A 222610-nucleotide genomic window follows, 5' to 3' on the forward strand; every position below is an offset into this window, starting at 1 on the left:
GGGCGACACATCGCCGCTGGGTGCCCGCAAGGGCGACGTCTACCCCGTTGCCGACGGGTTCGCGCTGGACTTCGACGGCGGCCGCATGTTCTACACCACCGACACCGGGGCGAAATTCATCTTCGGGCCGATCCTGGACAAATACGAGTCGCTGGGCGGTCCGGCCGGCAGCGATCTGGGGTTCCCCACCATCAACGAGGTCCCCGGCCTGGCGGGCCCGGACAGTCGCGTGGCCACCTTCTCCGCCAGCGACAAGCCGGTCATCTTCTGGACGTCGGAGCACGGCGCGTTCGTGGTGCGCGGCGCGCTGAACGCGGCGTGGGACAAGCTGGGCAGCTCGGGCGGGGTGCTGGGCGCGCCCGTCGGCGACGAGACCCACGACGGTGAGGTCGCATCCCAGAAGTTCAGCGGCGGCGAGATCTCCTGGAACCGGAAAACCAAGGAGTTCACCACCAATCCCGCGGCGCTGGCCGACCAGCTGAAGGGCCTGCAGGTCGCGATCGATCCGGCCGCGGCGATCAACATGGCCTGGCGGGCGGCGGGCGGCGCGACCGGCCCGCTGGGCGCCAAGCAGGGCGGGCCGTATCCGATCGGCGGCGACGGGATCGCGCAGAACTTCGCCGGCGGCAAGGTGTTCTTCAACCCCGCCACCGGCGCGAACGCCCTCGAGAGCGACATCCTGGCCAAGTACGAGTCGCTGGGCGGCCCGGTCGGCAGTGACCTCGGCTTCCCCACCGCCAACGAGTCCGACGGGGGCATCGGGCCGGCCAGCCGGGTGGCCGCGTTCGCCGCGGCCGACAAGCCGGTGATCTTCTGGACCCACGACCACGGCGCGTTCGTGGTGCGCGGTGCGATGAAGGCCGCCTGGGACAAGCTGCGCGGCGCCAGCGGCAAACTGGGCGCCCCGGTCGGCGACCAGTCCGTGGCCGGTGACGTGGTCTCCCAGCAGTTCACCGGCGGCAAGATCTCGTGGAACCGGGCGAAGAACTCGTTCACCACCGAGCCGTCGAACCTGGCCCCCCTGCTGTCCGGCCTGCAGGTGTCCGGGCAGAACCAGCCGAGCACCGCGGCGATGCCCTCGCACGGCAAGAAATTCGACTGGCACCGGTGGTGGCCGCTGGCGCTGATCCCGCTGGCGGTGCTCGTCGCGCTGGTGGTGCTGGTGCTCGGGTGGCGCCGGCGCCGCGCCCGGCGCCGGCCCGCTGAGGTGACCGAGGCCCAAACCTACGAGCCCACGCCCGACGCCGACGCCGGCTACGAGCGCGCAGACGAGGGGCACTGGCGCTCCGGCTTCGGCGACAGTGGCGACACCGGCGCCGCCGGCGACGGCGGCGACACTGGCGACCTGGCCACCGACCACTTTGCGCGCGGCGACCTGCACCAGCCGCCCGACGCCGGGCCCGCGCGGGTGAGTTGGAGCCGCGGCGCCACCGCGGCCGCGGAGACCGACGAGACCGCCGACGAAGACCCCGATGCCGTGCAGACGGACTCCATCCCCGTCGTCTCGGCCGCCGCCCTGTCCGAGGCCGGGTATGCCGATGCGGCCCCGCGGGGCTATGCCGAAGCCCCCGAGCAGGGGGAGTACGCGCAGCCCGAGGACGCCGGCTACGCCGACGCCGAGTATGTCGAGGCCGAGTACGCGGACGCGGGCTATCCCGGCGAGGACTACGCCGAGCCCGGGTACCCGGACGTCGCCGTCCCACGCACGCGTCCGGAGGCCGCCTACCTCGTTGTCGACGGAGCCGAGGAACCCGACGCCGGGGAACCCGACGTCGCCTACGCCGAGGATGGTGCGGACGACGACATTCCCGACGCCGTGGTGGCCGAAGACCCGGACGTCCCGGTCGCCCTGGGGTCCGACGCGGAGCAACGCGCGGGGCGGCACGCGGCCACGGACGACGAGGAGGTGCCGGAGTCGGTCCCCGAAGCCGCCGGCGCCGCGCCGGCCGCCGGTGGGCGCCCGACGATCCACCTGCCGCTGAACGACCCGTACCAGGTGCCCGACGGCTATCCGATCAAGGCCAGCGCCCGTTCGGGGCTGTACTACACCCCGGGCAGCGAGCTCTACCACGACACGCTCGCCGAAATCTGGCTCAGCAGCGAGGAAGTCGCGCAGGCCAACGGGTTCATCAAGGCCGACTGAGCCGGCCGCCCGACGGGGCTGCGCGGCTCGTCAGACCTTGCGGATCACCGTCACGACCTTGCCGAGCACGGTCGCGTCGTTGCCGGGGATCGGGTCGAACGCCGGGTTGTGCGGCATCAGCCACACCTGACCGCCCGCGCGCTTGAACGTCTTGACGGTGGCCTCGCCCTCGATCATGGCCGCGACGATGTCGCCGTTGTCGGCGACGTGCTGCTGGCGCACCACCACCCAGTCGCCGTCGCAGATCGCGGCCTCGACCATCGAGTCGCCCACCACCTTGAGCAGGAACAGTGTGCCCTCGCCGACCAGCTCGCGGGGCAGCGGGAAGACGTCTTCGACGGCCTCCTCGGCGAGGATCGGCCCGCCCGCGGCGATCCGCCCCAGCACCGGGACGTAGCTGGGCTCGGGCAGCGCGTCCGAGCCGGCGACGTCGGTGACCGGCGCGCGCGCGGTGTCGGCCCCGTCGTCGGCGCCGCGGACGTCCACGGCGCGGGGGCGGTTGGCGTCGCGGCGCAGGTAGCCCTTGCGCTCCAGCGTGCGCAGCTGGTGGGCCACCGAGGACGTCGACGTCAGGCCCACCGCGTCGCCGATCTCCCGGATGCTCGGTGGGTAGCCGCGGGTGGTGACCGACTCGCGGATGACGTTCAGGATGGTGCGCTGCCGTTCGGTCAGCGAGGAATCCACGGAATGCAACCGGCCGTCCGCGTCGGCGGGGGAGCCGGTTGATGGAGTGTCGTTGCTGTCGCCCATGCACTGAATGTAGCCGCGCCGGCGCGAAGAATCAAACATGTGTTCGACTGGCGTGTCGCCGGGCTGCTCCGGCCGGGGCACGGCCCAGGGCCTGGGAAATCACAAGTGTGTAACTTTCGGCCGTGTCGGGTATCCAGGCGTCATGAACCGCGATGTTCAGGGGGCGTGCCCACCCAGTCGTCGGAAACTTGTCGGTGGGTCCGTCTAGCGTCGTGCTTGTGCGACACGCTTCGCTCAAATGTTCGGTAATCGAACACACGAGCGACTATGGTCGAACACACGAGCGAGAACGAGTTGACCGGAGGAAAGCCGATGACCACCATCCACGCAGGCTCGCCACGCACCAGTAGCGTCCGGCGCCCGGTCAACGGGCCGGTGCAGGGGCTTCGTCCGGGCCACCCCGCCGGTCTGGCCCGTTCCCGGCGGCCCGGCCCGTCGCGCCCGGCGGGCGCGCCGACCCGCTACTACGGCACCGGCGTCGCGATGTCGAGGGCCCCGCACCGCAGGCGCCCCGTCACGCTGGCCACCACGCTGGGGCTGGCACTGATCGCCGGGATCATCACCGTGTGGCTCGGCCTGGTCGCCAACATCGGCCAGGCGGTTAACGGCGACTCGGGGGGAGCGGCGGCCGCGGTGCCCGACCGGCTGGCCGTCGTGCGGGTCGAACCAGGGGAGTCCCTACAGGACGTCGCGCACCGGGTGGCCCCGGACGCGCCGGCGCGCCAGGTGGCCCAACGCATCCGCGAACTCAACGACCTCAACTCCCCGGCCCTGGCCGCGGGCCAGACGCTGATCGCGCCCGTGGGCTGACCCGCAGGGGAGCGCGCGGGTACGCTTTCAGTGTTCTTGCGGTTCTTGCGGTTCTGCGACCCCGCAGGTGAGCACGGCGAAGGAGCGGTCATGCACTGTCCGTTCTGCCGCCACCCGGATTCCCGGGTGATCGACTCGCGGGAAACCGATGAGGGCCAGGCCATCCGGCGCCGCCGCTCGTGCCCCGAGTGCGGGCGGCGCTTCACGACCGTCGAAACCGCGGTCCTGGCGGTGGTCAAACGCAGCGGGGTCACCGAGCCCTTCAGCCGGGAGAAGGTCATCAGCGGGGTCCGCCGGGCGTGCCAGGGCCGCCAGGTCGACGACGACGCGCTGAATCTGCTTGCGCAGCAAGTGGAAGACACCGTGCGGGCGGCGGGGTCGCCCGAGATTCCCAGCCACGAGGTCGGGTTGGCCATCCTGGGCCCGCTGCGCGACCTCGACGAGGTCGCCTACCTGCGATTCGCGTCGGTGTACCGGTCCTTCTCGTCGGCCGAGGACTTCGAGCGCGAGATCGAGACGCTGCGCGCGCACCGCAACGTGTCGGCTCCCGGCTGATGGCGCGGGCCGCTCGCTAGTCTGTTTTCATGCCCGACTTGCATCCCGATCTCGAAGCGCTGGCGCCGTTGCTGGGCACGTGGGCCGGTCAGGGCTCGGGCAAATACCCGACGATCGATTCCTTCGAGTACGACGAGGAAGTCACCTTTACCCATGTGGGCAAGCCGTTTTTGGCCTACACGCAGAAGACCAAGGCGACCGCCGACGGGAAGCCCCTGCACGCCGAGGCGGGATACCTGCGGGTGCCGCGGCCCGGTCACCTCGAGTGGGTCCTGGTGCATCCGAGCGGCATCACCGAGATCGAGGTGGGCACGTATTCGGTCACCGACGGGGTCATCGAGCTCGCGATGGCGACGGGCCCCGGTGGGACGATCGGGCTCGCCCCCAGCGCCAAAGAGGTTACGGCGCTTGGCCGTTCGTTGCGCATCGACGGCGACGAGCTGTCCTACACGGTGGACATGGGCGCCGTCGGGCAGCCCCTGCAAAACCACCTCACCGCGGTGTTGCACCGGCGCTGAGCCGAAGTCAGGTGGCGCTGCGTTCGTCGGAGCCCATGGCGTTGAGGACGGCGACGCGGGTGTCGGCGGGACCGGTGACGGTCTGCTCGCCGCCCCCGGTGCGCAGCAGCGCGCGCAGGGCGTCCTGGTCGTACTCGGCGGGCTCGGTGGTGTCGATGAAGCGCTGGACGACGTCGATGAAGCGGGCCGGGTCGTCGTGAAAGGGGAAGTGGCCGGAGCCTTCGAAGATCTCGAGGCGGGAGCCGGGCATCGCGGCGTGTGCCATCCACGCATGACGGGCGGGGACCACCACATCCTTGGTGCCCCAGACGATCTGCACCGGGATGGCCTCGGTCAAATAACATCGGTCCAGCATCGTGACGATCTGCCCGCGCCAGTCCACCACCGCGCGCAGGGTGCGGCTGAACGCCGCCGACGCCGTCGGTTCCGGCAGGTCGTCGAGGATGCGCAGCACGTTGGGCAGGTCGCGGCCCAGCCCGGTCGACCCGATCACCAGGCCGGCCAGCTTGCCCGCCAGCTGAACCGCGGGCAGCACCAGCGGCAGCCGCAGCAGCCCCAGGGCCTCGCTGCCCATCGGCAACGAGGCCAGCCGGAAGGCGACGTTGACGTCCTTGGTGACCCCGCCGGCGGCGACCAGGATCAGCCGGTCCACCAGATGCGGGAACTGGTAGGCGAATTGCATGGCCACCCCGCCGCCCAGCGAGTGCCCGACGATGGTCACCCGCTCGATGTCGAGCACGGACAGCAGGTCACGCATCCCGTTGGCGTAGGCGGCCACCGAGTAGTCGGCGCGGGGTTTGTCGGATTTCCCGTGCCCCAGCAGGTCGGGGGCGATGACGGTGAAACGCTGGGCGAGCTTGGCCTGCACGGCATTCCAGGTGGTGGAGTTGTCGCCGATGCCGTGGATCAGCAGGATCGCCGGGCCGGACCCGGCGATGCGGTAGGCCCGCCGGTAGCCGTGGATGGTGCGGAACTCGAGCGTGGGCGCGGTCACCTCACGCACCGGGCGAAGATTGCTCTTGCGCTTGCGCTCGGTCAACTACGCCGCCCTTGGTGTCGGCCCGCCAGAGGGGCGTTGAAAGGACTCAAGCCCGATCGTCGTCGTCGGGCTTCTTCTCCGCCTGCTGGGCAAGGAAGCGCTCGAACTCGGCGCCAAGCTCGTCGCCGCTAGGCAGATCCCCGTCACGCGTGAGTAACGACCTGTTCTCCTGAGCGTCGATGAAGGCATCGTACTGGCGCTCGAGCGCGGCGACCACTTGGGCCACCTCGGTGCTGGCCTGGACCTGCTCGTCGACCTTGGCGCGGATCTCGGCGGCGGCCTCGGTCAGCGCCGTCAGCGGCAGCTCGAGCGATCCGCTCTTGGCCACCTGCTCGAGCAGCGCCTGGGCGGCGGCCGGGTAGTCGGTCTGGGTCAGGTAGTGCGGCACGTGCACGGTGAACCCCACGACCTCGTGGCCGTGCTGGGCCATCCGGTACTCCAGCAGGTTGGACGCGCTGCCGGGAACCTGGATCTCCGAGATCCAGGGCTGGAAGTCGGCGATCAGTTCCTTGTGGTTGGAGTGCGCCGTCAGCGTGATCGGCCGGGTGTGCGGCACCGCCATCGGGACGGTGCCCAGGCCGATGGTGCGCCGCACGCCCAGCCGCTCGGCCAGCAGGCGCACGGCGGTGACGAAACGCTCCCACTTCAGGTCCGGCTCCATGCCGGCCAGCAGCAGAAACGGGTTGCCGGCGCCGTCGCGCAGCGCGTAGAGGCTCAGCTCGGGGTCGTCGTAGTTGGTGAAGTGGTCGGTCTTGAAGGTCATCAGTGGGCGCCGCGAGCGGTAGTCCAGCAATTCGTCGATCGCGAACGATGCGACCAGCTCGGTGTCCAGCGCGGCCCGCAGGTGCGTGGCGGCCAGGCGGATCGCGTGACCGGCGTCGGAGAACCCCTCCAAGGCGTGGACCAGCACCGGGCCGCGGCCGTCGTCCGTCGACAACTGGGGAGCCGGGAACTCGAGCTCGTACATTCCGGGCTGCCCCGGCTGGTAGTCGTCGTCGTCCGGGCTGTGATGGCGGGCCATCGGGATTTCCTCCTCTCGGGAACCCCTCCAGGGTGCCCTACCCAGTGTCGCCCGAATCGACGGGCACCCCTATGAAACAGCAAACTCCCGGGCGCGCCGTGGCCGCGCGGGATTCTGCCCGCCGCCTCGCGGTCGGGCATGATGGACACCAAATGCGCATACCGATGCTGTTGCTGTGCTCGGGGGTCGGCCTGGCGACGTTGCTGACGTCGTGCACCCGGCCCGCCGAGCCTTCGGCGCGCCCCGTGGTCACCACGCCCGTGGCCACCAAGCCGGTGCAGCGGCTCAGCCAGCCCCAGCAGACGGCGGTCGCCGGCCCGGTGGACCCCGACCGCCGCGTCGGCGCGATCTTCATCAACGACGGCCCGCTGCACGTCTGCACGGGTGCGGTGGTGCACTCGACGACCGGGAACCTGGTGATGACCGCGGCGCACTGCCTGGCCGGGGCCGCCAAGCTGATCTTCGCCCCGGGCTTCGCCGGCGACGCCCCGCCCGCCCCGGCCGACACGTGGAAGGCCGACGCCGTCTACCTCGACCCGCGCTGGACCGCCGGCAAGGACCCGCACGCCGACTACGCGATCATCCGGGTCAGCAACGACGCCGGCGTGCCCGTCGAGTCGCGCGTCGGGCTGGCGCTGACCCTGGGCACCGCGCCGCCGCCGGGCACGCACGTCACGGTGATGGGCTATCCGGCCGGCGTCGGCGGCGCGCCGATCGGCTGCCAGGCCAGCACCTCGGTCAACGACACCGGTTTTCCCGCGTTCCCGTGCCAGGGACTGGTCGACGGCACCAGCGGCGCGCCGTGGGTCAGCGGCACCACGCTGACCGGGCTGATCGGCGGCTTCCAGCGCGGCGGATGCGCGGCCGACGTGTCCTACTCCGCCCCCTTCGATGCGCAGACGGCACAGTTGCTGGCCCGCGCCGAGGCCGGCGGCCCCGGCGACCCGGTGCCCAACGACCTCGACGACAGCTGCTGAGGCTCAGCGCCGGAACTGCGACAGCGCGCGCATCTTGTTGGTCACGTCCAGCGCCGCGACCTTGTAGGCCTCCGAGAACGTCGGGTAGTTGAACACGGCGTCGACCAGGTAGTCGATGGTGCCGCCGCAGCCCATCACGGCCTGCCCGATGTGCACCATCTCGGTGGCGCTGGTGCCGAAGATGTGCACCCCGAGCAGCTTGCGGTCGTCGGTGGACACCAGCAGCTTGAGCATGCCGTAGGAGTCCCCGGCGATCTGGCCGCGGGCCAGTTCGCGGTACCGGGCGACGCCCACTTCGTAGGGGACCGCGTCCTTGGTCAGCTCCACCTCGGTGGCCCCGACGTAGGAGATCTCGGGGATCGAATAGATGCCGATCGGCTGCAGGTCGGTGATGCCGTCCGTGGGCTCGCCGAACGCGTGGTACGCGGCCAGCCGGCCCTGCTCCATCGACGTCGCGGCCAGCGCCGGGAAGCCGATCACGTCGCCGACGGCGTAAATGTGCTCCACCTTGGTCTGGAACGTCTGATCGACCCAGATCCGGCCGCGGCCCTCCACCTCGAGGCCGGCGTTGTGCAGGTCGAGGTGGTCGGTCTGGCCCTGGCGGCCCGCGGAGTACATCACCGTCTCGGCGGGGATCTGCTTGCCGCTGGCCAGGGTGGTGACGGTGCCCGCGGCGCCGACGTCGACGGCGGTCACCTCCTCGCCGAACCGGAACGTCACCGCCAGGTCGCGCAGGTGGAACTTCAGCGCCTCGACCACCTCGGGATCGCAGAAGTCCAGCATGTCGTCGCGCTTTTCCACCACGGTGACCTTGGTGCCCAGCGCGGCGAACATCGAGGCGTACTCGATGCCGATCACGCCGGCGCCGACGACGACCATCGACGCCGGCAGCGATTTGAGGTCCAGGATGCCGTCGGAGTCGAGCACCCGTTCCTCGTCGAACTCGACGCCGGACGGCCGCGCGGGCCGGGTGCCGGTGGCGATGACGATGTATTCGCCGCTGACGGTGGTCATCTCGCGGCGGCCCGGGTCCTCGACGACGATGGTGTGCGGGTCGACGAATCGGCCGTGCCCCACCAGCAGGTCGATCCGGTTGCGCATCAACTGGTTGCGCACCACGTCGATTTCCTTGCCGATCACGTGCTGGGTGCGCGCCAGCAGGTCGGCCGGCGTGATCCGGTCTTTGACGCGGTAGCTGGCCCCGTACAGCTCGCGCTGGGTCATGCCGGTGAGGTAAAGGACGGCCTCGCGCAACGTCTTTGACGGGATCGTGCCCGTGTTGACGCAGACACCGCCGAGCATCCGGCCGCGTTCGACGATCGCCACGGACTTGCCCAGCTTGGCCGACGCGATGGCGGCCTTCTGGCCGCCCGGTCCCGAACCGATGACGACGATGTCGTACTCCTGCATCGAACCCATGGATAGACGATACGGCTCACAGTCGCGACTTTCTCCACAGACGAGCCGCCGGATGTCGTTGCGCGAGCGCGATTCGACGGTGCCGGCCGCCACCGTTGGTGCCCATGACGACTCATGGAGCAGATTTCCAACTCAACCGCCCGGGGACGTTGATCGCCGCGCTGCCCGCCGTTCTCGGCTTCGTTCCGGAGAATTCATTGGTGCTGGTCTCCGTCGACGACGGGGAACTGGGCGCGGTGATGCGGGTGGACCTGTCCGACAACCTCGTGCACGGCGTCGGGCAGCTCGCCGAAATCGCCGCCGCCGCCGCGCCGCGGGCGGCGATCGCGGTGATCGTCGACGACAGGGGCGCGCCCTGTCCGGGATGCAACGAGGAACACCGGCGGCTGTGCACGGCGCTCGCAGAAGCGTTGGCGCAGTACGACATTGAGCTGTGGGCCGCGCACGTCGTCGACCGCGTGGCCGCGGGCGGGCGGTGGCACTGCGTGGACGGCTGCGGCGAGGGCGGCACGATCGACGACCCGTCGGCGTCGCCGCTGGCCGCGGCGGCGGTGTTCGACGGCCGGCGGCTCTACCGCCGCCGCGCCGACCTGCAGGCCGTGATCGCCGTCGAGGACCCGGCACGCAGCGCCAAGCTGACCGACGCGCTGCGGCGGCAGGCGGCGAAGCGGAAGCTGGCGCATCGCTCCGATCCCACCGGTTGCGCTCGCCGCGAGGTGAAGAGCGCGATTGCCGCGGCCGCCCGCGTCGCCGGCGGGGCGACGCTGTCGGCCGCCGAGCTCGCGGCGCTGGGCTGCGCGCTGCGCGACGTGCAGGTGCGCGACACGTTGTACGCCCTGGCGGTCGGCGAGAGCGCCGGGCAGGCCGAGACGCTGTGGGCGCTGCTGGCGCGCACCCTGCCCGCGCCGTGGCGCGTCGAGCCCCTAGTGCTGTTGGCGTTCAGCGCCTACGCCCGCGGCGACGGCCCGCTGGCGGGCGTGTCGCTGGAGGCGGCGCTGCGCTGCGACCCCGACCACCGGATGGCCGGCATGCTCGACCAGGCGCTGCAGTCCGGCCTGCGGCCCGAGCACATCCGGGATCTGGCGGTCACCGGCTACCGGCTGGCCAAGCAACTGGGGGTGCGGCTACCGCCGCGGCGGGCATTCGGACAGCGCGCGGGCTGACCGGCTGGGCTGGGCGTCAGACCTTTTCGACCTTGACGGCGTGGGCCATCTCGTGCGGGAGCGTGACGTTCTCGTGGCCCGGGATGAGGATGGTCACCCCGCCCCCGGCCGGGCTGGTCTCGACGGTCACCCGGGCGTTGGGGACGACGCCGGCGTCCTTGAGCCGGGTGATCAGGTCGATGTCGCCCTGCACGTGCTCGGTGAGCTGGCGCACGACCACCGCGACCGGCGACCCGCCCGGCAACTCGGTCAGCCGGACCAGGTTGACCTCGTCGGCGCCGGACTCCGGGCCCACGCCCAGATCCAAAAGACCAGGGATCGGGTTGCCGAACGGCGAGGTGGTCGGGTGGTTGAGCACCTTGACCAGCCGGCGTTCGACGTCCTCGCTCATCACGTGCTCCCACCGGCAGGCCTCGGCGTGCACTTCCTCCCACGGCACGCCGATGACGTCGACGAGCAGGCGCTCGGCGAGGCGGTGCTTGCGCATCACGGCAATCGCGAGCGCGCGGCCCTTGTCGGTGAGTTCCAGATGGCGGTCACCGGCCACGTGGAGCAGGCCGTCCCGCTCCATCCGCGACACGGTCTGGCTGACGGTAGGACCGCTCTGCTCGAGACGTTCGGCGATGCGGGCACGCAGCGGCGTCACTCCCTCTTCTTCGAGGTCGTAGATGGTCCGCAGGTACATCTCGGTGGTATCAACCAGCTCGTTCATCCAGCACCCTCCATTGACGCTGAGTCTACTTGGCCAGCTGCGCGAATGGGTGTAACGGTTCCCAGGCAAGCAGTATGCCCGCCGCTGACGCGGCGGGCATACCGTCTTGCTACTGGCTTGTGGTTGGGAGCCTCAGCTGGCGTACGACCGGAGCCGATCGGCGCGCTCGCCGTGGCGCAGCTTGGACATGACGTCCCGCTCGATCTGGCGGACCCGCTCGCGGGACAGCCCGAACAGCTTGCCGATCTGGTCCAGCGTGCGCGGCTGGCCGTCGTCCAGCCCGAAGCGCAGGCGGATCACCTGGTGCTCGCGCTCGTCGAGGGTGGCCAGCACGCTGCGGATGTCGGTGTGCAGCAGCTCGGCGATCACCGCGTTCTCCGCGGACATCGCCTCGGCGTCCTCGATGAAGTCGCCCAGCGGGGCCTCCTCCTCGGAGCCGACCGGCATGTCAAGGCTCACCGGGTCGCGGCTGTGCTCGAGCAGGTCGTTGATCTTCTCGACCGGGATGCCCGACTCGGCGGCCAGCTCCTCGTCGGTGGCTTCGCGGCCCAGGTTCTGGTGCATCTCGCGCTTGATCCGCGCCAGCTTGTTGACCTGCTCGACCAGGTGCACCGGGAGGCGGATGGTGCGGCTCTGGTCGGCCATGCCGCGCGTGATGGCCTGGCGGATCCACCAGGTGGCGTAGGTCGAAAACTTGAAACCCTTTGTGTAGTCGAACTTCTCCATCGCGCGGATCAACCCGAGGTTGCCCTCCTGGATCAGGTCCAGCAGCGGCATCCCACGGCCCGTGTAGCGCTTGGCCAGCGACACCACCAGGCGCAGGTTGGCTTCCAGCAGGTGCCGGCGCGCCGCCTCGCCATCGCGCACGACGGCCTGCAGATCGCGTTTGCGGTTCTCGCCGAGGCGTTTCCGCGTCGCGAGCAGGTGCTCGGCATACAGTCCGGCCTCGATGCGCTTGGCCAGCTCGACTTCGCCCGCCGCGTTGAGCAGCGCCGTCTTGCCGATGCCGTTGAGATATACGCGCACGAGGTCCGCCGCCGGGCTTTGGGCGTCCAGATCGCCGTCAAACCTGCTTGTGCTGGCCCTTGTGGTCGAGTCGGCCATGGCGCCCCTCCCGAATCGCTTTGTACTGTCATGTGGTTTAACGACAGATTCGACTTGGGAGTTCCCGCCCCTTTGTGATCTCACACGCCTTGACGTGCAGAAATGTGCCGACGACCTGAGAATGTCCTGAGAACAGCGGCGGGTGCGCGCTTACCGGGAACCGTCTTCGGGGTGGTCACCGCCGCGCGGGTGCGGCGACGGCTGTTGCGGTCGCCGGGGCTCCAGCGACGGCTGCACGGCCCGGGGGAACAGTGGGGTGCGCTGCCGGGTGCTGTCGAAGCGCCGGGGCTCGTCGGAGCGGCGGGGCGGCCGGTCATTGGCGATCAGCACGGCCATCCACGGCAGCGGCACCGAGGCCGCCACGATCAGCAGCGAGATCAGTCCGTTGTGCCAGGCGCCGTACGCGACGGCGGCCAGGATCAGCGCCGGAACCCGAAACGCCATCAGGGTCAGGTACTTACGCACCCGGGCGCGATGCTCCTCCTCGTAGGAGGGGGCGGCGGAGGTGATGAGGACCGGGCGGCCCTCGTCGTCGAAACCGTCGAAACCCAGCTGTTCGCCGCGCTTCATATCTCCACTGTCCCACACCGGATCGATTCCGGTACCCGGGAGTCAGGGGGCACAATGTGAGCCATGCAGACCCAGACGATCGAGCGCACCGACACCGACGAACGCGTCGACGACGGGACCGGCAGCGATACCCCGAAGTACTTCCACTACGTCAAGAAGGACAAGATCGCCGAGAGCGCCGTCATGGGCAACCACGTGGTGGCGCTGTGCGGCGAGGTGTTTCCCGTCACCCGCGCGGCGAAGCCGGGCTCGCCGGTCTGCCCGGAGTGCAAGCGCATCTACGAGCACCTCAAGAAGGACTGATCAGCCCGGCGGCTCTGCCGCGGCGACGTCGGCGACGTCGACGACGTCGCGCTGCGGCGGCGCCGGCTGCGCCCGGAAGTCCGCCACCCGCCTGCGCGTGTGCGCCCGCACCCAGTTGCGCAGCCGGTGCGCGTGCGTCTTGGGGGCGGGGAACTCCTCCTGGATGGCGGCGTTGAGTTCGGCGCCGATCATGATCGCGAAGCCGCCGAAGAACGCGAACAACAGGAAAGCGATCGGCGTGGACAGCGCGCCGTAGGTGTAGCCGGTGCTGGTGATCCACCTCAGGTAGAACCGCAGGCCCAGCGTGGCGATCAGGAACACCGCGGTGGCCAGCACCGCGCCGAAGATCAGCCGGTGCGACGGCAGCGGCACCGGCAGGGCCACCCGGTAGAGGATCATCACCCCGATCATCAGAACGAGGATCAGCGCCGGGTAGTAGCCGTAGCGCAGCACGTTGGACAGGCCGAGCGGGATGTGTTCGCCGATCTTGCGCGGGCCGACGACCACCAACGGCGCGGTCGCGACCACGACCACCAGCCCGACCACGTACAGGAACAGCGCGAAGAACCGCTGCCGCACCGGGTGGCGCAGCGGCGTCTGGTCGTGGGCCTCGACGACGGAGTCGACGAACGCCGAGATCGCCGACGACCCGGCCCACAGCGAGATCAGGAAGCCGAGCGACACCACCTCGCCGCGGGCGTTGTTGGCGATGTCGCGGATGGTGGGTTCGATGATCTCGTTGACGACGCTGGGGGAGAACACGCTATGCGCCGTCGAGATCACCTGGTGCAGGATGCTCGGCAGCATGTCCGGGCCGAACAGCGGCGCCACGTAGGCCAGCGCGCCCAGCATTCCCAGCAGCAGCGGCGGCAGCGACAGCGCCGACCAGAACCCCGCCTGGGCCGACTCGGAGAAGATCGAGTCATCCCAGCTTTTCGACAGGGTCCTGAGACTGATTCGCCAGATGTGGTGGCGGGACGGCTTTGCGACCTGATCGCTCATACCCATCCAGCATTACCGATGACTGCCCCCGCCGCCCACATTGCCGGCGGGTGAGTTGAACGGCCTAGCTTTCGCTGACCACCAGCACGGCGTCCAGTTCGGACAGCTTCGCCTCGTGCTGGTTGGCGTGGTGCTGGCAGAAGAGAAGTTCAAGTCCGGAAGGCAGCGTGGCGCGGACACGAGCGGCGGCACCGCAGCGATCGCAGCGGTCCGCTCTGGTGAGCTCGGGACTGGTCAGCGTTGCGTTCATGGCATCTCCGTTCTCGTACATTCACTCTCTCAGACGAATGGGGTTTTCGCCTTGTTCCCCGATCGTTATCGGGTGTGTCGTTTCTCACCGGTTGCTCAGGTTTAACCGGCGGGCCTTTTAAGGTGGCCGACGTGGCCTTTGACCCCGGCGTTTTGGTGCACCTGTGCGGGCGGGACGAGTGGTCGGCCGCCCGCGCCCGCGGCGGGATCGAACCGGCCGGCGGGGCCGAGTTCATCCACCTGTCGACGCCCGAGCAGGTGCACCTGCCGGCCAACCGGCTCTACCGCGGCCGCGACGACCTGGTGCTGCTGCACGTCGACCCGGCCCTGCTGGACGCGCCGGTGCGCTGGGAGCCGGGGGTGCCAACGGATCCCGACGCGATGCTGTTCCCGCACCTGTACGGCCCACTGCCCGCGCGCGCCGCGATCCGGGTCACCGCCTATCCGCCGCGGCCCGACGGCACCTTTCCGCCCGTCGTGCCGCCGGGCTCGGACACGTAGGCGTCGGCTTCGATCTCCACCAACAACTCGGGCGCGATGAGCGCGGCGACCTCGACCATCGTGGCGACCGGGCGGATCGCGCCGAATACCTCGGCGTGCACCGCCCCGATCTCGCGCCAGCGGGAGATGTCGGTCACGTAGATGCGGGTGCGGACCACGTCGGCGAGCGCCGCGCCCGCCTGCTGCAGCGCAATCTCGATGCGGCGCAGGGCATCTCGCGTCTGGGCGGCGAGATCGTCTCCGGCGCCGGTGGTCCCGGCCACCGCCACGTGCGGGCCGGTGCGCACCGCGCGCGAATAACCCACCGCCGACTCGAATTCCGATCCGGACGAGACGAGGGTGCGGTTGGCTGACATGCGGTCACGGTACGACGCCGAAGCGGCCCCCGCGACCGAATTCTCCCGAGGCGGCCTGCGAGGCCGGAGTTAGCATGCTCGGCATGACCGCACGGGGCGTCTCGCTGGACGCGCTTGTCGCGCAGGAGGCATGCTTCGCGCGGGCGTTCGCGGCCGGCGACCCGGCGATCGCGCGGGACCTCTATCAGCCCGACGTGGTGTACGTGAGCCCGACGGTGCGGCTCTTCGACTGGCCTGAGCGGATCGAGGGCGTCGAGCGCGCGCTCGAGTTCATTGCTCTCACGATCGAGGGCTGCACGGAGATCGATTACCAGGCAACGGATTGCGCCATCACCTCCGAGGGGGAGACGGCGTTCGTGTTGGTGCGCTTCGACTGGACCACGGGCGCGCAACGGCTGCGCTCGACGTACGTGGTGGTCTACCGCTACCGCGACGGCCGCATCGCCCGCCAGGAGCTTTACTACGACCCCAGCGGGCGTCTCGAGCGGCTCGGGGACGGTTGAACTGGACCCGCGCGACCTGTAACAATTTCGTAATGAGGAGTTCGGCGTTCGGCTGGGGCCCGTTATCCGACCGAGCGTGCCTCGAAAAAGTCCGCCCACGACACGATTTCGGGGTGTTCTTTGAGCAATCGCCTGCGGTGCCGCTCGGTCATGCCGCCCCAGACGCCGTACTCGACCTTGTTGTCGAGCGCGTCCGCCGCGCACTGCTGCATCACGGGGCAGTGCCGGCAGATGACCGCCGCCTGGCGTTGTGCGGCCCCCCGCACGAACAGGTCGTCAGGATCTGATTCCCGGCAGAGCGCCTGCGAGACCCAAGCGCGATCGCCCTCGGGTGCGGCGCTGGTCACGGGCACAAGACGTATTCCAGACAACGAGCCAACCCCTTCATCCCCGGCCGCAAGTCCGGCCGCCTCCCATGCTGGGATGTGCGCCACATCGTGCCCGCGCGTGTGACCTGAATCCCTACCGCCAAAGTTAGCGGGTCGGTCTCGATCCCGCAACGGTTTTCTGGCACATTCGTACCTTTTTTTCGGGACGGGGGTTCGAAGGCGGCCGCCGAGCGCCGAGGGGATGGCGGGATCCGCGCTTCACGAACAACCAGTCAGCTCGCGGAGCGGCCGGAAAACTGCCGAGAACACGGTGTTCATGTGGTGTTGGTGGTGGGGAGGAGTTCAGCGAGTTCCAGTCGCGATAGGCGACTCCGGGGAAGTAGGGGCACGTATCGCCGCATCCCATAGTGATCACGATGTCGCTGGTCTCCACCGTGCCGGGGGTAAGGACTAGGGGGACTGAGGCGGCGATGTTGCTGCCGAGTTCAGTCATCGCTCCGACGGCGGCAGGGTTCAGCTGATCGGCGGGTCGGTTCCTGCGGAACGTACGTCGATGCGATCACCGGCGAGGTGGGTGAGCTAGCGCGGCGGCCATTTGGGAACGGCCGGCCCTGTGCGCGCAGACAAACAGGACGCTGGGCTTGCGGCTCATCGACCCGCGCTGCCTGTTGGCGCCGCAAATAGGCGCGGTCGGAAACTTAGGGAAACGTAGACCAGTGCGACGAGCACGGGCACCTCGATCAGCGGACCCACCACTCCGGCCAGGGCCTGTCCGGAGGCGGCACCATAGGTGGCAATCGCCACTGCGATGGCCAGCTCGAAATTGTTGCCCGCGGCGGTGAAAGCCAAAGTGGTGGTGCGCTCATAGCCGAAGCCGAGGACGCCGCCTACGAGGGAGCCGCCACCCCACATGATGGCGAAGTAGGCCAAAAGTGGGAGCGCGATTCGAGCGACATCCCATGGCCGGGTGGTGATTTGGTGGCCTTGGAGGGCGAAGAGGATCACGATGGTGAACAGCAGTCCATAGAGCGCCCACGGTCCGACCGTCGGCAGAAACCGGCTCTCGTACCAGTCGCGGCCCTTTGTGCGCTCGCCGATTCGGCGCGACAGGTAGCCGAGCAGCAGCGGCGCGCCGAGGAAGATCAGCACGGACTTGGCAATCTGCCACGGCGAAACGCTGATCGAGGTTTGATCAAGGCCGAGCCAGCCGGGCAGGACAGACAGGTAGAACCAGCCGAGCGCGGCGAACATGATCACCTGAAACACCGAGTTCAGTGCGACCAGGACGGCAGCGGCTTCCCGGTCGCCGCGCGCGAGGTCGTTCCAGATGATGACCATCGCGATGCAGCGCGCCAGGCCGACGATGATCAGGCCGGTGCGGTACTCGGGCAGGTCGGGCAGTAGCAGCCACGCGAGCGCGAACATCAGGGCCGGGCCGATCACCCAATTGAGCATCAGCGACGTGGCCATGAGCTTGCGGTCGCCAGTCACGGTGTCGAGCCGGTCGTAGCGAACCTTCGCCAGCACGGGATACATCATCACCAGCAGCCCGATGGCGATCGGCAGGCTGATGCCGTCGAGTTGGACCGCGCCCAGTGCCCGGTCGAGACCGGGGAAGGCGCGGCCCAGCAGAAGTCCGGCGAGCATCGCGGCGCCGATCCACACCGGTAGGAATCGGTCGAGCGTGGACAGCTTGCCTACGACGGGAACGAGGGTGGCGGTGGCCGGTGTGCTCATCCGGCGGCTTTCGGGCCGCAGTCGCATGCGCAGGCGTCGGTTTCTCCGGCAGCTGGGTCGGATGCGCTGAATGTCTCGGCATCGGCCAGCTTCGTGTAGACCTCCCACTTTTCGCCGTCCGGCGCGGTGACCCACAGCTTGTCTTGGGTGGCAAAGCAGCAGGTGGTGTTCATCTCCTCCGCGGCGGACAGGCCGGCTGCGTCCAGGCGCGCGATCTCTGTACGCACCGTTTCGCTGGACTCGACCTCGACGCCGAGGTGGTTGAGCGACCCGCCCTTGCCGGGGTTCTCGATCAGGACCAGCTTGAGGTGTGGGTCAGCCACCGCGAAGTTGGCGTAGCCGGGCTTGAGTTTGGCTGGCTCGGTGTCAAACAAGTTGGAGTAGAACGTAATTGCCTCGTCGAGGTTATCGACATTAAGGGCCAATTGAACGCGGGACATGGCGGCAAACCTCCGAGGGTGTGAGACATATATCGAACTAGGGCGTGGGCCCAGCATGCCGTACCTTTTCGATATATGTCAACCTATGTGGCAGAATGACGGGATGCCAAAAGCGTTGCCCGCGATCGACACGAGCGCGCCCGTGTGTTGCGCCCCCGTGGCCTCGGGTCCAATGAGCGATGACGACGCATTGCAGATCGCGTTGCGCCTCAAGGCCCTGGCAGATCCGGTGCGGGTGAAGATCGTGTCGTATCTGTTCAGTTCCTCCGCAGGCGAGGAGATCTCGGGGAAGCTCGCGACGGTATTGGACCTCAGCGAATCCACGGTCAGCCATCACCTGAACCAGCTGCGTAAGGCAGGGCTCATAGCCTCGGATCGGCGCGGGATGAACGTATTTCACCGGGTCCGTCCGGACGCGTTGCAAGCGTTATGCGCCGCGTTGGACCCAAACTGTTGCGCCTAGCGCCACGCCGGTGACGCTGCGCGGTAAAGACCGCCCAGAGGCGGGAAGCGGTCAGTCCAGGTAGTCGCGCAGCACCTGCGACCGGCTGGGGTGGCGCAACTTCGACATCGTCTTGGACTCGATCTGGCGGATGCGCTCGCGGGTCACGCCGTAGACCTGCCCGATCTCGTCGAGGGTGCGCGGCTGGCCGTCGGTGAGCCCGAAGCGCAGCCGCACGACGCCGGCCTCGCGCTCGGACAGCGTCTCCAGCACCGACTGCAGCTGGTCCTGCAGGAGGGTGAACGACACGGCGTCGACGGCGACCACCGCCTCGCTGTCCTCGATGAAGTCGCCGAGCTGGCTGTCGCCCTCGTCGCCGATGGTCTGGTCCAGCGAGATCGGCTCGCGCGCGTACTGCTGGATCTCCAGCACCTTCTCGGGCGTGATGTCCATCTCCTTGGCCAGCTCCTCGGGCGTGGGCTCGCGGCCCAGGTCCTGCAGCAGCTCGCGCTGGATGCGGCCCAGCTTGTTGATCACCTCGACCATGTGCACCGGGATGCGGATGGTGCGGGCCTGGTCGGCCATGGCGCGGGTGATGGCCTGGCGGATCCACCACGTGGCGTAGGTGGAGAACTTGTATCCCTTTGTGTAGTCGAACTTCTCGACCGCGCGGATCAGGCCCAGGTTGCCTTCCTGGATGAGGTCCAGGAACGCCATGCCGCGGCCCGTGTAGCGCTTGGCCAGCGACACCACCAGACGCAGGTTGGCCTCCAGCAGGTGGTTCTTGGCGCGGTCGCCGTCGCGGCAGATCCACATCATGTCGCGGCGCTGGGCGGCGGGCAGCTTGTCGCCGCGCTCGGCCATGTCGGTCATCAGCTGCGTGGCGTACAGGCCGGCCTCGATCCGCTTGGCCAGCTCGACCTCTTCCTCCGCGTTGAGCAGCGCCACCTTGCCGATCTGCTTGAGGTACGCGCGCACCGAGTCCGCGGACGCGGTCAGTTCGGCGTCCTTGCGGGCCTGACGCAGCGCCTCGGATTCGTCTTCGTCCCAGACGAAATCGCCGGAGGCCTTGTCCTTTTCGGACGGCTCGGCGATGTCCTCGTCCTCTTCGGCGGCGGCTTCGCCCTTCGCGGCGGGCGCGGCCGCGGCCTCGCCCTCCTCGGTGTCGGCGGCCTCGAGGTCGGTCTCGCCGTCGGCGGTCACCTCGTCTTCCAGGTCGTCGAGGTTGAGGTCCTCGGCGTCGATGTCGAGATCCTCGACGGGCTCGCCTTCGAGATCGGGTTCGCCGTCGAGGTCCTCGACCGCGCCGTCGGTGTCGAGGGCCTCGAGGTCGGTGTCCTCCGCGGCGCCCTTGCCCGCCGCCTTGGTTCCGCGGGCGGTCTTGGCGCCGGCCTTGGCCGCCGGGCGCGTCTTCTTGGTCGCCTCTTTGGGCTCTGCGGACTCGTGGCCCCGGGTGGACTTGGCGGCCCGCGGCGCCGTCTTGGTGGCGCGTTTGGCGGGGGCGGCGCCATTGGCGGCCTTCGCCGGCGATCGCTTGGCGGGCGCCGATGGAGCCTTCGTGGCGGTGCGTTTCACCGGCTCATCGGTTGCCGCACGTGCCTTGGTCGCTGCCACTTACACCCCTTCGGTCGGACGCACTTTCGGTGGGTTTGGGCATGGTTAACCGAAAGTGTCTGCTATGTCGAATGTCGGCGTTGATATCGGCGTGTGTGTTCGCACGCTTTCTGCTTGGGCGGTCGCCGAGCACCATTGTAACGACAGCGGCCGCTCCTACCCGCCGACCGGCCAAAATTCAGTGCGTCACATCCTCGGTCGCCGCCATCGCCGCGCCCACGATGCCGGCGGTGTTCTGCAGGGCCGCGGGCACCACCGGGGTGCGGTTTCGCAGCAGCGGCACCCACTTGTCGGCCTTGCGGCTGATGCCGCCCCCGGCGATGAACAGATCCGGCCAGATCGCGTTCTCGATGGTCACCAGCACCCGTGTGACCTGCTTGGCCCACTTTTCGAAGCTCCAGCCCTTGCGCTCCTTGACCGACGACGCCGCCCGCTTTTCGGCCTCCTTGCCGCCGACCTCGAGGTGGCCGAACTCGGTGTTGGGGATCAGCGTCCCGTTGTGGATGACGGCCGACCCGATCCCGGTGCCGAATGTCAGCAACACCACCAGGCCGGTCTGCTCCCGGCCCGCGCCGTAGCGCTCCTCGGCGAGCCCGGCCGCGTCGGCGTCGTTGAGAATCACCACCTCCTGGCCGGCGAGTTCGGCGCTGATGATGTCGCGCGCGTTGGTCCCGATCCACGACTTGTCGACGTTGGCCGCCGTCTGCACGACGCCGTGGGTGACGACGCCGGGATAGGTCACCCCCAGCGGGCCGGTCCAGCCGAACCCGTCGACCACCTCGGCGATGGTCTTGGCGACGGCCGCCGGGGTGGCCGGTTGCGGGGTCAACAGCTTGATCCGCTCACCGATCAACAGCCCGGTGTCCATGTCGACGATGCCGCCCTTGATGCCGCTGCCGCCGACGTCGATGCCGAAGCCGCGACGCTGCGGCGTACCGGGTGGCGTATCCGTGGTCGAGTCGCTGGTGGTCATCGGAACTCCTCGGCGAGACTTGGCCTGTCCGCCCACCTTAGCCTCGTCTGTGCTGCGATGGACGGATGACGCAACCGCCCGAAGAGCCGGCCGCGCGACTGCGGTCCGTGGCCGAAAAGCTGGCCGCCGAGGCGGCCGAGTTCGTGCGGCGCCGCCGCGCCGAGGTGTTCGGCGCGGCAGGCGTTTCGGCCGCGGGCAGTGGCGCGGTGCGCTCGAAGTCCACCCCGACCGACCCGGTGACCGTCGTCGACACCGAGACCGAGCGGCTGCTGCGGCACCGGTTGGCCCAACTGCGGCCCGGTGACCCGATCCTCGGCGAGGAGGGCGGCGGCACCACCGCGCCGGGTGACGCGGTCACCTGGGTGCTCGATCCCATCGACGGCACAGTGAATTTCGTCTACGGCATCCCGGCCTATGCCGTGTCGGTGGGCGCGCAGATCGACGGCGTGTCGGTGGCGGGCGCGGTCGCCGACGTGGTCGCCGGGCGCGTCTACTCGGCGGCGACGGGCCTCGGCGCGCACGTCACCGACGACGGGGGCACCCGGCCGTTGCGCTGCGCCGCGGTCGACGAGTTGTCAATGGCGTTGCTGGGCACCGGTTTTGGGTACTCGCGGCGGCGCCGCACCAGCCAGGCGGCGTTGGTGGCGCGGATGCTGCCGCTGGTGCGCGACATCCGGCGCATCGGTTCGGCGGCGCTGGACCTGTGCATGGTCGCCGCGGGCCGGCTGGACGCCTACTTCGAGCACGGGCTGCAGGTGTGGGACCGCGCGGCCGGCGCGCTGATCGCCGCCGAGGCCGGGGCGCGGGTCGTGGTGCCGGAGCCCGACCCGGCCGGCGGCGCCGGACTGGTGGTGGCCGCCGCGCCCGGCATCGCCGACGAGCTGTTGGCCGCGCTGCAACGGTTCGACGGCCTGGCGCCGCTTCGGGACTGAGCCCGTCAGCAGCTGCTGGCGTGAATCTTTTGCAGCAGAAGGGGATCCGCGGGTTCGGTGGCCCCGGGGCGCAGGCCCGCCAGCACCGCGTCGATGTCGTCGTTGTGGGCCAGCGCGGTGAACTCCGTGCCGAGGGCGAGGTCGACGGAGTCGTCGGCGCGGTTGTCGTTGAACAGCTCGCTGCACGGCGCCACCAGCCACACCGCGGCCGCGGTGGCCTGCCCGGCCGTGCCGAAGCGGATCTGGCCCTGGCAGTTGAGCCGGGTGCCGGCGTAGACGGGGTCGTTGGCGGCGGTGGGTTGCGCGAAGCCAAGGTCTTTCATCGCGCCCGCGACGTCGGCGGCCTGCCCGCCGCGACCGCTGGCGTTGAGGACACGGACCTTGGTGTCGGCGAGTTTGGCCGGGTTGACGTCGGCCATCGCGCTGCGCGAAACCTGCTCGCCGAGTTGGGGCACAGCCGAGCCCGCCGACCCGGCCGGCTGGGGCGGCGGGTTGCACACCACGGCCTCGTGCACCTTCGCCGGGCGCGTCAACGCGATCGTCCACACCACCGCGGTCACCACCGCCAGGACGGCCACCACGAAGATGGCGGGCCGGGGGTTGCGGCGCCGAAAGGGCCTACCGTGCTTGTCAAAAGCGGTACCCTCGGTGATTTGTGCGACCACAGGTGCACTCTAAACGGACTGTTTAAGACTCGAGACAAGGGTCAATCCACCCGTGTGACGTAAATCACACCTTAATGGCGCGCGATACGGGCACGAATCGTTTGGTGGATGCGTTCGACGCTGGTACAAAGCGTTGCTTGAGGTAAACGAGGCCTTTGAGGGGATAGGGCAGGGGATAGATATGCCTACCGACTACGACGCTCCGCGGCGTACCGAGACGGACGACGTCTCGGAAGACTCGCTGGAGGAGCTCAAAGCGCGGCGGAACGAAGCGGCCTCGGCCGTCGTCGACGTCGACGAATCCGAAACCGCCGAAAATTTCGAGCTTCCCGGCGCCGACCTGTCCGGCGAGGAGCTGTCCGTCCGCGTCATCCCGAAGCAGGCCGACGAGTTCACCTGCTCGAGCTGCTTTCTGGTTCAACACCGCAGCCGTCTCGCCAGCGAGAAGAACGGCGTGATGATCTGTACCGACTGCGCAGCCTGATCGGTCAGCTGCGTAATGCCGACAGCACCCGCTCCGGGTGACGGCAGCTCACCAGCCAGTACGGCGTCGGGTCGTCTGGGTCATCGAGGACCACCAGAACCATCGGGCCGACCCATGCCCGGTGCAGCACAAAGGCCGCCGGATCGAGTTGGCGGCCCAGCGCTGCCGACTTCGCCGACGGCGCGATCTCGGCGGAACGGGCGATCACGGTGACCGGCAGGTGCGCGTCGCCCGCCCACAGCTCGACGCCGTCCGGGCCGGCGGTGACGCGGATCTCGATGCGGCCCAGCCACAGCAGCGCGCCCGCCGCCACGACGAACAGCGTTGCGTACGGCAGCCAGTCGGGCAGGGAGCGAACACCGAGGTTGACTTCGAAAGCGACCAGCCCGGCCAGTCCGAAGGCCAGCGGCCACCACCACCACGGCACCCATAGTCGTTCGCGATATCGCACACTGTGCGGCGCGACGCGCGTAGAAGACATGCGGTCAAGGGTAGTCTGTGGCCCCGTGTCGACCAGTCTGGCCTTTGAAGTAAAAGTAGTGCGTCTCGACCCCGAACTTCCGCTGCCCAGCCGCGCCCACGAGGGCGACGCCGGGGTCGATCTCTACAGCGCCGAAGACGTCACGTTGGACCCGGGGCAGCGCGCGCTGGTGCGCACCGGCGTCGCGGTCGCGATCCCGTTCGGCATGGTGGGGCTGGTCCACCCGCGCTCGGGATTGGCTGCGCGAGTGGGGCTTTCGATCGTCAACAGCCCCGGCACCATCGACGCCGGCTACCGCGGCGAGGTCAAGGTCGCGCTGATCAACCTCGACCCGGCCGAGCCGATCCTGGTGCACCGCGGTGATCGCATCGCCCAATTGCTGGTGCAGCGGGTCGAATTGGTCGAGCTGGTCGAGGTGTCGTCGTTCGACGAGGCCGGGCTGGCCGAAACATCCCGTGGCGACGGTGGTCACGGTTCCTCCGGAGGGCATGCGAGTTTGTGATGGCGGCATTTGGCAGAGGTTCAGACAAGGACGACGAGGCTGCGGTCGAGCAGAACGACCCGGCCTTCTCGGATGAGCTGGAAGAGCTCGACGGGCCGTTCGACATCGACGACTTCGACGACCCCGCGGTCGCCGAGCTGGCCCGCCTCGACCTGGGCTCGGTGCTCATCCCGATGCCGGAGGCCGGCCAGCTGCAGGTCGAGCTGACCGAGACCGGCGTCCCCAGCGCGGTGTGGGTGGTCACGCCCAACGGTCGCTTCACGATCGCCGCCTACGCCGCGCCCAAGACGGCCGGCCTGTGGCGGGAGGTGGCCGCCGAGCTCGCCGAGTCGCTGCGCAAGGACTCGGCCAAGGTCAGCATCAAGGACGGCCCCTGGGGGCGGGAGGTGGTCGGCACCGCGTCCGGCGCGGTGCGGTTCATCGGGGTCGACGGCTACCGCTGGATGATCCGCTGCGTCATCAACGGGCCGCACGAGACCATCGAGGCGCTGGAGCAGGAGGCGCGAGCCGCGTTGGCGGACACCGTCGTTCGCCGCGGCGACACGCCGCTGCCGGTGCGCACGCCATTGCCCGTGCAGCTGCCCGAGCCGATGGCCGAACAGTTGCGGGCGGCCGCGGCCGCGCAGCAGGAGGCCGCGCAACAGGCCTCGCAACAAGGGGATGCGCAACAGCCGCCCGCCGAGCCGGCCGCGCGCCGCAGCGTCGAGGGGTCGGCCATGCAGCAGCTGCGCACCACCACCGGCGGCTAGTACAGGCGCGCCGAGACTGCGCCCAGTGCGTGTTTTTGTGGCGGATCGCGATCTGTGCGCAGTCTCGATGGCCTTAGAGCTCGGCGAGCGCGGCAAGGCAGGCCGCGCCCAGCGCGGCGGTGTCGACGCCCATCTGGCCCAGCGTCACCGTCCGCAGCGCCGCGCGGGGCGCGGCGGCGACCCAGTCGACGGCCACCTGCAGCGGGTGAATCGGATCGTCGACCGCGGCGACCACGGCCAGCGGCGCGGCCAGCCGGCTCAGCTCGGCGCGGCTGGGCGCGACGTAAGTTGCCGCCTCCTCCATGGCGTCGGGCAGCTGCGGCCACTGCGCCCGCCACGACCGGGCCAGCTCGTCGGCCAGCCACGGCGGGCTGGACGCCCGCATCTGCGTCGTCGTCGCCGCCAAGCCGTCGGCGCGCAACTGCGACGCCGAATACCGGGCGGCCAGCGCGGCCGGGGCATCCTCGGGGGCGCCGGCCCAGGCCGGCAGCGCGGCCAGCACGGCGACCGCGCGATCGGGGTGCGCCAGCGCCCAGGCGGCCGCCACCGCCGCGCCGATCGAGACGCCGCCCACGGCGATCGGGCCGTCGTGCGTGGCGTCGTCCAGCGCGCGCAGGTAGCCGTCGATCAACGCCTCCGGGCGCGGCGCCGGGGCGAGCAGCGTCGCGCCGGCCTCGCGCAGCGGACCCGAAAATGCCCGGTGGACGTAGTCGTGGTCGGATCCGGTGCCCGGCAGCAACACCGTGGTGACACCCCGCAAATCGACAGCCACCCCTCGATATTGCCCGCCGGCGAAGGTGGGTCCAACATCACGTTTGGTTGGTTTGGCGCCGGGGAACCAAGAGGTCTACGGTGTCCGTTGGCATTAGACAAGCCCGAGGCTTACCAAGCATCGTCAGGAGGGGCCATGGGGGCCCAAAGTTACTTGCGCCGGCTGACCCGTCGGTTGACGGAGGACCCGGAGCAGCTTGACTCCGAGGAATTGTCGGACGAAGTCGCAAGCACCGGCGCGCAGCGCGCGATCGATTGTGAGCGTGGCCAGGAGGTCACCATGATCGGCACCCTGCGCAGCGTGGAGATGAACGGCAAGGGGTGCTCCGGCGGGGTCCGCGCCGAACTGTTCGACGGCACCGACACCGTCACCCTGGTGTGGCTGGGCCAGCGCCGCATCCCGGGCATCGACTCGGGACGCACGCTTCGCGTGCGCGGCCGGATGGGCAAGCTCGAGAACGGGACCAAGGCCATCTACAACCCGCGCTACGAAATTGAGCGGTGACCGCTCGCCGGTGACCGCCGAGCGCGTCGGGCCGGAGCGCCTGCTGGCGCAGGTCGGCGGGGTCAGCGGCATCGTCTACTCGTCGCTGCCCGTCGTGGTCTTCGTGGCGGTGTCCGGGCTGTCCGGTTTGTTGCCCGCGATCGCGGCCGCGCTGGGCGCCGCGGGGCTGGTCTTGCTGTGGCGGCTGATCCGCCGCGACTCGACCCAGCCGGCGGTCTCGGGGTTCATCGGCGTCGCGGCGTGCGCGCTGATCGCCTACCTGGTCGGGCAGTCCAAGGGCTACTTCCTCATGGGCATCTGGATGTCGCTGCTGTGGGCGGTGGTGTTCGCGGTGTCGGTGCTGATCCGCCGGCCGCTCGTCGGCTACGCCTGGAGCTGGGCCGGCGGGCGCGATCGCGCTTGGCGCGACGTGCCGCGCGCGGTCTACGCGTTCGACGTCGCCACGCTGTGCTGGGTGCTGGTGTTCGGCGCCCGGTTCGTGGTGCAGCGCCTGCTCTACGACGCCGACCAGACCGGCTGGCTGGGCGTGGCGCGCATCGGGATGGGCTGGCCGCTGACCGTGCTGGCCGCGCTGGCGACCTACGTGGCGATCAAGGCCGCCCAGCGCGCGCTGCCCGCCGCGGAGGACCCCGCTGAAATCACAGCCGACTAGTCGCGCGGCTCGGCGTCGGGCAGCAGCAGCTTGCGCAGCTCCTCCTCGACCTCGGCGACCGCCACGAACAGCAGCTCGTCGCCGCCCTCCAGCGGCTCGTCGGCCTCGGGCACGATGACCCGCGGGCCGCGCAGGATCGTCACCAGCGACGCATCCCGCGGCAGCTGCAGCCGGCGCACCGGCTTGCCGCCCCACGGGGTGTCGTCGGGCAGCGTGATCTCGACCAGGTTGGCCTGCCCGCGGCGGAATTCCATGAGCCGCACCAGATCCCCGACGGCGACGGCCTCCTCGATCAGCGAGGCCAGCATGCGCGGGGTGGACACCGCCACGTCCACGCCCCAGGCGTCGGTGAACAGCCACTCGTTGCGGGGATCGTTGACCCGGGCCACCACCCGCGGCACCGCGAACTCGGTCTTGGCCAACAGGCTGAGCACCACATTGACCTTGTCGTCGCCGGTCGCGGCGACCACCACGTCGAAATCCTCCAGGTGCACCGACTGCAGCAGGCTCAGTTCGCAGGCGTCGCCCAGGCGCCAGTGCGCCGCCGGGATGGCGTCGACGTCGACGTGGTCGGGGTTGCGCTCGATCAGCGTCACGTCGTGGTCGTTGGCGACAAGCTCGCGGGTGACGGAGCGCCCCACCGCCCCGGCCCCGGCGACCGCTACCTTCATTTGCGCTGCTCTCCCGAGTCGAGGTCCTCACTGGGCGGCAGCGCCGCGATCGCGACCGCCTCGGCGGCGCGCCCGGATATCGCGGCGATGTAGACCTGGTCGCCGGCCTGGATGACGGTCTTGGGTTCCGGCAGCACCCCGGTGCCGAACCGGATCAAGAACGCCACCCGCGCGCCGGTGGCCCGCTCCAGGTCGGTGGCCCGACGCCCCACCCAGTCCTCGTGCAGCTCCAGCTCGGCCACGGCGACGGTGCCGGTCGGGTCGCGCCACTTGGCGGTCTCGCTCTCCCGGGTCAGCGCGTTGAGCAGGCGGTCGGTGGTCCACGGCACCGTGGCGATGGTGGGGATGCCGAGGCGCTCGTAGACCTCGGCGCGCTTGGCGTCGTAGATGCGGGCGACGACGCGCCCCACGCCGAAGGTCTCCCGGGCCAGCCGGGCCGAGATGATGTTGGAGTTGTCCCCGGAGGACACCGCAGCGAACGCGTCGGCCTCCTCGATGCCGGCCCGCAGCAACACGTCCCGGTCGAATCCCTGGCCCAGCACCCGCTCGCCGGCGAATTCCGGGCTCAGCCGGTTGAAGGCGGCGCTGTCGCGGTCGATGACGGCGACATCGTGGCCGATTCGGGACAGTCCGTCGGCCAGGGAGGAGCCCACCCGGCCGCAACCCATCACCACCACGCGCACTGAGGTCCTCCCGGCTGGGTCCTGCGCTGTTCAATCGGCAACCCGGGCTGGCCAGCCGATTCGGTACGTCCGCAACATTCTCGCCTACGGAACGCTACCAAGCCCGGGTGGGCTTACCCTTGGCTCTCGTGTCCAAACTTTCGACCGCTGCGCGCCGGCTGCTCATCGGGCGGCCGTTTCGCAGCGACCGGTTGAGTCACACCCTGCTGCCCAAGCGGATCGCGCTACCGGTGTTCGCCTCGGACGCGCTGTCGTCGGTGGCGTACGCGCCCGAGGAAGTCTTCCTGATGCTCTCGGTGGCCGGGGTGACCGCGTACGCGCTGACGCCCTGGATCGGCCTGGCCGTGGCCGCGGTCATGCTCGTGGTGGTGGCCAGCTACCGGCAGAACGTGCACGCCTACCCGTCGGGCGGCGGCGACTTCGAGGTGGTCACCACCAACCTCGGCGACACGGCCGGCCTCGTCGTCGCGAGCGCCCTGATGGTGGATTACGTTCTGACCGTTGCGGTTTCGACGGCGTCGGCGATGTCGAACATCGGCTCGGCGATCCCGGTCGTGGCCCAGCACAAGGTGTTCTTCTGCGTGGCCGCCATCTTGTTGGTGATGGCGCTGAACCTGCGCGGGGTCCGCGAGTCGGGTGTGGCCTTCGCCATCCCGACGTATGCGTTCATCTTCGGGGTCCTCGTCATGATCGGCTGGGGGTTGTTCCGCATCTTCGTGCTGGGCGACCCGCTGCGCGCGGAATCCGCCGGGTTCCAGATGCACGCCGCGCACGGCCAGATCGTCGGGTTCGCGTTGGCCTTCCTGGTGGCGCGGTCCTTTTCGTCGGGCTGCGCGGCGCTGACCGGTGTCGAGGCGATCAGCAACGGGGTGCCGGCGTTCGAGAAACCCAAGTCGCGCAACGCCGCGACGACGCTGCTGATGCTGGGCGGCATCGCGGTGACGCTGTTGATGGGGATCATCGTGCTGGCCGAGAAGATCGGGGTGCAGCTCGTCGAGGACCCGGCGACGCAGCTGACCGGCGCCCCGCCCGACTACTACCAGAAGACGCTGGTCGCCCAGCTGGCCGAGACGGTGTTCGGCAGCTTCCACATCGGCTTCCTGCTGATCGCCACGGTGACCGCGCTGATCCTGGTGCTGGCGGCCAACACCGCGTTCAACGGGTTCCCGGTGCTGGGTTCGGTGCTGGCGCAGCACAGCTACCTGCCGCGCCAATTGCACACGCGCGGAGACCGATTGGCGTTCTCCAACGGGATCCTGTTCCTGTCGGCGGCGGCCCTGCTGGCGATCATCGCGTTCCGCGCCGAGGTCACCGCGCTGATCCAGCTGTACATCGTCGGGGTGTTCATCTCGTTTACGCTCAGCCAGATCGGCATGGTGCGGCACTGGACGCGGTTGCTGCGCACCGAGACCGACCCGCGGATGCGGCGCAAGATGATGCGCTCGCGGGTGGTCAACACGGTGGGGCTGCTGTCCACCGGGACGGTGCTCTTGGTCGTGCTGATCACCAAGTTCGCCGCGGGGGCCTGGATCGCGCTGTTCGCGATGAGTCTGCTGTTCGGGATCATGAAGATGATCCATCGGCACTACCACACCGTCAGCCGGGAACTGGAGGAGCAGGAGGCCGCCCAGCACGACGTGGTGTTGCCCAGCCGCAACCACGCCCTGGTGCTGGTGTCCAAGCTGCACCTGCCGACCCTGCGCGCGCTGGCGTATGCGCGCGCGACCCGCCCGGATGCGCTCGAGGCGCTGACGGTCAGCGTCGACGACGCCGAAACCCGCGACCTGGTGCACAAGTGGGAGGAAAGCGATATCAGTGTGCCGCTCAAGGTCATTGCGTCGCCGTACCGTGAGGTCACCCGACCGGTGCTCGACTACGTCAAGCGGGTCAGCAAGGAGTCGCCGCGCACGGTGGTGACGGTGTTCATCCCCGAATACGTGGTGGGCCACTGGTGGGAGCAGGTGCTGCACAACCAGAGCGCGCTGCGGCTCAAGGGCCGACTGTTGTTCATGCCCAACGTGATGGTCACTTCCGTTCCCTGGCAACTGAATTCGTCGGAGCGGCTCAAGACATTCCAACCGCACGCGGCGCCCGGCGACGCCCGGCGGGGCATCTTCGATTGAGCACCGAGCTGACGCTGGTCGCCGGCGCCCCCGCCAACGGTGGCAGCTGCGTGGCGCACCACGAGGGTCGCGTCGTGTTCGTCCGCTACGCCCTGCCCGGCGAGCGGGTGCGGGTGCGCGTCAGCGCGCAGCGCGAATCCTATTGGCACGCCGAGGTTGTCGAGGTGCTCGAGCCGTCGGACGATCGCATCGCGCCGCTGTGCCCCATCGCCGGGGTGGACGGCGCCGGGTGTTGCGATCTGGCGTTCGCCGCCCCGGCGGCCGCGCGGGCGCTCAAGGGGCGGGTCGTGGCCAACCAGCTGGAGCGCCTCGGCGGGCAGCAGTGGAGCGGCGACGCCGAGCCGTTGTCGCCGGAGGCGACCGGGTGGCGCACGCGGGTGCGGCTGGACGTGGGCGCCGATGGCCGGCCGGGTTTTCACCGCTATCACAGCGACGAGCTGGTCGGCGACCTGCGCTGCGCGCAGCTGCCGCCGGGAATGCTGGACGGGCTGGCCGACGTCGACTGGCCGCCGGGCGCGCATCTGCACGTGGTGATCGACGACGACGGCGAGCGCCACGTGGTGTGCAGCCGGCGCCAGGGCAGGCGGACGGCGACGACGGTGGCCGAGGGCGGCTACGAGGCGGTGCAGCGGGTGGGCGCGCGCCGCTGGCGGGTGCCCGTCACGGCGTTCTGGCAGGCGCACCGGGACGCGGCGGCGGTCTACAGCGGCCTGGTCGCCGACTGGGCGCAACCCGATGCGGGCGCGACGGTCTGGGATCTCTACGGCGGCGCGGGGGTTTTCGCGGCCGCGCTGGGCCAGGCGGTGGGGGAGTCGGGGCGGGTGCTGAGCGTGGACACGTCGCGCTCGGCGACGCGGGCGGCGCGCGCCGCGCTGGCCGACCTGCCCCAGGTCGACGTCGTCACCGACTCGGTGCGGCGCGCGCTGACCGCCCAAGGCGCACCGGCACAGGTCGCGGTGCTGGATCCGCCGCGGGCCGGCGCCGGGCGCGAGGTCATCGACCTGCTGGCCGCCGCCGGCGTGCCGCGCGTGGTCCACATCGGTTGCGAGGCCGCGTCTTTCGCCCGCGATGTCGGGCTGTACCGCGGCCACGGCTACACCGTTGCAAAGATCCGGGTGTTCGACGCGTTCCCGCTGACCCATCACACCGAAAGCGTTGCGCTGCTGACCCGTTAGCCCCTTTTCTCGCCGAGACTGCGCTCAGCGCGTCAAAACCGGGCCGAAAGGCGATCTGGGCGCAGTCTCGGCGCGGCCGTCAGGCCAGCGCGAAATACCGCAGCCACAGGTAGCCGGCCGCGATGGCCACCGAGACCGCCGTGACCACCGCGCCCTTGCGGGTGAACTCCCAAAACGAGATGGGATTGTCTGCGCGCCGGGCGATCCCGAGCAGGACGATGTTGGCGCTGGCGCCGACGGCGGTGAGGTTGCCGCCGAAGTCGGTGCCCAGCGCCAGCGCCCACCACACCGCGCCGGTGTGGTCGTGCAGCGCGGGCACCAGGCCCGCGACGATCGGCGCCATCGTCGCGGCGTAGGGGACGTTGTCGACGATGCCGCTGACCACGGTCGACACGCCCAGGATCACCATCGTCGCGACCATGGTGTTGCCGCCGGTGGCGGTGATCGCCAGATGGGCCAGCTGCTTGACGACGCCCGTCTTCACCAGGGCGCCGACCATGATGAACAGCCCCGCGAAGAACAGCAGCGTGTCCCACTCGACGCTGGACAGGTAGTCGGAGCGCTCCAGCCGGGACACCGCGACCAGGATGCCGGCGCCCAACAGCGCCACCACGGAGGGATCCATGTGCAGCGCCGAGTGTCCGATGAACGCCGCGAACACCGCCACCAGCACCACGCCGCACGTGATGAGCAAGCGGGGATTGCGGATGGCCTCGCGCTCCTCGAGGCCCATCACGTCGGCCACCCGCGCGGGGTCGACGTCGAACGCGCCGCGAAACAGCCTGGGCAGCAACGCGATCAGGACGACGATCACGATGACCACGATCGGCGCCAGGTGGATGAGGAAGTCGTTGAAGCTCAGGCCGGCCTTGCTGGCGATGATGATGTTGGGCGGGTCGCCGACCAGTGTCGCCGTGCCACCGATGTTGGAGGCGAACGCCTCGGCCATCAGGAACGGTGCGGCGTTGATCGCCAGGCGCTCGCACACCAGCAGCGTCACCGGGGCGATGAGCAACACCGTGGTGACGTTGTCCAGCAGCGCCGAGGCGATCGCGGTGACCAGCGCCAGCAGGATCATGATGCGCAGCGGGGATCCCTTGGCGCGCTTGGCCGCCCAGATCGCGGTGTATTCGAACACCCCGGTCTGGCGCAACACGCTGACGATGATCATCATCCCGACGAGCAAAAAGATGACGTCCCAGTCGATTCCGGTGTCGTGTGAGTAGAAGATGTCGTTGGACGTGATGATCGGGAGCATGACCACGATGCCGGCGCCGGCCAGTGCCACCAGGGTCTTGTTGAAGCGGTCGCTGGCGATCAGCGCATAGGCGACGACGAACACGACGACCGCGATAACGCCCATCGAATTCGAGATCAAGGCTTCAGCGCCGCCGCCAGGACGCGGGATGCCGTGACCACCCCGATCAATGCGCCGTCCTTGACGACGGCGACCAGCGGGCTGCGCAGCCGCGCCATGAGCGCGGCCACCTCGATGATGGTGTCGTCGGCCTTGGCCGGCGGGATGTCGACCAGGTGATCGGGCAGCACGTCGCGCACCGTCTTGCCGCTCAGCCGTTCGGCGCAGCGGTCGGCCGCGGATTCGTTGAGCACACCGGCCAGCGACGGGTCGTCCTGCACGTAGCGGGGCACGATGAACCGCACCACCTGGGAGGCGGGCAGCACCGCGTACGGACGCCCCGACGCGTCGGTGACCAGAAGCCCGGGCAGTCGGTGCTCGGCGAGCATGCGGGCGGCGTCCAGTGCGTCCGCGTCGATGCCGACGACGGGAAAATCCTCGACGATGTGCTCGGCGCGCATGGTGTGACGATACGTCCGAAGCGCCGCGGCGGCTGGGCTCATGGCGTGCTCCTCGGTCGGCAGAAGACTTGCCGACCAGGCTTCCCGGCTCACCCGCGGATTGACGCTACCAAAGGTGCGGTGATCGCTGCGTAGACTGACGGGATGCTCGAACAGATCCGCGGGCCCGCTGATCTGGCGCACCTGTCCCAACAGCAGCTCCGCGATCTGGCCGGCGAGATTCGCGAGTTCCTGATCCACAAGGTCGCCGCCACCGGGGGGCATTTGGGGCCCAACCTGGGTGTCGTCGAGCTGACGCTGGCGCTGCACCGGGTGTTCGACTCCCCGCACGACCCGATCATCTTCGACACCGGCCACCAGGCCTACGTGCACAAGATGCTGACCGGGCGCTCGCACGACTTCGAGAGCCTGCGCAAAAAGGGCGGCCTGTCGGGGTATCCGTCGCGCGCCGAGAGCGAGCACGACTGGGTCGAGTCCAGCCACGCCAGCGCGGCGCTGTCGTACGCCGACGGCCTGGCCAAGGCGTTCGAGCTGAGCGGGCACCGCAACCGGCACGTTGTCGCGGTGGTCGGCGACGGCGCGCTGACCGGCGGCATGTGCTGGGAGGCGCTCAACAACATCGCCGCCTCGCGCCGGCCGGTGATCATCGTCGTCAACGACAACGGCCGCAGCTACGCGCCCACCATCGGCGGGGTCGCCGACCACCTGGCCACGCTGCGGCTGCAGCCGGCCTACGAGCAGGCCCTGGAGCGCGGCCGCGACATGGTGCGCTCGCTGCCGCTGTTCGGCCAGCTCGCCTACCGCTTCATGCACAGCGTCAAGGCAGGCATCAAGGACTCGCTGTCCCCGCAGCTGCTGTTCACCGACCTCGGCCTGAAGTACGTCGGGCCGGTCGACGGCCACGACGAGCGCGCGGTGGAGGTGGCGCTGCGCCACGCCCGCGGCTTCGGCCGGCCGGTGATCGTTCACGTCGTGACCCGCAAGGGCATGGGCTACGGGCCGGCCGAGGACGACGAGGCCGAGCAGATGCATTCCTGCGGCGTGATCGACCCCGCCACGGGGCTGGCCACCAAGGTCGCCGGCCCCAGCTGGACGGCGACCTTCTCCGACGCGCTCATCGCCTACGCCAGGAAGCGCCGCGACGTCGTGGCCATCACCGCGGCCATGCCCGGGCCCACCGGGCTGACGGCGTTCGGGCAGCAGTTCCCGGACCGCCTGTTCGACGTCGGCATCGCCGAGCAACACGCGATGACGTCGGCGGCCGGGCTGGCGATGGGCGGCATGCACCCGGTGGTCGCCATCTATTCGACGTTCCTCAACCGGGCGTTCGACCAGATCATGATGGACGTCGCGCTGCACCGGCTGCCCGTCACGATGGTGCTCGACCGGGCGGGGGTCACCGGGTCCGACGGCGCCAGCCACAACGGGGTGTGGGACCTGTCGATCCTCAACGTCGTGCCCGGCGTCCGGGTCGCCGCGCCGCGCGACGCCACCCGGCTGCGCGAGGAACTCGGCGAGGCCCTCGACATCGACGACGGCCCGACGGCGATCCGCTTCCCCAAAGGCGATGTGGGCGAAGACATCCCGGCACTGGAACGCCGCTCCGGGGTGGACGTGCTCGCGGTGCCGGCCGCGGGGTGCAACCACGACGTCCTGCTGGTGGCCGTCGGCGCGTTCGTGCCGATGGCGCTCGAGGTGGCCAAGCGGCTGCACAACCAGGGGATCGGGGTCACGGTCGTCGACCCGCGTTGGGTGCTGCCGGTGTCCGACGGCGTCGTCGCGATGGCCGCGCAGCACAAGCTGGTCGTCACGTGCGAGGACAACGGCGTCAACGGCGGCGTGGGGTCGGCGGTGTCGGCGGCGCTGCGCCGCGCGGACATCGACACGCCCTGCCGCGACGTCGGGCTGCCGCAGCAGTTCTACGAGCACGCCTCGCGCGGCGAGGTGCTGGCCGACCAGGGGCTGACCGACCAGGACATCGCGCGCCGCATCACCGGCTGGGTCGCGGCGCTGGGCGCTAAGGTCACCGACGCCACCGAGGCCGAGATCCGGGAGCACCTCGACTAATTTGCATTGACTCTGCGTCTACGGCGCAAAAGTGCGAGAGCGTCGCGCCGTGAGCGCAGAGTGAACGCAGACTAACCCAGCGCCCGCGCCAGCGCGGGATCGACGAGCTCGCGCTGCCACGACCGCGCCTGCCCGGCGCGCAGAAACTCGTCGATGGCCGTCAACGGGTCGGGCGCGGGCTCCCAGTCCCAGCACAGCCGTCGCACCAGATCGGGCGAGATCAGGTTTTCGGTGGGGACACCCACCCGCTCCGAGACTTCGCCCAGCGCCGCGCGGGCGGCCTCCAGCCTTGCGGCGGCCTCGGGCTTGCGCCTGCCCCACCGCGCCGGTGGCGGCGGGCCGTTCGGCGGCTCGGCGGTCTCCGGCGGGTCCTGGCTTTGCCGGGCGGCCTTGAGCGCGGCCAGCCAGACCTCGGCGCTGCGCCGCTGGTTGCGCCCGCCGAACACCGGCAGCGCGACGAGCTCCTCGACCGTCTTGGGGTCGGCGACGGCGGCGTCGATGATCGCCGAATCCGGCAACACCCGGCGCGGGGCGATGTCGCGGCGCTGGGCGATGCGGTCGCGCGCCAGCCACAGTTCGCGCACCGCGGCCAAACCGCGGCGGTCGCGCACCCGGTGGATCCCCGACGTCCGGCGCCAGCGGTCGCGCCGGGCGGCCGGCGCGCCGTCGCCGTCGCCCGTCTTGAAGGCCCGCAGGTAGTCGAATTCCTCTGCGGCCCAATCGGTTTTGCCCTGCTCGGCCAGAACGTCGGAGATCGCCGCCCGCAGCTCGATGAGCAACTCCACGTCCAGGGCCGCGTAGTTGAGCCACTCGGTGGGCAGCGGGCGCTTGGACCAGTCGGCCGCGCCGTGCCCCTTGGCCAGCCCGAAGCCCAGCAGCCGCTCGACCATGGTCGCCAGGTTCACCCGGTCGAACCCCGCGAGCCGCCCGGCGAGCTCGGTGTCGTAGAGGGCCGGCGGCCGCATGCCGACCTCGGCCAGGCACGGCAGGTCCTGGTCGGCGGAGTGCAGGATCCACTCGTCGGTGCTCAACACCTCGGCGACCGGCCGCAGCGCGGTCAGCGGGTCGGCGCCGTGGCTGACGGGGTCGACGAGCACCGTGCCGGCGCCCGCGCGCCGGATCTGGATCAGGTAGGCCCGGTTGGAGTAGCGGAAACCCGAGGCCCGCTCGGCGTCTACCGCGAACGGCCCGCGCCCGCGGTCCAGCAGTCGCGCGGCCGCCTCGATGTCGCGGACCGTCACCGCGAGATCGGGGATGCCGTCGGCCGGGTGGGGTAGCGGGGTGGGCTCAGGGGTGTTGCCGGGGGTTGCCGGTTCGCCCATGTCAGGCGCGTGACCGCGAGCTCAGGTCGGTGACTCCGGTCGGCGGCAGGCCCGCCGCGTGCTCGAGCACTTCGCAGAACGCCTCCACGTGCGCCCCGACGTCGGGGGTGGTCGCCGTCCACGACGCGCGCAGCTCCAGCTGGTGGGCGCGGGGAGGTCCGGAGATGTCGCCGTAGCGCACCGAGGTGGTGGCGGTGACGGTCCCGCCCAGGGCGGTGGTGTGCTCGAGGCGGGCCTGCAGCGCCTCGACCAGCCAGCTCCACGCGACCTCGGGTAGCAGGGGGTCGACGGCCTCGCTGGGGTCGAGGTCGGCCTGGATGTAGGCGACCAGGCGGATGGTGCCGTCCCAGGCGTCGGCGCCGTCCGGGTCGTACAAAAGGATCAGCCGGCCGAACGCGTCGCCCTCGGAGCGCTCCGGGACGATCTCGAGGTCGGGATGCTTGACCTCGGCGCCCAGCGCGTAGCTGAAGGGCGCCAGGCGCTGCGGCGGGCGGATCGGGCCCAGCTCGATCTCCGGCCGCACGGAGACGGCGTTCATCGCCGCCACCGCCTCGCGGAATGGGGCCGGTTCAGTCGAGCTCACAGCGTTCGACGGTAGACCTATCGACCGACCCGCCGAAACAGGCGCGCCGAATTTCGCGGCCGTCGCGACCAAGCCGTTACCGGGGCCTAGCGGCGCCCTAGTGAGGGCATAAGGCCTGGTCAAGCGAATCGTGCGGGGCGCTTCTCGCGGTGGGCGGCCAGCCCCTCCCGCACGTCGGGGCCGCTGAAACTGAGGAATTCCAGGCCCACCGACGTCTCGAACGTGGGCCCCATCATGCGGTACCAGTGGTTGAGGCTGCGCTTGGTCCACTGGATGGCGTTCTGCGCGCCCTGCGCCAGGTTCTCGGCGATGCGGGTGGCCGTCGGCAGCACGTCGTCGTCGTCGACGCAGGTGGACACCAACCCGATGCGCTCGGCCTCCTCCCCGAGCAGGGTCTCGCAGGTCAGCAGGTAGTACTTGGCCTTGGCCATGCCGACCAGCAGCGGCCAGCAGATCGCGGCGTGGTCGCCGGCGGCCACCCCGAGCTTGGTGTGCCCGTCGATGAGCTTGGCGGTGCGGCCCGCGACGGAGATGTCGGCGAGCAGGGCCACCACCAGGCCCGCGCCCACCGCCGGCCCGCGGATCGCCGAGACGACGGGCGTGTCGCAGTTGATCATGTTGTGCACCAGGTCGCGGGCCTCGCGCATGATGCGAATCCGGCCCTCGTAGTCGCCGATGGTCTCGTCGATCAGGTCGAAGCTGCCGCCGGACGAGAAGGCCTTGCCCTCGCCGCGGACCAGGACGACGCGCACGGCCGGGTCGCGGTCGATCACCGGCCACACGTCGGCGAGGTCGCGGTGCATCTGCGGCCCCACCGAATTCAGCCCGGGAGAGTCGAGAACCAGCGTCAGCACCCCGTTCTGGCCGGCTTCGAAGCGGAGGCTGGGGAACTCGTCATAATTCGGCATGGTCGGATCGCTCCTGGACGTCATGGCAGCATTGACTTCGATGAGTACTCGTCGCGACCTTACCGAGTCGCCGTATCTGGCCACCGTCGCCGGGCGCAAGCCCGGCCGGGTCCCGGTGTGGTTCATGCGGCAGGCCGGTCGCTCGCTGCCCGAATACCGGGCGCTGCGCGAGCGGCACAGCATGCTCGAGGCCTGCTTCGAGCCCGAGGTGGCCTGCGAGATCACGCTGCAGCCGATCCGCCGCCACGGCGTCGACGCGGCAATCCTGTTCTCCGACATCGTGGTGCCGCTGCGCGCCGCGGGCGTCGACCTGGACATCGTTCCCGACGTCGGGCCGGTGATCGCCCACCCGGTGCGCACCGAAGACGACGTGGACGCGATGAAACCCCTTGACCCGCAAGCGGTTCAGCCGATCGCGGATGCGGTGTCGCTGCTCGTGGGAGCGCTGGGCGAGGTGCCGCTGATCGGCTTCGCCGGGGCGCCGTTCACGCTGGCGTCCTACCTCGTCGAGGGCGGGCCCAGCCGCAACCACGCCCGCACCAAGGCGATGATGCTGGCCGAACCGCACAGCTGGCACGCGTTGATGGAGAAGCTGACCGACCTCACCATCGCGTTCCTGCGCGCCCAGATCGAGGCGGGGGTGGACGCCATCCAGGTCTTCGACTCGTGGGCGGGGACGCTGTCGCTGGCCGACTACCGCCAAAGCGTGCTGCCGCACAGTTCGCGGGTGTTCGCCACGCTGTCCGAGTACGGCGTGCCGATGACGCACTTCGGGGTCGGGACCGCCGAATTGCTGGGCGCCATGTCGGGGGCGCTGAAGTGCGGCATGAGGCCCGGGCTGGCCACCGCCGTGGGCGTGGACTGGCGCACCTCGCTCGTCGACGCCGCCGCCCGCGTCGAGCCCGGCACCGCGCTGCAGGGCAACCTCGACCCGGTGATGCTGCTGGCCGGCTGGCCGGTGACCGAACGCGCCGCGCGGGCCGTCATCGACGACGGGCGGCGTGCCGTCGACGCCGGTGCCGCCGGCCACGTCTTCAATCTCGGCCACGGGGTGCTGCCCGAGACCGACCCCGGCCTGCTGACCGAGCTGGTATCGCTGGTCCACTCGCTATGAGCTCGCGCTCGTATTGCGTTGTCGGCGGCGGGATTTCGGGGCTGACGGCGGCCTACCGGCTGCGGATGGCCTTTGGCGCCGATGCGACGATCACGGTGTTCGAGCCCGGGGAGCTCGGCGGCGTCCTGCGCACCGAGGAGGTCGCCGGGCGGCCGATGGACCTGGGCGCCGAGGCGTTCGTGCTGCGCCGGCCCGAAATGCCGGCGCTGCTGGCCGAGCTGGGCCTGTCCGGGCGGCAGCTGTCCACCACCGGCGCCCGGCCCCTGATCTACAGCGGGCGCGAGCTGCACCCGCTGCCGGCCGGCACCGTCGCCGGGATCCCGTCGTCGGCGGCGTCGGTCGCGGGGCTGGTCGACGGGGCGACGCTCGCGCGCATCGAGGCCGAGCCGTCGCGCCCGCTGGGCTGGCGCCCCGGCGTCGACCCCGCCGTGGCCGAGCTGGTGGGCGACCGGTTCGGCGAGCAGGTGGTGGCCCGGTCGGTGGACCCCCTGCTCAGCGGGGTGTACGCGGGCTCGGCGGCGACGATCGGCCTGCGTGCGGCGGCCCCCGGCGTCGCGGCCGCCCTGGATCGCGGCGCGGCCAGCCTGACCGACGCGGTGCGGCAGGCGCTGCCGCCGGCCACGGGCGCGCCGGTGTTCGGCGCGCTGGACGGCGGCTACCGGACGCTGCTCGACGAGCTCGTCGAGCGCGCCCGGGTGCGCTGGGTGCGCGCGGCGGTGCAGCGGCTCGAGCCGGGCTGGGAGCTGCACGACGACACCGGCGCCCGCTGGCACGCCGATGCCGTGGTCCTGGCGGTCCCGGCCCCGCGGCTGGCACGGCTCCTCGAGGGTGTCGCGCCGCGTAGCGCTGAGGCCGCCCTCCGGATCCAGAGCGCGTCGTCGGTGGTGGTGGCGCTCGCGGTGCCGGGCAACACGCCGTTTCCCGAGTGCTCCGGCGTGCTGGTGGCCAGCGGTGAACCGTTGCGCGCCAAGGCGATTACGCTGTCGTCACGCAAGTGGGGCATCGAGGGCGACGTGCAATTTTTGCGGCTGTCGTTCGGGCGGTTCGGTGACCAGGTGGCCAAGAGCGCCACCGACGACGAGCTGCTGGGGTGGGCGCTGAGCGACCTCGTCGATGTGTTCGGGCTCGCCGTCGACCCGGTCGACGCCCGCGTGCAGCGCTGGGTCGACGCGATGCCGCAGTACGGGCCCGGGCACGCGGACGTGGTCGCCGAGGTGCGCGCGGGCCTGCCCCCGACGCTCGCCGTGGCCGGCAGCTTCCTGGACGGCATCGGCGTGCCGGCCTGCATCGGGGCGGCCGGACGCGCGATCGAGGCGCTGCACGCGGAAATGGCACGATAGGGCTATGGCAAAACTCGATTACGACGCCCTGAACTCGCAGCTTCGCTACCTGATGTTCTCGGTGTTCTCGGTGCGGCCCGGCGAGCTCGGTGAGCAGCGGGATGCCGTCATCGACGACGCCGCGACGTTCTTCAAGCAGCAGGAGGAGCGCGGCGTCGTGGTGCGGGGGCTCTACGACGTCGCGGGCCTGCGCGCCGACGCCGACTTCATGATCTGGACGCACGCCGAACGCGTCGAGGCGCTGCAGGCGACCTACGCCGACTTCCGCCGCGCCACCCTGCTGGGCCGGGCCTGCGCGCCGGTGTGGAGCAGCGTGGCGCTGCACCGACCGGCCGAGTTCAACAAGAGCCACGTTCCGGCCTTCATCGCCGGCGAGGAGCCGGGCGCCTACGTCTGCGTCTATCCGTTCGTGCGGTCCTACGAGTGGTACCTGCTGCCCGACGAGGAACGCCGCCGGATGCTGTCCGAGCACGGGATGGCCGCCCGCGGCTACAAGGACGTGCGCGCCAACACCGTGCCGGCGTTCGCGCTGGGCGACTACGAGTGGATCCTGGCGTTCGAGGCCCCCGAGCTGGACCGCATCGTCGACCTGATGCGGGATTTGCGCGCCACCGACGCCCGCCGCCACACCCGCGCCGAGACTCCGTTCTTCACCGGCCCGCGCGTGGGGGTCGAGCAGCTGGTGGGTGCGCTGCCATGACCGCGCCGGATCCGTCCGATCCCACCCGCTTCGAGGAGATGTACCGCGACGAGCGGATGTCGCACGGACTGCCCGCCGCCACGCCGTGGGACATCGGCGGCCCGCAGCCCGTCGTGCAGCGGCTCGTCGCGCTGGGCGCGATCAAGGGCGAGGTGCTCGACCCGGGCACCGGACCGGGTCATCACGCGATTTACTATGCATCCCAAGGTCTTTCGGCGACCGGCATCGACGGATCGGCGGCGGCGCTGGAGCGGGCGCGGGAGAACGCGCGCCGCGCCGGGGTGTCGGTGAACTTTGAGCTGGCCGACGCGACGAAGCTCGACGGGTTCGACGACCGGTTCGACACCGTCGTCGACTGCGCCTTCTACCACACCTTCAGCACCGACCCCGACCTGCAGAAGACCTATGTGCAGGCGCTGCACCGCGCGACGAAGCCGGGGGCGCGGCTGTACATGTTCGAGTTCGGCGCGCACGACGTCAACGGCTTCAAAATGGTGCGGTCATTGTCCGAGGAGGACTTCAGCCAGGTGCTGCCCGCGGGCGGGTGGGAGATCACCTACCTCGGCCCGACGACCTATCTGGTCAACATGAGCACCGAGACGATCGAGCTGATGGCCGCCCGCAACCCCGACATGGCCGACCAGATGCAGTCGATGATGGACCGGTTCCGGGCGATGGAGCCGTGGCTGGTGAACGGCCGGGTGCACGCCCCGTTCTGGGAAGTCCACGCCACGCGGGTCTAATCAGCCGTTGACTCTGCGCTGACGGCGCGGCCTTCTCGCACTTTCGCGCCATAGCCGCAGAGTCAACGCTAGGAGCCCGGCACCAGGCGCAGGCAGATCGAGTTGATGCAGTAGCGCTTGTCCGTCGGGGTGGGATATCCCTCGCCGTCGAACACGTGGCCCAGGTGGCTGTGGCAGTTCGCGCACAGCACCTCGGTGCGCGTCGTCCCCAGCGAGTAGTCGGCGCGCAGGAACACCGCGCTGGAGTTCACCGGGTCGAAAAACGACGGCCAGCCGCAGTGCGACTCGAATTTCTCGGTGCTGCGGAACAATTCGGCGCCACACGCCCGGCACTGGTACACGCCCTGGGTTTTGGTGTCGGTGTACTCGCCGGTGAACGGCCGCTCGGTGCCGGCCTGGCGCAGCACCTGGAACTCTTCGGGGGTGAGTTTTTGGCGCCACTCGTCGTCGGTCAGCCGAACCTTCGGGCTACTCATGCGTCCACGCTAGCGCGCTCGCCTCGAACCGTCAGCCACGCCGGATCGATCCCCTCGTCCAGCCGGCCCTCAGCCTTGGCGTCGGAGTACCGGAACCACAGCACGGTGAACGTCACGATCAGCAGCAGCGACCAGCCGTAGGTGATCTTCAGATACTCCAGCGCGCGGCCGTAGCGCATCCAGTTGAACAGCAGCCAGCGGTCCAGCGTCATGAAGCCGTACACCGCCAGCCACGCCGGCCAGTTGCGGATCAGCGAGTTGCGCAGCACGACCGTCATCAAGAACGGGAACAGCATCATCGAGTAGTAGCCCTGCGCCAGCGACAGCACCAGCCACGACCACAGCAGCAGCACACCCGCGGAGTTGGTGAACCAGAACAGCGGATCGCGGGTGCGGTAATAGCGGTACAGCAGCCGCAGCGCGCCGATCGCGATCAGCGTGAACAGAATTCGCAGGAACACGATCAGCCCGGTGGGCAGGCCGAAATACACGCCGTTGCCCTCGATCGAGCTGTTGAAGTAGTCCCGGGTGCCCAGGATGTAGGGCAGCGTTTTGGTGACGAAGTCCTGCGGATCGCTGACCAACGGCCACGCGGCCAGGTTGATGACGACGGGCACCGCGATAGCGGGCACCAGCGCCCGCCACTGGCGGTTCAGCAGCGGCAGCAACAGCAGCGGCCCGAGCAACGGTTTGAGCGCCAGCGTCAGCCCGATGGCGATACCGGCCCACCATTGCCGGCTGACCCGCCCGTCGAGCAACCATCGCAGGAACAGCATCTCGGCCAGCAGCACGCAGCCGTTGATGTTGGTGAACACCAGCGTGTTGGTCACCGTCTCGGTGCAGAACATCGCCAGCAGCAGGGCCGGCGCGGCCACCGAGGACAGCGTGTAGTTGAACAGCCGCAGCAACAAATACCAGGCGATCAGGATGGCCACGGTGTTGATCAGGATGAACAGATACCGCGACGGCGCGAACGGCAGGTAGCCGAACGGCGCCATCAACAGCGTGCCGCCGGGCGGGTAGAGGTAGTGCGGGTCGACGTAGTCGAAGTGCTCGTTGTAGATGTCCCAGCCGTGCCGGAAGTTGAGCACCGCGCGGTACACCGGCTTGAAGTCGTCGGTGATGTTGCCGTTGGTGGTGACCACGATGCTGCGGTGCAGCACCGACAGGATGGCCACCGGCCACAGCGCCGACCGCAATATCGTCGCGACGGTCGGTGCACCGGTGCGGGGACGAAACGGGGCCAGGATCGAGTCAGCTGCCGTCACCAGCGCACCGTACACCGGGGGCCGTCCCCGAATCTCAGGCGGGACAGTAGGTGTCGGTCCCCGGCAGCTTGCCGCTGTTGAGGTAGCCGATCAGCGGCGGGACCGCGCACGGCGAATAGATGCTCGCGCCGTGACCGATGCCCTGCCACATCACCCGCTTGCTGGCCGCGTTGGCGTTGATGATGGTGGCGGCGGTCTGCGCCACGCCCTCGCTGCCGACGATCGGGTCGTTCTGCACGCCGGCCAGCAGGACGTCGATCTTGAGGTTCTTCGGCGGCGCCGGCGGCGGAATCGTCGGCCAGTGCACGCATTTGACCAAGTTGAGCGCGGCGACGGTGCCGAATTGCGGGTAGAGCTTGGCCCACGCCACCACGAGCTCGCGCACCCGGTCCGGGGTGGGACGGTTGACGGCGTCGCTGCAGGAGCCGACGAACTGGCCGTCGGTGTCGGTGACGGCGTACGCGTGGGCGATCAGGTTGTTCAGGGGGTTGACGTCACCGGAGCGGGCGGCCGCCAGCGCGTTGGCCAGGTTCGTCGTGGCGTCGACGCGGCCGCCGCCGGGAAAGCCCAGCGCGACCGTGACGGCGTTGGCCACCGCGGCGACCGACGCCCCACCGGGACCATGTCCGGCCCGGGCGTCGGACAACAGCGCGCTGACGGCGCCCTTCGGGTCGGGGCCCAGCGCGCAGTTGACCGCGACGCACTGCGCGGCGAACGCGTCGAGCGCGGCCTGCTGGCCCTTGACCTGTTGCTCGGCGGCCGCCTCGGCGTTGACGCCCAGCGCCACCGGCGAGTCGAGGATCAGCCGGGCCACCCGGTCGGGCCGCGACGCGGCGTAGGCCAGCGCCAGCTGGGCGCCGTTGCCGACCCCGACCAGCGCGACCGCGGGCACGTCCCACAGGGTGCGCAGCCGCTCGATGTCGGAGGCGGCGTGCGAATTGTCGTAGGCCGACGCGCCCGGCGCCAGCGCGTCGGTGCAGTTCGTGGTGGCGGTGTTGGAGATGTCGGACAGGTTGGCGACGGGGTCGTCGCCGGTCTGGAATTGCGCCTGGTCGCGCATCGCCTGACGGTCCAGCTGGTCGCGGCAGTCGATGGCGCTCGACATGCCCGTGCCGCGCCGGTCCACGGCGACGATCGGGTGGGTCTGCAGGACGTCGGCGCCCGCCCGGGCCAGCCACACCGGCAACTGCGCCGACGACGGCAGGTCGGAGCCGGTGGTGAAGACGAGCGGGCCCGCGTCGTGCGGCGTCTTGTCCGACCGGGCGCGGACCACCCCGATGGTCAAAGTCCCCGAGCCGCCGTTGACCGGGTCGAGGTCGGCGTCGTAGTTGGCGCAATCCAGCTGCACGCCCGGCGCCGCGGGGACGGCCGCGTCGGTGAAGACCTTCGACGTGCAGTCGTGCCAGGACAGGTCGTTCTTGGGCGCGGCGATCTGCGGCGGCCCGCCCGGCGGCGGTTTGGTGGGCGGCACGCCCTGCGGGTGGGCGCCGGAGTTGGTGGCGAAGCGGGGGTCGGCGGCCAGGCCGGGAACGCAGCCGGCCAGCGTCGCGGCCACCGCGAGCAGGACCAGGGCGATGCGCCGACTCATGCCGACCACCCTAGCTATCCCCGGACGTAGCGGGTGTAAAGGTAGCCGGCGTCGTCGGTGAGGACGTGGGCGCAGCGCATGCGGGTCAGCAGCTGGCCCGGGCCCGCCGCGATGCGCCTTGCCTGGCCGCCGACGAGGTAGGGCGCGATCGTCAGGCAGAGCTCGTCGAGCAGGCCGCGCTCGACGAACGTGGCCAGCAGCGTCGGGCCGCCCTCGGTCAGGATGCGGCGCATGCCACGCGCCGCGAGCGCCTCGAGCAGCGTGGCCTCGTCGACCTTGCCGGGATCGTCCGCGGAGCAGTCGACCACCTCGCACAGGTCGCCGATCAGCCGGCGCGTGTCCTGGGCGGCCGCCGTGCGGGTGAGCACCAGCGGCGGCACCTCGGTCCGGGTGAACACCGGCATGTCGCGGTCGAGGCGGCCGGAGCGGGTGACGATCGCGATCCGCGGGATCTCGCTTTGCCCGCGGGCCTGGCGGCCCTGGCGTTCCGCGACGCCCAGCTGCGCGCCGGAGTACCCCTCGATCCGCACGGTGCCCGCCCCGACGACGATCACGTCGGCCAGCTCGCGCAGCAGGTTGAAGATGTGCCGGTCGCCGGGCCCGCCCATGGCGCCGCTGCTGCCGTCGGCGGTGGCGCCGCCGTCGACGCTGGCGATGAAGTTCGCCCGCACCCAGGTCGCATCCCCGTCCGGGTAGCCGTACAGCCGCGGCAGGTCGCCGTCGTCGAGTTCCCGCGTCGAGCCGAGCAGCGTCAGCATGGGCTCGATTGCAGCACGCCGCTACAGTTCGGGGCATGCACGGGTCCGCTTCTCACCGGGTGGCCCGCCTGGTGGATCGCCAACCCAGCGTGTCGCCGGAGCGCCTGATCGCCCAGTTGCGCCCGCCGCCAACGTTCGCCGACGTGAGCTTTGCCACCTACCGCCCGGACCCGGCGGAGCCGACGCAGGCGGCCGCCGTCGCGGCGTGCCAGGACTTCTGCGACCAGGCCGTCAACCGCCGGGCCGGCCGCCGAAAGTTGTTGGGGCGCCGCGCCGTGTTGCCCGGCGTCGGGCTCTACCTCGACGGCGGCTTCGGTGTGGGCAAAACCCACCTGCTCGCCTCGGCCTACTACAAGTTGCCCGGCGGCGGCCCCGAACCGCCAACTCCCAAGGCGTTCGCCACCTTTGGGGAGCTCACCCAGCTCGCCGGGGTGTTCGGCTTCGCCGAATGCATCGAGATGCTGGCCGGTTACACGGCCGTCTGCATCGACGAGTTCGAGCTCGACGACCCCGGCAACACCACGCTGATCTCGCGGCTGCTCTCGTCGCTGGTCGAGCGGGGCGTCTCGGTGGCGGCCACCTCCAACACCCTGCCCGAGCAGCTCGGCGAGGGCCGGTTTGCCGCCCAGGACTTTCTGCGCGAAATCAACACGCTGGCAAGCATTTTCACCACGGTGCGCATCGAGGGCCCCGACTACCGGCACCGCGGCCTGCCACCTGCGCCGCAGCCGTTGACCGACGCGGAGGTGACGGCGCGCGCCGCGGAGGCCGGCGGGGCGACGCTGGACGACTTCGACGCGCTGTGCGCGCACCTGGCCACCATGCACCCGTCGCGGTATCTGACGCTGATCGAGGGGGTGACGGCGGTGTTCTTGACCGGCGTGCATCCCATCGACGACCAGAACGTCGCGCTGCGGCTGGTGTCGCTGACCGACCGGCTCTACGACGCCGGCATCCCGGTGGTGGCGTCGGGGGCCAAGCTGGACACCATCTTCAGCGAGGAGATGCTGGCCGGCGGGTACCGGAAGAAGTACCTGCGGGCGACGTCGCGGCTGGTGGCGCTGACCGCGCCATGACGAAGTCGTCTTCGGTGCCGGCGCCCACCCGGAAGGTCCTGGTGCCGGTGACCGTGAAACCAAACTTGGCGTAAAAGCGTTGCGCGCGTTGATTTCTCTGATTGACGCCCAGCCACACACTGGCCACGCCCCAGTCGCCGGCGGCGGCCAGCGCGCGCTGCATCAGCGTCGCCGCCGCCCCGCCGCCGTGGTGGTCGGGCAACACGTACATCTTGGACAGCTCGGCGGTGTCACCCGCGCGAACGAGCATGGCGTAGCCGATGATCCGGCCGCCGTCGGTGACGGTGAGCACCGCGCGGTCCGGGTCGGCCAGGTACTCCGCGAAGCGGTCGGCCGACAGGTTGGCCTCGACGAACGACGCAATGTCGTCCGGGGCCGTCGCCGGGGGGCACGCCAGCGGAAAGGTTTGCGCGGCAACGTCGGCCAGCTGTGCGGCGAGCGTCAAAGATTCCACTGCGCGAGGTGGTAACCCGTCTTCTTGTCCAGCAGCACGACCGTGGAGACCGGGTCGCGGTAGGCGTCCCAGTAGACCCCGCCGCGCACGATCGCCCCGTTCGGCGCGTTGACGAGCACGTTGTCCAGCGCGTCGGGCGCGTCGGTGGCGCGCGGCTTGTAGGCGTCGGCGAACGGTGTCACGCCGTCGAAGCTGAAGTCGGTGGCCATCACGTACGGGTTGGGCACCCGGACCGCGCGGACCGTCACGTCGGCGCGGGTGGGGGTGCTGCCGGGAAAGCTTTTGATCGGAACGCCGCTGCGCGTGTAGCCGAATCCCGGCGGCGGGTCGCAGGGGGCCACGCTGGTGACGGTGATATCGGCGACGTATTGGCCGGTGTCGACGCGCAGCGTGTCGCCGAGGTGGCCGATCGGCGCGTCGCCGGCCCAGGCTTTCGGCACGGTCGCGGTGACGCTCGCGGCGGCGACGAGCAAGGCGGACAGGGCGATCAGCCAGCGGCGCATCTTCGCATGATCGCACACGCCCTACGGCGAAGGGGAGGGGTTCTTCCCGCTGGCCAGTGCTTCGAGCACCGCCGCGGCGTCGTCGTCGACCCGGTCCTTATCGACGCCGGCCCGGTGCAGCGGCCCGGCGCCGTCCTCGAGTTCGAGCAGCGCCAGCAGCAGGTGTTCGGTGCCGATGTAGTTGTGCCCGAGGCGAAGTGCCTCGCGGAAGGTCAGTTCCAGCGCCTTGCGCGCCGGGCCGCTGAACGGGATCAGCTTCGGTGTGTCGTCGCAGGCCGGCGGCAACGTCACGCCGGCGCGCAGCGCGTCGACGTCGATCTGCTGTCGCAGCAGGAGCTGCGTGGCCAGCGCGGCCGGATCGCTGAGCACGCCCAGCAGCAGATGGTCGGGCGTGATCTCGCGATTGGCGGCCTCGTGCGCGGCGTTCTGGGCGGCGACGACGGCGTTGCGGGCCCGCGGCGTGAAGCGGCCGAAGCCCTGTTCGGGGTCCAGGGTGGTGGGCTCGGCGCGCGGCACGAATCGCTTCTGGGCGGCCTGCTTGGTGACGCCCATGCTCTTGCCGATGTCGGTCCACGACGCCCCCGAGCGGCGGGCCTGGTCGACGAAGTGCCCGATCAGGTGGTCGGCGACCTCGCCCAGGTGCTCGGCGGCCAGCACCGCGTCGGCGAGCTGGTCGAGCGCGTTGTCGTGGACTTTCTTGATGGCGTTGATCAGCTCGTCGAGGCGGACGGGGTAGGCGATCGGCTGCGACATGCCGTCAACACTAGGTTGACGCTAGGGGCCGTGTCAACCGGAGGTTGACGCTCGCGCGAGATGGCGTCGTCGCCGCCGCTCTGCGACGATCAAGGGATCGTGAAGCCACTGCTGTTGACCCTGACGAGCCTGGTCGCCGTGGTCGGCCTGGCTGGGCCGGCGCGCGCCGACGGCAACGACGACGCGTTCCTCGCCTCGCTGCAGGCGGCCGGCATCACCTATCCCGACCCGGCCCGGGCGATCGGCGCCGGCAAATGGGTGTGCGAGCAGGTGGGCAAGGGGACGCAGATGGTGGATGTGGTCAAGGCGATCCAGGCCCAGAATGCCGGGCTGCACGGCGACAACGCCGCGCGGTTCACCGCGATCGCGGCGAATGTCTATTGCCCGCAGGCGCTGGCGCCCGGCGGCTGAGCGGCCATGCGCGCCGATCCGGGGCCGCTGACCGGGCCCGCCCTGGTTCAGAGCTGGCGGCCGGACCTGTTCTCCGTGGCGGTCATCGTCGCGGTGGCCGTCGCCTACGTCCGCTGCTACCGCAAGGGACCGATCCGGCCCGCGCAGGCCGGGTGCTTCGGGGCCGGCGTGCTGCTGTGGGCGCTGGCAACGGTGAGCGCCGTTGGCGTGTATGCCTATTCGCTGTTCTGGGTGCGGGCGCTGCAGGTGCTGTTGCTGTTGTACGTGGTGCCGTTCTTCCTGGCGCAGGGCAGGCCGGTCACCGTCGCGCGCGACGCGCTGGGAGTCGCAAGGGTCGATGCGCTGTTGGGGTCCCGGCTCGCGCGGGTGCTGGCGCACCCGTTGACCACGTCGCTGGCGATGCTGGGCACGCCGTGGCTGCTCTACCTGACGCCCTGGTACACCGCGGCGCTGCGCAGCGAATGGGTCGGGGCGCCCACCCGAATCCTGTTGGTGGCGATCGGGTTTGGGTATTTCTACGCCCGGCTGCAGGCTGACCCCGTGCCTCGCAGGTATCCGCAGGGCATCTCGTTGTTGATCACGGTCGCCGAGTCGCTCGGCGACGGCGTGCTGGGGCTGGTCCTCTGGCAGGGCCCGCTGATCGGCGCGGCGTACTACGCGGGGCTGCGCCGATCCTGGGGCCCCGATCAGCGCCTCGACCAGACGATCGGCGCCGGCGTGCTGTGGATCCTCGGCGACCTGGTCGGCTGGCCGTTCGTGCTGTTGCTGATGCGCGCGCTGTCGCGAGACGAGAAAGCGCACGCGGTCGAGGTCGATGCCGAGTTGGACGCGGCGGAGGCTGAGCCCGCCGCGCCGTCGGGGCTGTGGTGGGAGAACGACCCGCAGCTGCGCGAGCGATTCCGCCGCGGCTGACTCAGCCGGACGCTGCCCGCGCCGTCCAGGTGAAGCTGTGCATGTCGGGAATCTCGGGCGCCAGCTTGGCGGCCACGGTGCGACCGATCCGATCCGCTTGCGCCAGTGGGGTTTCCGGCTCCAGGAAGCCCTCCACCTCGACGCGCAGGGTGCGCCCGGTCCAGCGCGCCCGGGCGTGGGCGTGCATGACACCGGGTACGGTCGTGGCCGCGGACTCGGCCGTCGCGATGATTTCGGGGTCGACGCCGTCGAGCAGGCGGTGGGCGATGTCGGCGGTCACCTCCCAGCCGACGTGGCAGATGAACACGGTGACCACAATCCCGGCGACCGCGTCGGCCCAGGGCCAGCCCAGCGCCACGCCGATCAGCCCGAGCATCGCCCCGGCCGACGACAGCGCGTCGAGCCAGGAGTGCTTGGCGTCGGCCACCATCGTCGCCGAGCGAATCCGCCGGCCCACCACCAGCTTGTAGCGGGCCACCAGCTGGTTGCCCGCGATCCCCACCGCCGCGGCGGCGATGCCCCAGCCCAGGTGCGCGGTGCCGCCGTGGCGCAGCAGCTTGGTGACGCTCTCGAACCCGGCGACGGCGGCGCTGCCCCAGATCACCAGGGCCACGCCCACGCCGGCGAGGTCTTCGGCGCGCTCGTAGCCGTAGGGATACCGCTCGGTCGGCAGCTTGCGGGAGGCCCGGAACCCGATGAACACCACCGCGCTCGTCGACACGTCCGACAGGTTGTGCAGCGCGTCGCCGAGCAGCGCCACCGAGCCGGACACCAGCGCGATGGCCAGTTCGAGCAGCCCGGTCAGCGCCAATCCGACGGCGCTGACGGCGACGGCCCGGTTGGCCTGGCGACGCTCGCTGGCGTCGTCGGCGGTGGTGTCGAGCGGGAAACTGGACGCCGGGTCGCGCACTCCGTTGATCACATGCATACGCCAAATATGCTCGCCTGCGCGGTGTCGCTCAAACTGGTTAGGTTGCGGCGATGAGGTTCGTGCTGGTCGGTTACGGGAGCCGGGGCGACGTCGAGCCCTGCGCCGCGGTCGGCCGCGAGCTGTGGCGCCGGGGTCACGACGTGCGGATGGCGGTCTCGCCCGACAGGGTCGGCTTCGTCTCGGCGGCCGGGATCACCGCGGTCGCCTACGGCCCGGACACGCGGGAGCAGATGGGCGTGGCCGCGGGCTTCGTCGGCGGCGTCGCGAACCCGATCGGCGCGCTGGGGGAGGTTCTCGACCGCCTGACGCGGGTCTGGACTTCGAAGACCGCGACGCTGACGTCGCTGGCGGCGGGGGCCGACCTGCTGGTGGCGGGCATCAACGAGCAGGAGCTGGCCGCCAATGTCGCCGAGTATTGCGGCATTCCGCTCGCGGCGCTGCACTTCTTCCCGGCGCGGCTGCTGTCGCCGGGGCCGCTGTATTCGAGCATGACCAAGGACGCCGCGGCGGCCCAGCGCCGGGCGCTCGGCCTGCCGGAGGCGCGTGCTTTGGGCTGCCCTTTGGAGATCCAGGCCTACGACGAGCTGTGCCTGCCCGGGGTGGAGTCGGAGGGGCCGTTCGTCGGGGCGCTGACCCTCTCGTTGCCGGCCGAGGCCGACGCCGACGTGCTGTCGTGGGTCGGCGCGGGGACGCCGCCGATCTACTTCGGATTGGGCAGCACGCCGGTCGCGGCGCCGGCCGACCTGGTCGCGATGGTCGGCGCGGCGTGCGCGCAGCTAGGCGAGCGGGCGCTGATCTGCAGCGGCCCCAACGACTTCGCCGGCGTGCCCCGTTTCGACCACGTCCGGGTTGTCGACGCCGTCAACCACGCCGCCGTCCTGCCGGCGTGCCGCGCGGTCGTCCACCACGGCGGCGCCGGCACCACGGCCGCGGGCCTACGCGCCGGGATCCCGACCTTGGTGCTGTGGCTCTGGCTCGATCAGCCGGTCTGGGCGGCCGGCGTCGAACGGCTGGGGGCCGGCGTCGGGCGCCCGTTCGTGGCCGCCACCGCGGAGTCTTTGGTCGCCGACCTGCGTTCGATCCTGACCCCGGAGTGCGCCGCACGCGCCCGCGACGTGGCTTTGCGGATGACCGCGCCCGCCGAGAGTGCCGCCCGCGCAGCCGATCTCCTCGAGGACGCCGCCCGCACTTAGTCGCTACCCTTCGCAGGCGATGCCGTCTTTGTCGCGGTCGAGTTTGGGGGCGTAGGCGGGGTCGCCCTTCGGGATGTTGTACCGCCGTCCTGATGGGCCTGTTTGCAATTGGCGTACGGGGGATCGGCTTGGGCTGCGGGCGCGACAGAAACCCCGATACCGATTGCGGCGATTGCCCCCACTATCGCCAGAAGGTAGCGATATGCCATTGGCTCCATACCTCTTTCGTTTCCCTTGTTGGCCGGAAGGAAGGTTAGGAAGGGCCCAAGGGGCGGCAAGCCTGAATCGTGCCCGCTCATAGGAACCTCATAAGGCCTTTGTTGGCGCCGAGCGTGACGCCACGGCGAAATCCGGCGCGATTTTTCGCCCTGACGTCACGCTCGGCGCGCCGTTCCGCCGGGAGACCCTTGTCGCCGGCGGCGCGGCGGAACAGGATGTAGCTGGGGTCGCAACCCAGAGGAGAACCGATGGCCCGACACGGTCTGAGCAGCCTCGCGGGGTTGTGCGCGCTTGCCGTGGCGCTTGCCCCGGGTGCGTGTGCCGACGCCGCGTCCTGGAACGGCGAGTACGCGATCACGTTCATGGTCGGGCCGAAGTCCGGGACGAGCATGGCGGTCGGTGATCCCGAGGTGCAGCACACCGATACCTACGGGTTCCGCTCGAGCTGTGCGAGCGGAAAGTGCGTCGCGACGATCGTCAGCGGCCCGCCACCGAGCAACCCGACGGTTCCCCAGCCGGTGCAATTCACCTGGGACGGGTCGTCCTGGAAGCAGGTCAGCGATTTCCAGTGGGACTGCATGATGCCCGACACCTCGATCCAGTGGAATCCGGCCCATTCCGAGGTGCGTTACACGCCCCAGCCCGACGGTTCGCTCGCCGGCGTCATGCACACCGACATCTTGAGCGGCGCGTGCCAGGGCACGATCGACATGGACATGAGGGCCGATCGGGTGTGAAAAACATTGCATAGCAATGTGATTCATTTTGTGTCTCGGGTCCTGAAAAGTTCTTTTCCTGCGGCATCGCCGGCGATATTATGGAGCATGCGTTTCACCAATGTCGCCGCTTTGTCCGTCGCTGCTTTGTCGAGTGTGCTGATTGTTGCGCCGTCCGCGCACGCCGACCTCAGCGGTTACCGCCGTTGCGTGGGTAGCGTCAAAAACGTCCCGATCAGCAATCATGACCCGACGAATTCTCAGCTCGTCGGCACCGTCCAGATGGACCTCAAGTCCGGTGTTTCCCCCAGTGCCGAAGCGCAGAAAGTCACGCAGCAGGGATTCGAGCCAGCCCTGGCCAATGCGATTGTGCAGTGCGTGATCGAGGAGAACCCGTAGGTCTCTTCGCCTCCGTGGCTGGCGAGCATCCAATTGAGGTAGCGCGGCCGGCTCGAAATGGGTAACCAACGCCGCACCGGCGTCGAGCGCGCCAGGTTTCGGATGAGGTCACTAATGGAAGGCGGCATCGGATGGCTGGGCACGAGGGGGGCCGGTGGGACGTCGGCACCAAGGGCGACGCGGTGTACGTCGAGCGCATCTCTGAGGACGACAAGCCGGTGTTCGAAGACTTGTTGGAGCCGGACGAGGCGCGCGACCTGGCTGAGCTCTTGGTGAAGTACGCGGACAAGGCTGAGGCGTACGAGGACTCCGACGACTACGTCGACGTTGATGAGTCCGACGACGATGAAGACGAGTCCGACGATGACGATGACGATGATGACGAGGACGACGACGACGATGACAACGACGAGGACGACGAGGACGACGAGGACGACGACGACGAGGACGACGATGACGACGAGGACGACGATGACGACGAGGATGACGATGACGACGAGGATGACTAATCTGGCCGTCCCGGATCTGATCACGGGTGCACCCGCATTCCGGGGTTCTCGGCGTAGCGGTCAGCTGGGCGATGCCGGTAGCGGCTCGGCGTGTGCGCGCATATCGGCGATCACGTCGGCGACGAGCGATTCGATACCGGCGAGTGCTTCGCGCTCAGTCCCGGCCAGGAGTGAGAGATTCGCGAATTCGGCACAGAGGCCAACGTATTCGCCGTCCTCGGGCGACCATTGGGTGCGATACGTGTAGCGGACCGTTTGGCCAGATGGAGTCTGTGATCGAGGATGCCCGTCGGTGTCGCGACCGTGGGGCAAGGAAGCGACAACGTTAATCGTCAAACGAGCACACACGTCCAAGTTGAGTGCGGTTAAATCCCCACCTATGGATGAGAAGATCGACGATTTTTTCAAGGGCATCATCGGGTTGGCCGTGTTGGTCATCATCGGAGTCGTATTTTTCGCCGTCAAATGCGAAGGGCCGCAGAAGAAGTACTCAGCGCCGACGTCGTTTACCGTGAGCAACGACGCCGTCGCGAAGGTGGTCCAGGACGCGATCGCCGGCGCTTCCGGTGCCACGCCATTGAACGGATCGCCGGTGGTCAACTGCACCGGAGAGACGACCTGCGCCATCGCCTATACGGTTCAGGAGCCTGCCGGGGCACGTGTTGGCAGTCAGGTCGACGCGGAGGACGAGCAAGTGATCTTGCCCACGCGGCAAATGTGGAGTGCACTGTTCGCTGATCCTCAGTTCCAGACTGGGACGATCGCCGTGAGCGGTCCGGTGAAAACCATTGGGGGGAAAACCGAGACCAGTACCTATTACACGCTCACCTGCGACCGTTCCGCCGCGTCACAAATCGACTGGGACAAGGTGGATGGCGACGGTCTCCGCACTTTGTGCAACTATGTTGCGCAAACTAACGGGCTTCCTGGCTACACAGGGCCGACTCTGCCCGGCGGCTGATCCGTTATTTGGTTCGGTAGCGTGCTTGGAGTTCCACGAATACGTCGACCATTGGCGTAGCCGAAACCTCCCGGTCGTGTGGTCGCTCACGATGGGCACAACGAGCAGTGGGTGGTCGCCTGTACTGCTGGATTGCAATAACAGCGGCGCGTGATCGGCGGGCAATTCTCGGGACGGTGCTCGATGAGATACGCCTGGCCATCGCTGCCGACGTGACCCCACCACTAATCGAGCGGGTCGCGTTGAAAGGCTGCCTGCGCCTTGGGGATCGGGGCTGAGCTTGTGGGAGTGGTGGGGGCACATTCGGGGCGGGCGTAAACCGGTACAGGGCCGGGCACGCGGCCGGAAAGGTGGCCTGGTTCGGGGCTGGGCCGACGCGGACGGGACCTGGCCCTTCCCAGTTTCGTGAAAACGAAGCTGCCACCGTTGTCAACGGACTAGGTTCGCCGAAACAGCCGGGAGGGAATCGGCCCACCCGCCAATAGACAGGGGTTGAATTGAGTGACATGCCGCCGTCCCGAGGAAATGTTCCGCCGCCCGAACGTGTTACGGCCCGCCAGATGGGAAACAATCTTGCCGACGCGTTCAATGACTTGTCGCGGTGGCTCAGCCGGGTGCTGACCATCGCCGTCGGGGTGTGCTTGGGCATGATCCTGTTTTTCTGGCTTGCCGGGCAATGGTTGCGACATGAACTTCGACAGGAGACCCCAGTCCCGTCGTGGCCGACGAGCATGACTTGGCCGACTCCGACGACGACGTACCCCTAAATGCGCGCCAAATGATGTTCCCGGAAGCGTCCCGTAGGTGAGGGTTCATCTTTGCGATAAACAAGGTGTCTCGCCCCGAGGCGGTTTCCGTAGCAGAACCGCCTCGCCCCGGCGCAGCCCATGACCAAGCCCGTTGGCACTGCCGCACCACCGGGTTGTCGCCCACAGCGCAAATCAGACGGCAAAGCGGGCAGCCAGGGCGGTCGACGAAACCTATTGGCAGCATATTGGCAGCGGACCTACCGAAGCGGCATATCCGCAGTTCAGGGCGGTGCGCGATACTGGGATTGAACCAGTACAATCGGTTTGCTGACGCTATTCACTTGACCAGCGCTTTCGATCCTCTACCAGCGCTGACCTCACACAGTACAACGGGAGTCACGCGGAAGCAAGCGGAGGGAAGTGTGCTATGGTCAGGTCACATACAGGTCATGACCTGACACTGGGGAAGGTCACAGTGACGCGAGGAGTTGGCCGAAAGGACCGCCGAGCGGGCACGTTCGGGTCGGTGGACAAACTGGCCACCGGCTACCGCGCGCGCTACTTCGGTCCCGACGGGCGCCGGTACAAGGCGCCCACGCTATTCCTGACCAAGAAGGAAGCCCGCTCGTGGCTGTCGCTGCGGCACGCCGAGATCATCCGCAAAGCGTGGACGCCGCCCGAGGCCGACGAGCAACCCCTACCCAAGCTGACATTCGAGACCTACTCGAAAACCTGGATGGCACAGCGAGATCTGAAGGACCGCACACGCGAGCATTACGAGAAGCTGCTGGAGAACCACATTCGGCCGGCCTTCGGGGCGCTCCCGATCGCGTCGATCACGGCTGACGACGTGCGCGCGTGGCACGCCAAGATGGGTACGAAGACGCCGACGCTGCGCGCCCACTGCTACGGACTGCTGCGGACGATCATGGGTACCGCGTTGTCTGACGGCAAGATCAAGGCCAACCCATGCGTCATCCGCGGCGCCGGCAGCGCGCGCCGGGTCCATAAGGTCCGTCCAGCGTCACTTGACGAAATCGCGGCCATCTCCCAGGCCATGCCCGAGCAGTACCGGGCGATGGTCCTGCTGGCGGCCTGGTGCGCGCTGCGCTTCGGGGAGCTGACCGAACTCCGCCGGCGCGACATCGTCATCGTCGAGCCCCCCGACAGGCCCGCGGACGCCTACGGGATCGTCCGGGTCGAGCGCGCCGTCGTGCGCGTCAAGGACGGATTTCGGCAAACCACACCGAAATCCGACGCGGGCTGCCGCGACGTTGGAATCCCGCCGCACCTACTTACTGCGATCAAGGACCATCTCGCACGGTTCGTCGGCCCAGAGCGCGACGCGCTACTGTTTCCGGCCGCCCAAGGCGGCCACCTGGCGCCGGCCAGTCTCTACCGCCAGTTCTACAAGGCGCGTGCAGCGGCGCAGCGAGACGACCTGCGCTGGCACGACTTACGCCATAGCGGCGCCGTACTGGCGGCCGCCACCGGCGCCACACTGGCGGAACTCATGGCGCGCTTAGGGCACTCGACACCCGCAGCCGCGATGCGCTACCAGCACGCCGCGGAGGGTCGCGACCGTGAGATTGCCGCGCTGTTGTCCAAGCTGGCCCAACCGTAGGCAAAAACGAAAGAAGGTGTTCGCAATGACGGAACTGGTCCGTGTCTGGTGCAACCCGCCCAAGGCCGGCCGCCACCGAATCGCTACGGTGGTACCCGACGTCAAAGACGGCGCTACCTATTACAAGATGCTGTACAAGGCAGAGGCCGTAGCTCCGGGCGAACTAGGTGAACACCGTAGCTTTGCCGTAGACGCCAGCGACTTCATCGACAATTCATCGATCACCATATACGCCGCGTATTGCCCGGCGTGCAAAGCGCCCGTTCAACTGGATTCGCAGGAGCTACTGAATGGCGTCGGCCGCGCGCAGGATGAAAAGCGCACCATCGACATGAATGTGAGCCCTGACGCAGCGGTCCAAGCCGACAGGCAATGGCAGCAGGCCGCTGAGCTGAATGGACTGCCGCAACACTCGATCTACCCGAACGCCAAGAACCGTCTGAGAAGCGACCCGCGCCGTTCCGGCGATTAGTCATCGTGGGGTGCTAAGCTTCCGGTTGACCCCCGCGGTGACCGCTAAACGACTTCAGTTTCCACCGGGCGAAGTCTCCACATCTCACATGATGGAGACCTTCTGTGCCCGAACCAATCTCAACGCGGCGCCGCTACGTCAAGATCGCTGAAGCGGCCGAATACCTTCAAGTCACCGACCGCACAATCCGGCAAATGATCGCCGACGGGCGCCTACGCGCATACCGCAGCGGCGGCCGATTAATTCGGCTGGACCTCAACGAGATCGACGCCGCCATGCAGCCGTTCGGCGGTGCGGCATGAGCCCGCCGGAACGAGAAAGGCCGGCCCCCGCGGACCGGCCCACTCGTAGCGAAACAGGTGCCTGTCATTCTACCGCCTACTGCCGCGGGTTAGAACTTCGGCGCGCGGCGTCGCGGCGACTTCCCGGGGGCGACCCCTGGCGTTATCCGGAGCCCGGCGAACGCGGCTACGAGGACGCCGCCGCCCACCTGCTCGGGCAGGGGCTGCTCCCCGCGGCGAATCGCGATGGCCTGATAGCGATGTGGCGCCGTGGTGGGCACAGTCAGCGGGCGGCCGAGCTGATAGCTCACGCGTGGGAGCTGGTCGCATGACCGAGGCCATCGACCGATCCGACGAGCTGCGCGAGTGGTACGCCGAGGACGAACCCGACGGCGCCGGGCTGCTCGACGACATCCGGGCGTTCCTGGCCCGGTTCGTGGTCTACCCCAGCGCCCACGAGCTGACCGCGCATGTGTTGTGGATCGCGCACACCTGGTTCATGGACGCCTGGGACAGCACACCGCGAATCGCGTTCCTGTCGCCCGAGCCGGGTAGCGGTAAGTCGCGCGCCCTGGAGGTCACCGAGCCGCTCGTGCCGCGGCCGGTGCACGCGGTGAACTGCACGCCGGCCTTCCTGTTCCGCAGGGTTTCCCACCAGGATGGACGCCCGACCGTGCTGTATGACGAGGTCGACACCATCTTCGGTCCAAAAGCCAAGGAGCACGAGGAGATTCGCGGAGTGCTCAACGCGGGACACCGCAAGGGCGCTATCGCCGGACGTTGCGCGCTGCGCGGCAAAACCGTCGAACTCGAAGAGCTGCCCGCGTACTGCGCCGTAGCACTGGCCGGCCTCGACGATCTGCCCGAAACGCTGATGTCCCGCTCGGTCATCTGCCGGATGCGGCGCCGAGCACCGAATGAGCCAATCGAACCGTGGCGTCAGCGTGTCAACGGCGCCCAGGCCGCGCCGCTGTACCGGCGGCTACTCAACTGGTCGACCAACACCGACCCGCTGGCCGATGGTTGGCCGAGCATGCCTCAAAGCGTCACCGACCGCGACGCCGACGTGTGGGAATCCCTGGTTGCCGTCGCCGATCTCGCCGGCGGTCACTGGCCACAGTCGGCGCGTGTAGCCGCTGTAACCCTTGTAACCGCATCCCGAGCGCGAAAGCCCACCGTCGGCATCTTGCTGCTGCAGGACGTGCGCGCGGTGTTCAGTCAGTCAGGGCTCGACAAGATGTCCACCGCCGACATCCTGGCCGTGCTCAACGGGATCGAGGAATCGCCCTGGGCGACTATTCGCCGCGGTGAAGCATTGGATGCACGCGGACTCGCCAATCGGCTGGGACGGTACGGGATCGGCTCGAAGGCGCTGCGCGTCGGCGACGAAGTAATCAAGGGCTACTCACGCGGTCAGTTCCAAGATGCATGGAGCCGCTATCTCAACGACGCCGAAGCTGCCTCTGTTTCGGGCGATTCATCGGTTACATCGGTTACAAGCACAACAGACCTGTTCAACGGCGCGCACTTCGCAACCGATGTAACCGCTGTAACCGATCTCCTGGAGCCAAAGGCAGAAGCACCCGACTGGCCCAACCGAAGCGGGCCGGCAGTGACTAAAACAATCCCGCGACCCCGACCAGGGTCAAGCGCGAAGGCCAGCAGCTGTGATTAAGCAGGCATTCCTACGCCAACCACCCCGACCATGCGCCCATCCCGACCACGCTGAATCAAGCGGCGTCGAACACGGCAGTGATCATGGACAGTGGTTCATTGCGCACGAAACCGACTGTCCCACAACGCAATCCAACCACCCGGCACTGTTGTACACCGGACACTTCCGACCATGCACCAACCGCAAAACCGCAGGCCAGGGGGGCTTTTCAATCCCTGAGCGTGTTGACAGTTGGCGACCCTTCGGGTCCGGCGCGAGTGCTGCCAAGTTTTCCGAAAAAGGGAAATTCGCAGGTCCGCGAGGTGTGACATGACCGATGCCGAGCGCGAGGTCTGTGACCTGTTCCTGTACGGCCTGACTCGGCTCCGTGTCGACGACGAAGGTGTGGCGGCCACCGACTTCGCTGATGTGGTCACCTGCGCGAACCTGTGCCTGAGTGTCCGGCGTGTCATTGCCGGCGCTGTCGTCGACGTGGAGAGGCTGCTGCTCGGTTCTCTCGTGGCGGCTACCGAGGATCTGTTGACGACTTATGCGATTGTCGCGCCAGATAACCCGGCGATCGTGACACGCTGGATGAAAGCGCGCGGAGAGTTCCTGGCTTGTCGGCTGGATGGGCTACGATGAGCGGCGAGCCGCTTCGCACCATGGCCGCCCTCGTGGGCCTCCCGGGTAACGGGACACCCAAGGACGAGGACCGCCAAAGGCCCCAAGCCGCTTACGTGATACGCCCAGGCCAGGGCGTCGAAATTCACCCCCTCTGTTTCTTGCTGCGCGCAGTCTTATCTCCTGCGCGAGCTATCCCGTAAAGGAAATACCCGCATGGACGAACGACAGCTAAAGGCGCGAAGCGCCGAGATCGCCGAGGAGGCCGACAAGGCCACCAAGGCTCTTGAAGAAGGGCGCCTCGACGCGAAGCGCTACCGGGGCATCGTTGACCGTCTCTACGAGGAGGCGCAGCAGGTGCTCAGGACCAAGCAGAACCTCGCCGACGCCAAGAAGGCGTTCAGCGCCGCGGAGGACGCGATGGAGGCCATGAGCGGCGGCGGCCAGTGGCTCCAAACCAAGGGCCTCAGCGTCGGCGGCGGCCTGCGACCGCCGAGCCCGATGGACATCACCCCGGCGCAGTTGAAGGCGCTCCAGATGGCGATGGACGCCAAGATGCCCTTCCAGGTCGAGATCGGCGTCAAGGGCGGCGACCAGGCGCCCTGGATGGCCGGCATCACCACCAAGTCCGCGGTGCTCGAGTCCGGCATCGGAGGCGGCTTCTCGGGCAACCTGCCGCCGGTGCAGACCCAGTACGCGGTCGGCATCGGCTACGAACCGACCCGGATCTCGTCGCTGCTTCCGGGAGCGGCGATGCCAGGACCGAGCGCCACCTGGTTGTCTCACACGGCGAACTCGGCTGAGGTCGCGGGCGTGGCCGAGGGCGGCACGAAGGGCGACATCGGACCGACGATCACCGAGAACCAGGTGAAGCCCCAGAAGATCGCCGGCTTGGTGAGCACGAGCTTGGAGGCGTGGCAGGACACCGGCGCCTACGGCGAGGGATCGCTGGCGACGTGGCTGCCGCAGGAGTTGACCCGCTCGCTGATAAACGCCGAGTCCGAGTTTCTACTGCTGGCGACGACGGCCGGATCGAACTCGTACAGCGGCGGTCCGGTGAACGCGACCTTCAACGGGCTGTTGAACACGTCGGGCACGCTGACTCGCGCAGTGGGTTCCGATACGCCGCTGGATGCGATGAACAAGTCCTACATCGACGTGCGCACCGGGGCGGCCTACGCCGAGCCGGATCTGGTCATCATGCACCCGGCCACCTGGGGTGCGCTGCGCCGCGAGAAGTCGAGCTTCGGGACCTACATTCTCGATCAGATGACCGGGCCGCTCGGGCTCACCGCGGACGGTTCCCCGGCGTCGGCCGGCCCCGCCGGCGAGCCCAACCCTTACTCGGTCATCCCGCAGGGCGCCCCCGCGGCGAACGGGAACCTGTGGGGAGTCAAGGTCGCGTGCACCACGCAGTGCCCGGCCGGAACGTCGGTCGTGATGAGCGTGCGCGCCGGCGGCGGCATCTTCTGGCAGCGGCTCGGATTGCTTTTGCAATTCAACCCGTGGGGCGATACCGAATGGACCACCAACACCTTCAGCTGGCGCGCTGAGGAACGTGTGGCGCTCAGCGTCCCGCGGCCGAGCGCGGTCAACATCGTGACGGGACTGCCCACCTCGTGAGCCTCCCGCTGACCTGGGACCAGATGGCTCTGTGCGGCGCAACGCCCTGGCCGTTCGATGACCGGGGCCTGCCGCTGGCCGATCCCGAGGTCAAGGTCAGGCGAGAGATCGTTTTCCTGGGCGAAGAAAAGAAGGGAATCAAATTCATGCCTCAAACATCAAGCGCCACAGTCAAAGTCAAGGTGAACGGCAACTACCGCATCGTTCACGGAAAGCCCTACACGGGCGGCGACGTGTTCGACGCGCCCGACGACGAACAAACCAAGCGGTGGATTCAGGCCGGATGGGTCAACCCCGTCCCGGCCCCCAAGAAGGAGAAGGTGTAAATGTCAGGACTTCAAACAGGACAGGTCAGTGTCGGCACGACCGCGACGCTGGTATGCACCGTGGGCAGCGTCCCCGACTCCGATGGCGTGTTGGTCAACGCCTCGGCGGCGTGTTTCATCGGCGGCCCCGGCGTGACCACGACAACGGGATTCCCGCTGGCCGCGAACGCGCCCACAAAGTTTCCGACCACCGGCGCCGAACCCGTTGTGCTGTACGGGATTACCAGCACCGGCACAGCCACCGTCAGCTACGCATTCCCCGGATAGGACGGCCATGACAGCACCGATGGAGTTTCCTTCGCAGGCGGACTTTGTTCCCGAGGCGCCTGCGGTACAGCAACCGGAAGAGGTTCGTTTCTGGGCTGGCACCGTGCCGCTGGGCGGCCGTATCGCCGCCGACATGGCGCAGCGTGAAAGCGACTAGTAGCACGATGATCTGTCCTCGGCGCGCAGCGTGGCCCGCGCGGACCCTGCCGCGCCGCTCACGTAATGGAGGCGTCGTGACCGCCGACCGTGCGCGCCGAGGACCCGGCCCGGCCCGTTCGTTTGCCCTTTCAAGCGGGCCGGGCATTGGCTTCCCAGAAGGTGATGAGGTGAACCATGGCTGATGACGACGACGTCATTTACGTCGACCTTGTGCCCCGTCTCGACGAGTCCGAGACCGAGCGCGAGACCGGCAAGCTTCGCGACAAGCTCAAGAAGAGCACCACGGACGCCGCAAAGATTAAGCCCCAGCTCGACGAGGCCACCACTGACCGCGAGACCGGCAAGCTTCACGACAAGCTCAAGAAGAGCACCAGCGGCCTAAGCGACGGGCTCCGTAGCGAGCTGAACAAATCGTCGCAGCTGATGGAGCGGTTCCGCTCGGGGTCGGTCGAGGACCTGAAGAAGTCGCTGAAGGGGCTCGGCGGCAACGATATCAAGCAGGGGCTTGACCAGCTCGCCCAGGCGTTCGGCCAACTGCCGGGGCCGCTCGATGCCTTGATCGACAAGACCAAGAAGATCGACGACAACCTCAAGACGTTCAAGGACAACACAAAGGACATCACGGACGCTCTCGGGTCGTTCACAAAGAACGCGCCGGGTACGGAGCAGGCGCTCAAAGACATCGGAATAGCTGCCGCGGAGGCGTTCGGGCCATTCATCGCCGCGGCTGCCATTATCGGCGACATTCAAAAAAAGCTGCAGAACCTGCACATACCCGGAACTGGAGGCCCGGGCACGAAGGGCGGCTCCGACTGGACTTGGGACTTTTCCCATCCGTGGGATATCCCCGGCAAAGCGAACAACTGGTGGCCGTTTACCCACGACAGGCCTGACCACAACCAGCCGCCAGGACAGCCCGCGCCGCCCATGCCGCCGGTGCCGCATCAGTTCAATCCGGGCACCGGGGGCGCAATTCCGGGTGTCACGCCACCGGGGAAGGTTTACCCGCACGGCTTCATAGGCCCAGTCCCGCCGGGTTCGACGTACGCGCCGCCGCAGAGTTCATACAAAGAGTGGTATTCGTTCCCGCAATCGACGCCTGAACCTGAACCGCCCGACATCGCCGGCGGCTCGTCGCGGCGTTCAGCCGCCGGTCCTGGCCGAAGCTACACGTCTGGCGGAGGCGGCGGCGCGCTGCGCAGATTCGGGCCATCCGGCTACTCGAGCGACCCGGTCTATGTGAGGCTGTCTGGACAGTCCGGCATCCCCGGCACCCCCGGCATCGGTGGCGCGGGAACGGGCGGCGTCCAATGGCCGTGGCTGAATCTCGGATTTCAGCCGCCCATTCAGCAATTGCTCGGGATGGCCGGGGGCATGACGCCGCCATTCGCGGGGGGCGCCCTGTCCGGGGCGCACACGTCGGGTTTCGCGATGGGCGGCTCGCGTGTCACCCTGGCCGACTTCACACGCCCGGAAACTCCAACCGTCAGCGGTCCCGAAGACCTCCCCGCCGCGGGCGCGAGCGTCGGCAACCTCTACAGGTTCGCGCAGTCCCTCGTGGGCACGCCCTATTCGCAGCCGCTGCGCAATGATTGCTCCGGCATGGTCTCCGAGTTGGCCAGCGTGGCGGTCGGATTGCCGCCCCCCGGGCCCGGGCAGCGCTTCTCGACGGTCAACGAGGGCCAGCAGTTGGCGGCGCTGGGTTTCCAGCCGGGCATGGGTGGCCCCAACGACTTCAGTATCGGCTGGTATGACCACGGCGGCGGCAACTTGGGGCATACAGCGGCCACGCTGCCCGGCGGCATCAACGCCGAATCGGGCGGCTCGCACGGCTCGTTTCTGCTCGGCCCCGGCGCGGCGGGCGCGTTCAGCCCACAGTTCGACCACCACATGTTCCTGCCGATGGGGCCGGAAAGCTACATCGGCGCCCCGCAGCACCACGCCACACTCGCCGGCTACGGCATCCCGGCGGCTCCCGCGCCGGGCATCCCAGGGCTGCCGGGCCTCGGCGCCTACGCGCCCCCGCCGACGCAAGGCAACACCTATAACCCGGTCTCGCAGACTCCACTCGGCCACGGTTCGGGCGTGGGCGTCGGCGGCGGCATCATCGGCCTCGCGGAGCAGGCCGGTGCGATGGCGGCGGGCGCGTTCAGCTTCGGCGGTGGCGCGATCGCCGCGCAGATCGCCGAGCAGGAGATCAACCTGGCCGTCCAGAAGGGCGGTCAGATGGCCGCCGTGCTTGCAAAAGCGCCGATGGAAACCCTCGGCCTGCACGGCGGCCAGATGGGGGCACCCAGTCTGGGCAGCGGCGGCTGGATAAGCCAGATCCTCGGCGGCATGATCGGCCAGCAGTTCAGCCTGCCCAACATCGCTGGCGGCGCGCAGCAGCCGAAGCGGCCGCAGGGCAAAGACATCCATGAACAGAATGATCCGCTCGGCGGTAACGCAGGCAAGCCGGGACAGGGCGGCGGTCCTTCCGGGGCGAAAGACGACCCGCTGCATGTGAAGTCGGTCAGCCCAGCGACGCCGCCGCAGGGCGCGCTGACGAGCGCGATGACCGCGCAGGGCGTCATGAGCGCGATGGTGTGACCCGCTAGGTCGCCCGGACGAGGTACGGCCGGAAACTCCCGCGGCGCCGGCTGCTCGACTTCGGCGGGTGCGCAATGGTCTCAACGAACAGCGCGAGTTGGATCAGCTCGTCTTGGGTCCATCCCCGCTTGACGATTTCGTCGAGCGCCTTGAGGATGCGATCTCTGGGGGCGCCGATCGGGTCATCCCTGCTGGTATCCGGCATGGCTGTGCCCTTTCATTCGGTGGAACCGGAACTTACTCAGCCTCACCGACAACCCGTCAGGTCATATCTAGGTCACGCCACCAGATTTGAGGCCGTAGAACCGCCTCTGAAATGCACGAATATTGGTGCGCGATACTGGGATTGAACCAGTGACCTCTTCCGTGTCAGGGAAGCGCTCTCCCGCTGAGCTAATCGCGCCTGGGGGGTCAAAACTGGAGGTGGAGACGGGAATCGAACCCGTGTGCACGGCTTTGCAGGCCGTTGCCTCACCACTCGGCCACTCCACCGCTGGGGATTGATGCCACTTGCACCTTCGAGCGGATGACGGGATTCGAACCCGCGACCCTCACCTTGGCAAGGTGATGCGCTACCAACTGCGCTACATCCGCGCGCAACGACCGAGATCGTCGCCCGTTGCGAAGGACGACGATAGTCCACCTCAGCGGGCCCGCACAAATCTCTTGGTCGTGTTGCCGCTCTAGGCTAGCGCGCCCCGCAAGGCACGTGGCACATTCGGCGCTGTCGGCATCGTGCTACCCTTCGACACCGTCCGCCTCTCGGCGCCGGTCCCGTGGCTCAGTGGAAGAGCGTCCGCTTCACACGCGGAAGGTCGCTGGTTCGATCCCAGCCGGGACCACAAGTATCAGTGCAGGTCAGAAGGTATTTTGACCGTCATCACCGTCATGCCGTGCGATTAGCGTGAGATCCAGCGTTCGGAGTCGGGTTTGCTGGATGACGCGCCGCCCATCGTCCGAAAATGGCTGGTTACGAGTCGTTACGCTATCGAATTATGGTGGCGCGCGACGGAAATGGCTGGTGCCGGTCGGCTCATGGAAAACGGTATTTCGGCCGGTTTGGAGCGGCCGGTCTTTTGCTCGTTGCGCCGCTGCCACACGGTGAGCCAAATGACCAGCCAGCTACGCCAGCGGTGCTTTTGCAGCGTCGTGGCTGGTGGACCCAGCACGGCGGTTCGTGGGGCCTGCCAGGTGGTGCCAGAGACAGCCACGAGAGCGCCGAAGCCGCCGCGATCCGCGAAGCCCGAGAGGAAACCGGGATGGACGCGGCTCAGATCACGGTGAGGGCATCTGTGGTGACGGCTGCGCCGCCTGGCACCGGCTGGACTTACACGACCGTCATCGCGACCGCCGCCGAGCCACCTGCGGCCAGTCCGATGGCCGAGAGCGCTGAGCTGCGCTGGGTGCCGATAGCCGCCGTGACGACGCTGGCGCTGCACCCCGATTTCGCGGCTAGCTGGCAGCACCTAACCGCCCTGGTGGCAAAAATTACCGGCAATTTGATGCCAATTCGTCTCTGAAATAGCCGACACGCCGCGACAACCCGCAAGCGGGACAGCAATTGACGCCAGTCGCGCGTAATATTGCCGCCAAAGCGATTCATTCCGATTAAGCAATCTAAAAGCGAGGCTTTCCACCATGGCCGCGAGGGCGATTCTTTCCCGCCACGGGATTATCACGATTGACAGCATTCCGGTAGGACCGATTTTTGGCGGCACCCAACCACAGTACGGAATTAACGTACACGGCGATATGCTGGTAACTCAGCTCGCGGACGGTAGCGATTTGAACGCGGTTTATCAGGAATACCGCGACTTGCTCAATCTGTGGAATAACGAGCGGTCTCGTCTGACTGATCTTCTGACGTTCACGACCGCTGTCAGCGGCGAAGCTGTCCCACAGGACATGGAAACCGGAAGCTTTGAAGAGGCAACGGATTTGGGTGTGCCGAAGTCGGCGGGATCGCCCGCCGCTTTGCCTCTTGGATACACCTTCAAAGACTGGGACTTGGCCGGAAGGTTCTCGTGGCGGTTCCTTCGCGATGCTGACCGCCGCCAAGTCGATTCGGTTATGAACGGCATTTTGGCCGCTGACAATAAACTTGTGACCGGCACGATTTTGCGCGCGCTGTTCACCAACTCGCGCAAGCACAATGAACACGGCATGATCGTTTACGATTTGTACGACGGCGCCGCGCCCGGACCGCCGTCCTATCTTGGCCGCACGTTTGACGAAAGCACGACGCATTACATCGCCAGCGGGGCCTCGCAGATCGACGCTGCTGATATCGAAGACGCAATTCGGCTGATTACCCGTAAGGGATATGGGACTGCGACGGGCTCAAAGATATTGGTTCTCGCTAATCCCGACGAAGCCGAACACATTATGGCTTTCCGAGCTGGTGAGGAATCTCGGCCCAAGGAAGGTGCGGAGACTTCCGGCCCGCTGGCTTCCTATGATTTCATTCCGGCCAACGACGCGCCGCCTTTCATCACCGCAGCGGGGGAGTTGGTTGGTGAGCAGGTGCCCGGTCAGATTTGGAACGTGAAAGTCGAAGGTTCTTATGGTCCTACGCTTTTGGTTCAATCCGACTTCATTCCCAGCGGTTATCTCGCCGTTGTCGCGAGCTACGGCCCGAACAGCCCCTACAACGTGATTGGTTACCGCCAGCACCCGAATACTGCCTATCAGGGATTGCGCCACATCGCAGGCGAAGGCGCTTACCCGATTGTCGGAAGTTATCACCAGCGCAGCTTTGGTGTTGGTGTGCGTCAGCGTGGCGCAGCGGTTTGCGTGAAAGTCACGACTGGAAGCTACACCGCGCCGAGCGCGACCCAGATTCCCGTATAAATCAGGTCGGGGCAAATCGTGAGGTTTGACGCCAGAAGCATAGCGAAACGCAAAGGCGCAAGCGAATTTTCGTTCGGTTCCGGCTTGACGCCGCCCGGTCTGGAAACCGCTCCGCCCGCCGAAGGCGGTCGCTATCACGGTAAAACCCCGTCGCCGGAACGCGATATGCGTGCGGAAAATCGCACGCCGCCTAACCGGCATGGCGGTGTGTCGCGCAGGTACAGGTGAGTGCAGGGGAGACGGTCATGGCAACGAAAAAGCAGAAGGCCGCGCGCTCCCGCTTTGCGAAGCAGGCCGGCGCGAAGTCAAGCAGGAAGGTCGGGCGGCGCGCGAAATCAACTGTACGGCGACGGAAAAAGCGTTAGATGACCAAACGCCGGCCAAAATCCACATCGACTCGGTCAGCCCGCGTCTACCGTCGTGACGCGCATGGCCGGTTCGCTTCGGGCACCGCCTCGCCGGATGCCGCCAAGCTGCAACGCCGGGTGCGCCATCGCCGGATAGCCGTTGCCGGTGCTGCGGTCGCGAGCGTGGCTGCTGCCAGCCAGGCGCATCCGGCGTCGAGGACCAGGACCACGCTCACCCGCCGCCGCATCGTGAGGGCTCACGTTGCCCGAGCTGCATCCGATCACCGAAAGTCGGTGACGCTGCGGGCTCGCGCGTTGCCGCATCGGCCCACGGCTGGCGCGGCGTTCCCGAAGTCAGCTCGCAAGGCCGCTCACACCGAAGCGCGCAAGCTCACGCGTGGATTCCGCCGTCAGGTGAAGCGGAGCCGCAAGGCGCGTCGGCGGTGACCCGACTGCCGGGGAAGATCTGTTGCTAGGGGGAGAGCAACCGGAGGTTCGCGGCTTCGGCCTCCACATACTGTGTCGCGCTGTCACTGAGGGTCGCGACGAACTGCCCATGGAAGGCCCCCGCCTGGGCGCTGGCAGCGTGGAAGGCAGCCGAGTAGTCGCCAAAAACCTTAGCGACGGCGGTCGAAATCTCATCGGCACCGGCCGCGAGCAGGGTTAAGGTTTGGGAAGCGGCTTGGGCTATGGCGCCTTGGAGCGCGGCGCCCATGTCCGAGAGGTCATAGGCCAGCCGGATCAACAGGCCGGGTGCGACAGAGGTCGTCTGCTGGGAGTTGATTACCGGCGGGTTGGGCGGGTTGTCGGTCCATGACATGGTGTGGCAGTTTAGCTGCAAGGCACGACGGCGCAACTGAATCGCTAGGACGCGGCGTCTTTCAGAACATGCCTGCCCAACGTGCGCAGGGACGTCGGCGTTCTGCGCTACGGTTTTCGGCGATGAGCGCTTTCGTCGCGTGGACCGCTGAGCCAAATATCAACGTCATCGAACACAACCCGGTGCCCGACTGGTTGCAGATCGCGGCAGCAACCGCGGCGACCCTGGGCGCGGTAGGCGTGATCGCCGCAGTTGCCACGTTCTGGTTTCAGTGGTTCAAATCGCGCCAAGACCGCGAGGACCGTAGGACACAAGCTGACGCGGAACTTCAGCGTCACGAGGCCCAGATTGCTGCGTTGAGACAGGCTGAAGACGACCGGCTTGCCGCCCAGGCGCGCAGGATAGTTCCGGCAATCTTCCGGGGAAACGTCGTCAGTAACACTTTGTGGAACCTCAGAATCGATAATCACAGCACGGATGTCGTCTCTGAAATGAAGATCGATATCATCATCCGTGACGGTAGCGGAAATATCGTTCCGCATGGCTACCGCCTCGCTAATAGGGAAACGCTTGGTGAAATTATGGCGAGCGTGTTGATGCCGGAATTCTCGCGGGCTATGAACGCGCTCGCAATGGTTTTCAACCAGTACATCGAACATATGAGACGTGGTGTCATGTCGCTAGCCGATCCCAACGACCCCGCCCAAATGGCGGCAATCCACGCGGAGTTCGAAGGCAGATTCGACCAGGTGAAGTTGGAACTAGACGATCAGACGGCCGCAATCCTTCAAGCGCAAGTCAACCACGCCGTTCAAACGCGATTGACCGACGACTGGCAGACGTTCCTAGCGCCGGGACAATTCACTGCCATGGCTATAGAAACAACATCGCCTGATTATATTCCTCATCTCCAGATACGATTCGAAGACGCGTCTCATTACCGTTGGCAGCGAACCGACACGGAAGGCCCAAAGCGAATTCATGAACCGGACATGCAGGACTAAACAAGCGAGGAACCACATGGCGGATTACGCAACCGAATACGAAGTTCAGGTGCTGAGGCGGGAAGTCGCGGGGCTGAAACGGGAAACCGCTGATCTGAAACGCACGGTTAGTCAGCTCAAGCAGGACGTTATCAACGTGCGGATGCAGCTAAACGGTCTCAAGCGCTAGCCGCTGCCCACTTCCTTCGGCATCGGGTTAGGCGCGGCGATGCCGCTGGGCGCCCGCTAGCCTTGCGCTAATGCAATGATCGCTTGCATATTGTCGATTTGCGCAGCGGCAAGCAGGTGAACAAGCTTGTTGACGTGCGCAAATTCCGCGTCGAAGTCGTTTGGAATGCCGGTTTGGGCATACTCGACCATGTAGTCGCGCAAAGCTAGCCAGCCTGTTCGTTCCGCAGGGAGGTTGAGCTGCTGCAAACCGGCGGCGGCGCCGGGGTGGGGCTGCATTCCCATGGGGGCTTCCCTTTCGTTGGCGGCGGATGGAACCCCGGCCAGGCTATCGAAGGACGCCGACAGGGCATGGGTGTTTTCACACCGCTTCGGCGTGGCTCACGGCCACACACGCCCGCGAACGCGGTGCCGGTGGTGTGATCGGACACGCGCGAAGGCTTTAAACGCAAAGAAAACAGATGACTTCAATTTAATGCCGAATAAATGCTTACGCGCCACGCCGAATTACCGACCAGCCTTGGCGATAGGGTGGAGTTTCGGTAAGTTGCGTTTATCGGGGTCGTACAGGCCGGCAAACCAAACAATCACGAAAGGCCAGGTCAATGGGCCGAGGTACCACCGCGCCAACTTCAGGCGCGAATCCGCAATTAAAAACCGATATGAACAAGAAACTTCAGAAGAGACTTTTGTCGACGCAAGAGGCTGCAACATATCTTGGAATCTCAATTCCGACGTTTCGGCGGTATAGAGAGATGGGACGAATCCCGTTCAAAAAGGTTGGCGATAAGCTTTACAAGTACGAAGTTGCTGACCTAGACGCATTCGCTCGTAAGGTCGGTGCGTGATGGACCAGACCGAAGCCCGCCAACGCTTCGATGCGTATATAGACCGCACCGCCCAGAAATATGGTTACGGAAGCGGCGAAGTTGAGTCTGCGCGAAGAGTTGCGGCCGGAACGCTGCACGCTATATCGGCGCGGGTAAGCGATAAGCCGTTGTATGCGAATAGAGCCTTGGTTGATGCTTATGCAATTACCGATTCTCAAGCTGCATCATCAGTGTCCCAATGGTTAAACGGTGAAGCTGGCCGGAAGCTAAAGTGGCTCAGTTTTTTAGACCAAGGCGACCCGTGGGTAAATCAGATCATAGAAAGAGCCGCTGGAACGGAAAGCGGTTTCGATCTCGGATTGAACATCGGTCCCGGTGAGCTGGTCGCCATCAGGCAGGGCCATACCTGGAAAGTCGATCGTCAAACCAGACTCGATGACGTAATCGGGTTCGTATCGCAGGAACTTGCGTGCGATTTGGATATTTTTGCGAGCACGGCACTTGGGTCATGTATGCAAGACCACAACAAGCTTCTAGATGGCCGGAAAAAGCTCGATGCTGAAAAATATCTAGCAAGCACAAATCCACACCAGCGCGAGTATATAAATGAGCATTTCGTTACGGTGCCTTTTGCTCGCGGCGGTGTTATATTGCTGGCGCGCGTATGCAGAGGATGTTTGCAAGCTTTTGTCGCTATCAATCAGATCGACGTTAGCAAGCTAGAAATCATCGAACCTAAACCATCGGGTTTCGGCGCCGTAGGCGGCGGGTCGATCGAGCCGAGCGAATATCTATGGGATAAAACCGTGTTGGCGCAAGTGGCTGATGAATTCGAAGCTCGTAACGGTCGCAGACCATCGTTAGTCGAACTTCAAAAGGCGCTAAACGGCGCAAAGTTCGTCGGTGAGAGAAATAAAGATGAAGACAAACAGAAACATGATTGACCGGCTTGCGACCGAATGGCGCGGCGGGTCTGCGCAGTAACACCTGACCGCGCCGGTAAATTCGACGAGAACAAAGGGCAAGCCCCCTACCCAGGAACGATGAGGAAACCGGACAGGGGGCCGAATAGATCAGGTGGAGGACCGATCTAATGTCAATTCAACCACAGACCGCCGATAGCGGCCAATGTGAAACGCCGCTTATCCCTGCCGTTAGCGGTCTGAACGCTTTTGACGCCGCTGTGGCGTACGCCAACGCGGGCCTTTGCGTATTGCCGGTGAAAACCGGCAAGCATCCTGGCAGCATCGTTGGTCGTGGTTGGCCAGAACAATCCACGCGCGATCCTGACGTTGTTGAATACTTTTGGGATTTGAACCCTGATGCCGGTATCGCAATACATACGGGGAAATCTGGTCTAGTTGCTTTCGATCTGGATGTTGATTTGATCCGCGACGAAATCAGTTGGCTGACGCTTGGGCGCTTTCAGCGAACCCGCCGCCATGGCGGTGCTCGCGGCCACTACGTGTTCGCCAGCTCCGAGATTTTCGTGTCCGGTGACCTCAAGCTCGCGGATGGCACTTCCGCTGGGGAAATCCGTTCCGGCAATACCGTGATCATCGCCGAACCGTCACCGCACGCCAAAGCCGACGAGGGCGGCGAGTATCGGTGGCTGTCGATCGGCATCGTGCCGCCATTGCCTGATGAAGCGCGGGGCTACCTGCGACCTCTTGGGACCGCCAGGGCGGGTGGTGTGAACACGATAGAGGCGACCGGCGAGCTTGTCATAGAAGCGCTGGCCGATTGGACCGGCAATAGCCGACCGAAAGCCCTGACCGGCCCGGTCAAAGCGATCCGCGAAGCGAGGTCGGGCACCCGGAACCTGACCCGCAATGCCTTACGGATTGCGGCGTGTGAGGCGCGCGTCGGTTTCTACCCGTTGTCCAGCGCGGTTGCGGGTGTCGGCGCGGCGATGCTGGAAAGCTACAAAAAGCGCGGCGAACCTGCCAAGTTCGATCAGCACGAATTCTCGCGCCTGGTGGCCAACGGCGTCGGTTACGCATTGAGCCGCAGCCGCAAAGAGATTTTGCAAGAGGCAACCGGCGACTACGGCACTGGTCACCGCAACGGTTCACGGCCCGTCAGGCGTTTCGCTTACCGAACCCAGCGCGGTCGCTTCGGCTATTCAGCACAGAAGAGGCGGCCAGCGTGAGCGGCCAAGACGACGAACCCGAAAGCAGCACGGACGGTTTCAACCTGGATCGAGAGCAATTCGCCGGCCTTTGGGGTCAGTACCCAGATGACGACGAGTTGGTCGCCGATCTTAGCGACGCGCTCAGAACGGCCCGCATACGCGCAGCGGTGCGCGAGCATGAGGCCGGGCGAGGCTGGACACCGCCACCGAAACCGCTCTCGCTCTACGAGCAGCTAGACGAGGAAACACCCGAGGTCGATTACATTTTCGATGGGCTGTGGTCGGGCAACCTGCAACTGAACGCGCAGAAAAAGGCTGGCAAAACCACGCTGATGATGAACGCGGCGCGGTCGCTGGTGACCCACACCCCGTTTCTCGGGCGATTTGACGTCAACACCGACTCTGACTGCCGCGTGGCGTTTTTGAATATGGAGCTGCCGAAAGCTCAGTTCAATCAGTGGTTTTCGGATATGGGTCTGCCCGATGAGGCGAAAAAGCGCCTTGTGCCTTACCACGGACGCCAGCACGGATCGCTAGATTTCAGCAACCCTCGCACTCTCAGCTGGTTGACCAATTGGCTTCGCGATGAAGCGATTTCGGTCGTGTTTCTTGATCCGCTGGTGGCGTTCTACGACGCCGGTCGGTGGGGTAACGGCGATCCGAACACGACCTTTTTAAGATGGTGGGCTGTCTTCGAAACCCTTGTGCTAGAGGCGAATTTGCGCGGATCATGGATCGGTCACCACACCGGGTTTTCCGAAGACGCCGCCAACCGTGGACGTGGCGCCAGCGCGATGGGCGACAAGCCCGACATGAGCATGACGCTGCGCTATGAACCCGGTGGTGACGGTAACTACACCGATGCGCCGCTGGACACGAAGCGCTATATCGGCGTTTTCGGTCGCGACGTCAACATCTCCGAATTCGAAATCGACTATGACGTTCAAACCCGCATCTACAGCGCAACTGGCGGCGGCAGCCGAGTTTCCGAATCCGGGGAACTGTGGGCGCTGAGGCTTTATGACGCGATGGCGGCACGGCTCAAGCGCGGGAAACGTGGCGATCTGACCGCCGACGATCTCATGATGGAAGTCGGAGTGTCGGCAACCGGCAGGCAAAGCGCTGAGGTGCGGCGTGGGCGCAAGCTCGCGGTCGAACGCGGCTGGCTGGACGAGCGCACACAGGGCAAGGCCAAGCTGTTCCGGTTGGGCAGTGCGGTGCCGATGAGCCGAGGTGGCGCGAAGGTGATCCCGATGAAGGCGAGCAAGACGGGAGGGTCGGGCGGTGTCGATTAATCACTTAACCACGCTTAACCATCGATTTCCGGTTAACCGTTTTCGCTTAATCCTTCCCCTAGGAGGATTAAGCGTTATGAACCGATGACCAGGTGTTTCTTAACCATCGGGCGATGTCGGTTAACCAGGCATCGGACTCGGGGTTAACCGAGGCTGGTATGAGACGAGATGGGTTCAAATCTAAATCATTGTCAAATGACAATCCGCGGAAGGACTAGTTAAATCATGAACGCTAACAAAACGGAATAATAGATCATGAGCGTAGAAGCTTTGGCCACGACCCCGATACTAAGGTGCCGTGCGGATTATTGTGACGGTATAGCCGATCTAGCTGGGTTGTGTAGTGGCCATCGTAGAGCGCTCAGGTTGACGACGAAAATCCAAGACGCTCTATTGGATTTCCTCAATACACGTGATGCGATGCGGCCAGGAACCACACACGACAAAGATATTATTTTGGCCGGCCAGTATTTAGGTGAAGGATTAAGCCTACTGGTTCGAACGCTTTTCAACACAAACGTTGTGTTCGATCAGAACCCGATTTATTCAGATATCAACGACGGGGAGACAAGCTGTCTGCGATGGCGAATCGATTTGCAATGGGAAATAGCAGGTAACGGAGACGATGATGCTTCCAGTTGACGAATACTATGATTCTCTAACCGAGTACATTAACGAAAATTCTGGTTTAGACCCGCTCACAAGTGAACAAGTGCAAGCGATTTGGCATGCACACCAAAAGATGAGACATAACTTCAGCGGTCGAACCGATGAGAATCCGAACCAATCAAAGTGGGATCAGTACAAAGGATCACGGTGTGCGGCTCGCAGAACAGATGGTGAACCGTGCCGAAAGTTCGCGATAGCCGGGGCGAAGGTATGCCGAGTGCACGGCGGAGCCGCAAAGCAAGTCCAGAACGCAGCACGTGTTCGCTTACAGAACGCCGCCGACCGCCTGGCCCGTGAGCTTCTGAAAATGACGACCGACGACAACGTTTCAGATTCGGTGAAGCTCGCGGCCATCAAGGACGCTCTTGATCGCGGTGGGCTCAGCGCCAAAACCGAACTGGAAATCGTGGCCAAGCCCTACGAGAGCGTGTTTGAGCAGATGGAAGTTACCTCTCGCGCTGCACACCGCACCGCCCTGGCGGGCGATCAACCGCGCGAGTTGCCCGCGCCAAACCATGAGCCAATTGAGGCGCAGATCATCGACGATCTAGATGGCGATGACGATGACGGTTTGAACGACTACACCCAACCGAACACACGTGGCTTGCGTGAAAATGGCTCAGCGTTCGACACAGCCTCACCGTTGGACCCGCCTTCGCGGCCACTGGGCGGCCTGATGCCGCTAGAGGATGCCCGCGACGAGATAGCCCGATTGCAGCGTCAGGCTGCCGAGACCAGGCGCGCGGCAATACTTGAGCAGCGAGCTTTGCCGCCGGGTCGCACTGGGTAGCGAAAAGCATTGGAGCACAACGATATTCATACCGCTTGAAAATGCGCATCGCACGTGGATAGCACAGCAATTGCCGAAATGCGCTCTGACCTGGTAATACCGGCTGGTGAAGCATCAGCCGGATTACTCGACCGGGTAGAGCCACGCCCACGTTTCGATGGTCTGTTGTAAATGCTCTGGGTACAGTCGCGGCCTGTCGGTGTCGTCGTCCCAGTTCTGGGCTTGCGCCTCAAACAGCCCCACCGCACACTCTGCCATCGCGACGGCATTGTTTACGGCTTCCGCGACTACCCGAGTCAGGTCAACCTCACCGTTGGGCATGTAATCCGTTATCCACTTAAGACCATGAACCATGCCCGAGCTGACGTTGTAGAACGAAGCAGCTACATCTTCGAATCCAAACGCATTACCGAACGGGCCATCCGGTTCGTGGCGGGGAGGGTGCTTGTCGAGCCATCCCGCAGCCGCCGACACAAGATCAGCGTTACTGATGACCTTGGCCTTCGGAGTTTGATTCATGCCGTCTTCCAACATCTTCAGGCGGTTGTCGAACAACCGTACGTGTTCAAGGAACTTCGCTTCCTCGGTCGGTTGGTTCTTGCCGCCGCCGACCTTGAACCACTTTCGCGATGAAGAATGAAATCCCTTCTGCGCGTTTAGCTCTGCTGCGGTGAAGCGCACACTGAGGCTCCGTCGCATTTCCCGATTCGTGTTCGACAGAAGCCAAATTGTTCGCGCCGACGACTCAGTTGCCATGCGGCTCAACGTCAGCAAAGACGCTGTGTGACTGTTATTCGAGCCTACCCGTCCTTCGGAATCGTCTCTGCCAGCTATTAACTCGGCGATTGCGATAATTCCGTCAATTGCGTTCATGGTCGGAAACGCGGCCGTTGCGCTCACCATGTCACGTGCGTAATCGGTCATGAAGTCAGCATCGTCCAGAGCGAGACTGCTACCGGCGTCGACCAAGTGCCGCATAACACCCATAGCCCACTGTCGCAGCTGCGCACCGCGTTCCGCCTTGGCCTTCGTTCGACCCAAGATTTCTACCATCTGTGTTCTGTGCATCAGAAGCTTCAGAAAATCCATCGGGTTCGGTTCGCTCATCAGGCTGATGCGCTCGACTCGGCGGGCACAACGGCGAGCTTCGGTTTGGCAGCCAGCGCCGAAAGCGCGGCGGCGATCTCAGCATCACGACCGCTCACCTGATGCTGATAGCGAAGCGAAGCTGTCACGGTTGAATGTCCAAGATGGTTCATCGTCTCGACCAGGTTGCCGACGCGAGCGACCTGCGTTCCGGCGAAGTGACGCAAATCGTGAATCCGAATGTGTTGCAAACCAAGAGATATCAGCGCCGGGGCCAAAGCATCACGAATCACCTTGTCGCTCAGATGGCAACCCTTGCGCACTGGCTCAAACAATAACGCTTCGGGGTCATCGTCAACGAACGAATCCAGATGCGCGGCGATATCGTCACGAATGTGCGGTGGTACCACAACGATTCGCGGCTTTCCGCTCTTGGGTGTGTCGATCCGGCAACCTTCGCGATGCGTGAAAGCACGGCCAACGCTGATGACTTCGCAACCTTTACCGATATCTTTGCGTCTGAGTTCGCCGACTTCGCCGTAACGCAAACCGCACCACGCGCTGATCAGCACGAGAGCCTTAAACGGTTCTGGTTTGATCGTGTCGGCAATCTGAGCCAGTTCGGTAACGGATGGGACATTGGCTTGCGTCTTGGATTTGACCGTGGCCGCGCCGTCGATCTGGCAGGGGTTGCGGTCGATCAGCCCATCTTTGACCGCCGTCGCGCAAATCGACTTCAGCAATCCGTAAGCGTGACTGCGAAGCGTTGGCCGGTCGGTAAGCGTTGCGGCATACCAACTTCGCACCGTTTGCGATGTGAGAGCCGAAACGGCGACGTTGCCTAGCTTCGGTTCGATGTGGTCAGTCAGGATCGATTCGTAATGGATTCGGGTGCGCGGTTTGATGTTTCGCTGTTCGATCCATCGCTTTGCGAAATTGCTCAGCGCCTCTTTGTTGACGGATTCGACTTCGGCCCTGGCTGATGGTGAGGTCCAAACCCCGATACCGAGCACCGCGTCATCCATCATGCGACGTTCCCGGCCAAGCCATAGCTCAGCGTTCATTTTCGTTTCGAAGGTGGTCGGCGCGTTGTGACGCTTTCCATCGGGACCAATGTAGGACGCCTGCCAGCGTTTTGATTTGTTGGGAAGCTGGCGGATATATCCCCATCCGCGATGGTTTTTGGTCGCGCTCATTGCGTTTTCCTTTGGGCTTCGTTCGATCCGGTTTGAAGTTGGTTTGCTATGAAACCAGCCGTCTATAGCTGTGACCACGGTGTTTTGCTATCCCATGCTATCACTGTGCGATCCAGCCTTGTATATGCTTGCCGGAGGTTGCCGGAACTTACAGGGATAGTATTCGATGAATGCGCAGGTAGACCGATAAATCAGCTGGTTTTCGCGCTATCGGCGCGAGATGCCACGGCTAATTCGATCCCAGCCGGGACCACACACCATTTCCCCAGGTCGAGGCGATATAAGCCGCTCTCAATCGTCGGAAGATCCCGACAGCGCGGGCTCTTGAGCCCGGCCGCGGGCGGCCTCGAAAGACGATCCTCGCGGCCCGGAATCCCGATGATTCGAGCCGGCCTCGCCGAACCACTGATCCACGTCGGTGATCCGGGTGTCGGCGTTGAGCGTCTCGCCCCGGAAGAAGGCGTTGCCGGTCTGCGCGTTGAACAACTCCCTGAGGTTGGCGGCGACGGCGCCGCGGGACTCGCTCGCAACGGACGCCTTGAGGAAGGCCTTGAGGTTCTCGCCCCTCGCGTAGAGCACGGCGAGCGGGACGCCCAGCACCAGCAGCCCGACGCCCATGATGAACACGCCGCCGACGGGGCCGAAGTGGGTCTTGCCGTACGTGGGCGAGAAGCTGTCGACGGCGGTCTTGAGGAAGGCCGCCGTCATCGCCAGCGCACCCAGCAGCGGCAGCGCGCCGCGCACCCAGAAGTTCCGCACCGAGTCGACGAGCTCGCCGCGCCGGCCGAAGGTCCACACGCACGCATAGGCGGTCAGCGCGTAGTAGAACGTGGTCACCAACGCGAGCGAGGACACCATGTCCGGCAACGAATTCTGGCTGAACAGCGTCATGACGCAATAGATCGCAAACCCGCCCGCGCCGATCACGACGGTCGCCACCCAGGGCGTCTGGTAGTGGCGATGAACCAGCGCGAACCGCCGCGGCACCGCCCGGTACACGGCCATGGCCAGCACCGTGCGCGCGGTGGGCGCCGCATAGGTCAGCACCGCGCCCAGCGACGACGAGCTGATCGCCAGCAAGAGCAGCACCGCCAGCCCGCCGCCGAGCACCGGGTCGCCCAGGACGCTGAGCGCGTCGTTGGCGTGCGCCGGGTTCGTCAGACCGATTCCGGTGGCGCCGAAGCCGGCGAAGGCCTGCAGGGCCACGCTCACCAGAACGTATGTCCCGCAAAGGATGACCGTGGCCAGGATGGCGGCGCGGCCGGGGTTCTTGCGCGGGCTTTCGGCCTCCTCCGCGACCGACAGGGGCGCGTCCCACCCCCAATACGCGAACACGCACAGGACGGTGCCGCTGGCGATATGGGACGCCGACAACCCGGTGGGCAACAGCCAGCCCGGCTGCGGCAGCACCGCCTGCGGCCCGGCGTGGTGGGTGTAGACCTTGACCAACGCGAAAGCGCTGAGCACCAACAGCATTAACAGCTCGACGGCCAGCAGCGCGGCCTGGTAGCGCTGGGTGCCGTCGATGCCCCGCAGGCACAGGACGACTATCAGCGCGACCAGCGAGGCGCCGACGGCCAGTTGGGTCGCCGGCGAATGCGCGCGCGGACTGAGGGCCACCAGCGCGGCGACGCCGACGAGCACCAGTAGCACGACCTCGGCCACCAGCAGCCGCGCGGCCGACCGGGACCGCTCGGTGCGCTCGAGGCCCCGCCACCGCAACGCGAAGAGCGCGACGACGATCACCACCGCCGCGCCGCCCACCGCGATCCGCGTGGGCGCCGAATGCGCGAGCGAATCGAGGTCGAATGCCTCCAGCAGGTAGACCGCCGCGACCTGCGCGGCGTTGCCGACGGCCACCGTGGCCGAGATGACCAGAGCCCAGCCGCCGATCCACCCGACCCAGGGCCCGAAGGCCCGCGTGGCCCAGGTGAAGGTGGAACCGCAGTCCGGGGCGTCGCGGGCCAGCTCGCGAAACGCCAAGGCGGTGAACACCACCGGAACAAAACCGACGATGAACAGCGACGGGGTCTTGGGGCCCGCGACGGCCACGAGCGCCGCCAGCGCCGCGGCCAAACTATAGGCGGGGGCGACCGAAGTGACTGCGATGACGACGTTTTCGGCCAGGCTGAGCGTCCCGGACCGCAAACCCTTGTAGGTGACCCAGACACCCGACGTGCGCGCGGTCACGGCCCGCCGACCGGGTGCCTCGACTTGATTTTGACCTCGCTGATGCTCTGCGCGACCCGGGAAAGCTTGTCGGAGCAGGAGAAGTACTGACCGATCTCACGAACGGCTTGCTCAAACGCTTCCTTGTGGATGATCGGCGGTGCGTCGTACACCCGCCCGAACGGCTTGTACATGAGGCGAGGCGCGCCGTCGGGTTTTGAGCCCGCGTATTCGACGTCGACGTCCCAGAAGCCCAGCCGCGCCAACGAGTCTCGTTGGGCCTCGTCGTCGCACTCGAGGTACCAGCCGCGGGCGCCCATCCCGTCGCGGGCCGCCGGCTCGTCCTCGCGAAGCTTCTTCCGTCCGTCCCGCACCTTCTTTTCGCCGTCGCGGACCATGTCCCGGCCGGCCCCGAACCGGCCTTTCCGCCGGCCCTGCTGCACCTGTTGCTCGCCGTCGCGCACCAGCTGCTCGCCCTCGCGGACGACGTGCCCGCCGTCGCGCACCATCCGCTCCTCGACGCGGGCGACGAGGGTCCGCAGCACCTCGTGATCGCGCAACGGGCCGAGCACGCCCAGGGGACCGCAGAAGCCCGCGTTCGGTGTTCGCAGGAACGACGCCATCCCGTCGCATTCCTTCGCGCGGGCGTCGCTGCGCAGCGTCCACAGGTGGTAGCGATAGGCGTGCCGGTCAGTGGAGCCGTTCGCCGGTTTGAAAGCGTTGCGAAACGCTTCGCCGTCGATCGCCGTGTCCTTGCCCTTGAACACCCGCTCGTAAAAGCCGACGGCACGGTCGAGTTCGGGGTCGCCGTCCTTGATGACCTCGTTGACGTGCAGGCGCTGCTGGGTTTCCCAGCCCAGGTAGGTGCCGAGGCTCTTCAGCTCGACACCGTCTCGGGCGTCGAGGAACTTGCACATCGCGGTGAACGCGGCGCCCTCCTGCGGCTTGGGAATTCGCATCGCCCAGCGCTGGTACTCGTAGAGGAGGGTCTTCACCGTTTGTTTCGGAACGACGGAAACCTCGGCGCCGCTGCGCTTCTCGTCGAACCTCCCGCCGGCGCACAGCTTGGCGCTCAGCAACATCGTGTCGACGGGGCTCTTCTCGTCGGCGAGGGCCGGTTGCACGTAAGGGAAGTCGAGGAACCGATAGCCCCAGTTGTGCCAGGTCCTGGCAACCGCGAACGGGTCGATGCCATGCAACGCGCGTTGGGTGACAAAGGGATCGTCGATCTCCGCGGCGATCCAGTCGAGCGGGCAATTGCGGCTCTTGTCCGCGTCGTCGTGCAGGGTGCGCTCGGTCTCTTCCAGCAGCCGGCGCCCCCATCCCGTCCGCCGGTGTTCGGGTTGGATGACGATGTACTCGATCACCCCGGCGTTGGGTTCGTTGAGGTAGTCGGCGATAGCGCCGCCGATCGGTTTGTTATCGCTGCCCAGCACGACGATGACGTGGTAGTTGTTCTTGCCGTACCACCCGGTTTCCTTGAGGCGCAGATAGTTTTCTATCTCGTCATAGGTTTCGCGTTCGTTCTCGTCCGGGAATTCGGGCACGAAGCAGTCGTCGTAGAAGGCTCTCAACAGGTCGAGGTCGGTGTCGCGGGTGGAGCGCAACTCGTGGAAGGTGGGCGCCTCCTCCTCGATGTCCCGGTAGTAGTCGTTCACGATTTCCGGCAGCGCGCAGGCGGAGTAGTCACCGCCGCGGAACGGGTCGCTGCCGTCCGCGTCAAACCGCAACCGGCGCAACGCCCTTCCGTGGCGCTCGTTCAGTTGCGCCTTGTCCGCGAAGCGTTGCATCCGCACCGAGATCTTCTCCAGCGGCACCTCGTAGCGCATGTGGTAGCCGCAGCCGGTCTCGTCGATCGCGCATGCGAATCGGAGCACGAGGTCGGGTTCGGCGTGCAGCATCTCCATCGCCGCTTCGACCGCGCCGCGCGCGAGTTGGTTGGCGTAGAAGTCGTAGGCCTCGCGGTCGGCGACGTTGGCGTGAATGAAAAACGGGATGAGGTCCCGCCATTTGTGAGAAGGGTTGCGCGGCCGGGGTTCCGGAGCGTCGGGGTCCTCCTCGCACATCACGAAGATGATCCACAGGTAGGCCGAGTAATACTGCGCGAACACCTGCTCCTCGGTGCCGCCGGCCGGGCGGATCCCGTCGGCCTCGCCGACGACGTCGAGGACCAGCCGCTGGTCTTGCCAGATGGCGACCTGGGCCGGGCAGAACCCGGCGGTGCCCAGGCCCGGGCCCCACTTCAGCGTGCCGGAAACGTGGGCCCGCAACGCGAGTCCGTCCTCGGCGCCGCCGTCGGGGCCCGCCAGCGTGCGAAGGATCTCCGGCGACGAACACCGCAACGTCAGCGACGTGTTCTCGTCGCCGTAGCCGTACTGCAGCGCCACCTCGCCGTGCCATTCCGGGCAGGTGCAGATGGGGGTGCTGGGTCCCCACAGCAGCCAGCAGTCGAAGATGAACGACTGCAACTTGCGTGCCTTCTTATACCGCAACGGGTCGTCCGGGCGGATGACCGACCGCCCGTACGCGTCGACGACGGGCTTCCACTGCTCGTCGTTGTAGGCCAGCACGCCGGTCAGCAGGTGCAGCGGCACCACGAAGCCGGATTTGATCGTCACCTTGGACAAAAAGCTGGTTTCCCCGCAGGCGTTGAAGTAACGCGCGATGTTGTCGTCGCCGAGCAGCGCCTGACAGTTGTCGAGAACGATTGTCCGGTCGGCTTCTTCCTGCTTCGCGATCTTTTCCAGGCGCCGGTTGATCCGGTCCGACCACTTCTTGGTCGCGAGCTTCCATTCCTCTTTGACGGCGGCGTATTCCTGATCGCTGTTCGACCGCACCCGGAGCGGCTTTTCGGGCGCCCGGTCCAGCAGCTCGATTTCGATGCGCAGCCGCGTCGCCTTGGACAGCGAGCGCAGCTGCAAGCCATGCACCATCAGCTTGAACAACGTCGCGGTGGCCTGCAGGGACAGGTTATTGCGGCCGTGCTGGGGCAGGCTGCGCCGCAGCAGTCGCCAGCTCGGAATGAGCTGGCGGTACACCAGGATAAGAAGCGCGCTTACCGCCAGGAGGAAGGTGAATTTCCCCCAGAGACTCTGCAGATAGTTCAGCGTTTGCATGCGACCAACGGCCCGTGGCCGGGTCGACGGGTTACCGGGATCTGCGACACGGTGAGAACCTCTTCCGCAACGCGTTGGGCGCTTCGTCGGGGCTTAAATATCTCACAGAGCGCGCCGAAACGTCCCCTAGAGCGGACAAAAATAATGGCAGCATCAAGGGGTGACCACCGGGATACGGGTCCGCGACATGCGGTCCGAGCTGAGCGCCGGCGTCGTCGAGGACATCTATCGCGAGATCCTCGCCCCGTCGTTCGGGCCCGACGAGCTCGATCCGCTGCCCACGATCCTCGGCGGGCTGGCCGACGGCGGCGCGGCCAGGGGATTGTGCGCGTTCGACGGCGAAACGCCCGTCGGCTGCATCGTGGGATACCGCTATCCGCGCTCGCGCGTGCTGTTGATCGGCTACCTCGCGGTGAAGCCCGGCCTGCGCGGCGGCGGCATCGGTCACGCGTTGATGGACGCCGCCGAGCAGCGATGGTACGAGGACGCCGACGTCGTGCTGGCCGAGGTCGAAGATCCGCGCCGTCATCCTGTGCTCGGCGACATCGACCCGAAGCGGCGTGCGGCGTTCTATGCGCGGCGCGGCGCGCAGGTGGTGGTCGGCCCGTACTTCCAGCCGCGGCTCGACCCGGAAAAGAAGCGCGTCTACGACCTGTTCCTGACCGTCCTGAACCCCGGCGAGGCTGCCCCCGAAAACCCAGTTGCGACAGAGCTTCTCACGAACTTCATCCTCGAGTACTTTCGGGACTCGGGGGAGGGCAGCGACTTTCCGCGGGCCGACGACGCGGAGGGACAACGCCTGCTGGCCTGGTACCGCGGCCGCGACACGGTCCCGTTGCACCCGATGAGCGACTACGCACGGATCGCGATTCCCCCGCTCGGCGAATAATGACCAAGACCAAGAGAGGAGGGTGACGATGGTCGGCAACCAGGAGGGGATCGGCGTGCTGAAACTCGAATGCCCGCAACGCCACCCCGTGGGCCGGATCCTCAAGGAGGCCCCGCACCAGACGGTCCAGTACGACCCCGGCGCCGCCGTCGGCCCGCGCCGCTTCTGGCCGGACGAACACGAGCAGCCGCAGTTCACGACGCAGTGCCGCTTCTGCGACAAGCCGGTCGGCGAGGCCACGGCCGCGCTGCAGGACCAGCTGGCCGCCGTGATCGCCGACGCCGCCCAGACGACCGCGACCGCCGCGCTGCAGTATCGCTAGACGGGGCCTCCTACTGAAAGAGTTACAGTAGCGGCCGTGACGACACCGCAGAGCGCCCCCCGCCCGCCCGAGGGCGATTGGCTGGGCACGCCGTATCTGACCTTCGAGCGCCAGGGACCGATCGCCGTCTGCACCATCGACCGCCCCGAGGCGCGCAACGCCCTGACCCCCGCGATGTACTTCGGGATCCGTTGCGCAGTAGGGCGAGTCAGCGAGGACCCGGACCTCGCCGGGCTGCTGATCACCGGGACCGGCGACGTGTTCGCACCCGGCGGCGACATGGGCGGCGGGGGAGCCACCGACAACTGGATCACCTTCGGCTCGGCGCTGGGCATGGACGTGACCCCGTTCGACGCGGTGCGGACCTCGGCCAAGCCGGTCGTCTCCGCGGTCAACGGGCTGTGCCAGGGCGGCGGCATGCAGATCGCCCTGTGCAGCGACGTGTCCGTGGTCAGCGAGCGGGCGACCTTCCGCGTGCCCGAGCTGTTCCGCGGCTACGCCGACACCTACTACAGCCAGATGCTGGTCCGGCTGATCGGGCCGGTGCGCACCCGCGACCTGATGTTCACCGGCCGGGTGCTCACCGCGGCCGAGGCATTGGACTGGGGCCTGGTCACCCGGGTGGTGCCGCACGACAGCCTGCTCGCCGAGGCGAAAGACATACTGGCGCAGGCGTGCCGGACCGCGCCGCGCGCCCGCGGCGTCATCAAGTCCAGCATCGACAGCTACCTCGGCCTGTATGACCGCATCGGCATGAGCGCCAGCCTGAGCGACGCCGAGGCCCGGGAAGGCTTCCGGGCGTTCAAGCAGCGCCGCTCGCCGGACTGGGTGCACCCGGAGCTGCGAGCCGAGGGCCGGCTGTAACCGTCAAACATTGCGCGCCCGGCCGCGCCAATGCGGCTCGCGCAGCGTGGTTTTGAGGATCTTGCCGCTCGGGTTGCGGGGCAGCGATTCCACGAAGTCCACGGTGCGCGGGCACTTGTATCCGGCCAGGTGACCGCGGCAGAACTCGATGATGTCTTTCGCATCGACCTCGTGGGTGGCGACGACGATCGCCTTGACCGACTCGCCCCAGTAGTCGTCGGGAACGCCGATGATCGCGGCGTCGGCGACGGCGGGATGCTCGATCAGCACGCTTTCCACCTCGGGCCCGTAGACGTTCTCGCCGCCGGTGATGATCATGTCCTTGATCCGGTCCTCGATGTAGACGTAGCCGTCGGCGTCCAGGCGGCCGACGTCACCGGTGCGCACCCAGTCGTCGGCGGTGATCGTCTCGGCGGTCGCCTCCGGCCGGTTGAGGTAGCCGGTCATGTTCTGGTTGCTGCGCACCCAGATCTCGCCGGCCTCCCCGGCGGGCAGTGGCTCGCCGGTTTCGGTGTCGACGACGCGAATCTCGCAGCCCAGCACCGCCTTTCCCGCCGATAGTTGCAGGCCGGGCCGGTTGGGATCGCGGTGGTCGGCGTCGCCGAGGGCGGTGACCGCCCCGCACAGTTCGGTCTGCCCGTACACCTGCACGAAGCTGATGTCGGGCCAGGTGTGCAGCGCCCGGTGCAGCAACGGCAACGGCATCGGCGCGGCGCCGTACACGATGTAGCGCAGGCCCGAGATCGCCGCCGGATCCGCCTCGACGAACCGGGCGATCACCGGCGGGACGAAGAACGCGTGGGTCGCGCCGGCCCGCACCGCCCCGATCACCGACGCGGCGTCGGGTTCGCGGGTCATGATCGTCGGCGCCCCGGCCCGGATGCCGAACAGGGCATAGCCGATCCCGCCGACGTGAAACAGGGGCATGCACACCAGGTTTGCGTCGCCGTCGTCGAACGGGAATGCGGGCGCGAGGTTGGCCGCGTGGTTGGCCAGCGCGCGCTGGCTGAGCAAGACACCCTTGGGCCGCCCGGTGGTGCCGGAGCTGTAGATGATCAGCGCGGTCTCGTCCTCGTCGACATCGGCCGGCGGCGCGGGTGTCGCTGCGGCGAGCAGGGATTCGTACTCGTCGCCGACGGTCACGATGCGCTCCAAGTCCGCGACGCCCGCGGGGACGGCGGCCCGCAGCTCGGCGCCGACGAAAAGCAAGCGTGGGCGGCTGTCGTCGAGCACGTGAGCGAGCTCGTCGCCGGTCAGCCGCCAGTTGACGACCGTGGCGACGACGCCGATCGAGGCGGCGGCGAACAAAATCTCCAGGCACGCCGGGTGGTTCTTGTCCAGGAACGCCACGCACTGGCCGCGATGCACTCCGGCGTCCCGCAGCGCCCCGGCCGCGCGCCGGATCCGCGACGCCCACTGCGCCCACGACCACTGCCGATCGCCGTAGCGGATCGCGATGCCGTCGGGCCGCTGCCGGGCGTGACGCTCGACGAATCCGGCGAGCGTCTCCGTCGTGTCGGACGTGGTCTCGGCTGGCATAACCCCTCCGCTGCGGTGCGTGTGATCCCTGAAGAGTGTGCCCTGCGGGCCCGGAGCGCGCCTCAGCGGGCGGCGGAGTCCGGTCAAACCGACTGTGCCACAGACGTTGTCAGGGCTCGCCGACCTCGGCGCCGTCCTCGTCGGCCGGTTGGCGTCGTTGGGCGCGTCTCACCACCAGCCAGACGATCAGCAGTCCCACCCCGAACACGGCCCCCTTCAAAAGGACCACCAGGGTCGCGCTGCCGGGCGAGAGGCCGTACACGAAGATCGCCACGATCGCGGACATGACGATCGCGACCACGACGGCGATGAGCGGCTTGTTCGCCGCGAGCTTGCGCTTCACGAGCCCGGCGTATTGGGAACCGTGCGACCGTCGCTGCCCTTCTTCGACGGGGGCACCACCGTGTTTGTGCCTGGTTCACGCGATTTGGCGTTCTGGTCGAGCCCGTCCATGCAGCCGGCGATGTAGTCGGTCTTGTTGAGCCCGCCTTCTGGCGCGGTGATGGGACTGTTGTCGGATTTGTACGCCTGCTCGCACGCCTCCTGGTGCGAGACCGGCGCCATGTTCCGCCCTTCGCTGAGGCTGAAGTATCCGTAGGCGGCCATCTCGGCGTCGCCATGGGTGCCGCTCGCCAAGCCCATCTTGTAGGACTGCGAAGACTTGTCCACCGGATGGCTTCCGCCGCCGCCCCCGACCGTAAAGAAGATTATGGCGACGACGACGGCGACCGCTGCGCCCGCGGCGATGAGGATGATCTTGCGTTGCCCGAACTGGCCAGGCCCCGCGGTGGGCGGAGGCGCCGGGGGCGTCTGCGGCGGGGGCGGTGGTGCCGCGGCGGCGTGGTCGGGCGCCGTCGCCGCCGTGTCCTTCCGCTGGCGCTGCGGAGTCCAGTTCTGGCCGTCCCAATAACGCTGCGCGGCGGGGTTCTCCGGGTCGTCGTACCAGCCGGGCTGGGGTGTGGTCATGTTCGGTGCCCCTCTCTGGACGGGTGGTCACGCCTATGCTCCGGCCAGCGGCTTGGAGGATTCTTGGCAGGCGCGCCGGCCCTCCTTGTCCCACAGGAAGTGTCGCAGTTTTGGGCCGAGGATCCTATGGGTTTTGCCAAGTTGCCTTGGAATTACCGATCCGCGAGGGCGCCCGCCCCGGCGCAGGCGCGTGTGCCACCATGACTGCCATGGTGAACGCCGATCGCGCCCGGTCCCGGACCTTCGTCGTGACGGGCGCGGCTTCGGGCATCGGCCTGGCCACCGCCAGGCGCCTGCTGGCCGAGGGCGGCAGCGTCGTCGGCGCGGACGTGGCCTCCCCGCCGGACCTCGGCCCGGAATTCCATTTCGTCACCGCCGACATCACCGACGAGGACGCCATCGCCGCGGTGCTGGCCGCGGTGCCCGACCGCCTGGACGGCGTCTTCCACGCGGCCGGCGTCGCCGGCGGCGGTCCGGTGCACCTGCTCGAGCGCAAGGAGTGGGACCGGGTGATCGGGACCAACCTGACCGGCACGTTCCTGGTGGCCAAGGCGGCGCTGGCCAGGATGATCGAGCAGCCCCGCGTCGACGGCGAACGCGGCTCGATCGTCACCGTCGCCAGCATCGAGGGATTGGAGGGCACCGCGGGCGGCAGCTCCTACAACGCGGCCAAGGGCGGCGTCGTTCTCCTCACCAAGAACATCGCGCTGGACTACGGGCCCAGCGGCATCCGGGCCAACGCCATCTGCCCCGGCTTCATCGAAACCCCCATGGCCCAAGGCGTTTTCGGCCTCCCGGGGATGGAGGGACCGCTGGCCTCCATCACCGAGGAGCACGCCCTGCAACGGCTGGGCCGCGCGGAGGAGGTCGCGGCGATGGCCGCGTTCCTGCTGTCGCCGGACGCCTCGTTCGTCAGCGGCCAGGCCATCGCCGTCGACGGCGGCTACACCGCCGGCCGCGATCACGGCGTCGTCAAACTCTTCGGCTTTCCCGAGTAGCGCCCTAGGATTCGCGCATGGTCACTCCCGACGAGGCGATCGAGGCGATCCGCGGCACCGGCGGCGCGCAGCCCGGCTGCCGCGCGCTGCACGCCAAAGGCACCCTGTACCGCGGCACGTTCACCGCAACCGCGCAGGCGCGGGAACTTTCGCGCGCGCGGCACCTCGACGGATCGGCGGTCCCGGCGCTGATCCGGTTCTCGAACGGGTCGGGCGACCCGGCCCAGCGCGACGGCGCGCCCGGCGTGCGCGGGATGGCGGTGAAGTTCACGCTGCCCGACGGGTCCACCACCGACGTGTCGACGCAGACCGCCCGGCTGTTCGTCTCCAGCACGCCGGACGGGTTCGTCGACCTGCTGAAGGCGATGCGGCCGGGCCCGGCGACGCCGCTGCGCATGGCCAAACACCTCCTGACCCACCCGCGGCTGCTGGGCGCGCTGCCGGTCCTGCGCGACGCCAACAAGGTCCCGGCGAGCTACGCCACCATCGAGTACCACGGCCTGCACGCCTTCCGCTGGGTTGGCGCCGACGGCAGCGCGAGATTCGTTCGCTACCAATGGGTTCCGGCCGCCACCGACACCGGGCCGGCCGCCCGCGGCGAGGGTCCCGACTTCCTCACCGACGAGCTGAACGCGCGCCTGGCGGGCGGACCGGTGCGATTCGACTTCCGCGTCCAGATCGGCGGCCCCGACGACTCGACCGTCGACCCGTCCGCCGCGTGGCGCGGCACCCAGACCGTCACCGCCGGCACCCTGGAGATCACCGGCCTCGACACGCAACGCGAGCACGGCGGCGACATCGTCGTGTTCGACCCCATGCGCGTGACCGACGGCATCGAGCCGTCCGACGATCCGGTGCTGCACTTCCGCAGCCTGGCCTACTCGGCGTCGGTCAAGCTGCGCACCGGCGTCGACCGGGGCGCGCAAGCGCCGCCCGCGTAAGTGCTGGCTTCCCACGTGCTCCTGATCGCCGCGGCGGGATTCGCCGCAGGCACCATCAACGCGCTCGTCGGGTCGGGCACATTGATCACCTTCCCGACCCTGGTCGCGCTGGGGTATCCGCCGGTCACGTCGACGATGTCGAATGCGATCGGCCTGGTGGCGGGCAGCGTGTCGGGCACCTGGGGCTACCGTGCCGAGCTGGCCGGCCAGTGGAATCGGTTGCGCTGGCAGATCCCGGCCTCGTTGGCCGGGGCCGTGCTGGGCGCCTTCCTGCTGCTGCACCTGCCCGCGACGGTGTTCGCCGAGATCGTGCCGGCGTTGTTGACGCTGGCCCTGGTGCTGGTGGTGATCGGGCCGCGGCTGCAGGCGTGGGCGGGCGAGCGGGCCGAACGAGCGGGACGGTCGGCCGAACACGTCACGCCGGCGCGGACGGCGGTGCTCGTGCTGGCGACGTTCGCCGTCGGCGTCTACGGCGGGTATTTCACTGCCGCGCAAGGCATCCTGCTGGTCGGGGTGATGGGCGCGCTGCTGCCCGAGTCGGTGCAGCGCATGAACGCGGCCAAGAATCTCCTGACGCTGTTGGTGAACGTCGTTGCGGCCGTGAGCTATTCGATCGTGGCCTGCGACCGGATCAGCTGGCCGGTCGCCGGGCTGATCGCGGCGGGATCGCTGGCCGGGGGATGGGTGGGCGCGCGCTACGGCCGGCGGCTGTCGGCGACCGCGCTGCGCTCGACCATCGTGGTGGTCGGGCTGATCGGGCTCTACCGCCTGGTCACGCTGGCGTGACGGTGACCACGTCGATGACGTCGCGCACGTCCTCGCGCTTGCGCCACGCCCGCAGCTGCCGCATCGCCCCGTTGCCCTGCGTGGCGACGCGGTCGAGTTCGGCTGTGACACCGTCGTATTCGCCGAGCGACTCCAGCGCCGGGCGCATCCGTTGCACCAGCGTGCCCAGCAGCTCGCGCGCCGGAATCGCGCCGCGGCCACCCTCCACGTCGAGCGAGCGCCCCGACAGCCCGTCGTGGGAGGCCTTCCAGTACGCCGCGCGCAACGCCCCGGGCGGCAACCGGATTGGCCGATCGTCGAGCGCGGTCATCACCGCGGCCCTGATCAGGGTCGCCAGCAGCACGGTTTCGGCGACCGTCGCGGGCACGTCGGCGACGCGCACCTCGACCGTCGGGAACTGCTCCGAAGGGCGCACGTCCCAATAGATCATGTCGCGATCCAGGATCACCCCGGTATCGACCAGCATGCGCACCGCGCGGTCGTAGTCGTCGAGCGAGTCGAAGTACGGCGGCGGTCCGGCGGCGGGCCAGCGCCGCCACAGCACGCTGCGCCAGCTCGCGTGGCCGCTGTCGGCGTTGCGGTAGATCGGCGAATTCGCCGACAGCGCAAGCAAAGACGGCAGCCACGGACGTAGCCAGTTGCTGACGTGCACGGCGGCCGCGCGGTCGGGCACCTCGACGTGCACATGGCAGCCGCAGATGCCCTGCTCGTGGGCGATCATCCCGAACTCCGCGCCGATGCGCCGGTACCGCGGGGTGTCGGTGACGGGAAACTCGTGCGGCGTGGCGGGCGGCAGCCCCGAGGCCAGCAGCCGGACCCCCGCGGCGTCGGCGGCCTCGGCCGCAACCCACCGCAGCCGGGTGAGCTCGCCGCCGAGTTCCGCGCTGGTCGCCGCCACGCTGGAGGTGGTCTCGACCTGGCAGCTGCTCAGTTCCAACTGCAGCTCCACACCCCGGCATTCGGTCTCCTCGGCCACCGCGGCGTTGCGGGGCGTGGGTTCACCGGTGCGCGCGTCGACGAGGAGGAATTCCTCTTCGGCGCCAAAGGTGGGAGGGTGGCTCAGCTCACCACCGGGCGGCCGAGGCGAGCGCAGCGTCCGCCGTCGGGTAGACGGGCAGCACCTTGCCCAGCCCGCAGGCGTCGACGATGCGGGCGACGAACGGCTCGGGGCTGACCAGGCGCAACTCGATGCCGCGTTCTCGACACCGGTTCGCCTCGTCGGCCAGGACGGCGAATGCGCAGCAGCCCATGAAATCCAGCCCGGTGACGTCGACGACGAAGGGTCCGGGCGGGGTGACGACGGCGGCGGCCTCGCTGACCAGCTGGCGCCAGGTGTGCTCGTTGCACGCGTCGACCTCGCCGCCCGCGTTGATCAGCACCGCCGCGCCGTTGCGGTCGGTGGTCGCCCGCAGCGTGCTGTGTGGATCGCCCAGCTCGTAGACCAGCCGCGTGCTGAGCATGAAATGTGGGCTGGACATTGGTTCCGCAACAATAACTGGACTCATCGGGGACTCCCTAATCGACCGGCCTGGGCGCCGGGATGGTTGCCCGTCCTGCTGTCTGAAGACGAATTCTTCGCGGACTGCGAATCTCATTTGTATAACGAGACAGGGCGGTCTGTCTACACGCCGCCGGTTAAGAGTATGGTAAGGCGGCGTATGACAAGCCTTGATGTCTCGAAGGCCGCGTCCGCGCGTGATCGCATCCTGAGCGCGGCGTATGAGCTGTTCATCCGGCGCGGGATCCGCGCGGTCGGCACCGACGAGGTGATCGACCGGGCCGGCGTCGCCAAGGCCACCCTCTACCGGCACTTCCCGACGAAGAACGACCTCGTGCTGGCCGTGCTGGACCGTCGCGAACAACTCTGGACCATCGGACTGGTCGAGACGCAATCACGGATTCGCGGCGCCAACCCCGAAGAACAATTGCTGGCGATATTCGACGTCTTTCACGACTGGTTCCAAAACCGCGACGGTTTCGAAGGGTGCTCGTTCATCAACGTCCTGCTCGAGTTGGGCACCGACCATCCCGCGGGGCAGGCCAGCGTCACCTATCTGGACAACATCCGCGACATCGTGCGCCAGCGCGCCGACGCGGCGGGGCTGGCCGACGTCGACAACTTCGCCCGGTCCTGGCACATCTTGATGAAGGGCTCCATCATCTCCGCCGCCGAGGGCGACCTGGACGCCGCGCTGCGCGCCCAGCAGATGGCCCGCACCCTCATCGAGCAGCATCGCCCGTAATGCGCTGAGCCGCCGGGGATTTCACACGGCGTCGGGCGCGGCGGTGCCGGTCTTGCGGTAGTGCTCTTCCTCGAGTTCGGCGATCGCGCGCGACGTGCGCTCCCGTAGCAGGATCGCGGCGGTCAGCCCGCACACGACCGCGATCACCAGCCCGATCCACGAGAACCGTTCCATCCAGCGCTCGGCGGCCATCCCGGCGAAGTAGACCAGCGCGGTGGTGCCGCCGGCCCAGCAGATGGCGCCGGACACGTTGGCCGCCAAGAACCGCGGGTAGTGCATCTTCAGGGCACCGGCCAGCGGCCCGGCGAAGATGCGCAGCAGCGCGATGAAGCGGCCGAAGAACACCGCGCGAACTCCCCAGCGGTTGAACAACTTTTCGGCCAGCGCGACGTGCCCGGGGCCGAAGTGCTTCGGGAACCGTTGACCGAGCCGGTCGAACAGCGGCAGGCCGAACCGGCGCCCGATCGCGTAGCCGATCGAGTCGCCAACCACGGCGCCAATCACCGCCGCGGCGCCCACGCCGACCGGGTTGACGGCCAGGTCGTGGTGCGACGACATCAGCGCGGCGCTGACGAGCACGATCTCCCCGGGAAGGGGAATGCCCAGGCTTTCCATCCCCACCACGCCGCAGACCACGAGGTAGACCGCGAGCGGCGGGATCGACTGCAGCAGGGCATTGACGTCCATGGAGTCAAGGATGCCTGACCGGCCGCGGCGGCGCGCCGTAATGTCGTGACGTGGAATTCAACCTTGCCCAGGTGTTCGCGGCGGTCGCGGCGGCCAACCCCGACCGCGACTGCATCGTGTTCGGCGACCGGCGATTCACGTACGCGCAGACCGCCGAGCGCGCCCGCCGGTTCGCCCGCGCGCTGCACGGCTGGGGGCTGGGCGCGCACCGGGAGCGCTTCCAGTTGGCGCCGCACGAATCGGGGCAGCGCCACCTCGCGTTGTACCTGGCGAACTGCAACGAGTACCTCGAGGCCATGCTCGGGGCGTACGGGGCACGGGTCGCCCCGTTCAACGTCAACTACCGCTACGTCGCCGACGAGCTGGTGTATCTGCTCGACAATTCTCGCGCCGACGCGGTCGCGTATCACGCGCGGTTCGCCCCGACGCTCGCCCGGGCGCTGGACACGCTGCCCAGCCGGCCGCGGCTGATCCACGTCGACGACGGGTCGGGCAACGATCCGCTACCGGGGGCGGTGCGCTACGAGGACCTGTTGGCGTCGGTGTCCGACGAGCCGCTGGACCTCGCGCCGTCGCCCGACGACCTGTATGTGCTCTACACCGGCGGCACCACCGGGATGCCCAAGGGCGTGTTGTGGCGCCAGCACGACATCTATATGAACACCATGGGCGGCCGCGTGCTGGACACCATGGTGGGCAGCATCGAGGAGATCGTCGAGCGGTCACGGCCGGCGGGGCCGGGCTCGATGACCCTCGCGCCGCTGATGCACGGCGCCGCGCAGTGGGCGGCCTTCATCAGCCTGTGCGGCGGGCGGCCGTTCGTGATGGCGCCGACGACCACCCATTTCGATCCGGCCGAGGCGCTGGCGCTGGCCGCCCGCGAACGGGTCATGTCGCTGTCGATGGTCGGCGACGCCTTCGGGCGGCCGCTGGCCGACGAGCTCGCCGCGGGCGACTACGACCTGTCCGGGCTGTTCGTTCTGGTCACCGGCGGGGCGGCGCTCAGCGCGGCGCTCAAGCGGCGCTTCGTCGAGTTGCTGCCGCACCTGACGATCATGGACGCGGGGGGGTCGTCGGAATCCGGGGCGCAGATGATCCAGACCTCCAGCCGCGCGCAGAGCTCGTCGGGCCGGTTCGCACCCAACCCCGGTGCGGTGGTGGTCAGCGAGGACCTGACCCGCGTCCTGTCGCCGGGCGACGACGAGATCGGCTGGCTGGCCCAGCGCGACCTGATACCGCTGGGATACCTGGGCGATCCGGAGAAGACCGCGCGCACCTTCCCGGTCATCGAGGGGATCCGGCATTCGGTTCCCGGCGACCGGGCGCGCTGGGCCGCCGACGGCCAGATCGAGCTGCTGGGCCGCGATTCGGTGACCATCAACTCCGGCGGCGAGAAGATCTTCGCCGAAGAGGTCGAGGCCGCGATCGTCGGGCACCCGGCCGTCTACGACGTCGTCGTGACGAGCCGGCCCAGCGCCCGGTGGGGAAACGAGGTCGTCGCGCTCGTTCAGTTGGCGGACGGCCAGACGCCGGACGGGTTGGCCGACAGCATCATTGCCGAGGCGAGCCGCCACATCGCCCGCTACAAGCTGCCGAAGGAAATCGTCTTCTGCGCGCGGGTGGAGCGCTCGCCGTCCGGCAAGGCCGACTACCGGTGGGCGAAAGCCCAAGTGGCCCAGGGGGACTAGGGCCCCGAGCCATTAGGGACGCGCCGAACGTGGGGGATATGCACGCGTCTTGGGTACGTTTCGTCCCTATCGCCCACGGTCGGCGATGAGGCCGCGATCGGCACACACTACCGTGAGCTCATGGACAAGAAGCGCGAGCCGGCTGTCGATCCGCTTGCGCCGCAGTACCCGATCGAGTCGGTCGACAACGCGCTGAAGCTGCTGCTGTTGTTGGGGGAGCGCCCCGAGATCCGGTTGAGCGAGGCCACCCGCTACCTGGGTGTCGCGTCCTCGACGGCCCACCGGCTGCTGGCGATGCTGGCCTATCGCGGGTTCGTCCGGCAGGACCCGGTGTCCAAGGCCTACCTGCCCGGCCCGTCGCTGACCGGTGTGGCGTTCGCGATCTTCGGCCGCATCGACATCCAGCGATCCGCCACCCCGATCATGCGCACCCTCGGCGAGCAGCTGCGAGAGTCGATTCACGTCGGCATGCTCGACGGCGCCGACGTCCACTTCGTCGCCGCCGTCGAGGGGCCGGCCGCGGTCCGGGTGGCGTCCCGGCTGGGCCGCACGATGCCCGCGCACTGCACCTCCACGGGCAAGGTGCTGCTCGCTCAGCTCTCGGAAGACGAACTGCGCCAACTACTTCCGGCCGAGGAGCTGGAGCGCATCACGCCCCGCTCGATCGGCAGCCGCACCGAGCTGGAGGCCGAGCTGTCGCGCATCCGCGAGCGCGGCTACGCCGTCAATCGCGAGGAGAGCGAGGAGGGCGTCGCCTCGGTCGCGGTGCCGATCCCGACGCGGGCGCCGGGCCTGCGGCTCGCGCTCAACGCCGCCGCGCCGCAGAACCGCCTCGACAGCTCGCGGTACCCCTCGGTGGTCGCCGCACTTGTCAAGGCGGCCAAGGAGATCGGCGATCAGCTCGGCTAGGGGCGCCGCACGAACACGTCGTTGAGCGTGACGGTGCGAAGCCCGCGCGCCCGGATCAGGTCGACCAGCTGCCCGTAGACGTGGGTGATCGGCGGATGGTTGAGGTGGCCGATCACGATGTTCTGCGGCGCGAAGGACTGGTAGGCCATCTTGACGATGTGGTCCTCGGAAACCGGCGCGGAATCCTGTAAGTCGCCGTGCCACAACGTCGCAACGCGGTAGCCCAGGTCGGCGGCCACCGCGTCGACCACCGCGTTGTGGTGGCCGAACGGCGGCCGGAAGTACGGGGCGGCGTCCATCCCGTAGGTGTTGCGCAGGAACGCGTGCGTGCGGCGCAGTTCGTCGGCGACTTGGGCCGCCGGCAGCCTGGTCAGGTCCGGATGCGTCCAGGTGTGGTTGGCCAGCTGGATCTGGCCCGATTCGACCAGCGGCCGCAGCAGGGCGGCGTTGTCGGTCCACGAGCGATAGGAGCCGGTGACGAAATAGGTGAGCCGCACGCCGGTGTCCCGGGCGAATTGCGTGTAGAGCCGCACCACATCGGCGTTGGCGCCGTCGTCGACCGTCCACGCCAACAGGTCGCCGTTGCCGGGCAGCCTGTTCAGCACCGCACCGCCGGGCAGCGCGACGCGCGCCCGGGGGGCCGGGGGCGGCAACAACGGCGGCGGGCCCGGGGCGACTGGGCCGGGCGCGGATCCGAGGACATCGGCGCGCGCCACCGTCGCGCCGGGAACGGCGCCGACTGCAACCGCGGCGGCCACCGCGAGCAAAAACCGCCGGCGGTCGGGTTCCCTCACGTGGGCAGGGTAGGGCGCCTGGTTGCCGAATCCGTCGTGCCGCGCGCGCCGGATATGAAGCTGTGACTTCACACCGCTGAAATGCGCATTCGTCGATATAGCGGGGGGGGGCGAGAATACGGTTTCTCAGTCGGCGATGATTCGCCCCCGGCCGGGAACGAGTCAAATCGTCCCGTGTTGATCGGAGGCGTCATGTCTTTTCTCGTTGCTATCCCGGAGGCGGTCTCGGCGGCGGCCAGAGATTTGGCCGGCATCGGCTCGGGGCTCGGCGCGGCCAACGCGACCGCGGCGGCCGCGACGACGGGGTTGCTGCCGGCGGCGGCCGACGAGGTGTCGGCGGCCATCGCCGCGGCCTTCGACGGCCACGCCCAGGCCTACCAGGCCGTCAGTGCGCAGGCGGCGGCGTTCCAGGACCAGTTCGTGCAGCTCCTCAACGGCGGCGCGGGCGCCTACGTGGCCGCCGAGGCGACCAACGCGCAGCAGGCCGCGCTGGGTGCGATCAACGCGCCCGCCCAGGCGCTGGTGGGACGCCCGCTGATCGGCGACGGCGCCAACGGCGCCCCGGGCAGCGGCGCCAACGGCGGGGCCGGCGGGCTGCTGTGGGGCAACGGCGGCAACGGCGGCTCGGGGGCGGCCGGTCAGGCGGGCGGCAGCGGCGGCAGCGCGGGATTCTTCGGCAACGGCGGGCTCGGCGGCGCGGGCGGCGCGGGCGCGACCGGCGGCAATGGCGGCGCCGGTGGCTTGCTGAACGGCAACGGCGGGATGGGTGGGCAGGGCGGCGCCGCGACGGCGGGCATCAACGGCGGCCTGCCCGGGCGCGGCGGCGACGGCGGCAGCGCCAACCTGTTCGGCGCCGGCGGTGCCGGCGGTCAGGGCGGCACCGGCCTGGCCGGGGCGGCCGGGGTCAATCCCGTCGTCACCGGGCAGGCCGCGACCGGCAGTGCCGGCGGCAGTGTCTTCGATAGCACCACTGGCAGTTCGTACGGCTTTACCGGCAACAACGGCGTCGATGGCGGTCTGGGCGCCACCGGAGGAACGGGCGGTGCCGGCGGCTTGGCGTCCGCACACTCGGGTGCTGAGGGGCACGCCGGCAACGGCGGCGCCGGTGGCGCCGGTGGCAACGGCGGAGCCGGCGGCAACGGGGGAAGCGCGGAGGCAGGGGGCCAGACGGGCAGCTTCGCTGCGGCCACCGGGGGCGACGGCGGCAACGGGACCAACGCTTCGGCCCCCGGCGGGACGGGCGGCGCGGGCGGTATCGGCGGGATGGCCACCGGCTACGGCGCCAGTTCGTTCGCCGCCTCGGGGTCAGGCGGCCAGGGCGGCGGCGGCGCGGCCGGCGCCGCCGGCGGCATGGGCGGCACCGGGGGCGCCGGCGGCGACGGCGGTCGCGGCGGGCTGATTGCCGGCACCGGCGGCGCCGGTGGCGCCGGCGGCACTGGCGGTGTCGGGGGCCTCGGGGTCGACGGCGGCCAGGGCGGCGCTGGCGGTAACGCATCGTTTGCCGGCACCGCAGCCGGTGGTTTCGAGTCCGTCGGCGGCTCGGGTGGTGACGGCGGCGCCGGGGGCTTCGGCGGTGCGGGCGGCACCGGCGGGGCCGGCGGCCACGGCGGTAACGGTGGGGCCGGCGGGCTGTTCGGCAATGGCGGCTCCGGTGGCAACGCCGGCGTCGGGGGCCAAGGGGGCCAGGGCGGCACCGGGGCCCTCGGCGGCGCCGGCGGCAACGGCGGCAACACCCCCATCGACGGCGCCTCCACCGACAGCTATGGCGGCGGCGCCGGCAACGGCGGCAACGGCGGCAACGGCGGGAACGGCGGCAACGGCGGCGGCAGCGGCACCGGCGGCCTCGGCGGCGCCGGTGGGCTGTTCGGCGAGGCGGGTATCGCCGGCACGGCCGGGACCGGTGGCACGGGCGGCGCGGGAGGCAGCGGGGTCGCCGGCGGAGTCGCGGGTGCGGCCGGCACCGGGTTATCGCCCGGAGCGGTCGGTCAGGCCGGCACCGCGGGCATCGACGGTACGCAGGGTTACCACGGCTGATCGCCCAGCCGCGCGACCTCGTGCCGCCACGCGGCCTCGACGTTGAAGCCGGATCCCAGGTCCGGCAGGTCATCCCAGTCGCGCTCGTCGATGTCGCGCAGCGTTCCGCCGGCCGAGACTACGCGCAGCGACATCCGCGCGAGCTCGTCGAGGCTTATCGCCTGCAACACGGCCTGCTGAATGGTGTTGGCGGCGCTGGTGATTCCGTGCCCGCGCAGGATCACCACCGGCCTGGTGTCCATCGCCGCCACCATCTCCTTGCCCAGCGCTGCGTTTCGGATCAGCACGGCGCGTTCGTAGACCGGAATACCGCCGCGCGCAAGGTGGGCGCCGGGAATGTCGTAGGCGCCGTAGATCGGCCGCAGCGTGATGCCGGCGAGGTCGGCGGCGACCACGGCCGGCGGGTGCAGGTGCGCGACGGCCCGGTGCCCGGCGCGCAGGGCCTCGACGTGAATCGGGAGCTCGTTGGGGACGCGGTAGCCGTCGAGTTCGCCTGCGGCGCCGGCGGTTCCGTCGAACGTGATCAGCCGGACGTCGCTGGGCCGGGTGTACGCGACGCCGGTGTCGGTGTCGCTGCGGCAGCGCACCAGCAGGCGCTCGTCGTCGACGCGCAGGCTCAGGTGCCCGAGGATGCCGTCGACCAGGCCGCGGGCCGCGGCGACGCGGCAGCCCTGTGCCACCAGCGCGCGTTGCTCGTCCAACGTCATGACCGTGCTCCGAGACCGAAACCGCCGTCGGGATGGACGGTTTCGCCGCTGATGCCGCGCGAGCGGTCGGAGGCCAAAAACACGTAGCTCCAGGCGTGGTCTTCGCCGGTGAGCGCGACGTTCAGCGGGGTGCGCGCCGCGAGATCTCGGGCCCGGTTGGGGCTGTCGTCCAGGCGTATGCCGTCCAGTCCCAGGCTGGCCAGGCCGCGCAGGTCGGTGTGCAGCGTGCCGCCCGGCGCCACCCCGTTGACCCGGATCCGGGGCGCGAGGTCGTGCGCCAGCGCCGAAACCAGCCCGCGCACCGCGAATTTCGACGACACGTACAGCGCGCCGCCGCGCCCGGGCTGGTAGGACGACGTGGACTCGGTCAGCACGATCGACGACCCGGCGCCGGCCCGCAGCGCGGGAAGGGCCGCCTTGACGGAGTGCAGGTGGCTGAGCACGTTGGTGCGGAACATCTCGTCGAACGCATCGGAGAGGGCGTCCGCGTCGATGTCGGCGATGCCCTGGTAGAAGTCGAAGGTCCCGACGCAGTTGACCAGGGTGTCCAGCCCGCCGAACGCGCCGACGGCCGCGGCGACGGCGCGGTCGTTGGCCTCGCGGGTGACCGCGTCGCCCTCGACCACCGGCGCGTCGGGCAGCGCTCGGCGCAGCCGTTCGCATTTACCCGAATCTCGTTCCAGCACGGCGACTTTGGCGCCCTCGCCGCGGAACGCGTCGACGACGGCCCGGCCGATCCCCGAACCCGCGCCCACGACCAGCGCGCGCTTGCCCTCGAGCCAGCCCGTCACGGCCCGGGCTCCTCATCGGGCAGCAGCGGGCCGTCCATATTGCCGACCATGGCCGCCAGCGTACGGGTGTTCTGCCGTGTCAGCGCCTCGACCTCGAGCGCGTCCAGGCTGATCGAGCGCCCGGATCTGGGCGCGGTGATCAGCAGCCGCGAGCCGTTGCGGGTGTCGATCCGCCGCACCTCGACTTCGGCGAATTCGTTGGCGATCGTGACGGGATCGTCGCTCACAGGAAGACCGCCAGGTTCTGCATCCGCAGCACCGACTCGTCGACGAAGATCCTGCGGCGGGCCAACTTCAGTGCTTTTTTGGATTCGTCGCACCGGCGCAACAGGTCCTCCCGCCCGCACGACACCAGCGCGCTCTCGTTGACGTCGCCGCGGCTGCGGAAGAGTAGCTCGGCGGACTCGACGACCAGGTGCTCGTCGTCTTCGACGAACGTGCGCACGTTGGTGACGAAGTGCCGCAGCCGCGACGGCGGGTCCTCGGTCCAGGCGTGCTCGGTGGCGAAGCGCGCGACACGCTGGGTCAGCGAGTACTTGTCCTCGTCGAAGTGCGCCATGCCCGGACTCGTGTCGAACCCGGCGCCGCGTGCGGTGGTGACCCGCACGGGCATCACGTAGCGGATGTCGTCGGTGAGCGTGTCCAGCCACGCGTCGTAGTCCTGGGCGTCGAGCAGGTACGCCTCGTCGACCAGGAACTGGTGCGCCTCCAGGTGGCGAATGTCGTTGAACGGCAGCGGTTTTCTCATGAGAGGCAGTCCGCCCATAGCGTGAGCAGCGCGCGCTGGTTGTGCTCGTTGTAGCCGACCTGGGCGCGCCCGGGACCGTGGAACGATTCGGGGGGCAGCGCCTCGACGACGGGCCGGTCGTCGGACAGCAGGCCCATCCGGCTGTTGAGCAGCAGCCGCCGCGCCATCGACCCGCCGGCGGTGGTCGTCAGCGATACCCAGTTCTCCACGTCGTCCTGCTCGAACATCCCCGTCGAACCGAAGCACATCAGATACGCCTGGTACGAATCCCGTTTGTACTGCGGGGGAGCCGCGGAGTCCACCGCGAACCACGAGCACACCTCGGTCTCGCGCTCGCTGATCGGCTGCCACAGCCGGATCGAGATGAACGGCAGCACCTGCTCACCGGACGGCAGCTTGGGCCAGTTGTGCACAAAACTGAGATTGGGAAAGCAGGTGGCCGCCGAGATCATGAACCCGTCCTCGCCGACCACCCGCTGCTGCTGGGGTGTCCAGGCGTCCTTGATCCGGGCGATCATCTCGTCGGGGTAGCCGACGTAGCGCATCCGCGCGTCGAAATCTCCCGGCGGCAGCTTGTAGGTGGTGCCGCCGCCGCGGCCCGCCCAGTAGGTGGCACCGTCCTTGCGCTTCTGGGCTTTCGGCTCGCGGAACAGCCCGATGTCGACGATCGACGCGTGCGTGTGCGGCGTGTGGTACATGTCGCCGGCGAAGTTCTCGGCGCCGATCTTCCAGTTCGCCCTGATCCGCCAGCGCTGCGGGCCGCGCAACTCGATGCCGCCGGCGCTCTGCTTGGTGTAGAAGTCCAAATAGAACCGGAAGTCGCCGAGGAATTCCTCCAGCGGTTCGGCGCCCGGGTCCAGGCTGATGAACAGCAGGCCGTTGTAGCTGGCGAAATTCGGTGCGGGAAGCAGGCTTTGGGCGCCGCGGGGAAGCCCCTCGTCGCCGCCGTAGGCCTCGCGGTGAAACGGCAGCCCGGTGAGCCGGCCGTCGTTGCGGTACGACCAGCCGTGGTACGGGCAGCGGAAGTTGGACGCGTTGCCCATCTCGGCGCGGCACACCTGCATGCCGCGGTGCAGGCACATATTGAACAGGGCACGGACCTCGTCGCCGCAGCGGGTGATGATGAACGAGTCGTCGAGGACGCGGCGCACCACGTAATCGCCGTCGTGCGGGATCTCCGACTCGTGACCGACGAACGTCCAGGCGCGGGCGAAGAGCCGCTCGCGCTCCAGCGCGAACACGCCCGCGTCGTTGTAGATGTGGGCGGGGATCATCCCCCGCCGGACGTGCTCGAAAACGTCACCGAGCTCTGTCACCCGTATCCTCTGCTCTACAGAAATATGCTCCGCTAGATAGAATCCCTCACCCGATCCGGCTGGTCAATGCCGGCGGCCAGCAACTTCGGGGCATCCTTGCGGGGAATTCACAGGCGGCCGACAACCACGAGTTCACCGGGCGCCGCTACGGTGGGGCGCGGTGTACGCCTGTGCGAACCGAGAGCGATATTAGCGCCGTGTTTGCGTATAAATAAGCTAGATAGATCTGTATTTGAGGAAGGCGGTCTCATGGTCGGTCGGTTGCGGGAGCTCGGACCGCGGGTGCTGTCCGCGATCGGGCGGCAGGAGTGGCTGGACCGGCCGAGCTATCGGCTCGAACACCTGCTCAGCTTCGGCTACAACGCGCTGGGCGGAACGCGCAACACCGTCACCAACGCGCTGCACGGCGTCTGGCTCGGGCATCCGGTGCATCCGCCGCTGGCGTCGCTGACCAGCGGCGCGCTCGGCACGACGGTGGCGCTGGACGCGCTGAGCCTGCTGCCCGCCCGGCCGGCGACCGAGGTCCGCGACGCGTCGCGGTTCGCCACCCGCGCGCTGGGGGTGGGGATCCTGGCGAGCGTCGGCTCGGCGATCACCGGCACCACCGACTGGCAGCACACCCACGAGGCGGACCGCCGCGTCGGGCTGGTGCACGGGCTGGTGAACCTGGCCGCGACCGCGCTCTACGCCCAGTCCTGGTGGGACCGCCGCCACGGCCGCCACGGCCGCGGCATCGCGCTGACCGCCCTCGGCTACGGCATCACCCTCGGTGGCAGCTACCTGGGCGGGGCGCTGGTGTTCGAGTCCGGCATCGGGATCGACCAGTCCGGTGAGCGGCTGCGCACCACGCAGTGGACGCCGGTGCTGCCCGCGAGCTCGCTGAACGGAAAGCCGGTGCGCGTCGAGGTCGACGGCGTGGGCCTGGTGGTGTGCCAGACCAAGCCGGGCGAGGTGTCGGCGTTCGGGGAGTTCTGCCCCCACCTGGCCGCCCCGATGGCCGACGGCTGGGTCGACCGCGGCCGGGTGGTGTGTCCCTGGCACGGCTCGTGGTTCGCGGCCGAATCCGGGGAGGTGCTGCGCGGACCCGCCGCGGCGCCGCTGCCGTGCTACGAGGCCCGGCTGGTCGACGGAATGGTTGAGGTACGAGCCGAGGAGGTAGCCAAGTGAACGCTTACGACGTGTTGAAGGAACACCACATCGTGATCAAGGGCCTGGGCCGCAAGATCAGCGAGGCCCCGGTGAACAGCGAAGAGCGCCATGCCCTTTTCGACGAGCTGCTGATCGAGCTCGACATCCACTTCCGTATCGAGGACGACCTCTACTACCCGGCGCTCAAGGACGCCAGCAAGCTGATCGCGATCGCGCATGCCGAGCATCGCCAGGTGGTCGACCAGCTGTCGGTGTTGCTCAAGACGTCGCAGAGCGCGCCGGGATACGAAGACGAGTGGAACTCGTTCAAGACGGTCCTCGAGGCGCACGCCGACGAGGAGGAACGGGACATGATTCCGGTACCGCCGGAGGTGTCGATCACCGACGCCGAGCTCGACGCGCTGGGCGAGGCGATGGCCGCCAGGATGGAGCAATACCGCGGCTCGGCCCTGCACCGGATCCGCACCAGGGGGCGCGCGGCGCTGGTGCGCGGCCTGTAACGCGACATCACCCGCCTAACGGGGGGTTGGGCGGGCGATCGGGAGTAGCCTCACGGCACATGAGCGCCGAGCGTGTCGCCACTCAGCGTGACATCACGGCGGAGATCGCCGCTTTGCGGCGTTCGGGTCCGGATGACGGGCATCCGCGGCTGGACTACCCGCCCTATCGCAGCACCGTGCTGCGCCACCCGAAACAGCCGCTGCTGCTTGTGGATCCCGAGGAGATCGAACGTTGCGGACCCTGCTTCGGTGACCAGGATGTCGACCCGATCGACGCCGACCTGACGGCCGGGCACCCGGGCGAGCCGCTGGGGGAGCGCGTGGTGGTGGCCGGGCGGGTGCTCGACGACTCCGGCCGGCCGGCGGCGGGCCAGCTGATCGAGATCTGGCAGGCCAACGCCGCCGGCCGCTACCGCCACCCGGTCGACCAGCACCCGGCGCCGCTGGACCCGAACTTCACCGGCGCCGGCCGCTGCCTGACCGGGCCCGACGGGTCGTACCGCTTCACGACCGTCAAGCCCGGCCCCTATCCGTGGCGCAACCATCACAACGCCTGGCGCCCGGCCCACATCCACTTCTCGGTCTTCGGAACGGCTTTCACGCAACGACTGGTCACCCAGATGTACTTCCCCGGCGACCCACTGTTCGAGCTGGACCCGATATTCCAATCGATCCCCGATCCCGCCGCCCGGGGGCGGCTGATCGCCCGCTACGACCACGACCTCACCGAGCCGGAGTACGCGACCGGCTACCGCTGGGACATCGTGGTCTGTGGCGCGCGCCGAACCTGGACCGAGCATGGCTGAATTGGCTTGCACCCCAGCCCAAACCGTCGGGCCGTTCCTGGGCCTCGGGCTGCCCTACCCCGGCGACAGCACCCTCGTCGCCGCCGGGCATCCGGGGGCGGTCCGGTTGCACGGCACCGTTTTCGACGGAGCCGGCGCCCCGGTTCCCGACGCGCTCGTCGAGATCTGGCAGCCCGACGGCGCGGGACGCATCCCGCGATGCGACGGCTCCCTGCGCCGCGACGGCACGACGTTCACCGGATGGGGGCGCTGCGCGACCGACGCCGCCGGGCGCTACGGCTTCACCACGGTGGCGCCGGGTTCGGTGGGCGGGCGGCCGCCCTTCTTCGCGATCACCGTGTTCGCACGAGGCCTGCTCGATCGGTTGTTCACCCGCGCCTACCTGCCCCACGACGCGATCGCCGATCCCGCGCTGGCCGCCCTGGTGTGTGTCGCCGAAAATGACTGCGCCGGATACCGTTTCGACATCCACCTGCAGGGCCCGAACGAGACCGTGTTCCTGGCCTACCGGGGAGATCGCCGATGACCAACCTGCTGTGGCCCGGCGACCAGCGCGCGGGCGAGCACATGACGGACCGGGCGCTGCTGGGGGCGATGGTCGCCGTGGAGTCCGCCTGGCTCGGCGCCCTGGCCGGCGCGGGCCTGGCGCCCGCCGGCGCCGATCTGTCGAACCTGGTGGGCGACGACGACTGCGAGGCGCTCGCGGTGGCCGCCGAGGGCGGCGGCAACCCGGTCATCGCCCTGGTCGACCTGCTGCGCGAGCGGGCGCCCGGCGCCGTCGCGCGGTGGATCCACCGCGGCCTCACCAGCCAGGACGTGCTGGACACCGCCCTGATGCTGGGCGCGCGCGGCGTCGCCGACAACCTCACCGACCAGCTCGCGCAACAGGTTTCGGCGCTTTCCGCGCTCGCCGCGGCGCATCGCGCCACGCCGATGGTGGCCCGCACCCTCACCCAGCACGCGGCCCCCACCACGTTCGGCGCCAAGGCCGCCGGCTGGCTGAACGGAATCGTCGACGCCTTCGAGCGACTCAACGCGCTGGCCACCCCGATCCAGATCGGCGGCGCCGCCGGGACGCTCGCGGCCAGCACGGAATTGGCGTTGCTGCTCACCGACGCGGCCGACCCGGCGGACGTGTCCGATCGGCTGGTGCGAAGCGCCGCAACCGCTTTGGGCCTGGCGGTCCGGTCGCCGTGGCACACGACCCGGACGCCGGTCACCGCGGCAGCGGACGCCCTCGTCGGGTGCACCGACGCCTGGGGCCGCATCGCCTCGGACGTGGTGACCCTGGTCCGCCCGGAGATCGGCGAACTCGGCGAACCGCCGGCGGAGAAGCGCGGCGGGTCGTCGTCGATGCCGCACAAGCGCAACCCGGTACTGTCCATCCTGATCCGGCGCGCCGCCCTGGCGGCGCCGCAACTGGCGGCGACGCTGCACACCGCCGCAGCGCTGGCCAACGACGAACGGCCCGACGGCGCGTGGCACGCCGAATGGGACACCCTGCGCGCCCTGGCGCGCCGGACCGTCGTCGCGGCCTCCCAGTGCGGCGAGCTGCTGGCCGGGCTGCGGGTGCACTCCGAGCGGATGGCCGAAAACCTGCGCAGGACCGACCTTTCCGGCGAACAGCGGGCGATCGCCGAGCTGGCGGGCAAACCCGGATCCGAAACCTACGTCGGCGCCGTCGATCGCTTGGTCGACGCGAGCCTGGACCGGGCCCGGCGCGCGCTCGACCGGCGCTAGCCGCTGCGGCCAGTTACCTACACCAGCGGCTTGCGGCGCCGCACCCGTCGGCGCACGTCGGCCAGCAGCACGTAACTGCCGCCCTGCCGGATGAACCCGGGGAGGAACCGATTCACGAACGCCACCAACAGAAAAAGCCGTTCGAAGCGGCGCTGCCGGGCGTCGCTCCAGCCGATGCCCAGGGCCTCGCGGAACGCCGGGGCCAAGAACCCGGCCGTGAGGAATTTGAGCAGGGGCCGAAATGGCGACGCCAGCAACGGATTGATCATGCGCAGGTTGATCAGGTCCGTCAGGTAGCCGCGGACGACGTCGTCGATGCGGACCCGCGCGCAGGCGTCGCTCCAGTAGTCGTCGAAGGCGGCGCGCGTCGCCGGCCATTGGTCCTCGGCCACCTGCAGGGTGGTCCCCAACGGCCACGCCGACCGGTAGAACTGCTCGGCCTGTTCGGGGGACATCGGCCCGCGCAGCAGCTGATAGGTGTCTTCGAGCCCGACGAACAGGCACGCGGCCACCCACATCTGCAGGTCGGGGTCAAAGGCGTTGTACCGCACCGGACTTTCCGGTGTCGACTTGACCAGCCGGTGCGCGGTGTTGACCGCCTCGCGGAAGGCGAGCCGGTCGTCCGGCGAGCCCAAGATCGCCACGGCGAGATAGCAGAACGTGGTCCGGGCGCGCTTCCACGGATGCTTGAGCAGGTTGCCGGAATCGACCTTGCTTTCCACCACGCCGTAACCGACCTCGGGCCACGACAGCTGCATGATCACGTTGGCCGCGCCGGCCGCGAACGACCAAAAGTCCATGGCGTCAGCCACGCTCACCGGCGCATCGGACCAGCGCGCGGTGCGCCGGGCCGGGTGGATGCGAGTTGCGACGGACATGTCGCGGACCTCCTCGCGGGTGCTACCGGCCACGGGCATGCGAAGCGTTTCACAGCAAAACGTTTCGGCGCAAGTGCTATGTAAATGGCCGTTCGGTGGCGCCCGCCGGCACGGTATCTCTTGCGAAACTCGTCGGCAACGGCCCGCCGGGCCGGCGCAAGCGGCTACGGTGATTGCTATGTCGCCGGCCGGCCGCTCGCCCGTACCCGAGATCAAGCGGCGCCCGAAAGACCGCAAGGTCCAGATCGCCCGCGCCGCCACCGACGCCTTCAGCGAACTGGGCTACCACGCGGTCAGCATGGAGAACATCGCGGCCCGCGTCGGGATCTCGGCCGCCGCGCTGTATCGGCATTCGCAGGGCAAATACGATCTGTTCCGCGACGTGCTGCTGGCGCTCGGCCGGCAGCTGGTCGACGCGACCGCCTTCGCCGACGCCCTGCCCGCGGACACCGATCCGCAGGAGGCGCTCACGGCGGTGATCCGCGCGCTGATCGACGCGACGATCGTCAACCGCACCACCGGCGGGCTGTACCGGTGGGAGGCCCGCTATCTGCGCGGCGACGACCAGCGCGCCCTCGCCGAGCAGATCAAGCTGCTCAACCGGCGCCTGCAGCGGCCCCTGATCAAGCTCCGGCCGAAGCTGACGTCGCGCCAGCGCTGGACCCTATCGGCCGCCGCGCTGAGCGTCATCGGCAGCATCACCGACCATCGTTCGCGGCTCGGCAACGCCGCCATCCGCCGCACCCTGCACGACATGGTGCTCGCGGTGCTGAACGCGGACCTGCCGGCGCGGCGCACCGGCGGCCCGGAGACGCCGCGGCCGCCCGCGATCACCGCCGCCGGCAGCTACGAACTGCTGCTGCACGAGTCGATGCGCCTGTTCAACGAGCGCGGCTACCGCGAAACCGGGATGGAGGACATCGCCGCCGCGGTCGGCATACCGGTCGCCAGCATCTATCAATACTTTCCGGGCAAGGCCGCCATGCTGGCCGTGTCCTACCGGCGCGGCGCCGACCAGCTCTCCGGCGACCTGTCGACGATCCTGGCCACCAGCGACGATCCGGAGCAGGCGCTGGCGCGGCTCATCGACGCCTACGTCGAACGGTCGTTCGCCAACCCCGAACTGGCCTGCGTGTACTACACCGAGCGGCACAACCTGGCCGAAACCGACGCGGTGCTGCTCTACAACATCCAGCGCTCGACCGTCGAATCCTGGGCCCGGCTCGCCGTGGCCGCGCGCCCGGACCTGACCCTGGGCCGCGCGCGATACGGCGTGCACGCCGCGTTCGCGCTGGCCGTCGACATCGGGCGCCTCGTCCGGCCCAGCACCGGCCAGGCCGCCCGCACCACCGTGCGCCGCCTGATGGAGATCACCGTGCTCGGCCGGCCCGCCACCGCGCCGCCGGGCCCGCCCCGGTCCGGCGCCGGCCGCCGCCGGTGAGCTAATCCGCTTCTCCGACAACATTCCCCGAGGCGCGCAAATACTACCCTTCGCGACGAATGGCGATTAACATAGCCCGCAATTGATCCGCGCGGAAAGGCCCGTTTCATGCTCGGCAGACTTCGCCGACTGCTGGACTACGAGATGACCATCGCCGAACTGATCGGCCTGGCCGTGCTGCTGGGCACGCCGTACCTGATCGTCGGGGTGATCTGGTCGTGCACCCACACGCGACACCTGAACACCATGCACGGGGCCGACCTGGTGGTCTCGTTCCTCGGCTCGATCGTGTCGTGGCCCGTGCTGCTGTTCGCCAACGTGTGCATGACGTAACCACCGGAAGACGGCGCGCGGGAAGGGGTTTCGGTGACGGCAGGCGGCCGGGTCAATGATGCGCGAAGCTCACCTGGTCCATGATGCGATCCAGCACGGCCGTCGACAGGTCACCGTCGTCGGCGACGCGGGCGAGGCCGCTGCGCCGCAGGAAGGCGTCCAGGCGCCGATCGGGTGACCAGCCGGCATAGACCGAACCGAGATAGCGGGAGCGCAGGAATTCCCGCGCGAGGTCGTCGACGTCAGCATCGCTCAATAACAACGGTGGGTTGGAACCCATAACCGTGATGCTCCTTCGTTCAGCCGCAACCGCCGCAGACAAGTTACGTCAGACGAAGTCATTATCGCGTAACGCGCAGATTGCGGAAAGGGGCCAAAGCCATCGAATTCGAAAGAATTCGGCGGAAATTCGGCCCGGGTTCGGCGCCCGTTCCGTTACCCGCCGGCCGCGGGCTTGCGGGCGACGATCGCCACCGCGGCCAGTTGCTTGCGATGGCGGCGGAAGGTGCGGCGCATCGTCAGCACGCGCTTGCGGGCGTCGCGGTGGACGAGCACGTTCCGGGCGAACCGCAACGCCCCGAGCACGCCCTCGTCGGCGACGAGCCGGCGCGGTTCCAGCAGGGCCATCGGCGCCGTGGCGACGTGGTCGACCACCAGGCCGTGGTCGGCGAGCAGCCGCGACCATTCCGCGACGGTCAGCGGCCGGGCGTTCACCTTGATCGCGCGGGCCAGCGCCTGCCGGATGTCGGCGCTCACCTCCTCCGACACGTCGGGGGTGAGGGCCAGCTCGTGGATCGCATAGCGCCCGTTGGGCCGCAGCACCCGCGCGGCCTCGGCGACGATGGCGTGCTTGGCCGCGTCGCCCTGCATGCTCAGCATCGCCTCGCCGACCACCACGTCGCCGCTGGCGTCGGGCAGCCCGGTGGCGGCGGCGTCGGCGACCCGCACGGCGCCGTTCTCGGCGCCCAGCCCGGTGAGCACCCCGCGCACCACGTCGGCCGCGTCGGGGTCGGCCTCGGCCCCGACGTAGGACCGCGGGCCCCGGGCCAGGATCTCGGTGGCCGTGCGCCCCAGGCCCGGCGCGAGCTCGACCACGTCGGCGCCGGCCACCTCGGCCCGGGCCAGCAGCGTGTGGGTGAGTTCGACCCCGCCGGGGCGAAGTACCCGCTTGCCCAGCCGCGCCAGCAGCCAGTGCCCGGCCACGTTGTCGTCGGCGCGCCCGGACGCGGGCAGCGGGATTTTCTGACCGGACATCAGACCGCCTGCCGCACAGCCGAATTCGCGGTGGGTTCGAGCAGGAGCGCCTGGCGCCGTTTGTGCACGGTCAGGTAGCGCAGCCCGTCGGGCCCGGCAGAGAACTGCCGCCGGGAGCGCCGCGGCAACCACAGCAGGGCGCCGGGAAACAGGTCGACGGTGCCCGTCTCGGTGGTCAGCCGGCCGCCGCCGGACAGCACGTGGATCAGCACGTCGAGGTCGGGGCCGGTGTGCGCGTCGATGCCGCCGCCGGCGGGCAGCGCGATGACGTTGGAGTCCAGGTCGCGGTCCTTGGCCTCGAGCTTCCACACCGCGCCGGTGGCGTCGGGCTCGGCGGTGGGGGCGAATGCGTTGGTGTCGGCCAGGATTCGCGGCAGTGGGGTAGAGGTGAGCTTGGTGATCCTGATCCGCCAGACTTTGGGGCCCTTCTCGACGTATTCCCAGCCGTAGCTGCCGGGGTGGTCGGCGTCGAACTCGTCGCGCAGGTGGCGGGGGTCGTGATTGTTGACCAGCACGAAGGACTCGCCGACCGCCAGCGCCGCGTACGTCGCGAAGATCGTGGGATGCTTGTCGGGCTTGCGCAGCTCGCGGACGTCAAGTTCACTGTCGGGCATCGGATTCCCCAAACTCCTTGGTTTTTACAATAGGCGTTGTGTAAACTCTAGCGCATGACGTACGTGATCGGGAAGCCATGCATCGACGTGATGGATCGGGCTTGCGTGGACGAGTGTCCGGTGGATTGCATCTACGAGGGCGGCAGGGCGCTCTATATCCACCCCGACGAATGCGTGGACTGCGGCGCGTGCGAACCGGTGTGCCCGGTGGAGGCCATCTACTACGAAGACGACCTGCCCGAGGAGCTCAAGCCCTACCTGGCCGATAATGAGGCGTTCTTCAGCGAAGTGCTGCCCGGCCGGGACCAGCCGTTGGGGTCGCCCGGCGGGGCCGCCAAAGTCGGTCCCCTCGGCGTCGACACACCGTTGGTCGCCGGGGCGCCGAAGGCCGACGAGACCGAAGGAGCGTGAGCGGGATTACGTCAGCGGGAGAAACCACCGGCCGTAGGCGCCGTGAGGTGTTGCGGCTGTTGCGTTCGTCGGCCGAACCGATGAGCATCGTCGAGATCGCCGAGGAGCTCGGCGTGCACCCCAACACCGTGCGCTTCCACCTCGAGAGCCTGGTCGCCGAGCGGCAGGTGGAGCACGTCGCGCACGGCCGCAAGGGGCCCGGGCGCCCACCGCTGATGTTCGCCGCGATCCGGCAGATGGACCGCGGCGGGACGCGCCAGTACCGGCTGCTCGCCGAGATCCTGGCCATGGCGCTGGCGTCCGATCGCGACCCGCGCACCAAGGCGATGGCCGCGGGCCGCGCGTGGGGGCGCAGCCTGGAATCCAGTGCGCAGGCACCGGCGGAGGGCGCGAGCGCCGAGCAGGCCATCGACCAGCTGGTCGGGGTGCTCGACGACCTCGGGTTCGCGCCGGAGCGCCGGACGTCCGACGGCCAGCAACTGGTCGGCCTGCGGCACTGCCCGTTTTTGGAGCTGGCCGAGACCGGCGGCTCGGTCGTGTGCCCCATCCACCTCGGGCTGATGCAGGGCGCGCTGGAGTCGTGGGAGGCGCCGGTCTCCGTCGACCGGCTCGACGCGTTCGTCGAACCGGACCTGTGCCTGGCCCACCTCACGCCGGCGGGGGCCGCCGGGTGACCACCGGTACGGCGATCGCCGTGGCGGTCACCTTCGTCTGGCTCGGCATGGTGCTGGCCATCTCGTTTCTCGAGGCCCCGCTGAAGTTCCGCGCGCCCAACGTGACGTTGCAGATCGGGCTCGGCATCGGGCGGCTGGTCTTTCGCGCCCTCAACACCGTCGAGGTCGGCTTCGCCCTCGTCGTCGCGGCGATCGTGGTGTCCGGCCCGACGCGGGGCCGGATCGCCGGCGCGTTCGCCGTCGCGATCGCCGCGCTGGCGATCCAGTTGGTGGCGGTCCGCCCGCGGCTGAGCCGCCGCTCGGATCGCGTGCTGGCCGGATCCGAGGGGCCCCGCTCGCGCGCCCACTACGTCTATGTCGGCTTCGAGGCGGTCAAGGTCGTGGCCCTGCTCGTGGCGGGGATACTGCTATTGATGACCGTCTGATCCGTGCGCTCGAAAAACCGAAAGGGCCGAATATGGAATCCATCTCGCTGACCAGCCTCGCCTCCGAAAAGCTGGCCGAGGCGGGCCAGTCGCACAGCGGGCGCGCCGCACACACGATCCACGGCGGTCACACCCACGAGCTGCGGCAGACCGTGCTGGCGCTGCTGGCCGGCCACGACCTCTCCGAGCACGACAGCCCCGGCGAGGCGACGCTGCAGGTGCTGCAGGGGCACGTGCGCCTGACCACCGGCGGCGACGCGTGGGACGGCAAGGCCGGTGACTACGTCGCGATCCCCCCGGAGCGCCACGCGCTGCACGCGGTCGAGGATTCGGTGGTCATGCTGACCGTACTGAAGAGCCAGCCCGGCGCCGCCCACTAGCTTTCATGCTGTCCACGCCCTGGTCGGAAAGTTTCGGGCTGCGGGTGCCGATCGTCAACGCCCCGATGGGCGGGGTGGCCGGCGGCCGGCTGGCCGCGGCGGTCACCGCCGCCGGCGGGCTGGGGATGGTCGGCATGGGCAGCGACGGCACCCGCGAGGCGCTGCGCGCCGAGCTGCGGCACGTGCGCGGAAAGTTCGGCATCGGGTTGGTGGACTGGGTGATGCGCGGCCAGCCCGGGCTGCTGGACGACGCGCTGGCCGCCCGGCCCGCCCTGTTGTCGGTGAGTTTCGGCACCGACTGGTCGTGGGTCGACCAGGCGCACGACGCCGGAATCGCCACCGCCACACAGGTTTACGACGGGCTTGGCGCGCGTCGGGCGGCCGACGCCGGCGTCGACGTCGTGGTCGCGCGCGGCGCCGAGGGCGGCGGGCATGGCGAGGTGCGGCTCGGCACGCTGCCGTTGCTCGACGAGGTCCTGGACGCGGTCTCGGTGCCGGTGCTCGCCGGCGGCGGCATCGCCTCGGCGCGCAGCCTGGCCGCGGTGCTGGCCGCCGGCGCGAGCGGGGCGTGGGTGGGCACTCGCCTGGCGGCGTGCCCGGAGGCGCTCACCGGTGACGGCAGCCGGCGGGCGCTGATCGCCGCGCGGGCCACCGACACGGCCGTCACCCGGGTCTTCGACGTCGCCAAGGGGCTGCCGTGGCCGGCGCGGTTCCCGTCGCGCGTGCTGGCCAACGACTTCGTCGCGCGCTGGACGGGCCACGAGGACGCGCTCGACCCGCCGGCCCGCGACGAACTGTCCGCCGCGATCGCCGGCGACGATCGCCGCGTCGCGCCCGTCGACGCCGGCGAGGGCGTCGGGATGATCCGCGACGACGCGTCGGTGGCCGACGTCATCGACCGGATGTGCACGGGCGCGGCGGAATTGCTCGGCCGCTGGGGGGCCTAGGTTACGGCTTTCATTGTGCGCGTATGGCTTTGGTTGTGAGCGTAGGGCGGGATCTGGGGCGATTTTCCGCCCGGGATTCACACCGAAAGCCAAGGATTCACAGTCAAATCCCCGCTAGCCGCCACTCGGGCGCAGCACCACGCAACAGCGATCCGGGCCCGGGCACAGGCGCGCGTCGGGGCCGTGTGGCGCCAGGGCGTCGGCCACGCCGGTGATCAGCGCGTGGTTCATGGTGCAGGCCAGCTCCGTCTGTTCCTGCGCCAACGCGTGGAACGGGCAATTGGCCAACTCGACCTCGCGGTCACCGGAATCACTGCAGCGGGGCTCGTAGCCGTAGCGGCTCAGCACCCCGACCGCGCGCTGGAGCGCGTCGGCGGCGTCGGCGGGTGGGCGCGGGCCGGCGCCGATCGTCTGGCCGTAGCCGCGCGCGACCCGGTTGAGCACCTCGGCCACGGGCTCGCCGGTCTCGGCCGAGGAGGCGATGGCCGTCGCCATCAGCCGTCCGGCCAGCTCGTACTCCCGCTGCGGGAGGCTGACCGCGATGTCGCGGCGCGCCCGGCGGTACAGCTTGGAGGTGCGCCCGGCGCCGGGGCCGGAGCGGCCGGTCAGCCGCGCGTAGTCGCTTTCCAGCAGGCCCTCGGCGGTGAGCCGGTCCAGGTGGAATTTGGCCTGATGGTGGGGGATGCCGACGGCGTCGGCGGCCTGGTCGCGGCCCACCGGCGCGGGTTGGGCGCAGACGAATTCGTAGAGCCGGCGGCGCACCGGGTCGGCGAGCGCGCCGATGCCGGCGGCGTCCCGCTGCAGCGCGTCCCTGTCGTCCACTCGACCCGTCGTTTCTAACAGACAAAATGCTTGACGCTACAGTCTACCCGATCTAACGTTTAAATTATTATCCGTTAGAAATGGAGGCAACCATGGCGACCGAACAACTCAGCGCGACCCCGGCCCTCACCGACCAGCTGCGGGACCCCGCCTACTCGGCGTACCTCGCGCTGCGCACCGTGTTCACGATCGCGCCGATCGTGATGGGGCTGGACAAGTTCTTCAACCTGCTGACCCACCCGCATCACTGGAGCATGTATCTGGCCGGCTGGATCAACGACCTGGTACCCGGAACGGCCGACCAGTGCATGTACCTGGTCGGGGCGATCGAGATCGTCGCCGGCATCGTGGTGGCGTTCGCGCCGCGGTTCGGCGCCTGGGTGGTAATGGCCTGGCTGGCCGGGATCATCCTCGACCTGGTCACCGGGCCCGGGTTCTACGACGTCGCGCTGCGCGACTTCGGCCTGTTGGTCGGCGCCTTCGCGCTGGCCCGCCTGGCGCAGGGCGTGCATAACGGCAGCATTCACACCGCGCGCAGGTAGCGCCGGGCGATGACCCGCTGGGCCGCCCTCACCAGCGGCCCACCGGCCTTGGCCCACCAGGCCGCCGGCCGGGAGAACGCCGACACCTCCGCGTAGACCGCGGAGGTGCTCGGGTCGTAGCGCACGACGAAGCGTTCCTCGCCGGACTCGGGGTGCCCCGGCAGGGTGCCGTAGCCGAACCCGCGGATGTCGGGTTCGTCGACGACGTACACCACCCGGCACGGCGCCGGCAGAAAGCCCATGCGCACCACCAGCACCGTGTCGACGGCGGCGATCTCGGAGCTGGCCTGCACCCGCAGGCCCGACCCGCGTTGCATGCCCCAGCGCATGACCGCGTCGGCGGCCCGCTCGAAACGCTCGCGGCCCGTGCCGATTTGGCGCTCGGCGTGCTGATGGTCGTATCCGGCGGGCAGTTCACCGTCGGATGTGGCGCCCACCTCGGTGTAGGTGAGCGGGAGTTCTTCGAGTGCTGCTAGGTCCACGTGTTCAGCGTACGGTCGTGAAAGTGACCACTCAGACTGTTGCCCAAGCATCCGGAACGTTCACCCTCGGCGGCGACCTGACCGTCAACCGACTCGGGTTCGGCGCCATGCGCATCACCGGAAAGGGCGTGTGGGGCCCGCCGGCCGACCGCGCCGAGTGCGTCCGGGTCCTGCGCCGCGCCGTCGAGCTCGGCGTGAACTTCATCGACACCGCGGACTCGTACGGCCCCTACGTGTCCGAGGAGATCATCCACGAGGCCCTGCACCCCTACGACGGGCTGGTGATCGCGACCAAGGCCGGCCTGCTGCGCACCGGCCCCGACATCTGGATCCCGCTGGGCAACCCGGCCTACCTGCGCCAGGAATGCGAGATGAGCCTGCGCCGCCTCGGCGTCGACACCATCGACCTGTTCCAGCTGCACCGCATCGACCGCAACTTCCCGCTGGCCGACCAGGTCGGCCAGCTGCTCACGCTGAAGAACGAGGGCAAGATCCGCCACATCGGCCTGTCCGAGATCGACGTCGACCAGCTTCGCGAGGCCCAGCAGGTCACCGAGATCGTGTCGGTGCAGAACATGTACAACCTGGCGTCGCGGAAGGCAGAGCCGCTGCTGGACGCCGCGACCGGCCAGGGCATCGGCTTCATTCCGTGGTTCCCGCTGGCGGCCGGGCCGCTGGCCGCCCCGGACGGCCCGCTGCAGCGCATCGCCGCCGAGCACGACGCGACGGCGTCGCAGCTGGCGCTGGCGTGGCTGCTGAAACGCTCGCCGGTGATGCTGCCGATCCCGGGCACCTCCAGCGTCGCGCACCTGGAGGAGAATGTCGCCGCCGCCGAGATCACGCTGAGCGACGACGAGTTCGAGACGCTGGCGGCCGCCGGGGCGCAGAAGACGGTCTAGGCGCCGGGGGTTTCCTGCCGGCGGGCGCGCGCGGCGGCCTGGGTGCGGTTGGCCACGCCGAGCTTGAGCAGGATCGAACTGACATGGGAGCCCGCAGTTTTGGGGCTGATGTGCAGCGCGGCGGCGATCTGGGCGTCGCTGCACCCGCCGGCCAGCAGCTCGAGCACCTCGCGTTCGCGTCGCGTCAGCCCGTCGGGGTCGGCCAGGGTCTCGGCGCGGCGCCCGCGGCGGACGGGACCGCGCAGCGTGGCCAGGCGCTCGCGGGCGCGGCGTGCCGCCGGGCGGGCGCCGAGGCGGCGAAACGTCGCCAGCGCCGATTCCACCGCGGCGACGTCGCCGCCGAGTTGGGCGGTCGCCGTTTCGTAGGGGCAGCCGCGACGTTGCCACGCCTCGACGTGGCCCGCCGGGTCCTCGGCGGCATCGGGTGCGCCCCCGGCCAGCCGCAACCACCACCGCAAGGGCTCGACCAACCACGAATCTGCTTGGCCCGGACGGGCTTTTAGCCCGGCGCGCGCCTCGGCGACCGCGGTGTCGTCGTCACCGGCGAGCCAGGCCGCCTCGGCGCGCGCCGCGAACACGTGCAGCCGCAGCATGTTTCCCGCGGTGTGCTCGAGGGCCTCGTCGAGCAGGCCGCCGGGGCGTTCGCCGCGCCGCGCACGAATCAGCGCGAGCACGATCAGCGGCAGGACCCGATGCTGTGGGCTGAGCGCCGTGCGCGTCACGATCTGCTCGGCGACCAGCGCGGCGCGCGCCCAGTCGCCGCGATACAGCCCCGTCAGCGCGTCAGCGCCGGCCACCAGCGCCGCGAACATGACCATGTCGTGGGCCTCGAAGAAGGCCGCCGCCCGGACGAGGTAGGCCTCGGCGCGGTCGAGCTCGCAGCGCAGCGCGGCAGCCCAGCAGGCCAGGACGCCCAGCACCGCGGCGTGTTCGGTCAGTTCGGGATCGTCCAGTGCCTCGTCCCACACCGCCTCCAGCTCCTCCCAGCCGGCGTCGGTGCGAAAGATTGTGGCCATCGCCTGGTAGCCGCGCGCCCGGATCGCGACGGCGGGATCGCCCAAGAGCTTGCCGAGTGTGCTTGCGCGCGTTGCGTATTGGTCGGCGGCGATCGGGTCGTAGCCGACCGTCGTGCACGAGTGCGCCATGTTGATCAGCGACCAGGCCAGCTGCGGGGAGGGCCCGAGATCCTCGAGCAGCCGCAGCGACGCGCGGCCCGCCTCGACGGCCTCGGCGGTGCGTCCCAGCGGTTCCAGCAGGTGCGACAGCCAGCGCAGGTCGTCACCCTCCTCGAGGCGGTGACCGAGTTGGTGGCGGATGTCGATCGCCGCCCGCCACGACGACACCGCCGCGGCCGCCCGCCCGCACAGGTAGCTCTCGAACGCGTGCCGCTCCAGCCAATGCGCCTCCCGCGGGGTGGGGGCGCCGCCGCCGTGCCGCAACATCAGGCCGTACAGGTCGGCGGCCTCGGCGTGCGCGCCCAGCGCCGCGGCGTGCTCGGCGGCGGCCGGGCCGTGCTCGATCACGGACTCGTCGTCACCGGCCTGGTGCGCGTGAAAGACCAACGGCGACAATATGTCCGGGCCCACCGGCGGCTCGGCCAGCGCCGCCAGCGCGCGCTTGTGCAACAGCCGGCGCTGGGGGTCGAGGATGCGATCCAGCGTGGCGCGCCGGGCCAGCTCGTGACGAAACCGCACCACCTCGCCCTCGGCGACCAGCACCCCCACGTCGAGGCATTCGCCCAGCGCGGAGCCCGCGCCCGGGCACACCGCCTGCACCAGCGCCGCGTCGGCCCGTGGCCCGCACACCGCGACCGCCTGCGCGGTCTCGCGCGCGGTCGCCGACAGCCGGCCCAGCCGGCCCCACACCGCCTCGGAAACGCTGTGCGGCAACGCATCACGACCCAGCGAGCCGGCGCCGGCGGCTAACACCTCGGTGACGTAGAACGGGTTGCCGCCGGTCAGTTCGTGCAAGTCGCCGGCGTTGACGCCGCTGCCTGCGGCCAGCACCGCCACCGCGTCGCGGCTCAGCGGCTCCAGCGCGATGCGGCTGACCGCCGCGCAGGTCGCCACGTCGCCCAGCGTGACCGACAGCGGGTGCTGGTGGTCGAGCTCGTCGTCGCGGTAGGACACCACCAGCAGCAGCGGCAGCGCGTCGATGCGCCGGGCGAGGAAGCGGATCAGGTCCAGGGTGGCCCCGTCGGCCCAGTGGACGTCCTCGATCAGCCACACCCAGCCCGGCCCGTCGCGCAGCACGGTCAGCAGCCGCCGATACAGCGCGCCGGTGTCACCGGATTCGATCGCCGCGCCCACCGCGCCGGCGGCCGCCGGGCTCAGCCCCGCCAGCGCGTCCAGCAGCGGGCCCAACGGGCGCGGCGCGGCCAGCGGGTCACACCAACCCGTCAGTACCCGCACCCCGCCGTCGAGGGCCGCGGCGAACCGGGTGAGGACCGCGGTCTTGCCGACGCCGGCCTCCCCGCGCAACAACACGACGCGCCCCGAGCCGCGCCGCACCGCGCGCGCCAGGCCGCCCAGCTCGGCCAGCGCCGCGTGGCGCTCCAGCAAACTCTCCAACAGCCGCCGCTCCCGCTCGAGTGCTCCGGTGCAGTCACGAACCGATGTCGCGAAAATAGGGAAAATTCCCGATCAATCGAAGCCGCCCCCCGACGCACACTTACACCTGCGAGCGCTCCGGGCGGCGACACGACTGCACAACCGCAACACTGGGACATGATGCGGACCCCACTGTAGCCGTGGCGCTGCCCGGACGCTCCCAATACGACCGCTTTTGGCAAAGGGGCGACATGTCGTTTGTGGTTGCGGCCCCCGAATTTTTGGCCTCGGCGACGGCGGACTTACAGGGCATCGGGTCGGCGCTGAACGCCGCGCACGCGGCGGCGGCCGGCTCGACGGCCGAGGTGCTGGCGGCGGCGTCCGACGAAGTCTCGGCGGCGATCGCGGCGGTGTTCAGCGGGTACGGCCAGAGCTATCAAACGCTCGGCGCCCAGGCCGCCGCGTTCCATCAGCAGTTCGTGCAGACGCTGGGCGCCGGCGCGGCGTCGTATGCCCTGACCGAGGCCGCCAACGCCTCGCCGCTGCAGACGCTCGAGGCCGACGTCCTCGGCGTGATCAATGCGCCCACCGAAGCGCTGCTGGGCCGGCCCCTGATCGGCAACGGCGCCGACGGCGCGGCGGGAACCGGTCAGGCGGGCGGGGCGGGCGGCATCTTGTGGGGCAACGGCGGCAACGGCGGGTCGGGCGTGGCCGGCAGCGGGACGGGCGTGGCCGGCGGTGCCGGCGGCGCGGGCGGAGCCGCGGGCCTGTTCGGCAACGGCGGTGTCGGCGGCACGGGCGGCACCGGCGGGGCGGGCGCGATCGGCGGCGCGGGCGGCAGCGGCGGCGCCGGGGGCGTGCTGGGCGGATTCGGCGGTGCGGGCGGGCTGGGCGGTGCCGGCGGCTCCGGCGTCGGTCTGGGCCTCGGCGGTGGCAACGGCGGCGCCGGGGGAACCGGCGGCGCCAACGCGGCGCTGTTCGGCTGGGCCGCCGGGCAAGGCGGGGCCGGCGGTGTCGGGGGTGCCGGGGACGTCGGCGCGTCGGGCAGCGGCATCGCCGGCGGCGCGGGCCATCAAGGGCTAGCCGGCGGGGTCGGCGGCGCCGGCGGGGCCGGCGGGTCCAGCTCGGCGATCCTCGGTTCCGGCGGGGCGGGCGGGATCGGCGGCCATGGCGGCCAGGGCGGCAACGGCGGAGCGGGCACCACCTCGATCATCAGCGGCCCCGGTCACGCCGGGGGCACCGGCGGCACGGGCGGCAACGCGGGCGCCGGCGGATCCGGCGGGTCGGGCGGGCTGTTCGGGTTCCGGGGTGCGGACGCCGCGGCCGGTGTCGGCGGCACCGGCGGGACCGGCGGGGCGGGCAGCACCGGGAGCGCGGCGCTGGCCATCGGCGGCACCGGCTTCAGCGGCGGCGCCGGCGGCGCCGGCGGCCAGGGCGGCAACGCCGGTGCCGGCGGCACCAACGGCGCCGGCGGCGACGGGGGCCACGGCGGCGCGGGCGGCGCCGGCTACAACTACACCACCGGCAACGGCAGCGGTCTCAACGGCGGACAAGGCGGCCAGGGTGGGACCGGCGGGGACGCCGGCGCGGCCGGCACCGGCAGCGGGTTCGCCGGCACTGCGGGTCACGGCGGCACCGGCGGCGGGGGCGGCGCGGGCGGCGGGGCCGACTCCGGCGCGACCGGCTCCGGTGCCCAGTTCAGCGTCGGCGGCCAGGGCGGCACCGGCGGCCGGGGTGGCAACGGCGGGAACGGCGGCGGCACACCGCACGGCGGCACCAACGGCGACGGCGGCGCCGGCGGCGCCGGCGGCGGCGGGGGGTACGGCGGTAACAACCACAGCTCGACCAACGGCATGGCCGGCGGCGGCGGTGGCGGGGGCGCCGGCGGATTCGGCGGCAGCGCGGGCACCGGCACCGGCACGGGCGGCACGGCCGGTCACGGCGGCGTCGGCGGCTACGGCGGCCGGGGCGGAACGGCCGACACCGGCACGGCCACCGGTTACGGCGGCGCGGGTGGCCAGGGCGGCAGCGGTGAGGCCGGCGCAGGCGGCATCGGCGGACACGGCGGCGCCGGCGGCGGTGGTGGCGGCGGCGGTACCGCGGGCGGCTCCGCGGCCCTCGCCGGCGGCGGCGGCGGTGGTGGTGGGGGCGGCGGCCTCGACGCCACCGGCGGTATCGGGGGCAATGGCGGCGACGCCCTCACGCCTTCCGTCTCGAATTTCGGCGGCGGCGGCGGGACCGGCAGCACCACCGGGACAGGCGGTGGCGGTGGCGGCGGCGCCAACGCCGGCACACCCGGGGCGGACGGCAGCGGAATCGCCGGCTCGACCGGCGCCTCCGGCGGGGCGGGCGGCCCCGGCGCCCACAGCAACACCGCCCTGAACAGCGGCGGCAACGGGGGCATCGCCGACGCCGGCGGCGCCGCCGGGTTGGGGGACAGCGACTTCAACTGCAACGGCAGCCCCGGCCAGGACTCGTAAGGCCCGGCGCCTCGGGCCCGGGCACGGCCCCGGGGGCCCGAAAAATCGGGAAAATTCCGGATGAATCGCGCCCTCCCGCCGGCGCACACTACCCGGTAGGCGCTCCGGGTGGCCGATGCGGCGACCGCAGCCGCAACACTGGGACGTTCGCGGCTTCCCGGTAACCGTGACGGCCGCCCGGACGCGCCCGGCAGTTCCGCCTGGTCGGAGGAGGCGACATGTCGTTCGTGGTTGCGGCGCCGGAGTTTTTGGCCTCGGCAGCGGGGGATTTGCACGGCATCGGAGCGCAGCTGAACGCCGCCCGGGCGGCGGCCGCCGGCTCGACCACCGACGTGCTGGCGGCCGCCGCGGACGAGGTGTCGGCGGCGGTCGCGGAGGTGTTCAGCCGGCACGGCCAGGCCTATCAGGGGCTGAGCGCCCGGGCGGCGGAGTTCCACCAGCAGTTCGTGCAGGCACTGGGCGGCGGCGCGGGGTCGTATGCCCTGTCCGAGGCGGCCAACGCGTCGCCGTTGCAGACGCTGGAGGACGACGTCCTCGGGGTGATCAACGCACCCACCGAGGCGCTACTGGGTCGCCCGCTGATCGGCGACGGCGCGCCCGGGGCGCCGGGCCAGGCCGGCGGGCCGGGCGGGTTGCTGTTCGGCAACGGCGGCCCGGGCGGTAACGGCGTGTCCGGGCAGGCCGGCGGCAAGGGCGGCCCGGCCGGCCTGATCGGCACCGGCGGGGCCGGCGGGGTGGGCGGATTCGGGGCGGCCGGCGGTGCCGGCGGCACCGGCGGCCTGCTGTTCGGCAACGGCGGCCCCGGCGGGCAGGGCGGGGCCGCCATCGCCGGTGTCAACGGCGGGCTGCCCGGCCACGGCGGCACGGGCGGCGACGCCCTGCTGTTCGGCAACGGCGGGCCGGGCGGGCAGGGCGGCACCGGGCTGACCGGGGCGAGCGGGATCAACCCGACCGTCAACGGCCAGGCGAACGCCGGAACGTATGGCATTTTCCAGTCCACAACCAGCGGCAACATCACCGGCACCAGCGGCGGCGACGGCGGCTACGGCGGACTCGGCATGGCTGGCGGCACCGGCGGGGCCGGCGGTTTCGGCGGCACCAACAACGGGACGGCCATCGGCGGCAACGGCGGCAGCGGCGGTGCCGGCGGCAACGGGGGTGTGGGCGGCCAAGGCGGTCAGGCGGCGACATTGTCCGGCGAGGGCATCGGAGGCAACGGCGGCAACGGCGGGGCCGCCCTGGCCGCCGGCGGGACCGGCGGTGCGGGCGGCGCCGGCGGTATCGCCAACGGGAACACCAACAGCGCGTTCGGCGGCCTGGGCGGTCTGGGTGGCCCGGGCGCGGCGGGAGCGACGGGCGAAGCCGGGGGTACCGGCGGGGCGGGCGGCACCGGCGGTCACGGCGGCCGTTTCTTCGGCAACGGCGGTGCCGGCGGCAGCGGCGGGACCGGCGGCACCGGCGGCACCGGGGCCGGCGGCGGCCTGGGCGGCGCCGGCGGCGCGGGTGGTGAGGCCACCGCCACGGGCGGGGACGCCGAGGGCGGCATCGGCGGCACGAACATTCCGAACCTGACGGGCTCCGCCGAGGCCGGCGGGGCGGGGGGCGGCGGCGGTGGCGGCGGCGACGGCGGCCCCGGGGGCGCGGGCGGTGCGGCCGGGCTGTTCGGCGACGGCGGCGCCGGCGGTATGGGCGGCGCCGGCGGCCTGGGCGGAGCCGGGGGCGTCGGGGGCACCGGCGGCGCGGGCGGCATCGGGGGTGCCGCCACGTCGTCAACCGGCCACACCGCGTTCGGCGGCCAGGGCGGCAACGGCGGCAACGGCGGCACCGGCGGCACCGGCGGTAACGGCGGCGGCGCCGGCGCCGGGGGCGCGGGCGGCCCGGGCGGGACGCTGGCCGGAAGCCTGGGTGTCAATGGCGCGGGCGGCGTGGGCGGCGCGGGCGGTGACGGCGGCGCCGGCGGCGGCTACGGCACCGGCGCGGCGGGCGGCACGGCGTCGGGCGGCTCCACCAACACCCCCGGCAACCACGGCTCCAACGGCAACCCCGGCGGTACCGGCGCGTCCGGGCAGCACGGCTGACTCGTCGGGGCGCTGAATCCACCTGGGCCGCAACGGCGCCGGGCGCGAGGTCAGCAGCGTGCTCGATACCGCAAAATAGGGAAATCTCCCCATGATCCGCGCCCACCGGCCGGCCCACACTGGGCAGCAGGCGCTCCGGGCGGCCGATCGCGACACTGGGACGTTTGCGGTTTCACGGTGGCCGCGCCGCGGCCCGGACGCGCCCGAAACTCTTGCCTGGCCGAAGGGGGCGACATGTCGTATGTAGTTGCGGCGCCGGAGTTTTTGGCGTCGGCGGCGACGGATCTGCACAGCATCGGGTCCGCGCTGAGTGAGGCCCAGGCGGCGGCGGCCGGCTCGACGACCGGGGTGCTGGCGGCGGCGTCCGACGAGGTCTCGGCGGCGATCGCCGCGCTGTTCAGCGGGCACGGTCAGGCCTTTCAGGCGCTCAGCGCGCAGGCGGCCTCGTTTCATCAGCAGTTCGTGCAAACCCTGACCGGCGGCGCCGGGTCCTACGCTCTGGCCGAGGCGGCCAACGCGTCGCCGTTGCAGACCCTCGAGGCCGACGTCCTCGGGGTGATCAACACGCCCACCGAAGTGCTGTTGGGCCGCCCGCTGATCGGCGACGGCACCAACGGCGCGCCCGGGACCGGGCAGGCCGGCGGGGCCGGCGGCATCCTGTGGGGCAACGGCGGCAACGGCGGGTCCGGCGGGCCCGGACAGGCGGGCGGGCGAGGCGGCGACGCCGGGCTGTGGGGCAACGGCGGCCAGGGCGGGGCCGGCGGGGTTGGCATCACCGGCACCACCGGCAACGCCAGCACCCTCACCAAGGGCGGCATCGGCGGGTTGGGCGGCAACGGCGGGGCGGGTGGTAAAGGCGGGCTACTCCACGGCGACGGCGGCGCCGGCGGCATCGGCGGCGCGGGCGGGATCGGCGGGATCGGCGGGGCCGGTGTGAGCGGCACCGGCAACGGCGGCAACGGCACCGACGGCGGCGCGGGCGGGACCGGCGGCCAGGGCGGCGCCGGTGGCCAGGGCTCGGCGTTGTTCGGCCACGCGGGCGCGAACGGCGACGGGGGGCAGGGCGGCAACGGCGGCCAGGGCGGACAGGGCGGCAACGGCGCCGCCGACTCCGGCGCCGGTGGCGGTAACGGCGGCAACGGCGGCAAAGGCGGGGCTGCCGGCTCGGGCGGCGCCGCGGGCGGCCCCGGCGCGACTGCGGGCGCCACGGGCAACGGCGGCACCGGCGGCGCCGGCGGAAGCGGCGGCGGCGCGGGCGCCGTGGCCTTCGGCAGCCCGGGCCACGGCGGCAACGGCGGCAACGGCGGCGCCAGCGCCGGCGGCATCGGCGGTGCGGGCGGCGTCGGCGGGAACGGCGGCAACAGCACCTTCACCGGCACCGGCAGCGCCGTGTTCAGCGGCGGGCTCGGCGGCAACGGCGGCAGCGGGGGCACGGGCGTCACCGGCGGGAACGGCGGCGCCGGCGGCGCCGGCGGCAACGTCACGCTGACCAGCACCACGGTCGTCGCCGCCAGCGCCGGGGGCGGTGGTGGCGGCGGTGCCGGCGGTCTCAGCACCGGCGGCGGCAGCGCCGGCCTGGGCGGCAACGGCGGCAACGGGGGCACCGCCAGCGCCACCGTCGGCGGCCAGCACGCCACTGGTGGCGGCGCGGCCGGCGGGGGCGGCGCCCAAGCGAGCTCCGGGGGCCCCGGCGGCGGTGGTGGCGGCGGCGGGGCCGCCGCGATCGGCAACGCGATCGCCACCGGCCAACAAGGCTCCGACGGTGTCGCCGCCGGCAGTTTCTCCTCCGCCGGTGACGGCGGGCACGGCGGCTTCGTCAACCAATCCGCCGGGTACGCCGGCGCCGGCGGCGGCGGTGGCGGCGGTGCGGCCATCCCCGGCAGCACCGGTGGCGGCGGCGGCCAAGGCGGCAGCGCGGGCCTCAACCTGAGCACCACCGCCGGCGGCCCGGGCGGGGCCGGCGGCACCGGCCAGCCTATCGGCGGCGCCGGCAACGACGGCGTCACCGGTAGCGCGTCCAGCGCGGCGGCCAGCGCCACTCCCGGCGCCGGCGGGCAGGCCAGCATCGGAGGCGGCGGGGGCGGCGGCGCTGCCGTTGCCGCGGCCAACGGCAGCGCCGTCGGCGGCCTTGGCGGTGGTGGCGGCGGGCCGTAGGACCCACCGATACGGTGTCCTGGTGGGCGGCGACCATCACCAGCACCCCGGCGGGGGATTCAATCCGCCCGAACCCACGACCAAGGGCGGCCCCGACTACGGCCGGTTCGTCGACGGGGTGCGCAGGCTGCAGGACCACGCCCGCGCCGTCGACGCGCCCGACGAGGTGATCACCGAGGCCGCCGACCTGCTGGAGAAGGTGTCCGCGCTGCTGGCGCCGTTCGACGCCGACGAGTGGGAGTCGCCGTCCGGGCGCCGGATGGACCTGCCCATGCGCGGCAACATCCTTTCCATCCCGATGCAGGCGAGCAAGGGTGACGACGGCCGGATCCACGGCAGGGCGCGGTTCGCGCGGTTTCACCTGGGGCGCAACGGCGCCGTGCACGGCGGGGCGCTGGGCATGCTGTTCGACAGCGTCCTGGGACTGACAACGGTGATCCTGACCGGTAGCCGTCGCCAGCGCACCGCCTACCTCAAGATCGACTACCGCCACATCGTGCCGATCGAGAAGGAACTGCAGTTCGACGCCGGCGTCGACCGCGTCGACGGGCGCAAGATCTTCGTGTCGGGCCGGCTGAGCGACGGCGACACGCTGCTGACCGAGGCCGACGCGCTGTTCGTGCGGCTCAAGCCCGGCCAGCCCTGAGGCACAAGCATTTTCGTCATGCGTCGCCGCAGCGGGGAGGACGTGAACGATGAACAGTGACTCGGCGGTGCTCGCCGGTCTGGGCGAGGCCCGCGATTGGCAGGAGGACTTCTACCGCAACCTGCACCGGCATCCCGAGCTGTCGCACCGGGAACACAAGACCGCCGCCGCGGTGGCTGATCGGTTGCGCGGCTTCGGTTTTGACGTGCACGAGGGCGTCGGGGGCACCGGCGTGGTCGGCATCTTGCGCAACGGTGACGGCCCGGCAGTGCTGCTGCGCGCCGACATGGACGCGCTGCCGGTGGCCGAAGACACCGGCCTGCCGTACGCCAGCACCGAAACCGCCATCGACGCCGACGGCACCGAGGTGCCGGTGATGCACGCCTGCGGGCACGACGTCCACGTCACCTGCCTGCTCGGCGCCGCGGCGCTGCTCGCCGGCGCGCAAGGGCACTGGAGCGGCACCGTGATCGCGCTGTTCCAGCCCGCCGAGGAAACCGGTGACGGCGCCAGGGGGATGGTGGACGACGCGCTGGCCACGCTCGTCGGCCACGTCGACGTCGCCCTGGCCCAGCACGTCCTTCCGTTTCCGGCCGGCACGGTATGCACGCGACCTGGCCCCGTCCTGACGACCGCCGACAGCATGCGGATCACCGTGTACGGCCGCGGCGGGCACGGCTCGATGCCCCAGGCCACCGTCGATCCCGTCGTGCTGGCCGCGATGATCGTGGTCCGGCTGCAAACCGTGGTCTCCCGCGAAGTCGCACCGACCGATCCCGCGGTGTTGACCATCGGCAGTATCCAGTCGGGTTCCAAGAGCAACGTCATCGGCGACCGCGCCGTGTTGCGGCTGAACCTGCGCACCTACAGCGAGGGGACGCGGAACAGAATGCTCGACGCGATCCGGCGCATCGTCACCGCCGAATGCCAGGCCTCGAACTGCCCGAAAGATCCGGAATTCGAGCTCTACGACCACTATTCGGCCACCGACAACGACGCGACGGTCACCGAGCGGGTGCGCGGCGCGTTCGACGATTATTTCGGCGACCGGGCACGCGACCTTCCATTGCAGACCGCGAGCGAGGACTTCAGCGACATTCCCAACGCGCTCGGTGTGCCCTATAGCTACTGGGGGATCGGCGGGACCGACCCGGACGCATATCGGAGGGCCGACGCGGCGGGGCGGGTCGCCGAGGACATCCCCGTCAACCATTCCCCGACGTTCGCCCCCGTCATCCAGCCCACGCTCGATACCGGCACCCAGGCGCTGACGGTCGCGGCGCTCGCGTGGCTGGCCCCGACGGGAGCCTGACTCCGCCGGGGCGGCTCGACCGCCTGCTCGGCTGCGGACTGCACCGATAGCATGGTCGTCGACGCACCCGACCCTTGGAGACCCCACCCGATGAGCGCCCCAGCAAACCCCGTTCCAGGACCCCCGATCCGGGTGCCCGCCGGGACGACCGCGGCCGCCGCGGTGGGCGAGGCCGGGTTGCCCAGGCGCGGGGCGCCCGACGCGATCGTGGTGGTGCGTGACGCCGACGGCAAGCTGCGCGACCTGAGCTGGGTGCCCGTCGCCGACGCCGAGGTGATCCCGGTGGCCGCCAACACCGACGAGGGCCGCAGCGTCATCCGCCATTCCACCGCGCACGTGCTGGCCCAGGCCGTCCAAGACCTGTTCCCGCAGGCCAAATTGGGGATCGGGCCGCCCATCACCGACGGCTTCTACTACGACTTCGACGTCGCCGAGCCGTTCACGCCGGAGGACCTGGCCGCGCTGGAAAAGCGGATGCGCCAGATCGTCAAGGAAGGCCAGCTGTTCGACCGGCGGGTCTACGAGTCCAAGGACCAGGCGCGCGCCGAGCTGGCCGGCGAGCCGTACAAGCTGGAGCTGGTCGACGACAAGTCGGGCGACCCCGACGTCATGGAGGTCGGCGGCGACGAGCTCACCGCGTACGACAACCTCAATCCGCGTTCCCGCGAACGGGTCTGGGGTGACCTGTGCCGCGGACCGCACATCCCCACCACCAAGCACATCCCGGCGTTCAAGCTGACCCGGAGCTCGGCCGCCTATTGGCGGGGCGACCAGAAAAACGCCAGCCTGCAACGCATCTACGGCACAGCGTGGGAGTCGCAGGAGGCGCTCGACGCCCACCTGGAGCTGATCGAAGAGGCCCAGCGCCGCGACCACCGCAGGCTCGGCGTGGAGCTGGACCTGTTCAGCTTCCCCGACGAAATCGGTTCGGGCCTGGCGGTTTTCCACCCCAAGGGCGGGATCGTGCGCGCCGAGCTGGAGGACTATTCGCGGCGCAAGCACCTCGAGGCGGGCTACGAGTTCGTCAACACCCCGCACATCACCAAGGAGCAGCTCTACATCACGTCGGGCCATCTGGAGTGGTACGCCGACGGCATGTTCCCGCCGATGCACATCGACGCGGAGTTCAACGAGGACGGCACGGTGCGCAAGCCCGGGCAGGACTACTACCTCAAGCCGATGAACTGCCCGATGCACCACCTGATCTACCGGTCGCGCGGGCGCTCATACCGCGAACTTCCCTTGCGGCTCTTCGAGTTCGGCAGCGTCTACCGCTACGAGAAGTCCGGCGTGGTGCACGGCCTGACCCGGGTGCGGGGCATGACCCAGGACGACGCGCACATCTACTGCACCCGCGAGCAGATGCGCGACGAGCTGGCCTCGCTGCTGCGCTTCGTGCTCGACCTGCTCGCGGACTACGGGCTGGACGACTTCTACCTGGAGCTGTCCACCAAGGACCCGGAGAAGTCCGTCGGCCCCGACGAGATGTGGGACGAGGCCACCGAGGTGCTGCGCGAGGTCGGCGAGGCCTCCGGGCTGCACCTGGTTCCGGACCCTGGCGGCGCGGCGTTCTACGGTCCCAAGATCTCGGTGCAGGTCAAGGACGCGCTCGGCCGCAACTGGCAGATGTCGACCATCCAGCTGGACTTCAACATGCCGGAGCGCTTCGACCTCGAGTACACCGCCAGCGACGGCTCGCGGCAGCGGCCGGTGTTGATCCATCGCGCGCTGTTCGGGTCGATCGAGCGGTTCTTCGGCGTGCTCACCGAGCACTACGCCGGCGCTTTCCCGGCGTGGCTGGCGCCGGTGCAGGTGGTCGGCATCCCGGTCGCCGACGAGCACGTTGCCTACCTGGAAAGCGTTGCCGCGCAACTGAAGTCGCACGGCGTGCGGGTCGAGGTGGACGGCAGCGACGATCGGATGGCCAAGAAGATCGTGCATCACACCGCCCAGAAGGTGCCCTTCATGCTGCTGGCCGGCGACCGCGACGTGGCCGCCGGGGCGGTCAGCTTCCGCTTCGGCGACCGCACGCAGATCAACGGCGTGCCCCGCGACGGCGCCGTCGACACCATCGTCAAGTGGATCGCCGACCGCGAGAATGCCGCTCCCACAGCAGAACTGGTGAAGGTCGGCAGCGATGACTGACGAGGATCGCGCCGACGACACCATCCTGGACACCGGCGTCGGCGAGCAGGACCACCTGCAGCGGCTGTGGACGCCCTACCGGATGAACTACCTGGCCGAGGCGCCGCTGAAGCGCGATAACGGCAAGATCGACCAGCCGTTCAGCGAGATCCCGCAGCTGTCCGACGAGGACGGCCTGGTGGTGGCCCGCGGCGAGCTGGTCTACGCCGTGCTCAACCTCTACCCCTACAACCCCGGGCATCTGATGGTGGTGCCCTACCGCCGGGTCTCCGAGCTGGAAGACCTGACCGACTCCGAAAGCGCGGAGTTGATGGCGTTCACCCAGAAGGCGATTCGCGTCATCAAGAACGTGTCGCGGCCGCACGGCTTCAACGTCGGGCTGAACCTGGGGACCTCGGCCGGGGGCTCGCTGGCCGAGCACCTGCACGTGCACGTGGTGCCGCGCTGGGGCGGCGACGCGAACTTCATCACCATCATCGGCGGGTCCAAGGTGATCCCGCAGTTGCTGCGCGAAACCCGCCAGCTGCTGGCGACGGAGTGGACGAAACAAGGATGAGCCGCATGCCGTTCCTGTCGCGGGCGGCGTTCGCGCGGCTCACCACCCCGACCGCGCGGGCCTGCCTGCGGGTGGGGCTGACCCCGGACGCCGTCACCGTGTTGGGCACCATCGTGGCGGTGGCGGGGGCGCTGACGCTGTTCCCGATGGGAAAGCTGTTCGCCGGCACGCTGGTGGTCTGGTTCTTCGTGCTCTTCGACATGCTCGACGGCGCGATGGCCCGCGAGCGCGGCGGCGGCACCCGCTTCGGCGCCGTGCTGGACGCCACCTGCGACCGGGTCAGCGACGGCGCGGTGTTCTGCGGGCTGGCGTGGTGGATCGCCTTCGGCCTGCACGACAAACCGCTGGTGGCCGCGACGCTGATCTGCCTGGTCACCTCGCAGGTGATCTCCTACATCAAGGCGCGCGCGGAGGCCAGCGGCCTGCGCGGCGACGGGGGCCTCATCGAACGGCCGGAACGGCTGATCATCGTGCTGGTGGGTGCCGGCGTCTCGGACTTTCCGGTGATCGCGTGGCCACCCGCGCTGCCGGTGGCGATGTGGCTGCTGGCCGCGGCCAGCGTCGTCACCTGCGCGCAGCGGTTGCATGCGGTGCGCGCGTCGCCCGGTGCCGGCGACCCGATGGCCCCGTCGACGGGAACGGGACAGCAGTGATCCCGGGCCTCAACGCGCTGGGGGCGCACGCCACCGACTGGACGTATGCGGCCGGCTGGATGGCCGTGCGCACGATGCCGGAGTTCGCCGCCCGCACCGCCTTTGGCGCCGGCGCGCGCTACGCCGCGCGCCGCGGCGGACCCGAGCAGCTGCGCAAGAACCTCGCCCGCGTCATCGGGGTGGCGCCGCGCGACGTGCCGGGCGCGCTGATGCGCGCGTCGCTTTCCTCCTACGCCCGCTACTGGCGGGAGGCCTTCCGCCTGCCCACCATGGACCTGCCCGCACTGGCCCACCGCCTGGACGACTCGGTGCTGGGGCAGGACCACCTGGACGCGGCGCTGGCCGCGGGCCGCGGCGCGGTGATCGCCCTGCCGCACAGCGGCAACTGGGACATGGCCGGGGTGTGGCTGGCGCAGACCCGCGGCCGGTTCACCACCGTCGCCGAGCGGCTCCAACCCGAGTCGCTGTACCGGCGTTTCATCGACTATCGCGAAAGCCTCGGCTTCGAGGTGCTGCCGCTGTCGGGTGGCGAGCGGCCGCCCTTCGAGGTGTTGTGCGAGCGGCTGCGCGACAACCGGGTGGTGTGCCTGATGGCCGAGCGCGACCTCAGCCGCACCGGCGTCGAGGTCGAGTTCTTCGGCGAGGCGACCCGGATGCCGGCCGGGCCGGCCAAGCTGGCGATCGCGACCGGGGCCGCCCTGCTGCCGACGCACTGCTGGTTCGAGGACCATGACGGCCCAGGCTGGAGGCAATGGATCCAGCCGGCGCTGGACTGCACCGCCGGTGACGTCCACGCCGTGACGCAGTCCCTGGCCGACCAGTTCGCCAAGAACATCGCCGCCCACCCCGAGGATTGGCACATGATGCAGCCGCAGTGGCTGGCCGACCTGCCCGCCGAGCGGCGCGCGCGGCTGAGGGAAGCCTGATGCGCATCGGGATGGTGTGTCCCTACTCGTTCGACGTGCCGGGCGGGGTGCAGTCGCACGTGCTGCAGCTGGCCGGGGTGATGCACGGCCGCGGCCACCAGGTGAGCGTGCTCGCGCCGTCGTCGCCGCACACCGCGCTGCCCGACTACGTCGTCTCCGCCGGCAAGGCCGTCCCGATTCCCTACAACGGGTCGGTGGCCCGGCTGCGCTTCGGCCCGGCCACCCACCGCAAGGTCAAAAAGTGGCTCGCCGAAGGGGATTTCGACGTGCTGCACCTGCACGAGCCCAACGCGCCCAGCCTGTCGATGCTGGCCCTCAACATCGCCGAGGGCCCGATCGTGGCGACCTTTCACACCTCGACCACCAAGTCGCTGACGCTCACCGTCTTCCAGGGCATCCTGCGGCCGATGCACGAGAAGATCGTCGGCCGCATCGCGGTGTCCGACCTGGCCCGGCGCTGGCAGATGGAGGCGCTGGGGACCGACGCGGTGGAGATCCCCAACGGCGTCGACGTCGATTCGTTCGCCTCCGCGCCGCGGCTGGACGGCTACCCGCGGCCGGGCGGGACGGTGCTGTTTTTGGGCCGCTACGACGAGCCCCGCAAGGGCATGGCGGTGCTGCTCGAGGCGCTGCCGCGGGTGGTCGAGTGCCACCCGGATCTGCAGCTGATGATCGTGGGCCGCGGCGACGAGGACGAATTGCGAAGCCAGGCGGGGGAATTGGTGAAGCACATCCGCTTCCTCGGCCAGGTCGACGACGCCGGGAAGGCGTCGGCGATGCGCAGCGCCGACGTGTACTGCGCGCCCAACACCGGCGGGGAGAGCTTCGGGATCGTGCTGGTCGAGGCGATGGCCGCCGGCGCCCCGGTGGTGGCCAGCGACCTGGACGCGTTCCGGCGCGTGTTGTGCGACGGCGAATGCGGGCGGCTGGTGCCGGTCGACGACGCGGCCGCGCTGGCCGACGCGCTGATCGGGGCGTTGGACGACGACACGCTGCGGCGGCGCTACGCCGCGGCCGCCGCGGCCGCGGTGCACCGCTACGACTGGTCGGTGGTGGCCAACCAGATCACCCGGGTGTACGAGACCGTCGCCGCGTCGGGCGCCAAGGTGCAGGTGGCCAGCTGATGCTCTGGCTGGTCATCGCGGTAGCGGTGGTGCTGGTCGCGGTGTTCGTGCTGGCCGCGGGCTGGGCCTACCGCACCGCCCACCGGCTGGACCGGCTGCACGTGCGCTACGACCTGTCGTGGCAGGCGCTGGACGGCGCGCTGGCGCGGCGCGCGGTGGTGGCGCGGGCGGTGGCGATCGACGCCTACGGCGGCACGCCCGAGGGCGGCCGGCTGGCGGCGCTGGCCGACGCCGCCGAACGCGCGCCCCGGCCCGCGCGCGAGTCGTGCGAGAACGAGCTCTCGGGCGCGCTGGCCACGGTCGACCCGGCGTCGCTGCCGGCGGGCCTGATCGCCGAGCTCGCCGACGCCGAGGCGCGGGTGGTGCTGGCCCGCAGGTTCCACAACGACGCCGTCCGCGACACCCTCGCGCTGGCCGAACGGCGCCTGGTGCGCGCGTTCCGGCTGGGTGGAACCGCCGCGCTGCCAACCTATTTCGAGATTGTCGAGCGGCCGCAGGCGTTGGCGAACGAGCGCGTGCCCAACCACCGCACCTCGGCGCGGGTGGTGTTGCTCGACGAGACCGGCGCGGTGCTGCTGCTGTGCGGGTCGGACCCGGCCATCACCGACGGCTCGGCGCCGCGCTGGTGGTTCACCGTCGGCGGCGAGGTGGGCAGCGGCGAGCGGCTGGCCGAGGCCGCCGCGCGGGAGCTGGGCGAAGAGACCGGCCTGCGCGTCGCCCCGGCCGACATGATCGGGCCCGTGTGGCGGCGCGACGAGGTGTTCGAGTTCAACGGCTCGCTGATCGAGAGCGAGGAGTTCTACCTGGTCCACCGCACCCGCCGGTTCGAGCCGTCCCTCGGCGGGCGCACCGAACTGGAGCGCAGCTACATTCACGGCGCCCGCTGGTGTGACGCGAATGACATCGACGCGCTGACCGCGTCGGGCGAGCAGGTATACCCGCGGCAGCTGGGCGAACTGTTGCCGGCGGCCAACCGGCTGGCCGACGACGCCCGCAACCCCGGCGCGCTCGAGTCGATCCGCTGATCGCGGGGAAACTCGCTTGTCGCGCACGATTAGAGTGGAAGCGCAATGTCTGAGGAACAGAAGAAGCCAGTGAATTCCAGCCAGGGCAACCAGACCGGGACCGCGCGGGTCAAGCGCGGCATGGCCGAGATGCTCAAGGGCGGCGTCATCATGGACGTCGTCACCCCCGAGCAGGCCCGCATCGCCGAGGGGGCCGGCGCCGTCGCGGTGATGGCGCTGGAGCGGGTGCCCGCCGACATCCGCGCGCAGGGCGGGGTGTCGCGGATGAGCGACCCCGACATGATCGAGGGCATCATCTCCGCGGTGACCATCCCGGTCATGGCCAAGGCGCGCATCGGGCACTTCGTCGAGGCGCAGATCCTGCAGAGCCTCGGGGTGGACTACGTCGACGAGTCGGAGGTGCTGACCCCCGCCGACTACACCCACCACATCGACAAGTGGAAGTTCACCGTGCCGTTCGTCTGCGGCGCCACCAACCTCGGCGAGGCGTTGCGGCGCATCAGCGAGGGCGCCGCCATGATCCGCTCCAAGGGCGAGGCCGGCACCGGTGACGTCTCCAACGCCACCACCCACATGCGGGCCATCGGCGGCGAGATCCGCCGGCTGACGTCGCTGTCCGAGGACGAATTGTACGTGGCCGCAAAGGATTTGCAGGCGCCCTACGAGCTCGTCGTCGAGGTGGCCCGGGCGGGCAAGCTGCCGGTCACGCTGTTCACCGCCGGCGGCATCGCCACCCCCGCGGACGCGGCGATGATGATGCAGCTCGGCGCCGAGGGCGTGTTCGTCGGCTCGGGCATCTTCAAGTCCGGCGCGCCTGAGCACCGCGCCGCCGCGATCGTCAAGGCCACCACGTTCTACGACGACCCCGACGTGCTGGCCAAGGTGTCGCGGGGCCTGGGCGAGCCGATGGTGGGCATCAACGTCGAGCAGATCGCGCAGCCCCACCGGCTGGCCGAACGCGGCTGGTAAAAACAGCCCGTGGCGATCGAAGAGATCCTCGATCTCGAGCAGCTCGAGGTCAACATCTACCGCGGTCGGGTGTTCAGCCCGGATTCGGGATATTTCCAGCGCACGTTCGGCGGTCACGTGGCCGGGCAGTCGCTCGTCTCGGCGGTGCGCACCGTCGATCCGCGCTACCAGGTGCACTCGCTGCACGGCTATTTCCTGCGGCCCGGCGACGCCAACGAGCCCACGGTGTTCATCGTCGAGCGCACCCGCGACGGCGGGTCGTTCGCCACCCGGCGCGTCAACGCCATCCAGCACGGCGAAATCATCTTTTCCATGGGGGCGTCCTTCCAGACCGACCAGGAGGGCATCCACCACCAGGACGTCATGCCGGCCGCCCCGCCGCCGGACGGACTGCCCGGCCTGGACTCGATCAAGGTGTTCGACGACGCCGGGTTCAAGCAGTTCGAGGAGTGGGACGTCTGCATCGTGCCCCGCGAAAAGCTGCACCTGTCGCCGGTCAAGGCCTCCCAGCAGCAGGTGTGGTTCCGCCACCGCGAACCGCTGCCCGACGACCCGGTGCTGCACATCTGCGCGCTGGCCTACATGAGCGACCTGACGCTGCTGGGATCGGCGCAGGTCAACCACCTCGACGTGCGCCAGCACCTGCAGGTGGCGTCGCTGGACCACGCGATGTGGTTCATGCGGGCGTTCCGGGCCGACGAGTGGCTGCTCTACGACCAGTCCTCGCCGTCGGCCAGCGGCGGGCGCTCGCTGTGCCAGGGCAAGATCTTCACCCAGTCGGGGGAGATGGTCGCGGCCGTCATGCAGGAGGGGCTGACCCGCTTCCAGCGGGGATATCAGCAGTGAGCTCCCCGAAGATCGGGGTCCTGGCGCTGCAGGGCGACACCCGTGAGCACCTGGCGGCGCTGCGCGAAGCCGGGGCCGAGTCGATGCCGGTGCGCCGCCGCGCCGAGCTGGACGCCGTCGACGGGCTGGTCATCCCCGGCGGCGAGTCCACCACGATGAGCCACCTGCTGTCCGACCTGGAGCTGCTCGAGCCGCTGCGCGCGCGGCTGGCCGAGGGGCTGCCGGCCTACGGGGCGTGCGCCGGCATGATCCTGCTGGCCAGCGAGATCCTCGACGCCGGCGCCCGGGGGCGGCAGGCGCTGCCGTTGCGTGCGATCGATATGACGGTGCGGCGCAACGCTTTTGGGCGCCAGGTCGATTCGTTCGAGGGCGACATCGAATTCGCGGATCTCGACGAGCCGGTGCGCGCGGTGTTCATCCGCGCCCCGTGGGTGGAGCGGACCGGCGACGGCGTGCGGGTGCTGGCCCGGGCGGCCGGGCACGTCGTCGCGGTGCGGCAGGGCCCCATGCTGGCGACGGCGTTTCACCCCGAGGTGACCGGCGATCGGCGCATCCACCACCTGTTCGTCGACATCGTCACCGGCCGGGCCTGAGCATTGCGCCTCACCCTGGCGTTGAATGTGAATCCTGGGCGTTGAAAGTGAAGCCTGGGCGGCGAAATCGCCGAGACAACGCCATAGCTTCACACCCAAAGCCATAGCTTCACACTCAGTCCCGCTTGCACCCGCTCGCGTCCGCGCGGTGTGGTGTCAAGAGCGGGCATGATGTGCGCATGGCCGACATCGTGCGGGGCGGGCTGGGGCGCGTCGCCAAGCTGGCGAGCTTTCCCGCGGGGGTGGCCGGGCGCGCCGCACTGGGCGTCGGCAAGCGGATGACCGGCAAGTCCAAGGACGAGGTCAACGCGGAACTGCTGGAGAAGGCCGCCGACGAGCTGTTCCAGGTGCTGGGCGAGCTCAAGGGCGGCGCGATGAAGGTCGGCCAGGCGCTGTCGGTGATGGAGGCCGCCATCCCGCCGCAATTCGCCGACCCGTTCCGCGACGCCCTGGTCAAGCTGCAAACCGAGGCGCCGCCGCTGCCGGCGGCCAAGGTGCACCGGGTGCTCGACGCGCAGCTCGGCACGAAATGGCGCGAACGCTTCGAGTCCTTCGACGACACCCCCGTCGCCTCCGCGAGCATCGGACAGGTTCACCAAGCCACCTGGAAAGACGGGCGTGAGGTCGCGGTCAAGGTCCAGTACCCGGGCGCCGACGAGGCGCTGCGCGCGGATCTGAAGTTGATCAAGCGGTTCTCCTGGGTGGCCAAGCAGGTCGTGCCGCGGGCGGACGTGGACCGGCTCGTGTCCGAAGTCAGCGAGCGCATCGAAGCGGAGCTGGACTACCGCCGGGAGGCCGAATATCAGCGCGCCTTCGCGAAAGCTTTTGCCGGTGATGAGAAGTTCGCCGTTCCCGCGGTGGTCGCCAGCGCGCCGAAGGTCATCATCTCGGAGTGGATGGCGGGGCGGCGCCTGTCGGCGATCATCGCCGGGGGCGCCCCGGATGAACGAGATGCGGTGTGCGCCTTGCTCCTTGAGTTCGCACTGAGCTCGCCGGCACGGGTCGGGCTGGTGCACGCCGACCCCCATCCCGGCAATTTCATGGTGCTGGCGGACGGGCGTCTGGGGGTCATCGATTTCGGCGCCGTCGCCGAGCATCCCGGCGGGGTGCCCGCCGAGTTCGGCGAACTGCTGTGCTGGGCGCGCGACGAACGGTGGGACGAAGCGATCCGGTTGCTGAAGAAGCTCGGGTTCATGCCGGCCGGCTACGAGTTGACCGCCGAGCAACTCATCGAGTACCTCGGGCCGCTGTGGGCGTACATCGACCCGCTGCGCGCCGGGGAGTTCCATTTCACCCGCGAGTGGTTCCAGAAATCGGCCCTGGTCACCAGCGATCCCCTCGCGGAGGGCTTCGGGGACCGGTTCAAACTGGCCCGCCAGATGACCATCCCACCCGGTTACGTCATGTTGCTGCGCACGCTCGGCGGCCTGCTCGGCGTCGCCGTGCAGCTCGACGCGCATGTGGCGTACGCCACGCTGATCGAGCGGTGGGTGCCGGGATTTTTCGAACCCGGGGCGACCCCCACGTAGACTCGTCTGGCGAACTCGAGGAGCAACAGAAGAGGTAATACCTGATGAGCGGCCATTCCAAGTGGGCCACCACCAAGCACAAGAAGGCCGTCATCGACGCCCGCCGCGGCAAGAACTTCGCCCGTCTGATCAAGAACGTCGAGGTCGCGGCCCGCGTCGGCGGCGGTGACCCGGCCGGCAACCCCACCCTCTACGACGCCATCCAGAAGGCGAAGAAGAACTCGGTGCCCAACGACAACATCGAGCGGGCCCGCAAGCGCGGCGCCGGCGAGGAGGCCGGCGGCGCCGACTACCAGAGCATCACCTACGAGGGCTACGGCCCCAACGGCGTGGCGGTGCTCGTCGAGTGCCTGACCGACAACCGCAACCGCGCCGCCAGCGAGGTGCGGGTGGCGATGACACGCAACGGCGGCACCATGGCCGACCCCGGCTCGGTGGCGTATCTTTTCTCGCGCAAGGGCGTCGTGACGCTGGAGAAGAACGGCCTGACCGAGGACGACGTGCTGACCGCGGTGCTGGAGGCCGGGGCCGAGGACGTCACCGACCTCGGCGACAGCTTCGAGATCATCTCCGAACCCGGCGACCTGGTCGCCGTGCGCACCGCGCTGCAGGACGCCGGCATCGACTACGACTCCGCCGAGGCGGGCTTCCAGCCGTCGGTGACCGTCCTTCTGGACGCCGACGGCGCCCAGAAGGTGATGCGGCTCGTCGACGCGTTGGAAGACAGCGACGACGTCCAGGACGTCTACACCAACGCCGACATCCCCGACGAGATCCTCGCCCAGATCGAGGAGTGAGTGGCCCTTCGGGCTATCCAGTGTGAATCGTCGGCTTTCAGTGTGAGCCTAGGGCGCGATCTCGGCGCAATTCTCGCCCTCAGCGCACACTCGAATCCCTGAGTTCACACTCAGTGGCGGTACGCGTGGAGCGCCGCGTAGCCGGCGGCTACTTCGCCGCGTCCCGCACATACTCGGCCAGGCCGAGAGTGTCGGTCAGTGTCAGCCAGTCGGCCGCCGAGACCGTATAGGCGGGCGGGTCGTTGGTCACGGGAACGCGGGCGCCCCAGGAAAAGCGTTGTGTGAGCCCGCTGAAGTCGCGGCATCCGAGGGTCAGTGGCTGCGCGCCGGGGACGGACACGGCGATGGCGGGCATCGTCGAAAAGTGCTCGCCGAGGGCGTCGGAGGCGACGTTCTGGGCCGACGGGATCCAATGGCCGCCGCCGAGCCGGTAGGTGGCCGGCGTCGCGGTCACCTGCGACAGCGGGGCCGAGGCCACCGCCGCGTTGCTGGTCGCGTCGAGCACCCGGATCGTGCCGTCATCGATGTCGACGAACAGTTGCGGTTCCGAGAGTGACTGCGTCAGCCGTTGCTTCTTGAGCAACGCAAACGACCCCATCCGCTGGATCAACAGCGGGTTGGGGAACAACACACACCGACTCGATTCCGTCGTGGCCGCCGACCTGCGCCAGCGACCGGACAGCGACAGCAGCTCGTCGAAGTCCGACTGCGGCAGCCACGCGTCGACGAGCGGGGCGGGCGGCGCGTCGAGCGGTGTCGCCGGGCTGATGCGGCAGCCTCGCCCGCCCAGCAGGAAGCGGCGACGGCCGCGCCGCAGGTGCAGCGCCAGTCCACTTCCCGACCAGAGGCCCAGCTGTGCGTCGGCGAAGGAATAGACATCGCCGCGCCGCCCATCGACGGTCAGCCCCTCGCCGGTGACGCCGATGACGTACCTCCGCCGCCACCGCCACAGCATGTTGGCGCCGATCGCCAGCCCCATCAGCAGCAACAGCGCCGGCCAGCCGTACGCGAGCGCGCGTCCGGGGACATGGACGGGCAGGTGGACGCCGAACGTCGGTCCGGCCAGCAACAGCACGAACAGCACGATGATCACCCAGAAGACGATCTGCACGTATACCGTGCCGCGCTTTCCGGTCAGCGCCGCCCATCGGGGTGAGTAGATCGAGCAGGACGCCACGAACTGGCGCGACACAACCGATTGATCGTTGGCGCTCATTGGGGCTTTATCCGTGGAAGCCCGGGTCGTAATGCGGCGGCACGGGACACCAACCCGGGCCGCAATTGACCCCGGAGGGATTGTCGGGCGGCGGATTATCGCCGTCCCAGGTGTGCGAGCTTTGTAGCGTCTGCTGCCCGTTCAGCGCGATCCGGGCGACGTTGCCCCACCCGTCGGCCACGATGTACCAGGTGTGGCACACGTTCATGTCCCAGACGTAGTTCTGGGCGACACCGCGCGACGAATTCGGCCCGCTCGGCCACTCCATGGACTGTCCCGGACACCACGTGAACGGGCCCTTGTTGGCGTGGGCGGTGCCCGGGGCGGCAACCGCGAGGCCCCCCGCCAGCAGGGCTCCGGCGGTGACGCGCAGCATCTTTCGGGTGGCGTTCATGCGTGCCTCGCTTCCCCGACGACGGGCGGTTCGGAGCGCTCACGCGAAGTATGCGCCGCCGGGCGGCCGCGTTAAATCAGGAATTTTCCCCATTTCGGCGCGCGCCCGTTAGTCGTAGCCGTGCCGCATGTCGTCGACGACGCGGGGATTGTCCAGGGTCGAGGGCTCGAGCGGGCGGGGCCCGATGTCGCCGGCGAACACGGTGGCCGCGTCCAGCACCTTCTGGTTGAGGAATCGCAGTGGAGGCGCGTCGGCGGGCATCCTCGGCACCGGTGCCGTCCCGGCGTGCTGAGCCAAGGCGAAGCCCCAGTCGCCGAACGTGGGCACGTGCACGTGATACGGCGTCACCGCGTAGCCGGCGGCGCGGATCGTCGACACCGTGCGCCAGAACGCCGTCGGCGTCGAAAACGGGCTGCCCGCCTGCACCACCATCAGCCCGCCGGGCGCCAGCGCGCGGGCGGCCAGCGCGTAGAACTCGGTCGAATACAGCCGGCCCAGCACGGGTGTGTCGGGATCGGGCAGGTCGACGATGACCGCGTCGAACCTGTCAGGCCCGCCGCGCAGCCAGCCCATCGCGTCGCCGATCACGACCTTGACGCGCGGGTTGTCCAGCGAACCGCCGTTGGCCTCGCGCATGGTGGTGCGCGCCAGCTCGATCACGGCGGGGTCGAGCTCCACCTGCACGATCCGCTGAATCCCCGGCTGGCGCAACAACTCTCGGGCAGCCAGGCCGTCGCCACCGCCGAGCACCAGCACCGAACGCGCGCCGTTCCCGAGCGCGGGGTAGACCAGGCTTTCGGTGTAGCGGTATTCGTCGCGGGTGGAGAACTGCAGTCCGCCGTCGAGGTACAGCCGCATGTCGTTGCCGCGCCGGGTGACCACGATCTCCTGGTAGGGCGTGTGCCGGTAGGCGATGATCGGATCGGCGTAAAGCCTTTGGCGGCTTGTGGTTTCGATGTCGGCCGAGCGCAGCAGCAGGGTGGCGAGCAGCCCCAGCGCCGCGGTCAGCGCGCACAGCGCCGTCGCCAGCTGCCGCGGGGAAACGACCGGGCGCAGCACGAAGACCGCCACGACCCCGGCGGCCGCCAGGTTGATGATGCCGGTGGCGGCCGCCCCGCGGATCATCCCCAGGTGCGGCAGCAGCAAAAACGGCCACACCAGGCCGCCCAGCAGCGCACCCAGGTAGTCGGCGGCGTTGAGGTTGGCCAGCGTGCGCCCGCTCTCGGCGGGGCCCGCGACGCGGCCGCGCTGCAGCAGGGTCATCAGCAGCGGCACCTCGGCGCCGACCAGCCCGCCGATCAACGCCGTGCCGACCGCCAGCACCCACGTCGAGCCGACCGACCCGTCGAGGAAGGCGAACACCACGTACAGCGCCGCCGCCGACAGCCCGCCCACGATGCCCAGCAGCGCCTCGATGGCGACGAAGGCGATCGCCGCGTGCGCCAGCAGCGGCTTGACCAGCAGCGCGCCCGCGCCCAGCGCCGCGATGTAGCCGGCGACGATCAGCGACGTCGCGACGATGCCCCCGCCGTTGAGGCTGGCCGACAGCGTCAGCAGCGCCAGCTCGTAGATGATGCCGCAGGCCGCGCAGGCCGCCACCGCCGCCAGCAGCACGGCGCGCCAGCGCCCCGGGGCGCTCATGACACCGCCGCGGCGGTCACTCCTCCCACGGCCAGCAGGATCAGCGCCACCGCGAAGGACCCCGGATGCAGCTGCGGTTCGTCGACGTGCTCGTGGAAACTGCCCGGGATCAGCAGGTGCATCGCCAGCAGCGCTACCCCCAGAAGGATCACGCCCATCAACCCGTACACCGCCACGCCGACGAGCCCCTGGCCCAGCTGGCTGTAGCTGTTGGCGATGGCGGTGATGATGACGACGGTCAGCGCGATGTACATCGCGCCCGCGACAATCACGGCGTTGGGCCGGCGGTCGATGAACACCAGCTGGCGCAGCTTGCCCGGGGTCAGCACGTCGACGACGTAGAACCCCACGAGAAGCACGGCCATGCCGACGGCGAAGTACAGGATCGTGGCGACGGCGCCCTTCAACACCGGGTTGAGGTCGATGGTTCCGATCTCGACGGCGAGGTACATGGTTGTCTCCTTTGCTTCCAAACTATTTGGTGCCGCCGGGGCCACCGGGCGAGCCGCCGGCGCCGCCCGACGGGGATCCGGGGAAGAACCCGGGGCCGAGGAAGATGAACGCGCCGTGGCTGTAGCCGGCGCTCAGCGGCTCGACGCGGATGCTGCACGGTTGGCCACCGTCGGGGCCGACGATCACGATGTCGTTGCTGTAGCGCAGGTATTCGCTGTTGCCGTTGGCGGCGCGCGCGCTGGGCTCCTGGTAGTCGGCGAGCGTGTCGGCGACCTGCTCGGGTGACCCGCTGCAGGCGTAGCGCGTGCCGTTCACGTCGCGGGCGTACTCGTGGTAATGGCCCGCGACGTACGACGCAATGTTCTTCTGCAGCAACGTGAGTCCGAAGATCAGCGACACGACGGCGGCGACGGCCAGCGCCCCCGAGATCAGGAACAGGCGATTGCGGCTCACGGGCGCCACCGGCTGGCCGTGTGGACCACCACGCCGCCCGACCCCAACGGCCGGCGCGGATACAGGTGCCAGGTCTGCCATCGCCAGCCCGCGCCGTCGGCTTCGGCGGCCAGGGCGGTCAGGGCGGCGTCATCGCCGGGGAACGTGCCCCCGAGCCAGCCCGGCACGCGGGCGCACCGGTCGCGAAGCTCGCCCGCCAGGCGGCGGAAGCCGGCCTCGTCGAGGGTTTCGGTGCGCGATCGCAGGCGGTAGCCCGGCGCGTCGGTGTGGTCGGGCAGGTCCATCCCCTGAGCGCGGGCGGTGCACGAAACCTGTTCGGAGAAACGGCCTTTCGCGTGTTCGACGGCGACGACGTGCGAGGCGCCCAGCACCCCGAGCAACAGCGCGCCGCCGTTCGGGTGACGCAGCGAGATGGTGGCCAGCGGCGCCGGGGCGGGCGCGTTGAGCGCGAGCCCCAGCCGTTCGCCGGACACGTCCGCCGGCGTCACCGCGAGCTGATGAAGGGGCACCGGCGGGCGCTTACGGGGAGGACGGCGGGGGAGCCGGGTAGACGGTGAGTTCGCCGGCCAGCACGGGCTTGCCCGTCGAGACCTCCCAGGGCGTGTCGGGGGCCCACCGCTCGAACGAGAGCAGGGCGCTCTCGTCGGCGTTGGCGCAGTCGATGAACTCCATCTCGCCGCCGGCCGGCAGCCCGGTGGTGCCCTCGGTGGTGTAGGAGGCGCGGCCGCGCTCGGACTCGTGAAACGTCACGCCGTCGACGACGTACGGGCCGCCGGGCTGCAGCGCGACGTCCTTGCGCCGCACCCACATCGCGAGCTCCAGGCGCCCGTCGTCCTCCTCGACGCTGAACCAGACCGGCTGGTCGCCGCCTTCCAGCAGGTGCTCCCACCACACGAACGGGCCCTCGCGGTATGTCGCCGACCCGCGAACCACGTAGTCGATGCCGCCGTAGCTGACGATGGCGCCGGGACCCAGCTGGCGGGGCCCGAACTGGGGCATCGCGTTGAACGACAGCGGGTCCTGGCGCCCGCCCGGTGCGGCCGGTTTTTTGGGGCGCCGCAAAGCGATCACCAGCACCACGATCGACGCGATGAACAGCACCGCCGCCAGGACGACCAGGACCGATCCCACGTCACACCTTCCGTTGCCGCACTGCTCGAGCGAACGTGGGCTTTAAGTTAACAGCTTTTGCGGCCCCCGGCGCCGCGTGTCGTGGCGGGCGCCGTCGGTCCCTCCCGCTACGCTATCGAACAGCTGTTCGTACGAAGGAGCGGGCCATGCGCGTGATGGGCGTCGACCCCGGGCTGACGCGCTGCGGGCTGTCGGTGGTGGAAAGCGGGCGCGGCCGCAGCGTCGTGGCGCTCGACGTCGACGTGGTGCGCACCCCCTCCGACGCGCGGCTGCCCGACCGGCTGCTGGCCATCAGCGATGCCGTCGAGCACTGGCTGGCCACCCATCAACCGGACGTGGTGGCCGTCGAGAGGGTGTTCTCCCAGCACAACGTGACGACGGTGATGGGCACCGCGCAGGCCGGCGGCGTGGTCGCGCTGGCGGCGGCCCGCCGCGGCATCGACGTGCACTTCCACACCCCCAGCGAGGTGAAGGCCGCGGTCACCGGCAACGGGGCCGCCGACAAGGCGCAGGTCACCGCGATGGTCACCAGAATCCTTGGGCTGCAAGCCAAACCGACCCCGGCCGACGCGGCCGACGCGCTGGCGCTGGCCATCTGCCACTGCTGGCGGGCGCCTATGATCGCGCGGATGGCCGCCGCCGAAACACTTGCCGCCCAGCAGCGGCACGCCTACCGGGCCAAGTTGCAAGCCAAGCTGAAGGCCGCCCGATGATCGCCTCGGTGCGCGGCGAGGTGCTCGAGGTGGCGCTCGATCACGTGGTGATCGAGGCGGCCGGCGTCGGCTACCGGGTCAACGCGACGCCGTCGACGCTGGCGACGCTGCGCTGCGGGACCGAGGCCCGGCTGATCACCGCGATGATCGTGCGCGAGGATTCCCAGACGCTGTACGGGTTCTCGGACAACGAAACCCGCGACCTGTTCCTGACGCTGATGTCGGTGTCGGGGGTCGGGCCCCGGCTGGCGATGGCGACGCTGGCCGTGCACGACGCCGCGGCGCTGCGGCAGGCGCTGCACGACGGCGACGTCGCCGCCCTGACCCGGGTGCCCGGCATCGGCAAACGCGGCGCCGAACGGATGGTGCTGGAATTGCGCGACAAAGTCGGTGCGGTGGCCGCCGCCGGCGCGCCCGCCGAGCTCAACGGCCACGCGGTGCGAAACCCGGTGGTGGAGGCCCTGATTGGGCTCGGCTTCGCGGCCAAGCAGGCCGAGGAGGCCACCGACAAGGTGCTGGCCGACGAGCCCGAGGCCAGCCGGTCCGGCGCGCTGCGCGCGGCGCTGTCGATGCTGGGTAAGAAATGAGCGACGACGAGTTTGCCGACCGGGACGTCTCGCCCGCGCTGACCGTCGGCGAGGGCGACATCGACGTCAGCCTGCGGCCCCGCTCGCTGCGGGAGTTCATCGGCCAGCCGCGGGTGCGCGAGCAGCTGCAACTGGTCATCGAGGGGGCCAAAAACCGCGGCGGCACACCGGATCACATCCTGCTGTCCGGCCCGCCGGGACTGGGCAAGACGTCGCTGGCGATGATCATCGCCGCCGAGCTCGGCTCGTCGCTGCGGGTGACGTCGGGCCCCGCGCTGGAACGCGCCGGCGACCTGGCCGCGATGCTGTCCAACCTGGTCGAGCACGACGTGTTGTTCATCGACGAGATCCACCGCACCGCGCGGCCCGCCGAGGAGATGCTCTACCTGGCGATGGAGGACTTCCGCGTCGACGTGGTGGTCGGCAAGGGGCCCGGCGCGACGTCGATCCCGCTGGAGGTGGCGCCGTTCACCCTGGTCGGCGCGACCACCCGGTCCGGCGCGCTGACCGGCCCGCTGCGCGACCGGTTCGGGTTCACCGCGCACATGGACTTCTACGAACCCGCCGAACTGGAGCGGGTGCTGACGCGCTCGGCCGGGATCCTCGGCATCGAGCTGGGCGCCGAGGCCGGCGCCGAGATCGCGCGCCGCTCGCGCGGCACCCCGCGCATCGCCAACCGGCTGCTGCGCCGGGTCCGGGACTTCGCCGAGGTGCGCGCCGACGGCGTGATCACCCGCGACGTCGCCAAGTCCGCGCTGGCGGTCTACGACGTCGACGAGCTGGGCCTGGACCGGCTGGACCGGGCGGTGCTGTCGGCGCTGACCCGCGGCTTCGGCGGCGGGCCCGTCGGGGTGTCGACGCTGGCGGTCGCGGTCGGCGAGGAGGCCACCACCGTCGAGGAGGTGTGCGAACCGTTCCTGGTGCGCGCCGGCATGGTCGCGCGCACCCCGCGCGGCCGAGTGGCCACCGCGCAGGCCTGGACGCACCTCGGCCTGGTGCCGCCGGCCGGGGCGGTCGGCCTGGGCCAACCCGGGCTGTTCGACTAGCGGCCCGAGCGCGCCGAGACTGCGACCAGCGCGTCATTTCGGCGAAATTCGCGATCTGAGCGCAGGATCGACGGGCCCGGCGCTGTGGCCTGGGTTACAACACCGCCGATCGGGTATCCCCGCAGGTAGCTGAAACTACCTGTTGGAGGCGATTCTGATGACGAACACGGCCCCCGGTTACGACCACCCCCGCGCGCCGTACATGCCACGCTCCCGGGGCGCGGTGATCGGGCTGCTCCTGATCCTCTTGGGCGCTTGGGGTGCGTTGATCCCGTTCTTCGGGCCCAACATCGACTGGGCATATGCCGGTGACCCGGCCTGGACGTGGACCGCGCCGAAAGGCTGGCTAGAGGTGTTCCCCGGCGTCGTCGCCGCCGTCGGCGGCCTGCTGCTGCTCGTCTCCGGAAGCCGCGCCAAGGCCATGGTCGGCGGCTGGCTGGCGGTGCTGGCCGGCGCGTGGTTCGTGGTCGGCCGGGCGTTCGCGGCCACGCTGCACATCGGCGACGTCGGCCAGGCGTCGGCGGCGACGGACCTGAAGCGTGCCCTGCTCGAGGTCACCTACTTCACCGGCCTGGGCGCGCTGATCGTGTTCCTGGGCGGGGCCGCCCTGGCCCGCGTGGCGGTGCGGCACGCGCGCGACGTCGTCGTGACCGAACCCGCGCCCGTGACGGGCGTGCAACCCGCGGGCGTCCCGGCCGGGGAGCCGGCCCTGTACAACGAGTCGGCCGAGGCCGCGCCCCGCGAGCGCACCCGCGGCGGCCTGTTCCACCGGCGCGCCGGCGGCGGCCTGTTCGGTCGGCGCCATCACCACGCCGGCGTCTAGCGATCCTCGGTATCCTTCTCGCGGGGCCAGCGGGGCCACCAGCGAGGAGGGCCGATGATCGTCGCCGCAGGGTTGATCTTCACGGCGCTGGCGGTCTTGCTGCACGTCTACATCTTCACGATGGAGTCGTTCACCTGGACCTCGGACCGCACCCGCGCGGTCTTCGGCCTGAGCCCCGAGGAGGCCGAGACCACCAAGCTGCTCGCCTTCAACCAGGGCTTCTACAACCTGTTCCTGGCGATCATCGCCGGCCTCGGCATCCCGGCGGTCGCGATGGCGGACACGGCCGTCGGGGTCGCGCTGATCTTCGCCGGCCTCGGGTCCATGGTCGCCGCCGCCGCGGTGCTCTTGGTGTCCGCGCCCGACAAGGCGCGGGCGGCGCTGATCCAGGGCACCGTCCCGCTGATCGGCATCGTGCTACTGGCGCTCGGTCTGCCCAGGCATCACTGACACCAGGAGTCACAAATCCGCGTCGCTTCGGTGGCGCACCGGTTATATCCCCGCCGCCTCGGGTACCCACCCGGGGCCGGAAATGGCCGGTGCCTGAAAAGGGGGAAAAGAATGACACACGCAGACAGGGACCATCCGGGCGCGTTGACCATGCCGCGTTCGCGCGGAACGGTCAGCGGATTGATCCTGGTGCTCCTGGGCGTATGGGGCGCGTTGATTCCGTTCGTCGGCCCGCGTTTCAACTTCGCCTACACGCCCGACAAGGACTGGGCGTGGTCGTCGGCCCGCGGCTGGCTCGAGGTGCTTCCGGGGGCCGCCACCGTGATCGGCGGGCTCCTGCTGATCCTCGCCGGCAATCGCATCGCCGCGATGCTGGGCGGCTGGCTGGCCGTGCTGGCCGGCGCGTGGTTCGTCGTCGGCGGCCAGGTCGCCCCCCTGCTGGGCATCGGATCCGCCGGCGACCCGATCGCCGCGACGGATCGCAAGCGCGCCGCCCTCGAGGTCTCCTACTTCTCCGGCCTCGGCGCGCTGATCGTCTTCGTCGGCGGCATCGTCCTGGCCCGCACGGCGGTCCGGCTGGCCCGCGACGTGGAACCCCTGAGCTACGCCGAACCCGCGCAGGCCCCGGCCCCGGACGCGACCGGCGAACCGGCCTACGCGTCCGGGCTGGAGGAACCCCATCAAGAACCGGAGGTGTCCTCGGCCGCGCTGACCAAGCCGCGGCTCGACCCCTCCGAGCCCAAACGACGCTGGCGCCGGCAGCAGGCCGGCACCGGGTCGAAGGGCGAGGCGTACTTGCGCTGGCCCCACCCTCAGGGCTGAGTCAGAGCAGTCCGAGCAACTGCAGGTCGGTGACGTACTTGACGATCACCGGCGCGGAGACATGCGGAATGTCTTTGTCCGGGCCGATTTTCGCCTCCTGCACCGCCGCGCGGAACCGGTCGGTCGGCGCGATCGAGCCGCGGACCGGCTGCTCGGGCTTCTGGTAGTTGTGCAGCAGGGGGAGTAGCGAGTACTGGCGCTGCCGCTCCGGCAGGGCCCGCATCGATCCCTCGAACCGCCGCAGCCATTCGCCGTAGTCGGCGACGCGCTGGATCGGGTAACCCGCGTCGACGAGCCAGTCGACGTACTCGTCCAGGCCGATCCCGTCGTCATACGGGTTCATCACGTGGTAGGTCTCAAAGCCGTCGGTGATCCCCAGCGTGGCGATCGCCGCGGCGATGAACTCGACCGGAAGCCCGTCGTAGTGCGCGCGCTGCCGGTTGCCGTCGGCGTCCAGCTCGTAGAACGAGCCGGGCGCGACGCCCGTGGCGACCAGGCTCAGCATCAGCCGGGTGAACATGTCCGGCAGGTTGAGCTGTCCCGCGTAGGTGGTGTCGGCCAGGATCATGTCGCAGCGGAACACCGACACGGGCAGGCCGCACAGGTCGTGGGCCTCGCGCAGCAGCACCTCGCCGGCCCACTTGCTGTTGCCGTAGCCGTTGGCGTAGTTGTCGTTGACCGACCGCGTCGCGCTGATCTGCCGGATGTCGGCGTCCTCGACGAAGGTGCCGGGCTTGATCTGGTCGCCCACCCCGATCGTCGAGACGTAGACGTACGGCTTCTGCTTGGTGGTGAGCGCGATCCGGATCAGCTCGGCGGTGCCCAGCGCGTTCGGGCCGAACAGCTCGCTGTAGGGCAGCACGTGGTTCACCAGGGCGGCCGGGTCGACGATCAGGTCGACGGTGTCGGCAAGCCGCTGCCAGGTCGGGGCGTCCAGGCCGAGGTTGGCCTCGCCCTTGTCGCCGGCCAGCACCTCGAGGTGGTCGGCGGCCAGTTGCTGGTAGTGCGCCAACAGTGTGGGATCGCCGCTGTCGAACGTCCGGTCCAGCCGGGCGCGGGCCTCCTCGTCCGAGCGGGCGCGCACCAGCGCGATCACCTTGCCGTCGACGAGGTCCATCCGCTCGAGCCACTCCAGCGCCAGGTAGCGGCCCAGGAATCCGGTCGCCCCGGTCAGCAGCACGGTCCGCACCTCCGACGTGGGCTTCGGCAGCTCGGGCGCGGCGGCCAGCGTCGACGCCTCCAGGAACTTGTCCAGCGTCAGGTCGCTGGCGTGCACCTCGTCGGCGTCGCGGCCGTGCACCGAGGCGAAGCTGGGCCGCTTGGTGCCCTTGCGCTCACCCTCGATGTACTCGGCGATGGCGGCCAGGTCGTTGGCCGGGCTGACGATGACGCCCACCGGCACGTCGACGTCGAAGATCTCGCGCAGCAGGTTGCCGAATGTCAACGCGGACAACGAGTCTCCGCCGAGGTCGGTGAAGTGCGCGTCCGGCGACAGGTCGGAGGCCGCGCTGCCCAGCAGCGCACCGGCGGCCCGGCTGACGGTCTGCAGCACCGGCGCGTCGGCGCCGCTCTGACGCAGCGTGCGCAGCTCGTTGGCCTGACCCTCGGCCAGCTCGGCGTAGAGCGCTTCCAGCCGCTCGCCGTAGTGCTGCTTCAGCTTCGGCCACGCCAGCTTGCGGATGCCGGTCAGCAGGCCGTTCTCCAGGGTGAACGGCGTGGTCTCGATGATGAAGTCGCGCGGCACCTCGTAGGACTGCAGCCCGGCCTCCCTGGCGACGTTCTGCAGTGAGTCGGCGATCGCCTGCTTCGACGCGTTCTCGTCGGCCGGCACGATCACGGCCAGCAGGTAGGGATGCGCGCTGTTGCCGTAGATGTAGATCTGCCGCACCAGCGGGCTGTTGCCGAACACCGCCTCGAGCTTCGCGACGGTGACGAACTCGCCCTGCGCGAGCTTGAGCACGTTGTTGCGGCGGTCGACGTACACCAGCCGGTCGGGGCCGACCTCGGCGACGACGTCGCCGGTGCGGTAGTAGCCGTCGGGGTCGAAGACGTCGGCGGTGACCTCGGGCCGCTTGTAGTAGCCCGGGAACATGTTCTCGGTCTTGAGCAGCAACTCGCCGCGCGGGTGCGGCCGGTCGGTGGAGAAGTAGCCGAGGTCCGGGACGTCGACCAGCTTGTAGTCGACGACCGGCGGGCGCTGCACCTCGCCGTCGAACAGGACCATGCCCGCCTCGGTGGACCCATAACCGTCCATCAGGTGCATCTCGAGCAGGGATTCCACCCAAACCTTGAGCTCCGGGGAGATGGGCGCCGAGCCCGTCATCGCGAAGATGAACCGGCCGCCCAGCAGGTACTCCCGCTGCTCGGCCAGCACCTCGGCCGCGTCGCGGCCGCTTTCGATCTGACGCTGGTACTCGCCGTACAGCGTCTCCCAGATCCGCGGCACGAAGTTCAGCTCGGTCGGCCGCACCAGCTCGAGGTCCTCGAGCAGCGTCGAAAGGTCGCTGCGGGCCGCGAAGTAGGCGGTGCCGCCGTTGCCGAGGGTGCCGAAGAGGATGCCGCGCCCCATGACGTGGCTCATCGGCATGAAGTTGAGGGTGATCGACGCGGCGCTCTCGCCGAACCAGTTGCGGGCTGACCGGCGCCACATCTTGGCGACGTTGCTCTGCGGGTACATCGCGCCCTTGGGGGCGCCGGTGCTGCCCGAGGTGTAGATCAGCAGCGCCAGCGGGTCGTCGGACTCGGGCGCGACGGCCGGCGCGGCGGGCAGGTCCTTGCCGCGCGCGATCACGTCAGCCAGCGTCTCGACCGCGACGTCGGTGCCGGAGAGGGCGGCCACGGCGGCTTCGAGGGCCTCGCGCTCGTCGTCGACCTCGGGGTGGTAGTCGAAGACGACGAGTTTGACGGGCCGGGGCCCGGCGAGGATCAGCTCGACGGCGTCGGGCAGCTGGTTGACGCTGGAAGCGACCACGCGCGGCTCGGTCTCGGCCACGATGGGCCGCAGCTGGGTGACCGCCGCGCTGGTCTGCAGCGGCACCGACACGGCGCCGATCGTGCCGAGCGCGACGTCGATGGTGGTGTAGTCGACGCTGTTGAAGCCCAGCACGCACACCCGGTCGCCGGCGCGGACCGGCTCGTGCGCCAGGGCGCGCGCCAGCGCGTCGATCCGGTCGCCGAGCTCGCGGTAGGTGATGGTCTCGTAGCGGGGGAGCAGCTCGGCCGAGGTGCGCCCGGTCTGGGGGTCCTTGACGAATTCGACGGCGCGCTGGCCCAGGGCCGGCCGGTCGGCGTAACCCTCGAGCACGGTCCGGATCACCTGCGGCAGTTGCAGGCCCGGCGCTTCGAGGGCCGCGACGACCGTCGGGCTCGGGGCGGCGGCGGCGAACTGCGGGTCGGTGGCGGTGAGTTCTTCGATGCGGCGCTCCAGCCGCGGGTCAACAGTGGCTTTCGACATAACAGTGCCTCTTAATAACGAAGAGAAAGAATCTGATTGCGCGACGCTGCGCTGACCCCTAGAACGTTAGCGAAACTAACGGTATTCCTCAATGACGCGCCGGCGGCGAGTCGTTGTGAGATCGACCACCGGGGTCCAAGGCAGGGGCGCAATTGGCGCAGCGCCCGTCGCCGAGCGTGCCGTGAGGGCGAAAAATCGGCGAAAAATTGGCCAAAATCCGCCCTGAGAGCACGTTCGGCGCGGCCCGCCGCTTGTGCGACAGCACCCACGGTCAGAGCTCGGCGAGCAACCCCGTCAGCACGTCGACGCCCTCGACGAGCAGCTCGTCGCTGATGGTCAGCGGGGGCAGCAGCCGGATGATGTTGCCGAACATGCCGCACGTCAACACGATGACCCCGGCGGCGTGGGCGGCCCGGGACAGCGCCTCGGTCAGCTCGGCGTCCGGGTCGGCCGTCCCGCTCTTGACCAGCTCGATGGCGATCATGGCGCCGCGGCCGCGCACGTCGCCGACCCGGTCGTCGGCGGCCTGCAGCCGGGTCAGCCGCTCGGTCAGCACCCGTTCGATCTGCCGCGCCCGCTCGATCAGGCCGTCGCTCTCGATGGTGGCGATGGTGGCCAGCGCCGCGGCGCACGCGACGGGGTTACCGCCGAAGGTGCCGCCCAGGCCGCCGACGTGGGGGGCGTCCATCATGTCGGCGCGGCCGGTGACCGCCGACAGCGGCAGCCCGTCGGCGATGCCCTTGGCGGTGCAGATCAGATCCGGCTCGAGACCCTCGTGTTCGCACGCGAACATCGCGCCGGTGCGCGCGAACCCGGTCTGCACCTCGTCGGCGACGAACACCACGCCGTTGCGGCGGCACCAGTCGAGCAGCGCGGGCAGGAAGCCTTCGGCCGGAACGATGAACCCGCCCTCGCCCTGGATCGGCTCGACGACGAGGGCGGCCAGGCTGTCGGCGCCGACCTGGCTCTCGATGACCCGAATGGCCCGCGCGGCGGCCTTCTCGCCGTCGGTGGCCAGCTCCTTGTCGACCAGGCCGTCGCGGTAGGGGTAGGACAGCGGCGCGCGGTAGACCTCCGGCGCGAACGGGCCGAAGCCGCTCTTGTAGGGCATCGACTTGGCGGTCAGCGCCATCGCCAGGTTGGTGCGCCCGTGGTAGGCGTGGTTGAACGCGACCACGGCGGGCTTGCGGGTGTAGGCGCGGGCGACCTTGACGGCGTTCTCGACCGCCTCGGCGCCGGAGTTGAACAGCACCGAGCGCTTCTCGCCGGAGCCGGGGGTGATCCGGTTGAGCTCCTCGGCGACGGCGACGTACTCCTCGTAGGGCGTCACCATGAAGCAGGTGTGGGTGAAGTCGTCGACCTGCGCGCGCACCGCGTCCACCACCCTGGGCGAGGAATTGCCGATCGTGGTGACGGCGATGCCGGACCCCAGGTCGATGAGCCGATTGCCGTCGACGTCCTCGACGATGCCGCCGCCGGCGCGCGCCACGAACACGGGCAGGGAGACGTTCACGCCGCCGGAGACCGCCCCGGCCCGGCGTTTGTCGAGTTCCAGCGATGTGGGACCGGGGATTTCGGTGACCAGCTGGCGACTCTGCTCGAGGCTGGCCACGACGTCCTCCTCACCGCGGCGCGCCTGTCACACCGCAGTTAAAAGCCTACTGGCCAGCGGGGCCGGTCGGTCGCGGCCTGCGGTGCTGGCACACTGGCCGCTATGGAGAGTTTGGTCTTGTTCTTGCCGTTCCTGCTCATCATGGGCGGCTTCATGTACTTCGCCTCGCGTCGCCAGCGGCGCGCGATGCAGGCGACCATCGACCTGCACGAGTCGCTGCGGCCCGGGGACCGGGTGCACACGACGTCGGGGATGGAGGGCACCATCGTCGCGATCACCGACGACAACGTCGAGCTGGAGATCGCGGACGGTGTGGTGACGACGTGGCTGAAGCTCGCCGTGCGCGACAAGATCCTGCCCGACGAGTACGTCGAGGACGACGGCGCCGACGACTTGGAAGAGTCCGAGGGACTCACCGACCCGGACCGACACTAGGCTCTGTCGGGGATAACACCGATCCCAGGGATATTCGAGGAGATACGAGGAAACGTGGCATCGTCTTCGGCGCCCGTGCACCCTGCCCGCTACCTGTCGGTTTTCCTGTTGCTGCTGATCGGCTCCTACCTGCTGGTGTTTCTCACCGGCGACAAGCGGGCCGCGCCCAAGCTCGGCATCGACCTGCAGGGCGGCACCCGCGTCACGCTGACCGCCCGCACCCCCGACGGTTCGCGCCCCAGCCGCGAGGCCCTGGCGCAGGCGCAGCAGATCATCAGCGCGCGCGTCAACGGGCTGGGCGTTTCGGGCTCGGAGGTCGTGGTCGACGGCGACAACCTGGTCATCACGGTGCCCGGAAACGACGGCAACGAGGCCCGCAACCTGGGGCAGACCGCGCGGCTGTACATCCGGCCGGTGCTCAACTCGGTGCCGACGCAGGCCGCCCAGCCCAAGACCCCGCCGCAGGCGCCGCCGCCCGGTCAGCCGCCGGCCGGGGCGCCCGCGCCGCCCGCGCCCGGTCAGCCGCCCGCCGGGGCGCCCGCGCCGCCCGCGCCACCCGCACCGGGTGCGCCGCCGGCCCAGCCGCGCCCGTATCCGCAGGACCCGCCGCCCAGCCCCAGCCCCGCGCCCCCGCCGCCGGGCAACCAGCCGCCGCCGGGCAACCAGCCCCCGCCGCCGGCGCCCGGGCCCCCGGACCCGCGCAAGGACCTCGCCGACCGCATCGCGGCGATGAAGGAATTCCGGCAGAGCACCAACCCCTACATCCAGATGGTCGCCATCCGGTGGGAGACCGTCCACTGCGGCGAGGACGACATCCTGTCCGGCAACGACGACCCGGCGCAGCCGCTGGTGACCTGCTCGACCGACCACAAGGTCGCCTACCTGCTCGGCCCGTCGATCATCAGCGGCGACCAGATCGCCAACGCCACCTCGGGCATGAACCAGCACGGCATCGGCTACGTCGTCGACCTGCAGTTCAAGCCGGGAGCCGCGAACACGTGGGCCGACTTCACCGCCGCCCACGTCGGCACCCAGACCGCGTTCACCCTTGACTCGCAGGTGGTCAGCGCCCCGATGATCCAGGAGGCCATCCCCGGCGGCCGCACCCAGATCACCGGTGGTGACCCGCCGTTCACCGCGTCGTCCGCGCGCCAGCTCGCCAACGTGCTGAAGTACGGCTCGCTGCCGCTGTCCTTCGAGTCCTCGGAGGCCCAAACCGTCTCGGCGACACTGGGATTGACCTCGCTGCGGGCCGGGCTGCTGGCCGGCGGGATCGGCCTGGTGCTGGTGTTGCTGTACTCGTTGCTCTACTACCGGGTGTTGGGCTTGCTCACGGCTTTGTCGTTGGCCGCTTCGGGCGCAATGGTTTTCGCGATCCTGGTGCTGTTGGGCCGCTACATCAACTACACCCTGGACCTGGCGGGCATCGCGGGTCTGATCATCGGAATCGGCACCACCGCGGACTCGTTCGTGGTGTTCTTCGAACGCATCAAAGACGAGATCCGCGAAGGCCGTTCGTTCCGGTCGGCGGTGCCACGCGGCTGGGTGCGGGCCCGCAAGACGGTCGTGTCGGGTAACGCCGTCACCTTCCTGGCCGCCGCCGTGCTGTACTTCCTGGCGATCGGCCAGGTGAAGGGGTTCGCCTTCACCCTGGGCCTGACCACGATCCTCGACCTGGTGGTGGTGTTCCTGGTGACCTGGCCGCTGGTGTACCTGGCGTCGAAGTCCCCGACGCTGGCCAAGCCGGCCTACAACGGCCTGGGCGCCGTGCAGCGGGTCGCGCGCGAACGCCTGGCCGCCGATGCGAAGACGGGACGGAGATAGCGCATGGCCGACTCCGACGCCACCCAGGCCACCGAAATCACCGAAGCCAGCCCGGACGCCGCCGAGGCCCCCGCGCTGCCCGACGGCACTGGGCTGCCGCACCACAACTTCATCTCCCGGCTCTACACCGGCACCGGCGCGTTCGAGGTCGTCGGGCGCCGGCGGCTGTGGTACGGGATCAGCGGCGCGATCGTCGCGATCGCGATCGTCAGCATCATCGTGCGCGGCTTCACCTTCGGGATCGACTTCAAGGGCGGCACGACGGTGTCCATGCCGCGCGGTACGGCAACGGTGGCAGCGGTTTCCGACGTGTTCCGCAAGACCCTGGGCAGCGACCCCGAATCGGTGGTGATCGTGGGCAGCGGGGCCGCGGCGACGGTCCAGATCCGCTCCGAGACGCTGACCAACGACCAGACCACCAAGCTGCGCAACGCGCTGTTCGACGCGTTCCAGCCCAAGGGCAACGACGGCAAGCCCAGCAAGCAGGCGATCAGCGACTCGGCGGTGTCGTCGACCTGGGGCGGCCAGATCACCGACAAGGCGCTGATCGCGCTGGGGGTGTTCGTGGCGCTGGTCAGCCTGTACATCACCGTGCGCTACGAGCGCTACATGGCGATCTCCGCGCTGACGACGATGTGTTTCGACCTGGCCGTCACCGCCGGCGTGTATTCACTGGTGGGCTTCGAGGTCACCCCGGCCACCGTCATCGGCTGGCTGACGATCCTCGGGTTCTCCCTCTACGACACCGTGATCGTCTTCGACAAGGTCGAGGAGAACACCCACGGGTTCCAGCACACCGCGCGGCGCACCTTCGCCGAGCAGGCCAACCTGGCGATCAACCAGACGTTCATGCGCTCGATCAACACCAGCCTGATCGGGGTGCTGCCGGTGCTGGCGCTGATGGTGGTGGCGGTCTGGCTGCTCGGCGTCGGCACGCTGAAGGACCTGGCGCTGGTGCAGCTGGTCGGCATCCTGGTCGGCACCTACTCGTCGATCTTCTTCGCCACCCCGCTGCTGGTCACCCTGCGCGAACGCACGGAGCTGGTGCGCACCCACACCCGGCGGGTGGCCAAGCGGCGCAAGCCGGGTGCGCAGGCCGAGCCGGCCGAGGAGCCCGCCGAGGTCACCGACACCAGCGACACCGAAGCCGTCGCGCAGGCGCCCGCCAAGCCAGCTCCGAGCAAGCCGGCGCCGGGCGCGCGCCCGGTGCGCCCCACCGGGACCCGCCGCCCGACCGGCAAGCGAAACGCCGGCCGGAGGTAGCCCACATGGCCAGCTGGTGTCGGCTTGGGATGGCCGGGCTGCTGGTGGCGGCGTTCGTTTCGGCGCTCAGCGGGTGCTCCGGCAGCGCCGCCGCGCAGATCGACTACGTGGTCGACGGCCCGCTGGCCACCTATAACACCAACACCGTCGTCGGCGCCGCGTCGGCCGGCGCGCAGGCGTTCGCCCGCACGCTCACCGGCTTCGGCTACCACGGTCCCGACGGACAGGTGGTCGCCGACCGCGACTTCGGCACGGTCTCGGTGGTGGGCGGCTCGCCGCTGGTCCTCGACTACCAGATCGCCGACAACGCCGTCTACAGCGACGGCAAGCCGGTGACCTGCGACGACCTCGTCCTGACCTGGGCCGCGCAGTCCGGGCGGTTTCCCGGCTTCGAAGCCGCCACCCAGGCCGGCTACATCGACATCGCCAACGTCGAGTGCATCCCGGGCCAGAAGAAGGCGCGGGTGTCCTTCGTCCCGGACCGCGGCGTCGTCGACTACAACCAGCTGTTCACCGCGACCTCGATGATGCCGTCGCACGTCATCGCCGATCAGCTGAACGTCGACGTGACCGCGGCGCTGCTGAGCAACAACGGCCGGGTGGTGGAGCAGATCGCCAAGCTGTGGAACACCATGTGGGACCTCAAGCCCGGGCTGGACCTCAAGCGGTTCCCGTCGTCGGGCCCCTACCGGATCGAACGGGTCCTCGACGGCGGCGCGGTGGTGCTCGTCGCCAACGACCGGTGGTGGGGCCCGAAGGCGATCACCAAGCGGATCACGGTGTGGCCGCAGGGCCCCGACATCCAGGACCGGGTCAACAACCGCAGCGTCGACGTCGTCGACGCCGCCACCGGTTCGGCCGGGGCGCTGGCCCCCCCGGACAACTACGAGCGCAGCGAGGCGCCGTCGGACGGGATCGAGCAGCTGATCTTCGCGCCGCAGGGCCCGATGGCGCAGCCCAAGGCCCGGCACGCGTTCGCGCTGTGCACGCCGCGCGCCACGATCGCGCACGACGCCGGGGTGCCGATCGCCAACTCCCGGCTGCAGCCGGCCACCGACGACGCCATCGCCGCCGGTGAGGGCGCCGCCGAGGCCGCCCCGTTTGCCAAGGCCGACCCCGCCGCCGCCCGCGACGCGCTGGGTGGCGCGCCGCAGACCGTGCGGATCGGCTACCAGGGGCCCAACGCGCGGCTGGCGGTGACCGTCGGGGACATCACCAAGTCCTGCGCCGCGGCCGGGATCACCGTCGCCAGCGTGCCGCTGGACACCTCGGGGCCGCAGGCGCTGCGCGAGCAGAAGATCGACGTGCTGGTGGCCAGCACCGGCGGGGCCACCGGCAGCGGGTCGACCGGGTCGTCGGCGATGGACGCCTACGCCCTGCACACCGGCAACGGCAACAACCTGTCCGGCTACTCGAATCCCCAGGTCGACGGCGCGATCGGCGCGCTGGCGGTGTCGGCCGACCCCGCCGAGCGGGTGCGGCTGCTCGGGCAGGCGGCCCCGATCCTGTGGGGCGACATGCCGACCCTGCCGCTGTACCGGCAGCAGCGCACGCTGCTGGTGTCGAAGAAGATGTACGCCGTGGGCACGAATCCGACCCGGTGGGGCGCGGGCTGGAACATGGACCGATGGGCGCTGGTCGAGTGACGGTGGCCGACCTGATCGAAGCGCTGACGCGCAAGGTTGCCGACTTCCCCAAGCCCGGCGTCCAGTTCAAGGACCTGACGCCGGTGTTCGCTGACCGGCGCGGGATGGTGGCGGTGACCGACGCTTTGGCCGAGGTGGCCTTTGGCGCCGACCTGGTGGCCGGCATCGACTCCCGCGGCTTCCTGGTGGCCGCGGCCGTCGCCGCCCGGCTGGGCACCGGCGTGCTGGCCGTCCGTAAGAGCGGCAAGCTGCCCCCGCCGGTGCTGGCCGAGAGCTACGACCTGGAGTACGGCAGCGCCACCCTGGAGATCCCCGCCGACGGCATCGACCTGCGCGGCCGCACGGTGGTGATCATCGACGACGTGCTGGCCACCGGCGGCACCCTGGCCGCGGCGGCGCGGCTGCTGCGGCGCGCCGGGGCCGACGTGACCGCGGCGGCGGTGGTGATGGAACTCGACGGCCTGGGCGGGCGGCAGGCGGTGGCGCCGTTGCCGGTGCACAGCCTGACTCGGGCCTGATATCCGCGGTCAAGCGATTTTGACAAATTTTGTCATAGCTTACTAATATTCCCCAATGGGTACCATGAATATTTCACTACCCGACTCGCTCAAGGCGTTCGTGGAACAGCAGGTTGGCCAGCGTGGGTATGGCACCAGCAGCGAGTACATCCGCGAGTTGATCCGCAAGGAGCAGGACCGCGCGATGCTCCGAAGTCTGATCCTTGAGGGCGCGGCGTCCGCACCAGCCGAGCACGCCGATGAAGCCCACTTCGATCGGCTGCGCGCCCGCGTCCGGCAACGACGCACCGGATGACGATCAAGCCGGTCATCCCTCGTGATCGAGCGATCCAAGATGTCGAGAACGCGATCGACTACTACCTCGACGAAGGGTCGGCGCAAGTCGCGTCAGACCTGATCGACGCCCTGCAGGCCTCCTACCGCCTCATTGGACAGCACCCTGGTATCGGTTCGCCCCGCTATGGCTACGAACTCGATATTCCCGGGCTACGCGGAAGAGCGCTGGGGCGCTTCCCATATACGGTCCTGTACGTGGAGCGCAGCGACCACATCGATGTTTTACGCATCGGCGCATCAGCGCCGTGAGATTCCCGAACTGCTGCGTAATCTCGACCAGGATTAGCGGAAACGCGCTCACCTCAGCGCGGCCGACGGGCCTGTTGTCGATACGGCGATGCGCGCCGTGAAGCGGGCCCCTGCACAGCTGAGGAGAGTGGGGCAATGGGACTTAAGCGATATCCTCGAGGTCGGAGGTGACCAACGTGGCGGACGACAAGAGCGCGGCGCAAGCCCTCGACGCGCCCACGAAAGTCGCCGACGCGCCGGCGGTCACCGAGCCGATCGAGACGCTGAAGACCTCCAGCAGCGCCTCGCGCCGGGTCCGGGCGCGGCTGGCGCGCCGGATGACCGCCCAGCGCAGCGCGCTCAATCCCGTCCTCGAGCCGCTGGTGGCGGTGCACCGGGAGATCTATCCCAAGGCAAACCTGTCGATGCTGCAGCGGGCCTTCGAGGTCGCCGACGAGCGCCACGCCACCCAGTTGCGCCATTCCGGCGACCCGTACATCACCCACCCGCTGGCCGTCGCCAACATCCTGGCCGAATTGGGCATGGACACCACCACTTTGGTGGCGGCGCTGCTGCACGACACCGTGGAGGACACCGGCTACACGCTGGAGGCCCTGTCCGAGGAGTTCGGCGAGGAGGTGGGCCATCTCGTCGACGGCGTGACCAAGCTGGACCGGGTGGTGCTGGGCAGCGCCGCCGAGGGCGAGACCATCCGCAAGATGATCACCGCCATGGCCCGCGACCCCCGGGTGCTGGTGATCAAGGTCGCCGACCGGCTGCACAACATGCGCACCATGCGCTTCCTGCCGCCCGAGAAACAGGCCCGCAAGGCCCGCGAGACGCTGGAAGTCATTGCGCCCCTTGCGCATCGGCTGGGCATGGCCAGCGTCAAGTGGGAGCTGGAGGACCTGTCGTTCGCGATCCTGCACCCGAAGAAGTACGAGGAGATCGTGCGGCTGGTGGCCGGGCGCGCGCCGTCGCGCGACACCTACTTGGCCAAGGTGCGCACCGAGATCGTCAACACGCTGGGCGCCTCCAAGATCAAGGCCGTGGTGGAGGGGCGCCCCAAGCACTACTGGTCGATCTATCAGAAGATGATCGTCAAGGGCCGCGACTTCGACGACATCCACGACCTGGTCGGTATCCGCATCCTGTGCGACGAGATCCGCGACTGCTATGCCGCTGTGGGCGTGGTGCATTCGCTGTGGCAGCCGATGGCGGGCCGGTTCAAGGACTACATCGCCCAGCCCCGCTACGGCGTGTACCAGTCGCTGCACACCACCGTGGTCGGGCCGGAGGGCAAGCCGCTGGAGGTGCAGATCCGCACCCGCGACATGCACCGCACCGCCGAGTACGGCATCGCCGCGCACTGGCGCTACAAGGAAGCCAAGGGCCGCAACGGCCTTCCGCACCCGCACGCGGCCGCCGAGATCGACGACATGGCCTGGATGCGCCAGCTGCTGGACTGGCAACGGGAGGCCGCCGACCCCGGCGAGTTCCTCGAGTCGCTGCGCTATGACCTTGCGGTCCAGGAGATCTTCGTGTTCACCCCCAAGGGCGACGTCATCACCCTGCCGACCGGATCGACACCCATCGACTTCGCCTACGCGGTGCACACCGAGGTCGGCCACCGCTGCATCGGCGCGCGGGTCAACGGCCGGCTGGTGGCGCTGGAGCGCAAGCTGGAAAACGGCGAAGTCGTCGAGGTTTTCACGTCCAAGGCGCCCAACGCCGGGCCGTCGCGCGACTGGCAGCAGTTCGTGGTGTCGCCGCGCGCCAAGACCAAGATCCGCCAGTGGTTCGCCAAGGAGCGCCGCGAGGAGGCGCTGGAGGCCGGCAAGGAGGCGATGGCGCGCGAGGTGCGCCGCGGCGGACTTCCGTTGCAGCGCTTGGTCAATGGCGAGTCGATGGCCGCGGTGGCGCGCGAGCTGCACTACACCGATGTGTCCGCGCTCTACACCGCGATCGGTGAGGGCCACGTCTCGGCCAAGCACGCCGTGCAGCGGCTGCTGGCCGAGCTCGGCGGCATCGACCAGGCCGAGGAGGAACTGGCCGAGCGCTCCACACCGACCACCATGCTGCGCCGCCCGCGCAGCAGCGACGACGTCGGGGTCTCGGTTCCCGGCGCGCCCGGCGTGCTGACCAAGCTGGCCAAGTGCTGCACACCCGTGCCCGGCGACCAGATCATGGGCTTCGTCACCCGCGGCGGTGGCGTGAGCGTGCACCGCACCGACTGCACGAATGCCGCGTCGCTGCAACAACAGTCGGAGCGCATCATCGAGGTGCTGTGGGCGCCGTCGGCGTCGTCGGTGTTTCTGGTGGCCATTCAGGTCGAGGCCCTCGACCGCCACCGGCTGCTGTCGGACATCACCCGGGTGCTCGCCGACGAGAAGGTCAACATCCTGTCGGCGTCGGTCACGACGTCGGGGGACCGGGTGGCGATCAGCCGGTTCACCTTCGAGATGGGCGATCCCAAACACCTCGGGCACCTGCTCAACGTGGTGCGCAATGTCGAGGGAGTCTACGACGTCTACCGGGTGACGTCCGCGGCCTGATTTCTGGCGATCCAGTCTTCGATGTGGCCCATGGTGACGGGCAGCGCCGCCCCGGAAAAGACCATGTGGTCGGAACCCGGGATCTCGACGTGGGTGCCGTAGCGGTATTTGGCCGCGGTCCGGCGCACGATCGCCGACGACACGACGCGGTCGCACTCGGCACCGATCACCAGCACGGGGGTGGTGACCGCCGCGAAGTCGACGGCAGCGGCCTTCGAAAGCCTAGCCGGCCCGAGCAGTAACTCCCAGAGATAGCGCCCGGACTCGGCAACCAGTCCGTCGTATATCTCGCGGGCGACGTCCCCGCTCTGGTTGGCGGCGCACCAGCGCCGAAACTGCCCGAACGTCGGCGGACGCCACGGCTTGGTCCAGGAACGCGGCCGCAACACGTGCGGCAGGAAGGCGCGCACGCTCGTGCGCGTGGCGCCCAGGATGCCGGCCGCCGGGGCGGGGCACGCGGCCACCACGCCGGCGTGGCGGGTGCGGGCGGCGACCAGCTGCGCCAGCAGCCCGCCCATCGAGTGGCCGACCAAAAGCGGCGCGGAGCCCAGCGAAGACACCAACTCCACCAGGTCGTCGGTGTAGTCGCGCAGGCTCAGCGCGGCGACTCTCGCCGCGCACTCGCCAGTGGGCAGTTCGTGATGGCGCAACGTCGGCGTGTGCGCGGTGTACCCAAGCTGTTCGAACGCGGCGCGGGCCGGCGCCAACTGCTCCCCCCGGCTCCACGAGCCGTGAATCAAGACGACGTGGTTGGCGCCGGCCACGCAGCTCACCATATCCTTGGCGGATCGGGGGATCGAACCGCGGATGGGTGGTGTCCCCATGACGGTGTCGGGATCGGCGTGCGCCGCCTGCGGCATCCAACTGCCGCCGGCTTCGAAATTCTGTAACCAGTGCGGCTCGCCGGTCGCCGCTTCGGGCGCTGCGGCTGAGTACAAGCAGGTGACGGTGCTGTTCGCCGATGTGGTGCGCTCGATGGATCTTGCGGCCGCGTTGGAGATGGAGCGGTATCGGGAGATCATGACCGGGCTGGTGGAGTGCGCGGCCTCGGTGGCGCGGCGCTTTGGCGGGGGGCGGGTGGAGTACACCGGCGACGGGGTGATGGCGATTTTCGGTGCCCCGATGGCGTTGGAGGATCATGCTTTTCGGGCATGCGTGGCTGCGCTGGCCATCCAGGAGGAGACGCAGCGGCTGGCGGGGGAGGTGGCTCGCCGCGATGGTGTGACGCTGCGGTTGCGGGTGGGCCTGAATTCGGGTCGGGTGATCGCGGGTGAGATCGGGTCGCGGTCGCTGGGCTATGGAGCGATCGGTGAGCAGGTGGGGTTTGCCCAGCGGATGGAATCGGTGGCCCCGCCGGGCGCGGTGATGTTGTCGGAGTCCACCGCGCGGCTGGTTGAGCATGCGGTGATGTTGGGTGGAGCGGAGTGGGTGCGCATCAAGGGCCGCGACGACCCGGTGTGTGCGCGCCGGCTGGTGGGGATCGGCCCGCGCGACGGCCTCGTGGGGCGCTCCGAGGTGAGCGTGGTCGGTCGCGACTGGGAGATGGCCGCGTTGGCAGCCGCGGTGGACCGCGCGATCGATGGCCGCGGTGGCGTGGTGGGTGTGGTGGGGCCGCCGGGCATCGGCAAGAGCCGGACGGCCCGGGAGACGGCGACCCTGGCGGCCGGCCGCGGCGTCGAGGTGTCTTGGGCCTTCTGCGAATCCCACGCCGGTGACGTCGCCTTCCGCGTGGTGGCTCAGCTGCTGCGCGTGCGCATCGGCGTGGCCGAGCTCGACGGCGAAGCCGCCCGCGCTCGGGTGCGCGAACAAATCCCGCATGCCGACCCGCAGGATCTGCTGCTGCTCGACGACCTGCTGGGCATCGCCGATTCCGGCGCGGCGCTGCCGAAGATCGACCCGGATGCGCGGCGGCGCCGGTTGGCCGCACTGATCAACGCCGCGTCGCTCGCCAGCACCCGACCGGCGCTGTTCGTGGTCGAGGACGTCCAGTGGATCGATGCGGCCAGCGAGTCGATGCTGGCCGCGTTCCTCACGGTCATCCCGCAGACCTCGTCGCTGGTGCTGATCACCGCCCGCCCCGAGTACCACGGAGCGTTGACGCGGGTGGACGGCGTGGAGACGATTAAACTTGCGCCACTGGGTGATTCGGACACCGCGACGCTGATCGATCAGCTGCTGGGCTCGGATCCTTCGGTCGGCGAGCTCGCGGCGAGCATCGCCGAACGGGCCGCCGGGAATCCATTTTTCGCCGAGGAGATGGTGCGCGAATTGGCCCAGCGCGGGGTGCTGGCCGGTGAGCACGGTGCCTACGTGCGCCGGGCCGAAGTCGCCGAGGTGAGTGTGCCGGCCACCGTGCAGGCGGCCATCGAGGCGCGGATCGACCGCCTGAGCACCGACGCCAAGCGGACCTTGAACGCCGCGTCGGTGATCGGCGCCCGTTTCGGTACGGAGTTGCTTGCCGCGCTGGGCATCGACGCGCCGCTCGACGAGCCGCTGGACGCGGAGCTGATCGATCGGGTGCGGTTCGCCCCGACCGCCGAATACGCCTTCCGCCACCCGTTGATCCGCGCGGTGGCCTACGAATCACAGCTCAAATCGGATCGCGCCGAGTTGCACAGGCGCGTCGCGGCGGCCATCGAGACGCGTGACCCGGCGGCGGCCGAGCAGAACGCGGCCTTGATGGCCCAGCATCTGGAGGCCGCCGGAGACCTGCACCTCGCCTACGGCTGGCACATGCGCGCCGCAACCTGGGCGACCAACCGCGACATCAACGCCGCGCGACTGAGTTGGGAGCGCGCCGGAAGGATCGCCGACGCGCTGCCCGCCGAGGACCCCAACCGGACGGCGATGCGCATCGCCCCGCGCACCATGTTGTGCGGAACCTCCTCGCGAGCGCACACGAGCGGGGCCGAGGCCCGGTTTGATGAACTGCGCGAGCTGTGCACCGCCGCCGGGGACAAGCCGTCGCTGGCCATCGGCACGGCGGGGCTGGTGATTTATCGCGTGCACGAGGACCGGCTGCGCGAGGCGTCGCGGCTGGCGTCCGAGGTGATGGCCCTCATCGAGTCGGTCGGAGAGGTGACCCTGACGGTGGGGCTGTCCTTCATACCGATCTACGCCAAGCTGGAAGGCGGCGAATGGTATGACGTGCTGCGGTGGTCACAGCGAGTCATCGACCTCGCCGAAGGTGACCCGGCTAAAGGCAACTTCATTGCCGGGTCTCCGCTGGCGTTCGCCTTGACGACGCGGGCTACTGCCCGTTGGTGTCTGGGTCGCCCCGGATGGCGAGATGACCAGCGGCAGGCCCTAGCCCTGGCCCCCCGCATCGATCCCGTGTCGTACGTCAGGGCCGCCACCATGATCTACTCGGCAATACCCTTTGGCGTGCTGGGGCCCGACGATTCGGCCATGCGTGAGATCGAGAATGTCTTGTCGCTCGCCGAGCGCTCGGGCGACGATTTCGCGTTGGCCGTCGCCCGGTTGACGCAGGGCATTGCGCTGGTGCATCGCCGCACCGCTGCGGAGCGCGACCGCGGAGGCGGGCTCCTGGCCGAGGTCCGCGACGTGTTCGTGCGCCGGGGATACAACCAGTGCGAGTTGCCGCTCATCAACGTTTACACGGCTCGGGAGAGGGCCCGCCGTGGAGATCGCGGTGAGGCGATAGATCTGATGCGCACCGCCGCCGACCACCTGTTCCGAGAGGGACGGCTCCTGGCACACAACGTTGTTGCGACGGGTGTTCTGGTGCAGACCCTGCTGGAGGGCGGGTCGGACCTAGAAGCTGACTTAGCGGAAGCCGAGGCCGCGATCGAGCGGTTGGCGGCCGCCCCGGCCGACGAGGGTCTGGCGATACGCGACATCTGGCTGCTGCGGCTGCGGGCGCTGCTGGCCCGTGCGCGCGACGACGATGTCGCCTACCGGGGCTTGGTGAGTCGGTATCGCGCGATGGCGAAATCGCTTGGCTTCCAAGGGCACATCGCCTGGGCCGACGCGATGTGCGGTTAGGGCAAGCCGTTCAAGCCGTTGGGGCCGAACAGCAGCCCGCCGGCGCCGCCGGTGCCGGAGGCGCTCGTGCCCAGCCCGCCGTTGCCGCCGTTGCCGCCGGCGCCGAGCAGGCCGGCGTTGCCGCCGTTGCCGCCGTTGCCGCCGGCCGCCGCGCCGGCGCCGCCCGCGCCGCCGGCGCCGCCGGTGCCCAGCAGTGGGCTGCCGCCCACGCCGCCGGTCCCGCCGGCCCCGCCGGTGCCGGTTGAGCTGAATCCGCCGGCCCCGCCGTTCCCGCCGGGCCCCCAGAACTGACCGGCGTTGCCGCCGTTCCCGCCGGCCCCGCCGGTGCCGGTCGAGCTGGCTCCGCCGGCACCGCCGGAACCGCCGCCGTTGGCGATCAGCACCGCGTTGCCGCCCGCCCCGCCGTGTCCGCCGCCGGCGGCCCCGAACCCGCCGTCCCCGCCGTCCCCACCGGCGCCCTGCAGCAGGCCCGCGTTGCCGCCGCTCCCGCCGGCCCCGCCGGCGCCGGCCGCGCTGGCCCCGCCGTCCCCGCCGGCGCCGCCACAGCCGAAGAGCGGGCTGTTGCCACCGGTCCCGCCGGCGCCCCCGGCGAGGGTGCCGTATCCGCCGATCCCACCGAGTCCGCCCTGACCGCCGGTGATCAGCCCGCCGACGAGACCCCCGGTCCCGCCGTCCCCGCCGGCCCCGCCGGTGCCGCCGGCGCCCAGCGCGGCCCCGCCGGACCCGCCGATCCCGCCGTAGGAGACCAGTCCGCTGGGCCCGCCGGCCCCGCCGGCCCCGCCGAATGCGCCCGGCGCCGTGGTGAGCCCGCCGTTGCCGCCGACGCCGCCATGGTCGAACATGGCGGTCCCGCCGACGCCGCCGGCCCCGGCGTTGCCGGTCGATGAGTTTCCGCCGGCCCCGCCGTTGCCGGCGGAACCGATCAGCCCGCCGGCCCCGCCGGCGCCACCGGTAAGGCCAGGCCCGCCCGAACCGCCCTCGCCGCCGCTGCCGAGCAGCCACCCGCCGGGCGCGCCGGGCTGCCCGGTGCCCGGGGCCCCGTTGGCACCGTTGGCGAACAGGGGGCGCCCGGTTACTGCCTGGACGGGCGCATCGATCGCATGGAGCACCTGCTGCTGCAGGTTGTGCAGCGGCGCAAGGGGACCCGTGCTTGCGGGAGCGTTGAAGCCATCGACGCCAAGCACGACCCCGCCGGTGCCGCCGGCGCCGGTGACCCCCACAGCCGTGCCGGTTCCGCCGTTGCCGCCGTTGCCGCCATTGCCGATCAGCAGGGCGTCGCCGCCGGTCCCGCCCGCACCGCCGGCGCCACTCAGGCTCGATCCGCCGGCGCCGCCGGCGCCGGCGTTGCCGATCAGCCCGGCCCTGCCGCCGTTGCCGCCGTCCCCGCCGGCGCCGAGGACGCTGGCCCCACCGGCACCGCCCGCCCCGCCGGGATCGAAGCCGCTGTTGCCGCCGGCCCCGCCGTTCCCGCCGTGCGCGCCGCCGGCACCGCCGGCACCCCCGACGCCGCCATCGAGCAGGTAGGCGGTGCCGCCGTGCCCGCCGGCCCCGCCGACCCCCGTTTGGCTGGCCCCGCCGGCCCCGCCGGCTCCGCCGTCGCCCCACCCATTGGCGTTCCCGCCGGCCCCGCCCATCCCGCCTGCGCCGGTTTGGCTCGATCCGCCGGCGCCCCCGGCTCCGCCGGGGCCGAAAAGCAGGCTGGTGCCGCCGGCTCCGCCGGTGCCGCCGGTGCCGGCATCGCTGAATCCACCGGCCCCGCCGGCTGCTCCGGCGGGACTCAAGAACCCGCTGAGCAGCCCGCCGCTGCCGCCGGCGCCTCCGGCGCCCCCGGCGGTGTGGCCGAATCCGCCGGGCCCGCCGGCCCCGCCCGCGCTCAACAACAGGCCCCCGTTGCCGCCGTGCCCGCCGGCCCCGCCGGCCCCGAACGCGTTGAATCCGCCCGCGCCGCCCGCCCCGCCGTAGCCCAGCAACGGGTCGCCGGAATTACCGCCGGCCCCGCCGGCCCCGCCCGCCATGGTCGCGGTGCCCGGACCGCCCGCCCCGCCGGCCCCGCCGTAGCCCAGCAGCCCCGAGGCGCCGCCGTTGCCGCCGGCCTGGCCGGGGGCGCCGGAGCCGCCGGCCCCGCCGTTGCCCAGCAACCACCCGCCGGGCGCCCCATTTTGTCCGGTTCCCGGGGCCCCGTTGGCGCCGTTGCCGATCAGCGGGCGCCCGGTCGCCGCCTGAACGGGCGCGTTGATCGCGTTGAGCAGATCCTGCCCCACCGCCTGCGCCGGATTTGCCGCCAACGCCGCAACGTTGGTCGCCTCCGCGCCGGCATAGGATCGCGCACCCGAGGCCAGCGCCGCGACAAACTGCTCGTGAAACGCCGCCGCCTGCGTGCCCAGCGCCTGAAAGCTTTGGCCCTGGGCGGAGAACAGCGCCGTGATCGCCGCCGACACCTCGTCCTCGCCGGCGGCCAGCAGCGCCGTGGTCGGCGTGGCCGCCGCCAGGTTGGCCGCGCTCAGGTTCGCGCCGATGTTCGCCAAATCCGTTGCGGCCGAAGTCATCCACTCCGGCGCCGCGATCACGTACGACATGTCTGTGACCTCCTAGAGCCCCATCGCTGCCAATATCGCCGGGATCGCCTGTCCCGGGTTGGTCAGGATTTCGAGGATGGCGGCGAACAGCACGGCGGCCGCGACATAGCCGACGACGAGGCTCACGATGAAAAGCAGTGCGACATAGGTCCGCGCCGTGAGCAGGTCGTTCAGAATCCCGGGCGGCAGCAGTGGCCACAGGGACGAGAGGGACGCGGCGCTGGTGGCCTCGGTCTGTGCATACGCGGCCCCATTGCTCCTGAGGGTTTGCACAAACGCGTCGTTAAGGGCCGCCGCCTTGCCGGCGAGCCCCTGAAAGGCCTGGGCGTGATTCGCAAACACCGAGGCGATCGCCGCTGACACCTCGTCGGCAGCCGCCGGCACCACCGCGACGGTCCGGGGCGCCGCCGCCAGGTTGGCCGCGCCCAGGTTCGAGCCGATGTTCGCCAAATCCGTTGCCGCCGAGGTCATCCACTCCGGCGCAGCGATCACGTACGACATGTCTGTCCACCTACCAGCAAGCCCCTTGCTGATTGTGTGGCGGCGCCGCGGAGCGGCACTCAGTATCCGGTTACTGCAGTTCGAGTCACCGACTACTGATGGGCCTGCCGGTTATGGCATCGCCTCGGCCCAGTCGATATGCCCCTCGAGGCCAAACGTTTTCGCCATGTCGCGGTAGCGGTCGCGGTGTTCGCGGTAGTGGGCATCGTCGCCGTGCGCGCGGGCGAGCAGGGCCCGCAGCCGTGACAGCAAGACGTCGCGCCAAGCCAAGCCGTCGGTAACTGGCACGGTGGCCAACCGCTCGATCGCGGCCTCGGCTTCGGCCAGATCACCGTCGGTCCCGCGATCGAGCAGCGTCTCCACCAGCACACCCGTCGCCGGGATTCCCGCACACAGCAGCTGTCCTCGGCGGTCCAGGTGGTCGACGGCGGTGCGCATGAGCGGGATGGCGTCGTCGCGATCTCCGCGCCGGGCCGTCTCCCGTGCCAGGTAGAGCTCGACGAAGGACAGATCGCACCCCTGTTGTCCCTGGCGGCGGAACATCTCGGCGACCTCGGCCAGCACCGCCCGCCCGCGGTCGCGTTCGGCGGCGGTGTCGCGATGCACGAGCGCAAAACCCAGCGCCTCCCGGGCTTGGGCCAACACGAAATCGTGGCCGGAGCGCTCGGCGATCTGGATGGCTTCCTCGACCTCGCGCATCGCCAAATCGTCGGCCCTGACCACGCCGGTCGCTATCCCTCCGAAGTAGACGTAGGTAGCGACCTGGACGTAGGAGAGGGGATTGGTGCGCCGCGCCATGTCCAGGCCGCGCCGCAGGTCGTCGCGGCCACCGGGGCGACCCAGGCTATACCGGCCGAGTCCCCGCGTCGCGAACGCGAGCGCCAGCGGAGACCCGATGACGAAGTTGCCCTTGAGTGGGTCGCCGTCGGCCAGGTCGATGACGCGCTGCGACCATCGCAACCAGTCGGACAACTCGCCGGCTCGACCCTTGGCGAAGATGTGCGCGAAGGACAGCCCCACCGTCAGGGCCGGATCGCCGACCGACTCGATGAGGGCCACGGCCTCGGATGCCAGCTGCGACGCCTCGTCCGTGCGGTCCTGATACATCGCTTCCAGCACGAGCGCCGTCATCGCGATGGCCAGCGAGGCCTTGTCGTCGGCGACGGTGCACAGTTCGCGCAATTCCTCGAAGCGATCACCGGCGACCTGCAGATGGAGCCGGAACGCCGTCCCGCACAACATGGTCCGCGGGGCGATGCGCATCGCCGTCCGGTTGGGGTCGTCGGCGGGTAGCCCGTCGGCGATCTTTTGGGCGCGCTCCCAGCTCACTCGAGCCGCACCGATGTCGCGGTTGGTGGCCCAGGCCGCGGCGCGCATGTGCCAGGCGTAGGCGGCGGGCGGGTCGCCGGCGGCTTCCAGGTGTTGGGCGATCAAGGCGGCATTTTCCTCAGCCGCCGCCGGGTGACGTGATTCGATGGCGGCCGCGACGCGCCGGTGCAGCTCGGCGCGATCCGACCTGAGCTGCGATTCGTAGGCGACCGCGCGGATCAGCGGATGGTGGAACACGTATTCGGGATCGTCGCCGAACGCGACCCGATCGATCAACTCGCCGCCCATCAGGTCGTCTAGCTCGGGATCAATTCCCAGTGCGTGCAACAGGTCCCGGCTGAATCTCGAGCCGGTGACCGCCGCGGCACTCAAGGTGCGCTTGGCCGCCGGGGCCAGCCGGTCGATGCGCGCGGCAATGGTCGCTTGGACGGTGTCTGGCACGCGGACCTCGGCATCGCCGGCCGTCGAAACGTAGCCGCCGCGGTTTCCGCGCAGGACGCCACGCTCCGCCAGTTCCCGCACCATCTCCTCGGCGAAAAACGGGTTGCCGGCCGCCCGGTCGGCGATGGTGGTGGCCAACCCGGACACGGACGGATCCGGTCCGAGCAGCTGAAAGACCAATTCCGCGGTGTCCGAATCATCAAGCGGCGCAAGGTAAATAGCTTGAGCGCCGGTCATCCGAGCCAGTGCCCCAGCGTACTCCGGGCGGTAGGTGACGACCACCAGCGAGGGCGTCTGCGGGATGACGGTGAGGAAGTCGGCCAGCATCGACTCGCTGACCTCGTCGATCCAGTGGGCGTCCTCGATCACGAAGAGCGCCGGGCTTTTTCGGGCCAACGAGGCGGCGTTCACGAGCGCGGTCAGCCGTCGCCGGCGCGCGGCGGGATCGATCTTGGGCAGGCTCACGTCCGGATCGCGGATACCCAACAAGTCCTCGAACAGCAGCACGTCCTCGGGGTCGGCGTCGGCGGCCACAGCCCGCACCCGTTCGCGAGCCGCCGCCGGGTCCAGCCCGCCGATGCCGATGGTGGCGCGCAGCAGGCGGGCCGCCACCTGGAACGGGACGTCGCTGGCGTGCGATTCGCAGTAGGCCGTGAACACCTCCAACCCCCGTGCCGCGGCCAACCCGGCGGCCTCGCGCGCCAGTCGGCTCTTGCCGATCCCCGGGAAGCCCGCCACCGTGACGATCGCGCCGCGACCCCCGGCGGCGCGCTGCAGCGAGCCCGCGACCGCGGACAGCTCCGCACGCCTGCCCACCAGAGTCGACTCGGCATGCGCCTGGGCGCGGCGCCCGTCGCCCATGCCCAGCAGCCGACGGGCAGGCACGGGTTCTTCGGCGCCCTTGATCCGAACCAGCTCCAACTCGCCCAGGCTCGCGGTGCCCTCGACCAGTCGGGCCGTCGAGGCGCTGAGCATCACCCCGCCGGGCGGGGCCACCGACTCCATCCGCTGGGCCATGCCGACCTGCTCACCCACGGCGGCGTAGCCGAACTGGCCCGACCCGAGCCCGCCGGCGGTCACCTCACCGGAGTTCAGCCCGACCCGCAACAGCAGGTTGACACCGTCGCGCCGGCCGACCTCGACGGCCAGCCTTCGGGCCTCTTCCTGAATGCCCAACGCGGCCAGGCAGGCCCGAACCGCGTGATCTTCCAACGCGATCGGCGCGCCGAACACCGCCATGATCCCGTCGCCGGTGAACTGGGTGAACGTGCTGCCGTATCGCTGCACCACCGTCGCGCATCGGTCGGTGAGGCCGGCCATGATCTCGCGGAGCCGCTCCGCACCCACCGCCGCCGCGATGTCCATCCACCGGACGACGTCGGCGAACAACACCGTTACCTGCTTGTACTCGGCACCGGGGTGGCGCTGGGTGAGGCGTGCACCGCAGTGGTCACAGAATCGGGCGCCCTCGCGCAGCCCGGTGCCGCATGTTCGGCAAGCGGTCGCGGCAGTCATCCGGCCTCCACCGGTTCCGGCCCCCGGTTCATCAGCATAGGGCGCCAGACGGCCGCACGTGCAGTAGTCGGCCGGCCGAAATGCAGTGATCGGCCACTGAGGCCGCGCCGTCGCGCCACCAGACAATGAAATCGGAGGTGCACGCACATGTCGTATGTGATGACCGCGCCCGAGGCAATGACCGCGGCGGCAACGGATTTGGCGGCCATCGGCACGGACCTCGGTGCGGCCCACGCGGCGGCGGCGGATGCGACGACGCGGATCGTGGCGGCGGCCGGGGACGAGGTGTCGGAAGCCATTGCGGCGGTGTTCGCCGCCCACGGGGAAGCCTTTCGGGCGCTGGGCGCGCAGGCGTCGGCCTTTCACGGGCAGCTGGTGCACGCGTTGACCGCGGGCGGGGGAGCCTATGCGGGCGCGGAGGCGGCCAACCTGGCGGCGCTGACGTCCGATCCGGCGCAGGCCCTGACGACGCTCATCTTCGGATCGCCGGCGAATCCGCCCTTCCCGGCGACACAGCCGGGGACCTTCACCGGCACGTCCTCGCTGGCAACCAGGCTCGAGGTCGCCGCGCTCTCGCCGGTCAAGGACGCCCTGACCTTCTTCGGAATCTATGACCAATGGGGACTCCCGAGTTCCCCGTTTTTGGCGCTGCTTGCCAGCAACGCCCCGCCGCTGTCGCTACTCATCGGCAATAGCCCGCCGAAGTTCTTGCCGTTGCTGTTCGGGGAAACGGTCCAGCACAACACGTTTGACGGGATGAGCGTCGTGCAGATCACCCCGGCCCACCCGTCCGGCAACTATGTGGTCGCCATCCATGGTGGTGCGTTCATCCTGCCGCCCACCATCTTTCACTGGCTGGACTACTCGCTGATGGCCTACCAGACCGGCGCGACCATCGAGGTGCCGATCTACCCGCTGATGCAGCAAGGGGGCACCGCCGGCACGGTGGTCCCCGCCATCGCCGGCCTCATTTCCGCGGAGATCGCCGCGCAGGGCGCACCCCACGTCAGCGTGCTCGGCGACTCCGCGGGCGCCACGCTCGCGCTGGCCGCCGCCGAATTCCTGGTGGCCAACAACCAGGCGGTGCCGTCGTCGATGGTGCTGCTGTCTCCCTGGCTCGACCTGGGGCTGACCAACCCCAACATCCCGTTCGTCCACGACCCGTACCTGCCCCCGCTGGGGACCGGGGCGCAGCAGATCGGCAAGGTGTGGGCGGGCAACCTCCCCGAAAACAACTACGAGGTGAGCCCGCTTTTCGGCTCACTCAAGGGGATCCCGCCGACGACCGTCTACGCCGGCTCGCTGGATTCGGTGGCACCCGACGTGTTCGTGCTCCAGCAGGAGGCCGTCGCCCAGGGCGCCCCGCTCAGCTTCGTGCTCGCCAACGGCGGAATCCACGACTGGGTTTTCCTGACCGCGGACGGGTTCCGGTACTGGCCGCAGATCGACCAGGAACTCGGTATCTAAAGAGCCGTTCGCGCCTTGGGAATCAGGGCGGCGAGTTCGTCTCGGCTGGCGGTACCGGTCTTGGCCATGGCCCGATAGATGTGGCTTTCGACGGTGCGGACGGAAAGCGTCAACCGCTCGGCGACGGCGCGGTTGGACAGACCCGCACCGATGAGCATCACGATCTCTCGTTCGCGGTCGGTGAACGGTAGGGGTTCGCCGACCTGGCGGAGCGCGGGAGTCGATGCGACGCCGCACTGTTCGGCCAGCGCGTGTGCGCGTGTCACGCATCCCCACGCCGATCCCCGCATGCCCTGGCAGCGATAGGCGACGGCCGCGTGCGCGGCCGCGTCGACGGCGGCCACGAGGTCACCCATTCGTTCGAAATCTTCTGATATCACCGCCAATTCGGCGGCGTCGCCGTCGGCCAGTGCGGCCGACAACCGCGCGGCGACGCCGACGCGGGGCCCCTCGACGATCGCCTCGAGCTCACGCAATCGCGCCAAGCCCGAACGGTCACCGAACTGGGCGGCCGTCTGCAGACACAGCACTTCCGCCGCGAATTGCCCCTTGCCCGCGGCCCTCTCGGCGGCCGCCCGCGCGACGGCGATCGCCTCGCTGACGGCGCCCTGGCCCGCGGCGACCCACGCGCGGGCCAGGCTCCGTTCGTAGTCCAACGACCGGAACGGACGACGTAGCCCGTCGAGCTCGGCCAGCGTGGCGGCCGCCTCCACCGGCGCACCACACATCGCCAGCGCGGTCACGCGCGGCACGTGATAGCGATAACCCCAGCCCAAAGCGTGTGTGGCGGATAGCCCTATCGCCGCCTGTTCGAGCAACGCACCCGCGGAACGCAGGTGTCCGGCACCGAGGGCGGCCCGTCCGGCTATGGCGGCGCCCAGTAATTGGGCCGCCCCCGGCAGGTCGGCCGCCTGACTGCGCACCCGCTCGGCCATGTCCAGGGCGTCCGGGATCCGGCCGGCCAGCACCAGGGCGCCGACATGTGAGTCGGCGATGTTGAACCGCATGTGCGGGGCGTCGAAAGACCTTGCTGCCGCGGCGTATCCGGTCTCCGCATGGGCTACGGCTTCGGTTTCTCGCCCGGCGTCGGCGCAGATGGTCGTCAGGACCCAGGCGATTTCGGCGCCAACGACGGCGGGCAGATCATCCAACGCGAGGCTGTTCGAAGCCCGCAGCGCCGCTTCCGGCTCGTCGATCGCGAACCAATACACCGTGAGGAAGGCGTCGATATAGCTATGGGACTCCGGTGGTGTGGTGCGCGCCGCCTCGTCAATGATGTTTTTCGCCCGCGCGGGATCGCCGAGCGCCCATAGGGTGTTGCTGGCCCGCAGGAACGCCAGGCGGGCACGTTCGCCGTCACTCAACTCGTCGACGCGGATCCCGGCCAGCACCGCTTCGGCGTCGGCGCCCAGGCCCAGCCACGAAAGTGCATGTGCACGAACAAAATTCGGTTCCGGACCCGCCCCTGCGCGGACCGCCGCCTCGGCGAGCCGATCGGCGAGGGGCAGGTCCGCCAGCCAGACGGCGCCGTGCGCCGCGCGCACGAGCAGGGCGGCGTCGGGCGTCAGGTCGGAGTCGAGGCTCAGCGCGGCGCGGCGCACCACGGCCTGGATGTCGTCGCGGTCGTCGGCCGCGGCGAGTTCGGCGGCGACCAACCCGCGCAACCGTCGTAGCCGGGTCGGCGCCGAGCGCCTGCGGCGCACCTCGCCGTAGAGCGGATGCGCCAACCGCACCTCCACGTCACCACCCGCCGGCTCGAGCGCGATGAGCCCGCGGGTGTCGGCCTCTTCGACCGCCGCCGGGTCGGCGATGCGCCGCAGGCAGGCCAAGCTGATGGGCTCGCCCACGGCCACCGCGTCGACCAAATCGCTGACCGGCGTGGGCAGATCGCCGATGCGGGACTCGATCAGCTCCACGAGCCCTGGCGGCATGACGGGATCGCCGAGCCACCGCCAGTATCCGTCTCGCAGCGCGACCCGACCGTCGGCGACCTCCTGTTCGACGATGTTGCGCAGATACAACACGTTGCCGCGAGTCAGCTTCCACAGCCGTTGTGCGGCGCCAGGATCCACCGGGCCACCCAATGCGGCCGCAAGCAGCGCGGCGGTTGCGTCGGGCGACAGCGGTTGCAGGTCGAGCCGGTCGAACTGTCCGGCCGCGCAAATTTCCTGCACGGCGGCGACGATCGGCTCGCCCTCGCGGGCGGTGAGAACCACTTTCGCCGCCCCTCGTTGCACGATCTGGTGCACGACGAACAGCGATAGATCGTCGAGCAGAGACACGTCGTCGACGCACAGCACCGCCGTGGCGCCCGACGGCGCGGCCGTCAGCGCGTCGATCATGCCGCGCAGCAAGTGAACGGTGTCGGTGACACCCGACGGGGCCCGCGCCGCGAAGGCGCCGAGGGGGATGGACCGCGCCGACGATGTCCCGGCAGCCCACCGGCATTCGCATCCGCGCGACTCGGCTGCGGACAGCGCCTCCCGGGCGAGCCGGGTCTTGCCCACGCCCGCCGCCCCGCAGAGCAGGATCCCGGCGGCGTCCGGGGCCGAGATGACGGCCTCGATCGCTTGCGTCTCCTGCGTGCGGCCGGTCAACGGCCAGGACAAGCGCACGCCCAAAGCGTAAGGCTCAGCCCAGGCGCACCGAGGTGATAGTGACCGGGTTGGCGGGATTGCCCCGGCTGCGGTGGCCGGCCACGCCCACCTTGGCGATCTTGTCCAGAATCTGCAGGCCCGCCTCGTCGACGGTGCCGAACACCGTCGAGGTGGGCTCGGTCTCGGTGTCCCGGAACACCATGAAGAACTGGCTCTCGTTGGTGTTGGGGCCGGAGGTCGCCATCGCGACCGTCCCGCGCGGATAGATCACCGTCTCCTTGAGCGCGGGATCGTCGGGCTTGTATTGGTTGGTGGGGTATTCGTCGGCGTATTCGTAACCCGGGCCGCCGGAGCCCGCGCTGTCGGGGCCGCCGCACAACAGCGTGCCGCCTTCGGGCTCGTCGATAATTCGCCCGCATTCGGTGTTGTCGAAGAATTGCTGGCGCGCCAGGCTCTCGAAACTGTTGACGGTGCAGGGGGATTCGTTGTTGGCCAGCTGGATGCCGATGTCACCGAAGTTGGTGGCGATGGTGGCGTGGATCTGCGCCGGCTGGGTGGACACCCGTCCCGACGGCGGCGGGTTGACGGGCTTGACGGAAGCGTCCGGCGCCGGCGGGTATTGGCAGTTGGCGCCGACGTCGGGCGGCGGCGCGAACGCCGGCAACGGCGGCACGCTCGCGACGGGCCCCGTCGACCCGGGGACCGAACCCGGCCGCGCCGCCCCCCGGGCGCGCGTCGGCGAGCTCGACGCCGCGCTGTCGGTGTGGCCGTGGCTCTGGGTCACCAGCGAGATGACCAGCGCGACCACCGCGGCGAGCGCGACGAGCGACCCGGCCACGATCCCCACCGCCAGGCGCCGGTTGAACGTCTTCGCCGGCGGCGCCGGGCGCGCGGGCGCCGCCGTCGGCGGGGGGACGGACGCCGGGTCGCGGGGATCCGACAGCGCCGCGCGCGCGGCCTCGGCGAGTTCCATCGCCGTCTGGTAGCGCGCGTTGACGTCCTTGGCCATTCCCTTGGCGATCACCGCGTCGAAGGCCGGCGGGACTCCGGGGGCGATGATCGACGCCCGCGGCGGGGGCGTGTTCACGTGCGCGTTCAGCTGCTCCTCGAGGCTGTCGCCGGGGTAGGGGCGGCCGCCGGTGAGGCACTCGTAGAGCACGCAGGCCAGCGAGTACACGTCGGCGCGGTGGTCCGTCGAGCCGCGGAAGCGCTCGGGCGCCAGGTACGCCACGGTGCCCATCGTGGCGCCGGTGCCGGTGAGCTGGGTGTCGGTCTGCGCGCGGGCGAGGCCGAAGTCGATCAGGTAGACGAAGTCCCGGGCCTTGGTGACCAAGATGTTCTTCGGCTTGATGTCGCGGTGGATCAGGCCCACCCCGTGCGCGGTATCCAGCGCCGCCGCAACCTGTTCGATCACCGCGACGGTGCGCGCGGGGCTCAGCCGGCCGCCGTTCTCGGCGATGTACTCCGACAGGTCGCGGCCCTCGATCAGCCGCATGTCGACGTAGAGCCGGCCGTCGATCTCGCCGTAGCCGTGGATGGGCACCACGTGCGGGTCGTTGAGGCTGGCCGCGATGCGCGCCTCGCGCCGGAAGCGGTGCTGGAAGTCCTGATCCTCGGCCAGATGCGGCGGGAGCACTTTGAGGGCCACTACCCGATCGGTGGTGGGGTCGTAGGCGCGGTACACGCGTCCCATGCCGCCGCGGCCCAGCAACCCCTGAATTTGGTAATGACCGAATGTCTCCGGGTCAATACTCACCCCACGAACCCTAAACGGTCGATGGCGCGAGTCTGGCCATTCTCGCCAACCGCGACCTGTGTTGTGTCGCTTGGGGTTAGTCGAGCAGCACCGACTTGATGGTGACCTCGGTGGCCGGTGGCCCGTCTTCGCCGCCGCCGGCGACGCCGGCCTTGGCGATCTTGTCCAGGGTGGCCAGCCCGTCGGGCTGAATGGTGCCGAAGACGGTGTATTGCGGCGGCAGCTGGGAGTCCTTGTAGACCATGAAGAACTGGCTGCCGTTGGTGCCCGGCCCGGCATTCGCCATCGCCAGCGTGCCGCGCGGGTAGAGCACCGGCTCCTGCGCCTTGGGGTCGTTCGGCGGGTACTGGTTGGTGGGGTACTCGTTGGCGAATTGGTAGCCAGGGCCGCCGGTGCCGTCGCCCTTGGGGTCGCCGCACTGCAGCACGCCGAGCGACGGCGAGGTGGTCAGCCGATGGCATTTGGTGCCGTCGAAGTATTTCTGGCCGATCAGGCTCGCGAAACTGTTGACCGTGCACGGTGATTCGTTGTTGGCGAGCATCAGCCCGACGTTGCCCTGGCTGGTCACCATGCTCGCGCTCACCTGCGCCGGGTCGGTCGGGATCTTGCCGGTGCGCGGCGCCTTGACCGGCTTGGCGGCCGGTTCCTGCGGCGTCGCCGGGTATTGGCAGTTGGCGCCCAGGTCGGCCGACGGCTTGAACGCCGGCAGCGGCGGGACGGGCGGCGTCGGGCCGGCGGGCGTGGTGGATTGCGGCGAGCTGCTCGCCGCGGTGCTGCTGGGTTTCGCGGTGTTGCTCTTGTGCTCGTGCTCGTTGGTGACGATCGCGATCACCACCGCGGCGATCACGGCCACCGCCACGATCGAACCGGCGGCGATCACCGTGATCCGGCGCCTCTTGGCCTGCTTCGCGCGGCGCTCCAGCTGCCGTTCGAGTTTGCGCTTGGCGTTGGCGCGTCGCTGTTCGTTGGTCGGCACGGCCGGTTGCCTCCATGCTGGTCGTCGGGCCAGGGGGGTAGCCAGCCCAGGCTAATGTGGGCGCCGTGACCGGTGTCAACCGGGTTGCGTGGGAAACTGGGAAGCGTGTTGATCACCGGATTTCCCGCCGGCATGTTGGCGTGCAACTGCTACGTGCTGGCCGAGCGGCCCGGAACGGACGCCGTCATCGTCGATCCCGGCCAGCGTGCGATGGGCCCGCTGCGGCGGATCCTCGACGAGAACCGGCTGACCCCGGCCGCGGTGCTGCTGACCCACGGGCACATCGACCACATGTGGTCGGCCCAGAAGGTCTCCGACACCTACGGCTGCCCCACCTACATCCATCCCGAGGACCGGTTCATGCTGACCGACCCCATCTACGGCCTCGGTCCGCGGCTGGCGCAGATGGTCGCCGGCGCCTTTTGGCGCGAGCCCAAGCAGGTGGTCGAGCTGGATCGCGACGGCGACAAGCTCGACCTGGGCAGCGTGACCGTCAACGTCGACCACACGCCCGGCCACACGCGGGGGTCGGTGGTGTTCCGGGTCGCGTCGGACAAGGATGTCGTCTTCACGGGCGACACCCTGTTCGAGCGCTCGGTGGGCCGCACGGACCTGTTCGGCGGCAGCGGCCGCGACCTGCTGACGTCGATCCTCGACAAGCTGTGGGTGCTCGACGACGACACTGTCGTGCTGCCCGGGCACGGCCCGTCGACCACCATCGGCGCGGAGCGGCGGTTCAACCCGTTCCTCGAGGGCCTGGGCTAGTGGCGGAGTTTGCTGCCCCTAAGGGGGTGCCGGACTACGTCCCGCCCGATTCGGCGCAGTTCGTCGCGGTGCGCGACGGGCTGCTGCGCGCCGCGCACCGGGCCGGCTACGGCGACATCGAGCTGCCGATCTTCGAGGACACCGCGCTGTTCGCCCGCGGCGTGGGCGAATCCACCGACGTGGTGTCCAAGGAGATGTACACGTTCGCCGACCGCGGCGACCGTTCGGTGACGCTGCGGCCCGAGGGCACGGCCGGGGTGGTGCGCGCGGTGATCGAACACGGCCTCGACCGTGGCGCGCTGCCGGTGAAACTGTGTTACGCGGGGCCGTTTTTCCGCTACGAACGCCCGCAGGCCGGACGGTATCGCCAGCTGCAGCAGGTGGGGGTGGAGGCGATCGGCGTCGACGATCCGGCGCTGGACGCCGAGGTGATCGCCGTCGCCGACGCCGGCTTCCGCGCGCTGGGCCTCGACGGGTTCCGGCTGGAGATCACCTCGCTGGGCGACGACACCTGCCGCCCGGCGTATCGGGAACTGTTGCAGGAGTTCCTGTTTGGGCTCGACCTCGACGAGGAGACGCGGCGACGCGCCGAGATCAACCCGCTGCGCGTGCTGGACGACAAACGCCCCGCCGTGCGCGCGATGACGGCCGACGCGCCGGTGCTGCTCGATCACCTGTCCGATGCCGCCAAGCAGCACTTCGACACGGTGCTGGCGCACCTCGACGCGCTCGGCGTTCCGTACGTCATCAACCCGCGCATGGTGCGCGGGCTGGACTACTACACCAAGACCACCTTCGAGTTCGTGCACGACGGGCTGGGCGCGCAGTCGGGGATCGGCGGCGGCGGCCGCTACGACGGCCTGATGCGCGAGCTCGGCGGACAAGACCTGTCCGGCATCGGGTTTGGGCTCGGGGTGGACCGTACTCTGCTGGCGCTGCGCGCCGAGGGCAAGAGCGTGGGGGAGGCCGCGCGCTGCGACGTGTACGGGGTGCCGCTGAGCGAGGCCGCCAAGCTGCGGCTGGCGGTGCTCGCGGCGCGGCTGCGCGCCGCCGGTGTGCGCGTCGACCTCGCCTACGGCGACCGCGGGCTCAAGGGCGCGATGCGCGCGGCCGACCGCTCCGGCGCCCGCATCGCGCTGGTGGCCGGCGACCGTGACCTCGAGGCCGGGACGGTCGGCGTGAAGGATCTCGCGTCGGGGGAGCAGGATTCGGTGCCGGCGGACTCCGTCGTCGCCGACGTGCTGGGGCGGCTCGGCGGCTGAGCCCGGGCGCGCGTCGTCGCGCATGGGTTGCGACGGTTTGTATGAAAAACGCGATGAGGTTCGTCGCGGCCGCGTTGGCCGCACATACGGCCAGCTACTTCGACCTGAAAAAGTCGCGGCGTGGCGACGGGTCTGCAGGTCGAAGTAGCTAGGGGTCGTCTTCGTCGTCGTGTTGGTCGTCGCGTACGAAGCGTTCGGGATGATGGTACGAATTCGTCCTGGGCTGTCCGTGATCCAGGTGTGCTGGTGGGATCCATTCGGTTTCGCCTCGGGCGTCGAGGCGGGTGGTCCAGCCCTCTTCGGCCAGGCGGTTGTCGGGGCCGCAGGCCAGGGTGAGGTCGTCGATGTCGGTGCGGTGGGTGGTCTGCCAGCCTTTGAGGTGGTGGACCTGGCTGTGGTAGGCCGGGGCGGTACAGCCCGGCTTGGTGCAGCCGCGATCGCGGGCATACAACACGATTCGCTGGGCCGGGGAGGCCAGGCGTCTGGTGTGATACAGCGCCAACGGCTTGCCGTCGTGGAAAATCGCCAGGTAATGGTGAGCATGGGAGGCCATGCGGATCACGTCGGCCATCGGCAGCAGGCTACCGCCGGCGGTCAGGGCCTTGCCGGCGGCCGCCTCCAGATCTTGCAACGAGGCGATGGCGACAATCCCTACCGGTAGCCCGTTGTGCGATCCCAGCTTTCCGCAGGCGAACAGGGCGCGCAGCGCGGCAAGGAAGGCGTCGTGGTTGCGCTGGGCGGTGCTGCGGGTGTCGCGGCGCACCGCCTCGTCGTCGGGGGTGTCGTCGACGACGGGGGTGTCGTCGTCGGGGTTGCAGGCGCCGGGGGCGGCCAGCTTGGCCAACAGCGCCTCGATGGCCGCGCGCAGCTCGGGGGTGACCAGCCCGCTGATGCGTGACATGCCGTCGAATTCCTGCTTGCCGAAGACGATGCCGCGGCGGCGGGCGCGCTCGCGGTCGTTGAAGTCGCCGTCGGGGTGGATCCAGTCCATGATTCGCTTGGCGTATTGGGCGACCTCGTCGGGGCGGTAGTGGGTGGCTTTGGTTGCCAGGTCTTTGTCGGCGGCGGCGCGGGTGGCGGCGTCGACCTGCTCGGGCAGGTGGGCGAAAAAGTCGCGGATGATCTTGATGTGCCCGTCGCCGATCAGCCCGTCGCGGTGGGCGGCCGCGGTCGCGGCAAGCTGCGGCGCCAATGGCTGTCCGGTCAGGGCGCGGCGCGCGCCGAGATCCTCGGCCTCTCCGATGCGCCGCGACGCCTCCGCCGGCGTGATCCGCAACCGGTCGGCCAGCGCGGTGCGCAGGCTGCCACCCAGTTCGGCGGGGCCGGCCTGGGCGTCGAGCTCGTTGATCAGCGTGTGTTGGGGGGAGCGCAGCCGCCGCGCGGATCGCTCCAGGCGCTGCAACACCCGCAACCGCTCCGGAGTCGTCAAAGCGTCATACGACAGCGCGCCCACCCGGTCCAGGTCGGCATCGAGCGCGTCGAAGGCCTCGACGATCTGTTCACGACTGCTGCAACCCATGCCCCCGACACTACGAAGCACCACCGACAAGAAACCCCCGAATGTGACTACAGAAACCAAAGTGACACAAGGGATTTCGACGAACCGGTAGCTGGCCGTTAGACGCAGAAGCCCGGGCTCCGGTTCCATCGCATCGTCACTATTTCGATGGTGGCGACCCGATCCTAAGCGGACCTGGGTCGTCGGTGCGCGGGTTGCGGGCGCGTACCGCGTGTCACAAAGCCCATAGCGGTGCCACATTCCATGCATGAGTGCCACGCGCACGCTCGGCAAGCAGGGCCGGCTCGTCATACCCGCTGACATACGCGAGGCGCTTGGGCGTTCGCCGGGCGATCAGCTCCACGTTCGCCGTGACGGACCGCGGATCGTCCTGGAAAGGTCCTCGGACGCGATCGACGGAATCCGCGCGCTCGGCCGGGGGAAGGCGCCGAATCGTTCCCTTGTGGACGAGCTCATCGCGGAGCGCCGCGCCGAACCTCGCCGAGGTCATCGGCAAGTTGGTCGACGCGCAGATTGACGCGTCGAGCATCCGCCAACTTGTGGTCGCCGCCGGTGTCGCCATCGAGCCATTGACCGCCGATGACGCGGAGCTTGCGGGCGCCCTGCGCTCCATTACGGGCGGCCCGCAGCTCTCCCTCGGCGACCGGTGCTGCCTTGCGTTGGCTATCCGCACCACGCCCCCGATCGTGCTGACCGCCGATCGCGCCTGGGCGAACCTCGACCTGCCGATCGAGGTTCGGCTCATTCGCTAGGGCCCCGCCGCGACCCGTCGCTATGCTGCACCTACGCATACCGGGCTCAGCTAGGAGTCACCGCATGACGGTTTTCGTCAGCTACTCCAGTCGTGACAAGGACGCGGTCAAAGGCCTCACGCAGGATCTGCAGGACGCCGACGAACAGGTGTGGCTGGACCAGCGCCTCGCCGGGGGCGAAGCCTGGTGGCGCGCGATTCTCGAACAGATCCGCGGCTGCGACGTGTTCATCCTCGCGCTGTCGCAGAACTCCATCGAATCCAAACCGTGCCAAGCCGAACTGCAGTACGCGCGGGCCCTCGGGTTGCCGATCCTTCCTGTGCAAGTCGGCCCGGTCGACAGCATGTCGCTCAACCCCGTGGCCACGGTGCAGGCCATCGACTATCGCCACCAGACACCCAACACCGGCATGCGGCTCATCGCCGCGCTGAATCGGGAACGCTCACGGCGCCAGCCGCTGCCCGCACCGCTGCCGCCCGAACCGCCGGTGCCGTTCGAATACCTGATCCGGCTCTACACCACGATCTCCAGCCCCGACTACCTCACCCCGCGGGATCAGGCCGCCCTCATCGCCCAGCTGCAGGTGGGGCTCGGCGAAGACGGCGAGCACGAGGCCGCGCGCAACGACATCGTGATGCTGTTGACCAAGCTGCACGACCGCGAAGACGCCACCCACCGCACCCGCACCGATGTGGAAGCCATCCTCGCCTCGCTCGCCACCGAGTCGCCTATACAACCCCCCGCCGCGCGACCCGCGGCCAAATCCCCGATCCTCGATCCCGTCCCCCCGCCCCCGGCGCCCCGGCCGCGTGCCCCGCGTGACGCGCGCGTAGCCCCCGACCCGAAGCCCCCGCCGCCGCGCCCGGCTCCGACGCAGGCGACACCGCCCATGCCGCAGGCCCCACCGGGACGCCGCGTCGGCGCCGTGATCCTCGACCTGATCCCGCTCGCGATCCTGTGGGTTATCGGGTACGGCCTCGCGGTCGCCACCGCGCGGCAGTCGTGTGGCACCACGGTCTGGGAATCGCCCGCCATCACCTGGCACTGGTGTCGCAAGGACGTGTCGTCGAACGGGGCCACCGCGATATATGCCGTGGCCTTCATCGCGTTGGTGTACATCGCCTGGAATTGGATCTACCGGCCGGCCAGAGGAAAACCCCGCGTCGGCCAGTCACTGCTGAAGGTGCAGGCCGCCGAAGCCGCGCGTCGCCCGTCCGCCGCCCAGATCGTCGCCGTCGTGGTGCTCGTCGTGGCGGTGCCGCTGGTGGCGTTCGGGACCAAGGGCCTGGCGCACACCACCGTCTTCCAGAACCGCACGACGTGCGACGGTCCCGGGGCCGACGAACCCCGTTACGCCGGATGCCGACGGTAGCTTGACTTCGCATCGAACTGTTGTTCGAATAGGGTATGCGCTGGGCCAACCAGGCCGTCACCGTCGACGACGGGGCGCTGCCGGGACTGCAGCGGATCGGGCTCGTCCGCAGCGTGCGCGCGCCGCAATTCGAGGGCATCACGTTTCACGAGGTGCTGTGCAAGTCGGCGCTCAACAAGGTGCCCAATGCTGCGGCGCTGCCGTTTCGCTACACCGTCAACGGCTACCGCGGCTGCTCGCACGCCTGCCGCTACTGTTTCGCGCGGCCCACCCACGAATACCTGGACTTCGATCCCGGCGCCGACTTCGACACCCAGGTGGTGGTCAAGACCAACGTCGCCGACGTCCTCAAGCGCGAACTGCACCGGCCGTCGTGGCAGCGGGAGACGGTCGCGCTGGGCACCAACACCGATCCCTACCAGCGCGCCGAGGGGCGCTACGCGCTGATGCCGGGCATCATCGGCGCGCTCGCCGGGTCCGGCACGCCGCTGTCCATCCTGACCAAGGGCACGCTGCTGCGCCGCGACCTGCCGCTGATCGCCGATGCGGCCCAACACGTTTCGGTCTCGGTCGCGGTGTCGCTGGCGGTCGGCGACCCGGACCTGCACCGCGACGTCGAACCCGGCACGCCGACGCCGCAGGCGCGCCTGGGGCTGATCTCCGCGATCCGCGACGCCGGCCTGGGCTGCCACGTGATGGTCGCCCCGGTCCTCCCGCACCTCACCGACTCGACCGAGCACCTCGACGGGTTGCTCGGCGAGATCGCGGCCGCCGGGGCCACGGGTGTGACGGTCTTCGGGCTGCACCTGCGCGGCACGACCCGCGGCTGGTTCATGGCCTGGCTGGCCCGCTCGCACCCCGAGCTGGTCGGCAAATACCGCGAGCTGTACCGCCGCGGCGCGTACCTGCCGCCGGCCTACCGCGAAGCGCTGCGCGAACGCGCCGCGCCGCTGATCGCCAAGTATCGGCTCGGTGGCGACCACCGCCCCGTGCAACGCGCACCCGCGGCGGCGCCCGAACCGCTTCAGCCGACGCTGTTTTGACTCAACCGGCCCGCGGCTTGGTCAGCGTGAACTGGTCCACCGCGGTGACGTCGCCGAACGGCCCGCGCACCGCGTAGTGCGTGGCCTTGATCGAGGTGTTGCCGCCCGGCGGTCCGGGATCGACGTCGAAAGACACAAACCCGTAAGGGTTGTCGCGGTCGCGAAACGCCGACCACGGCGCGTCCTCCACCACGTAGATCGGCGCCTTGCGGCCGATCCCGGGATCGAAGGCCCCGACGCGCATCAGCACCCGGCTGCGCGGCTCGGGGAAGAAGAACCCGTTGCTGGGCGCCGACGTGCCGCCGCCGCCGATCACCAGGTGCACCGTGCCGCGCGTGGCGTCGATGAGGTCGGCGCGGGTGTCCACGGGGATCGGCGTGCGGGTGTCGGTGCCCAGCGTTCCGCGCAGCGGATGCGACCGCTCGTAGTGGTGCTCGTGCCCGCACACCACCAGGTCCACCCGATACTGGTCGAACAGCGGCAGCCATTCCTCGCGGATGCCCAGGTCGGCGCCGTTGGACCTGTCTGCGGTGGAGATCGCCGTCTGGTGCATGCATACGACGACCCAATCCACGTCGGGATCCCGCCGCGCGTCCGCCAATTCGGCCGCGAGCCAACGCTTTTGCTCGCCGCCGGAGTAGCCGTGCACGTAGGAGTTGCCGCCGTCCTGGTAGGCCACGTCGTCGTTGGCCAGGCTGATCACCCGCACCGAACCGGCGGTGAACGCGTACCACAGCCCGCGGGTCTGCGGGCTCGACCCCGAGTCGGGCAGCGCGAAATATGCCTGATAGGCGGCGTAACCGATTGGCCCGTTGCCCAATTCGTTCTCGTGGTTGCCCGCGGCCGGCATCCACGGCCGGTAGCGCGCCGAGCGGGTGTTGTTCTCGAACCAGTTCGACCAGGTGCGGATCCGGTCGTGCGCCAGGTTGGCGTAGCACAGGTCGCCGTTCACCAGGTTGAACAGCGGCCCGAGGCGCTCGATGGCCAGCGTGGTGTCGGCGGCCGCGGGCGACCCGATGTTGTCGGTCGCGTACCTGCCGTCGGGCAGCTTGGCCAGCGCCGGGGTGGACTGGTCCCCGAAGCTGGTGAACCGCAAAGGCTTTCGTCCCGACGGGGCGGTCCGTATGGTGCCCTGGGCGGGTTCGGCGCCGTCGTGCAGCGCGGCGTAGACGTAGTCGGTGTCCGCGGTCAGCCCCGTCAGCCGCGCGTGGTTGACGCGAACCTCGGTGCCCGACTTGGCGTCTCGGTAGGTGCGGGTTTCGGCCGCGACGGTGCGCCCGAACCCGGACGCCGGGGTGCCCAGCATGACGCGCGGGTTGCGCACGGCCTCGGTCGTGTGCCACGACACCACCACCTCGGTGGCGGCGTCGCGGCCGAACTGCAGGTGCAAGCCGGTCACCGGCGGCGCGCCGGTGCGATCCGGCCGCGACCAGACGGCAGGCCCCGGCCGATGCGTCCACAGCAGCACCGACCCGCCCCCGAGGGCGGCCGAGGCCGCGCTCGCCGTCAGCAGCCTGCGGCGGGTGATGCCCGGGTCGTCGTTCACGCGGCCCAAGGTAACGAATCCGGTAGCGTTTTCGATATGACGAACGTGCGAAAAGTGACCAGCAAGGTTGCCGTGGCAACGTTTGCGGCGGCCGCAGCGGTGGCAGCCGTGCCCGGGACCTCATCCGCAGATCCGGCCGGCCACCAGGTGACGTACACGGTGACGAGCCCGAACAACCTGACCGCCACGGTCAACTACGTGAGTTCGGATCCGCCCAGCCAGGCCGCCTACAACGCCGACCCGTCGAAGTTCATGACAAGTGTGCAGGCGCCGCTCAGCGGGGGAGCGCCGGTCACCTACACCGCCACCCTGGCGAACCCGACCCAGTGGGCGAGCATCACCGCCAGCGGCATGCTGCACTGGCCGGATTCGGGCAACGGCCCCGCGCAGTTCCACTGCGAGATCGCCGTGGACGGCCAGGTGGTGGCGCAGCAGGACGCGACCACCACCGTCACCTGCGGGGCCCGGCACTGAGCGGTTAGCCGTTGGCGACCACGACGACCTCGGCCGGCTTGGCGCCGACGGCGCGGATCTTGTGGCTGACCGACGCGTCGAAGTAGGCGCTGTCGCCGGCGCCGAGCGCGATCGTCTGGTCGCCGTACTCCAGCTCGACCCGCCCGGCGTGCACGAAGACGAACTCCTGGCCGGCATGCTCGGGGTGGGGATCGTCGGCCGGGTCGCCCGTCGGGCGAACCACGAACGGCGACATGGACTTTCCCAGCAGCGACGACGCCAGCGCCCGGTAGCGTTCGCCGCCTCCGTCGGCCCGGTCCACGGTGATCTTTTCCGCGGCCGCCTCGTCGGAGAACAGCCGCCCGACGTCGACGTCGAGCGCGCGCGCGACCCGCAGGGCCACCGCGATCGACGGCGTGCTCCGGCGGCGCTCGATCTTCGACAGGTAGCTCTTGGTCAGGCCCGTCTGGGCGGCGAGTTGCTCGAGGGTCAGGCCGCGTTGCCGGCGGACCGCCCGCAGTAGTGCCGTCACCTGACACCCTCCCATGACACAAGGTTTCCTGGCTGCTACCATTGTGTCATATGGCCACCTCGTTCAGCGATGCGAAATCCGACCTGATGCGCCGGGCGGCCGAGCAGCTGACCGCCAACCTCGCGGATTCGCAGCTGAGCATCCGGCAGAAGCTCGCGCTGACCTGCCGCGCGTTGTTCGACGCGGGGCACGACTCCGGTCTGGCCGGCCAGATCACCGCGCGCGCCGAGGCCGACGGCACCTACTACACCCAGCGGCTCGGCCTGGGGTTCGACGAGATCACCGACGCCAACCTGCTGCTGGTCGACGAGGACCTCAACGTCCTCGACGGGGACGGAATCCCCAACCCCGCCAACCGCTTTCACAGCTGGATCTATCGCGCGCGGCCCGACGTGCAATGCATCGTGCACACGCACGCCTTCCACGTGGCGGCGCTGTCGATGCTCGAGGTCCCGCTGATCGTCTCCCACATGGACACCACGCCGCTGTACGGCGACTGCGCGTTCCTTGCCGAGTGGCCCGGCGTGCCGGTGGGCAACGAGGAGGGCGAGATCATCTCCGCCGCGCTCGGCGACAAGAAGGCGGTCCTGCTGGCCCACCACGGCCACGTGATCGCCGGCGCCAGCGTCGAGGAGGCCTGCTCGCTGGGCATCCTGATCGAGCGCGCCGCCAAGCTGCAGCTGGCCGCGATGGCCGCCGGCACCGTCAAGCAGCTGCCCGAGCAGCTGGCCCGCGAGGCCCACGACTGGACGCTGTCGCCGCAGCGCAGCCGCGCGAACTTCGCCTACTATGCCCGCCGGGCGCTGGCCCGCCACCCCGACGTCCTGACCAGCTAGAAGGAGCCCCTTGAGCGACATCCACGGCATCATCGCCTATCCGATCACCCCGTTCTCGGCCGACGGTATCGACACCGAGCGCCTGGCCGCGCTGGTCGAGCGGCTCGTCGCCGACGGGGCGCATGCGATCGCCCCGCTGGGCAGCACCGGCGAACTGGCCTACCTGGAGGAGCCGGAGTTCGACGCGGTCGTCGACGCCACGATCGGCGCGGTCGCCGGGCGGGTGCCGGTGGTGGTCGGGGTCTCGGATGTGACCACCGCCAAGACGATTCGGCGCGCGACCTACGCGCAAAAGGCCGGGGCCGACGCGCTGATGATCCTGCCGGTGTCTTACTGGAAGCTCACCGAGCGCGAGATCGCCCAGCACTACCGCAGCGTCAGCGACGCCGTTTCGATCCCGATCATGGCCTACAACAACCCGGCCACCAGCGGCGTCGACATGCGCCCCGAGCTGCTGGTCGAGATGTTCGAGACCATCGACAACGTCACCATGGTCAAGGAGTCCACCGGCGACCTGTCCCGGATGCGGCGCATCGCCGAGTTGTCGGGCGGGCGGCTGCCGTTCTACAACGGCAGCAACCCGCTGGTGCTCGACGCGCTGAAGGCCGGCGCGTCCGGATGGTGCACGGCCGCACCGAATTTGCGGCCGCGGCCGTGCATCGACCTGTACGAGGCGGTGCGCGCGGACGACCTGGGCAAGGCCCAGGCCCTCTATGACGACCTCAAGCCGCTGCTGCAGTTCATCGTCGCGGGCGGCCTGGCCACCACCGTGAAGGCCGGGCTGGACCTGCTGGGCTTCCCGGTCGGCGACCCGCGCCCGCCGCTGCTGCCGCTCGACGAGCAGGGCCGCGCCGAGCTGAAAGCGCTGCTGGGCTGAGTGTGAATCCTTGGCTTCGCGTGTGAATCCTGGGCGGAAAAATCGCCGGATTCCCGCCGCTGGAGCACACTCGAAGCCCTCAGTTCACACTGGATCGCGGCGCGAGGCTAAAGGTTCGTCGCCGAGAAGGTGTCGCACTTGTTGGGGTCGCCGGTCTGGTAGCCGGTGGTGAACCATTTCTGCCGCTGCGCCGACGAACCGTGCGTCCACGACTCGGGGTTGACCCGCCCGGTCGCCTCCTTCTGGATGCGGTCGTCGCCCACCGACGCCGCGGCCGACAGGGCGTCGGCAATGTCCTTGTCGCTCAACGGTTGCAGGTAGGGCACGCCGGTGCTCTCCTGCTTGACCGTCGACGCGTAGTGCGCCCAGATGCCGGCGTAGCAGTCGGCCTGCAGCTCGGTGCGCACGCCGTTGCCGCCGGCGCCCTGCGCGCCCTGCTGGGAGCGGCCCAGCACGCCCTGCAGGTCCTGCACGTGGTGGCCGTACTCGTGGGCCACCACGTACTCCTGCGCGAACGGCCCACCGCTGGAACCGAATCGGTCGACCAGCTCCCTGAAGAAGTCGGTGTCGAAGTACGCCGTCTGGTCCACCGGGCAATAGAACGGCCCCACCGAGGTGGTGGCGGGCCCGCAGCCGGTGTTGACCGAACGGGTGAACAGCCGCACCTGCGGGCGCGTGTAGCTCGGCATCAGCTGATGCCAGACCGCGTCCACGGAATTGCCCGTGGCGACGACGCGGCATTGCACGTACTTGTTGGCGTCGGCCCCGGTCTTGCACTGGCTCAAATCGAAACCGGGCGCGGAGTAGCCGCCGGTGTTCGTCTGCTGGGAGTTCACCACCCGGCCCGGGTCGACGCCGAAGAACAGCGCGCCGATGAGGATCAGCAGGCCGAGTCCGCCGCCCCCGAAGGCCATCCCCATGCCGCCGCCACCACCGGACGATGACGCGGTGCTGGTGTCGATCTGCATGCCCTCGTTGAAGGTCATCGCACGCTCCTAACGTTGCTGGGTTGCCGAGAACCGGGCGTCGGTGTAGTCGCGGAGGTTGCGCAGAAAGCGGCGCAGGCCCAGGTCCAGCAGCGGCCCGACCAGCGGCATCGCCCACCGCGACGGTCCGGCCGGATGCTGCGCCATGGTCCACGTCAGCCGGCAGCCGCCCGGGATGACCTCGACCCGGTAGTCCTCGGCGAACGCCGCGACGGTCTGCGTCGAGCATTCGTTGAACCGGAATGCCATGTGGCTGAACGGTTCCCAGGCGAGGAACTCCTCGTTGCCGACGATCCCGCCGCGCATCTCGACGGTGCGCGTGGTGCCGACGCCGAACGGCTCGGGGCTGGTCCAGGTGACCTTGGTGATCACGCCGGCCCAGCGCGGCCAGGACTCGGCGTCGGAGAGCACCTCGAACAGCTGCTCGGGGGTGATCGCCAGGTCGACGCTGTTGCGGAACACGTGTGGCGCGCTGTCGAAAAAGCTCAGGTCGACGCGCTCGCAGGGGAACATGGCTCTAACTTAGCCGGGCCCGTCGCTGGTGGCGGCCAGCAGCGGCACCAGGATGTCGCTGATCGGCGTCGGCAGGCCGTGGGCGCGGGCCTTGCGCACGACCACGCCGTTGCGGATGTCCCACTCCTGGCGGCGGCCGTTTTCCCGGTCGGCCAGCATCGAGGTGCCCATGTCCTCGGGCGCGCCGCGGAACAGGCGGACCATCTCGTCGACCGTGTCGTCGCCCAGCCGCGCGCCCTCGGCCCGCGCGACGGCCAGGCACTCGGCCATATAGCGCCGCGACAGCGCGGCGACGTCGTCGCGGCGGAACATCCCGGAGCGCCGCCCCGTCAGCACCATGAGCCCGGCCAGCGCGTTGACGAGCAGCTTGCGCCAGGCCGCCGTGATGAAGTCGGGGTCGCAGTCCACGTGGCAGCCCGCGGCGCGCAGCAGCGTCGCCACGCGTTCGGCCGACGGCCCCGACGGCAGCACCAGCCGGGCCTCGGTGCGCAACCGCACCCAGCCCTGCGGATCCGTTTCGGCGCTGTACCACACGATGCCGGGAACGACGGGCGACGACGGGCAGAGCGGCTGGACCTGCTCGACCTGCTCGACGCCGTTTTGCAAGACGACGACCACGGTGTGTTCGGCGCACAGCCGGGTCAGCCAGCCGGCCGCGTCGTCGTTCTGGGTGGCCTTGACCGCCAGCACCACGAAGTCGACCGGGCCGCGCACGCGGGCGGGGTCGGTGTGCACGGGGCCGGGCACGACGATCGGATCGCCGCCGTCGGGCCGCAGCTCGATGCCGGGTCGGGGAGTGCGGCCGCACAACAGCACCGGATGGCCGGCCTTGTGCAGCAACGCGGCGACCGTCGTGCCGACGGCGCCCGGACCGACGAGTGCAATGGTGGCAATAGGACAGAAGTTACCTCCTCTAGACTTGGCATTCGTTTTTCAGACCGATGAGGAGTGTTTGTGCTGCGCAGCCACGCCGCTGGTTCGCTTCGGAAGGGCGACGCCGGCCAGCAGGTGACGTTGGCGGGCTGGGTGGCCCGTCGCCGCGACCACGGCGGGGTCATCTTCATCGATCTGCGGGACGCCTCGGGCGTCGCCCAGGTGGTGTTCCGCGCCGAGGACGTGCTGGCCCAGGCGCACCGGTTGCGCGCCGAGTTCTGCGTCGCGGTCACCGGCGTCGTCGAGATCCGCCCGGAGGGCAACGCCAACCCCGAGATCGCGACGGGTGACATCGAGGTCAACGCGACGTCGCTGACCGTGCTGGGCGAGAGCGCGCCGCTGCCGTTCCAGCTCGACGAGCCCGCGGGCGAGGAGCTGCGGCTGAAATACCGCTACCTCGACCTGCGGCGCGACGGCCCGGCCGCGGCAATTCGGTTGCGTTCCAAGGTCAATGCCGCCGCGCGGGCGGTGCTGGCGCGCCACGACTTCGTCGAGATCGAGACGCCGACGATCACCCGCTCGACGCCGGAGGGGGCGCGCGACTTCCTGGTGCCGGCGCGCCTGCACCCCGGCTCGTTCTACGCGCTGCCGCAGAGCCCGCAGCTGTTCAAGCAGTTGCTGATGGTGGCCGGGATGGAGCGCTACTACCAGATCGCGCGCTGCTACCGCGACGAGGATTTCCGCGCCGACCGCCAGCCCGAGTTCACCCAGCTCGACATGGAGCTGAGCTTCGTCGACGCCGAGGACGTCATCGCCGTCTCCGAGGAGATCCTGACCGCGCTGTGGGAGTTGATCGGCTACCACATCCCCACGCCGATCCCGCGGATCAGCTACGCCGACGCCATGCGGCGGTTCGGCTCCGACAAGCCCGACCTGCGCTTCGGGCTGGAGCTCGTCGAGTGCACGGAGTTCTTCCAGGACACCACGTTTCGCGTCTTCCAGGCCGGCTACGTCGGCGCGGTCGTCATGCCGGGCGGCGCGTCGCAACCGCGGCGCACCCTGGACGGCTGGCAGGAGTGGGCCAAACAGCGCGGGCACAAGGGCCTGGCCTACGTGCTGGTCGGCGACGACGGGGAACTGGGCGGCCCGGTGGCCAAGAACCTGTCCGACGCCGAGCGCGCCGGCCTGGCCGGCCACGTCGGCGCCGGGCCGGGGGACTGCATCTTCTTCTCGGCCGGCCCGGCGAAGCCGTCGCGGGCGCTGCTGGGCGCGGCCCGCGGCGAGATCGCCAAGCGGCTGGGCCTGATCGACCCGGACGCGTGGGCGTTCGTCTGGGTCGTCGACCCGCCGCTGTTCGAGCCCGCGGAGGACGCGACCGCCGCCGGTGACGTGGCCGTCGGCTCCGGGGCGTGGACGGCGGTGCACCACGCGTTCACCTCGCCCAAGCCGGGCTATGAAGAGCTGGTCGACAAAGATCCCGGCAACGTGCCGGCCGACGCCTACGACATCGTCTGCAACGGCAACGAGATCGGCGGCGGCTCGATCCGTATCCACCGCCGCGACATCCAAGAACGGGTGTTCGCGGTGATGGGCCTGGACAAGGCCGAGGCCGAGGAGAAGTTCGGATTCCTGTTGGAGGCGTTCATGTTTGGCGCGCCGCCGCACGGCGGGATCGCGTTCGGCTGGGACCGGATCAACGCGCTGCTTTCCGGGACGGACTCCATCCGCGACGTGATCGCGTTCCCCAAGACCGGCGGCGGCGTCGACCCGCTCACCGACGCGCCCGCGCCCATCACCGCCCAGCAGCGCCGGGAGTCCGGAATAGACGCCAAGCCCGAAAAGGTTGAGCGGGCATGACCGAACAATTTCCTGACTCCGAGACCATCAACGAGTTCAACACCGGCATCATCGACGAGTTCCGCGCCAACGCCGGCAAGGTCGGCGGCCAGTTCGAGGGCGCCAACCTGCTGCTGCTGCACACCACGGGCGCCAAGTCCGGCAAGGCGCGGGTGTCGCCGCTGGCGTACTTCCGCATCGACGGCAAGCTGATCGTCATCGGATCGTTCGCCGGCGCCCCCGTCGACCCGGCCTGGGTGCACAACCTGCGCGCCACCCCGGCCGCGCGCGTCGAAGTCGGCACCGAGTCGTTCGACGTGACCGCCCGCGAACTGCCGTCCGCCGAGCGCGACGAGCTGTTCGACAAGGTCGCCACCGCGGCCCCCGGGTTCGCCGAGTACCAGTCCAAGACCAGCAGGGTGATTCCGCTGTTCGAGCTGCAGCCGGCCTAGCTTGCGCGCCGGCGTCAAACGACTCCGCGCGGTGTGGTTCAACCTCGTGCAGGCCTCGGTCGCCGCGGGCCTGTCGTGGTATCTCGCGCACGACGTGCTGAGCCACCCCCAGCCGTTCTTTGCGCCGATCGCGGCCGCGGTGTCGCTGTCGATCAGCAACGTGCTGCGCGCGCAGCGCGCCATCCAGATGATGATCGGCGTGACCCTCGGGATCGGCATCGGCAGCCTGGTGCAGGCGCTGCTGGGGCCCGGGGCCGTGCCCATGACGGTGGCCGCGCTGATCGCGCTGATCGTCGCGGTGTTCATCGGGGGCGGCTTCATCGGGCAGGGGATGATGTTCGCCAACCAGACCGCCATCTCGGCGATCCTGGTGCTGGCCCTGTTACGCACCGACGTTGGTTTCGAGCGCATCTACGACGCGCTGCTCGGCGGCGCGGTGGCGATCGTCTTCGCCGTCGTGCTGTTCCCCGCCGACCCGCTGGCGCTGCTGCGCAGCGGGCGCGCCGCCGTGCTCGGCGTCCTGCAGAGCGTGCTGACGCGCGCCGCGGAGCTGGCCGCCGGACGCCGGGAGGTTCCGGCGGACTGGCCGCTGTCGGCCGTCGACCGGGTGCACCAGCAGCTCAGCGGGCTCATCGAGGCGCGCACCACGGCCCGCCAGGCCGTCCGCATCGCGCCGCGGCGCTGGGGCCTGCGCGACGCCGTGTCGGCCGCCGATCACCAGGCGGTCCACGTGGCCCTACTGGCCGGTTCGGTGCTGGAGTTGGCCCGGACTGTCACACCCGGCGGCGAGGCGTACGACGCGCTGGTGGTGCTCGCCGCGGCGACGGCGCTGGCCGACTCCGACCCCGCCGGCGCGTGCGCGTACCTCGGGTCGGCGCGCCATCACCTCGCGCAGCTGCCGCCGGGCAACCTCGCCGACGCCGTCGGCGCCTGCGTCGACGACCTGCAACGGGTCATCGACCTGCGCTCACAGTGAATCGGCGAGGAATTCCTGGACGAGTTTCTTCGGCGCCTGCGTCAGCCACGCCTCGGTGATCACCTCCGCGAGGTCGCGCACCGCGATCTCGCCCAACCGGACCAGCACCGCCGGATAGCCGTCGAAGTGCGGGGTGGTGAAGTAGACGCCGGGCTCGTCGGCGATCAACGCGAACTTGACGCCCTCGTCGGACACCCGCACGCCGAGGATGTCGCCGTCGGGGGCGTCCACGCCGCTGTGCGCCAGCGCGTCGCGATCCGACGGGCGCAGCGGACGCTCCCAGGCCAGCAACTTCTTGCCGACCCGCCATTCGTGCGGGGACGGCTCGGAGGTGAGTGCCAGTTCACCAACGATGTGGGCGACGTCGCTCCACGTGGCCACCCCCCAATTGTGCTCCGATTACGGCGCGATTGGCCCGCGATCGGCAAACGGGGTGTGGGGGAATCGGCGTCGCGGCAGAAGGCCGGGCCCGCCGGCATCGGGTCACCCAAGCCTGACCCGGAGCTGAGCGGGCCCGCGGCGGCGGCGGGTTAGGCTGCGGCGATGTGCTTTTCGATCACGGCCGATCTGGTGGTGGGAACCGCGCTGGTGCCCGTCGCGGTAGCGACCCTGCGCGAGGTGAAGCACTGGCGCGAGGTGCCGTTTGCCTTGCTGCCGACGGTCTTCGCGGTCCACCAATTCCTCGAGGCGGCCGTGTGGCCGAATAGCTTCGTCTCCGCCGGGATGGCTCACTTCGCGATGTATGCCTATGTCTTCATCGCACTGCCGCTGCTGCCCGCGCTCGTTCCGGTGGCGGTGTTGCTGCTCGAACCCCGCGGTGCCCGATTGCGCGTGGCGCCCTTCGTGGCGCTCGGCGCCGTCGTGGCGGCCTATCTGGCTTTCGTCGTGTTCACCCAACCGGTCGCGGTGCGACGGTGCCCGCACGCGCTGGAATACCAGACCGGCACCCACAACAGCTACGTGTGGGCGGTGCTCTACATCGTCGCCGTCATCGGGCCGGCACTGCTGTCGGGCTATCGCTCCATCGTGGTGTTCGGGTTGGCGAACCTGGTGGGGCTGGTCGTGGCCGCCGTCGTATACGTGCAGGCGTTCGCGTCGCTGTGGTGCATCTACGCCGCCACGCTGTCGGTCCTGGTGTTGGTACACATGGTGCGCCGTCGACGGCTGCCCGATCCACACCGCTACCACGGCGAACGGAAACCGGCGACGACCTCAAGCGCCTGACCGGCCGATCTGCGAGGGTGCTCGTGAGGCCGGCTCGGATCTGCGGGGGCTAGATCAGCGTTTGCCACCACGGGGCGGGGTCGGCTCCGCCGGCGCCGCCGCCCCCGGAGCCGGTGGCGCCGCCGCCGCCGCCTCCGCCACCGCCGCCACCGGTTCCGAACAGCAATCCGCCGGCGCCGCCGTTTCCGCCCGCCGCGCCGTTGTGGGTGGTGCCGGCGCCGCCCGCGCCGCCGAGGCCGCCGACCCGGCCGACGCCGGCACCGCCGTTACCGCCGGCCGTGGCGGCGACGCCGCCGGCCGCGCCCCCGAGGCCGTTGCCGGCGCCGCCGAGCGCACCGGCGGAACCCGAGCCGCCGGCGGCGCCCGCGCCGTGGCCGCCGCCGGCACCGCCGGCATCGCCCGAGCCGGGAACGCCGTCGCCGCCACCGCCGCCGCCACCGCCACCGCCGGGACCGCCGCCGCCGGCCCCGCCGCCGCCGGCGCCGCCGTTGCCGACCAGCCACCCGCCGTTGCCGCCGTTGCCGCCCTGGCCGCCTTGGGCCGCGTTGCCGGTGCCGCCGCCGCCGTTGCCGCCGTCGCCGAAGACGCCGGCGTTGCCGCCATTGCCGCCGAGGCCGCCCTTGTTGCCGGCGCCGCCACTGCCGCCGTTGCCGGCGAGCCACCCGCCGTTGCCGCCGTTGCCGCCGCCGCTTAGGCCGCCGCCGGTGCCGGCGCCGCCATTGCCGCCGTCGCCCCACAGCCCGGCGGCCCCGCCCGTCCCACCGACGGACGTGTAACCGACGCCGCCGTTGCCGCCGTTGCCGAGCAGCCATCCGCCGCGGCCGCCGGCGCCGCCGGCGGCACCGGGAAGGAGGGCCGCGCCATTGCCGCCGCTGCCGCCGTTGCCGATCAGCCCGGCGTTGCCGCCGGCGCCACCGGCCGCCCCGACGATCGTGCTGTCGCCGCCTCTGCCGCCGTTGCCGTAGAGGATGCCGCCGGGGGCGCCCGCCTGGCCCACGCCGTTGATGGTTCCCCCGTCGGCGCCGTTGCCGATCAACGGACGCCCCAGCAGCGCCTCGGTGGGCGCGTTGATGAGACCGAGGACGTCCTGCTCGAGGGTCTGCAACGGCGAGGCGTTGGCGGCCTCGGCGGCGCCGTATGCGGCGCCCGCGGAGTTCAGGGCCCGCGCGAATTCGGCGTGAAACGCCGCGACTCGGGCGCTGACCGCCTGATAAGCCGCCGTGTGTGCGGAAAATAGTTCCGCGATGGCCACCGAGACCTCGTCGGCGGCGGCCGGCACCACGCCTGCGGTCGCCGCGGCCGCGGCCGCGTTGGCGTCCCCGACGGCCGCGCCGATGCTGGACAGGTCACCGGCGGCGGCCCCCAACGCCTGCGGTGTTGCGATCAGAAACGACATTCCGCTCTCCCTCAAGGGCCGCGCCGATAGGGATCAGACGGTACTCGGTGACGGGGTGGGCCGCTCGCGATTCAGACCGGCATGACCCGGTGCGACCCGCAACGAGTAGGCCGTGCGGGAGTGAGGAGCCGGACGCGCCTACCCGAACTGCGGGCCCGGCGGCGGGCCGGGTGGCGGTCCGGCCTGGTAGCCGCCGCCCGGCTGGTCGAGCGGGACGACCTGCCCGCCGGACAGCTTGCGGTAGGTGTAGGTCAGGACGAGCGCGGCGACCGGCCCGCCGACAACCAGGCCCACGAGGCAGGCCAGCGCGCCGAGCAGCACCGCGGCGACCTGGACCAGCCACGCCAACAGTGCGTTGACGAAGTTCGACGAGACCGTCGAGAAGCTGGACTTCAGCGCGTCGATGGCGCCCTGCGACCGGTCGACGACGAACGGGATGACGAATTGGGCGAAGAAGCCCACGACGATGCCGCCGATGATGAAGATGGAGCCGATCGAGGTCAGGATCCCGACGATGATCGCGGCGAGGATCACCGTGCCGAGGTTGCGCGGCTTGAAGAACGACCCGATGCTCACCGGGCGCCCGTCGGCGATGTCGAAGCAGCCCGACAGGAACGCCGATTGGGCGAAGATCCCCACGGCGTAGACGAGTATGTAGCCGACGATCATGACGGCCAGCCCGCTGCCGCTGATGTCGTGGCTGGTGACGTTGTAGCCGTCGGCGTTGGTCGTGGTGGTCGTGGTGCCCATGTTGGCGCCGACCGGGATCAGGGCGTAGCAGCAGCCGAGCACCAGCCCGTAGATCAGGACGGACACCACCAGCGGCATGGCGTTCTGGGTGAACTTGTTCCACGCCCAGCTGAACGCCTCGCCGACGCTGAACTGCGGGCCCGGCGGTGCGCCATAGCCGGGTGCCGGCGGGTAATAACCCGGAGGCGGCGCGCCATACCCGGGCGGGGGCGGGGGAGCGCCGTACCCCGGCGGCGGGGGCGGGGGAGCGCCGTACCCGGGCGGCGGGCCCGCGGGCGGCGGTGCGCCGTACCCGGGCGCCGGGCCAGCAGGCGGCGGCGGTGCGCCGTAGCCGGGCGGGGGCGGGTAGCCGGGAGGGTTCTCGCTTCCGCCGTAGGGGGCGCCTGGGTACTCCGGAGGCTGGCTCATCACACGGCAACTTAACAAATAAGCGCCGGGAGCGCGCGGCGTGTTTTTCAGCGGTCCGGGCCGGTCCGCTCCGTCGTATCGACGTGGTATGCCTGAAACCGTGTCCGACGGTCTGTTCGACCTCCCCGGCGCACCGCAGACAACCGATCACGGCCTGGGCGTGTCGGCCGGTGCGCCGCTGGCCGTCCGGATGCGGCCGGCGTCGCTGGACGAGGTGGTCGGGCAGGACCACCTGCTGGCGCCCGGGTCGCCGCTGCGGCGGCTGGTCGAGGGCTCGGGCGTCGCGTCGGTCATCCTGTACGGCCCGCCGGGCAGCGGTAAGACGACGCTGGCCGCGCTGATCTCGCAGGCGACCGGCCGGCGGTTCGAGGCGCTCTCGGCGCTGTCGGCGGGCGTCAAGGACGTCCGCGCCGTCATAGATCAGGCGAGGCGTGCCCTCCTTGCGGGCGAGCAGACGGTCCTGTTCATCGACGAGGTGCACCGGTTCTCCAAGACCCAGCAGGACGCGCTGCTGTCGGCGGTCGAGAACCGGGTGGTGCTGCTGGTGGCGGCGACCACCGAGAACCCCTCATTTTCCGTGGTGGCGCCGCTGCTGTCGCGGTCGCTGATCCTGCAGTTGCGGCCGCTGACGCCCGACGACGTCCGGGCGGTGGTGCAGCGCGCGATCGACGATCCCCGCGGCCTGGGCGGGCAGGTCGAGGTGGAGTCCGACGCCGTCGACCTCGTGGTGCAGCTGGCCGCGGGTGACGCGCGCCGGGCCCTGACCGCGCTGGAGGTGGCGGCCGAGGCCAACGAGCGCGTCGCCGTCGAGACCATCGAGCAGTCGCTGGACAAGGCCGCGGTGCGCTACGACCGCGACGGCGACCAGCACTACGACGTCGTCAGCGCCTTCATCAAGTCGGTGCGCGGCTCCGACGTCGACGCCGCGCTGCACTACCTGGCCCGCATGCTGGTGGCGGGGGAGGACCCGCGGTTCGTCGCGCGCCGGCTGATGATCCTGGCCAGCGAGGACATCGGCATGGCCGACCCCACCGCGCTGCCACTCGCGGTCGCCGCCGCCCAGACCGTTCAGCTGATCGGCATGCCCGAGGCGCAGCTGACGCTGGCGCACGCCACCATCCACCTGGCCACCGCGCCGAAATCCAACGCCGTCACCACCGCGCTGGCCGCGGCGATGGACGACATCAAGGCGGGCAACGCCGGGCTGGTACCGCCGCATTTGCGCGATGGGCACTACTCCGGCGCGGCGGCGCTGGGCAACGCCCAGGGCTACAAGTACTCCCACGACGACCCGGATGGCGTTGTCGCCCAACAGTATCCGCCCGACGAGCTGGTGGGGGTCGACTACTACCGGCCCACCGGCCGGGGCGGTGAACGGGAGATGGGCGGCCGGCTGGAGCGGCTGCGCGCGATCATTCGAAGGAGGCGGGCATGAAGACGTTCAGCGACGAGGAGATGGGCCGGCTGCTGCCCACCGCCAAGGCCTACAGCGTGGTCATCCTCAAGCGCGGCCCGCGCTTCGGCGACGAGTCGTCGCCCGGGATCATCTGGGAGCACGGCCGGCGCAACTTCGGGCTGCGCGACGACGGCGTGCTGCCGGTGGTGCTGCCGGTCGCCGACGAATCCGACGTGTGCGGCGTCGGGGTGTTCGCCGCGACGGTCGAGCGGACCACCGCCCTGATGAACGACGACCCCGGGGTGGCGGCGGGGGTCTTCACCTACCAGGTGCACCCCTGCCGCGGATTCCCCGGGGACGCCCTGCCCTAGACCTAGACGAGCTCGGGCACCCGCAACTGCGCGATCGCCAGCTCGAATTCGGCGACGTCGATCACCTCGGCGCCCAGGTCGCGGACGCGCCGGCTGCGCAGCTCGGTGGCCCGGTCGCGGTTGCGGGCCATGGCGTCCATGCTGTCGAACGTCGAGCAGGACACCGCGCGCCGGCACGCCGGGTGATCGACCATCAGGCTGGCGCTGCAGAACCCGTCGAAACCCTCCATTTCGGGAAGCACGAACATCCGGTAGAAGTCGATGGACCGGTTGACGTGACTGGAAACCACCTTGAGCCAGGTGGCCCGCACGCAGGCCCCCTCGTGCGACCGGTGATCCCGGTGCAGCAAAGCGATGTCCCACTCCTCGACCTTGGCGCTGCCGTCGAACATCAACGCGGTGCGGTCGCGGATCGGCGCCACCCGCTCGGCGCTGGCGCGCATCGAGTGCAAGCTCTCCCACGAGCTGGTCGCGATACACAGTCCGGACAGCCGGTCGACCAGTAGCGATAGCCCCACATACCCGTCGATCTCCTGCAGCGAGGGCATCACGACATCGCGAACGTGCGCTATACCGATGTCGAGCGACAGGGGCTGCGCCTGGATGGTGGTGGAACGTGCGAACATGGTCGGCCCCTCCCGGGTCGGGGGTAGCGCCCCGGTGGCGCCACCGGTCCCACCAGATACCTTCCTCCTACCCGTGACCGCCCGCAATGGCTTTCGGGGGCGCCGCCGCCGGTAGGCTTGAGCGGGTGCATACCGATGTGCTGGAGGTGGACACCGCGCGTCGCCGCATCGTCGACGTGACCGATGCGGTGCGCCGGTTTTGCTTCAGCTACGGCGACGGTCTGTGCAACGTGTTCGTCCCGCACGCGACGGCCGGGGTCGCGATCATCGAGACCGGCGCCGGCTCCGACGACGACCTGCTGGACGCGCTCGAACGGCTGTTGCCGCGCGACGACCGCTACCGGCACGCGCACGGCTCGCCCGGGCACGGCGCCGACCACGTGCTGCCGGCGATCGTGTCGCCGTCGGTGACGGTGCCGGTCGCCTCCGGCGACCCGCAGCTGGGCACCTGGCAAAGCATCGTGCTGGTCGACCTCAACCGCGACAACCCGCGGCGGTCGGTGCGGTTGAGCTTTTTGGAGGGTTAGCGGGAACGCCCGCGACCGACGAATAGGCTGACCAAGCCAAACCAACAGGAAGAAGCGAACGAGAAGTGCAGACACACGAGATCAGGAAGCGATTCCTCGATCACTTCGTGAAGGCGGGCCACACCGAGGTGCCGAGCGCCTCGGTGATCCTCGACGACCCCAACCTGCTGTTCGTCAACGCCGGCATGGTGCAGTTCGTGCCGTTCTTCCTGGGCGCGCGCACCCCGCCGTACGCGACGGCCACCAGCATCCAAAAGTGCATCCGCACGCCGGATATCGACGAGGTGGGGATCACCACCCGGCACAACACGTTCTTCCAGATGGCCGGCAACTTCTCGTTCGGCGACTACTTCAAGCGCCGCGCCATCGAGCTGGCCTGGTCGCTGCTGACCGATCCCGTCTCCGAGGGCGGCTACGGCCTCGATCCCGAAAGGCTGTGGGCCACCGTCTTTTTCGACGACGACGAGGCGTTCTCGCTGTGGCAGGAGATCGCCGGCCTACCGGCCGACCGGATCCAGCGCCGCGGCATGGAGGACAACTACTGGTCGATGGGCATCCCCGGGCCGTGTGGCCCGTCGTCGGAGATCTACTACGACCGCGGCCCGGAATTCGGCGTCGAGGGCGGTCCGGTCGCCAACGAGGACCGCTACGTGGAGCTGTGGAACCTCGTGTTCATGCAGAGCGAGCGCGGCGAGGGCACCGGCAAGGCCGACTTCGAGATCCTCGGGCCGTTGCCCCGTAAGAACATTGACACGGGCATGGGCGTCGAGCGGGTCGCGTTCATCCTGCAGGGCGTGCACAACGTCTACGAGACCGACCTGCTGAGGCCGGTGATCGACACCGTGGCGGCCCGCGCGCCACGTCCTTATGACGTGGGCAACCACGAGGACGACGTCCGCTACCGCGTCATCGCCGACCACAGCCGCACCGCGGCGATCCTGATCGGCGACGGCGTCAGCCCCGGCAACGACGGGCGCGGGTACGTGCTGCGCCGCCTGCTGCGCCGGGTGATCCGCTCGGCCAAGCTGCTGGGCATCGAGGACCCGATCGTCGGCGACCTGATGGCCACCGTCCGCGACGCGATGGGCCCGTCGTATCCCGAACTCGTCACCGACTTCGACCGGATCCGGCGCATCGCCGTCGCCGAGGAGACCGCGTTCAACCGGACGCTGGCGTCGGGCTCGAAGCTGTTCGACGAGGTCGCCGGCGCCACCAGGGCGGCGGGCACCGGCGTGGTGTCGGGGTCGGACGCCTTCACCCTGCACGACACCTACGGCTTCCCGATCGAGCTCACCCTGGAGATGGCCGCGGAGGCGGGCCTGCAGGTCGACGAGATCGGCTTCCGGGAACTGATGGCCGAGCAGCGCCGCCGCGCCAAGGCCGACGCCGCCGCGCGCAAGCACGCGCACGCCGACCTGAGCGCCTACCGGGAGCTCGTCGACGCCGGGCCCACCGAGTTCACCGGGTTCGACGAATTGACGTCCGAGGCAAAGATTTTGGGCATTTTCGTGGACGGCAAGCGGGTGCCGGTGGTCGCTCACGGTACCGAGGGCGCCGACCGGGTGGAGCTGGTGCTCGACCGCACCCCGCTCTACGCCGAGGCGGGCGGGCAGATCGCCGACGAGGGGACTATCAGCGGCACCGGCGCCAACGAGAGCGCCCGCGCGGCCGTCACCGACGTGCAGAAGATCGCCAAAACCCTGTGGGTGCACCGGATCAACGTGGAGTCCGGGGAGTTCGTCGAGGGCGACACCGTCGTCGCCGCGGTCGACCCGGGCTGGCGTCGGGGCGCGACCCAGGGCCACTCGGGCACCCACATGGTGCACGCCGCGCTGCGACAGGTGCTGGGGCCCAACGCCGTTCAGGCCGGGTCGCTGAACCGGCCGGGTTACCTGCGGTTCGACTTCAACTGGCAGGGGCCGCTGTCCGAGGAGCAACGCACCCAGGTCGAAGAGGTGACCAACCAGGCCGTGCAGGCCGACTTCGAGGTGCACACGTTTACCGAGCAGCTGGAGAAGGCCAAGGCGATGGGCGCGATGGCCATGTTCGGTGAGGCCTATCCCGACGTGGTGCGGGTGGTGGAGATCGGCGGGCCGTTCTCGCTGGAGCTGTGTGGCGGCACCCACGTGCACAACTCGGCCCAGATCGGGCCGGTGACGATCCTGGGCGAGTCGTCGGTCGGCTCCGGGGTGCGCCGGGTGGAGGCCTACGTCGGGCTGGAGTCCTTCCGGCACCTGGCCAAGGAGCGCGCGCTGATGGCGGGGCTGGCGTCGTCGCTGAAGGTGCCGTCCGACGAGGTGCCGGCCCGGGTGGCCAACCTGGTGGAGCGGCTCAAGGCCGCCGAGAAGGAACTCGAGCGCGCCCGGCTCGCGGGCGCCAAGGCCGCCGCGACCAACGCGGCGGCCGGCGCCGAGCGAATCGGTAACGTGCGTGTGGTGGCGCAACGGATGGCCGGGGGGATGACGGCGGCGGATCTGCGGTCCCTGGTCGGCGACGTCCGCGGCAAGCTGGGCGGCGACCCGGCCGTCGTCGCGCTGATCTCCGAGGGCGAGGGCGGGACGGTGCCGTATGCGGTGGCCGTCAACGCCGCGGCCCAGGACCTCGGGCTCAGCGCCAACGACCTGGTCAAGCAGCTCGCCGGGGCCGTCGACGGCCGCGGCGGCGGCAAGGCCGACCTGGCGCAGGGCTCCGGGAAGGACCCGAGCGGCATCGACGCTGCGCTCGACGCGGTGCGCTCCGAGATCGCCGTGATAGCGCGGGTCGGTTGAGTGGTTTTGACCCAGCACCGCCTCCCCGACCGGCCCGGTGATCCCGACGAGCACCCGGGGCGCGGCCGAATCCTCGGCGTCGACGCCGGCAGCGTGCGCATCGGGGTGGCGGTCAGCGACCCCGACGGCATCCTGGCCACCCCGGTGGAGACGGTGCGCCGCGACCGCTCCGGCAAGCACCTGCGCAGGTTGGCCGCGCTGGCCGGCGAATACGAGGCCGTCGAGGTCGTGGTCGGGCTGCCGCGCACGCTGGCCGACCGGACCGGGCCGTCGGCGCAGGACGCGATCAAGCTGGCCGACGCGCTGGCCCGCCGGATCGCCCCCACGCCGGTGCGTCTGGCCGACGAGCGGCTGACCACGGTGAGCGCCCAGCGGTCGCTGCGGGCCGCGGGGGTGCGGGCCCGCGAGCAGCGCGCGGTGATCGACCAGGCGGCGGCCGTGGCGATCCTGCAGGGCTGGCTCGACGCGCGCCGGGGGGCCGCCCGTGGTTGACAGCGCACGCAGGACCCGGGTCGACCGGGCGTCGCGCCGGCGCGAGGCGAAGGACAAGAAGCGCCGCCGCGTCGTCGGCCGGGTCGCGCTGGTGGTGTTCGTCGTGGTCCTGGTGGGCGGGGTCTTCGCCGCCACCCGGCTGTGGGGCTCGATGTTCGGCACGGGCGACGACTACAGCGGAAACGGCAAGCGCGACATCGTGATTCGTGTGCAGGACGGCGACTCGACCACGATGGTGGGGCAGACGCTGCAGAACCAGCAGGTGGTCAAGACGGTCCGGGCGTTCGTCAACGCCGCGCACGGCAACAGCAAGATCGACTCGATCCAGCCCGGCTACTACCGGATGCGCACCGAGATCCCGGCGGCCGACGCCGTCACGCGGCTGGCCGACCCGAACAGCCGCGTGGGGCGGCTGGTCATCCCGGAGGGGCGTCAGCTCGACGACACCACCGACATGAAGACCAACAAGGTCAACCCCGGCATCCTCACCCTGATCTCGCGCGCCACCTGCGTGGACCTCGACGGTAACCACCGCTGCGTGTCGGTGGACGACCTGCGCGCCGCGGCCACCAACGCCACGCCCACGGTGTTGGCCGTGCCGGCGTGGGCCACCGAGCCGGTCACCGAACTGGGCAAGGACCATCGCCGCATCGAGGGCCTCATCGCGCCGGGGACCTTCAACGTCGACCCCGCCGCGTCGCCGCAAAGCATCCTGACCGACCTGGTCAGCGCCGGCGCGGTCGAGTACATGAAGTCCGGCCTGCTGGACACCGCGCAGGCCCTGGGCCTGTCGCCCTACGACATCCTGGTGGTCGCCTCGCTGGTGCAGCAGGAGTCCAACGTCCAGGATTTCGCCAAGGTCGCGCGGGTCATCTACAACCGTCTGCACGCCCACCACACGCTGGAGTTCGACTCGACGGTGAACTATCCGCTGGACCGCCGCGAGGTGGCCACCACCGACGCCGACCGCGCCCAGCGCACCCCGTGGAACACCTACGTGTCGGCAGGGCTGCCGGCCACGGCGATCTGTTCACCGGGTGTCGACGCGCTGCGGGCGGCCGAGCACCCGGAGCCGGGTGACTGGCTGTACTTCGTCACCATCGATGCCCAGGGCACGACGCTGTTCACGAAGGATTATCAGCAGCATTTGGCCAACATCGAGCTGGCTAAGCGCAACGGTGTCCTCGACAGCGCGCGCTAGAAAGGCCGGGGTGCTCGGCTCGCCGATCGCGCATTCCCGCTCCCCGGACCTGCACCTGGCCGCGTACCGCGCGCTGGGGCTGCACGACTGGACCTACGAGCGCGTCGAGTGCGGCGCCGAGGAACTGCCCGGAGTGGTCGGCGGCCTCGGGCCGGAGTGGGTCGGGGTCTCGGTAACCATGCCCGGCAAGTTCGCCGCCCTGGAATTCGCCGACGAGCGCACCGACCGCGCCGCCGCCGTCGGCTCGGCCAACACCCTGGTGCGCACGGCGACGGGCTGGCGGGCCGACAACACCGACATCGACGGAGTCAGTGGGGCGGTCGGCACGGCCTCGGGATGGGCGCTGGTCTGTGGATCGGGCGGCACCGCGCCGGCGGCCGTGGTGGGCCTGGCCGGGCTCGGCGTCACCGGCATCACGGTGGTGGCGCGCGACCCGCACAAGGCGGCCCGGCTCGTCGAGCTCGGCACGCGCGCCGGGGTGGCGACGCGGTTCTGCGCGCTGGATGACGGCGGGCTGGCCGGCGAGGTGGCCGCGGCGGAGGTGCTGGTCAGCACCATCCCGGCCGACGTGGCCGCGCGCTACGCCGGCACGTTCGCCGCGATCCCGGTGCTGCTGGACGCCGTCTACGAGCCGTGGCCCACGCCGCTGGCCGCCGCGGTGGCCGCCGCGGGTGGTCGTGTGATCGACGGGCTGCAGATGCTGCTGCACCAGGCGTTCGCCCAGGTCGAGCAATTCACCGGGCAACCCGCTCCGCGAGCGGCGATGGCAGCCGCGTTGGGCTAACGTGCCCCCGCATGGCGGCCGCGGCGGTGCTGGCATGGATGGGCGCGCTGAGCGTCTGCGACATCCGGCACCGGCGGTTGCCCAACGCGCTGACGCTGCCCGGCGCCGCGGCGATCCTGCTGACCGCCGCCGTCGCCGGCCGCGGGCTGCCCGCGCTGGCCGGGGCGGCGGCGCTGGCCGGGGCCTACCTTTTGGTCCACCTCGTCGCGCCGGCGGCGATGGGCGCCGGCGACGTCAAGCTGGCGCTCGGGCTGGGCGGGCTGACCGGCTGTTGCGGCGCCGACGCGTGGTTGCTGGCGGCTTTCGGCGCGCCGCTGCTGACCGCGCTGGTCGGGGTGGCCGGCTGGGCGCGCGGCGTGCGCGCGGTCCCACACGGGCCGTCGATGTGCCTGGCCACCGCCGCGGCCATGGCGCTCGCGCTCTGCCCGCATTGATTCTGCGTCCATGGCGGACCCTTCTCGCACTTCTCCGCCATGGACGCAGACTCAACGGCCGGAACACAGAGCACGCCCGCCCGCATGGGAGAATTGTCGGGTGTTGCGCTGGATCACCGCCGGAGAATCCCATGGCCGCGCGCTGGTGGCCGTGGTCGAGGGCATGGTCGCCGGCGTGGAGGTCACCTCCACCGAAATCGCCGACCAGCTGGCCCGCCGCCGGCTGGGCTACGGCCGCGGCGCGCGGATGAAGTTCGAGCGCGACGCGGTGACCATCCTGTCCGGGATACGCCACGGCGTCACGCTGGGCGGGCCGATCGCCATCGAGATCGGCAACACCGAGTGGCCGAAGTGGGAAACCGTGATGGCCACCGACCCGGTCGACCCGTCGGCGCTGGAGAACTCGGCGCGCAACGAACCCCTGACCCGGCCGCGGCCCGGCCACGCCGACTACGCGGGCATGCTCAAGTACGGCTTCGACGACGCCCGGCCGGTGCTGGAGCGGGCCAGCGCCCGCGAGACCGCCGCCCGCGTCGCGGCCGGCACCGTCGCGCGCGCGTTCCTGCGCCAGGCGCTGGGCGTCGAGGTGCTCTCGCACGTCATCGCGATCGGCCCGTCGGCGCCCTACGACGGCCCGCCGCCGGCACCTGCGGACCTGGCCGCGATCGACGCCAGCCCGGTCCGGGCCTTCGACGAGCAGGCTGAAAAATCCATGATCGCCGAGATCGAGGCGGCCAAGAAGGACGGCGACACCCTCGGCGGCGTCGTCGAGGCCGTCGCGACGGGCCTGCCGGTCGGGCTGGGCTCGTTCACCAGCGGCGACAACCGCCTCGACAGCCAACTGGCGGCCGCGGTCATGGGCATCCAGGCGATCAAGGGCGTCGAGATCGGCGACGGTTTCGAGACCGCCCGCCGCCGCGGCAGCCGCGCGCACGACGAGATGTACCCCGGCCCCGACGGCGTCGTCCGCTCGACCAACCGCGCCGGCGGGCTCGAGGGCGGCATGACCAACGGGCAGCCGCTGCGCGTGCGCGCCGCGATGAAGCCGATTTCCACCGTGCCCCGGGCGCTGGCCACCGTGGACATGGCCACCGGCGACGAGGCCGTCGCCATCCACCAGCGCTCGGACGTGTGCGCGGTGCCCGCCGCGGGGGTGGTGGTCGAGACCATGGTGGCGCTGGTGCTCGCCCGCGCGGCGCTGGAGAAGTTCGGCGGCGACTCGCTGACCGAGATCCGCCGCAACATCGAGTCCTACCAGCGCGCGGTCGCCGACCGGGAGTCGCCCGCCGCGCGCATGTCCGGGTAGCCGCGATGCCACCCAAAGCCGTCCTCGTGGGCCTGCCCGGCTCCGGCAAGTCCACCATCGGGCGCCGGCTGGCCAAGGCGCTCGGCGTCGGCCTGCTCGACACCGACGCGGCGATCGAGCAGCAGACCGGCCGCAGCATCGCCGACATCTTCGCCGCCGACGGCGAACAGGAGTTCCGCCGCATCGAGGAGGCCGCGGTGCGCGCGGCGCTGGCCGACCACGACGGCGTCGTCTCGCTGGGCGGCGGCGCCGTCACCACGCCGGGCGTCCGCGAGGCCCTCGCCGGCCACACCGTCGTCTACCTGGAGATCGGCGCGCGGGAAGGGGTGCGGCGCACCGGCGGCAACACCGTGCGCCCGCTGCTGGCCGGGCCCGACCGCGCCGAGAAGTTCAAGGCACTGATGGCCGAGCGGGTCCCGCTGTACCGGCGCGTCGCCACCGTCCGGGTGGACACCAACCGCCGCAACCCCGGGGCGGTTGTCCGCCACATCCTTTCGCGCCTGCCGACAGCCCAGACCCAGCCCCAGACCCAGACCGAGGCCACCACATGAACCAACCCGCCCCGCCGGTCACCGTGCACGTGGCCGTCGACGAGCCGTACCCGGTGATCATCGGCGCCGGGCTGCTCGACGAGCTGGACGGCCTGCTGGCCGGGCGGCACCGGGTCGCGGTCCTGCACCAGCCGGTGCTGGCCGACACCGCCGAGGCGATCCGAAGCCGCTTGGCCGACACGGGGATCGACGCGCACCGCATCGAGATCCCGGACGCCGAGGCCGGCAAGGACCTGCCGGTGGTGGGATTCATCTGGGAGGTGTTGGGCCGCATCGGGATTGGCCGCAAGGACGCGTTGGTCAGCCTCGGCGGCGGCGCGGCCACCGACGTCGCCGGCTTCGCGGCGGCCACCTGGCTGCGCGGCGTCGACATCGTGCACGTGCCCACCACGTTGCTCGGCATGGTCGACGCGGCCGTCGGCGGCAAGACCGGCATCAACACCGACGCCGGCAAGAACCTGGTCGGCGCGTTCCACCAGCCGTTGGCCGTCCTCGTCGACCTGGAGACGCTGAAAGCCCTGCCGCACAACGAACTCGTCGCCGGGATGGCCGAGGTGGTCAAGGCGGGCTTCATCGCCGACCCGGTGATTCTGGACCTCATCGAGGCCGACCCGCAGGCCGCGCTGGACCCGGCCGGCGACGTGCTGCCCGAGCTGATCCGGCGCGCGGTCGCCGTCAAGGCCGAGGTCGTCGCCGCCGACGAGAAGGAGTCCGAGCTGCGCGAAATCCTCAACTACGGCCACACTTTGGGCCACGCGATCGAACGCCGCGAGCGCTACCGGTGGCGGCACGGCGCCGCGGTGTCGGTGGGCCTGGTGTTCGCCGCGGAGCTGGCCCGGCTCGCCGGACGGCTCGACGACGACACCGCGGCGCGCCACCGCACCATCCTGACGTCGCTCGGCCTGCCGGTCAGCTACGACGCCGACGCGCTGCCGCAGCTGCTGGAATACATGGCGGGGGACAAGAAGACCCGGGCCGGGGTGCTGCGGTTCGTCGTCCTCGACGGGCTGGCCAAACCGGGCCGGCTGACCGGGCCCGACCCGTCGCTGCTGGCGGCCGCCTACTCCGGACTGGAGGCGCAATGACGACCACCGTCAACATTCTCAACGGCCCCAACCTCGGCCGGCTGGGCCGGCGCGACCCCGACGTGTACGGGGATACCACGCACGAGCAGCTGGCCGCGCTGATCGAGCGCGAGGCCACTGCTCTGGGCCTGAAAGCCGTTGTGCGCCAAAGCGATAACGAGGCGCAGCTGCTGGACTGGATCCACGCCGCCACCGATGCGGGCGAAGCGGTGATCCTCAACGCCGGCGGCCTCACCCACACGTCGGTGGCGTTGCGCGACGCGTGCGCCGACCTGCGCGCGCCGCTGATCGAGGTGCACATCTCCAATGTGTATGCGCGCGAAGAGTTTCGGCGTCACTCCTACATCAGCCCGGTCGCGACCGGAGTGATCGTCGGGCTGGGAATCCAGGGCTACCTGCTCGCCCTGCGCTACCTCGCCTCAGACGAGGGCAAAAGCTAGCGGCCTACCGCTCCCGCTTGGCGTCGGGGTCGGTGCGGATCACCTCGGTCTTGGCGTCGTCCGCCGTCGGGATGGATTCGGTCGGGGCGTCGCGCTCGGCCGTGGCGACCGACCCGGTGTGCTCCTCGGCGGCCGGGCCCGCGGCGGTCTGCGCGGGGATCTCGCCGGTGGGCGTCTCGTCGGCGCGGACGGCCGAGAAGACGTCGGTGTCGGCCCGTTCGTCGTCGGGCGCGCCGTGGGGGCGCGGCGGCGGGTTGCGGTCGATGCGCCAGCGGCCGAAGGCCACGCCGATGATCGCGGGCAGGAAGACGAGCAGGGCGGTGAACGCCGCGAACGTCGTCAACTCGTTGAGGAAGCCCCCCGTGTACAGCCCGGTGTAGACCAGCGCGATGAGCCAGGACACCGCGCCGGACAGGATGCCGGCGAGCAGCCCGGCGAGCAGCCAGGTCATCGCCAGGTCGCCGCGGCGGTCCGGATCGGGGTTGGCCTTCGCGTCGGCACGGCCGTCGAGCACACCCCACACGACGACGCCGATCACGAACAGTAGCAGCAGCACCACGCTGATCAGACCGGCCTGCGTCTGCCACGCGTTGATCAGCGCACCTTGAATCAAACGGACGACCACCATAGCCGCGGCGAACACCAATCCGCGCAGCATCCAGTTCCTCATGAGGGAAAAGCGTAGCGAGTACCGTCAAGGGTCGTGACACATTCCCAGCGGCGAGACAATCTGAAAGCGCGAATCGGGGCCAGCGGGCTGGACGCGATGCTGGTCACGGACCTGGTCAACGTTCGGTATCTGTCCGGATTCTCCGGATCCAACGGCGCGTTGCTGGTGTTCGCCGACGACCGCGAGGCCGTGCTGGCCACCGACGGCCGGTACCGGACCCAGGCCGCCAAGCAGGCGCCGGATCTCGAGGTCGCCATCGAGCGGGCGGTCGGGCGCCACCTGGCGGGCCGGGCCGGCGACGCCGGCGTCGGCAAGCTGGGCTTCGAGAGCAACGTGGTCACCGTCGACGGTTTCGACACGCTGCGGGGCGAGCTGGACGAGCGCAAGGCCACCACCGAGCTGGTGCGGGCCGCGGGGACCGTCGAGGCCCTGCGCGAGGTCAAGGACGCCGGCGAGGTGGCGCTGCTGCGCTTGGCCTGCGAGGCCGCCGACGCCGCGCTGGCCGAGCTGGTGGCGCGCGGCGGGCTGCGACCCGGCCGGACCGAAAAGGAGGTGGGCCGCGAGCTCGAATCGCTGATGCTCGACCACGGCGCCGACACCATCTCGTTCGAGACCATCGTGGCCGCCGGGCCGAATTCGGCCATCCCGCACCACCGCCCGAGCGACGCGGTGCTCGCCGACGGCGACTTCGTCAAGATCGACTTCGGCGCCCTGGTGGCCGGCTACCACTCCGACATGACCCGCACCTTCGTGCTGGGCGAGGCGGCCGACTGGCAGCTGGAGATCTACGCGCTGGTCGCCGACGCGCAGCGGGCCGGGCGGGAGGCGCTGCGGCCGGGCGCCGGGCTGCGCGACGTGGACACCGCCGCGCGGCAGCTGATCGCCGACGCCGGCTACGGCGAGCAGTTCGGCCACGGGCTCGGGCACGGCGTGGGCCTGCAGATCCACGAAGCGCCGGGAATCGGCGCCACATCCGCCGGTACACTGCTTGCGGGCTCCGTGGTGACCGTGGAGCCCGGCGTCTATCTACCCGGCCGCGGTGGTGTCCGCATCGAGGACACCCTGGTGGTGGCCGACAAGACCCCGGAATTGCTGACCCGGTTCCCCAAGGAACTGGCCGTCCTCTAGGAGATACACCGACGTGGCAACGACTGCCGATTTCAAGAACGGGCTGGTGCTGGCGATCGACGGCCAGCTGTGGCAGATCGTCGAGTTCCAGCACGTCAAACCCGGCAAGGGGCCGGCCTTCGTGCGCACCAAGCTCAAGAACGTGCTGTCGGGCAAGGTGGTCGACAAGACCTACAACGCCGGGGTGAAGGTGGACACCGCGACCGTGGACCGGCGCGACACCACCTACCTGTACCGCGACGGCTCGGACTTCGTGTTCATGGACAGCCAGGACTACGAGCAGCACCACCTGCCCGAGTCCCTGGTCGGCGACGCCGCCCGGTTCCTGCTGGAGAGCCTGCCGGTGCAGGTGGCGTTCCACAACGGGGCGCCGCTGTACATCGAGCTGCCGGTGTCCGTCGAGCTGGAGGTCACCCACACCGAGCCCGGGCTGCAGGGCGACCGGTCCAGCGCGGGCACCAAGCCCGCCACCGTGGAGACCGGCGCGGAGATCCAGGTGCCGCTGTTCATCAACACCGGGGACAAGCTGAAGGTGGACACGCGCGACGGCAGCTATTTGGGCCGCGTCAACGCGTGAGCCGGCTCGGCAAGGGTCGTCATCAGGCCCGCAAGCGCGCCGTCGACCTGCTGTTCGAGGCCGAGGCCCGCGGGCTCAGCCCGGCGGAGGTCGTCGAGGCGCGCACCGCGCTGGCCGGCACGAACCCGGAGGTGGCGCCGCCGCCGCCCTACACCGCCGCGGCGGCCCTCGGGGTGGCCGCGCACAGCGCTCATATCGATGACCTGATCGCCTCGCACCTGCAGGGCTGGACGCTGGACCGGCTGCCCGCGGTGGACCGCGCCATCCTGCGGGTGGCGGTGTGGGAGCTGCTCTACGCCGACGACGTCCCCGAGCCGGTCGCCGTCGACGAGGCCGTGCAGCTGGCCAAGGAGCTGTCCACCGACGAGTCGCCCGGGTTCGTCAACGGGGTGCTGGGGCAGGTCATGCTGGTGACGCCCCAGATCCGGGCGGCGGCCCAGGCGGTGCGGGGTCCCCAGGAACCGTGACCCGCCTGGAGCTGCGCGTTGTCATCGCCGCGGTACTGGCGGCGACGGTGGTGCTCGGGGCCGTCGTGTGCGCCGCCTACGGGTGGGCCATCGCCGCGTCGGCGCTGGCGATCTACGCACTGGGCGTCGGGGCCTGGCTGTCCCACTCGGTCGAACGGCTGATCCTGGCCCGCCGCATCAGCACGGTCCGCTCGGCGGCCCGCCCGCTGCAGCCGCTGCTGCCGGTGATGGCGGCGCTGATGGGCCTGACGCAGGCCGTGGTGCGCTCGCTGGGCGACGTCACCGCCCTGCCGGTGCGCGGCCGCGAGCTGCCGATGCTGCGGCGATTGGGGCGCAACGGCGAAGACGAGGGCGCACAATAGCTCCATGAGCCGAGACAGCGCCCGCCCGAAACGACTTCGTGTGTCCGCGCTGGCGGCGGTGGCCAACCCGTCGTACACGCGCGTCGACACGTGGAACCTGCTCGACGACGCGTGCCGTCGCCTGTGCGAGGTCGACCTCGCCGGGCTGGACAAGGCCCACGACATCGCCCGCGTGAAGCGGTTGATGGACCGCATCGGCGCCTACGAGCGCTACTGGCTGTACCCGGGCGCCGGCAATCTGGCGACGTTCCGCGCGCACCTGGAGAGCCTGTCGACGGTGCGGCTGGCCGAGGAGGTCTCGCTGGCCGTGCGGTTGCTCTCCGAATACGGCGACCGCGCCGGGCTTTTCGACACCTCCGCGCCGCTGGCTGAGCAGGAGCTGGTGGCCCAGGCCAAGCAGCAGCAGTTCTACACCGTGCTGCTCGCCGACGACTCCCCGGTGACGGCCCCCGACAGCCTGGCCGAATGCCTTCGGGCGCTGCGCAACCCGTCCGACGAGGTGCAGTATGAGCTGCTGGTGGTGGGCAGCATCGAGGACGCCATCACCGCGGTCGCCCTCAACGGCGAGATCCAGGCGGCGATCATCCGCCACGATCTGCCGCTGCGGTCCCGCGACCGGGTGCCGCTGATGAACACGCTGCTGGGCGCGGCGTGCGACGACGTGGTGGCCACCGACACCCAGGATTGGGTGGAATGCGCCGAATGGATCCGGGAGCTGCGGCCGCACATCGACCTCTACCTGCTCACCGACGAGTCGATCGCCGCGGAGACCGAGGACGAACCCGACGTCTACGACCGCACGTTCTACCGGCTCAACGACGTCACCGACCTGAACAGCACGGTGCTCGCCGGCCTCCGAAACCGTTTCGCCACACCGTTTTTCGACGCGCTGCGCGCCTACGCGGCGGCCCCGGTCGGCCAGTTCCACGCGCTCCCCGTCGCCCGCGGCGCCAGCATCTTCAACTCGAAGTCGTTGCAGGACATGGGCGAGTTCTACGGCCGCAACATCTTCATGGCCGAGACGTCGACCACCTCCGGGGGCCTGGACTCGCTGCTGGACCCGCACGGCAACATCAAGAAGGCGATGGACAAGGCCGCCGTCACCTGGAACGCCAACCACACGTACTTCGTCACCAACGGGACGTCGACGGCCAACAAGATCGTCGTGCAGGCCCTGACCCGCCCGGGCGACATCGTGCTGATCGACCGCAACTGCCACAAGTCGCACCATTACGGTCTGGTGCTGGCCGGGGCGTACCCGCTGTACCTGGACGCCTACCCGCTGCCCGAGTATGCGATCTACGGGGCGGTGTCGCTGCACACCATCAAAAAGGCGCTGCTGGACCTCGAGGCCGCCGGCCAGCTGGACCGGGTGCGCATGCTGCTGCTGACCAACTGCACCTTCGACGGCGTCGTCTACAACCCGCGCCGGGTGATGGAGGAGGTGCTGGCGATCAAGCCGGACATCTGCTTCCTGTGGGACGAGGCGTGGTACGCGTTCGCGACGGCGGTGCCGTGGGCCCGGCAGCGCACGGCGATGGTTTCGGCCGAGCGCCTCGAGCAGATGCTGGCGTCCCCGGAATACGCTGCGGAATACCGGGATTGGGCCGCGGAGATGGAAGGGCTGCAACAAGGGGGGGAGCGGTCCGAGTGGCTCGAGCGCCGGCTGCTGCCCGACCCCGCCCGCGCGCGGGTGCGGGTGTACGCGACGCACTCGACGCACAAGTCGCTGTCGGCGCTGCGGCAGGCGTCGATGGTCCACGTCCGCGACCAGGATTTCAAGGCGCTCACCCGCGACGCGTTCGCCGAGGCGTTCTTGACCCACACCTCCACGTCGCCCAACCAGCAGCTGCTCGCGTCGCTGGACCTGGCGCGCCGCCAGGTCGACATCGAGGGCTTCGAGTTGGTCCGCAACGTGTACAACATGGCGCTGGTGTTCCGGCACCGGGTGCGCCGGGACCGGTTGATCAGCAAGTGGTTCCGCATCCTCGACGAGTCCGACCTGGTGCCCGACGAGTTCCGGGCGTCGTGCGTGAGCTCCTACCGCGAGGTGCGCCAGGGCGCGCTCGCCGAGTGGAACGAGGCGTGGCGGTCCGACCAGTTCGTGCTGGACGCCACGCGGGTCACCCTGTTCGTCGGCGACACCGGCATGAACGGCTACGACTTCCGCGAGAAGATCCTGATGGACCGGTTCGGCATCCAGATCAACAAGACCTCGATCAACAGCGTGCTGCTGATCTTCACCATCGGGGTCACCTGGTCGAGCGTGCACTACCTGCTCGACGTGCTGCGGCGCATCGCCACCGACTTCGAACGCAGCCGCAGCGCCGGCGGCAAGGAGGACCGCGCCCTGCAGCAGCGGCGGGTCGAGGAGATCACCGAGGACCTGCCGCACCTGCCCGACTTCAGCGAGTTCGACGTCGCCTTCCGTCCCGTCGACGCCTGCAAGTTCGGCGACATGCGCTCGGCGTTCTACGCCGGGTACGAGGAGTCCGACCGCGAGCACGTGCTGATCGGCATGGCCGGGCGGCGGCTGGCCGAGGGCAAGACGCTGGTGTCGACCACGTTCGTGGTGCCCTACCCGCCGGGCTTTCCGGTGCTGGTGCCGGGCCAGGTGGTGTCGAAGGAGATCGTGTACTTCCTCGCCCAGCTCGACGTCAAGGAGATCCACGGCTACAACCCCGACCTCGGGCTGTCGGTGTTCACCGAGGCGGCGCTGGCCCGGATGGAGGCTCAGCGCAACGCGGCGGCGGCCGCGGTCGGGTCGGCGTATCCCGCGTTCGAGCTGCCCGCCGACGCGTCGGCGGTCTCGGTGCGCAACGGTGACAGCGCAGTGGCGGCGGTCAGCGAGTCAGAGCGCTGAGCTGGCGCGGCTGCGACGGCGTCCACTCGGCCAGGCTCTGCCGCAGGCCGCGGGCGATCTCGTCGCGCCGAACCGCGCTGCCCGGCGGCCCCTTCACGTGGCAGCCGCAGCTCAGCGTGCCGAACGCGCTCGGGTCGGCGCCGGCCGGCGCCGCTCCCACCACGCCGACGCCGGCCAGCACAGCCGCCGCGCCGACCAGAATGTTGGCGATCATCATGGCCCCTCCGCGTCGATCACCGTCGGCCAGGCGGGCTCGGCGGTGATTCCGACGCACTCGTCGGGCTGGTGCAATCCGCTGATCAACAACGCGCGGCAGTTGTCGGCGCCGTCGCGGTGGCGCGCGTAGAGGAAGTTGCCGGAGACGCGCCGGTCGATGTGCGCCGGCGCCAGATACAGCGCCGCGTTCTGGATCCAGCCCATCGTGGAATCCTCGACGGCGATGGGGATTTCGCCCGGAAGGCCGGCGAGCGCTCGACGCAGTTGCTCGACGTTCATCGGCGCCAGCCTAGGACGAGGCCGCTGAGAGGCCGCTGAGAAGCGCCCGGCAGAATCTAGTGGCGTGCGGGTGCGTCCGTTGTCGCCCTTCAACCTGGGGATCTCCGCTCGCTCGGCCGCGGTATCGGCGGTGGCCGTGCTGATCGCGCTTGCCTTCGCCGGGGCCGTGTTCGACGCGATCCTGTACCGGACGCTGTTGGCGGGTATCGACGACGCCACCGCGGCCAAGGTGCGCATCATCGCCGAGGCGCTGCGGGCGGACCCGCCCGGTGAGCTGGGCGGCCTCGACGACACGCTGCTGACCACCAACCAGCTCGTGGTCGCGATCCAGGTGATCGACCCGGAGGGCCGGGTGGTGCATCGGGCGGGCCTGGCGCCCAGGACGCCGCTGGTGCCCGTCGCCGAGTTCGGCCCCGAACTGCGCCGCGGCATGTCCGACGACGCGGTGGCCGGCGACGACATGCGGATCAGCGGGCAACGGGTGGCGACCGCGGTCGGCGACTACACGGTGATCGTCGGCGGGGGCAGCGAGGCGGCCGAGGCGACGGCGCGGACGGCCGCGCTGCTGTTGGCGTGCGGCGCGCCGATCATCATCGCGGTGGCGGCGGCCGCGAGCTACCGGCTGGTGCGCCGGTCGCTGCAATCGGTGGACGCGATCCGCAGCCGGGTGGCCGAGATCTCGGCGTCGGACCTGGCCGAACGGGTGCCCGTGCCCGACAGCCGCGACGAGATCGCCGCCCTGGCCGTCACCATGAACGACATGCTGTCGCGCATCGAGGCCGGCCACCGCGCGCAACAGCGCTTCGTCGGCGACGCCTCGCACGAGCTGCGCAGCCCGCTGGCCACCATCATCTCCGGGCTGGAGGTCGCCGAGGCGCATCCCGAGTTGCTCGACGCCGAGTTCGCGGTCGGCACGCTGCTGCCCGAGGCGCAGCGCATGCACCTGCTGATCCAGGACCTGCTGCTGCTGGCCCGCGCCGACGAGAAAAGCATGGTGCTGCACCACGACGAGGTGGCCCTCGACGAGCTCGCGCAGGCCGAAGCGGTCCGGGTGCGGCGCGAGGCGACGTGCGCGGTCGACGCCGACATCGGCCCGGCGCGCCTGACCGGTGACCGGGCGGCGTTGTCCCGGATGATCCGCAACCTGGTGGACAACGCTGTGCGCCATGCCAATTCGCGCGTCGCGATCGACGTCGCCGCCCGCGACGGGACCGCGACGGTCGCCATCGGCGACGACGGCCCCGGCATCGCCCCGGCGGACCGGGCGCGGGTGTTCGAGCGCTTCGTGCGGCTGGATTCGGACCGCTCCCGCGGCGGGGGAGGGACGGGCCTGGGCCTGGCGATCGTCGCCGAGGTCGTCGCCGCCCACGGCGGGACGGTCACCATCGACGACCGGCACGGCGGCGGCACGACGGTCACCGTGCGGCTACCTCAACACACCAACCGGTAACCGACGCCCCGGACGGTCTCGATCGTGTTGGTGCCGAAGGGCGCGTCGATCTTGCGGCGCACGTATCCCACGTAGACCTCGACGACGTTGTCGGGGCCCTGGTAATGCGCGTCCCACACGTTGCGCAGGATGTCGGACTTCTTCACCGCCCGGTTCTTGTTGCGCATCAGGAACTCCAGCAGCCCGTACTCGCGGGGCGTCAGCGCGATCGGCGTCGAGCCGCGCTGCACCGTGTGCCGCGCGGGATCCAGCGTCAGCGACCCGGCGCTCAGCACCGCCGGCCGCTCGGGCGCGCCGCGCCGCACCAACGCGCGCAGCCGCGCCACCAGCACCCGGAACGAAAACGGTTTGGTCAGATAGTCATCGGCGCCCAGGTCGAACGCGTCGGTCTGGTCGTACTCGCCGTCCTTGGCGGTCAGCATGAGCACCGGCGTCCACACGTTCTGGGCCCGCATCCGGCGCAGCACCTCATACCCGCTGCGGCCGGGCAGCATGATGTCGAGAATGACGACGTCGAAGCCGTCGGTCAGCGCCTCCTGCAGGCCCTCGTCGCCCGTCTCGACGGCGACCACGACGAAACCCTCGGCCTTCAGCCCCATCGCCAGCGTCGCAGACAGCCGCCGCTCATCCTCGACGAGTAGCACCCGCATGTCGCCACGCTACCGCCCGTTTTCGCTCACCGGGATCGCAAAGGCGGCGCGCGCCCCGGGGTGGCGCAATGGCGCGCGGCCCGCGGGTTTGCGCTGGTCGCCGCCGAATCGCACCCGGCGCAATGCCGTGGCCCGCCCAGGTGGGCCCCGTTCGGCCGCCCGGGACGGGCCGTCCAACGGGGTTAGCGTGACGGCGTGGCGCACCCAGTACCGAGCTTGCATGTCGAAGGACCCCGGGCCGACCGCGCCCGCCGGGTCGCCGATGTGCTGCGCCAGCAGATCCACACCGGCGCCTACCCGGACGGCCTGCCCGGCGAGCACGCGTTGGCGGCCGAATTTTCGGTGTCGCGCAACACCGTTCGCGAGGCGCTCGCCGTCCTCAAGCGCGAGGGGCTGATCGACCGCGGGCCCAGGGTGGGCACCCACGTCGCCCAGCGCAAGTACTCCCATGGGCTGGACGCGCTGCTGGGGCTGAAGGAGACGTTCAAAGACCTCGGCGACGTCCGCAACGAGGTGCGCGCCGCCATGCCGGTGACCGCCCCGCCGTCGGTGGCCCGCCGGCTCGGACTCGAGCCCGGGGAGCGGGCGGTGTTCGTCGAGCGGCTGCGCTACCTGGGTGACCTGCCGCTCAGCCTCGACCTGACCTACCTGGTGTCCGACATCGGGGCGGCGATCCTGGATTATCCGCTGGAGACCGACGACTTGTTCGGGCTCATCGAGCGGGTGAGCGGGCAGCGACTGGGTT

The 222610-nt window shown here is 69.8% G+C and carries 226 protein-coding genes, 4 tRNA genes and 3 pseudogenes (1 of these 233 cut by a window edge); 140 read left to right on the forward strand and 93 right to left on the reverse strand.

Translation table 11 applies throughout. The annotated features are described in order from the left end of the window. A partial coding sequence (locus AC5Y4Z_RS00005; RefSeq protein WP_499960179.1) for a sunset domain-containing protein occupies window positions 1-2143 on the forward strand: 2143 nt, incomplete at its 5' end. Window positions 2144-2173: 30 nt separating this feature from the next. On the opposite strand, the gene lexA is transcribed toward AC5Y4Z_RS00005, so the two are convergent. Beyond that, window positions 2174-2893, reverse strand: coding sequence for a transcriptional repressor LexA (lexA, locus tag AC5Y4Z_RS00010; RefSeq protein ID WP_499960180.1), 720 nt, complete (start codon window positions 2891-2893; stop codon window positions 2174-2176). Between the two features lie 312 nt (window positions 2894-3205). On the opposite strand from lexA, the gene AC5Y4Z_RS00015 reads away from it, so the two are divergent. From AC5Y4Z_RS00015 to AC5Y4Z_RS00025, 3 genes are all read left to right on the forward strand, one after another. Continuing rightward, the gene (locus AC5Y4Z_RS00015) at window positions 3206-3703 is read left to right on the forward strand and encodes a LysM peptidoglycan-binding domain-containing protein (RefSeq protein WP_499960893.1); all 498 of its coding nucleotides are present in this window, start codon (window positions 3206-3208) and stop codon (window positions 3701-3703) included. Between the two features lie 90 nt (window positions 3704-3793). Beyond that, the gene (gene nrdR / locus AC5Y4Z_RS00020) at window positions 3794-4258 is read left to right on the forward strand and encodes a transcriptional regulator NrdR (RefSeq protein WP_499960181.1); all 465 of its coding nucleotides are present in this window, start codon (window positions 3794-3796) and stop codon (window positions 4256-4258) included. Window positions 4259-4287: 29 nt separating this feature from the next. Beyond that, window positions 4288-4776 (forward strand): peroxynitrite isomerase, encoded by a 489-nt coding sequence (locus AC5Y4Z_RS00025; RefSeq protein ID WP_499960182.1) that lies wholly within the window; start codon window positions 4288-4290, stop codon window positions 4774-4776. 7 nt (window positions 4777-4783) lie between these two features. Here the strand turns inward: AC5Y4Z_RS00025 and AC5Y4Z_RS00030 are convergent, their stop codons facing one another. Both AC5Y4Z_RS00030 and AC5Y4Z_RS00035 read right to left on the reverse strand, forming a co-directional pair. Next, the gene (locus tag AC5Y4Z_RS00030; RefSeq protein ID WP_499960183.1) at window positions 4784-5815 is read right to left on the reverse strand and encodes an alpha/beta fold hydrolase; all 1032 of its coding nucleotides are present in this window, start codon (window positions 5813-5815) and stop codon (window positions 4784-4786) included. Between the two features lie 46 nt (window positions 5816-5861). Further along, on the reverse strand, window positions 5862-6836 hold the full coding sequence (locus AC5Y4Z_RS00035) for a proteasome assembly chaperone family protein (RefSeq protein ID WP_499960184.1): 975 nt from the start codon (window positions 6834-6836) through the stop codon (window positions 5862-5864). Between the two features lie 152 nt (window positions 6837-6988). Between AC5Y4Z_RS00035 and AC5Y4Z_RS00040 the strand changes: the two genes are divergently transcribed. Beyond that, on the forward strand, window positions 6989-7813 hold the full coding sequence (locus AC5Y4Z_RS00040) for a trypsin-like serine peptidase (protein ID WP_499960185.1): 825 nt from the start codon (window positions 6989-6991) through the stop codon (window positions 7811-7813). Window positions 7814-7816: 3 nt separating this feature from the next. On the opposite strand, the gene sthA is transcribed toward AC5Y4Z_RS00040, so the two are convergent. Continuing rightward, entirely contained in the window at window positions 7817-9223 is a 1407-nt protein-coding gene (gene sthA, locus AC5Y4Z_RS00045) for a Si-specific NAD(P)(+) transhydrogenase (RefSeq protein WP_499960894.1), read from the reverse strand. 113 nt (window positions 9224-9336) lie between these two features. Here sthA and AC5Y4Z_RS00050 point away from each other — a divergent pair, with 113 nt between their 5' ends. Next, complete coding sequence (locus tag AC5Y4Z_RS00050) at window positions 9337-10395, forward strand: DUF4192 domain-containing protein (RefSeq protein WP_499960186.1); 1059 nt, start codon at window positions 9337-9339, stop codon at window positions 10393-10395. 16 nt (window positions 10396-10411) lie between these two features. Here the strand turns inward: AC5Y4Z_RS00050 and AC5Y4Z_RS00055 are convergent, their stop codons facing one another. From AC5Y4Z_RS00055 to AC5Y4Z_RS00065, 3 genes are all read right to left on the reverse strand, one after another. Further along, on the reverse strand, window positions 10412-11107 hold the full coding sequence (locus AC5Y4Z_RS00055) for an iron-dependent transcriptional repressor DtxR (RefSeq protein ID WP_499960187.1): 696 nt from the start codon (window positions 11105-11107) through the stop codon (window positions 10412-10414). A gap of 132 nt (window positions 11108-11239) precedes the next feature. Beyond that, window positions 11240-12211, reverse strand: coding sequence for a sigma-70 family RNA polymerase sigma factor SigB (gene sigB / locus AC5Y4Z_RS00060; RefSeq protein ID WP_499960188.1), 972 nt, complete (start codon window positions 12209-12211; stop codon window positions 11240-11242). A gap of 150 nt (window positions 12212-12361) precedes the next feature. Continuing rightward, a complete protein-coding gene (locus tag AC5Y4Z_RS00065) occupies window positions 12362-12799 on the reverse strand; it encodes a DUF3099 domain-containing protein (protein WP_499960189.1) in 438 nt (145 codons plus the stop codon). Window positions 12800-12844: 45 nt separating this feature from the next. On the opposite strand from AC5Y4Z_RS00065, the gene AC5Y4Z_RS00070 reads away from it, so the two are divergent. Next, complete coding sequence (locus AC5Y4Z_RS00070) at window positions 12845-13084, forward strand: DUF3039 domain-containing protein (RefSeq protein ID WP_499960190.1); 240 nt, start codon at window positions 12845-12847, stop codon at window positions 13082-13084. Here the strand turns inward: AC5Y4Z_RS00070 and AC5Y4Z_RS00075 are convergent, their stop codons facing one another. Both AC5Y4Z_RS00075 and AC5Y4Z_RS00080 read right to left on the reverse strand, forming a co-directional pair. Next, the gene (locus AC5Y4Z_RS00075; protein WP_499960191.1) at window positions 13085-14086 is read right to left on the reverse strand and encodes a YihY/virulence factor BrkB family protein; all 1002 of its coding nucleotides are present in this window, start codon (window positions 14084-14086) and stop codon (window positions 13085-13087) included. 64 nt (window positions 14087-14150) lie between these two features. Next, window positions 14151-14336 (reverse strand): DUF7455 domain-containing protein, encoded by a 186-nt coding sequence (locus AC5Y4Z_RS00080; RefSeq protein ID WP_499960192.1) that lies wholly within the window; start codon window positions 14334-14336, stop codon window positions 14151-14153. 131 nt (window positions 14337-14467) lie between these two features. Between AC5Y4Z_RS00080 and AC5Y4Z_RS00085 the strand changes: the two genes are divergently transcribed. After that, on the forward strand, window positions 14468-14836 hold the full coding sequence (locus AC5Y4Z_RS00085) for a DUF952 domain-containing protein (RefSeq protein WP_499960193.1): 369 nt from the start codon (window positions 14468-14470) through the stop codon (window positions 14834-14836). On the opposite strand, the gene AC5Y4Z_RS00090 is transcribed toward AC5Y4Z_RS00085, so the two are convergent. After that, window positions 14776-15192, reverse strand: a complete 417-nt coding sequence (locus AC5Y4Z_RS00090) for a RidA family protein (RefSeq protein ID WP_499960194.1) — start codon at window positions 15190-15192, stop codon at window positions 14776-14778. The two genes, AC5Y4Z_RS00085 and AC5Y4Z_RS00090, sit on opposite strands and share 61 nt — an antisense overlap. Before the next feature lie 83 nt (window positions 15193-15275). On the opposite strand from AC5Y4Z_RS00090, the gene AC5Y4Z_RS00095 reads away from it, so the two are divergent. After that, window positions 15276-15695 carry a nuclear transport factor 2 family protein gene (locus tag AC5Y4Z_RS00095; RefSeq protein ID WP_499960195.1) on the forward strand — a complete coding sequence of 140 codons (420 nt, stop codon included), beginning with the start codon at window positions 15276-15278 and terminating at the stop codon, window positions 15693-15695. Window positions 15696-15757: 62 nt separating this feature from the next. Here the strand turns inward: AC5Y4Z_RS00095 and AC5Y4Z_RS00100 are convergent, their stop codons facing one another. The 3 genes and pseudogenes from AC5Y4Z_RS00100 to AC5Y4Z_RS00110 all read right to left on the reverse strand — a co-directional run bounded on the left by AC5Y4Z_RS00100 (window position 15758) and on the right by AC5Y4Z_RS00110 (window position 18201). Then, the gene (locus AC5Y4Z_RS00100) at window positions 15758-16048 is read right to left on the reverse strand and encodes a WhiB family transcriptional regulator (RefSeq protein WP_499960196.1); all 291 of its coding nucleotides are present in this window, start codon (window positions 16046-16048) and stop codon (window positions 15758-15760) included. Between the two features lie 328 nt (window positions 16049-16376). Continuing rightward, a pseudogene (gene arsB, locus AC5Y4Z_RS00105) lies at window positions 16377-17761 on the reverse strand (ACR3 family arsenite efflux transporter); the annotation flags it as partial. Next, a complete protein-coding gene (locus tag AC5Y4Z_RS00110; protein ID WP_499960197.1) occupies window positions 17758-18201 on the reverse strand; it encodes an ArsI/CadI family heavy metal resistance metalloenzyme in 444 nt (147 codons plus the stop codon). The gene AC5Y4Z_RS00110 and the pseudogene arsB, both read right to left, overlap by 4 nt. Window positions 18202-18304: 103 nt before the next feature. Between AC5Y4Z_RS00110 and AC5Y4Z_RS00115 the strand changes: the two genes are divergently transcribed. After that, on the forward strand, window positions 18305-18664 hold the full coding sequence (locus AC5Y4Z_RS00115; protein ID WP_499960198.1) for an Rv2640c family ArsR-like transcriptional regulator: 360 nt from the start codon (window positions 18305-18307) through the stop codon (window positions 18662-18664). Between the two features lie 51 nt (window positions 18665-18715). Here AC5Y4Z_RS00115 and AC5Y4Z_RS00120 read toward each other — a convergent pair whose 3' ends face one another. Both AC5Y4Z_RS00120 and ppgK read right to left on the reverse strand, forming a co-directional pair. Next, window positions 18716-20257 carry an RNA polymerase sigma factor gene (locus AC5Y4Z_RS00120; protein ID WP_499960199.1) on the reverse strand — a complete coding sequence of 514 codons (1542 nt, stop codon included), beginning with the start codon at window positions 20255-20257 and terminating at the stop codon, window positions 18716-18718. A 178-nt stretch (window positions 20258-20435) separates the two neighbouring features. After that, window positions 20436-21230: a polyphosphate--glucose phosphotransferase gene (gene ppgK / locus AC5Y4Z_RS00125; RefSeq protein ID WP_499960200.1), complete on the reverse strand. Its 795-nt coding sequence runs from the start codon at window positions 21228-21230 to the stop codon at window positions 20436-20438. 65 nt (window positions 21231-21295) lie between these two features. On the opposite strand from ppgK, the gene AC5Y4Z_RS00130 reads away from it, so the two are divergent. Further along, entirely contained in the window at window positions 21296-22162 is an 867-nt protein-coding gene (locus AC5Y4Z_RS00130; RefSeq protein ID WP_499960201.1) for an inositol monophosphatase family protein, read from the forward strand. Window positions 22163-22167: 5 nt separating this feature from the next. On the opposite strand, the gene cei is transcribed toward AC5Y4Z_RS00130, so the two are convergent. Beyond that, window positions 22168-22827: an envelope integrity protein Cei gene (gene cei, locus AC5Y4Z_RS00135; RefSeq protein WP_499960202.1), complete on the reverse strand. Its 660-nt coding sequence runs from the start codon at window positions 22825-22827 to the stop codon at window positions 22168-22170. A 181-nt stretch (window positions 22828-23008) separates the two neighbouring features. Here cei and AC5Y4Z_RS00140 point away from each other — a divergent pair, with 181 nt between their 5' ends. Further along, entirely contained in the window at window positions 23009-23311 is a 303-nt protein-coding gene (locus AC5Y4Z_RS00140; RefSeq protein ID WP_007774871.1) for a DUF4193 domain-containing protein, read from the forward strand. A gap of 4 nt (window positions 23312-23315) precedes the next feature. Here the strand turns inward: AC5Y4Z_RS00140 and AC5Y4Z_RS00145 are convergent, their stop codons facing one another. Next, entirely contained in the window at window positions 23316-23792 is a 477-nt protein-coding gene (locus AC5Y4Z_RS00145; RefSeq protein WP_499960203.1) for a DUF3093 domain-containing protein, read from the reverse strand. A gap of 25 nt (window positions 23793-23817) precedes the next feature. Here AC5Y4Z_RS00145 and dut point away from each other — a divergent pair, with 25 nt between their 5' ends. Both dut and AC5Y4Z_RS00155 read left to right on the forward strand, forming a co-directional pair. Continuing rightward, complete coding sequence (gene dut / locus AC5Y4Z_RS00150; protein WP_499960204.1) at window positions 23818-24294, forward strand: dUTP diphosphatase; 477 nt, start codon at window positions 23818-23820, stop codon at window positions 24292-24294. Beyond that, on the forward strand, window positions 24294-25043 hold the full coding sequence (locus tag AC5Y4Z_RS00155; protein WP_499960205.1) for a DUF3710 domain-containing protein: 750 nt from the start codon (window positions 24294-24296) through the stop codon (window positions 25041-25043). The genes dut and AC5Y4Z_RS00155 overlap by 1 nt, the downstream gene beginning before the upstream one ends. Window positions 25044-25116: 73 nt before the next feature. Here AC5Y4Z_RS00155 and AC5Y4Z_RS00160 read toward each other — a convergent pair whose 3' ends face one another. Then, window positions 25117-25815 (reverse strand): alpha/beta hydrolase, encoded by a 699-nt coding sequence (locus tag AC5Y4Z_RS00160; RefSeq protein WP_499960206.1) that lies wholly within the window; start codon window positions 25813-25815, stop codon window positions 25117-25119. A gap of 135 nt (window positions 25816-25950) precedes the next feature. Here AC5Y4Z_RS00160 and AC5Y4Z_RS00165 point away from each other — a divergent pair, with 135 nt between their 5' ends. After that, window positions 25951-26319, forward strand: coding sequence for an OB-fold nucleic acid binding domain-containing protein (locus tag AC5Y4Z_RS00165; RefSeq protein ID WP_499960207.1), 369 nt, complete (start codon window positions 25951-25953; stop codon window positions 26317-26319). 10 nt (window positions 26320-26329) lie between these two features. Beyond that, complete coding sequence (locus AC5Y4Z_RS00170; protein ID WP_499960895.1) at window positions 26330-26971, forward strand: DUF3159 domain-containing protein; 642 nt, start codon at window positions 26330-26332, stop codon at window positions 26969-26971. On the opposite strand, the gene AC5Y4Z_RS00175 is transcribed toward AC5Y4Z_RS00170, so the two are convergent. Both AC5Y4Z_RS00175 and AC5Y4Z_RS00180 read right to left on the reverse strand, forming a co-directional pair. Beyond that, window positions 26968-27642 carry a potassium channel family protein gene (locus AC5Y4Z_RS00175; protein ID WP_499960208.1) on the reverse strand — a complete coding sequence of 225 codons (675 nt, stop codon included), beginning with the start codon at window positions 27640-27642 and terminating at the stop codon, window positions 26968-26970. The genes AC5Y4Z_RS00170 and AC5Y4Z_RS00175 overlap by 4 nt on opposite strands. After that, the gene (locus AC5Y4Z_RS00180; protein ID WP_499960209.1) at window positions 27639-28325 is read right to left on the reverse strand and encodes a potassium channel family protein; all 687 of its coding nucleotides are present in this window, start codon (window positions 28323-28325) and stop codon (window positions 27639-27641) included. Before AC5Y4Z_RS00180 ends, AC5Y4Z_RS00175 begins: the two co-directional genes overlap by 4 nt. Window positions 28326-28453: 128 nt before the next feature. Between AC5Y4Z_RS00180 and AC5Y4Z_RS00185 the strand changes: the two genes are divergently transcribed. Together AC5Y4Z_RS00185 and AC5Y4Z_RS00190 are read left to right on the forward strand one after the other, a co-directional pair. Further along, a complete protein-coding gene (locus AC5Y4Z_RS00185; protein ID WP_499960210.1) occupies window positions 28454-30448 on the forward strand; it encodes an APC family permease in 1995 nt (664 codons plus the stop codon). Beyond that, window positions 30445-31623 carry a class I SAM-dependent RNA methyltransferase gene (locus AC5Y4Z_RS00190; protein WP_499960211.1) on the forward strand — a complete coding sequence of 393 codons (1179 nt, stop codon included), beginning with the start codon at window positions 30445-30447 and terminating at the stop codon, window positions 31621-31623. The genes AC5Y4Z_RS00185 and AC5Y4Z_RS00190 overlap by 4 nt, the downstream gene beginning before the upstream one ends. 79 nt (window positions 31624-31702) lie before the next feature. Here the strand turns inward: AC5Y4Z_RS00190 and AC5Y4Z_RS00195 are convergent, their stop codons facing one another. Together AC5Y4Z_RS00195 and AC5Y4Z_RS00200 are read right to left on the reverse strand one after the other, a co-directional pair. Further along, window positions 31703-32986, reverse strand: a complete 1284-nt coding sequence (locus AC5Y4Z_RS00195; RefSeq protein ID WP_499960212.1) for an ArsB/NhaD family transporter — start codon at window positions 32984-32986, stop codon at window positions 31703-31705. Window positions 32987-32997: 11 nt separating this feature from the next. Further along, complete coding sequence (locus tag AC5Y4Z_RS00200; RefSeq protein ID WP_499960896.1) at window positions 32998-33441, reverse strand: CBS domain-containing protein; 444 nt, start codon at window positions 33439-33441, stop codon at window positions 32998-33000. A 144-nt stretch (window positions 33442-33585) separates the two neighbouring features. Here AC5Y4Z_RS00200 and dxs point away from each other — a divergent pair, with 144 nt between their 5' ends. Beyond that, a complete protein-coding gene (dxs, locus tag AC5Y4Z_RS00205; RefSeq protein ID WP_499960213.1) occupies window positions 33586-35508 on the forward strand; it encodes a 1-deoxy-D-xylulose-5-phosphate synthase in 1923 nt (640 codons plus the stop codon). A gap of 71 nt (window positions 35509-35579) precedes the next feature. Here dxs and AC5Y4Z_RS00210 read toward each other — a convergent pair whose 3' ends face one another. The 3 genes from AC5Y4Z_RS00210 to AC5Y4Z_RS00220 all read right to left on the reverse strand — a co-directional run bounded on the left by AC5Y4Z_RS00210 (window position 35580) and on the right by AC5Y4Z_RS00220 (window position 38321). Beyond that, window positions 35580-36830, reverse strand: coding sequence for an HRDC domain-containing protein (locus AC5Y4Z_RS00210; protein ID WP_499960214.1), 1251 nt, complete (start codon window positions 36828-36830; stop codon window positions 35580-35582). Between the two features lies 1 nt (window position 36831). After that, window positions 36832-37368 (reverse strand): DUF3000 domain-containing protein, encoded by a 537-nt coding sequence (locus tag AC5Y4Z_RS00215; protein ID WP_499960897.1) that lies wholly within the window; start codon window positions 37366-37368, stop codon window positions 36832-36834. Between the two features lie 164 nt (window positions 37369-37532). Next, the gene (locus tag AC5Y4Z_RS00220; protein ID WP_499960898.1) at window positions 37533-38321 is read right to left on the reverse strand and encodes an enoyl-CoA hydratase/isomerase family protein; all 789 of its coding nucleotides are present in this window, start codon (window positions 38319-38321) and stop codon (window positions 37533-37535) included. Between the two features lie 40 nt (window positions 38322-38361). Here AC5Y4Z_RS00220 and hemE point away from each other — a divergent pair, with 40 nt between their 5' ends. Genes hemE through AC5Y4Z_RS00240 form a run of 4 tightly spaced genes read left to right on the forward strand, consistent with a single transcriptional unit; the run spans window position 38362 to window position 42218 of the window. After that, entirely contained in the window at window positions 38362-39435 is a 1074-nt protein-coding gene (gene hemE / locus AC5Y4Z_RS00225) for a uroporphyrinogen decarboxylase (protein ID WP_499960215.1), read from the forward strand. Beyond that, entirely contained in the window at window positions 39432-40775 is a 1344-nt protein-coding gene (locus AC5Y4Z_RS00230) for a protoporphyrinogen oxidase (protein ID WP_499960216.1), read from the forward strand. Before hemE ends, AC5Y4Z_RS00230 begins: the two co-directional genes overlap by 4 nt. A 4-nt stretch (window positions 40776-40779) precedes the next feature. Next, window positions 40780-41475, forward strand: a complete 696-nt coding sequence (hemQ, locus tag AC5Y4Z_RS00235; RefSeq protein WP_499960217.1) for a hydrogen peroxide-dependent heme synthase — start codon at window positions 40780-40782, stop codon at window positions 41473-41475. Next, window positions 41472-42218, forward strand: a complete 747-nt coding sequence (locus tag AC5Y4Z_RS00240) for a class I SAM-dependent methyltransferase (RefSeq protein WP_499960218.1) — start codon at window positions 41472-41474, stop codon at window positions 42216-42218. The genes hemQ and AC5Y4Z_RS00240 overlap by 4 nt, the downstream gene beginning before the upstream one ends. 68 nt (window positions 42219-42286) lie before the next feature. On the opposite strand, the gene msrB is transcribed toward AC5Y4Z_RS00240, so the two are convergent. The 4 genes from msrB to AC5Y4Z_RS00260 are packed head-to-tail and all read right to left on the reverse strand — an operon-like array spanning window position 42287 to window position 46308. After that, the gene (msrB, locus tag AC5Y4Z_RS00245; RefSeq protein WP_499960219.1) at window positions 42287-42694 is read right to left on the reverse strand and encodes a peptide-methionine (R)-S-oxide reductase MsrB; all 408 of its coding nucleotides are present in this window, start codon (window positions 42692-42694) and stop codon (window positions 42287-42289) included. After that, window positions 42691-43977: an arabinofuranan 3-O-arabinosyltransferase gene (aftC, locus tag AC5Y4Z_RS00250; protein ID WP_499960220.1), complete on the reverse strand. Its 1287-nt coding sequence runs from the start codon at window positions 43975-43977 to the stop codon at window positions 42691-42693. The genes msrB and aftC overlap by 4 nt, the downstream gene beginning before the upstream one ends. Window positions 43978-43996: 19 nt before the next feature. Next, window positions 43997-45568 carry an alpha/beta fold hydrolase gene (locus AC5Y4Z_RS00255; RefSeq protein ID WP_499960899.1) on the reverse strand — a complete coding sequence of 524 codons (1572 nt, stop codon included), beginning with the start codon at window positions 45566-45568 and terminating at the stop codon, window positions 43997-43999. Next, entirely contained in the window at window positions 45565-46308 is a 744-nt protein-coding gene (locus tag AC5Y4Z_RS00260) for a pyrimidine reductase family protein (protein WP_499960221.1), read from the reverse strand. Before AC5Y4Z_RS00260 ends, AC5Y4Z_RS00255 begins: the two co-directional genes overlap by 4 nt. On the opposite strand from AC5Y4Z_RS00260, the pseudogene zapE reads away from it, so the two are divergent. Further along, a pseudogene (gene zapE, locus AC5Y4Z_RS00265) lies at window positions 46307-47384 on the forward strand (cell division protein ZapE). The gene AC5Y4Z_RS00260 and the pseudogene zapE sit on opposite strands and share 2 nt — an antisense overlap. On the opposite strand, the pseudogene AC5Y4Z_RS00270 reads toward zapE, so the two are convergent. The 3 genes and pseudogenes from AC5Y4Z_RS00270 to AC5Y4Z_RS00280 all read right to left on the reverse strand — a co-directional run. Further along, window positions 47374-47829 (reverse strand): annotated as a pseudogene (locus tag AC5Y4Z_RS00270) (GNAT family N-acetyltransferase); the annotation flags it as partial. The pseudogenes zapE and AC5Y4Z_RS00270 sit on opposite strands and share 11 nt — an antisense overlap. Beyond that, on the reverse strand, window positions 47826-48341 hold the full coding sequence (locus tag AC5Y4Z_RS00275; protein ID WP_499960222.1) for a hypothetical protein: 516 nt from the start codon (window positions 48339-48341) through the stop codon (window positions 47826-47828). The gene AC5Y4Z_RS00275 and the pseudogene AC5Y4Z_RS00270, both read right to left, overlap by 4 nt. A 21-nt stretch (window positions 48342-48362) precedes the next feature. Further along, a complete protein-coding gene (locus AC5Y4Z_RS00280) occupies window positions 48363-49094 on the reverse strand; it encodes a Clp protease N-terminal domain-containing protein (protein ID WP_499960223.1) in 732 nt (243 codons plus the stop codon). A 99-nt stretch (window positions 49095-49193) separates the two neighbouring features. Between AC5Y4Z_RS00280 and AC5Y4Z_RS00285 the strand changes: the two genes are divergently transcribed. Beyond that, window positions 49194-49505, forward strand: a complete 312-nt coding sequence (locus AC5Y4Z_RS00285) for a DUF732 domain-containing protein (protein ID WP_499960224.1) — start codon at window positions 49194-49196, stop codon at window positions 49503-49505. Window positions 49506-49511: 6 nt separating this feature from the next. Continuing rightward, window positions 49512-50417 (forward strand): cytochrome c oxidase assembly protein, encoded by a 906-nt coding sequence (locus AC5Y4Z_RS00290; protein ID WP_499960225.1) that lies wholly within the window; start codon window positions 49512-49514, stop codon window positions 50415-50417. A gap of 1 nt (window position 50418) precedes the next feature. Here the strand turns inward: AC5Y4Z_RS00290 and AC5Y4Z_RS00295 are convergent, their stop codons facing one another. Beyond that, window positions 50419-51345: a cation diffusion facilitator family transporter gene (locus AC5Y4Z_RS00295; protein WP_499960226.1), complete on the reverse strand. Its 927-nt coding sequence runs from the start codon at window positions 51343-51345 to the stop codon at window positions 50419-50421. A 53-nt stretch (window positions 51346-51398) separates the two neighbouring features. Between AC5Y4Z_RS00295 and AC5Y4Z_RS00300 the strand changes: the two genes are divergently transcribed. Then, the gene (locus tag AC5Y4Z_RS00300) at window positions 51399-52541 is read left to right on the forward strand and encodes a glycosyltransferase (protein WP_499960227.1); all 1143 of its coding nucleotides are present in this window, start codon (window positions 51399-51401) and stop codon (window positions 52539-52541) included. Between the two features lie 3 nt (window positions 52542-52544). Here AC5Y4Z_RS00300 and AC5Y4Z_RS00305 read toward each other — a convergent pair whose 3' ends face one another. Then, window positions 52545-52649, reverse strand: a complete 105-nt coding sequence (locus AC5Y4Z_RS00305; RefSeq protein ID WP_499960228.1) for an excalibur calcium-binding domain-containing protein — start codon at window positions 52647-52649, stop codon at window positions 52545-52547. A 359-nt stretch (window positions 52650-53008) separates the two neighbouring features. On the opposite strand from AC5Y4Z_RS00305, the gene AC5Y4Z_RS00310 reads away from it, so the two are divergent. From AC5Y4Z_RS00310 to AC5Y4Z_RS00375, 14 genes are all read left to right on the forward strand, one after another. Then, on the forward strand, window positions 53009-53497 hold the full coding sequence (locus AC5Y4Z_RS00310; protein WP_499960229.1) for an Rv2253 family sensor-like surface protein: 489 nt from the start codon (window positions 53009-53011) through the stop codon (window positions 53495-53497). Window positions 53498-53584: 87 nt separating this feature from the next. Continuing rightward, complete coding sequence (locus AC5Y4Z_RS00315; RefSeq protein ID WP_499960230.1) at window positions 53585-53875, forward strand: hypothetical protein; 291 nt, start codon at window positions 53585-53587, stop codon at window positions 53873-53875. Window positions 53876-54006: 131 nt separating this feature from the next. Then, on the forward strand, window positions 54007-54384 hold the full coding sequence (locus AC5Y4Z_RS00320; protein WP_499960231.1) for a hypothetical protein: 378 nt from the start codon (window positions 54007-54009) through the stop codon (window positions 54382-54384). 379 nt (window positions 54385-54763) lie between these two features. Continuing rightward, window positions 54764-55345, forward strand: coding sequence for a hypothetical protein (locus AC5Y4Z_RS00325; protein ID WP_499960232.1), 582 nt, complete (start codon window positions 54764-54766; stop codon window positions 55343-55345). A 1224-nt stretch (window positions 55346-56569) separates the two neighbouring features. Then, entirely contained in the window at window positions 56570-57718 is a 1149-nt protein-coding gene (locus tag AC5Y4Z_RS00330; RefSeq protein ID WP_499960233.1) for a tyrosine-type recombinase/integrase, read from the forward strand. Window positions 57719-57743: 25 nt separating this feature from the next. After that, complete coding sequence (locus AC5Y4Z_RS00335; RefSeq protein ID WP_499960234.1) at window positions 57744-58190, forward strand: hypothetical protein; 447 nt, start codon at window positions 57744-57746, stop codon at window positions 58188-58190. A gap of 104 nt (window positions 58191-58294) precedes the next feature. Continuing rightward, window positions 58295-58492 (forward strand): excisionase family DNA-binding protein, encoded by a 198-nt coding sequence (locus tag AC5Y4Z_RS00340; protein ID WP_499960235.1) that lies wholly within the window; start codon window positions 58295-58297, stop codon window positions 58490-58492. 307 nt (window positions 58493-58799) lie between these two features. Beyond that, window positions 58800-60146 carry a DUF3631 domain-containing protein gene (locus tag AC5Y4Z_RS00345; RefSeq protein WP_499960236.1) on the forward strand — a complete coding sequence of 449 codons (1347 nt, stop codon included), beginning with the start codon at window positions 58800-58802 and terminating at the stop codon, window positions 60144-60146. 309 nt (window positions 60147-60455) lie between these two features. Further along, window positions 60456-60770, forward strand: coding sequence for a hypothetical protein (locus AC5Y4Z_RS00350; RefSeq protein WP_499960237.1), 315 nt, complete (start codon window positions 60456-60458; stop codon window positions 60768-60770). A gap of 195 nt (window positions 60771-60965) precedes the next feature. After that, the gene (locus AC5Y4Z_RS00355) at window positions 60966-62372 is read left to right on the forward strand and encodes a phage major capsid protein (protein ID WP_499960238.1); all 1407 of its coding nucleotides are present in this window, start codon (window positions 60966-60968) and stop codon (window positions 62370-62372) included. Continuing rightward, window positions 62369-62698 carry a hypothetical protein gene (locus AC5Y4Z_RS00360; RefSeq protein ID WP_499960239.1) on the forward strand — a complete coding sequence of 110 codons (330 nt, stop codon included), beginning with the start codon at window positions 62369-62371 and terminating at the stop codon, window positions 62696-62698. The genes AC5Y4Z_RS00355 and AC5Y4Z_RS00360 overlap by 4 nt, the downstream gene beginning before the upstream one ends. Next, window positions 62699-62965, forward strand: a complete 267-nt coding sequence (locus AC5Y4Z_RS00365; RefSeq protein ID WP_499960240.1) for a hypothetical protein — start codon at window positions 62699-62701, stop codon at window positions 62963-62965. Window positions 62966-62972: 7 nt separating this feature from the next. Further along, window positions 62973-63122 (forward strand): hypothetical protein, encoded by a 150-nt coding sequence (locus tag AC5Y4Z_RS00370; protein ID WP_499960241.1) that lies wholly within the window; start codon window positions 62973-62975, stop codon window positions 63120-63122. 176 nt (window positions 63123-63298) lie between these two features. Beyond that, entirely contained in the window at window positions 63299-65713 is a 2415-nt protein-coding gene (locus tag AC5Y4Z_RS00375; RefSeq protein WP_499960242.1) for a hypothetical protein, read from the forward strand. Between the two features lie 4 nt (window positions 65714-65717). On the opposite strand, the gene AC5Y4Z_RS00380 is transcribed toward AC5Y4Z_RS00375, so the two are convergent. From AC5Y4Z_RS00380 to AC5Y4Z_RS00395, 4 genes are all read right to left on the reverse strand, one after another. Then, window positions 65718-65918: a hypothetical protein gene (locus AC5Y4Z_RS00380; RefSeq protein ID WP_499960243.1), complete on the reverse strand. Its 201-nt coding sequence runs from the start codon at window positions 65916-65918 to the stop codon at window positions 65718-65720. A 123-nt stretch (window positions 65919-66041) separates the two neighbouring features. Next, window positions 66042-66116 (reverse strand) — tRNA-Val (locus AC5Y4Z_RS00385). Between the two features lie 15 nt (window positions 66117-66131). After that, window positions 66132-66205, reverse strand: a tRNA-Cys gene (locus AC5Y4Z_RS00390). Window positions 66206-66234: 29 nt separating this feature from the next. Beyond that, a tRNA-Gly gene (locus AC5Y4Z_RS00395) sits at window positions 66235-66307 on the reverse strand. A 176-nt stretch (window positions 66308-66483) separates the two neighbouring features. Here AC5Y4Z_RS00395 and AC5Y4Z_RS00400 point away from each other — a divergent pair. The 3 genes from AC5Y4Z_RS00400 to AC5Y4Z_RS00410 all read left to right on the forward strand — a co-directional run bounded on the left by AC5Y4Z_RS00400 (window position 66484) and on the right by AC5Y4Z_RS00410 (window position 68563). Beyond that, a tRNA-Val gene (locus tag AC5Y4Z_RS00400) sits at window positions 66484-66555 on the forward strand. A gap of 156 nt (window positions 66556-66711) precedes the next feature. Further along, entirely contained in the window at window positions 66712-67233 is a 522-nt protein-coding gene (locus AC5Y4Z_RS00405; protein WP_499960900.1) for an NUDIX domain-containing protein, read from the forward strand. Window positions 67234-67351: 118 nt separating this feature from the next. Continuing rightward, the gene (locus AC5Y4Z_RS00410; protein WP_499960244.1) at window positions 67352-68563 is read left to right on the forward strand and encodes a hypothetical protein; all 1212 of its coding nucleotides are present in this window, start codon (window positions 67352-67354) and stop codon (window positions 68561-68563) included. An 819-nt stretch (window positions 68564-69382) separates the two neighbouring features. Here the strand turns inward: AC5Y4Z_RS00410 and AC5Y4Z_RS00415 are convergent. Next, window positions 69383-69730 carry a PE family protein gene (locus AC5Y4Z_RS00415; RefSeq protein ID WP_499960245.1) on the reverse strand — a complete coding sequence of 116 codons (348 nt, stop codon included), beginning with the start codon at window positions 69728-69730 and terminating at the stop codon, window positions 69383-69385. Between the two features lie 122 nt (window positions 69731-69852). On the opposite strand from AC5Y4Z_RS00415, the gene AC5Y4Z_RS00420 reads away from it, so the two are divergent. Then, window positions 69853-70734, forward strand: coding sequence for a hypothetical protein (locus AC5Y4Z_RS00420; protein ID WP_499960246.1), 882 nt, complete (start codon window positions 69853-69855; stop codon window positions 70732-70734). A 16-nt stretch (window positions 70735-70750) separates the two neighbouring features. Beyond that, entirely contained in the window at window positions 70751-70903 is a 153-nt protein-coding gene (locus AC5Y4Z_RS00425; RefSeq protein WP_499960247.1) for a hypothetical protein, read from the forward strand. A gap of 56 nt (window positions 70904-70959) precedes the next feature. Here the strand turns inward: AC5Y4Z_RS00425 and AC5Y4Z_RS00430 are convergent, their stop codons facing one another. Then, complete coding sequence (locus AC5Y4Z_RS00430; protein ID WP_499960248.1) at window positions 70960-71187, reverse strand: hypothetical protein; 228 nt, start codon at window positions 71185-71187, stop codon at window positions 70960-70962. Window positions 71188-71564: 377 nt separating this feature from the next. Here AC5Y4Z_RS00430 and AC5Y4Z_RS00435 point away from each other — a divergent pair, with 377 nt between their 5' ends. The 6 genes from AC5Y4Z_RS00435 to AC5Y4Z_RS00460 all read left to right on the forward strand — a co-directional run bounded on the left by AC5Y4Z_RS00435 (window position 71565) and on the right by AC5Y4Z_RS00460 (window position 76620). After that, window positions 71565-71750 (forward strand): helix-turn-helix domain-containing protein, encoded by a 186-nt coding sequence (locus AC5Y4Z_RS00435; RefSeq protein ID WP_499960901.1) that lies wholly within the window; start codon window positions 71565-71567, stop codon window positions 71748-71750. Further along, complete coding sequence (locus AC5Y4Z_RS00440) at window positions 71747-72676, forward strand: hypothetical protein (protein WP_499960249.1); 930 nt, start codon at window positions 71747-71749, stop codon at window positions 72674-72676. Before AC5Y4Z_RS00435 ends, AC5Y4Z_RS00440 begins: the two co-directional genes overlap by 4 nt. A gap of 149 nt (window positions 72677-72825) precedes the next feature. Beyond that, on the forward strand, window positions 72826-73884 hold the full coding sequence (locus AC5Y4Z_RS00445) for a bifunctional DNA primase/polymerase (RefSeq protein ID WP_499960250.1): 1059 nt from the start codon (window positions 72826-72828) through the stop codon (window positions 73882-73884). Further along, complete coding sequence (locus AC5Y4Z_RS00450; protein WP_499960251.1) at window positions 73881-75161, forward strand: AAA family ATPase; 1281 nt, start codon at window positions 73881-73883, stop codon at window positions 75159-75161. Before AC5Y4Z_RS00445 ends, AC5Y4Z_RS00450 begins: the two co-directional genes overlap by 4 nt. 366 nt (window positions 75162-75527) lie before the next feature. Next, complete coding sequence (locus AC5Y4Z_RS00455; protein ID WP_499960252.1) at window positions 75528-75803, forward strand: hypothetical protein; 276 nt, start codon at window positions 75528-75530, stop codon at window positions 75801-75803. A 334-nt stretch (window positions 75804-76137) separates the two neighbouring features. Further along, window positions 76138-76620 (forward strand): hypothetical protein, encoded by a 483-nt coding sequence (locus AC5Y4Z_RS00460; protein ID WP_499960253.1) that lies wholly within the window; start codon window positions 76138-76140, stop codon window positions 76618-76620. 123 nt (window positions 76621-76743) lie between these two features. Here the strand turns inward: AC5Y4Z_RS00460 and AC5Y4Z_RS00465 are convergent, their stop codons facing one another. The 4 genes from AC5Y4Z_RS00465 to AC5Y4Z_RS00480 all read right to left on the reverse strand — a co-directional run bounded on the left by AC5Y4Z_RS00465 (window position 76744) and on the right by AC5Y4Z_RS00480 (window position 84109). Then, window positions 76744-77727 (reverse strand): hypothetical protein, encoded by a 984-nt coding sequence (locus AC5Y4Z_RS00465; protein ID WP_499960254.1) that lies wholly within the window; start codon window positions 77725-77727, stop codon window positions 76744-76746. After that, complete coding sequence (locus AC5Y4Z_RS00470; protein WP_499960255.1) at window positions 77727-78902, reverse strand: tyrosine-type recombinase/integrase; 1176 nt, start codon at window positions 78900-78902, stop codon at window positions 77727-77729. The genes AC5Y4Z_RS00465 and AC5Y4Z_RS00470 overlap by 1 nt, the downstream gene beginning before the upstream one ends. Window positions 78903-79193: 291 nt before the next feature. After that, window positions 79194-81092, reverse strand: a complete 1899-nt coding sequence (locus AC5Y4Z_RS00475) for an APC family permease (RefSeq protein WP_499960256.1) — start codon at window positions 81090-81092, stop codon at window positions 79194-79196. After that, entirely contained in the window at window positions 81089-84109 is a 3021-nt protein-coding gene (locus AC5Y4Z_RS00480) for a GNAT family N-acetyltransferase (protein WP_499960257.1), read from the reverse strand. The genes AC5Y4Z_RS00475 and AC5Y4Z_RS00480 overlap by 4 nt, the downstream gene beginning before the upstream one ends. A gap of 238 nt (window positions 84110-84347) precedes the next feature. Here AC5Y4Z_RS00480 and AC5Y4Z_RS00485 point away from each other — a divergent pair, with 238 nt between their 5' ends. The 3 genes from AC5Y4Z_RS00485 to AC5Y4Z_RS00495 are packed head-to-tail and all read left to right on the forward strand — an operon-like array spanning window position 84348 to window position 86262. After that, window positions 84348-85076, forward strand: a complete 729-nt coding sequence (locus AC5Y4Z_RS00485; protein ID WP_499960258.1) for a GNAT family N-acetyltransferase — start codon at window positions 84348-84350, stop codon at window positions 85074-85076. 28 nt (window positions 85077-85104) lie between these two features. After that, window positions 85105-85398 carry a hypothetical protein gene (locus tag AC5Y4Z_RS00490; RefSeq protein WP_499960259.1) on the forward strand — a complete coding sequence of 98 codons (294 nt, stop codon included), beginning with the start codon at window positions 85105-85107 and terminating at the stop codon, window positions 85396-85398. 36 nt (window positions 85399-85434) lie between these two features. Continuing rightward, complete coding sequence (locus AC5Y4Z_RS00495; RefSeq protein ID WP_499960260.1) at window positions 85435-86262, forward strand: enoyl-CoA hydratase/isomerase family protein; 828 nt, start codon at window positions 85435-85437, stop codon at window positions 86260-86262. Window positions 86263-86265: 3 nt separating this feature from the next. On the opposite strand, the gene AC5Y4Z_RS00500 is transcribed toward AC5Y4Z_RS00495, so the two are convergent. From AC5Y4Z_RS00500 to AC5Y4Z_RS00510, 3 genes are all read right to left on the reverse strand, one after another. Further along, window positions 86266-87801, reverse strand: coding sequence for a long-chain-fatty-acid--CoA ligase (locus tag AC5Y4Z_RS00500; RefSeq protein ID WP_499960261.1), 1536 nt, complete (start codon window positions 87799-87801; stop codon window positions 86266-86268). A 109-nt stretch (window positions 87802-87910) separates the two neighbouring features. Next, window positions 87911-88144 carry a hypothetical protein gene (locus tag AC5Y4Z_RS00505; protein ID WP_499960262.1) on the reverse strand — a complete coding sequence of 78 codons (234 nt, stop codon included), beginning with the start codon at window positions 88142-88144 and terminating at the stop codon, window positions 87911-87913. Next, window positions 88141-88767, reverse strand: a complete 627-nt coding sequence (locus AC5Y4Z_RS00510; protein WP_499960263.1) for a DUF2510 domain-containing protein — start codon at window positions 88765-88767, stop codon at window positions 88141-88143. The genes AC5Y4Z_RS00505 and AC5Y4Z_RS00510 overlap by 4 nt, the downstream gene beginning before the upstream one ends. 200 nt (window positions 88768-88967) lie before the next feature. Here AC5Y4Z_RS00510 and AC5Y4Z_RS00515 point away from each other — a divergent pair, with 200 nt between their 5' ends. The 3 genes from AC5Y4Z_RS00515 to AC5Y4Z_RS00525 are packed head-to-tail and all read left to right on the forward strand — an operon-like array spanning window position 88968 to window position 91492. Beyond that, complete coding sequence (locus AC5Y4Z_RS00515) at window positions 88968-89765, forward strand: SDR family NAD(P)-dependent oxidoreductase (protein WP_499960264.1); 798 nt, start codon at window positions 88968-88970, stop codon at window positions 89763-89765. 17 nt (window positions 89766-89782) lie between these two features. After that, complete coding sequence (locus AC5Y4Z_RS00520; RefSeq protein WP_499960265.1) at window positions 89783-90706, forward strand: catalase family peroxidase; 924 nt, start codon at window positions 89783-89785, stop codon at window positions 90704-90706. A gap of 15 nt (window positions 90707-90721) precedes the next feature. After that, window positions 90722-91492 carry a sulfite exporter TauE/SafE family protein gene (locus AC5Y4Z_RS00525; RefSeq protein WP_499960266.1) on the forward strand — a complete coding sequence of 257 codons (771 nt, stop codon included), beginning with the start codon at window positions 90722-90724 and terminating at the stop codon, window positions 91490-91492. Here AC5Y4Z_RS00525 and AC5Y4Z_RS00530 read toward each other — a convergent pair. Together AC5Y4Z_RS00530 and AC5Y4Z_RS00535 are read right to left on the reverse strand one after the other, a co-directional pair. Then, window positions 91479-92555 (reverse strand): glutamate--cysteine ligase 2, encoded by a 1077-nt coding sequence (locus AC5Y4Z_RS00530; protein ID WP_499960902.1) that lies wholly within the window; start codon window positions 92553-92555, stop codon window positions 91479-91481. The genes AC5Y4Z_RS00525 and AC5Y4Z_RS00530 overlap by 14 nt on opposite strands. Window position 92556: 1 nt before the next feature. Further along, the gene (locus tag AC5Y4Z_RS00535; RefSeq protein WP_499960903.1) at window positions 92557-92952 is read right to left on the reverse strand and encodes an anti-sigma factor antagonist; all 396 of its coding nucleotides are present in this window, start codon (window positions 92950-92952) and stop codon (window positions 92557-92559) included. Between the two features lie 198 nt (window positions 92953-93150). Between AC5Y4Z_RS00535 and AC5Y4Z_RS00540 the strand changes: the two genes are divergently transcribed. After that, window positions 93151-93735: a TetR/AcrR family transcriptional regulator gene (locus tag AC5Y4Z_RS00540; RefSeq protein ID WP_499960267.1), complete on the forward strand. Its 585-nt coding sequence runs from the start codon at window positions 93151-93153 to the stop codon at window positions 93733-93735. A 21-nt stretch (window positions 93736-93756) separates the two neighbouring features. On the opposite strand, the gene AC5Y4Z_RS00545 is transcribed toward AC5Y4Z_RS00540, so the two are convergent. Next, window positions 93757-94422 carry a DedA family protein gene (locus AC5Y4Z_RS00545; protein ID WP_499960268.1) on the reverse strand — a complete coding sequence of 222 codons (666 nt, stop codon included), beginning with the start codon at window positions 94420-94422 and terminating at the stop codon, window positions 93757-93759. A gap of 50 nt (window positions 94423-94472) precedes the next feature. Here AC5Y4Z_RS00545 and AC5Y4Z_RS00550 point away from each other — a divergent pair, with 50 nt between their 5' ends. Both AC5Y4Z_RS00550 and AC5Y4Z_RS00555 read left to right on the forward strand, forming a co-directional pair. Further along, complete coding sequence (locus tag AC5Y4Z_RS00550) at window positions 94473-96110, forward strand: acyl-CoA synthetase (protein ID WP_499960269.1); 1638 nt, start codon at window positions 94473-94475, stop codon at window positions 96108-96110. A 120-nt stretch (window positions 96111-96230) separates the two neighbouring features. Beyond that, window positions 96231-97019 (forward strand): IclR family transcriptional regulator, encoded by a 789-nt coding sequence (locus tag AC5Y4Z_RS00555; RefSeq protein WP_499960270.1) that lies wholly within the window; start codon window positions 96231-96233, stop codon window positions 97017-97019. Here the strand turns inward: AC5Y4Z_RS00555 and AC5Y4Z_RS00560 are convergent. Next, window positions 97016-97813: a polysaccharide deacetylase family protein gene (locus AC5Y4Z_RS00560; RefSeq protein ID WP_499960271.1), complete on the reverse strand. Its 798-nt coding sequence runs from the start codon at window positions 97811-97813 to the stop codon at window positions 97016-97018. The genes AC5Y4Z_RS00555 and AC5Y4Z_RS00560 overlap by 4 nt on opposite strands. 192 nt (window positions 97814-98005) lie before the next feature. Between AC5Y4Z_RS00560 and AC5Y4Z_RS00565 the strand changes: the two genes are divergently transcribed. Then, window positions 98006-99847 (forward strand): PE family protein, encoded by a 1842-nt coding sequence (locus AC5Y4Z_RS00565; RefSeq protein ID WP_499960272.1) that lies wholly within the window; start codon window positions 98006-98008, stop codon window positions 99845-99847. Here AC5Y4Z_RS00565 and phtC read toward each other — a convergent pair. Genes phtC through AC5Y4Z_RS00590 form a run of 5 tightly spaced genes read right to left on the reverse strand, consistent with a single transcriptional unit; the run spans window position 99835 to window position 103367 of the window. Further along, on the reverse strand, window positions 99835-100554 hold the full coding sequence (gene phtC / locus AC5Y4Z_RS00570) for a 3,4-dihydroxyphthalate decarboxylase (RefSeq protein ID WP_499960273.1): 720 nt from the start codon (window positions 100552-100554) through the stop codon (window positions 99835-99837). The two genes, AC5Y4Z_RS00565 and phtC, sit on opposite strands and share 13 nt — an antisense overlap. Continuing rightward, complete coding sequence (gene hcaB, locus AC5Y4Z_RS00575; RefSeq protein ID WP_499960274.1) at window positions 100551-101345, reverse strand: 3-(cis-5,6-dihydroxycyclohexa-1,3-dien-1-yl)propanoate dehydrogenase; 795 nt, start codon at window positions 101343-101345, stop codon at window positions 100551-100553. The genes phtC and hcaB overlap by 4 nt, the downstream gene beginning before the upstream one ends. Next, window positions 101342-101572, reverse strand: a complete 231-nt coding sequence (locus AC5Y4Z_RS00580) for a dihydrodiol dehydrogenase (RefSeq protein WP_499960275.1) — start codon at window positions 101570-101572, stop codon at window positions 101342-101344. The genes hcaB and AC5Y4Z_RS00580 overlap by 4 nt, the downstream gene beginning before the upstream one ends. Next, a complete protein-coding gene (locus AC5Y4Z_RS00585) occupies window positions 101569-102093 on the reverse strand; it encodes a 3-phenylpropionate/cinnamic acid dioxygenase subunit beta (protein ID WP_499960276.1) in 525 nt (174 codons plus the stop codon). Before AC5Y4Z_RS00585 ends, AC5Y4Z_RS00580 begins: the two co-directional genes overlap by 4 nt. Beyond that, window positions 102090-103367, reverse strand: a complete 1278-nt coding sequence (locus AC5Y4Z_RS00590; RefSeq protein ID WP_499960904.1) for an aromatic ring-hydroxylating dioxygenase subunit alpha — start codon at window positions 103365-103367, stop codon at window positions 102090-102092. Before AC5Y4Z_RS00590 ends, AC5Y4Z_RS00585 begins: the two co-directional genes overlap by 4 nt. A 291-nt stretch (window positions 103368-103658) precedes the next feature. Between AC5Y4Z_RS00590 and AC5Y4Z_RS00595 the strand changes: the two genes are divergently transcribed. From AC5Y4Z_RS00595 to AC5Y4Z_RS00615, 5 genes are read left to right on the forward strand one after another with little or no spacing between them, the layout of a single operon-like run. Then, a complete protein-coding gene (locus AC5Y4Z_RS00595; RefSeq protein ID WP_499960277.1) occupies window positions 103659-104576 on the forward strand; it encodes a Rieske (2Fe-2S) protein in 918 nt (305 codons plus the stop codon). After that, complete coding sequence (locus AC5Y4Z_RS00600) at window positions 104573-105058, forward strand: hemerythrin domain-containing protein (RefSeq protein ID WP_499960278.1); 486 nt, start codon at window positions 104573-104575, stop codon at window positions 105056-105058. Before AC5Y4Z_RS00595 ends, AC5Y4Z_RS00600 begins: the two co-directional genes overlap by 4 nt. A 59-nt stretch (window positions 105059-105117) precedes the next feature. Further along, window positions 105118-105864, forward strand: coding sequence for a protocatechuate 3,4-dioxygenase subunit beta (gene pcaH, locus AC5Y4Z_RS00605; RefSeq protein ID WP_499960279.1), 747 nt, complete (start codon window positions 105118-105120; stop codon window positions 105862-105864). Continuing rightward, window positions 105857-106390: a protocatechuate 3,4-dioxygenase subunit alpha gene (gene pcaG / locus AC5Y4Z_RS00610; protein ID WP_499960280.1), complete on the forward strand. Its 534-nt coding sequence runs from the start codon at window positions 105857-105859 to the stop codon at window positions 106388-106390. The genes pcaH and pcaG overlap by 8 nt, the downstream gene beginning before the upstream one ends. Further along, window positions 106387-107604 carry a lyase family protein gene (locus AC5Y4Z_RS00615; protein WP_499960281.1) on the forward strand — a complete coding sequence of 406 codons (1218 nt, stop codon included), beginning with the start codon at window positions 106387-106389 and terminating at the stop codon, window positions 107602-107604. Before pcaG ends, AC5Y4Z_RS00615 begins: the two co-directional genes overlap by 4 nt. A 17-nt stretch (window positions 107605-107621) precedes the next feature. On the opposite strand, the gene AC5Y4Z_RS00620 is transcribed toward AC5Y4Z_RS00615, so the two are convergent. Further along, a complete protein-coding gene (locus AC5Y4Z_RS00620) occupies window positions 107622-108521 on the reverse strand; it encodes an oxygenase MpaB family protein (RefSeq protein ID WP_499960282.1) in 900 nt (299 codons plus the stop codon). Between the two features lie 172 nt (window positions 108522-108693). On the opposite strand from AC5Y4Z_RS00620, the gene AC5Y4Z_RS00625 reads away from it, so the two are divergent. Next, on the forward strand, window positions 108694-109923 hold the full coding sequence (locus AC5Y4Z_RS00625) for a TetR/AcrR family transcriptional regulator (protein ID WP_499960905.1): 1230 nt from the start codon (window positions 108694-108696) through the stop codon (window positions 109921-109923). A 108-nt stretch (window positions 109924-110031) separates the two neighbouring features. Then, window positions 110032-110256 (forward strand): hypothetical protein, encoded by a 225-nt coding sequence (locus tag AC5Y4Z_RS00630; RefSeq protein WP_499960283.1) that lies wholly within the window; start codon window positions 110032-110034, stop codon window positions 110254-110256. Window positions 110257-110308: 52 nt separating this feature from the next. On the opposite strand, the gene AC5Y4Z_RS00635 is transcribed toward AC5Y4Z_RS00630, so the two are convergent. The 3 genes from AC5Y4Z_RS00635 to AC5Y4Z_RS00645 form a co-directional block, all read right to left on the reverse strand. After that, complete coding sequence (locus AC5Y4Z_RS00635; RefSeq protein WP_499960284.1) at window positions 110309-110536, reverse strand: hypothetical protein; 228 nt, start codon at window positions 110534-110536, stop codon at window positions 110309-110311. A gap of 155 nt (window positions 110537-110691) precedes the next feature. Beyond that, complete coding sequence (locus AC5Y4Z_RS00640; protein WP_499960285.1) at window positions 110692-111510, reverse strand: class I SAM-dependent methyltransferase; 819 nt, start codon at window positions 111508-111510, stop codon at window positions 110692-110694. Then, window positions 111510-112124, reverse strand: coding sequence for a DUF2249 domain-containing protein (locus AC5Y4Z_RS00645; protein WP_499960286.1), 615 nt, complete (start codon window positions 112122-112124; stop codon window positions 111510-111512). Before AC5Y4Z_RS00645 ends, AC5Y4Z_RS00640 begins: the two co-directional genes overlap by 1 nt. A gap of 54 nt (window positions 112125-112178) precedes the next feature. On the opposite strand from AC5Y4Z_RS00645, the gene fdxA reads away from it, so the two are divergent. Genes fdxA through AC5Y4Z_RS00670 form a run of 5 tightly spaced genes read left to right on the forward strand, consistent with a single transcriptional unit; the run spans window position 112179 to window position 114961 of the window. Continuing rightward, window positions 112179-112535, forward strand: coding sequence for a ferredoxin (gene fdxA, locus AC5Y4Z_RS00650; protein ID WP_499960287.1), 357 nt, complete (start codon window positions 112179-112181; stop codon window positions 112533-112535). After that, window positions 112532-113209 (forward strand): helix-turn-helix transcriptional regulator, encoded by a 678-nt coding sequence (locus tag AC5Y4Z_RS00655; RefSeq protein WP_499960288.1) that lies wholly within the window; start codon window positions 112532-112534, stop codon window positions 113207-113209. The genes fdxA and AC5Y4Z_RS00655 overlap by 4 nt, the downstream gene beginning before the upstream one ends. Beyond that, on the forward strand, window positions 113206-113634 hold the full coding sequence (locus tag AC5Y4Z_RS00660) for a hypothetical protein (RefSeq protein WP_499960289.1): 429 nt from the start codon (window positions 113206-113208) through the stop codon (window positions 113632-113634). The genes AC5Y4Z_RS00655 and AC5Y4Z_RS00660 overlap by 4 nt, the downstream gene beginning before the upstream one ends. Before the next feature lie 32 nt (window positions 113635-113666). Next, a complete protein-coding gene (locus AC5Y4Z_RS00665) occupies window positions 113667-114014 on the forward strand; it encodes a cupin domain-containing protein (RefSeq protein WP_499960290.1) in 348 nt (115 codons plus the stop codon). A gap of 5 nt (window positions 114015-114019) precedes the next feature. Then, window positions 114020-114961: an NAD(P)H-dependent flavin oxidoreductase gene (locus AC5Y4Z_RS00670; RefSeq protein WP_499960291.1), complete on the forward strand. Its 942-nt coding sequence runs from the start codon at window positions 114020-114022 to the stop codon at window positions 114959-114961. Window positions 114962-115075: 114 nt separating this feature from the next. On the opposite strand, the gene AC5Y4Z_RS00675 is transcribed toward AC5Y4Z_RS00670, so the two are convergent. Next, window positions 115076-115783, reverse strand: coding sequence for a helix-turn-helix transcriptional regulator (locus AC5Y4Z_RS00675; RefSeq protein WP_499960292.1), 708 nt, complete (start codon window positions 115781-115783; stop codon window positions 115076-115078). Window positions 115784-115875: 92 nt separating this feature from the next. Here AC5Y4Z_RS00675 and AC5Y4Z_RS00680 point away from each other — a divergent pair, with 92 nt between their 5' ends. Continuing rightward, a complete protein-coding gene (locus AC5Y4Z_RS00680) occupies window positions 115876-116325 on the forward strand; it encodes an Rv2617c family stress response/phage resistance protein (protein ID WP_499960293.1) in 450 nt (149 codons plus the stop codon). Here the strand turns inward: AC5Y4Z_RS00680 and AC5Y4Z_RS00685 are convergent. Beyond that, window positions 116307-116807: a DUF1990 domain-containing protein gene (locus AC5Y4Z_RS00685; protein WP_499960294.1), complete on the reverse strand. Its 501-nt coding sequence runs from the start codon at window positions 116805-116807 to the stop codon at window positions 116307-116309. The two genes, AC5Y4Z_RS00680 and AC5Y4Z_RS00685, sit on opposite strands and share 19 nt — an antisense overlap. 23 nt (window positions 116808-116830) lie before the next feature. Here AC5Y4Z_RS00685 and AC5Y4Z_RS00690 point away from each other — a divergent pair, with 23 nt between their 5' ends. Beyond that, window positions 116831-117706 carry an aldo/keto reductase gene (locus AC5Y4Z_RS00690; protein ID WP_499960295.1) on the forward strand — a complete coding sequence of 292 codons (876 nt, stop codon included), beginning with the start codon at window positions 116831-116833 and terminating at the stop codon, window positions 117704-117706. On the opposite strand, the gene AC5Y4Z_RS00695 is transcribed toward AC5Y4Z_RS00690, so the two are convergent. Then, on the reverse strand, window positions 117703-120276 hold the full coding sequence (locus AC5Y4Z_RS00695; protein ID WP_499960296.1) for an ATP-binding protein: 2574 nt from the start codon (window positions 120274-120276) through the stop codon (window positions 117703-117705). The two genes, AC5Y4Z_RS00690 and AC5Y4Z_RS00695, sit on opposite strands and share 4 nt — an antisense overlap. A 230-nt stretch (window positions 120277-120506) precedes the next feature. On the opposite strand from AC5Y4Z_RS00695, the gene AC5Y4Z_RS00700 reads away from it, so the two are divergent. The 16 genes from AC5Y4Z_RS00700 (at window position 120507) to AC5Y4Z_RS00775 (ending at window position 140088) form a co-directional block, all read left to right on the forward strand. After that, window positions 120507-122735, forward strand: coding sequence for a PE family protein (locus AC5Y4Z_RS00700; protein WP_499960297.1), 2229 nt, complete (start codon window positions 120507-120509; stop codon window positions 122733-122735). 218 nt (window positions 122736-122953) lie between these two features. After that, window positions 122954-124813 carry a PE family protein gene (locus tag AC5Y4Z_RS00705; RefSeq protein ID WP_499960298.1) on the forward strand — a complete coding sequence of 620 codons (1860 nt, stop codon included), beginning with the start codon at window positions 122954-122956 and terminating at the stop codon, window positions 124811-124813. A gap of 234 nt (window positions 124814-125047) precedes the next feature. Further along, window positions 125048-126967, forward strand: coding sequence for a PE family protein (locus tag AC5Y4Z_RS00710; RefSeq protein ID WP_499960299.1), 1920 nt, complete (start codon window positions 125048-125050; stop codon window positions 126965-126967). Between the two features lie 22 nt (window positions 126968-126989). Then, window positions 126990-127613 carry a PaaI family thioesterase gene (locus tag AC5Y4Z_RS00715; protein WP_499960300.1) on the forward strand — a complete coding sequence of 208 codons (624 nt, stop codon included), beginning with the start codon at window positions 126990-126992 and terminating at the stop codon, window positions 127611-127613. A gap of 49 nt (window positions 127614-127662) precedes the next feature. Further along, the gene (locus AC5Y4Z_RS00720; protein WP_499960301.1) at window positions 127663-128925 is read left to right on the forward strand and encodes an amidohydrolase; all 1263 of its coding nucleotides are present in this window, start codon (window positions 127663-127665) and stop codon (window positions 128923-128925) included. Window positions 128926-129015: 90 nt separating this feature from the next. Next, window positions 129016-131070 (forward strand): threonine--tRNA ligase, encoded by a 2055-nt coding sequence (thrS, locus tag AC5Y4Z_RS00725; protein ID WP_499960302.1) that lies wholly within the window; start codon window positions 129016-129018, stop codon window positions 131068-131070. Continuing rightward, window positions 131063-131626 (forward strand): ATP adenylyltransferase, encoded by a 564-nt coding sequence (locus tag AC5Y4Z_RS00730; RefSeq protein ID WP_499960303.1) that lies wholly within the window; start codon window positions 131063-131065, stop codon window positions 131624-131626. The genes thrS and AC5Y4Z_RS00730 overlap by 8 nt, the downstream gene beginning before the upstream one ends. Then, the gene (pgsA, locus tag AC5Y4Z_RS00735) at window positions 131623-132279 is read left to right on the forward strand and encodes a phosphatidylinositol phosphate synthase (protein ID WP_499960304.1); all 657 of its coding nucleotides are present in this window, start codon (window positions 131623-131625) and stop codon (window positions 132277-132279) included. The genes AC5Y4Z_RS00730 and pgsA overlap by 4 nt, the downstream gene beginning before the upstream one ends. Then, window positions 132276-133205, forward strand: a complete 930-nt coding sequence (locus AC5Y4Z_RS00740; RefSeq protein WP_499960305.1) for a phosphatidylinositol mannoside acyltransferase — start codon at window positions 132276-132278, stop codon at window positions 133203-133205. Before pgsA ends, AC5Y4Z_RS00740 begins: the two co-directional genes overlap by 4 nt. Continuing rightward, window positions 133205-134329, forward strand: a complete 1125-nt coding sequence (locus tag AC5Y4Z_RS00745) for a glycosyltransferase family 4 protein (protein ID WP_499960306.1) — start codon at window positions 133205-133207, stop codon at window positions 134327-134329. Before AC5Y4Z_RS00740 ends, AC5Y4Z_RS00745 begins: the two co-directional genes overlap by 1 nt. Continuing rightward, complete coding sequence (locus AC5Y4Z_RS00750) at window positions 134329-135354, forward strand: NUDIX hydrolase (protein ID WP_499960308.1); 1026 nt, start codon at window positions 134329-134331, stop codon at window positions 135352-135354. Before AC5Y4Z_RS00745 ends, AC5Y4Z_RS00750 begins: the two co-directional genes overlap by 1 nt. Window positions 135355-135399: 45 nt before the next feature. After that, window positions 135400-136323: a pyridoxal 5'-phosphate synthase lyase subunit PdxS gene (gene pdxS / locus AC5Y4Z_RS00755; RefSeq protein WP_499960309.1), complete on the forward strand. Its 924-nt coding sequence runs from the start codon at window positions 135400-135402 to the stop codon at window positions 136321-136323. 9 nt (window positions 136324-136332) lie between these two features. Further along, window positions 136333-137169 carry an acyl-CoA thioesterase II gene (gene tesB, locus AC5Y4Z_RS00760; protein ID WP_499960310.1) on the forward strand — a complete coding sequence of 279 codons (837 nt, stop codon included), beginning with the start codon at window positions 136333-136335 and terminating at the stop codon, window positions 137167-137169. After that, window positions 137166-137762, forward strand: a complete 597-nt coding sequence (gene pdxT, locus AC5Y4Z_RS00765; protein WP_499960311.1) for a pyridoxal 5'-phosphate synthase glutaminase subunit PdxT — start codon at window positions 137166-137168, stop codon at window positions 137760-137762. Before tesB ends, pdxT begins: the two co-directional genes overlap by 4 nt. A 179-nt stretch (window positions 137763-137941) precedes the next feature. After that, the gene (locus tag AC5Y4Z_RS00770) at window positions 137942-139291 is read left to right on the forward strand and encodes an ABC1 kinase family protein (protein WP_499960313.1); all 1350 of its coding nucleotides are present in this window, start codon (window positions 137942-137944) and stop codon (window positions 139289-139291) included. A gap of 44 nt (window positions 139292-139335) precedes the next feature. Then, window positions 139336-140088: a YebC/PmpR family DNA-binding transcriptional regulator gene (locus AC5Y4Z_RS00775; RefSeq protein WP_499960314.1), complete on the forward strand. Its 753-nt coding sequence runs from the start codon at window positions 139336-139338 to the stop codon at window positions 140086-140088. A 148-nt stretch (window positions 140089-140236) separates the two neighbouring features. Here the strand turns inward: AC5Y4Z_RS00775 and AC5Y4Z_RS00780 are convergent, their stop codons facing one another. The 7 genes from AC5Y4Z_RS00780 to AC5Y4Z_RS00810 all read right to left on the reverse strand — a co-directional run bounded on the left by AC5Y4Z_RS00780 (window position 140237) and on the right by AC5Y4Z_RS00810 (window position 145376). Next, the gene (locus AC5Y4Z_RS00780) at window positions 140237-141304 is read right to left on the reverse strand and encodes a hypothetical protein (RefSeq protein WP_499960315.1); all 1068 of its coding nucleotides are present in this window, start codon (window positions 141302-141304) and stop codon (window positions 140237-140239) included. Window positions 141305-141311: 7 nt separating this feature from the next. Continuing rightward, entirely contained in the window at window positions 141312-141698 is a 387-nt protein-coding gene (locus tag AC5Y4Z_RS00785) for a hypothetical protein (protein ID WP_499960317.1), read from the reverse strand. Between the two features lie 108 nt (window positions 141699-141806). Beyond that, the gene (locus tag AC5Y4Z_RS00790) at window positions 141807-143339 is read right to left on the reverse strand and encodes a polyamine aminopropyltransferase (RefSeq protein ID WP_499960318.1); all 1533 of its coding nucleotides are present in this window, start codon (window positions 143337-143339) and stop codon (window positions 141807-141809) included. Then, the gene (locus AC5Y4Z_RS00795; RefSeq protein ID WP_499960320.1) at window positions 143336-143791 is read right to left on the reverse strand and encodes a DUF350 domain-containing protein; all 456 of its coding nucleotides are present in this window, start codon (window positions 143789-143791) and stop codon (window positions 143336-143338) included. Before AC5Y4Z_RS00795 ends, AC5Y4Z_RS00790 begins: the two co-directional genes overlap by 4 nt. A gap of 22 nt (window positions 143792-143813) precedes the next feature. Continuing rightward, window positions 143814-144245, reverse strand: coding sequence for a DUF4247 domain-containing protein (locus AC5Y4Z_RS00800; protein ID WP_499960322.1), 432 nt, complete (start codon window positions 144243-144245; stop codon window positions 143814-143816). Further along, window positions 144242-144754, reverse strand: coding sequence for a DUF2617 family protein (locus tag AC5Y4Z_RS00805; protein WP_499960323.1), 513 nt, complete (start codon window positions 144752-144754; stop codon window positions 144242-144244). Before AC5Y4Z_RS00805 ends, AC5Y4Z_RS00800 begins: the two co-directional genes overlap by 4 nt. 10 nt (window positions 144755-144764) lie before the next feature. Next, on the reverse strand, window positions 144765-145376 hold the full coding sequence (locus AC5Y4Z_RS00810; RefSeq protein ID WP_499960324.1) for a DUF4178 domain-containing protein: 612 nt from the start codon (window positions 145374-145376) through the stop codon (window positions 144765-144767). Window positions 145377-145522: 146 nt separating this feature from the next. Between AC5Y4Z_RS00810 and ruvC the strand changes: the two genes are divergently transcribed. The 6 genes from ruvC (at window position 145523) to AC5Y4Z_RS00840 (ending at window position 149817) form a co-directional block, all read left to right on the forward strand. After that, window positions 145523-146089, forward strand: a complete 567-nt coding sequence (gene ruvC, locus AC5Y4Z_RS00815) for a crossover junction endodeoxyribonuclease RuvC (RefSeq protein WP_499960325.1) — start codon at window positions 145523-145525, stop codon at window positions 146087-146089. Then, a complete protein-coding gene (gene ruvA, locus AC5Y4Z_RS00820; protein WP_499960326.1) occupies window positions 146086-146676 on the forward strand; it encodes a Holliday junction branch migration protein RuvA in 591 nt (196 codons plus the stop codon). Before ruvC ends, ruvA begins: the two co-directional genes overlap by 4 nt. Continuing rightward, window positions 146673-147722 (forward strand): Holliday junction branch migration DNA helicase RuvB, encoded by a 1050-nt coding sequence (gene ruvB / locus AC5Y4Z_RS00825; RefSeq protein ID WP_499960328.1) that lies wholly within the window; start codon window positions 146673-146675, stop codon window positions 147720-147722. The genes ruvA and ruvB overlap by 4 nt, the downstream gene beginning before the upstream one ends. A 157-nt stretch (window positions 147723-147879) precedes the next feature. Further along, a complete protein-coding gene (locus AC5Y4Z_RS00830; RefSeq protein WP_499960329.1) occupies window positions 147880-148545 on the forward strand; it encodes a hypothetical protein in 666 nt (221 codons plus the stop codon). A 54-nt stretch (window positions 148546-148599) separates the two neighbouring features. Further along, entirely contained in the window at window positions 148600-148995 is a 396-nt protein-coding gene (locus tag AC5Y4Z_RS00835) for a DUF1304 domain-containing protein (RefSeq protein ID WP_499960330.1), read from the forward strand. Window positions 148996-149106: 111 nt separating this feature from the next. Next, a complete protein-coding gene (locus tag AC5Y4Z_RS00840) occupies window positions 149107-149817 on the forward strand; it encodes a hypothetical protein (protein WP_499960332.1) in 711 nt (236 codons plus the stop codon). A gap of 1 nt (window position 149818) precedes the next feature. Here AC5Y4Z_RS00840 and car read toward each other — a convergent pair whose 3' ends face one another. After that, window positions 149819-153271: a carboxylic acid reductase gene (gene car, locus AC5Y4Z_RS00845; protein ID WP_499960334.1), complete on the reverse strand. Its 3453-nt coding sequence runs from the start codon at window positions 153269-153271 to the stop codon at window positions 149819-149821. A 271-nt stretch (window positions 153272-153542) separates the two neighbouring features. Continuing rightward, window positions 153543-154883: a 4-aminobutyrate--2-oxoglutarate transaminase gene (gabT, locus tag AC5Y4Z_RS00850; protein ID WP_499960335.1), complete on the reverse strand. Its 1341-nt coding sequence runs from the start codon at window positions 154881-154883 to the stop codon at window positions 153543-153545. 102 nt (window positions 154884-154985) lie between these two features. Between gabT and yajC the strand changes: the two genes are divergently transcribed. From yajC to AC5Y4Z_RS00890, 8 genes are all read left to right on the forward strand, one after another. Beyond that, a complete protein-coding gene (gene yajC, locus AC5Y4Z_RS00855) occupies window positions 154986-155318 on the forward strand; it encodes a preprotein translocase subunit YajC (protein WP_499960336.1) in 333 nt (110 codons plus the stop codon). Window positions 155319-155372: 54 nt separating this feature from the next. After that, a complete protein-coding gene (gene secD / locus AC5Y4Z_RS00860; protein WP_499960337.1) occupies window positions 155373-157142 on the forward strand; it encodes a protein translocase subunit SecD in 1770 nt (589 codons plus the stop codon). Window positions 157143-157145: 3 nt separating this feature from the next. Then, window positions 157146-158405, forward strand: coding sequence for a protein translocase subunit SecF (gene secF, locus AC5Y4Z_RS00865; protein WP_499960338.1), 1260 nt, complete (start codon window positions 157146-157148; stop codon window positions 158403-158405). 5 nt (window positions 158406-158410) lie between these two features. After that, window positions 158411-160051, forward strand: a complete 1641-nt coding sequence (locus AC5Y4Z_RS00870; protein WP_499960339.1) for an ABC transporter substrate-binding protein — start codon at window positions 158411-158413, stop codon at window positions 160049-160051. Beyond that, on the forward strand, window positions 160033-160569 hold the full coding sequence (locus AC5Y4Z_RS00875) for an adenine phosphoribosyltransferase (RefSeq protein WP_499960340.1): 537 nt from the start codon (window positions 160033-160035) through the stop codon (window positions 160567-160569). Before AC5Y4Z_RS00870 ends, AC5Y4Z_RS00875 begins: the two co-directional genes overlap by 19 nt. Before the next feature lie 55 nt (window positions 160570-160624). Continuing rightward, complete coding sequence (locus AC5Y4Z_RS00880) at window positions 160625-160864, forward strand: type II toxin-antitoxin system ParD family antitoxin (RefSeq protein WP_499960341.1); 240 nt, start codon at window positions 160625-160627, stop codon at window positions 160862-160864. Next, window positions 160861-161154 (forward strand): type II toxin-antitoxin system RelE/ParE family toxin, encoded by a 294-nt coding sequence (locus AC5Y4Z_RS00885; RefSeq protein ID WP_499960342.1) that lies wholly within the window; start codon window positions 160861-160863, stop codon window positions 161152-161154. The genes AC5Y4Z_RS00880 and AC5Y4Z_RS00885 overlap by 4 nt, the downstream gene beginning before the upstream one ends. A gap of 176 nt (window positions 161155-161330) precedes the next feature. Further along, the gene (locus AC5Y4Z_RS00890) at window positions 161331-163688 is read left to right on the forward strand and encodes a RelA/SpoT family protein (protein ID WP_499960906.1); all 2358 of its coding nucleotides are present in this window, start codon (window positions 161331-161333) and stop codon (window positions 163686-163688) included. On the opposite strand, the gene AC5Y4Z_RS00895 is transcribed toward AC5Y4Z_RS00890, so the two are convergent. Beyond that, entirely contained in the window at window positions 163664-164626 is a 963-nt protein-coding gene (locus AC5Y4Z_RS00895) for an alpha/beta hydrolase (protein WP_499960343.1), read from the reverse strand. The genes AC5Y4Z_RS00890 and AC5Y4Z_RS00895 overlap by 25 nt on opposite strands. Here AC5Y4Z_RS00895 and AC5Y4Z_RS00900 point away from each other — a divergent pair. Next, window positions 164511-167693: an AAA family ATPase gene (locus tag AC5Y4Z_RS00900; protein WP_499960344.1), complete on the forward strand. Its 3183-nt coding sequence runs from the start codon at window positions 164511-164513 to the stop codon at window positions 167691-167693. The two genes, AC5Y4Z_RS00895 and AC5Y4Z_RS00900, sit on opposite strands and share 116 nt — an antisense overlap. Here AC5Y4Z_RS00900 and AC5Y4Z_RS00905 read toward each other — a convergent pair. The 3 genes from AC5Y4Z_RS00905 to AC5Y4Z_RS00915 all read right to left on the reverse strand — a co-directional run bounded on the left by AC5Y4Z_RS00905 (window position 167690) and on the right by AC5Y4Z_RS00915 (window position 174055). Continuing rightward, window positions 167690-170269 carry a PE family protein gene (locus tag AC5Y4Z_RS00905; protein WP_499960345.1) on the reverse strand — a complete coding sequence of 860 codons (2580 nt, stop codon included), beginning with the start codon at window positions 170267-170269 and terminating at the stop codon, window positions 167690-167692. The two genes, AC5Y4Z_RS00900 and AC5Y4Z_RS00905, sit on opposite strands and share 4 nt — an antisense overlap. Before the next feature lie 12 nt (window positions 170270-170281). Continuing rightward, window positions 170282-170770 (reverse strand): PE family protein, encoded by a 489-nt coding sequence (locus tag AC5Y4Z_RS00910; RefSeq protein ID WP_499960347.1) that lies wholly within the window; start codon window positions 170768-170770, stop codon window positions 170282-170284. Between the two features lie 111 nt (window positions 170771-170881). Next, on the reverse strand, window positions 170882-174055 hold the full coding sequence (locus AC5Y4Z_RS00915) for an ATP-binding protein (protein ID WP_499960348.1): 3174 nt from the start codon (window positions 174053-174055) through the stop codon (window positions 170882-170884). A gap of 147 nt (window positions 174056-174202) precedes the next feature. Between AC5Y4Z_RS00915 and lipY the strand changes: the two genes are divergently transcribed. Next, a complete protein-coding gene (lipY, locus tag AC5Y4Z_RS00920) occupies window positions 174203-175522 on the forward strand; it encodes a triacylglycerol lipase LipY (protein ID WP_499960349.1) in 1320 nt (439 codons plus the stop codon). On the opposite strand, the gene AC5Y4Z_RS00925 is transcribed toward lipY, so the two are convergent. The 3 genes from AC5Y4Z_RS00925 to AC5Y4Z_RS00935 form a co-directional block, all read right to left on the reverse strand. Further along, window positions 175519-178137 (reverse strand): helix-turn-helix transcriptional regulator, encoded by a 2619-nt coding sequence (locus tag AC5Y4Z_RS00925; RefSeq protein WP_499960350.1) that lies wholly within the window; start codon window positions 178135-178137, stop codon window positions 175519-175521. The two genes, lipY and AC5Y4Z_RS00925, sit on opposite strands and share 4 nt — an antisense overlap. 16 nt (window positions 178138-178153) lie before the next feature. After that, window positions 178154-179875 (reverse strand): protein kinase domain-containing protein, encoded by a 1722-nt coding sequence (locus tag AC5Y4Z_RS00930; protein ID WP_499960351.1) that lies wholly within the window; start codon window positions 179873-179875, stop codon window positions 178154-178156. A 76-nt stretch (window positions 179876-179951) separates the two neighbouring features. Beyond that, entirely contained in the window at window positions 179952-180851 is a 900-nt protein-coding gene (locus tag AC5Y4Z_RS00935; RefSeq protein ID WP_499960352.1) for a peptidylprolyl isomerase, read from the reverse strand. 105 nt (window positions 180852-180956) lie between these two features. On the opposite strand from AC5Y4Z_RS00935, the gene AC5Y4Z_RS00940 reads away from it, so the two are divergent. Beyond that, window positions 180957-181616: an MBL fold metallo-hydrolase gene (locus AC5Y4Z_RS00940; protein WP_499960353.1), complete on the forward strand. Its 660-nt coding sequence runs from the start codon at window positions 180957-180959 to the stop codon at window positions 181614-181616. Beyond that, window positions 181616-182878 (forward strand): histidine--tRNA ligase, encoded by a 1263-nt coding sequence (gene hisS / locus AC5Y4Z_RS00945; protein ID WP_499960354.1) that lies wholly within the window; start codon window positions 181616-181618, stop codon window positions 182876-182878. The genes AC5Y4Z_RS00940 and hisS overlap by 1 nt, the downstream gene beginning before the upstream one ends. A 148-nt stretch (window positions 182879-183026) precedes the next feature. Here hisS and AC5Y4Z_RS00950 read toward each other — a convergent pair whose 3' ends face one another. Then, window positions 183027-184397 carry an HNH endonuclease signature motif containing protein gene (locus AC5Y4Z_RS00950; RefSeq protein ID WP_499960355.1) on the reverse strand — a complete coding sequence of 457 codons (1371 nt, stop codon included), beginning with the start codon at window positions 184395-184397 and terminating at the stop codon, window positions 183027-183029. A 247-nt stretch (window positions 184398-184644) separates the two neighbouring features. Here AC5Y4Z_RS00950 and AC5Y4Z_RS00955 point away from each other — a divergent pair, with 247 nt between their 5' ends. The 4 genes from AC5Y4Z_RS00955 (at window position 184645) to AC5Y4Z_RS00970 (ending at window position 187564) form a co-directional block, all read left to right on the forward strand. Beyond that, a complete protein-coding gene (locus AC5Y4Z_RS00955; RefSeq protein ID WP_499960356.1) occupies window positions 184645-184914 on the forward strand; it encodes an AbrB/MazE/SpoVT family DNA-binding domain-containing protein in 270 nt (89 codons plus the stop codon). After that, window positions 184838-185149: a PIN domain-containing protein gene (locus tag AC5Y4Z_RS00960; protein ID WP_499960357.1), complete on the forward strand. Its 312-nt coding sequence runs from the start codon at window positions 184838-184840 to the stop codon at window positions 185147-185149. Before AC5Y4Z_RS00955 ends, AC5Y4Z_RS00960 begins: the two co-directional genes overlap by 77 nt. 64 nt (window positions 185150-185213) lie before the next feature. Next, entirely contained in the window at window positions 185214-186521 is a 1308-nt protein-coding gene (locus AC5Y4Z_RS00965; protein ID WP_499960358.1) for a toll/interleukin-1 receptor domain-containing protein, read from the forward strand. Between the two features lie 35 nt (window positions 186522-186556). Next, on the forward strand, window positions 186557-187564 hold the full coding sequence (locus tag AC5Y4Z_RS00970; protein ID WP_499960359.1) for an Rv2578c family radical SAM protein: 1008 nt from the start codon (window positions 186557-186559) through the stop codon (window positions 187562-187564). A gap of 1 nt (window position 187565) precedes the next feature. Here the strand turns inward: AC5Y4Z_RS00970 and AC5Y4Z_RS00975 are convergent, their stop codons facing one another. Next, window positions 187566-189110 carry a purple acid phosphatase family protein gene (locus AC5Y4Z_RS00975; RefSeq protein ID WP_499960360.1) on the reverse strand — a complete coding sequence of 515 codons (1545 nt, stop codon included), beginning with the start codon at window positions 189108-189110 and terminating at the stop codon, window positions 187566-187568. A gap of 36 nt (window positions 189111-189146) precedes the next feature. Here AC5Y4Z_RS00975 and AC5Y4Z_RS00980 point away from each other — a divergent pair, with 36 nt between their 5' ends. Next, window positions 189147-189584 carry an Rv2576c family protein gene (locus tag AC5Y4Z_RS00980; RefSeq protein WP_499960361.1) on the forward strand — a complete coding sequence of 146 codons (438 nt, stop codon included), beginning with the start codon at window positions 189147-189149 and terminating at the stop codon, window positions 189582-189584. Window positions 189585-189588: 4 nt separating this feature from the next. Here AC5Y4Z_RS00980 and AC5Y4Z_RS00985 read toward each other — a convergent pair whose 3' ends face one another. After that, a complete protein-coding gene (locus AC5Y4Z_RS00985; RefSeq protein ID WP_499960362.1) occupies window positions 189589-190095 on the reverse strand; it encodes a helix-turn-helix domain-containing protein in 507 nt (168 codons plus the stop codon). Between the two features lie 50 nt (window positions 190096-190145). Here AC5Y4Z_RS00985 and AC5Y4Z_RS00990 point away from each other — a divergent pair, with 50 nt between their 5' ends. Next, on the forward strand, window positions 190146-190931 hold the full coding sequence (locus AC5Y4Z_RS00990; RefSeq protein WP_499960363.1) for an aldolase: 786 nt from the start codon (window positions 190146-190148) through the stop codon (window positions 190929-190931). A 10-nt stretch (window positions 190932-190941) separates the two neighbouring features. Beyond that, the gene (locus tag AC5Y4Z_RS00995) at window positions 190942-191808 is read left to right on the forward strand and encodes a dihydrodipicolinate synthase family protein (RefSeq protein WP_499960364.1); all 867 of its coding nucleotides are present in this window, start codon (window positions 190942-190944) and stop codon (window positions 191806-191808) included. Window positions 191809-191915: 107 nt separating this feature from the next. Here AC5Y4Z_RS00995 and ypfJ read toward each other — a convergent pair whose 3' ends face one another. From ypfJ to AC5Y4Z_RS01010, 3 genes are read right to left on the reverse strand one after another with little or no spacing between them, the layout of a single operon-like run. Then, complete coding sequence (gene ypfJ / locus AC5Y4Z_RS01000; protein ID WP_499960365.1) at window positions 191916-192794, reverse strand: KPN_02809 family neutral zinc metallopeptidase; 879 nt, start codon at window positions 192792-192794, stop codon at window positions 191916-191918. Window positions 192795-192803: 9 nt separating this feature from the next. Further along, the gene (locus tag AC5Y4Z_RS01005; protein WP_499960366.1) at window positions 192804-193307 is read right to left on the reverse strand and encodes an SRPBCC family protein; all 504 of its coding nucleotides are present in this window, start codon (window positions 193305-193307) and stop codon (window positions 192804-192806) included. Between the two features lie 9 nt (window positions 193308-193316). After that, window positions 193317-194201 carry an oxidoreductase gene (locus AC5Y4Z_RS01010; protein ID WP_499960907.1) on the reverse strand — a complete coding sequence of 295 codons (885 nt, stop codon included), beginning with the start codon at window positions 194199-194201 and terminating at the stop codon, window positions 193317-193319. 54 nt (window positions 194202-194255) lie between these two features. Here AC5Y4Z_RS01010 and aspS point away from each other — a divergent pair, with 54 nt between their 5' ends. From aspS to AC5Y4Z_RS01025, 3 genes are read left to right on the forward strand one after another with little or no spacing between them, the layout of a single operon-like run. Further along, entirely contained in the window at window positions 194256-196037 is a 1782-nt protein-coding gene (aspS, locus tag AC5Y4Z_RS01015) for an aspartate--tRNA ligase (RefSeq protein WP_499960367.1), read from the forward strand. Then, a complete protein-coding gene (locus tag AC5Y4Z_RS01020; protein ID WP_499960368.1) occupies window positions 196034-196468 on the forward strand; it encodes a nitroreductase family deazaflavin-dependent oxidoreductase in 435 nt (144 codons plus the stop codon). Before aspS ends, AC5Y4Z_RS01020 begins: the two co-directional genes overlap by 4 nt. Before the next feature lie 31 nt (window positions 196469-196499). After that, window positions 196500-197444 carry an FUSC family protein gene (locus AC5Y4Z_RS01025; RefSeq protein ID WP_499960369.1) on the forward strand — a complete coding sequence of 315 codons (945 nt, stop codon included), beginning with the start codon at window positions 196500-196502 and terminating at the stop codon, window positions 197442-197444. Here the strand turns inward: AC5Y4Z_RS01025 and AC5Y4Z_RS01030 are convergent. Next, window positions 197436-197825 (reverse strand): MmcQ/YjbR family DNA-binding protein, encoded by a 390-nt coding sequence (locus AC5Y4Z_RS01030; RefSeq protein WP_499960370.1) that lies wholly within the window; start codon window positions 197823-197825, stop codon window positions 197436-197438. The genes AC5Y4Z_RS01025 and AC5Y4Z_RS01030 overlap by 9 nt on opposite strands. A gap of 162 nt (window positions 197826-197987) precedes the next feature. Between AC5Y4Z_RS01030 and AC5Y4Z_RS01035 the strand changes: the two genes are divergently transcribed. Continuing rightward, window positions 197988-198668: a DUF6629 family protein gene (locus AC5Y4Z_RS01035; RefSeq protein WP_499960371.1), complete on the forward strand. Its 681-nt coding sequence runs from the start codon at window positions 197988-197990 to the stop codon at window positions 198666-198668. Between the two features lie 49 nt (window positions 198669-198717). On the opposite strand, the gene AC5Y4Z_RS01040 is transcribed toward AC5Y4Z_RS01035, so the two are convergent. Next, window positions 198718-200064 carry a PE family protein gene (locus AC5Y4Z_RS01040; protein ID WP_499960372.1) on the reverse strand — a complete coding sequence of 449 codons (1347 nt, stop codon included), beginning with the start codon at window positions 200062-200064 and terminating at the stop codon, window positions 198718-198720. A 138-nt stretch (window positions 200065-200202) separates the two neighbouring features. After that, entirely contained in the window at window positions 200203-201222 is a 1020-nt protein-coding gene (locus tag AC5Y4Z_RS01045) for a hypothetical protein (RefSeq protein WP_499960373.1), read from the reverse strand. An 88-nt stretch (window positions 201223-201310) separates the two neighbouring features. Between AC5Y4Z_RS01045 and AC5Y4Z_RS01050 the strand changes: the two genes are divergently transcribed. Then, complete coding sequence (locus AC5Y4Z_RS01050) at window positions 201311-202657, forward strand: replication-associated recombination protein A (RefSeq protein ID WP_499960374.1); 1347 nt, start codon at window positions 201311-201313, stop codon at window positions 202655-202657. Then, window positions 202654-202989, forward strand: coding sequence for a hypothetical protein (locus AC5Y4Z_RS01055; protein WP_499960375.1), 336 nt, complete (start codon window positions 202654-202656; stop codon window positions 202987-202989). Before AC5Y4Z_RS01050 ends, AC5Y4Z_RS01055 begins: the two co-directional genes overlap by 4 nt. A 2-nt stretch (window positions 202990-202991) precedes the next feature. On the opposite strand, the gene AC5Y4Z_RS01060 is transcribed toward AC5Y4Z_RS01055, so the two are convergent. Next, window positions 202992-203615 (reverse strand): hypothetical protein, encoded by a 624-nt coding sequence (locus AC5Y4Z_RS01060; protein WP_499960376.1) that lies wholly within the window; start codon window positions 203613-203615, stop codon window positions 202992-202994. 137 nt (window positions 203616-203752) lie between these two features. On the opposite strand from AC5Y4Z_RS01060, the gene AC5Y4Z_RS01065 reads away from it, so the two are divergent. The 10 genes from AC5Y4Z_RS01065 to aroQ all read left to right on the forward strand — a co-directional run bounded on the left by AC5Y4Z_RS01065 (window position 203753) and on the right by aroQ (window position 213203). Next, a complete protein-coding gene (locus AC5Y4Z_RS01065; RefSeq protein WP_499960908.1) occupies window positions 203753-204142 on the forward strand; it encodes a secondary thiamine-phosphate synthase enzyme YjbQ in 390 nt (129 codons plus the stop codon). 65 nt (window positions 204143-204207) lie between these two features. Beyond that, the gene (gene alaS / locus AC5Y4Z_RS01070) at window positions 204208-206910 is read left to right on the forward strand and encodes an alanine--tRNA ligase (RefSeq protein WP_499960377.1); all 2703 of its coding nucleotides are present in this window, start codon (window positions 204208-204210) and stop codon (window positions 206908-206910) included. Further along, complete coding sequence (gene ruvX, locus AC5Y4Z_RS01075) at window positions 206911-207402, forward strand: Holliday junction resolvase RuvX (protein ID WP_499960378.1); 492 nt, start codon at window positions 206911-206913, stop codon at window positions 207400-207402. Next, on the forward strand, window positions 207395-208603 hold the full coding sequence (gene mltG / locus AC5Y4Z_RS01080) for an endolytic transglycosylase MltG (protein WP_499960379.1): 1209 nt from the start codon (window positions 207395-207397) through the stop codon (window positions 208601-208603). The genes ruvX and mltG overlap by 8 nt, the downstream gene beginning before the upstream one ends. After that, the gene (locus AC5Y4Z_RS01085; protein WP_499960380.1) at window positions 208506-209387 is read left to right on the forward strand and encodes a shikimate dehydrogenase; all 882 of its coding nucleotides are present in this window, start codon (window positions 208506-208508) and stop codon (window positions 209385-209387) included. The genes mltG and AC5Y4Z_RS01085 overlap by 98 nt, the downstream gene beginning before the upstream one ends. 11 nt (window positions 209388-209398) lie before the next feature. Continuing rightward, window positions 209399-209821, forward strand: a complete 423-nt coding sequence (locus AC5Y4Z_RS01090; protein WP_499960381.1) for a prepilin peptidase — start codon at window positions 209399-209401, stop codon at window positions 209819-209821. Between the two features lie 100 nt (window positions 209822-209921). Continuing rightward, the gene (aroC, locus tag AC5Y4Z_RS01095; protein ID WP_499960382.1) at window positions 209922-211127 is read left to right on the forward strand and encodes a chorismate synthase; all 1206 of its coding nucleotides are present in this window, start codon (window positions 209922-209924) and stop codon (window positions 211125-211127) included. Window positions 211128-211132: 5 nt separating this feature from the next. Continuing rightward, the gene (locus tag AC5Y4Z_RS01100) at window positions 211133-211678 is read left to right on the forward strand and encodes a shikimate kinase (RefSeq protein ID WP_499960383.1); all 546 of its coding nucleotides are present in this window, start codon (window positions 211133-211135) and stop codon (window positions 211676-211678) included. Further along, window positions 211675-212763 (forward strand): 3-dehydroquinate synthase, encoded by a 1089-nt coding sequence (gene aroB / locus AC5Y4Z_RS01105; protein ID WP_499960384.1) that lies wholly within the window; start codon window positions 211675-211677, stop codon window positions 212761-212763. Before AC5Y4Z_RS01100 ends, aroB begins: the two co-directional genes overlap by 4 nt. Next, window positions 212760-213203, forward strand: a complete 444-nt coding sequence (gene aroQ, locus AC5Y4Z_RS01110; RefSeq protein WP_499960385.1) for a type II 3-dehydroquinate dehydratase — start codon at window positions 212760-212762, stop codon at window positions 213201-213203. The genes aroB and aroQ overlap by 4 nt, the downstream gene beginning before the upstream one ends. 4 nt (window positions 213204-213207) lie before the next feature. Here the strand turns inward: aroQ and AC5Y4Z_RS01115 are convergent, their stop codons facing one another. After that, window positions 213208-213873, reverse strand: a complete 666-nt coding sequence (locus AC5Y4Z_RS01115; RefSeq protein WP_499960386.1) for a B-4DMT family transporter — start codon at window positions 213871-213873, stop codon at window positions 213208-213210. A 33-nt stretch (window positions 213874-213906) separates the two neighbouring features. Between AC5Y4Z_RS01115 and AC5Y4Z_RS01120 the strand changes: the two genes are divergently transcribed. The 5 genes from AC5Y4Z_RS01120 to AC5Y4Z_RS01140 are packed head-to-tail and all read left to right on the forward strand — an operon-like array spanning window position 213907 to window position 219270. Continuing rightward, window positions 213907-215001 (forward strand): M24 family metallopeptidase, encoded by a 1095-nt coding sequence (locus AC5Y4Z_RS01120; RefSeq protein WP_499960387.1) that lies wholly within the window; start codon window positions 213907-213909, stop codon window positions 214999-215001. A 13-nt stretch (window positions 215002-215014) separates the two neighbouring features. Next, window positions 215015-215578: an elongation factor P gene (gene efp, locus AC5Y4Z_RS01125; protein WP_499960388.1), complete on the forward strand. Its 564-nt coding sequence runs from the start codon at window positions 215015-215017 to the stop codon at window positions 215576-215578. Continuing rightward, on the forward strand, window positions 215575-216045 hold the full coding sequence (gene nusB, locus AC5Y4Z_RS01130; RefSeq protein WP_499960389.1) for a transcription antitermination factor NusB: 471 nt from the start codon (window positions 215575-215577) through the stop codon (window positions 216043-216045). Before efp ends, nusB begins: the two co-directional genes overlap by 4 nt. Then, entirely contained in the window at window positions 216042-216407 is a 366-nt protein-coding gene (locus AC5Y4Z_RS01135; RefSeq protein ID WP_499960390.1) for an antitermination protein NusB, read from the forward strand. The genes nusB and AC5Y4Z_RS01135 overlap by 4 nt, the downstream gene beginning before the upstream one ends. A 4-nt stretch (window positions 216408-216411) precedes the next feature. Further along, complete coding sequence (locus AC5Y4Z_RS01140) at window positions 216412-219270, forward strand: aminotransferase class I/II-fold pyridoxal phosphate-dependent enzyme (RefSeq protein WP_499960391.1); 2859 nt, start codon at window positions 216412-216414, stop codon at window positions 219268-219270. Here the strand turns inward: AC5Y4Z_RS01140 and AC5Y4Z_RS01145 are convergent. Both AC5Y4Z_RS01145 and AC5Y4Z_RS01150 read right to left on the reverse strand, forming a co-directional pair. Further along, entirely contained in the window at window positions 219251-219484 is a 234-nt protein-coding gene (locus AC5Y4Z_RS01145) for a hypothetical protein (RefSeq protein WP_499960392.1), read from the reverse strand. The genes AC5Y4Z_RS01140 and AC5Y4Z_RS01145 overlap by 20 nt on opposite strands. Further along, on the reverse strand, window positions 219484-219765 hold the full coding sequence (locus AC5Y4Z_RS01150) for a hypothetical protein (RefSeq protein ID WP_499960393.1): 282 nt from the start codon (window positions 219763-219765) through the stop codon (window positions 219484-219486). The genes AC5Y4Z_RS01145 and AC5Y4Z_RS01150 overlap by 1 nt, the downstream gene beginning before the upstream one ends. Window positions 219766-219829: 64 nt before the next feature. Between AC5Y4Z_RS01150 and AC5Y4Z_RS01155 the strand changes: the two genes are divergently transcribed. After that, window positions 219830-221215, forward strand: coding sequence for a sensor histidine kinase (locus AC5Y4Z_RS01155; RefSeq protein WP_499960394.1), 1386 nt, complete (start codon window positions 219830-219832; stop codon window positions 221213-221215). Here AC5Y4Z_RS01155 and AC5Y4Z_RS01160 read toward each other — a convergent pair. After that, complete coding sequence (locus AC5Y4Z_RS01160) at window positions 221197-221865, reverse strand: response regulator transcription factor (RefSeq protein ID WP_499960395.1); 669 nt, start codon at window positions 221863-221865, stop codon at window positions 221197-221199. The two genes, AC5Y4Z_RS01155 and AC5Y4Z_RS01160, sit on opposite strands and share 19 nt — an antisense overlap. A 195-nt stretch (window positions 221866-222060) precedes the next feature. Between AC5Y4Z_RS01160 and AC5Y4Z_RS01165 the strand changes: the two genes are divergently transcribed. Further along, window positions 222061-222610, forward strand: the 5' portion of a protein-coding gene (locus AC5Y4Z_RS01165; protein ID WP_499960396.1) for a GntR family transcriptional regulator. 197 nt of this gene lie beyond the right edge of the window; the window shows 550 of its 747 coding nt (coding positions 1-550); it begins with the start codon at window positions 222061-222063; its stop codon lies off the right edge, out of view.

The organism is Mycobacterium sp. NGS63 (assembly GCF_059812295.1).

Coding starts and splice junctions, on each gene's coding strand:
- AC5Y4Z_RS00365 (WP_499960240.1), top strand. CDS start 62,699: ATGTCAGGACTTCAAACAGGACAGGTCAGTGTCGGCACGACCGCGACG.
- AC5Y4Z_RS00775 (WP_499960314.1), top strand. CDS start 139,336: ATGAGCGGCCATTCCAAGTGGGCCACCACCAAGCACAAGAAGGCCGTC.
- AC5Y4Z_RS00055 (WP_499960187.1), bottom strand. CDS start 11,107: ATGAACGAGCTGGTTGATACCACCGAGATGTACCTGCGGACCATCTAC.
- AC5Y4Z_RS00420 (WP_499960246.1), top strand. CDS start 69,853: ATGAGCGCTTTCGTCGCGTGGACCGCTGAGCCAAATATCAACGTCATC.
- ruvB (WP_499960328.1), top strand. CDS start 146,673: ATGAGCGACGACGAGTTTGCCGACCGGGACGTCTCGCCCGCGCTGACC.
- AC5Y4Z_RS00645 (WP_499960286.1), bottom strand. CDS start 112,124: ATGCCCGACAGTGAACTTGACGTCCGCGAGCTGCGCAAGCCCGACAAG.
- AC5Y4Z_RS00280 (WP_499960223.1), bottom strand. CDS start 49,094: ATGTCGCAGCCGATCGCCTACCCCGTCCGCCTCGACGAGCTGATCAAC.
- AC5Y4Z_RS00175 (WP_499960208.1), bottom strand. CDS start 27,642: ATGAAGGTAGCGGTCGCCGGGGCCGGGGCGGTGGGGCGCTCCGTCACC.
- AC5Y4Z_RS01140 (WP_499960391.1), top strand. CDS start 216,412: ATGAGCCGAGACAGCGCCCGCCCGAAACGACTTCGTGTGTCCGCGCTG.
- AC5Y4Z_RS00750 (WP_499960308.1), top strand. CDS start 134,329: ATGCTCTGGCTGGTCATCGCGGTAGCGGTGGTGCTGGTCGCGGTGTTC.
- AC5Y4Z_RS00745 (WP_499960306.1), top strand. CDS start 133,205: ATGCGCATCGGGATGGTGTGTCCCTACTCGTTCGACGTGCCGGGCGGG.
- AC5Y4Z_RS00905 (WP_499960345.1), bottom strand. CDS start 170,269: ATGTCGTACGTGATCGCGGCGCCGGAGTGGATGACTTCGGCCGCAACG.
- AC5Y4Z_RS01050 (WP_499960374.1), top strand. CDS start 201,311: ATGCCTGAAACCGTGTCCGACGGTCTGTTCGACCTCCCCGGCGCACCG.
- AC5Y4Z_RS00195 (WP_499960212.1), bottom strand. CDS start 32,986: ATGGGCGTTATCGCGGTCGTCGTGTTCGTCGTCGCCTATGCGCTGATC.
- AC5Y4Z_RS00730 (WP_499960303.1), top strand. CDS start 131,063: ATGACTGACGAGGATCGCGCCGACGACACCATCCTGGACACCGGCGTC.
- sigB (WP_499960188.1), bottom strand. CDS start 12,211: ATGGCCGACTCGACCACAAGGGCCAGCACAAGCAGGTTTGACGGCGAT.
- AC5Y4Z_RS01035 (WP_499960371.1), top strand. CDS start 197,988: ATGTGCTTTTCGATCACGGCCGATCTGGTGGTGGGAACCGCGCTGGTG.
- pcaH (WP_499960279.1), top strand. CDS start 105,118: ATGAGCGCCGAGCGTGTCGCCACTCAGCGTGACATCACGGCGGAGATC.
- AC5Y4Z_RS00415 (WP_499960245.1), bottom strand. CDS start 69,730: ATGTCATGGACCGACAACCCGCCCAACCCGCCGGTAATCAACTCCCAG.
- AC5Y4Z_RS00705 (WP_499960298.1), top strand. CDS start 122,954: ATGTCGTTCGTGGTTGCGGCGCCGGAGTTTTTGGCCTCGGCAGCGGGG.
- AC5Y4Z_RS00200 (WP_499960896.1), bottom strand. CDS start 33,441: ATGCGCGCCGAGCACATCGTCGAGGATTTTCCCGTCGTCGGCATCGAC.
- AC5Y4Z_RS00380 (WP_499960243.1), bottom strand. CDS start 65,918: ATGCCGGATACCAGCAGGGATGACCCGATCGGCGCCCCCAGAGATCGC.
- AC5Y4Z_RS00490 (WP_499960259.1), top strand. CDS start 85,105: ATGGTCGGCAACCAGGAGGGGATCGGCGTGCTGAAACTCGAATGCCCG.
- AC5Y4Z_RS00155 (WP_499960205.1), top strand. CDS start 24,294: ATGGCGGCATTTGGCAGAGGTTCAGACAAGGACGACGAGGCTGCGGTC.
- AC5Y4Z_RS00545 (WP_499960268.1), bottom strand. CDS start 94,422: ATGGACGTCAATGCCCTGCTGCAGTCGATCCCGCCGCTCGCGGTCTAC.
- AC5Y4Z_RS00080 (WP_499960192.1), bottom strand. CDS start 14,336: ATGAACGCAACGCTGACCAGTCCCGAGCTCACCAGAGCGGACCGCTGC.
- AC5Y4Z_RS00870 (WP_499960339.1), top strand. CDS start 158,411: ATGGCCAGCTGGTGTCGGCTTGGGATGGCCGGGCTGCTGGTGGCGGCG.
- AC5Y4Z_RS00275 (WP_499960222.1), bottom strand. CDS start 48,341: ATGCGCCGCTGGCTGATCGCCCTGTCCGCCTTGCTCGTCGCCGCCGCG.
- ruvC (WP_499960325.1), top strand. CDS start 145,523: ATGCGCGTGATGGGCGTCGACCCCGGGCTGACGCGCTGCGGGCTGTCG.
- hemE (WP_499960215.1), top strand. CDS start 38,362: ATGAGTACTCGTCGCGACCTTACCGAGTCGCCGTATCTGGCCACCGTC.
- AC5Y4Z_RS00955 (WP_499960356.1), top strand. CDS start 184,645: ATGAGTGCCACGCGCACGCTCGGCAAGCAGGGCCGGCTCGTCATACCC.
- AC5Y4Z_RS00345 (WP_499960236.1), top strand. CDS start 58,800: ATGACCGAGGCCATCGACCGATCCGACGAGCTGCGCGAGTGGTACGCC.
- AC5Y4Z_RS00220 (WP_499960898.1), bottom strand. CDS start 38,321: ATGCCGAATTATGACGAGTTCCCCAGCCTCCGCTTCGAAGCCGGCCAG.
- AC5Y4Z_RS00075 (WP_499960191.1), bottom strand. CDS start 14,086: ATGAGCGATCAGGTCGCAAAGCCGTCCCGCCACCACATCTGGCGAATC.
- pcaG (WP_499960280.1), top strand. CDS start 105,857: ATGGCTGAATTGGCTTGCACCCCAGCCCAAACCGTCGGGCCGTTCCTG.
- AC5Y4Z_RS00460 (WP_499960253.1), top strand. CDS start 76,138: ATGACGACCGACGACAACGTTTCAGATTCGGTGAAGCTCGCGGCCATC.
- AC5Y4Z_RS00770 (WP_499960313.1), top strand. CDS start 137,942: ATGGCCGACATCGTGCGGGGCGGGCTGGGGCGCGTCGCCAAGCTGGCG.
- AC5Y4Z_RS00670 (WP_499960291.1), top strand. CDS start 114,020: ATGCTGTCCACGCCCTGGTCGGAAAGTTTCGGGCTGCGGGTGCCGATC.
- AC5Y4Z_RS00980 (WP_499960361.1), top strand. CDS start 189,147: ATGACGAACGTGCGAAAAGTGACCAGCAAGGTTGCCGTGGCAACGTTT.
- AC5Y4Z_RS01150 (WP_499960393.1), bottom strand. CDS start 219,765: ATGAACGTCGAGCAACTGCGTCGAGCGCTCGCCGGCCTTCCGGGCGAA.
- AC5Y4Z_RS01045 (WP_499960373.1), bottom strand. CDS start 201,222: ATGAGCCAGCCTCCGGAGTACCCAGGCGCCCCCTACGGCGGAAGCGAG.
- ppgK (WP_499960200.1), bottom strand. CDS start 21,230: ATGACCACCAGCGACTCGACCACGGATACGCCACCCGGTACGCCGCAG.
- AC5Y4Z_RS01100 (WP_499960383.1), top strand. CDS start 211,133: ATGCCACCCAAAGCCGTCCTCGTGGGCCTGCCCGGCTCCGGCAAGTCC.
- AC5Y4Z_RS00665 (WP_499960290.1), top strand. CDS start 113,667: ATGGAATCCATCTCGCTGACCAGCCTCGCCTCCGAAAAGCTGGCCGAG.
- AC5Y4Z_RS01160 (WP_499960395.1), bottom strand. CDS start 221,865: ATGCGGGTGCTACTCGTCGAGGATGAGCGGCGGCTGTCTGCGACGCTG.
- AC5Y4Z_RS00355 (WP_499960238.1), top strand. CDS start 60,966: ATGGACGAACGACAGCTAAAGGCGCGAAGCGCCGAGATCGCCGAGGAG.
- AC5Y4Z_RS00795 (WP_499960320.1), bottom strand. CDS start 143,791: ATGTACCTCGCCGTCGAGATCGGAACCATCGACCTCAACCCGGTGTTG.
- AC5Y4Z_RS00430 (WP_499960248.1), bottom strand. CDS start 71,187: ATGGGAATGCAGCCCCACCCCGGCGCCGCCGCCGGTTTGCAGCAGCTC.
- AC5Y4Z_RS00875 (WP_499960340.1), top strand. CDS start 160,033: ATGGGCGCTGGTCGAGTGACGGTGGCCGACCTGATCGAAGCGCTGACG.
- AC5Y4Z_RS01145 (WP_499960392.1), bottom strand. CDS start 219,484: ATGATCGCCAACATTCTGGTCGGCGCGGCGGCTGTGCTGGCCGGCGTC.
- AC5Y4Z_RS00785 (WP_499960317.1), bottom strand. CDS start 141,698: ATGAACGCCACCCGAAAGATGCTGCGCGTCACCGCCGGAGCCCTGCTG.
- AC5Y4Z_RS00515 (WP_499960264.1), top strand. CDS start 88,968: ATGACTGCCATGGTGAACGCCGATCGCGCCCGGTCCCGGACCTTCGTC.
- AC5Y4Z_RS00445 (WP_499960250.1), top strand. CDS start 72,826: ATGTCAATTCAACCACAGACCGCCGATAGCGGCCAATGTGAAACGCCG.
- AC5Y4Z_RS00500 (WP_499960261.1), bottom strand. CDS start 87,801: ATGCCAGCCGAGACCACGTCCGACACGACGGAGACGCTCGCCGGATTC.
- AC5Y4Z_RS00050 (WP_499960186.1), top strand. CDS start 9,337: ATGACGACTCATGGAGCAGATTTCCAACTCAACCGCCCGGGGACGTTG.
- aroQ (WP_499960385.1), top strand. CDS start 212,760: ATGACGACCACCGTCAACATTCTCAACGGCCCCAACCTCGGCCGGCTG.
- AC5Y4Z_RS00260 (WP_499960221.1), bottom strand. CDS start 46,308: ATGCTGACGCTGCTCGGCTCGACGCGGGAACTCGACGACGGCGACCTG.
- thrS (WP_499960302.1), top strand. CDS start 129,016: ATGAGCGCCCCAGCAAACCCCGTTCCAGGACCCCCGATCCGGGTGCCC.
- AC5Y4Z_RS00310 (WP_499960229.1), top strand. CDS start 53,009: ATGGCCCGACACGGTCTGAGCAGCCTCGCGGGGTTGTGCGCGCTTGCC.
- lexA (WP_499960180.1), bottom strand. CDS start 2,893: ATGGGCGACAGCAACGACACTCCATCAACCGGCTCCCCCGCCGACGCG.
- aroB (WP_499960384.1), top strand. CDS start 211,675: ATGAACCAACCCGCCCCGCCGGTCACCGTGCACGTGGCCGTCGACGAG.
- AC5Y4Z_RS00880 (WP_499960341.1), top strand. CDS start 160,625: ATGGGTACCATGAATATTTCACTACCCGACTCGCTCAAGGCGTTCGTG.
- AC5Y4Z_RS00830 (WP_499960329.1), top strand. CDS start 147,880: ATGACGAACACGGCCCCCGGTTACGACCACCCCCGCGCGCCGTACATG.
- lipY (WP_499960349.1), top strand. CDS start 174,203: ATGTCGTATGTGATGACCGCGCCCGAGGCAATGACCGCGGCGGCAACG.
- AC5Y4Z_RS00915 (WP_499960348.1), bottom strand. CDS start 174,055: ATGACTGCCGCGACCGCTTGCCGAACATGCGGCACCGGGCTGCGCGAG.
- AC5Y4Z_RS00590 (WP_499960904.1), bottom strand. CDS start 103,367: ATGATCCCCGCCCACATCTACAACGACGCGGGCGTGTTCGCGCTGGAG.
- AC5Y4Z_RS01055 (WP_499960375.1), top strand. CDS start 202,654: ATGAAGACGTTCAGCGACGAGGAGATGGGCCGGCTGCTGCCCACCGCC.
- AC5Y4Z_RS00585 (WP_499960276.1), bottom strand. CDS start 102,093: ATGAGAAAACCGCTGCCGTTCAACGACATTCGCCACCTGGAGGCGCAC.
- phtC (WP_499960273.1), bottom strand. CDS start 100,554: ATGACGTTGGACGAGCAACGCGCGCTGGTGGCACAGGGCTGCCGCGTC.
- AC5Y4Z_RS00425 (WP_499960247.1), top strand. CDS start 70,751: ATGGCGGATTACGCAACCGAATACGAAGTTCAGGTGCTGAGGCGGGAA.
- AC5Y4Z_RS00535 (WP_499960903.1), bottom strand. CDS start 92,952: ATGCTCAGCACGCGGCTGGTCTACGAGCTGGGCGATCCACACAGCACG.
- AC5Y4Z_RS00350 (WP_499960237.1), top strand. CDS start 60,456: ATGACCGATGCCGAGCGCGAGGTCTGTGACCTGTTCCTGTACGGCCTG.
- AC5Y4Z_RS00140 (WP_007774871.1), top strand. CDS start 23,009: ATGCCTACCGACTACGACGCTCCGCGGCGTACCGAGACGGACGACGTC.
- AC5Y4Z_RS00555 (WP_499960270.1), top strand. CDS start 96,231: ATGGACAAGAAGCGCGAGCCGGCTGTCGATCCGCTTGCGCCGCAGTAC.
- AC5Y4Z_RS00040 (WP_499960185.1), top strand. CDS start 6,989: ATGCGCATACCGATGCTGTTGCTGTGCTCGGGGGTCGGCCTGGCGACG.
- AC5Y4Z_RS00780 (WP_499960315.1), bottom strand. CDS start 141,304: ATGAGCGCCAACGATCAATCGGTTGTGTCGCGCCAGTTCGTGGCGTCC.
- AC5Y4Z_RS01115 (WP_499960386.1), bottom strand. CDS start 213,873: ATGAGGAACTGGATGCTGCGCGGATTGGTGTTCGCCGCGGCTATGGTG.
- AC5Y4Z_RS00240 (WP_499960218.1), top strand. CDS start 41,472: ATGACCGCGCCGGATCCGTCCGATCCCACCCGCTTCGAGGAGATGTAC.
- AC5Y4Z_RS00300 (WP_499960227.1), top strand. CDS start 51,399: ATGAGGTTCGTGCTGGTCGGTTACGGGAGCCGGGGCGACGTCGAGCCC.
- sthA (WP_499960894.1), bottom strand. CDS start 9,223: ATGCAGGAGTACGACATCGTCGTCATCGGTTCGGGACCGGGCGGCCAG.
- ypfJ (WP_499960365.1), bottom strand. CDS start 192,794: ATGACCTTCAACGAGGGCATGCAGATCGACACCAGCACCGCGTCATCG.
- AC5Y4Z_RS00595 (WP_499960277.1), top strand. CDS start 103,659: ATGGTCGGTCGGTTGCGGGAGCTCGGACCGCGGGTGCTGTCCGCGATC.
- AC5Y4Z_RS00165 (WP_499960207.1), top strand. CDS start 25,951: ATGGGGGCCCAAAGTTACTTGCGCCGGCTGACCCGTCGGTTGACGGAG.
- AC5Y4Z_RS00025 (WP_499960182.1), top strand. CDS start 4,288: ATGCCCGACTTGCATCCCGATCTCGAAGCGCTGGCGCCGTTGCTGGGC.
- msrB (WP_499960219.1), bottom strand. CDS start 42,694: ATGAGTAGCCCGAAGGTTCGGCTGACCGACGACGAGTGGCGCCAAAAA.
- AC5Y4Z_RS00630 (WP_499960283.1), top strand. CDS start 110,032: ATGCTCGGCAGACTTCGCCGACTGCTGGACTACGAGATGACCATCGCC.
- nrdR (WP_499960181.1), top strand. CDS start 3,794: ATGCACTGTCCGTTCTGCCGCCACCCGGATTCCCGGGTGATCGACTCG.
- hemQ (WP_499960217.1), top strand. CDS start 40,780: ATGGCAAAACTCGATTACGACGCCCTGAACTCGCAGCTTCGCTACCTG.
- AC5Y4Z_RS00710 (WP_499960299.1), top strand. CDS start 125,048: ATGTCGTATGTAGTTGCGGCGCCGGAGTTTTTGGCGTCGGCGGCGACG.
- AC5Y4Z_RS00720 (WP_499960301.1), top strand. CDS start 127,663: ATGAACAGTGACTCGGCGGTGCTCGCCGGTCTGGGCGAGGCCCGCGAT.
- AC5Y4Z_RS00520 (WP_499960265.1), top strand. CDS start 89,783: ATGGTCACTCCCGACGAGGCGATCGAGGCGATCCGCGGCACCGGCGGC.
- AC5Y4Z_RS00680 (WP_499960293.1), top strand. CDS start 115,876: ATGGCGACCGAACAACTCAGCGCGACCCCGGCCCTCACCGACCAGCTG.
- AC5Y4Z_RS01005 (WP_499960366.1), bottom strand. CDS start 193,307: ATGTTCCCCTGCGAGCGCGTCGACCTGAGCTTTTTCGACAGCGCGCCA.
- dxs (WP_499960213.1), top strand. CDS start 33,586: ATGCTCGAACAGATCCGCGGGCCCGCTGATCTGGCGCACCTGTCCCAA.
- AC5Y4Z_RS00900 (WP_499960344.1), top strand. CDS start 164,511: ATGACGGTGTCGGGATCGGCGTGCGCCGCCTGCGGCATCCAACTGCCG.
- AC5Y4Z_RS00335 (WP_499960234.1), top strand. CDS start 57,744: ATGACGGAACTGGTCCGTGTCTGGTGCAACCCGCCCAAGGCCGGCCGC.
- AC5Y4Z_RS00210 (WP_499960214.1), bottom strand. CDS start 36,830: ATGGGCGAACCGGCAACCCCCGGCAACACCCCTGAGCCCACCCCGCTA.
- AC5Y4Z_RS00840 (WP_499960332.1), top strand. CDS start 149,107: ATGACACACGCAGACAGGGACCATCCGGGCGCGTTGACCATGCCGCGT.
- AC5Y4Z_RS00635 (WP_499960284.1), bottom strand. CDS start 110,536: ATGGGTTCCAACCCACCGTTGTTATTGAGCGATGCTGACGTCGACGAC.
- AC5Y4Z_RS00910 (WP_499960347.1), bottom strand. CDS start 170,770: ATGTCGTACGTGATCGCTGCGCCGGAGTGGATGACCTCGGCGGCAACG.
- AC5Y4Z_RS00320 (WP_499960231.1), top strand. CDS start 54,007: ATGGCTGGGCACGAGGGGGGCCGGTGGGACGTCGGCACCAAGGGCGAC.
- AC5Y4Z_RS00145 (WP_499960203.1), bottom strand. CDS start 23,792: ATGTCTTCTACGCGCGTCGCGCCGCACAGTGTGCGATATCGCGAACGA.
- AC5Y4Z_RS00990 (WP_499960363.1), top strand. CDS start 190,146: ATGGCCACCTCGTTCAGCGATGCGAAATCCGACCTGATGCGCCGGGCG.
- AC5Y4Z_RS00375 (WP_499960242.1), top strand. CDS start 63,299: ATGGCTGATGACGACGACGTCATTTACGTCGACCTTGTGCCCCGTCTC.
- AC5Y4Z_RS01020 (WP_499960368.1), top strand. CDS start 196,034: ATGACCGAACAATTTCCTGACTCCGAGACCATCAACGAGTTCAACACC.
- pdxS (WP_499960309.1), top strand. CDS start 135,400: ATGTCTGAGGAACAGAAGAAGCCAGTGAATTCCAGCCAGGGCAACCAG.
- AC5Y4Z_RS00435 (WP_499960901.1), top strand. CDS start 71,565: ATGAACAAGAAACTTCAGAAGAGACTTTTGTCGACGCAAGAGGCTGCA.
- AC5Y4Z_RS00885 (WP_499960342.1), top strand. CDS start 160,861: ATGACGATCAAGCCGGTCATCCCTCGTGATCGAGCGATCCAAGATGTC.
- AC5Y4Z_RS00640 (WP_499960285.1), bottom strand. CDS start 111,510: ATGTCCGGTCAGAAAATCCCGCTGCCCGCGTCCGGGCGCGCCGACGAC.
- AC5Y4Z_RS00465 (WP_499960254.1), bottom strand. CDS start 77,727: ATGAGCGAACCGAACCCGATGGATTTTCTGAAGCTTCTGATGCACAGA.
- AC5Y4Z_RS00615 (WP_499960281.1), top strand. CDS start 106,387: ATGACCAACCTGCTGTGGCCCGGCGACCAGCGCGCGGGCGAGCACATG.
- AC5Y4Z_RS00070 (WP_499960190.1), top strand. CDS start 12,845: ATGCAGACCCAGACGATCGAGCGCACCGACACCGACGAACGCGTCGAC.
- AC5Y4Z_RS00790 (WP_499960318.1), bottom strand. CDS start 143,339: ATGAGCGCCCCGGGGCGCTGGCGCGCCGTGCTGCTGGCGGCGGTGGCG.
- car (WP_499960334.1), bottom strand. CDS start 153,271: ATGTCGAAAGCCACTGTTGACCCGCGGCTGGAGCGCCGCATCGAAGAA.
- AC5Y4Z_RS00620 (WP_499960282.1), bottom strand. CDS start 108,521: ATGCCCGTGGCCGGTAGCACCCGCGAGGAGGTCCGCGACATGTCCGTC.
- AC5Y4Z_RS00215 (WP_499960897.1), bottom strand. CDS start 37,368: ATGAACGCCGTCTCCGTGCGGCCGGAGATCGAGCTGGGCCCGATCCGC.
- yajC (WP_499960336.1), top strand. CDS start 154,986: ATGGAGAGTTTGGTCTTGTTCTTGCCGTTCCTGCTCATCATGGGCGGC.
- AC5Y4Z_RS00470 (WP_499960255.1), bottom strand. CDS start 78,902: ATGAGCGCGACCAAAAACCATCGCGGATGGGGATATATCCGCCAGCTT.
- AC5Y4Z_RS00370 (WP_499960241.1), top strand. CDS start 62,973: ATGACAGCACCGATGGAGTTTCCTTCGCAGGCGGACTTTGTTCCCGAG.
- AC5Y4Z_RS00700 (WP_499960297.1), top strand. CDS start 120,507: ATGTCGTTTGTGGTTGCGGCCCCCGAATTTTTGGCCTCGGCGACGGCG.
- AC5Y4Z_RS00290 (WP_499960225.1), top strand. CDS start 49,512: ATGCGCGCCGATCCGGGGCCGCTGACCGGGCCCGCCCTGGTTCAGAGC.
- AC5Y4Z_RS01040 (WP_499960372.1), bottom strand. CDS start 200,064: ATGTCGTTTCTGATCGCAACACCGCAGGCGTTGGGGGCCGCCGCCGGT.
- ruvA (WP_499960326.1), top strand. CDS start 146,086: ATGATCGCCTCGGTGCGCGGCGAGGTGCTCGAGGTGGCGCTCGATCAC.
- AC5Y4Z_RS00835 (WP_499960330.1), top strand. CDS start 148,600: ATGATCGTCGCCGCAGGGTTGATCTTCACGGCGCTGGCGGTCTTGCTG.
- AC5Y4Z_RS00130 (WP_499960201.1), top strand. CDS start 21,296: ATGACGCAACCGCCCGAAGAGCCGGCCGCGCGACTGCGGTCCGTGGCC.
- AC5Y4Z_RS01090 (WP_499960381.1), top strand. CDS start 209,399: ATGGCGGCCGCGGCGGTGCTGGCATGGATGGGCGCGCTGAGCGTCTGC.
- AC5Y4Z_RS00115 (WP_499960198.1), top strand. CDS start 18,305: ATGCCAAAAGCGTTGCCCGCGATCGACACGAGCGCGCCCGTGTGTTGC.
- AC5Y4Z_RS00230 (WP_499960216.1), top strand. CDS start 39,432: ATGAGCTCGCGCTCGTATTGCGTTGTCGGCGGCGGGATTTCGGGGCTG.
- AC5Y4Z_RS00295 (WP_499960226.1), bottom strand. CDS start 51,345: ATGCATGTGATCAACGGAGTGCGCGACCCGGCGTCCAGTTTCCCGCTC.
- AC5Y4Z_RS00090 (WP_499960194.1), bottom strand. CDS start 15,192: ATGTCAGCCAACCGCACCCTCGTCTCGTCCGGATCGGAATTCGAGTCG.
- AC5Y4Z_RS00965 (WP_499960358.1), top strand. CDS start 185,214: ATGACGGTTTTCGTCAGCTACTCCAGTCGTGACAAGGACGCGGTCAAA.
- AC5Y4Z_RS01060 (WP_499960376.1), bottom strand. CDS start 203,615: ATGTTCGCACGTTCCACCACCATCCAGGCGCAGCCCCTGTCGCTCGAC.
- fdxA (WP_499960287.1), top strand. CDS start 112,179: ATGACGTACGTGATCGGGAAGCCATGCATCGACGTGATGGATCGGGCT.
- AC5Y4Z_RS00950 (WP_499960355.1), bottom strand. CDS start 184,397: ATGGGTTGCAGCAGTCGTGAACAGATCGTCGAGGCCTTCGACGCGCTC.
- AC5Y4Z_RS00095 (WP_499960195.1), top strand. CDS start 15,276: ATGACCGCACGGGGCGTCTCGCTGGACGCGCTTGTCGCGCAGGAGGCA.
- AC5Y4Z_RS00035 (WP_499960184.1), bottom strand. CDS start 6,836: ATGGCCCGCCATCACAGCCCGGACGACGACGACTACCAGCCGGGGCAG.
- AC5Y4Z_RS00325 (WP_499960232.1), top strand. CDS start 54,764: ATGGATGAGAAGATCGACGATTTTTTCAAGGGCATCATCGGGTTGGCC.
- AC5Y4Z_RS00110 (WP_499960197.1), bottom strand. CDS start 18,201: ATGTCCCGCGTTCAATTGGCCCTTAATGTCGATAACCTCGACGAGGCA.
- AC5Y4Z_RS00510 (WP_499960263.1), bottom strand. CDS start 88,767: ATGACCACACCCCAGCCCGGCTGGTACGACGACCCGGAGAACCCCGCC.
- AC5Y4Z_RS00315 (WP_499960230.1), top strand. CDS start 53,585: ATGCGTTTCACCAATGTCGCCGCTTTGTCCGTCGCTGCTTTGTCGAGT.
- AC5Y4Z_RS00540 (WP_499960267.1), top strand. CDS start 93,151: ATGACAAGCCTTGATGTCTCGAAGGCCGCGTCCGCGCGTGATCGCATC.
- AC5Y4Z_RS00970 (WP_499960359.1), top strand. CDS start 186,557: ATGCGCTGGGCCAACCAGGCCGTCACCGTCGACGACGGGGCGCTGCCG.
- secF (WP_499960338.1), top strand. CDS start 157,146: ATGGCCGACTCCGACGCCACCCAGGCCACCGAAATCACCGAAGCCAGC.
- AC5Y4Z_RS00015 (WP_499960893.1), top strand. CDS start 3,206: ATGACCACCATCCACGCAGGCTCGCCACGCACCAGTAGCGTCCGGCGC.
- AC5Y4Z_RS00565 (WP_499960272.1), top strand. CDS start 98,006: ATGTCTTTTCTCGTTGCTATCCCGGAGGCGGTCTCGGCGGCGGCCAGA.
- pgsA (WP_499960304.1), top strand. CDS start 131,623: ATGAGCCGCATGCCGTTCCTGTCGCGGGCGGCGTTCGCGCGGCTCACC.
- AC5Y4Z_RS00410 (WP_499960244.1), top strand. CDS start 67,352: ATGGCCGCGAGGGCGATTCTTTCCCGCCACGGGATTATCACGATTGAC.
- AC5Y4Z_RS01085 (WP_499960380.1), top strand. CDS start 208,506: ATGCCCAGGGCACGACGCTGTTCACGAAGGATTATCAGCAGCATTTGG.